The sequence below is a fragment of the Streptococcus sp. Marseille-Q6504 genome (genome assembly GCF_965111625.1).
The window spans coordinates 1-230,686 of sequence record NZ_CBCOON010000001.1; the positions used below are offsets into that span (position 1 = coordinate 1).

Consider the following 230,686-nt stretch of genomic DNA (forward strand, 5'->3'; position numbering starts at 1 on the left):
ACTCAGAGTTAAGTGACGATAGCCTAGGAGATACACCTGTACCCATGCCGAACACAGAAGTTAAGCCCTAGAACGCCGGAAGTAGTTGGGGGTTGCCCCCTGTGAGATATGGAAGTCGCTTAGCTCGAGGGAGTTTAGCTCAGCTGGGAGAGCATCTGCCTTACAAGCAGAGGGTCAGCGGTTCGATCCCGTTAACTCCCATAGGTCCCGTAGTGTAGCGGTTATCACGTCGCCCTGTCACGGCGAAGATCGCGGGTTCGATTCCCGTCGGGACCGTAATAACGAAAGTTATTTGACTCGTTAGCTCAGTTGGTAGAGCAATTGACTTTTAATCAATGGGTCACTGGTTCGAGCCCAGTACGGGTCATATTTGCGGGTTTGGCGGAATTGGCAGACGCACCAGATTTAGGATCTGGCGCTTAACGGCGTGGGGGTTCAAGTCCCTTAACCCGCATAATAGAAATCAGCCGGCTTAGCTCAGTTGGTAGAGCATCTGATTTGTAATCAGAGGGTCGCGTGTTCAAGTCATGTAGCCGGCATTTTTTTTAATATAAACCAGAGTCGATGCGAACGTAGTTCAGTGGTAGAACACCACCTTGCCAAGGTGGGGGTCGCGGGTTCGAATCCCGTCGTTCGCTTATAGAGGCCGGGGTGGCGGAACTGGCAGACGCACAGGACTTAAAATCCTGCGATTGGTAACGATCGTACCGGTTCGATTCCGGTCCTCGGCATATATTGAAGAGCACCCTTAGCTCAACTGGATAGAGTACCTGACTACGAATCAGGCGGTTAGAGGTTCGACTCCTCTAGGGTGCATTAACAATTTAATTCGGGAAGTAGCTCAGCTTGGTAGAGTACTTGGTTTGGGACCAAGGTGTCGCAGGTTCGAATCCTGTCTTCCCGATTGATGGCGGTGTAGCTCAGCTGGCTAGAGCGTCCGGTTCATACCCGGGAGGTCGGGGGTTCGATCCCCTTCGCCGCTATAATGATCTTGTTGGACCTTTAGCTCAGCTGGTTAGAGCTCTCGGCTCATAACCGAGTGGTCGTAGGTTCAAGTCCTACAAGGTCCATTGGAATGATGGAGGATTACCCAAGTCCGGCTGAAGGGAACGGTCTTGAAAACCGTCAGGCGTGTAAAAGCGTGCGTGGGTTCGAATCCCACATCCTCCTTTATTTATTATTAACGCGGGATGGAGCAGCTCGGTAGCTCGTCGGGCTCATAACCCGAAGGTCGTAGGTTCAAATCCTGCTCCCGCAATTTTGGCTCGGTAGCTCAGTTGGTAGAGCAATGGATTGAAGCTCCATGTGTCGGCGGTTCGATTCCGTCTCGCGCCATTTTTTTAATATGATACTATGCGGGTGTAGTTTAGTGGTAAAACTACAGCCTTCCAAGCTGTTGTCGCGAGTTCGATTCTCGTCACCCGCTTTGAACTTTGTTCAAGTACCAAGTTTTTAACTTGGGCGCGTAGCTCAGGTGGTTAGAGCGCACGCCTGATAAGCGTGAGGTCGGTGGTTCGAGTCCACTCGTGCCCATTAATAGGAGAATTACTCAAGAGGCTGAAGAGGACGGTTTGCTAAATCGTTAGGTCGGGTAACTGGCGCAAGGGTTCGAATCCCTTATTCTCCGTAATTAAAGAGCTTTATAGCTCTTTTTTTATTGCCTTAGTCTTATATTATTCTTTTTATAACTCTTAAACATTTGATATAATGTAAGTGAAATCACTACAATAATTAGATAACGATAAAGGAGTTTGTTATGGAAGAAAAGGGTATTTTAGGAGTCTTGCTAGTTCTATTCATGAGTCTTTTTATGTTTGGCTGTAGTAATCATAGCTCTGAAAATTCTAATCAGGGACTTAGTTTATCAACAACTGTTAGTCAATCAAATATTAATGAACAAACTTCCGTAGAATCTAAGAAAAATTTTAAAGAATTCTACAAGCCAGTTTTTGATAATTATCAAAAAATACTTTCTACACCGAAGGATGTAAATGCAATCTCTGATCTCTATAAGAGTTTACAAGGCACTGAACGCCCTATCAATAGTTGGTCTCTTGAAAATGCGGTTTTTCAATCAGATAAGATGAGTTATGCTTATGCGGATCTTAATCAAGATGGTGTAGAGGAATTATTAATAGGCGTTGAGCAATCTAATGGTGATTATTTTATTTCGGGTCTTTATTATCTTGTAAATGAGAAACCGATACTTTTAGCAGAAGGCTTTGTAGCCGGCCATGGTGGTGCTAGAAATTCTATGAATATTTATAAGGGTGGTGATATCCTGGAATTAAGTTGGTCCTCTGGAACAGGAGAAGGTAGAGGAGTACTCTATCATCTGAATTTAAACCAGCAAGCTGCAAGTAAACTGCAAGAACAGGATATTCGAGTTCCTGGGAATAAAAGTTTGCACTCTGACTTTGGTAAGACAGAAACAGAATTAATGAACTTCAAGCAACTAGATTGGCAGAAATTTGAAAGCTCTACTAGCAGCAAGAATATTTCGAGTGAAGAACAAAAAGCTCCTTGGAATGCTAGCAAGTCTGCTAAATTAGAAGCCTTCATAAAAGGGTGGGGAGAAAGACTAGGACAGCCCAATTACCAAAAGGGGATCGCAGGGGGAGATGTGGGGGCTGACCACCTCTATACACTTAGGGATGATGGACCAAGTGAGAAAATGAATGCTGAGTACTCGGATACAGGTCTAGGAAATGCCCAGTACCGAATAGTAGAGCGTTATAGTAATTGGGATAAATACCCAGATGTGCATAGTTACTTCTTTGCGATAACTAACACAGGAGAAACGATTGTTTTTCATTCACCAACGACAAATGGTGGAATCATGTACTTAAAACCGACAGAAAATACAGAAATCCAAGCGGAGTTTAAACGTTTGGTGGAAGAAGAATAATCAATCATAATGGAGAGTTTGGCCTTAGCCAAACTCTTTTTCTTATATATGATTTCAAATCAAAATTGTTGACAGATGTAATTTCTAGCATTACAATATTATATTAATGATTACACTCTTATAAAAAGTGAGATAAGGATCTTAGCTTTTAAGGAGATGGTGAGGAAGAATATGATTGAATACAAACATGTAGCCTTGCGCTACACGGATAAGGACATTTTAAAAGATGTCAATCTCCGCATTGAAAATGGAGAATTCATGGTGCTAGTGGGTCCTTCAGGATCTGGAAAGACCACCATGATCAAGATGGTGAACCGTCTCTTGGAGCCGACTGATGGCAATATCTACATGGATGGAAAACGGATCAAGGACTATGATGAACGGGAGTTACGTCTTTCTACTGGTTATGTTTTGCAGGCCATTGCTCTCTTTCCAAATCTAACTGTCGCTGAGAATATTGCACTGATTCCTGAGATGAAGGGCTGGAGTAAGGAACAAATAGCCTCTAAAACAGAAGAACTCTTAGACAAGGTGGGTCTGCCTGCTGCAGAGTATGCAAAGCGCATGCCTAGTGAGTTATCGGGTGGGGAGCAACAACGGATTGGGATTGTGCGGGCCATCATTGCAGAACCAAAAATCTTACTGATGGATGAGCCTTTCTCTGCTCTCGATGCAATTTCTCGCAAGCATTTGCAGGCTCTGACTAAAAAATTGCACAAAGAGTTTGGTATGACCACTATCTTCGTTACTCATGATACAGACGAAGCCTTGAAATTAGGCGATCGGATTGCTGTTTTACAGGATGGAGAAATACGCCAGGTTGCAGAACCTAAAACAATTCTACAAGCACCTGCGACAGACTTTGTAGCAAACTTGTTTGGAGGTGATCTTCATGTCTAATTTCATTTCAACCTTTCAGGAGCGATTTAGTGAATGGGTAACAGCTCTGGGACAACACTTACAATTATCTCTTTTGACCTTATTGGTCGCTATTTTTCTGACCATCCCACTTGCGGTTTATCTAAATGGTCACAAAAAAGCAGCGACCTGGGTGCTACAAGTTGCAGGTATCTTCCAGACTATTCCTTCAATGGCCTTGTTGGGGCTCTTTATTCCTTTGATGGGGATTGGAACCTTACCAGCACTCACAGCCCTTGTCATTTACGCTATTTTCCCGATTTTAGAAAATACAATCACAGCCCTGAATGGCATTGATCCTAGTCTTGAGGAGGCAGGAATTGCTTTTGGAATGACCAAGTGGGAGCGACTCAAGAAGTTTGAAATTCCACTTGCCATGCCTGTCATTGTATCGGGGGTTCGAACAGCGACCGTCATGATCATTGGGACAGCGACTCTAGCAGCTCTTGTTGGAGCTGGAGGATTGGGCTCCTTTATCCTTTTGGGAATTGATCGTCGGAATGCTAGTCTCATTTTAATCGGCGCAATCTCATCAGCCATTTTGGCCATTCTCTTTAATAGCATTCTCAAATGGTTGGAAAAGGCAAAGTTGCGTACGATTGTTTCGACCTTTGCTGTCATGGTCCTTGGTTTGGGAGTTAGTTATGTTCCAAGCATCATCCCACATAATGAGAAAGACAATCTCGTCATTGCTGGGAAGTTAGGACCTGAACCTGAGATTCTCATGAATATGTATAAACTTCTCATCGAGGAAAATACGGATATGACGGTGACGGTTAAACCCAATTTTGGGAAGACAGATTTTCTTTACCAAGCGCTGAAAAAAGGGGATATTGATATCTATCCAGAATTTTCTGGAACAGTGACAGAGAGTCTCCTCCAACCATCTCCAGAAGTTGGACATGACCCAGAAAAGGTTTACGAGGTGGCTCGTGATGGCATTGCCAAACAGGATCAGCTAGCCTTTCTTAAACCCATGGCTTATCAAAATACTTATGCTATAGCAGTTCCTAAAAAAATTGCGCAAGAATATGGGCTTAAGACGATTTCAGACTTGAAAAAAGTAGAAGGACAACTCAAGGCGGGATTCACTCTGGAGTTTAATGACCGTGAGGATGGAAACAAGGGCTTGCAGTCTGTTTATGGATTGAATCTCAATGTGGCAACTATGGAGCCAGCTCTTCGCTACCAAGCCATCCAGTCAGGGGACATTCAAATTACAGATGCTTACTCAACAGATGCTGAAATTGCTCGCTATGATTTAGTGGTTTTGGAGGATGATAAACAACTCTTCCCTCCATACCAAGGCGCTCCACTCATGAAAGCTAAATTACTCGAAAAACATCCTGAGTTGGAAGCAGTCCTTAATAAACTAGCTGGTAAAATCACCGAGAGCCAGATGAGTCAGCTCAACTATCAGGTTGGTGTGGAAGGCCAATCAGCTGAAGAAGTGGCGCGTGAGTTTCTAGTCCAGGAAGGATTGCTGAAGAAGTAAAGTCTAGTTAGCTTTAGCTACGAATTTGTTCAAATAAGTTAGAATGATAAACCCATCTTGCTTTTGTGCAGGATGGGTTTTTGTGTAAGTTTAAGTCAAGAAATAAATACAATTAGCTAATCTAATAGAATTAAAAGTGTAAGAACTAGAGTAGTTTTTTTTCAGACTTCATCTCAATAACATCTAAGTAAAATCTCACTACTTGATCTTCCTTATAAGATTTCCTCTTTTTCAGCCACCAGGTCAATGTTTCGATAAAGTTAGTTACTACAAAATGCTTGAGGTAGGAAGCAGGAATTTTAGGATAGGAAACTTTCAAGTCCTCTGCGACCATGGGATAAACATGGTGTTCCAATTCTTTCTGCAATTGACGAAGGAAGTAGTCATTTTTTGAGAAAAGAAGACTGGTCACGTGGTCTTGATTTTTCTTAAAATGCAAAAAAATATGTGTCAAATATGCTTCGATGCTAATATTTTCCTCGCGTTCAAAAAGATGGTGAAAGAGATAGCGGCAAAGCTCGTCTAGGAGTAATTCTTTACTTTCATAATGGCTATAAAAGGTGGAACGACCAACATCTGCTAGGTCTATTATCTCCTGAACGGTGATTGTTTCAAAGTTTTTTTGATTTAGTAATTGCAAAAAAGCAGCATAGATGGCTTTTCGAGTCTTGGTAATGCGACGATCTTGAGTACTCATATGGACAATTTGAACAAACTGTTCAGTAACGTACATAGCGAACAGTTAGCCCCTATCCTTTCTTTTTGGAATGAGAGATAATACTAGTAAAGATAATAATTATACTACTACTATTATACCAAAGGAGAATAAAAAAATGACAACAAATCGTGCTGTTTGGCTGGCTTTTTTCTTAAATCTAAGCTTTGCCATTGTTGAATTTATCGCAGGTGGAGTATTTGGTTCGAGTGCTGTTCTTGCTGACTCTGTTCATGACTTGGGAGATGCAATCGCAATTGGGCTATCAGCCTTTCTAGAAACAATCTCCAATCGTGAAGAGGATAGTCATTACACCTTGGGCTACAAACGATTTAGCCTCCTAGGAGCTTTGATAACGGCTGTGATTCTTATGACAGGATCTGTACTTGTCATTTTGGAAAATATCACAAAAATGTTTCATCCACAACCTGTTAATGATAAGGGCATCCTCTGGCTTGGAATCATTGCGGTTACTATAAATGTGTTAGCAAGTTTAGTGGTTCGTAAAGGAAAAACAAAGAATGAATCTATTCTTAGCCTGCATTTTCTAGAAGATACTCTGGGCTGGCTGGCTGTTATCCTGATGGCAATTATTCTCCGATTTACAGACTGGTATATTTTAGATCCGCTCTTATCTCTTGTCATTTCTTTCTTTATTCTATCAAAAGCCATTCCACGTTTTTGGTCTACTCTCAAGATTTTCTTGGATGCTGTGCCAGAAGGAGTAGATATCAAGCAAGTCAAGAGTCGCCTAGAGCAATTGGAATATGTTGCTAGTGTCAATCAGCTCAATCTCTGGACTATGGATGGTTTGGAGAAAAATGCCATTATCCATGTTTGCCTCGAGAATGTCAAACATATGGAAGTTTGTAAAGAATCCATTCGAGACTTACTCAAAGATTGTGGTTTTCAAAATATTACCATTGAGGTAGATGCAGACTTAGCAAGTCACCAAATCCATAAGCGCAATATGGCAGAGCTAGAAGGAAGCTATGATCACGATCATCATCATTGATGAGGCGTAGTATAAGTGAGCAAAAGATTCATAAAAAGTGTATACTTGAAGTAAGTTAGATACAGAGAGGTAAATGTTTATGAAATCAGCAGTTTACACAAAAGCAGGTCAGGTTGGCATTGAGGTAATCAAACGTCCAAGCATTCAAGAAGCGGATGATGTGATTATCCGTGTGGTTCGTGCCTGCGTATGTGGTTCAGACTTATGGAGTTACCGAAATCCAGATATTAAAGCGGGACATAAAAATAGTGGACACGAAGCGATTGGAATCGTTGAAGAAACTGGAGAAGCCATCACAACGGTCAAGCCAGGTGACTTTGTCATCGCGCCTTTCACTCATGGTTGTGGAGAGTGTGATGCCTGTCGTGCTGGTTATGATGGGACTTGTGACCGCCATATTGGCACCAACTGGTCAGGTGGTGTCCAGGCTGAGTATATCCGTTTCCATTTTGCCAATTGGGCACTTGTAAAAATCCCTGGACAACCGTCCGATTATACAGAAGGGATGCTTAAATCCCTCTTGACTCTGGCTGATGTCATGCCGACTGGCTATCATGCAGCGCGTGTGGCTAATGTGCAAAAAGGCGACAAGGTTGTCGTTATTGGGGATGGGGCTGTTGGCCAATGTGCTGTCATTGCGGCTAAGATGCGTGGAGCTTCACAAATTATCCTTATGAGTCGTCACGAAGATCGACAACAAATGGCCTTGGAATCAGGAGCGACAGCTATTGTAGCTGAGCGAGGAGAAGAAGGCATTGCCAAGGTGCGTGAAATTCTTGGCGGTGGAGCAGATGCAGCACTTGAGTGTGTTGGTACTGAGGCGGCTGTTGAGCAGGCTCTGGGTGTCCTTCATAATGGCGGTCGTATGGGAATTGTTGGTGTGCCTCACTATAATAACCGTGCCCTTGGTTCGACCTTTGCTCAGAATATTTCTGTTGCGGGTGGAGCAGCTTCTGCAACAACATACGATAAGCAGTTCTTGCTCAAAGCAGTTCTTGATGGTGATATCAATCCAGGTCGTGTCTTTACTTCAAGCTATAAACTGAAAGATATCGACCAAGCTTACAAGGCTATGGATGAACGCAAGACTATCAAGTCTATGATTGTGATGGATTAAAAAAAAAAAAAGAAAAACCTAATAGGATTTGAGAATCTTTATTAGGATTTTTTATGTTCAGTTGTTGTGCTTAATGCAAGGTACTTTCTCTTAAAGTTAGTTTGGTTCCTAGCATAGTAAGGCTTGGAATTTTACGCCCATGAAGAACTTCTCTGTTTAAAATATCCATTCCTGTACGTCCCATTTCTTCGGTGTAGACTGAGATACTGGAAAGGGGTGGGAACACTTGCTTGGTTAGAATGGTATCATTAAAGGAAATAATGCTCACGCGCTCTGGTATGCTGATGCTGGCTTCTTGAAGGGCGCGAAGGGCACCGATTGCCAAACTATCACTAGCTGCAAAAAAGGCTTGTGGAAGTTTATCTCCTAATTTTTCGATAGCCTCTTTCATCAAGTCATATCCAGATTGAGCAGTAAATAGACCTTGGAAAATGAATTTCTCGTTATAAATTCCTTTTTCTTGTGTATAGGATTTAAAGTAACCTAAGCGTTTGTCTGCGATGACTTCTTCTTGGTCAGTAGTCGTTTCAAGACCGGATAAGATACCAATCTTCTTAATCCCGTGGTCTGTAAAGTAATCCACTACCTGTCTAACAGCATTATTAAAATCTGTAATGACACAGGTGTGTCCCAAGGCTATGGTGTCACTATCTAGAAAAACTAGAGGTTTTTGATATTCTTCAAATGATGCAATCTGTGCTTGGCTAAATTTTCCAATACAAAGAATTCCAATAACTTCTTCGCTAAGCGTAAAAGGTTGATCATTGAAATAGCGTAAGATTTCGTAATCTAATTCTTGTGCCCTATTTTCGATTCCTAGTCGAATCTGGTAGTAGTAGAGGTCTTCCAACTCACCTTGTTCGCTGACCCACTGGATAATGGCAATCTTTTGTTTCAGTTTGTGACTTTCGCCTGTTTTGAGATGTTTGGTATAACCTAGTTCTTCGGCGACAGTTAAAATACGATGTCGGGTTTCTTCTGTGACAGATAGACTCTGATCGCGATTGAGGACACGGGATACAGTTGCGATTGAAACAGAGGCTAACTGAGCAATATCTTTGAGTGTAGCCATAATTCCCCTCCTTTTTAAGTTATTATATCATATTTTTCTATCTTTTTACTCATAGTTTAGTAAAATATCGGTAAAAATGTTGACCAAAGCAAAACCCTTGGGTACAATAGAAGAAAACGATTACAAGGTAAACTTTTTTACCTAAAAAATTGTCAAAGGAGAATTCATATGACACAACATCTTACTGCTGATGCACTTCGCAAGGACTTTCTTGCTGTTTTTGGTCAAGAAGCAGATCAAACCTTCTTCTCACCAGGCCGTATCAACTTGATTGGGGAGCATACTGACTATAATGGTGGCCATGTTTTCCCAGCTGCTATTTCACTAGGAACTTATGGAGCAGCACGCAAGCGTGATGACCAAGTTTTGCGTTTCTACTCCGCAAACTTTGAGGACAAAGGCATTATCGAAGTACCTCTAGCTGACCTTAAGTTTGAGAAAGAGCACAACTGGACCAACTATCCAAAAGGTGTCCTTCATTTCTTGCAAGAAGCTGGTCATGTGATTGATAAAGGGTTTGATTTCTATGTCTATGGGAATATCCCAAATGGTGCCGGTTTGTCTTCATCTGCATCCTTAGAGCTTTTGACAGGTGTCGTGGCAGAATACCTCTTTGACCTAAAATTGGACCGTCTAGATTTAGTAAAAATCGGGAAATTGACAGAGAATAACTTTATCGGTGTTAACTCTGGTATCATGGACCAATTTGCTATTGGTATGGGGGCAGACCAACGTGCTATTTATCTGGATACAAATAGTTTAGAATATGACTTGGTCCCCCTTGATTTGAAGGACAATGTTGTTGTTATCATGAACACTAACAAACGCCGTGAACTTGCGGATTCTAAGTACAATGAACGTCGTGCTGAATGTGAAAAAGCAGTAGAAGAACTCCAAGTGGCCTTAAATATTCAAACCTTGGGTGAATTGGATGAATGGGCTTTTGATGAATATAGCTACCTCATCAAAGACGAAAATCGCTTGAAACGTGCGCGCCATGCCGTTCTTGAGAATCAACGTACCCTTAAAGCACAAGCGGCTCTTCAAGCAGGAGATTTAGACAAGTTTGGTCGTTTGATGAATGCATCTCATGTTTCACTGGAGCATGACTACGAAGTAACTGGCTTGGAATTAGATACCCTTGTTCATACAGCTTGGGCTCAAGAAGGTGTTCTCGGTGCTCGTATGACAGGAGCAGGTTTTGGTGGTTGTGCAATTGCCTTGGTTCAAAAGGATGCTGTTGAGTCCTTTAAAGAAGCTGTAGGCAAGCACTATGAAGAAATCGTTGGCTACGCTCCAAGTTTCTATATCGCTGAAGTGGCAGGTGGAACTCGCATCCTTGAATAGTCAGAAGGAGGTTTTCTAGTGACCTTAGTAGAAAATTTTGTGACCAAAGTCATTGAAGAAAGTAGCTTTGAAGAGTTGGATCGGATTTATCTGACCAATCGTGTTTTAGCACTGGTGGGAGATGGAGTTCTTGAAGTTGAGATTGACCAAGATGATTTGATTGAACTAAAAGATCAGCTTGTCGAGGAAGCCGTTCGATTGGAAACAATTGAAGATAGTCAGACTGCGCGTGAGATTCTCGGTGCTGACCTCATGGACTTGGTAACGCCTTGTCCAAGTCAGGTTAATCGTGATTTTTGGGATACCTATGCTCAGTCACCAGAGCAGGCAATTGCGGATTTCTACCAACTCAGTCAGAAGAATGATTACATCAAACTGAAGGCTATCGCAAAGAATATTGCTTATCGTGTACCATCTGACTACGGTGAACTAGAGATTACCATCAATCTCTCTAAGCCTGAAAAGGATCCAAAAGAGATAGCGGCAGCTAAGTTGGTCAAGTCGAGCAACTATCCTCAATGTCAGCTCTGTATGGAAAATGAAGGATACCATGGTCGTGTCAATCATCCAGCTAGAAGCAATCACCGGATTATTCGTTTTGATATTTCTGGGCAGGAGTGGGGCTTCCAGTATTCGCCTTACGCTTACTTTAATGAGCACTGTATTTTCCTAGACAGCAAACATCGTCCTATGGCTATTAGTCGCCAAAGTTTTGAACGTTTGTTAGCGATTGTGGAGCAGTTTCCAGGCTACTTTGCTGGTTCGAATGCAGACTTACCAATCGTGGGTGGTTCCATCCTGACCCATGATCATTATCAAGGTGGTTGTCATGTTTTCCCAATGGAAGTGGCTCCTATTCAGAAAAACTTTACCTTTGAAGGTTTTGAAACTGTCAAAGCAGGAATTGTCCATTGGCCTATGTCTGTGATTCGACTAACTTCAGATTCTAAAGAGGATTTGACAGAACTAGCGGATAAAATCTTGCTGGCTTGGCGTCAATACTCAGATCCAAGTGTACAGGTCTTGGCAGAAAGTAATGGAACACTGCATCACACTATCACACCGATTGCGCGTAAAAGAGATGGACAGTTTGAGTTGGATTTGGTCTTGCGGGACAATCAAACATCTCCAGAGCATCCAGATGGCATCTATCATCCCCACAAGGATGTCCAACATATCAAGAAGGAAAATATCGGCTTGATAGAGGTCATGGGCTTGGCAATTTTGCCACCACGCTTGAAGGAAGAAGTGGAGCAAGTAGCAGCTTATCTAGTCGGAGAGGATGTTTCAGTAGCAGATTATCACCAAGAATGGGCAGATGAGTTGAAAGAATCCCATCCTGGATTGACTGACAAAGTCCAAGCACTTGAAATCGTTCAAGAGTCTGTTGGAAAAATATTTGCACGAGTTTTGGAAGATGCAGGAGTTTACAAGCAAACAGAAGAAGGACAAGCAGCCTTTATGCGCTTTGTGGAGCAGGTTGGTATTTTGCCCGAATAAGTGCTTCTCTCTTGCGTAGAGTCTTGAAAAGTAGTATCATAGTGTCGTTTGAAATATCAGGAGGAACGTATGAAAGATTTTCACTTTGACGCTATATCTGCCTTTGAAAATTACGAAATTGAAAAAATGAGAGACGGTCACGTGGTGGTAACAACAAAAGTAGTGGACTCTTCACTCAACTACTATGGAAATGCCCATGGAGGCTATCTATTTACCCTATGTGACCAAATCAGTGGACTTGTGGTGATTTCGCTAGGATTAGACGGGGTGACACTCCAGTCTTCCATCAATTATCTGAAAGCTGGAAATCTAGGAGATGTTCTCACTATCAAAGGAGAATGTGTCCACCAAGGACGTACCACTTGTGTCGTCGATGTTGACATCATCAACCAAGATGGCCGAAATGTCTGCAAGGCAACCTTCACCATGTTTGTCACCGGACAACGGTCTGAAGATAGACAGGTGAGGATATAGGAAACAAAAAAAGAGGCAGATGCCTCTTTTTTTATTACTTTTCCACTCTAATGATTTATTATTCTATTCACTAAATCTTAAAAAATAGCCATCTGGATCTAAAACTGCAAATTCATGAGGGTAGATATATTGTTCACCAACTCGAAATTCTCTTTTAGTCAAAGGACGATAGATGGGATAGTTGGCTTCCAGCAGTTTTTGGTGGAGCTGAGGGACATCCTTGATACCAAAGGAAATATTGACACCACGCCCGAAAGGATAAGTCAGTTGGGATAATTCTTCTGCGTTGCCTTCTTCTAGCATAAGTTGGCAGTCTTCAAGCGAAAGGAAGAGAAATTTTTCCTCTGGACGCTCGTATTCGACAGAGAATCCCAATAAGTCGCAGTAGAAGTGGCGTGACTTTTCGAGGTCAGATACTACAAATTCAGGGATGACAGCTTGATAGTCCATTCGTTTTCTCCTTAGAAATCAATCTCCATGACAATCGGTGTATGGTCTTGGCGTGCGCCTGAGTCAATCATGTCTGACTTGGTAACCTTGTCTGCTACACGGTTACTTGTGAGCCAGTAGTCGATTCTCCAGCCTGTATTGTTGATTTTTGAAGTCTTGCTGCGTTGTGCCCACCAAGTATAGCGTTCTGGCACATCGCCATGGATATGGCGGAAGGTATCTGTAAATCCTTTGGCTAAAAGGTTTGTAAATCCTTCACGTTCTTCGTCTGTAAATCCTGGTGAACGGCGGTTGCTGGCCGGGTTAGCAAGGTCAATTTCCTTGTGGGCAACATTGTAGTCTCCGGTTGCTAGGACAGGTTTTTGTTTGTCTAGTTGAGCCAAGTACTCTGCATATTTGACATCCCAGACTTGACGTTCTTCCAAGCGTTTGAGGCCATCACCAGCGTTTGGTGTGTAAACTTGAGTCACGAAAAATGTATCAAATTCTAGGGTAATGATGCGGCCTTCAGAGTCCATGGTAGAAGGTGCACCAATTTCCGGGAAACTGATAGTTGGAGTCAGTTCTTTCTTATAGAGGAACATGGTTCCAGCATAGCCTTTACGAGCAGGTTCTTGAGAGGAACGCCAAGTATTTTCATATCCAGGGAAGAGTTCTTCTAACACCTCAAGATGTTTTTTAGTAGGCCCTGTAGCTGAAAGCTTGGTTTCTTGGATGGCAATGATATCAGCGTCTTCGGCTACCAATGTTTGGAGGACGTCTTGTGATAATTTCGCACGCGCAGAATCACTCGTGAGTGCAGCGTTTAGGGAATCAATATTCCATGAGATCAGTTTCATAATGTTTACCTTTTCATTCAGATTATAGACAATATTATACCAGAAAAAGAAGGAATTCCCCAGCGTATAGTTTGAAAAATCAAGGTCATTCCTATATAATAAAGAATGATTTATGTAAAGGATTGAAAATAAATGAAATGTTACTCCTTTGAGTATCTTTATCGCTGAATATGACAAAGTTTAAGTTAGTGTCATCACCGATGAATAGGAAAAACCTGAGGCAGTCGCCTCAGGTTTCCATTTGTCATTAGAAAGGAATTTTATGTCCATCATCCAAAAACTCTGGTGGTTTTTTAAATTAGAAAAACGCCGTTACCTAGTTGGAATCGTAGCTTTGGTTTTGGTTTCTGTACTAAACCTCATCCCACCTATGGTCATGGGGCGCGTGATTGATGCCATTACTTCGGGACGATTAACACAAGATGAGCTCCTGCTTCATCTCTTTTATCTCCTGCTGGCAGCTTTCGGGATGTACTACCTGCGTTATGTTTGGCGCATGTATATCCTAGGGACCTCCTACCGACTTGGACAAATCATGCGTTCAAGACTATTTGAGCACTTTACAAAGATGTCGCCTGCTTTTTATCAGAATTATCGGACTGGGGATTTGATGGCTCACGCAACCAATGATATCAATGCTCTGACTCGTTTAGCAGGTGGTGGTGTCATGTCTGCGGTGGATGCCTCTATCACGGCCTTGGTGACTCTGCTGACTATGCTTTTTAGCATTTCTTGGCAGATGACCTTGGTTGCCATTCTACCTTTGCCGTTTATGGCCTATGCGACTAGTCGTCTGGGGAGAAAGACCCATAAGGCTTTCGGAGAATCACAAGCAGCCTTTTCTGAACTTAATAATAAGGTTCAGGAGTCTGTATCAGGTATTAAGGTAACCAAGTCCTTTGGCTATCAGTCTGATGAATTGGCATCTTTCCAGGAAGTCAATAATTTGACCTTCCAAAAGAATCTGCAAACCATGAAATATGATAGTCTCTTTGACCCCATGGTTCTACTCTTTGTTGGTTCTTCCTATGCCTTAACTCTCTTAGTCGGTGCTTTTATGGTGCAAGCAGGACAAGTAACCGTTGGGAATCTTGTCACCTTTATCTCTTACTTAGATATGTTGGTCTGGCCCTTGATGGCGATTGGTTTCCTCTTTAATATTACCCAAAGAGGGAAGGTTTCTTATCAACGAATTGAGAGCCTCTTGTCTCAAGAGTCACCTGTCAAAGATCCAGAATCTCCACTTGACGGGATTGAAAATGGGCGCTTAGACTATGCCATTGATCGTTTTGCCTTTGAAGACGAAGAGACGCTGAGAGATATCCACTTTAGTCTCGAAAAAGGGCAAACCTTGGGCTTGGTTGGGCAAACTGGTTCAGGGAAAACTGCTTTGATTAAATTGCTCCTACGTGAGTATGACGTTGACCAAGGTGCTATTTATCTAAATGGTCATGACATTCGAGCCTATCGACTAGCTGACTTACGAAGTTTGATGGGATACGTCCCACAGGACCAATTTCTTTTTGCCAGTTCTATCATAGATAATATTCGCTTTGGAAATCCCGACCTACCTTTCTCAGCAGTAGAAGAAGCGACTCAGTTGGCTCAAGTCTATCAAGACATTCAAGCCATGCCTGAGGGATTTGATACAGTTATCGGGGAAAAAGGTGTTAGTCTATCTGGTGGACAAAAGCAACGTCTGGCTATGAGTCGGGCTATGATTTTAAATCCTGATATCTTGATTTTAGATGATTCCTTATCAGCTGTGGATGCCAAGACAGAGTTCGCAATCATCGATAATCTCAAGGAAACTCGCAAAGATAAAACAACCATCATCACTGCCCATCGTCTCAGTGCAGTTGTTCATGCGGATTTGATTTTGGTCATGCAGGACGGTCGTATCATTGAGCGAGGGACACACGAGGGCTTACTTGCCTTGGATGGTTGGTATGCACAAACCTACCAGTCTCAACAGTTAGAAATGAAAGGAGAAGAAGATGCGCAATAAACAAGAACAATGGGATGTATTGAAACGCTTGATGTCCTATCTCAAGCCCTATGGTCTCTTAACCTTTTTAGCACTTTCCTTTCTCCTTGCGACGACTGTTATTAAGAGCGTTATTCCCCTAGTAGCTTCTCACTTTATCGATCAGTATCTAAACAATCTCAACCAGCTTGCCGTTACAGTTCTGCTAGTTTACTATGGTCTTTTCATTCTTCAAACCATTGTCCAATATGTGGGAAACCTTCTCTTTGCGCGTGTGTCCTACAGCATTGTTAGAGATATTCGACGTGATGCCTTTGCCAATATGGAAAAGCTAGGCATGTCTTATTTTGATAAAACACCTGCAGGTTCCATCGTTTCTCGTTTGACCAATGACACTGAGACTATTAGCGATATGTTTTCAGGAATCTTATCCAGCTTTATCTCAGCAGTCTTTATCTTTGTGACAACACTTTATACCATGCTCGTTTTGGACTATCGTCTGACAGCTTTAGTATTGCTCTTTCTACCCTTGATTTTCCTTTTGGTCAATTTCTACCGTAAAAAATCGGTAAAGGTTATCGAAAAAACCAGAAGTCTCTTGTCAGATATTAACAGTAAGCTGGCAGAAAATATCGAAGGAATTCGCATCATTCAAGCCTTTAACCAAGAAAAACGCCTGCAAGAAGAGTTTGATGAGATAAACCAGGAACACCTAGTCTACGCCAACCGTTCAGTAGCCTTGGATTCTCTTTTTTTACGTCCAGCTATGAGTTTGTTGAAGCTGTTGGGATATGCGGTTTTGATGGCTTACTTTGGCTATCGCGGACTTTATCTAGGAATAACGGCAGGAACTATGTATGCCTTTATCCAGTACATCAATCGTCTCTTTGATCCCCTCATCGAGGTAACGCAAAACTTTTCTACCCTTCAGACATCTATGGTGTCAGCAGGTCGTGTCTTTGCACTTATCGATGAGACTAACTATGAACCGGTCCAAGAAGATGGACAAGCAGAGATTCAAGAAGGAAATATCCGTTTTGAACATGTGTCCTTCTCCTATGATGGGCAACACCAGATTCTCGATGATATTTCCTTTACAGTCAATAAAGGTGAAACCATCGCCTTTGTCGGACATACAGGATCAGGAAAATCATCTATCATTAATGTTCTCATGCGCTTTTATGAATTCCAGTCTGGTCGAGTTCTCCTAGATGGTGTGGATATTCGAGAGTATAGTCAAGAGGAGTTGAGAAAAAATATCGGTCTGGTCCTACAGGAATCTTTCCTCTATCATGGGACCATCAAGTCCAATATTGCCATGTACCAAGATATCAGCGATGACCAGGTAAAGGCAGCAGCAGAATTTGTCGATGCAGATTCTTTCATTCGGGATCTTCCATTAGGCTATGATGCCCCTGTGTCTGAGCGTGGTTCGAGTTTTTCAACTGGTCAACGTCAGCTTCTTGCTTTTGCTAGAACGGTTGCCAGTCAACCGAAAATTCTGATTTTGGATGAAGCGACAGCTAATATTGACTCTGAAACAGAATCCCTGGTTCAAAATTCTCTAGCTAAAATGAGACAGGGTCGAACCACCATTGCCATTGCCCATCGTCTTTCTACTATCCAAGATGCCAACTGTATCTATGTCCTTGATAAGGGACGTATTATTGAGAGTGGAACCCATGAGGAACTTTTGGCCTTGGGTGGAACCTATCACAAGATGTATAGTTTACAAGCAGGTGCTCTTTCCTAAGGAAGAATTCCTTTAAAATACAGATTTCTTGCACTGCCTCTTTCATTTTGTGGTATAATGTAGAATGTTGATAAAGATTACATATTAAAAACAGAGGAGAATGTGCATGCTGAAATGGGATGAACTACCTCAAGAAATGCAATTAGATGAGGTAAAACCATACTACCAGCTTGTTTCTAAAAGAAAAGGCTCTCTGATTCTCAAGCGCTGTCTAGATTTGTTTCTAGCCTTGTTCTTGTTAATCTTGACCTCACCCGTATTTCTGATTCTAAGCATTTGGATCAAGCTAGATAGCAAGGGGCCAGTCATTTACAAGCAGGTGCGGGTAACCCAGTACAACCGACATTTCAAGATTTGGAAATTCCGGACCATGGTAACCGATGCGGATAAAAAAGGAAGTCTAGTAACTTCTGCAAATGATAGTCGCATCACCAAGGTTGGTAATTTCATTCGCCGTGTGCGTTTGGATGAATTGCCGCAATTGGTCAATGTCCTCAAAGGAGAGATGTCCTTTGTAGGAACACGCCCAGAAGTACCACGCTACACAGAGCAGTATAGCCCTGAAATGATGGCGACCTTACTCTTACCTGCGGGGATTACATCCCTTGCCAGCATTAACTATAAGGATGAGGATGCCATCATCAGTCAAATGACTGCAAAAGGTATGACTGTTGACCAGGCTTATGTGGAAAGAGTCCTTCCAGAGAAAATGCACTTTAACCTAGCCTACCTACGTGATTTTAATTTCTTCGGGGATATTAAGATCATGTTCCAGACTGTATTTGAAGTTTTAAAATAAAGTAGTCACAAGAGTGAATACAGTAAAAGGAGTAAATCAATGACAAAGTATAATATCCCATTTTCACCACCCGATATTACCGAAGCTGAAATTGCTGAAGTAGCCGATACCCTTCGTTCTGGTTGGATCACAACAGGTCCAAAGACAAAAGAACTAGAGCGTCGTCTGTCCGTCTATACTCAAACGCCTAAGACAGTCTGCCTCAACTCTGCAACAGCAGCTCTTGAATTGATCTTGCGCGTGCTTGAAGTAGGGCCTGGTGACGAAGTCATCGTTCCAGCTATGACTTACACAGCATCATGTAGCGTTATCACTCACGTAGGTGCGACACCAGTGATGGTTGATATCCAAGATGATACCTTTGAAATGGACTATGATAAGCTTGAGCAAGTTATTACTGAGAAGACTAAAGTCATCATCCCGGTAGAACTAGCAGGGATTATCTGTGACTATGACCGTTTGTTCCAAGTTGTAGAAAAGAAACGTGACCTCTTTACAGCGGCTAGCAAGTGGCAAAAGGCCTTTAACCGTATTGTGATTGTCTCTGATAGTGCCCATGCTTTAGGTTCAACCTACAAGGGACAACCAGCCGGTTCAATCGCTGACTTTACATCATTCTCTTTCCACGCAGTCAAGAACTTTACAACTGCTGAAGGAGGAAGTGCTACTTGGAAAGCTAATCCAGCTATTGATGATGAAGAAATGTACAAGGAATTCCAAATCCTATCTCTTCATGGTCAAACAAAAGATGCGCTAGCTAAGATGCAACTAGGTTCATGGGAATACGATATCGTAACTCCTGCCTACAAGTGCAACATGACGGATATCATGGCTTCAATTGGTTTGGTACAATTGGATCGTTATCCTGGCTTGCTTCAACGTCGTAAAGAAATCGTAAGTCGCTACGACCGTGGATTTACAGGGACTCGTATTCACCCATTAGCTCATGAGACAGATACTGTTGAATCTTGTCGTCACCTTTACGTTACCCATGTAGAAGGTGCTAGTCTCGAGCAACGCAATCAAATTATCCAAGAATTGGCCAAAGCTGGAATCGCAAGTAACGTTCACTACAAACCGCTTCCACTTTTGACAGCCTATAAGAATCTAGGATTTGACATGGCTGATTATCCACGAGCTTATGCCTACTTTGTTAATGAGATTACACTACCACTTCACACGAAATTAACGGATGAAGAAGTAGATTATATCATTGAGACTTTTGTCAGAGTTTCTGAAGAAGTTCTAGGCGCTTCACAAAAATAATTAAAAAAATTAGTAAAAAATTAGTGAAAACGGTTGACAAAGAAAAAACAATAACATATAATTAACTCAACAAATCAGAAAAGTAGTTATTTTTAATCTTCAGGGAGCTTGTGGTTACTGTGAACAAGTGGTTGGAACTAGTGAAATTGGGCTGATTTTAAAAGTGAATTTGAAACAATGAAAATTCGGTAGGCACACCTTACAGTGCAACTTGTTGTTAGACAAGGCAGAGATGTAAAGAAGATAGTTTTTTTACAATTGAGGTGGCACCGCGTTACAAACGCCCTCACATGGAAGTGAATTCCGTGTGTGGGCTTTTTTCTATCCGTCATTTTGTTTATCTTTTATTAGGGCGTTAAGTAGCTTTGATGAACTTTAGTTCTATCTACAGCTTCTTGCCTACTACTAAAAGTAAACAAAAAGTCGGATTCATACAGAAGGAGGAAAATTTTATGACAACTAAAGGTTATTTTGGACAATTTGGTGGTAGTTTTGTACCAGAACCAATTCAGGCTTTATTAGATGAGTTGGAAGTGACTTTTGATAAATACAAGGATGATCCAGAATTTTTGGCAGAATATCGTCATTACTTGAAAGATTATTCAGGTCGCGAAACACCACTCTATTTTGCAGAAAGTTTGACAGAGCACCTAGGTGGAGCTAAGATTTATCTCAAGCGTGAAGATCTTAACCACCTTGGGTCACACAAACTTAACAATGTCCTTGGACAGATTCTTCTTGCTAAACGCATGGGTAAAAAACGTGTGATTGCAGAGACAGGAGCTGGTCAGCACGGTGTTGCGACAGCTGCAGCGGCGGCCAAATTTGGTATGGCATGTGATGTCTACATGGGGGCAGAAGATGTGGAACGTCAACGTCTCAACGTCTTCCGTATGGAGATGATGGGAGCGACTGTTCACGCAGTTGAAACGGGAACTCGTACACTGAAGGATGCGGTTGATGCAGCCTTTGGAGCATGGATGAACGACCTTGATGCTTTCTACGTTTTAGGTTCGGCTGTAGGTCCGCACCCTTACCCAACGATTGTTCATGAATTCCAAAAAGTAATCAGTGAAGAATCACGTCGTCAAATCTTGGAAAAAGAAGGACGTTTGCCAGACTACGTCATTGCCTGTGTGGGTGGTGGTTCGAATGCCATCGGTGCCTTTTCACAGTATGTAGCTGATGAAGAAGTCAAATTGGTTGGGGTAGAAGCTGCTGGTCATGGTTTAGATACTGACAAACACGCAGCAACTATGACCAAGGGTAGCGTCGGAATTGTTGATGGTATGAAGACCTATGCAGTCTTTAAGGAAGATGGGGAACTTGCTCCAGTCTACTCTATTTCAGCAGGTTTGGACTATCCAGGGGTTGGTCCAGAACATGCCTACTTTAAAGACTCTGGTCGAGTAGAATATGTAGCAGCGACAGACGAAGAAGCTGTTCAAGCCTTACTTTTATTAAGTAAAACAGAAGGAATTATCCCTGCAATTGAAAGCTCACATGCTATCGCTGAAGCAGTCAAACGCGCACCAAAACTAAGTAAAGATGAGATTATCATCATTAATGTCTCTGGTCGTGGAGACAAGGACGTAGCTGCTATTGCAGACTACCTTGAAGCTAAAAAATAAAAGATGGAAAAGATACAGAGATTTCTCTCATAGAGAGCTTGTGGTTGCTGAAAACAAGCAGAGAAAGCTGTAAGGTTGGGTCCATCTGAAATGAGAGAAGAAAACATGATTCTCAAGGGAGTGCCCTTTATCGCACAACCTGTTACAGGAGCTATCTGAGACAGGAATGAGAGATAGGAGAAATCCTATAATTGAGGTGGCACCGCGAATTTCGTCCTCACGCAAGTTATTTTGCGTGGGGATTTTTATATATGTATTATAGGTATGGCTATTCAGTTTAAATTATTTTTCATCATTGAAATAGATTGTTACAAAAATTTGCGAACGAAGTGAGCTTTTAAAAGATATTTCCCGCCATAGTGGTATCCTATAGAAGCAAATATGCTTCTATAGGACGGAATTTTTGAGACCTAAGGCTCAGAAATTAGGGATGAAATTTCGAAGAAAGTTGCTCCCGTCCGCACTATTTAAGGGAAATAGAAAAAAGATAAATTAAAACTAAAATTCTATAAAGATACGAATCGAAAGGGAAATTACAATGGAACGAATCATTCATGGAGATGTTTTATCACCAATCTTGGCTTATATGCGTTTGAACGGACAACACAAGGTCATACTTGAAAGTATCCCAAGAGAAAAAGAAAATGCTCGATTTTCTATCTTGGCCTATAACCCAGTTTTTGAGATTAAGTTTGAAAATGGAGTCCTTTATCAAAATGGACAAGTGATTGATCGTGACCCCTTGGATTTCCTTTATGAGGTGACTTACAAGAATCAGCACCATTCAGAACTACCCTTTGGTGGTGGAGCTATTGGCTTTGTTGGTTACGATATGATTTCTCTCTATGAACAGATTGGCCAGCTCCCTGAGGATACGATTGGGACGCCAGATATGCATTTCTTCGTCTATGAGAGTTATATAGTTTTTGACCATAAGAAAGAAAAAATTCATGTCATCGAGGATGCTCTCTACAGTGAACGTAGTAATGAAGAACTAGAAGTGGCTTTAGATCATGTTTTAGAAGAGTTGAAAATCCCTGCTCCAAATGAATTTGAGGATTTGGACGTTTCTCCACTTCAGTTTAGACCACATATTGCAACTCAGAAATTTGAAGAAATGGTAGAAACAGCTCGCGACTTGATTCGCAACGGAGATATGTTCCAATGTGTGCTCAGTCAGCGCTTCTCCGCAGAAGTAACTGGAAATCCTTTTGACTTCTACAGAAATCTCCGAGTGACCAATCCATCAAATTACCTCTACTTTTATGACTTTGGAAATTATCAAATTATTGGTGCCAGTCCTGAGAGCTTGGTTTCCGTCAAAAATGGTATCGTGACAACCAATCCAATTGCAGGTACGCGACCTAGAGGTGCCAATGACGAGGAAGATGCAGCACTTGCAAGTGATCTACTTTCTGATGAAAAGGAAACGGCAGAACACCGAATGTTGGTGGACTTGGGACGAAATGATATCGGTAGAATTGCTGAAACAGCAAGTGTCCAAGTAACCAAGTATATGGAAGTGGAACTTTTCCGCTATGTCATGCATTTGACCAGCGTGGTTAAGGGACATTTATTACCAGAACTGACTGCCATGGATGCCTTGAAGGCAACACTTCCGGCAGGAACAGTATCGGGGGCACCAAAGATTCGAGCCATGAAACGCATCTATGAATTAGAAACAGAGAAACGAGGCGTCTATGCAGGGGCTATCGGTTACCTATCAGCAACTGGAGACATGGATTTCGCCATTGCAATTCGAACCATGATTCTTAAAAATAAAAGAGCCTACGTACAGGCTGGTGCAGGAATTGTTTATGATTCCATCGCTCAGAACGAATACCAAGAAACCATTAACAAAGCTAAATCTATGACTAGAATGGGAGAACTAAGACCATGATCTTATTGATTGATAATTATGATTCATTTACCTATAACTTGGCTCAATACATTGGGAATTTCGCAGAAGTTCAGGTTTTGAGAAATGATGACCCAGATCTTTATGAACATGCTGAAAAGGCAGATGGATTAGTTTTCTCTCCTGGCCCAGGTTGGCCAGCTGATGCTGGGAAAATGGAAGAAATGATTCGTGATTTTGCAGGTAAGAAACCTATTCTAGGGATTTGTTTGGGACACCAAGCCATCGCAGAAGTCTTTGGTGGTAAGTTGGGATTGGCTCCTAAAGTTATGCACGGTAAACAAAGCCAGATTCGATTTGAGACTCCATCAGTTCTCTATCAAGGAATTGAGGAAAATCGTCCAGTCATGCGTTACCACAGTATTTTAATCGAAGAGATGCCAGAAGAGTTTGAAGTGACAGCTCGTTCGACAGATGACCAAGCTATTATGGGGATTCAACACAAAACCTTGCCGATTTATGGATTGCAGTATCATCCAGAAAGTATTGGAACGCCAGATGGCCTATCTTCTATTCAGAATTTTATCGAGAAAGTTGTAAAGTGAGGAACACAAAATGAAAGAAATTATTGAAAAATTAGCCAACTTTGAAGATTTATCAAGTGTTGAAATGACAGATGTGATCGAACGCATCGTGACAGGGCGAGTGACAGAAGCACAAATCGCTTCACTACTGTTAGCCCTTAAGATGAAGGGAGAAACACCTGAAGAAAGAACAGCACTCGCTCAAGTCATGAGAGGACATGCTCAACACATTCCAACAAATATTCAAGATGCTATGGATAACTGTGGTACAGGTGGAGATAAGTCATTTAGCTTCAACATTTCTACAACTGCAGCCTTTGTCTTGGCAGGTGGGGGAATCCATATGGCCAAACATGGGAATCGCTCTATTTCTTCTAAATCTGGTTCAGCAGATGTTTTGCAAGCTTTGGGAATCAACATTGACCTTAAACCATCACAATTGGGTAAGGTATTTGACCAAACAGGAATCGTTTTTCTCTTTGCCAAAAACATGCACCCAGCCATGAAATACATTATGCCAGCTCGTTTGGAGTTGGGAATTCCAACTATCATGAATTTGACAGGACCGCTCATCCATCCAATGGTTTTGGAAACACAGCTTCTAGGAATCAGTCGTCCTGAACTTCTGGAAAGTACTGCTCAGGTCTTGAAAAACATGGGTCGCAAACGTGCCATTGTAGTAGCTGGTCCAGAAGGATTGGATGAGGCTGGTTTGAATGGAACTACCAGCATTGCCCTTCTTGAAAATGGTGAAATTACTTTATCAACCTTTACTCCAGAAGATTTGGGAATGGAACGCATTGCTATTGAGGACATTCGTGGTGGAAATGCTCATGAGAATGCAGCCATCCTTGTCAGTGTTCTTAATAACGAACCAAGTCCATTCTTGGAAACAACAGTCTTAAATGCAGGTCTCGGTTTCTATGCCAATGGTAAAGCAGACAGTATCAAGGACGGAGTTGAATTGGCACGTCAAGTGATTGCCAGTGGTAAGGCCCTTGAAAAACTCAGACTATTACAGGAGTATCAAAGATGAGTCAGGAATTTTTATCACGTATCCTAGAGCAAAAGGCGCGCGAAGTTGAAAAGATGGAGCGAGAGGAAGTTCAGCCCTTGCGCCAGACCTATCGTTTGGCAGAATTTTTGAAGAATCACCAAGACCGTTTGCAAATCATTGCTGAGGTCAAAAAGGCAAGCCCAAGTCTAGGTGATATCAATCTTGATGTGGATATCGTACAACAGGCCCAGACTTACGAGGCTAACGGCGCGGTTATGATTTCTGTTCTGACAGATGAGGTTTTCTTTAAAGGTCATTTGGATTATCTGAGGGAAATTTCCAGTCAGGTAGAGATTCCGACGCTCAACAAGGACTTTATCATCGATGAAAAGCAAATCATCCGTGCTCGCAATGCAGGTGCGACCGTCATCTTGCTCATCGTAGCGGCCTTATCTGAAAAACGACTGAAGGAGCTTTACGACTACGCGACAGATCTTGGTCTAGAAGTGTTGGTGGAAACTCATAATCTGGCTGAACTGGAAGTGGCTCATAGACTTGGAGCTCAAATTATTGGTGTCAACAATCGTAATTTAACAACCTTTGAAGTTGACTTGCAGACAAGCGTAGACTTGGCCAAACACTTTAAGGATGATTGCTTCTACATTTCCGAATCTGCTATTTTTACAGAGGAGGATGCAAAACGAGTAGCACCATACTTTAACGGAATTTTAGTAGGAACAGCCCTCATGCAAGCAGAAGATGTAGCCCATAGAATCAAGGAGTTGCAGATTGACAAAGGTTAAAATTTGTGGACTATCGACCAAAGAAGCTGTAAAAACAACTGTGTCGGCTGGAGCAGACTACATTGGTTTTGTCTTTGCTCCTAGCAAAAGACAGGTGACCTTGGAACAGGCTGCTGAGCTGGCAAAGCTCATTCCTGTCAACGTTAAAAAAGTTGGAGTATTTGTTTCACCCAGTCGGGCAGAACTGTTAGAAGCGGTAGACAAAGTTGGTTTGGACTTTGTACAAGTTCACGGTCAGGTAGTAGATAAACTATTTGAAAACTTACCTTGTGCCAGTATTCAAGCTGTACAAGTTGATGGGAATGGGCATGTATCCAATTCTCAGGCAGATTATCTACTCTTTGATGCTCCTGTGGCAGGGAGTGGACAAACCTTTGACTGGGGGCGACTGGATACGACAGGACTAGCCCAGCCTTTCTTCATCGCAGGTGGGCTAAATGAAGACAATGTAGCAAGAGCGATTCAGCATTTCTCTCCCTTTGTAGTAGATGTATCAAGCGGAGTAGAAACAGACGGACAAAAAGATCATGAAAAGATTAGAAGATTTATAGAGAGGGTTAAGCATGGTATATCAAGAACCAAATAAAGATGGATTTTACGGGAAATTCGGTGGACGCTTTGTCCCAGAAACATTGATGACAGCAGTATTGGAATTGGAAGAGGCTTATCGTGAAAGTCAGGCAGATCCAAGTTTCCAAGAGGAGTTAAACCAACTTTTGCGCCAGTATATAGGTCGTGAAACTCCTCTTTACTACGCAAAAAACTTGACCCAGCATATCGGCGGAGCCAAGATTTACCTTAAACGTGAAGACCTCAACCATACAGGCGCCCACAAGATTAACAATGCCTTAGGACAAGTTTTACTGGCTAAACGTATGGGAAAGAAGAAAATTATCGCTGAAACAGGTGCTGGTCAGCATGGTGTAGCAACTGCAACAGCTGCAGCACTCTTTAACATGGAATGTACCATCTACATGGGCGAGGAAGATGTCAAACGCCAAGCCCTCAATGTTTTCCGCATGGAGCTTTTAGGAGCTAAGGTAGAGGCTGTGACAGATGGTTCTCGCGTGCTCAAGGATGCGGTCAATGCAGCCCTTCGTTCTTGGGTTGCAAATATCGATGATACCCACTATATTCTTGGTTCTGCCTTGGGACCTCATCCTTTCCCAGAAATTGTTCGTGACTTCCAAAGTGTTATCGGACGCGAAGCCAAACAACAGTACCGTGAATTGACAGGTGAAAATTTACCAGATGCCCTAGTAGCCTGTGTTGGTGGTGGCTCTAATGCCATCGGACTTTTCCATCCATTTGTGGAAAATGAGTCAGTAGCTATGTATGGTGTTGAAGCAGCAGGACTCGGTGTTGATACAGAGCACCACGCAGCTACCTTGACCAAGGGTCGTCCGGGTGTCCTTCACGGTTCTCTCATGGATGTGCTCCAAGATGCCCATGGTCAAATTCTTGAAGCCTTCTCTATCTCAGCAGGTTTGGACTATCCTGGTATCGGTCCAGAACATTCTCACTACCACGATATCAAACGTGCCAGCTATGTTCCTGTGACAGACGAGGAAGCCTTGGAAGGATTCCAACTCTTGTCTCGTGTGGAAGGGATTATCCCAGCCTTGGAATCTAGCCACGCTATTGCTTTTGCGGGGAAATTGGCCAAAGAACTCGGTCCAGACAAATCCATGATAGTCTGTCTATCAGGTCGTGGGGACAAGGATGTGGTTCAAGTCAAAGACCGCTTGGAAGCAAATGTAGCAAAGAAGGGAGAAGCTCATGCCTAAGACACTAACAGAAAAATTAAATGCTATTAAAGCAGCTGGAAAAGGAATTTTCGTTCCCTATATCATGGCTGGAGACCATGAAAAAGGTTTGGATGGTCTCGCTGAAACAATCCACTTTTTAGAAGATTTGGGAGTGTCTGCTATTGAAGTGGGAGTTCCTTTCTCAGACCCAGTTGCAGATGGTCCAGTTATCGAAGAAGCAGGCTTGCGCAGTCTAGCTAGTGGTACTTCTACACAGGCTCTAGTTGAAATTTTGAAGACTATTGAAACAGAAGTTCCACTTGTTATCATGACCTACTTTAACCCTCTCTTTCAGTACGGTGTGGAGAAATTGGTCAAAGACCTTTCTGATACAGCGGTTAAAGGTTTGATTATTCCAGACCTACCTCATGAACATGCTAATTTTGTGGAGCCCTTTTTGGCAGGTACAGACATTGCTTTGATTCCACTTGTCAGCTTGACGACAGGAATGGAGCGTCAAAAGGGACTCATTGAAGGGGCAGAAGGTTTTGTTTATGCCGTTGCTATTAACGGGGTGACGGGGAAAGCAGGTAATTACCGAGATGACTTGGACAAGCACTTGGCTCAACTTCATGAGGTAGCTAACATTCCAGTATTGACCGGATTTGGTGTATCCACACAAGCTGATGTTGAACGTTTCAATGCGGTCTCTGATGGTGTTATCGTCGGTTCCAAGATTGTTAAGGCTCTGCATGAAGGACAAGTAGCAGAAATCGCTGACTTTATCATGCAAGCAGTAGCTTACCAAAAATAATCATACAAGCAGCAAGCAAGAGGAAAGGTACAAAAGGTAGTCTTTCCTTTTTCTTTAGTAGGAGAAAGGCTAGAATGCCAGTTGTGGAAGAAAATTGAATTAAAATCAGCATTTCAGTTAGGCTAAAAATAAGTGCACAAGAGGCCAGAAAGAGAAAATCCCCTGCACCTATGCGGATATCGATGAAGTGAGCCAAAATTCCCAAGATAAGAAAGAAAATCATAACCAGATTCCAACTACAGAAAAACATGAGGATTAAGTGAAAAATTAGCCAGACGATCAAGGGATATTCCTGATGACGAAAGTCGTAGATGCCCAAAGTCAAGCCGGCAGTTATCAAGATGACTTGCCCCAAAGTTAAAAATCCCACAGACTCAGCTAGAAAGAGCAGTCCCAAGGACAACTCAAAGAAAGCATACCAGACAGGATAGCTTGACTTGCAATAGCGACAGCGAAAGCGATTGAATACCTGTGAGAGAAATGGAATCAAATCCAGTGGTCTCAAGCGAGTCTGACAAGAATCACAGTGACTAGCAGGGAAAACAATGGATTGCTCAGGGAAACGATCAATGACTAAGCCTAGAAAGGAAGCAAGAATAGCTCCAACAAGAAAAAAGTAAAGATGAATCATACTTATTAATTCGGAAAAAATAAGAGAAAGAGTATAATAGTTGGATAAAGGAGAAATTTTAGGAGCAAATATGAAAATTCACTTTGAAAAAGGACTTCAGATAGAAAATGCCCAACTCATTTGTCGCTGGTCTAATGCTTTGGGAGAGAGTTTTCAGAAGCAATGGATGGGACCCAAAATTTCTTATCCCTTGATTGTCCAATCCTTACAAAAGCTGGAAGGAATTTTTTCAATATTTGAAGGACAAGAGTTTGTGGGGCTTATCCAGAAAATCAGGCTAGAAGACAGGAATCTTCATATCGGGAGATTTTTTATCAATCCTCAGAAACAGGGGCAGGGATTAGGTAGCCAGGCTTTAAGGAAATTTGTTAGTTTGGCCTTTGAAAATGAAGACATAGATACTATTTCTCTAAATGTCTACGAGGCAAATCAAACAGCTTACAATCTTTACCAAAAAGAAGGATTTGAAATCGTTCAAATGGTTGAAGTACCTGTACGAAAATATATAATGAGAAAATCGAGGTAAGGACTAGTTGATATCTAAAACTGCACCCGTACAATTTTTGGTTTTCAAACTTGTTGCAGAGAAATTTTCTTGATAAAATAGATACATGACTAGATATAAAGCAATCATTTCCTATGATGGCTACGCCTTTGCTGGCTTTCAACGGCAACCACACGCGCGTAGTGTCCAAGAGGAAATTGAAAAAACTTTAACCAAATTAAATAAAGGGCAGGCCATTACCATCCATGGTGCAGGGCGAACGGATAGTGGTGTTCATGCGCTAGGGCAGGTTATCCACTTTGATCTTCCCTATCAGATGGATGAGGAAAAGCTTCGCTTTGCTCTCGATACTCAAAGTCCTGAAGATATAGATGTCATTTCGATTGAGGTAGTGGCTGATGATTTTCATTGCCGTTATGCCAAGCATAGCAAGACCTACGAGTTTATCGTGGATAGAGGGCGTCCTAAAAATCCTATGAGACGTCATTATGCCACCCACTATCCCTATCCACTAGATGTGGAACGCATGCAAAAGGCTGTGAAGAAATTAGAAGGAACCCATGATTTCACCGGTTTTACTGCTGCCGGAACCAGTGTGGAGGACAAGGTAAGAACGATCACGGAAGCCAGTCTTAGGGTTGACGAGACCGGTCAATTTTTGACCTTTATCTTCTCTGGTAATGGCTTCCTCTATAAGCAGATTCGAAATATGGTCGGGACCTTGCTGAAAATTGGTAATAACAGAATGCCGATAGAGCAGATTGACCTGATTTTGGAGAAAAAAGACAGACAGTTGGCAGGTCCAACTGCAGCACCCAATGGTTTGTATTTGAAGGAGATTCGTTATGAAGAATAATCGTATTTTAGCACTTTCAGGAAATGATATTTTTAGTGGTGGTGGACTAGCTGCTGACCTTGCGACCTATACTTTAAATGGTTTACATGGTTTTGTAGCTATGACTTGCTTAACTGCTTTGACAGAAAATGGATTTGAGGTCTTTCCGACAGATGAGACTATTTTCCAACAACAGTTGGATAGTCTCAAGAGCGTAGACTTTGGAGGGATTAAGATTGGTCTCTTACCGACTGTTGGTGTTGCTGAGAAAGCTCTTAACTTTATCAAGGAACGCACAGGAGTTCCAGTGGTATTGGATCCAGTTCTCGTTTGTAAGGAAACGCATGACGTTGCAGTCAGCGAGCTCTGTCAAGAGTTGATTCGCTTTTTCCCTTATGTGACTGTCATTACACCCAATCTTCCTGAGGCAGAATTGCTAGCAGGCCAAAAGATTGAAACATTGGACGATATGAAGGATGCAGCGCAGAAATTACATGGCTTGGGTGCGCCAGCAGTGATTATTAAGGGTGGAAATCGTCTCAGTCAGGATAAGGCTGTGGATGTCTTTTATGATGGAGAGAATTTTACCATTCTTGAAAATCCAGTCATTCAAGGACAAAATGCTGGTGCAGGATGTACCTTTGCATCAAGCATTGCCAGCCAGTTAGTCAAGGGAGAGGAGCTCTTACCAGCAATTGAAAGTTCCAAAGCCTTTGTTTACCGTGCCATTGCACAAGCAGATCAGTATGGAGTAAGACAATATGAAGCAAACAAAAACAAGTAAAATCGCCCTAGTATCCATCCTAGTAGCTCTATCCGTAGTTTTGGGCTATTTCGTAAAAATCCCAACACCAACAGGATTTCTAACACTTTTGGATGCAGGAATATTCTTTACGGCCTTTTACTTTGGGAGTCGCGAAGGAGCTGTTGTCGGAGGATTAGCGGGATTTCTAATTGACCTGATTTCAGGTTACCCCCAGTGGATGTTCTTCAGCTTGATTTTCCATGGTTCGCAGGGATATTTGGCAGGTGTTAAAGGGAAATGGCAGTGGCTAGGATTAGTCTTGGCAACCATCATCATGGTGGCAGGTTACGCTTTTGCATCGGCTTGGATGAATGGTTGGGGAGCAGCCATACCAGAAATCGTCCCAAATCTTGTGCAAAATATCGTTGGTATGACAGTAGGCTTTCTTCTTTGTCATAGTGTGAAGAAAGCTAGATAATATTAAAAAGAGCAATCCTCCAAGGGAACTATTGAAAAAATTCTGATTTTTTGCTAAAATGAAAGCTATGAAAACACTCTATGATGTGCAACAATTTCTCAAACAGTTCGGCATTCTTGTCTATATGGGCAAACGCCTCTATGATATTGAACTAATGAAGATTGAACTTTCTCGTATCTATGATGCTGGCTTGATGGATAAGCTGGATTATCTTGAAGCAGAAGCAATTTTGCGTAGAGAGCACAAACTAGAATTAGATTATTTAGAAAAAAATGGAGATTAGATATTATGGTAACTTGGGTATTATGGGGACTTGTAGTGGCGATGTTGGCATGGATGGGATACAACTATCTTCGTATTCGCCGTGCAGCAAAAATTGTTGACAATGCAGAGTTTGAGTCTTTGATTCGTACCGGTCAGTTGATTGACTTGCGTGACCCAGCTGACTTCCACAGAAAACATATCCTCGGAGCTCGTAATATTCCTTCAAATCAATTGAAGACAAGTCTTGCAGCTCTTCGCAAGGATAAACCTGTCCTTCTATATGAAAACCAACGTGCGCAACGTGTAACCAATGCAGCACTTTTCTTGAAAAAACAAGGTTTCTCAGAAATTTATATCCTTTCTTACGGATTGGATTCTTGGACAGGCAAGGTTAAGACTAGCTAATATTCTGTAAAAAGTTATTGAATTGTAGATAAATCTAGCTTTTTATGATATAATTAATTTGTATTAAATTTAAGGAGTTTTTATTATGCAAGAAAAGAAAAAAGCATCACTTGTTTTAGGTATCCTATCTATCGTCCTTGGTTTGTTATCTCCAATCGTAGGTCTTATTTTGGGTATCATTGGACTTGTTTTGGCTAATTCGCACGAAAAACAATCTGGACTAGTGTATAAAACAGAAAAAATTCTCAATATCGTAGGTATTGTCATTTCTGTACTTAACTGGATTGCAGCCCTCGTAATGATTTTTGGCTAATCAAAAACAAAAAAGCTTTATGTTTAAAGCTTTTTTATTTTATTCACTTTTCTCTAAGTAGTTTTTAATAATTTTCAATTCCTCTTGATTCAAGAGTCGGTATTGACCTTCTGCTAGGTCAGGATCTAATAGAAAATCTCCGAACTGAACTCGTTTGAGGGCAGTGACCTTGACACCAACTGAGAGGAACATTTTCTTGACCTGATGAAATTTCCCTTCAGAGATGGTGATGGTGGCTCGGCTGATACTAGGACTTGAAGATAGAATCTCAAGCTGAGCAGGTTTACAAATAGTTCCATCAAGAAAGACAATTCCGTTTTTGAACTGCTGGATGTGATCTGGTGTGAGCAAGCCGTTCACCTCAACTTGATAAGTTTTATCGACATGATATTGAGGGTGGAGAAGTTGAAAACCTAGAGGGCCATTGTTTGTTAAGAGGAGGAGCCCTGTCGTATCTCGATCTAGCCGACCGATAGCATAGAGTTGGTCTGATTGGAGGTGTTGAGGTAGTAGGTCCATAACCGTTGGGAGCTTCTTGTCCTTGCTTGCTGTCACGACACCATTTGGTTTGTGAAGCATGAGATAGGTGTGCTCATATCCTTGGATTTTTCTACCCTGAAAAATCAACTCTTGTAATCCCGTATCAACATTCTGTGCAAGGGAAGTAGCAGGGACTTTATCTACTAAGATTTCTTTTTTTAGGAGAGCCTGTTTCATAGCTTTTCGACTGATTTTTTCCTGGGCTAATAAATTATCTAAACGCATACCAGCCTATCTTATCACAAGTCGGCATTTTTGAAAAGAAAAGATAAATCATGAATTTTCTTTTGAAAACATTTACACTTACTTGAGTTAAGTCATTTGCTTAAAATTGTGGTATAATCGTTCAGTTAGAAAATAAATTTGAAATAAATAGAGGAAATCATGACAAAATTAAGAGAAGATATCCGTAATATCGCGATTATCGCACACGTCGACCACGGTAAAACAACCCTCGTTGACGAATTATTAAAACAATCTGAAACTCTTGATGCGCGTACAGAATTAGCTGAACGTGCAATGGACTCAAACGATATTGAAAAAGAGCGTGGAATTACCATCCTTGCGAAGAATACAGCAGTTGCCTACAACGGAACTCGTATCAATATCATGGACACACCAGGACACGCGGACTTCGGTGGAGAAGTTGAACGTATCATGAAAATGGTTGACGGTGTAGTCTTGGTAGTGGATTCTTACGAAGGTACTATGCCTCAAACTCGTTTCGTATTGAAAAAAGCATTGGAACAAGACCTTGTCCCAATCGTTGTTATCAATAAAATTGACAAACCATCAGCTCGTCCAGCAGAAGTAGTGGATGAAGTTTTGGAACTCTTCATCGAACTTGGTGCAGATGATGATCAGCTTGACTTCCCAGTAGTCTATGCTTCAGCAATCAACGGAACATCTTCATTGTCAGATGATCCAGCCGACCAAGAAAAGACTATGGCGCCAATCTTTGATACCATTATTGACCACATTCCAGCTCCAATCGATAACTCAGATGAGCCCCTTCAATTCCAAGTGTCACTCTTGGACTACAATGATTTCGTTGGTCGTATCGGTATCGGACGTGTCTTCCGTGGTACAGTTAAGGTTGGGGACCAAGTTACCCTTTCTAAATTGGATGGTACAACCAAGAATTTCCGTGTTACAAAACTCTTTGGTTTCTTTGGTTTGGAACGTCGTGAAATCCAAGAAGCTAAGGCTGGTGACTTGATTGCCGTATCAGGTATGGAAGACATCTTCGTTGGGGAAACAATCACTCCAACAGATGCAGTTGAAGCTCTTCCAGTTCTTCACATCGATGAGCCAACCCTTCAAATGACCTTCTTGGTTAACAACTCACCATTTGCTGGTCGTGAAGGTAAATGGGTGACTTCTCGTAAGGTTGAAGAACGTTTGCAAGCAGAATTGCAAACAGACGTATCTCTTCGTGTAGAACCAACAGACTCACCAGATAAATGGACAGTTTCAGGACGTGGGGAATTGCACTTGTCAATCCTCATCGAGACTATGCGTCGTGAAGGTTATGAGCTTCAAGTATCTCGTCCAGAAGTTATCGTCAAAGAAATCGATGGTGTGAAGTGTGAGCCATTTGAGCGCGTGCAAATCGACACACCAGAAGAATACCAAGGATCTGTTATCCAAAGCCTTTCTGAACGTAAGGGTGAAATGTTGGATATGATTGCAACTGGTAATGGTCAAACTCGTTTGGTCTTCCTAGTTCCTGCGCGTGGTTTGATTGGATACTCAACTGAGTTCTTGTCAATGACTCGTGGTTACGGGATCATGAACCATACCTTCGATCAATACTTGCCATTGATTCCAGGGGAAATTGGTGGACGTCACCGTGGTGCCCTCGTTTCAATCGATGCTGGTAAGGCTACAACCTACTCTATCATGTCTATCGAAGAACGTGGTACTATCTTTGTCAACCCAGGTACCGAGGTTTACGAAGGCATGATCATCGGTGAAAACTCTCGTGAAAATGACTTGACTGTTAATATCACCAAAGCAAAACAAATGACTAACGTTCGTTCCGCTACTAAGGACCAAACAGCGGTTATCAAAACTCCTCGTATCTTGACACTTGAAGAATCACTTGAGTTCTTGAACGACGATGAGTACATGGAAGTAACTCCTGAATCGATTCGTTTGCGTAAACAAATCCTTAACAAGGCAGAGCGTGAGAAAGCAAACAAAAAGAAAAAATCAGCTGAGTAAGAGCTAGAAAGAGATAAAGATGGTCTATTTAATCATAGGGATACTCTTATTACTACTCTATGTATTTGCGACACCTCAAAGTATCAAGGGGACGGTCAATGTTGTAATATTAGTCTTTGGACTTGTTGCCCTCGTAATCTTGTTGCTCTTGTCTGCCCTACAGATTTTCCAACTTCCAGCAGAAATCTTTATTACATTGGGAATGCTGGCTCTTACTTACTTTAGTTTGAGAGACATCAGTCTCATGTCGATTCGAAAGAAGCGCGAAAATTAAATCTATTCATAACAAAAAACTTCTATCAGCAACTCAGTTGCCGATAGAAGTTTTTATTTGTTACTGTTTTTGTCAGAATAACGGTTGTAGAAATCTACTTTTATCTGGATAAAATGTTCTAATTCACGAAAGAGTTGTAGAAGCGTAGCCCGTGTCTCAAACTCTTCTCTAGTTTTAGGGAGAGATCGATTGCGAAACACCTCTAGGTAGCTCTCGATATCATTCAATAAGTCGTAGGCTGGATTGGTTTGACTCAGTTGGCTAGCTGTTTTTGAAAAGAGCTGAGCGACAATCAAACTCTCACTAGCGGCTAGTTGGCATGTGTTAATCTGTTGAGCCATATTTCTTAAGATACGCGTTTGTCTTTGCCGCATCTCAAAGTAGTGGATATGATAATCTGTCTGGTGAAAGAGATGGTCAGAGTGATCGAGGTAAACTAGCTTAAGAGCATCCTCAAGCAGTTGATCAAGTTCATTTACAAGTTGAGCCTGATTACGGCCATCTCCTCTTTTCAGATAGTAAGAAAGCCGTAGAAGAACATCTCTGAGTTTTTCTTCAACAAGCGTATGATAATGTTGAATTTCTTTTTCACGTGAAGGCATGTAGAGATTGACCAGAAGTGCAAATCCAGTACCGATTAGGAAGAGTAAGAGCTCATTCAGTAAAAGTGCTGGTGTTGTTGATTGTTGGATTAAGAGATGGCTGACCAGAACGCTACTAGGAGTGATTCCAATTTCCCAACCCAGTTTATAGGCTAGAGGAACATAGATTGCTAAGTAAAGTCCAAAGCTCCAGATATGATAACCAGTTAGTTGAAAGGCAATAACACCAACTAAGAGAGCTAGAAGAGTTGAAAAAAGACGATTGCGGGCTAGCTTGATCGTGCTTCTTCGAGTATCAGAAAGACTCAAGATAGCAATGATACCAGCTGAAACAGCTGATGACAAATCAAAAAAGTAGGCTAGTAAACAAGCAAAACAAGTTGCTAGGACTAGTTTAAGAGTGCGTTGTGTGATAGACATAGAATACTTCCTTGGGATAGGTGATTGAAAGTTTCAGTGGTAGGTAGGAGACGATGAGTTATTTCAATAGACTCATTGAGTAACTAATTGCTTCTTTTTGTAGTGGTTTGATTATAGTATAAATATGCTTTGAAATCAAGTCTATGTATGTTTGATAGGCCTGGAATAAATACTTATGAAGCCAGACACAACTTCGTTTTGTGGTATAATAATTAGAAAGGAGTTTTACATGCAAGAATTTTTTAAAAGTTATTTTAATAAGCTAGATTTAACAACGGTATTTGAGAATCTTTTAACGAAAGTGATTTCTCTTTTAATTTTATTTGTGCTATTTTACATAGCTAAACAGCTTCTCCATGCAGCTGTCAAGAAAATTGTCAAACCTTCACTTAAGTATTCAAATCGTGATGCAGGACGACAAAAGACAATCTCGCGTTTATTAGAAAATATTTTTAATTACACCCTTTATTTCTTTTTAGTTTACTGCATTTTGTCTATCCTAGGACTTCCTGTATCCAGTTTACTAGCTGGTGCTGGGATTGCCGGAGTTGCAATTGGTATGGGGGCGCAGGGCTTCTTATCAGATGTTATCAATGGCTTCTTTATCCTCTTTGAACGCCAGTTGGATGTAGGAGATGAAGTTGTTTTGACAAATGGTCCCATTACTGTATCGGGAAAAGTAGTTAGTGTCGGCATTCGAACCACTCAACTAAGAGGTGAAGACCAGGCTCTCCACTTTGTTCCCAACCGTAATATTACCGTGGTTAGCAATTTTTCAAGAGACGAGTTGAACTGAAATTTTACTTGATTTATGGTACAATAGAGGGAGTTTGACAGAGGAGAAATGATGTTTTTAGATGAGCAATTAGGAAATGGTTGTGTTTGGATCAATCTAGATGTAGAAAAAATTAAAAATCTTGAAGATTTATCTGAAATCTACGGATTGGATAAGGAAACCATCGAATATGCGCTGGATAAAAATGAACGTGCCCACATGGATTATAACCGTGAGAATGGGACTGTGACCTTTATCTACAATGTTCTGGACTTAGAAAAGGACAAGGATTACTATGAAGCGATTCCCATGACCTTTATCGTTGAAAACAAACGAATGATTACCATCAGCAACCATAAGAATGCTTATGTCATTGATCAGATGTTAGCTTATCTGGATAGCCATGAGTCGCTTTCTATTTACAAATTTCTTTTTGCTAGTCTAGAAATTATTAGTAACGCTTATTATCCTGTCATTGAAGAGATGGATAAAAGTAAGGACGAAATTAGTGCCTTGCTACGTCAAACTACAACAAAGAAAAATCTCTTCGCCCTCTCTGACTTGGAGACTGGTATGGTTTACTTGACAGCAGCGGCAAAACAAAATCGACTCCTCTTGGAACATATCCAGGGCCATGCTCTTTATCGGAGATTTAATGATGTCGAACGAGAGCAGTTTGATGATGCGATGATTGAAGCCCATCAGTTGGTGTCTATGACAGACTTGATTTCTCAAGTCTTGCAACAACTCTCAGCTTCTTACAACAACATCCTAAACAATAACCTGAATGATAGTTTGACAATTTTGACTATTATCTCCGTCTTACTAGCAGTACTTGCGGTTATTACAGGTTTCTTCGGAATGAATGTTCCTCTACCATTTACAGAAGAGCCAAATGCTTGGATTTATATCTTGGTGACTAGCTTGATTTTATGGGCGGCATTATCTCAATGGCTGAAGAAAATTACTAGAAAATAAAAGAAAAGGAGCCAAAATGGTAATTGAAAACTACATGCCAGACTTTGCTGTAGAAGCAGTTTATGATTTGACAGTCCAAAGCCTGAAAAACCAAGGGATCAAAGCTGTTTTGGTGGATTTGGACAACACTCTGATTGCTTGGAATAACCCTGATGGGACTTCAGAGATGAAGCAATGGTTACATGACCTTCGTGATGCAGGTATTCGTATCATCGTGGTGTCCAATAACTCTAAAAAACGAGTTCAACGTGCAGTTGAAAAATTTGGGATTGACTATGTTTATTGGGCTTTGAAGCCCTTTACTTTCGGGATTGACCGCGCCATGAAGGAATTTCACTATGAGAAAAACGAAGTGGTTATGGTTGGAGATCAGCTCATGACGGACATTCGAGCGGCTCACCGTGCAGGTATTCGTTCGATTTTGGTCAAACCTTTGGTCCAACATGACTCTATCAAAACACAGATTAACAGAGCTCGTGAGCGCCGTGTCATGAAACAAATCACTGAAAAGTACGGGCCTATCACATATAAAAAAGGAATCTAACTATGGAAGAAATTCTCTGTATTGGTTGTGGAGCAACCATTCAGACGACAGATAAGACTGGTCTAGGCTTTACGCCTCAGTCAGCACTCGAAAAAGGTTTGGAGACTGGTGAAGTTTATTGCCAACGTTGTTTTCGTCTTCGTCATTACAATGAAATCACAGATGTCCAGTTGACGGATGATGATTTCCTAAAACTCTTGCACGAGGTGGGAGACAGTGATGCCTTAGTAGTGAACGTCATCGATATCTTTGACTTTAATGGCTCTGTTATCCCAGGATTGCCTCGTTTTGTATCAGGTAATGATGTGCTCTTGGTTGGAAATAAAAAAGACATCCTCCCTAAGTCAGTTAAACCAGGCAAGATTAGTCAATGGCTTATGGAACGTGCCCATGAGGAGGGTCTTCGTCCAGTCGATGTCGTCCTGACTTCAGCCCAAAACAAGCATGCTATCAAGGAAGTCATTGATAAAATTGAGCACTATCGTAAGGGTCGTGACGTCTATGTAGTTGGGGTTACCAATGTTGGGAAATCAACTCTTATCAATGCTATTATCCAGGAAATTACGGGTGACCAGAACGTCATCACAACCTCACGTTTCCCAGGGACAACCTTGGATAAGATTGAAATTCCGCTCGATGATGGTTCTTATATCTATGATACACCGGGAATTATCCATCGTCATCAGATGGCCCACTACTTGACGGCTAAAAATCTCAAGTATGTCAGTCCTAAAAAGGAAATCAAACCTAAAACCTATCAGCTCAATCCTGAGCAAACTCTCTTTTTAGGAGGTTTGGGACGCTTTGACTTCATTGCAGGAGAAAAGCAAGGTTTCACAGCTTTCTTTGATAATGAACTCAAACTTCATCGTACCAAGCTTGAAGGAGCGAGTGACTTTTACGATAAGCACCTTGGAACCCTCCTTACACCACCAAATAACAAGGAAAAAGAAGATTTTCCAAAACTGGTCCAACATGTCTTTACTATCAAGGATAAGACAGACCTCGTTATCTCAGGACTAGGCTGGATTCGTGTAACAGGAACTGCCAAAGTAGCCGTCTGGGCCCCAGAAGGCGTCGCAGTTGTCACACGAAAAGCAATTATTTAAACACAGAAAGGAAAGGGTTGTCTTTATAAAGGCGAGCACTGCGAGCCCCTAGAAGATACTTTTCGCCGTGGTGTTAGTTGGTACAAGTGATTGTACCAACTGAGGAAAATTTGAGACCTTAGGCTCAAATTTTAGTCATGAAAGTCCAGAGGACTTTGCTGACGTCCGTCACCACTTCAGAAAAGTATAAAAAGAAACTCTTTTAAATGAATTATGTCATTAACATCAAAACAACGTGCCTTCCTCAACAGCCAGGCACATACCCTTAAACCCATTATCCAAATCGGGAAAAATGGTCTCAACGACCAAATCAAAACCAGCGTTCGTCAGGCACTTGATGCCCGCGAATTAATCAAGGTTACTCTCTTGCAAAACACAGATGAAAACATCCACGAAGTAGCTGAAATCTTGGAAGAAGAAATCGGTGTGGATACAGTCCAAAAAATCGGCCGTATCTTGATTTTATATAAGCAATCAAGCAAGAAAGAAAATCGTAAGATTTCTAAAAAAGTTAAAGAAATTTAAAAATATACTCCAAAAAACTGTTTTTACAGAAGACTAAAGGAGATTAGCCTATGGCAATCGAATTATTAACTCCCTTTACAAAAGTGGAGTTAGAGCCAGAAATCAAGGATAAAAAACGCAAGCAAGTTGGAATCTTAGGGGGAAATTTTAACCCTGTTCACAATGCCCACCTGATCGTGGCGGACCAAGTACGTCAGCAGTTGGGATTGGATCAAGTACTGCTTATGCCTGAATACCAACCACCTCACGTAGACAAAAAGGAAACCATTCCTGAACACCACCGTCTCAAAATGCTTGAATTGGCTATTGACGGAATCGAAGGTTTAGCTATTGAGACCATTGAACTAGAGCGCAAGGGCATTTCCTACACCTACGACACCATGAAGATTTTGACAGAGAAGAATCCAGATACAGATTATTACTTTATCATCGGTGCCGATATGGTAGACTATCTGCCTAAGTGGTACAGAATTGATGAATTGGTCGACCTCGTTCAGTTTGTAGGAGTTCAGCGACCACGATACAAGGCTGGGACTTCTTATCCAGTCATCTGGGTGGATGTGCCTCTCATGGATATTTCATCTAGTATGGTGCGTGATTTTATTGCCCAAGGTCGCACACCTAACTTTCTCTTGCCAAAACCAGTGCTAGACTATATTGAGAAAGAAGGGCTTTACTGATGGCATACCAAGACTATATCAACTGTTCGCGTGAAGAATTGTTGGAAAAAATGGCAGAGCTCCTACCTGAAAAACGTCTAACCCATTGTCTGGGTGTAGAGCGTGCAGCCATAGAATTGGCTCAGCGCTTTGGTGTGGATGTTGAGAAAGCTGGTTTGGCAGGTCTCCTTCATGACTATGCTAAAAAGCTATCAGATCAAGAATTTTTAGACTTGATAGATCGTTATCAACTTGACTCTGATCTTAAAAACTGGGGCAATAATGTCTGGCATGGCATGGTCGGCATTTACAAGATTCAGGAAGATTTAGATTTGAAAGATCCTGAAATTTTGCGTGCAATTGAAATCCATACAGTCGGAGCTGGTCAGATGACCGACCTAGACAAAGTCATCTACGTCGCAGACTACATCGAGCATAATCGTGCCTTTCCAGGGGTGGACCAGGCGCGTGAGATTGCAAGTTTGTCGCTTAATAAGGCAGTAGCTTATGAAACAGCTCGCACTGTGGAACATTTGGCTCGCCAGGGATTGCCTATCTATCCCCAAACCCTTGAAACCTATAACGCCTATGTGCACTATTTGAAAGAGGACTAAATGAACGAAAAAGAATTACTAGAACTAGTCGTGAAAGCGGCTGATGAGAAACGTGCTGAGGATATCCTCGCACTTGACGTACAAGAATTGACCAGTGTGACAGATTACTTTGTCATCACGAGCTCAATGAATAGCCGTCAGTTGGATGCTATCGCTGACAATATCCGTGAAAAAGTAGCTGAAGCTGGCTTTAAAGGTAGCCATGTTGAAGGCGATGCAGCTGGAGGCTGGGTCCTATTAGACCTCGGTGGTGTAGTAGTGCATATCTTCTCAGAAGAAATGCGTGCCCACTATAACCTCGAAAAATTATGGCATGAAGCGAATTCTGTAGATATTTCAGAAGCCTTGGCATAAGAGATGAACTCAGTTGCAGTCAACTGGGTTTTCTTTGCTTATTTTAGAAGAAAATGGATAGAAAGGTGAGGGCGAGTGGTATTTGCCAGGGACGCTCTTTGTAACTTAATTATGCCTACTTATGAAACTTTTGCGGCTGTTTACGATGCAGTCATGGATGATAGTTTATACGATAAATGGACGGATTTTTCCCTCCGTCATTTACCAAAGACTAAGGAGAGAAAGAAACTCTTGGAGCTGGCTTGTGGGACAGGGATCCAATCTGTGCGCTTTTCTCAGGCAGGTTTTGATGTAACTGGACTGGACTTGAGCGCGGATATGTTAAAGATTGCTGAGAAGAGAGCGGCATCAGCCAAGCAAAAGATTGATTTTATGGAAGGCAATATGCTGGATTTGTCCAAGGCGGGTAAATATGATTTTGTCACATGTTACTCGGACTCAATCTGCTACATGCAGGATGAGGTGGAAGTCGGGGACGTCTTTAAAGAAGTCTATAACGCTCTCAATGAGGACGGGGTCTTCATCTTTGATGTGCATTCGACCTACCAGACAGATGAGGTCTTTCCTGGCTATTCCTATCATGAAAATGCAGAAGACTTTGCTATGCTTTGGGATACCTACGAGGACGATGCTCCTCACTCCATCGTGCATGAGTTGACCTTTTTTATCAAGGAAGCGGATGGTTTCTTTAGTCGCCACGATGAAGTGCATGAGGAGCGTACATACGAAATCTTGACCTATGATATTTTGCTAGAACAGGCTGGTTTCAAGTCCTTCAAACTCTACGCAGACTTTGAAGACAAGGAACCAACAGAAACTAGCACCCGTTGGTTTTTCGTCGCGCAGAAGTAGGAGAATATCATGACCATTACAGGTATTATCGCAGAGTTCAATCCTTTTCATAATGGCCATAAATACCTGCTAGAACAGGCGGATGGGCTGAAAATCGTTGCCATGTCTGGGAATTTCATGCAGCGTGGAGAGCCTGCTATCGTGGACAAGTGGACAAGGGCTCAAATGGCACTAGAGAATGGAGCAGACTTGGTAGTAGAATTGCCATTTTTAGTCAGTGTTCAGGCAGCGGATTCCTTTGGACAAGGAGCAGTAGACATCTTGGCTCATTTGGGGATTGATAGCCTAGCTTTTGGGACAGAGGAAGTTCTGGATTACCAGAAAATTGCTAACTTATATGCAGAGCGTGGTCAAGAGATGGAGAATTTTGTGGACAATCTACCTGATTTACTCTCCTACCCTCAGAAAACCCAAGCCATGTGGAAGGAATTTGCAGGTCTTGATTTTTCGGGTGATACGCCCAATCATGTCTTAGCTCTTGCCTACGCCAAGGCAGTTGCTGGGAGAGATATCAAACTTCATCCAATCAAGCGTCAGGGAGCTGGATACCATTCTGTGGCCAAGGATGTGGACTTTGCTTCGGCGACAGCCATCCGTCAGCATCAATCAGACCAAGATTTCTTAGAACGCTTTATGCCAACTATTGAGCTGTTTGAAAATGCTAGTAAGGTGAGTTGGGAAGATTATTTTCAACTTTTACGCTATCAAATCTTATCAAATCCAGACCTAACCGCCATCTATCAGGTCAATCAAGAAATGGCGGTGCGGATCAAGGATGCTATAAAGACAGCTCAGTCTGTGGAAGAATTAGTCGAGATAGTGGCTACCAAACGCTACACCAAGGCGCGTGTGCGACGTCTCTTGACCTATATCTTGGTGCAGGCTAGAGAAAGTGACTTGCCAGAAGGTATTCACGTCCTTGGTTTTACCGAAAAAGGCAGACAACACCTTAAAACTCTCAAGGAGCAGGTCAATCTCGTCAGCCGAATCGGTAAAGAACCCTGGGATGCCATAACACAAAAGGCAGACCAAATTTATCAACTGGGACACCCTAGTATAGCAGAACAAAATTTTGGTCGAGTGCCAATCAGAATTGAAACAAACTAAGTCTACTTTGAGGTGGACTTTTTTCTTATTTTTTGCAAAAAAATTCTTTTAAAAAATAGTTAGGTTTAAGAAGCTTATTTTACTAAGGAAAATGAAGATAATGCTCCTAAAAATAACTATAACAACTTCCATTTAAGGTTTGTTAAAAATATTTTTTTGTGGTAAAATGTATAAGAATGTATGTCATTCAGATAAACAAATAAATTGAGGTAAAAACATGGAAATTATGACAATTGTTATAGTTGTTTTTGCCGTCATCATTGGTTTAGTCATTGGATATGTCAGCATCTCAGTCAAGATGAAATCATCACAAGAGGCTGCAGAGTTGATGCTTTTAAATGCTGAACAAGAAGCAACTAATTTACGAGGACAAGCTGAGCGCGAAGCGGATTTATTACTAAATGAAGCCAAGAGCGAAAGCAAATCCCTTAAAAAAGAAGCACTATTGGAGGCTAAAGAGGAAGCCAGAAAATACCGCGAAGAAGTGGACGCTGAATTTAAGTCGGAGCGTCAAGAACTCAAGCAAATCGAAAGTCGTTTGACGGAGAGAGCTACGAGCCTTGACCGTAAAGACGATAATTTGACGAACAAAGAAAAAACACTTGAACAAAAAGAACAAAGTATTTCTGATAGAGCAAAAAACCTTGATGCACGTGAAGAGCAACTAGAGGAAATTGAAAAGCAAAAGCAAGCAGAACTTGAGCGTGTCGGAAGTCTGACTCAGTCAGAGGCAAAAGATATTATCTTAGCCCAGACAGAAGAAGACTTGACCAAGGAAATTGCTAGCCGCATTCGTGAGGCGGAGCAAGAAGTCAAGGAACGTTCAGATAAGCTTGCTAAGGATATCTTGTCCCAAGCGATGCAGAGAATTGCTGGTGAGTATGTAGCTGAGTCTACCAACTCTACAGTTCATCTGCCTGATGATACCATGAAAGGTCGTATCATTGGTCGTGAAGGGCGAAACATCCGTACTTTTGAAAGTTTGACAGGGGTTGATGTCATCATTGATGATACGCCAGAAGTGGTAACCTTGTCAGGTTTTGATCCTATCCGCCGTGAGATTGCCCGTATGACGATGGAAACCTTGCTTAAGGATGGACGAATTCACCCAGCTCGTATCGAAGAGTTGGTTGAGAAAAACCGTCAAGAAATTGATAACAGAATTCGTGAATATGGTGAAGCTGCAGCCTATGAAATCGGTGCACCAAACCTTCACCCAGACTTGATGAAGATCATGGGTCGCTTACAGTTCCGTACTTCATACGGACAAAATGTCTTGCGACACTCAATCGAAGTGGCTAAGTTAGCTGGTATCATGGCTAGCGAACTTGGTGAAAATGCAGCTCTTGCCCGCCGTGCAGGATTCCTTCACGATATTGGTAAAGCCATTGACCGAGAAGTAGAAGGTAGCCACGTTGAGATTGGTACTGAATTAGCTCGCAAGTACAAAGAGCATCCAGTTGTGATTAACACGATTGCTAGTCACCACGGAGATGTAGAGCCTGAAAGTGTGATTGCAGTTCTCGTTGCTGCAGCGGATGCCTTAAGTGCAGCCCGCCCAGGAGCTCGTAGCGAATCGCTTGAAAGCTACATCAAACGTCTCCATGATTTAGAAGAAATCGCTAATAGCTTTGAAGGAGTTCAAAATAGCTTTGCCCTTCAAGCAGGTCGTGAAATCCGAATCATGGTAAATCCAGGTCAAATCAAGGACGATAAGGTCACAATCTTAGCTCACAAAGTTCGTGAGAAAATCGAAAGCAACCTCGATTACCCAGGAAATATCAAGGTAACCGTGATTCGTGAACTTCGTGCAGTTGATTACGCAAAATAAATAAGAAAGAGCAGTTGAAAAATTACTGCTTTTTTGTTACACTAGATAGAAAGATTGTAGTAAGCAGAAATGCCTTCACAAAGAGAATTCTGAATGAATTTCCAAGGCATTTCACAAACTATCCAAAGGAGACATCATGGCAGACCGTGGCTTACTAATCGTTTTTTCAGGTCCTTCAGGAGTTGGAAAAGGAACGGTTAGACGAGAAATTTTTGAGAGTTCTGAAAACCAATTCCAATATTCTGTATCTATGACAACACGGGCTCAACGTCCAGGTGAAGTAGACGGAGTTGACTATTTCTTCCGTACGCGTGAAGAATTTGAAGAATTGATCCGTCAAGGACAGATGTTAGAGTATGCAGAGTATGTAGGTAACTACTACGGAACTCCTCTGACCTATGTCAATGAAACCCTTGATAAGGGGATTGACGTCTTCCTTGAAATTGAAGTGCAGGGAGCTCTTCAGGTCAAGAAAAAAGTTCCAGATGCGGTCTTTATCTTTTTGACACCACCAGATTTGGAAGAATTGCAAGATCGTCTCGTAGGCCGTGGTACCGATAGTGCAGAAGTGATCGCCCAGCGTATCGAAAAAGCCAAAGAAGAAATTGCTTTGATGCGTGAGTACGACTATGCTATTGTCAATGATCATGTTCCTCTTGCCGCAGAACGTGTCAAACGTGTGATTGAAGCAGAACATTTCCGCGTCGATCGTGTCATCGGTCACTACCAGGATATGCTACCAAAGTCTCCGACTATTCGATAAACTATAGAAAACAGGTACAAACAAATGATGCTTAAACCCTCTATTGATACCTTGCTTGACAAGGTACCATCAAAATATTCACTCGTCATCTTGGAAGCAAAACGTGCTCACGAATTAGAAGCTGGAGCAACTCCAACACAAGAATTCAAATCTGAAAAATCTACACTTCGTGCCTTGGAAGAAATTGAATCAGGGAATGTAACCATCCACCCAGATCCAGAAGGGAAACGCGAAGCTGTTCGTCGTCGTATCGAAGAAGAAAGACGATTGAGAGAAGAAGAAGAAAAGAAAATCAAAGAGCAAATCGCGAAAGAAAAAGAAGAAGGTGAAAAAATTTAAGGTTGGGGGGACTCAATCTTATTTTTTCTATTGCAAGAATACTCAATCAATTGAAACGATTTAAGAAGAGAAGGAGGTGAGGATATGGCTATTGCGAAAATCATTGTGGATGTTCCCTTGATGCAGACGGACCAACCATACAGTTACAAGGTCCCTGAGGAATTTGTAGACATGCTGGAAGTTGGTATGCGGGTTCATGTGCCTTTTGGGAAGGCTAATCGCTTGATTCAAGGGATTGTTCTTGGAATAGAACAAGAATCTGATATAGATGTGGCAGATGAGAACTTGAAAGAAATTGCTGAGGTGCTGGACTTTTCTCCTGTCTTAACGGAGGAACAACTCTGGCTGGCCGAAGAACTACGTAAGTCAGTTTTTTCATACAAGATTTCTATTCTAAAAGCTATGCTTCCAGGATTTTTGAATTCTAGCTATGATAAAATCCTCTATCCTCTAGAAGGCTTGAGTCAAGAAGACAGACATCGTTTGTTTGGTTCTCAGGAGTCTCTAGCATTTTCATCTCTCGACCTAGAAAAGCAAGCTGAGATGATGCGCTTGACCCGAAAAGGGCTCTTGAAACTAGAGTATCAGGCTGTAGACCAGAAAAAGGTTAAAACGCAGTCTTGGGTTGAAGTGAATCCTGACAAATTAGAAAAACTAGAAATCTCAAACCGTGCCAAGAAGAAATTGGAACTGCGAGATTATTTATTAGCACATCCTGAAAGTACTCCTTTAGCTACTTTATTAGAATATTACTCACGGGAACAAGTCAATTTCTTTGTGGAACATGGTGCTATCACCATCGTGCAAAAGGAAGTCCAACGTTCAGCGGCTTATTTTGAAGGCATTGAGGCTAGCCGATCCTTAGAGTTAAACCCAGAGCAAAAAGAAGCCTGTGAGGCGGTTGTTGGAGCGATTGGGAAGCAACACCCTCCCTTTCTCCTTCAAGGAATCACAGGAAGTGGGAAAACCGAGGTTTACCTGCAGATTATCCAAGGTGCCTTGGATATGGGGAAAACAGCGATTGTTCTTGTACCAGAGATCTCTCTGACACCTCAAATGACTGAGCGCTTTATTGCTCGTTTTGGCGATAAAGTAGCCATTCTCCACTCAGGCTTGTCCAATGGTGAAAAGTATGATGAGTGGCGCAAGGTGGAGCGTGGAGATGCTCAGGTAGTTGTTGGGGCTCGCTCAGCTATTTTTGCACCTTTGAAAAATCTAGGCGTTATTATTATCGATGAAGAGCACGAGGCTAGCTATAAGCAAGATAGCAATCCTCGATACCATGCTAGGGATGTGGCTCTTTTACGAGCTCAGTACAATCAAGCTGCCCTAGTTCTTGGTTCTGCAACACCAAGTCTAGAAAGCCGTGCGCGTGCTGGTAAGGGTGTTTATCAACATCTACGTCTAACTCAACGGGCCAATCCTTTAGCAAGCATTCCTGAAGTTCAACTCATTGACTTTCGTGATTACATCGGGCAGAATGAAACATCAAACTTTACACCACCACTGATTGAGGCAATTCAAGATCGACTGGATAAAAAAGAGCAGGTTGTTCTCATGCTCAATCGTCGTGGTTATTCTAGCTTTGTCATGTGCCGGGAATGTGGGACCGTTGACACCTGTCCAAACTGTGATATTTCCTTGACGCTACACATGGATACCAAAACCATGAACTGCCATTATTGTGGTTTTACGAAGGAAATTCCTCATGTCTGTCCAAACTGTCAGAGTCGTAGCATTCGCTATTATGGAACGGGGACACAGAAGGCTTATGATGAGCTAGCGGAACTCTTTCCAGAGGCACGCATTCTACGCATGGATGTGGATACAACTCGTAAAAAGGGCAGTCACCAAGCTTTACTTGAGCAGTTTGGTAAAGGGGAGGCAGATATTTTACTGGGGACACAGATGATTGCCAAGGGCTTGGATTTTCCAAATGTAACCTTGGTTGGTGTTCTCAATGCGGATACAGCCTTGAATCTACCTGACTTCCGTTCTTCTGAGAGGACTTTCCAACTCTTGACCCAGGTAGCAGGTCGCGCCGGTCGTGCTGAAAAGGCAGGTCAGGTCTTGATTCAGTCCTATAATCCTCAGCATTATGCCATTCGATTTGCCAAGGATCAGGACTACGAAGGTTTCTATGCCTATGAAATGGGCATTAGACGTCAGTTGGGTTATCCACCTTATTATTTTACTATTGGAATCACCTTATCTCATAAAAAAGAAGAAGAGGTTCTTAGACGTGCTTATCAAGTCATGGAGATTTTGCGGTCAGGTTTATCGGATGCTAGTGTAATTCTAGGTCCGACGCCAAAACCTATCGCTCGTACTCATAACCTCTACCACTACCAAATTTTGATTAAATACCGTTTAGAAGATGAGTTGGCTTCTACCCTTAATCAGGTCTTAGCCCTAACTCAAGAACGTGAAAATAGCGAACTTCGTCTCAGTATTGACAACGAACCGCAACAATTTTTATAGAAGGAGAAAAGATGACAAAACTAATCTTTATGGGAACTCCCAATTTTTCAGCAACTGTTTTAAAGGGACTTTTGTCAGATGACCGCTACGAGATTGTAGCGGTTGTAACTCAGCCAGATCGTGCTGTCGGCCGTAAAAAAGTTATCCAGGAAACCCCAGTGAAACAAGCTGCCAAAGAGGCAGGCCTACCTATCTACCAACCAGAAAAATTATCAGGTAGTCCAGAAATGGAAGCTATCATGAATTTGGGAGCTGACGGGATTGTGACTGCAGCTTTTGGACAATTTCTCCCAAGTAAACTCCTTGATAGCATGGATTTTGCAGTCAACGTTCATGCCTCCCTTCTTCCAAAGCACCGTGGTGGAGCTCCTATCCATTATGCCTTGATTCAAGGTGATGAGGAGGCAGGAGTAACCATTATGGAAATGGTCAAGGAAATGGATGCAGGGGACATGATTTCTCGTCGCAGTATTCCCATTACTGATGAGGACAATGTTGGAACTTTGTTTGAAAAATTGGCCATTGTTGGGCGTGATTTGCTTTTGGATACTCTACCTGATTATATAGCTGGTGAAATTCAGCCTCAACCGCAAGATCCAAACCAAGTAACTTTCTCACCAAATATTAAACCAGAGGAAGAAAAATTGGACTGGAACAAGACCAACCGTCAACTTTTCAACCAAATCCGTGGGATGAATCCATGGCCAGTTGCTCATACCTTCCTCAAGGGAGAACGCTTCAAAATCTATGAAGCTTTGCCTGTAGAAGGTCAGGGGAATCCGGGTGAGATACTCTCCATCGGTAAGAAAGAATTGATTGTCGCAACGGCAGAAGGAGCTCTATCTCTCAAACAGGTTCAACCAGCAGGAAAACCTAAAATGGACATTGCTTCCTTCCTCAACGGTGTTGGACGAAGTTTGGCTGTAGGAGAACGATTTGGTGACTAAAGTAGAAACGGCTAGAAACTTAGCCTTAAAGGTGCTAGAGGATGTCTTCGCCAATCAAGCCTACTCCAATATCGCCTTAAATAAACACCTCAAGGGAAGTCAACTGTCAGTAACTGACAAAGGTTTGGTGACAGAGCTTGTTTATGGAACCGTAGCTCGTAAACTGACTTTAGAATGGTATTTGTCTCACTTTATTGAAGATAGAGACAAGCTAGACAGCTGGCTCTATGTTTTGCTTCTCATGAGCGTCTATCAACTCCAATACTTGGATAAGCTTCCCGATCATGCAGTGGTCAATGAAGCGGTAGAAATTGCAAAACTTCGTAAAAAGGGTAGTGAAAAATTGGTTAATGCAGTTCTTCGCCGTATCTTGCGAGAAGGTTTGCCAGATATTGCTAGTATCAAACGTAAGAACAAGCGTGATTCTATCGCCTACTCCTTGCCAGTGTGGTTAGTTTCTAAGCTTAAGGAAGAGTATGGAGAAGAGCGAGCGCAAGCGATTTTTGAAAGTCTTTTGCAACGCAATAAAGCCAGTATCCGTGTGACAGATTTGAGCCGAAAAGAGGAAATTAAAGCTCTGCTTGATGCAAGTGATTCTGCTTTATCAGCTTCTGGTCTGGTTAAAGAGCAGGGGCATTTTGCGGGTCATGACTTGTTTGCTGAAGGGGCTATTACTATCCAGGATGAGTCTAGTCAACTGGTTGCTCCAACTCTTGATTTACAAGGAGAGGAGCAGGTTTTGGATGCTTGTGCAGCTCCAGGTGGGAAAACAGCCCATATGGCCTCTTATCTCACGACAGGTCAGGTAACAGCTCTGGATCTCTACGACCACAAACTCACTTTGATTCAAGAGAATGCAGAGCGCCTAGGCGTAGCAGACCGTGTTCAAACACAAAAATTGGATGCCCGAAAGGTTCACGAGTTTTTTGGCAAGGATCAATTTGATAAGATTCTTGTTGATGCCCCTTGCTCAGGGATTGGTCTATTGCGTCGGAAACCAGATATCAAATACAACAAAGACACTGCTGATTTCGCGTCATTACAGGAAATTCAGTTGGAAATATTAGGTAGTGTTTGTCAAACGCTACGTAAAGGTGGTATAATAACTTATAGTACCTGCACTATTGTCTCTGAGGAGAACTTTCAAGTGGTTCAAGCATTTTTAGAAAGTCATCCAGAGTTCGAGCAGGTTAAACTAGAACACGAATGCAAGGATATCCTAAAAGATGGCTGCATCCTCATTACTCCTGAATTGTACGGAAGTGATGGATTCTTTATTAGCCAATTTCGTAAGATATCCAATTAGGAAGGAACTGACACAATGGAGATTTCATTATTAACAGATGTGGGTCAGAAACGTACAAATAATCAAGACTATGTCAATCTTTTTGTCAACCGTGCCGGTCGTACGATGATTATCTTGGCTGATGGGATGGGAGGACATCGAGCGGGTAATATTGCCAGTGAGATGGCAGTTACGGACTTAGGTGTTGCCTGGGTAGATACTCATATTGATACCGTGAATGAAGTTCGTGAATGGTTTGCAGAACACCTAGAAATTGAAAATCAAAAGATTTATCAATTGGGGCGTGATGAAGCATATAAAGGAATGGGTACAACTCTAGAAGCCCTTGCAATCATTGATAACCAAGCCATCTATGCTCATATTGGTGATTCTCGTATCGGCTTGGTTCGTGGAGAAGAGTACCACCAATTAACGAGTGATCATTCATTAGTCAATGAGTTGCTCAAGGCAGGTCAATTAACACCTGAAGAAGCTGAAGCGCATCCACAAAAAAATATCATTACCCAGTCTATTGGACAAAAAGATGAGATTCAACCTGATTTAGGAATTGTAAGCTTGGAACCTGGTGACTATATCGTTATGAACAGTGATGGTCTCACGAATATGATTTCAGGAAGTGAAATCTATGACATCGTGACAAGTGATATTTCACTTGAAGACAAGGCGGCAACCTTAGTACGTTTTGCAAACAATGCCGGAGGGCTTGATAACATTACTGTTGCCTTGATTGCGATTGAGGAGGAATCAAAATGATCCAGATCGGCAAGATATTTGCCGGACGATATCGGATTATCAAACAAATTGGCCGTGGTGGGATGGCAGATGTCTACCTGGCCAAAGATTTGATTCTGGATGGGGAAGAGGTAGCGGTGAAGGTCCTGAGGACCAACTACCAAACGGATCCAATCGCTGTTGCACGTTTTCAGCGCGAAGCGCGTGCGATGGCAGACCTAGATCATCCTCATATCGTTCGAATTACAGATATCGGTGAAGAAGACGGTCAACAATATCTAGCTATGGAATATGTAGCTGGGCTTGACCTCAAACGTTATATCAAAGAACACCACCCTCTATCAAACGAGGAAGCTGTTCGTATCATGGGTCAAATTCTCTTGGCTATGCGTTTGGCGCATGCAAAGGGGATTATTCACCGTGATTTAAAACCTCAAAATATACTCTTGACTCCTGATGGAACTGCAAAAGTTACTGACTTTGGGATTGCAGTGGCCTTTGCAGAAACCAGTTTGACACAGACCAACTCCATGTTGGGTTCTGTTCACTATCTATCACCTGAGCAGGCGCGTGGTTCTAAGGCGACCATACAGAGTGACATTTATGCAATGGGAATTATCTTTTTCGAAATGTTGACAGGTCATATTCCTTATGATGGAGATAGTGCTGTGACCATTGCACTTCAGCATTTCCAAAAACCACTTCCTTCTGTCATTGCAGAAAACCCATCAGTACCACAATCCTTGGAAAACGTTGTTATAAAAGCGACAGCTAAAAAGTTGACAGACCGTTATCAAACTGTCTCAGAGATGTATGTTGACTTATTGAGCAGTCTTTCTTATAACCGTCGAAATGAACCAAAGCTGGTATTTGAAGATACAAGTAAAGTTGACACAAAAACCTTACCGAAAATTTCACAATCTACTTTAACAGCGATTCCTAAAGTGCAACCAAAGGAAGAAAGTCCTCAGAGCCAAAAGCCGACTCAAAAGGCAACTAGTAAAGAAACTGTTGCAAAACCAGTCAAGAAGCGTCGTTTTAAAGCGAGGTATTTAGTGCTTTTGGCTAGCTTTATACTTGTTTTGGCTTCTCTCTTTTGGATAGTATCCAAAACACCAGCAACTGTTGAAATTCCAAATGTTGCAGGACAAACTGTAGCAGAAGCTAAGGAAAAACTTAAAAAAGCTAATTTTGAAATTGGCGAGGAAAAGTCTGAAGCTAGTGATACGGTAGAAGAAGGCCGAGTGATTCGAACGGATCCAGATGCTGGTTCGTCTCGTAAAGAAGGTATTAAAGTCAATCTCATTATCTCTTCAGGTCAGCAATCATTTAAGATTGGAAATTATATTGGACGCAATTCTACAGACGTCATTGCAGAGTTGAAAGGGAAAAAAGTTCCTGAAAATCTCATCAAGGTTGTAGAAGAAGAATCAAGTGAAACAGAGGCAGGACTTGTTATGAGACAGAGTCTGCCAGAAGGAACCACTTATGATCTTAGTAAGGCGACAGAGATTACCTTGACAGTAGCCAAGAAGGTAACTAGCGTTCCTATGCCAAGTTATATTGGATCAAGCCTTGAATTTACCAAGAATAACTTGATTCAGATAGTCGGTGTTAAAGAGGCGAATATTGAAGTAGTAGAGGTTTCTACAGCACCAGAAGGGACTGTTGAGGATACTGTGGTTAGTCAAAGTCCAAAACCAGGTGAAGGTGTAGATTTGAATACAACTCGTATCAAAATTTCTATCTACAAACCGAAAACTACAACAACGACAACAAATCCTTCACAAGGAAATCCATATCGTGGAGAGACATCACCACAGATTAGAGAACCTCAAACTACGACAGCACCGTCATCTCCGTCATCGAATAATCAGTCGGAGAACCATAATGGTGATAACTAATCAATCTTTGTCACAGTTTTTGTGACAAAGTTTTTTTTCCTTAAAATTTATGATAAAATAAAAGGAGTTTAAAAAGGAGGGGAAGATGGACGAATCAAAAAAACTGAATGCAGTCATTGATGTCATTATGTTAGCAGGAACAATTCTGCTTCGAAATGGATCTGAAATCTATCGTGTCGAAGACACCATGATTCGAATTGCTCATTCACAAGGCATCATGGATTGTAATGTTTTGGCCATGCCTGCAGCTATTTTTTTCTCCATTGAAAATACAAATATCTCTCGAATGAAACGAGTAACCTCCTCTGCTTATAATATTGAGAAGGTGTGTGATGTCAACCAGATTTCACGGCAGCTTGTATCAGGGCAGCTTGATTTGGAGACAGCCTTTATTCAACTTAAGCAATTAAATGCTAAGCCCTCACCATATACCAATGTTCAGCTAACTGCTGCAGCGACCCTTAGTGCTCCCTTCTTCTCTATCATGTTCGGGGGGAATGTCTACGATGCCATTGGTGCAGGAGTGGCAACCATATTTGCTTTCACCTGTTCTCTTTACGTAGAAAAATTTATCCGTATTCCCTTTATGACAGCTTTTGCAGGTGCTCTTGTTTTTGGTTTGATTGCACAATTTTGGGCGCGCTATTCTGGCTTTCCTTCTACAGCTGATTTGGTCATTGCAGGTGCGGTCATGCCTTTTGTACCGGGAATTGCCCTGACCAATGCTGTTCGAGATATTATGACCAATCACATTAACTCTGGTATGAGCAAGATGTTTGAATCCTTGCTGGTTACCCTTGCCTTAGGGGCAGGCACCTCTGTCGCCCTCTTACTCATGAACTAATATGACTCTAACAACATTTTTATTGCAGGCTTTAGCTAGTCTGCTAGCTATTATCACTTTTTTAATCGTTTTAAACGTCCAACGTTCTATGCTCATTCCTGGTGGAGTTTTGGGAATGTCAATCTGGCTGCTCTATCTAATACTCAAGGAGCCAACTAATGTTATTTTGGCGACCTTTATTGCCGCTGTAATTGGTTCTTGTATCAGCCAGATTATGAGTATTCTCTACAAAACACCAGCCGTTGTGTTTGCTTTGGCCATCTTGGCTCCGCTGGTACCAGGTTATCTCTCTTATCGAACGACTTCATTTTTTGTGACAGGCGACTATAGAAACGCCATTGCCAGTGCAATGTTGGTGATGATGTTGGCCCTTGTTATCTCTATAGGAATGGCAAGTGGGACAGTTGTACTGAAGTTGTATCACTATCTCAAAAAGAATCGAGCTAGCTAAGTCTCGATTTTTTCGTGGGTAGAGTGGCTGAAAAAATAGGAGTACGACGATAGAAATGAACTTGATTTGGGGAATCAAGTCTTTTTTTGCTCATTTGACCTCAATTGTGATAAAATAGAGGTGAACGAATTTTTACAATGAATGATAAAAATAGAGGTAAATATGACAATCGGTATTGATAAGATTGGTTTTGCGACCAGTCAATACGTTTTGAAATTACAAGATTTAGCAGAAGCTCGAGGAACTGATCCTGAAAAATTGAGTAAAGGACTCCTTTTAAAAGAATTGAGTATTGCTCCTTTAACAGAGGATATTGTTACCTTGGCTGCCAGTGCAGGAAATTCTATCTTGACTGAAGAAGAGAAGCAAGAGATTGATATGGTTATCGTAGCGACAGAATCTGGAGTCGATCAAAGTAAGGCGGCTGCGGTTTTTGTACACGGTTTGCTTGGAATTCAATCTTTTGCTCGTAGTTTTGAAATCAAAGAAGCTTGCTATGGTGCGACTGCGGCCCTTCACTATGCTAAGTTACACGTAGAAAATTCTCCTAAATCAAAAGTTTTGGTACTTGCTAGTGATATTGCAAAATATGGTGTCGAAACTCCTGGGGAACCAACTCAAGGAGCAGGTTGTGTTGCCATGTTGATTAGTCAAAATCCACGTGTTATGGTCTTCAACAACGATAACGTTGCGCAGACTCGTGATATCATGGACTTTTGGCGTCCAAATTATTCAACGACCCCATTTGTAAATGGAGTCTACTCAACACAGCAGTATTTGGATAGCTTAAAAACGACTTGGGAAGAGTACCAAAAGCGTTATGATTGCGACTTGAATGATTTTGAAGCTATTTGTTTCCATTTGCCATATCCAAAGCTAGCTCTCAAGGGATTGAAAAAAATTCTTGATAAATCTCTACTTCAAGAGAAAAAGGATTTACTTCAAAAACACTTTGATGAGTCCATTATTTACAGCCAAAAGGTTGGGAATATCTATACAGGTTCACTCTTTTTAGGACTCTTGTCTCTTCTTGAAAACTCTGATAGTCTCAAAGCAGGGGACAAGCTAGCTCTCTATAGCTACGGAAGCGGTGCTGTATCTGAGTTCTTCAGTGTGGAATTGGTTGAAGGCTATGAACAGCAATTGCATAAAAATCGCTTAGAATTGCTAGACCAGCGTCAAGCATTGAGCGTAGCTGATTATGAACGAATCTTCTTTGAGGAAGCAAACTTGGATGAGTCAGGTTCTGCAACCATGTCAGGCTATGAAGGACAGGACTATGCTCTAGTTGAGATTGTAGAACACCAACGTCGCTACAGCAAGGTTGAAAAATAATGAAAAAAAATTGGAATGGATTTGCTAAAAAATCAATTCAAGAGCGCCTTGAGTTCGTTAAGTCTCAGGCGCTTACTTCTATGGAAGCCCAAGAAAGTCTTGAGCAAAATGAAAATCTTAGTCTAGCAGTTGCGGACCAACTGAGTGAAAATGTAGTGGGGACTTTCTCACTACCCTACTCAGTAGTGCCAGAAGTACTGGTAAATGGTCAAGAGTACACCGTTCCTTATGTGACCGAAGAGCCATCTGTCGTTGCTGCGGCTAGTTTTGCTAGTAAGATTATCAAACGTGCGGGTGGTTTTACTGCTCAGGTTCATCAACGCCAAATGATTGGTCAGGTAGCTCTTTATCAGGTTCCAGATAGGGATAAAGCATATCAGGCTATTTTGAGTCAGAAAGCAGAGCTACTTGAACAAGCAAACCAAGCCTATCCATCTATTGTCAAACGTGGTGGTGGAGCCAGAGATCTAACAGTTGAGAAAATTTCTGGTGAGGCTGACTTTTTAGTGGTTTATCTCCATGTGGATACTCAGGAAGCCATGGGAGCTAATATGCTCAATACCATGCTTGAAGCTTTAAAACCTAGCTTAGAGGCTCTAAGTCAAGGGCAAAGTTTAATGGGAATCTTATCCAACTATGCAACGGATTCTCTAGTAACTGCAACTTGTCGGATCGCCTTTCGTTATTTGAGTCGCCAGAAGGATGAAGCGCGTGAACTAGCAGAAAAAATGGTTTTAGCCAGCCAGTTTGCTCAAGCAGATCCTTATCGAGCAGCTACTCACAATAAGGGAATTTTTAATGGAATCGATGCTCTCTTGATTGCGACAGGAAATGATTGGCGTGCCATCGAAGCAGGAGCGCATGCCTATGCCAGTCATGATGGTGCTTATCGAGGTCTCAGTCATTGGATGATGGATTTGGAAACAGAAGAGTTAATAGGAGAGCTGACTATGCCGATGCCAGTTGCTACCAAGGGTGGATCAATTGGTCTTAATCCTCGTGTAGTTCTCAGCCATGAGTTGCTAGGTCATCCATCAGCTAAGGAATTGGCTCAAATTATCGTGTCAATTGGTCTTGCACAAAACTTTGCAGCTCTTAAAGCTCTTGTCAGCACAGGAATTCAGCATGGACACATGAAACTTCAAGCGAAGTCACTGGCCCTCCTTGCAGGAGCCACAGAGGCTGAAGTGCCTAAGTTGGTAGAAAGCTTGATTGCTGAAAAAACTTTTAATTTAGAAAAAGCCCAAACACTTTTGAAAAAATTTAGATAATAAGAAAAAACTCAGACTGATTCAGTCCGAGTTTTTTGTTTAAATACTTTTACCTGGTAAGAGACTAACTGGCAAGAAATAACCAGTGGTAGCAACCTCTTTACCTTCAATTTTTTGTAAGAGCAAATCAACTGTTAGGCGAGCAATCTCTTCCAAGGGTTGTTTAATGGTAGTGAGGTGAGGGTAGAAATTCTCAATGAAATAAGTCCCGTCATAGCCGATCACTTTGAGTTGTTCAGGCACAGAGATTCCAAGCTCCTGGGCAATCTTAATAACCAAAATAGCAGTCAAATCATCAGAGGCGAAAATCGCATCTGGTTTTTGTTTGGTCAGGATATTTTTTATTTCCATTTCCTTACGAAGGGGTGAAAAATCACTGGAAACATTGATAATAGGAGCCTTTGGCAAGATTGAAGCAAAACCAGCATGACGAAGTCCAGTTGGGGAATTAGAGTTGTCATTTCCTGTAATCATGATAATAGATTTGGCTCCAGTTTTAGCCAAGGTCTGAGCGGCTAGGACACCACCAGCATAGTTGTCAGAAGAAACGACAGGGATATCTGGAGACAGGTTACGGTCAAAAGAGATGATTGGAGCCGTTACGCGATTGTAGTCTTCAATTCCCAAGTTATGACTACCAGAGATGATTCCATCCACTTGGTTGGCTTCTAGCATTTCAAGATACTCACGTTCTTTTTCCGAATCGTGCTCACTATTGCAGATGATGGTCTTGTAGCCTTTTTTGAAGAGTTCGTGTTCCAATTTATCAATCAATTCTGCATAGAAAACATGGCTAATTTTGGGGAAAATCAAACCGATTAACTTGGCAGATTTACCTTGAAGACTGCGAGCTAGGTTGTTGGGTTTATAGCCCAGCTCACGCATAGCATCATTAACCTTTTGAATGGTTTTTTCTGACAGATAACCCTTTTTGTTGATGACACGTGAAACAGTAGTAGGGCTGACGCCAGCTAATTTTGCGACATCAGTTAGTTTTGCGATCATATTCTAATTCGTAGTATGTTCCAGTTGGGTTTCCAGATTTAATGAGGATTCCATTTTGATCTTTGTGAGGGAAGACACGACCAGAAAATACTTTTTCTCCTTTATTGATGAAAATTTCAAAGACTGAGTTGTCGATGAAGATATTGACAGTAGTTGCTTGATTAGTAACTGAGCAAGAGCGAGTAGTTCCAAATTCTTGAGCATATTGCTCACCTGCTTGACTACGGTCAACGGTTACTTGGCCATTGACAAGGTCAAAGTTAATAGTGAGTCCCTTGCCGTCTTTATCAGCAAGAAGGACGATTTCGCTTTGACTATTGGCCTCTAAGTTAAGCTCAAGTTCGTAACAATTTTTAGTTTCAGAGCGATTTGAAAATTCCTCTTTTGAAGCTCGGAGGTCCTGGATAGCTGCTAAAGGGTACTGATAGAGTTTGCCATCCTTGATTGTAAGTTCCTTGACTAATGAGAAGGTTCCTTGGTGATCAAAGCGATCAGATGGATAAGAAACATCTGGTAACCCAAGCCAGCTGACTGCCAGGGCTCGACCATCAGGAGCGTTAAAGGCTTGAGTAGCATAGGCTTCGAAACCATAGTCTAGATTGTGTAGTTCAGACACATCTACCATACGTGCATTTTCAGGATCGAAGGAAGCACCAATTTTATACATATTTGGAAAGATATTATCGTAGTCTAGAACTTTCTTATCCAATCCTTGTGGGCAGTAGAGAAGGACAGGTTGTTCTCCGACAAAGACAAGATTTGGGCACTCCATCATATAGGCAGTGCGGTCATTGTTGAAGTCAAGGTCTCCGACTTCTTGCCAGTTTGTATAATCATTATCGACTGCTTTGTAGAGACGGACGAATCCTTTTTTCTCCAAGTCTTGTCCACCAACGATTGCGTAGTATTGTCCTTTAAAGTTAAAAATCTGTGGATCGCGGAAGTGGTCGGTAGCATCAGCTGGTTGATCAATCAAGACCTTATCAATCTTTTTTATGTTTCCGTCCTTATTCATCAAAGCACCAATCTGATAAGGATGGCGAATCCAATTTTCATCACGGACATTTCCTGTATAGAATAGAAACAATTGATTGCCAAACTGCATAGCAGATCCAGAGTAAGCGCCGTGGCTATCCAATGGAGTATCAGGTAAGATTTTTACACCTGTTTCAGTAAAGTGAACCAAGTCGTCACTTTCAAGCTGAACCCAAGATTTCAATCCATGAGCTGCACCAAAGGGGAAGTTTTGGTAAAAGACAACCCACTTGCCATCAAAGTAAGAAAAACCGTTCGGATCGTTAAGAAGTCCTTGCTTTGGTTCGACGTGATAGGCAACATGCCATGGTGATTGCGCCATCTTTTCTTGGAGTTCTTTTCTTTCTTCTTGTGTCCAATCTTCATAGCGTCTATAACGACGCTCGGTAGTCCATTCCATTTATATTCCCTCCATAAATTCTACTATCTTTATAGTAAACGTTTCCTTATAAAAAAGCAAGTCTTTTATATCGAAGTTAAGAAAAAAATGTCAAACGATTGACAGATAATTAGAAACCTATTTTTATGAAAATCAATGAAAATATGAAAGTTTTTGAAAATATTCACATAAAAACATGTAGAGATAGGCGATTTTGAGAGAATTTTATTAAGAAAGTAGCAAAAACTATCAAAAATTTTAGCAATCAAAAAACTTTTTCTGCAAAACGCTTGACATATTTTTGAAAGATGATAAAATAATACTCGTAGGGCGAGTAAAATCGCTTTCAAACAAGAACAAATTTTTTTATAAGGAGATTTTTGCAAATGACCAATACAGAAATTGCAAAAAAAGTCATCGAAGCCTTGGGTGGACGTGAGAACGTCAACAGTGTAGCTCACTGTGCGACTCGCCTCCGTGTTATGGTAAAAGATGAAGCGAAAATCAATAAGGATGCTATCGAGAACTTGGAAAAAGTTCAAGGTGCTTTCTTTAACTCAGGTCAATACCAAATCATCTTTGGTACTGGTACAGTAAACAAGATGTACGATGAAGTCGTAGCTCTTGGGTTGCCAACATCTTCTAAAGAAGATATGAAAGCAGAAGCTGCAAAACAAGGAAATTGGTTCCAACGTGCCATCCGTACTTTCGGTGACGTCTTCGTTCCAATCATTCCAGTTATCGTAGCAACTGGTCTCTTCATGGGTGTTCGTGGTCTCTTGACTGCTCTTGGAATGACACTTCCAGAAGATGTGACAACTTATACTCAGATCTTGACAGACACTGCCTTTATTATCTTGCCAGGTTTGGTTGTTTGGTCAACTTTCCGTGTATTCGGTGGTAACCCAGCTGTTGGTATCGTTCTTGGTATGATGCTCGTTTCTGATTCACTTCCAAATGCCTGGGCTGTTGCGTCTGGTGGTGAAGTAACTGCAATGCAGTTCTTCGGATTTATCCCAGTTGTAGGTTTGCAAGGTTCAGTTCTTCCAGCCTTCATCATCGGGGTTGTCGGAGCTAAGTTTGAAAAAGCAGTTCGTAAGGTTGTTCCAGATGTACTTGACCTCTTGGTAACACCGTTTGTAACACTCCTTGTAATGTCAATCCTTGGATTGTTTGTTATCGGACCAGTCTTTCACGTTGTTGAAAACTACATTCTCATTGGAACAAAAGCTATTCTTAACTTGCCATTCGGACTTGGTGGTTTCTTGATTGGTGGAGTTCACCAATTAATCGTCGTATCAGGTGTTCACCACATCTTCAACTTGCTTGAAGTTCAATTGCTTGCTGCTGACCATGCTAACCCATTCAACGCTATCATTACTGCAGCTATGACTGCTCAAGGTGCTGCAACAGTAGCCGTTGGTGTGAAAACTAAAAATCCTAAACTTAAAACACTTGCTTTCCCAGCTGCTCTATCTGCCTTCCTTGGTATTACTGAGCCAGCTATCTTCGGGGTTAACTTGCGTTTCCGTAAGCCATTCTTCCTTTCATTGATTGCTGGTGCAGTCGGTGGTGGACTTGCTTCAATCCTTGGACTTGCTGGTACTGGTAATGGTATCACAGTCATCCCAGGTACTATGCTTTACATTGGTAACGGACAACTTCTACAATACCTTCTTATGGTAGCTGTATCCTTTGCACTTGGTTTTGCTCTTACTTACATGTTTGGTTACGAAGATGAAGTAGAAGAGGTTGCAGGAGCAATTTCTGAAGCTGAAACTGACCGTTTAACAGAAGAAGCAGTAACTGGTAATCTTGTTTCACTTAGCGAAGGTGTTATCCAAACACCAATCGTTGGTGATGTTGTTGCTCTTTCAAATGTGAATGACCCAGTATTCTCAAGTGGAGCTATGGGACAAGGTATCGCCGTGAAACCTAGCCAAGATGTTGTTTATGCACCAGCTGATGCTGAAGTGACAATCGTCTTCCCGACTGGCCATGCTTATGGATTGAGAACAGCTAACGGTGCTGAAATCTTGATCCACGTTGGTATCGATACTGTTTCAATGAACGGTGAAGGCTTCAACCAAAAAGTTAATCAAGGTGATAAGGTTAAAGCTGGAGATGTTCTTGGAACATTTGACTCAGCTAAGATTGCTGCTGCAGGACTTGATAACACTACTATGGTTATCGTAACAAACACTGCAGACTTTGCTTCAGTAAATCCAGTTGCTTCTGGATCAGTTGCTAAGGGTGACGCAATCATCGAAGTTAAAGCTTAATAAATCAAAAAAACGAACAAATGTCATGTTTGTTCGTTTTTGCTTGAATGGTAAAATTTACAGAGGAAAATCTAAAATATTGAGCAATTTTCAGTCTGGGAATATGCTATAATAGAGAAAATAAATACAAGAGGTTTATCATGACAAAACTATACGGAAGTTTGGAAGCAGGCGGTACAAAATTTGTCTGTGCTGTCGGAGATGAAAACTATAATGTTGTAGAAAAGGTACAATTTCCTACAACAACACCTATTGAAACAATCGATAAAACCATCGAGTTCTTCTCAAAATTCGACAATCTTGCAGGACTTGCCATTGGTTCATTTGGTCCAATCGATATCGATAAAAACTCAAAAACTTACGGATTTATCACAACAACTCCAAAACCTAACTGGGCAAATGTAGACTTGCTTGGTGCTCTTCGTCGCGCTCTAAACGTGCCTATGTATTTTACGACAGACGTAAACAGTTCTGCCTACGGTGAGGTGGTTGCTCGTAATAATGCCGGCGGTCGTATCGAAAACTTAGTTTATTACACTATCGGTACAGGTATCGGTGCAGGTGTTATCCAACGTGGCGAGTTTATTGGCGGTGTTGGTCACCCTGAGATGGGTCATTATTATGTGGCTAGACACCCAATGGATATTGAAAAAGAATTTAAAGGTGTTTGTCCTTTCCATAATGGATGTTTGGAAGGTTATGCAGCTGGTCCAAGTTTGGAAGCTCGTACAGGTGTTCGTGGGGAAAACATTGAACTCAACAACTCTGTCTGGGATGTTCAAGCCTACTATATTGCTCAAGCTGCAGTGAATGCGACTGTAACTTTCCGTCCAGATGTTATCGTCTTTGGTGGTGGGGTTATGGCTCAACAACATATGCTTGACCGTGTACGTGAGAAATTCACAGCCCTACTCAATGGCTACCTACCAGTTCCAGATGTACGTGACTATATCGTGACTCCAGCTGTTGCTGGCAATGGTTCAGCTACACTAGGAAACTTCGTTCTTGCTAAGAGCGTTGCAAAATAAGAATATAGAAAAACTCCCAACTTTCTCAGTTGGGAGTTTTGCTTTAGTCTTTTTCTATTTTTGTTTCCTGATGGAAAATATTTTGCCAAGTTTCGTGGCGGCGCCAGATGCTGGTATGAATGGTATCACCGACTTGGTAGCGGATGAGTTTAGTCTTTTGACTGATAGAAGTCAAATGAAGCTCTTTAATGGCAGAGGTCAATTCTTTTTCAGCCGTATAGGCTCCCTTATCCAGTTCTTGTCCGTCCTGGCGAATATAAATGAAGTCTTCTGCAAGTAATTCCTCCAGTTGATTTCCTTGGTCAATCAGTTGCTCTCTCATGAGCAATTTTTTATAGACATTATCTAGAATTTCATCCTCAGGGATTGGTGCTGGTTCAATATGAATGTCTGTATCAAAGACACCAAAGCGTTCTGATAACATGGATTCGACCTGATCCGCAATTTCGTGACTTTCAAAAACAGAGAGATCTGGGTTCATTTCCAGAGTAATGTCCAGATAAATGTTGCTTCCGTAAGTACGACCTCGTTGTGATTTGACCTTGCTAATCTTAGGAATTTCCATGATAGCCTTTTGGTAATCTTCTAGCAAGTGTTCATCAAAACCATCAGAAAGGCTGAAGGATGACTCGATAAAGATATCATAAGCAGTTTTAAGAATAAAGAAGGTAATGATAATCGCAACCAACTTATCCACTATTGGATAGTTGAAGCTACTAGCCAGGATAGCAATAGAAGTTCCAAGAGATGTCACGGCATCTGACAGATTGTCCTTAGCTGCAGCCTTGAGGGCCTTGGACTTAGACTGCTTACTCAGATGGGTATTGTAGAGATAAACGGCAAACATGATGATAGCAGAGATGACTCCTAGAGTCGCCCCAAGTGGGTCAATGACCGTTTGCTCTCGGCTGAGTATCTTTTGAATGGTGTCACGTAGAACATCAAAGCCAACGTAAAACATGATGATGGAAGTGATGAGACTTGCCAAATCCTCTATTTTCCAGTGACCGAAGCGATGATCTCTATCTGCCGGTTGGCGAGCCAAACGAATCCCGATGAGGAGGGCCACGTTTCCAACGATATCTGAAACGTTGTTAAAACCATCGGCTACCAAGCTGGATGAATGGAGGAGGTGTCCGGTCGCTAGCTTAGCTGCAGACAAGAATAGATAGGTCAAGATGCTGATAATGGCACCGCGCTCAGCCAATTTTAAGTTTGAAACCGATTGATTCATCTAACTCCCCTTCTAGCATTTTAGTATTCTTTCATTATACTGGTTTTCCAAGGAAAATTCAAATGTGGGAAGTAAGTTAAATACACTTCAAAACTTGAAAACTTTTGAAATTCTGATATAATAGAACTACTCAAGGGAGTAGCTGGCGGGAAACCGCGATAGTGTCGTCATTACGAATTATTTCCGGCACTATATTAAACAGCGAGACTTGTTTTTTTAAAAACAGGTCTCTTTTTTTGTAAAAAGAGGCCAAAAAGGAGGAGACTGTTTTGTCAAAAGAACAAAATAAAGACTTGTTTTACACACAGACCTCAGAAGAAGTCCTAAAGAACTTGGACTCATCTATCGAAGGTTTGTCAACTGCTCAAGCTCAAGAACGACTAGCGACTTATGGTCGTAATGAGTTGGAAGAGGGAGAGAAACGTAGCCTACTAGCTAAATTCCTTGATCAATTTAAGGATTTGATGATTATCATCTTGCTTGCGGCAGCGGCACTTTCTGTGATTACAGAAGGAATGGACGGTCTAACGGATGCCATTATCATCTTGGCCGTTGTTGTCTTGAATGCTGCCTTTGGGGTTTACCAAGAAGGGCAAGCAGAAGCAGCCATTGAAGCTCTGAAAAATATGTCTAGCCCGATGGCACGTGTTCGTCGTGATGGTCATGTTATTGAGATTGACTCAAAAGAATTGGTACCCGGAGATATCGTCTTGCTTGAAGCGGGAGATGTAGTGCCTGCCGACATGCGTTTGCTTGAAGCGGCGTCTCTTAAAATCGAAGAAGCTGCTCTTACAGGGGAGTCTGTGCCAGTTGAAAAAGATGTGACAGGACTTGTTGAAGCAGATGCTGGTATTGGGGATCGTGTTAACATGGCTTACCAAAACTCAAACGTAACTTACGGTCGTGGCATTGGTGTCGTGACAAATACTGGTATGTACACAGAAGTTGGTAAGATTGCAGATATGTTGGCTAATGCTGACGAGACTGAAACACCATTGAAGCAAAGCTTGGAACAATTATCTAAGGTCTTGACTTACTTAATCATTGTGATTGCAGTGATTACCTTCTTGGTTGGTGTCTTTGTTCGTGGCGAACATCCATTAGAAGGCTTGATGGTGGCGGTTGCCCTTGCGGTTGCTGCGATTCCAGAAGGGCTTCCTGCCATTGTAACTATCGTTCTATCTTTGGGAACTACAACACTTGCCAAACGTAATTCGATTGTCCGTAAATTGCCAGCTGTTGAAACTCTTGGTTCAACAGAAATCATCGCATCTGATAAAACAGGTACTTTGACCATGAACCAAATGACGGTTGAAAAAGTTTATACCAACGGTCAATTGCAAAGCTCGGCATCTGAGATTGCTGCTAGCAACAATACCCTTCGTATCATGAACTTTGCCAATGATACCAAGGTGGATCCATCTGGCAAATTGATTGGTGATCCAACGGAGACAGCTCTTGTACAGTTTGGTTTGGACCACAACTTTGATGTTCGTGAAGTCTTGAAGGATGAGCCACGTGTAGCTGAATTACCATTTGACTCAGACCGTAAACTCATGTCTACCATTCATAAGGAAGCAGACGGTTCTTACTTTATCGCTGTCAAGGGTGCGCCTGACCAACTGCTCAAGCGCGTGACTCGTATTGAAGTCAATGGGGAAGTTCGCCCAATCACAGAAGAAGATAAACAAGCTATCCTTGCTACCAACAAAGACTTGGCTAAACAAGCCCTTCGTGTCTTGATGATGGCTTATAAGACAAGCAACGAAATCCCAACCTTGGAATCTGAAATTGTTGAGTCTGACCTCATCTTCTCTGGTTTGATCGGAATGATTGACCCTGAGCGCCCAGAAGCTGCAGAAGCTGTACGTGTCGCTAAAGAAGCAGGTATCCGTCCAATCATGATCACAGGTGACCACCAAGATACGGCTGAAGCTATTGCTAAACGTCTCGGTATCATCGATCCAAATGATACAGAAGACCATGTCTTCACTGGTGCTGAATTGAATGAACTCACTGATGAAGAATTCCAAAAAGTCTTCAAGCAATACTCTGTATACGCACGTGTATCACCTGAGCACAAGGTTCGTATCGTGAAAGCATGGCAAAATGAAGGTAAAGTTGTTGCCATGACAGGTGATGGAGTTAACGATGCGCCTTCACTTAAGACAGCTGACATCGGTATCGGTATGGGGATTACAGGTACAGAAGTTTCTAAGGGAGCTTCTGATATGGTCCTTGCTGATGATAACTTTGCAACCATTATCGTAGCGGTAGAAGAAGGACGTAAGGTCTTCTCAAATATCCAAAAATCAATCCAGTACCTCTTGTCTGCTAATATGGCTGAGGTATTCACCATCTTCTTTGCAACCTTGTTAGGTTGGGATGTACTTCAACCAGTACATCTTCTCTGGATTAACCTAGTAACTGATACTTTACCTGCCATCGCCCTTGGTGTTGAACCAGCTGAACCAGGTGTCATGACTCACAAACCTCGTGGGCGTAAGTCTAACTTCTTTGATGGTGGTGTCTTCGGAGCAATCATTTATCAAGGGATCTTCCAAACCATGCTAGTTTTAGGTGTTTATGGTTGGGCTATTCTCTTCCCAGAGCATCAAGTTCAAAGTGAAATCCACGCAGATGCCCTTACAATGGCCTTTGCAACTCTTGGTTTGATCCAATTGCTCCATGCCTTTAACGTCAAGTCTGTTTACCAATCAATCTTTACAGTTGGACTCTTCAAGAATAAGACCTTAAACTGGTCAATCCCAGTTGCCTTCATTCTCTTGATGGCTACGATTGTGGTTCCAGGATTTAACAGTCTCTTCCACGTGTCACATTTGAGCTTGACTCAGTGGATGGCGGTCGTTGTAGGAGCACTTATGATCGTGGTCCTTGTTGAGATTGTCAAAGCAGTTCAACGAGCACTTGGAAAAGATAAAAACGCTATTTAAGCATTGAAAAGTCATCTTCGGATGGCTTTTTGCTTTTATATATGGTAAACAGAGATAGATTTTATGCTATAATCAAGTTGAGAAAAAGATGGAGGAATAGTAGTTGGAAAAGAAAATTGTAAAAGATATCTTGTTTTTGTCGCAGGTATCTCAGCCTGCTAGTCAGGAAGATTTACCCCTAGCAAAGGATTTGCAGGATACCCTATTGGCTAACCGAGAAAGCTGTGTTGGACTAGCGGCCAATATGATTGGGGTACAAAAACGCGTCATTATTTTTAATATCGGAATGATTCCCATGGTTATGTTTAATCCAGTTCTCCAATCTTTTGAAGGATCATACGAGACAGAGGAAGGTTGTTTGTCTTTGACGGGTGTAAGACCGACAACTAGGTATGAGAAGATTACAGTAAGCTACAGAGATATCCATTGGCAAGAGCAGACCATTACCCTGACGGGTTTTCCTGCTCAGATTTGTCAGCATGAATTGGATCATTTAGAAGGGATTGTCATATAGGCTTTGTATCCTAGAACAGGGTACATCCTTCAAGCTTAAGGAAACAAACTCGTTTTTCTTGCACTCTTGTTTGAAATTTGTGATAATGAAAGAAAGAATAATAAATGGAGGACAGTCAAATGGGATTTTATCTGATGATTGGTTCGATGTTGCTTGGTCTTTTTGCTTTGAAGATAGGATTTTCTCATCTAAAGGAGAAAAAGTTTAATCTGTCATCTATCTTGGCAAGCTGCCTTGGGACAGCACTAGTTCTCTTTGCAATCTGGTTAGGATTGCCAAAATAAGGAAAGAAGAGGCTGGGACAAAAGTCCTAGCCTCTCAATTGTCTTTGGATTGTCGAGCAAGACGCAGTGGTTGAGTGGGTTATATTACGCTGATTTCATCAGCTTTTATAGCCCTACTCAACTGTGCGGAGGTGGGACAACGAAATCGAATTCTAACGAATTACCGATTTCTGTCCCACTCTCTTTTAAGCTCAAATCCTTGGTAGTCCTAAAAAAATATGCTACACTAACACTATGAAAATTCTAATCCCAACCGCAAAAGAAATGAACACCGAAATCCCTAGTTTAGAGGCTAAACCATTGCGTCCTGAAAGTCAGGCAGTGCTGGATGAATTGGCGACATACTCTGCCCAAGAACTGGAGAGTTTTTACAAAATATCTGCCGAAAAAGCGCAAGAGGAGTATGACCATATCCAGGCCTTGAAAAATGAAACTGCGACAAACTATCCAGCCTTGCACCTCTTTGATGGACTCATGTATCGCAACATCAAACGGGACAATCTAACCAAGGCGGAGCAAACCTATCTGGAGGAACACCTCATGATAACGTCAGCTCTTTATGGTGTGATTCCAGCCTTTGAACCGATTGCGCCTCACAGACTGGACTTTTTGATGAAACTAAAAGTCGCTGGAAAAAGCTTGAAAAGTCATTGGCAGGTGGCCTATGAAGAGTCGATGAAGGGTGAAGAACTAATCTTTTCACTCTTGTCTTCGGAGTTTGAAACTGTCTTCCCTAAAGAAATCCGTGAGAAAATGGTGACCTTCAAGTTTATGGAAGAGCGAGATGGAAAACTAAAAATCCACTCAACCATTTCTAAAAAAGCTAGAGGAGCTTTCTTAACAGCCTTGATGGAAGGTCAGGTAACCTCGGTTGAAGAGATTAAAAAGCTCAGCTTTGCGGGTTTCAGTTATCGAGAAGACTTGTCGAGTGATAAGGAATTGGCTTTTGTGAAATAGATAGAAAATAGAGAGAGTGGGACAGAAATCGGTAATTCGTTAGAATTCGATTTCGTCGTCCCACCTCCGCACAGTTGAGTAGGGCTGTAAAAGCTGATGAAATCAGCGTAGTTAGAGCCCACTCAACCACTGCGTCTTGCTCGACAATCCAAAGGCAATTGAGAGGCTAGGACTTTTGTCCCAGCCCTCTTTTTGTGATTTGGTGCTCCTATTTTTAGTTTAGAATGGTAGGAATTTTCACACAATTTTGGTATAATAGGACTATTAGAAAATTTCGAGGAGACAAACATGTCAGTTAAGATTGCTTTACTTGGATTTGGTACAGTAGCCAGTGGTGTGCCATTCTTGCTAAAGGAAAATAAAGAAAAAATTGTTCAAGCAGCTCAGTCAGAAATTGAAGTAGCTAAAGTTTTGGTCAAAGACGATCAAGAGAAAGCCCGCTTGCTTGAAGCAGGAAATGATTTTAATTTTGTAACAAATATCGATGAAATTTTGTCAGACAAAGACATCACGATCGTTGTTGAGTTGATGGGGCGTATCGAACCTGCTAAAACATTTATCACTCGTGCTTTAGAAGCAGGGAAACACGTCGTGACAGCTAACAAGGATCTTTTGGCAGTCCATGGTGCAGAATTGCTTGAGGTAGCCAAAGCTCACAATGTTGCCTTATACTATGAAGCAGCAGTTGCAGGAGGAATCCCAATTCTTCGTACTTTGGTTAACTCATTAGCATCAGACAAAATCACACGTGTTCTTGGTGTTGTCAACGGAACATCTAACTTTATGATGACCAAAATGGTAACAGAAGGTTGGTCTTATGAAGATGCTTTGGCAGAAGCCCAACGACTTGGCTTTGCTGAAAGCGACCCTACCAATGACGTTGATGGGATTGATGCGGCTTACAAGATGGTCATCCTCAGTCAGTTCGCCTTTGGAATGAATGTCAAGTTTGAAGATGTGGGTCACCAAGGAATTCGCAACATCACTCCAGAAGATGTAGCAGTAGCTCAAGAGCTTGGTTATGTTGTAAAACTAGTTGGTTCTATCGAAGAAACAGCTTCTGGGATTGCTGCTGAGGTTACGCCAACCTTCCTTCCTAAAGAACACCCACTTGCAAGTGTTAATGGTGTTATGAATGCGGTATTTGTGGAGTCTATCGGTATCGGCGAGTCTATGTACTATGGACCAGGTGCTGGTCAAAAACCAACTGCAACAAGTGTTGTGGCTGATATTGCCCGCATCGTTCGTCGTCTGAATGATGGAACAATTGGAAAAGCCTTTAATGAATACAGCCGTCCAGTAGTCTTGGCTAAGCCAGAAGATGTCAAAGCTAACTACTATTTCTCAATCTTGGCTCCAGACTCAAAAGGACAAGTCTTGAAATTGGCTGAGCTCTTTAACGCAGAAGATATTTCCTTCAAGCAAATCCTTCAAGATGGTAAGCAAGAAGGCAAGGCTCGTGTTGTCATCATCACTCATAAAATCAACAAGGCGCAACTTGAAAATATTACAGCAGCTTTGAAGGGTGTAGCCGAGTTTGAACTTCTCAACACCTTCAAGGTTTTAGGAGACTAAGATGAAGATTATTGTACCTGCTACAAGTGCCAATGTGGGTCCTGGCTTTGACTCGGTTGGTGTAGCTGTAACTAAGTATCTAGAAATTCAGGTTTGTGAGGAACGTGAAGAATGGATGATTGAGCACCAATTGGGCAAATGGATTCCACGTGATGAACGTAATCTTTTGCTGAAGATTGCTCTACAAATTGTTCCAGACCTCCAACCTAGACGTCTGAAGATGGTCAGTGATATCCCGCTTGCGCGTGGACTAGGTTCTTCTAGTTCAGTCATCGTTGCTGGGATTGAACTGGCAAATCAACTCGGAAACTTGAAACTAAGCAAACATGAAAAATTACAATTGGCGACCAAGATTGAAGGGCATCCTGATAATGTTGCACCAGCTATCTATGGAAATCTCGTCATTGCTAGTTCGGTAGAAGGTCAAGTTTCAGCTGTTGTGGCGCCTTTCCCAGAGTGTGCCTTTCTAGCTTACATTCCAAACTATGAATTGCGAACTCGCGATAGTCGTGGTGTCTTGCCTAAGAAACTTTCTTATAAAGAAGCTGTTGCGGCAAGTTCTATCGCCAATGTGGCTATCGCATCCCTACTGACTGGAGATATGGTCAAAGCAGGCCAGGCTATCGAGAGTGACCTTTTCCATGAGCGTTACCGTCAAGAACTGGTGAGAGAATTTGCGACGATCAAGAAAGTTGCTAAGAGAAATGGTGCTTATGCGACCTACCTCTCTGGTGCTGGTCCGACTGTTATGGTCTTGGCTGATCCTGACAAGATGCCTAAGATTAAGGCAGAGCTTGAAAAGCAACCTTTCAAAGGCAAGCTTCATGAGTTGCAAGTAGATACAGAAGGCGTTCGCGTCGAAACAAAATAAACAGAACAATAGGATGGGGAAACTCTCTATTAGAGGGCTTCCTGTCCTTTTTTTGAAAATGAAACATGGGATATAAATTGTTTCCCGTGTTTAGCGACCGATAGAAGGTCAAGGAGGATTTGAAATGGCAGAAATATATTTAGCAGGCGGTTGTTTTTGGGGCTTGGAAGAATACTTTTCCCGTATTTCTGGAGTATTGCAAACAAGTGTTGGTTATGCCAATGGTCAGGTAGAAACCACCAATTATCAACTGATCAAAGAAACAGATCACGCAGAGACAGTGCAAGTCGTCTATGACGAAAAGGTGGTCTCGCTCCGTGAGGTTTTACTCTATTATTTCCGAGTTATCGATCCCCTTTCTGTCAACCAACAAGGGAATGACCGTGGTCGTCAATACCGCACAGGGATTTATTACCTAGAAGAAGCTGATCTACCAACGATCAATACAGTAGTTCGCGAACAAGAACTCCTCATCGGTCGTAAAATAGCAGTAGAAGTGGAGAAGCTTCGCCACTATATCTTAGCCGAAGACTATCACCAAGACTATCTCAAAAAAAATCCTGGTGGCTATTGCCACATTGATGTGAGGGATGCTGAGAAACCACTGATAGATGCCGCCAACTATGAAAAACCGAGTCAGGCAGTGCTAAAAGAAAAACTATCTGAGGAATCCTATAGAGTCACGCAAGAGGCTGCGACGGAAGCTCCTTTTAGCAATGCTTATGACCAAACTTTTGAGGAAGGAATTTATGTCGATATCACGACTGGTGAGCCTCTCTTCTTTGCCAAGGATAAGTTTGCCTCAGGCTGTGGTTGGCCAAGTTTTATCCGTCCTATTTCCAAGGAACTTATTCATTATTACCAGGACTTGAGTCACGGTATGGAGCGTATCGAAGTTCGTTCACGTTCAGGGAATGCTCACTTGGGACATGTCTTTACAGACGGCCCTCGTGAACTAGGTGGTCTCCGTTACTGTATCAATTCTGCATCCTTACGATTCATTGCTAAGGATGAAATGGAAGAGGCTGGTTATGGATACCTGCTTCCATATTTGAACAAGTAAAAAGAGAGAGTGGGACAGAAATCGTTAATCCGATAGAATTCGATTTCGTCGTCCCACCTCCGCACAGTTGAGTAGGGCTGTAAAAGCTGATGAAATCAGCGTAGTAGAGCCCACTCAACCACTGCGTCTTTCTCGACAATCCAAAGACAATTGAGAGGCTAGGGCTTTTGTCACACTCTCTTCATGTTGAAATAGAAGGGACTTATGAAACACTTACTTTCTTACTTTAAACCCCATAAACAATAAGAAAAGTTGCCTTCGGGTGACTTTTTTGTTACAATAGCTAGAAAATTATCCAGTATGAATACTTATATAGAAAAGGAGCCTAGGGATGAAAGTCTTTCAGCATGTAAATATCGTGACTTGTGACCAAGATTTCAATGTCTATCTAGATGGGATTTTGGCTGTCAAAGAATCCCAAATCGTCTATGTCGGTCAGGAAAATCAAGAGATTCTTAAACAAGCAGATCAAATCATAGACTATCAGGGAGCATGGATCATGCCTGGCTTGGTCAACTGCCATACTCATTCTGCCATGACAGGCTTGAGAGGCATTCGCGATGACAGTAATCTCCATGAATGGCTGGAGGACTATATCTGGCCAGCAGAAGCAGAATTCACACCAGAGATGACTACAAAGGCCGTCAAAGAGGCGCTAACAGAGATGCTTCAGTCAGGAACGACAACTTTCAATGATATGTACAATCCTAATGGAGTGGATATAGCTGAGATTTATGTGGCAGTCAAGGCATCCAAGATGCGTTGCTATTTTTCTCCAACCCTCTTTTCTTCAGATGTGGAGACGACGGCTGAAACTATAGCCAGAACTCGAGCCATTATCGAGACAATCAAAGGCTATCAAGACCCAAATTTCAAGGTTATGGTGGCCCCTCATTCGCCATACAGTTGTAGTCGAGATTTGCTGGAGGCAAGTCTTGAGCTAGCAAAAGAAGAAAACATTCCTCTTCATATCCATGTTGCAGAAACACAGGAAGAGTCAGGTATTATCCTGAAACGCTATGGCAAACGACCACTAGCCTTTCTAGATGATCTTGGCTATTTAGACCATAAGGCTGTATTTGCCCATGGTGTGGAGTTAAATGAAGCAGAAATTACCCGCCTAGCAGATTCGCAAGTCGCTATCGCTCACAATCCTATCAGCAACCTCAAATTAGCCTCAGGGATTGCACCAGTCGTCCAACTTAAAAAGGCAGGAGTGCCAGTCGGGATTGCGACGGACTCAGTTGCTTCTAATAACAATCTCGATATGTTTGAGGAAGGGCGGACTGCAGCACTCTTACAGAAAATGAAGAGTGGCGATGCCAGCCAATTTCCAATTGAAACAGCCCTCAAGGCACTGACTATTGAAGGTGCTAAGGTATTGGGAATGGAGGATGAAATTGGCAGCCTAGAAGTCGGCAAGCAAGCAGATTTCCTAGTCATCCAACCCCAAGGCAAAATCCATCTTCAACCTCAAGAAAACATGCTATCTCACCTCGTTTATGCCGTCAAATCCAGTGATATTGATGACGTCTACATTGCAGGGGAGCAGGTTGTGCAGGATGGTCAAGTATTGACTGTAGAATTGTAAAAACTAGTATAAAATCACTAAATCTCATAGGAAATTTCTTGTGAGGTTTTTAAAATTTTGCCAGAAATAAGCCTGTTTGACTTCTTACAGAAATATATTGAAACTAAATTTTAAAAAATACCAATTAGATAAATAAGAAAAATTGTGGTATAATAATAAGATGCAAAAAAAGGAGTATGTATGGACATTTCAGAAATTCGTCAAAAAATTGATGCAAATCGTGAAAAATTAGCTTCTTTCAGGGGGTCTCTTTGACCTCGAAGGTTTAGAGGAAGAAATTGCCATTTTGGAAAACAAAATGACAGAACCTGATTTTTGGAACGATAATATTGCGGCCCAAAAAACGTCGCAAGAATTAAACGAACTCAAAAATACCTATAATACCTTCCACAAGATGGATGAGTTGCAGGATGAAGTTGAGATTTTACTGGACTTTTTGGCAGAGGATGAATCCGTTAAGGATGAGCTGGTTGAAAAACTCTCTGAGTTAGATCAGATGATGACCAGCTACGAAATGACCCTTCTCTTGTCAGAACCCTATGATCACAACAACGCCATCCTTGAAATCCATCCTGGTTCTGGGGGGACAGAGGCTCAAGACTGGGGCGATATGCTCCTTCGTATGTATACTCGCTATGGAAATGCCAAAGGATTCAAGGTCGAGGTCTTAGACTACCAAGCAGGTGATGAGGCAGGAATCAAGTCAGTAACCTTGTCTTTTGAAGGACCAAATGCTTATGGTCTTCTCAAGTCAGAGATGGGAGTTCACCGTTTGGTCCGAATCTCACCATTTGACTCTGCTAAACGTCGCCACACCTCATTTACTTCTGTAGAAGTCATGCCAGAGTTGGATGATACCATCGAAGTTGAAATCCGTGAGGATGATATCAAGATGGATACCTTCCGTTCAGGTGGAGCAGGTGGACAAAACGTCAACAAGGTTTCAACAGGTGTCCGCTTGACTCACATTCCGACAGGTATCGTCGTAGCATCAACTGTTGACCGTACCCAGTACGGAAACCGTGATCGTGCTATGAAGATGCTTCAGGCAAAACTCTATCAGATGGAGCAGGAAAAGAAAGCTGCTGAGGTAGACTCGCTCAAGGGTGAGAAAAAGGAAATTACATGGGGAAGCCAAATCCGCTCCTATGTATTTACGCCTTATACAATGGTAAAAGACCATCGTACAAACTTTGAAGTAGCGCAGGTTGATAAGGTTATGGATGGAGACCTAGATGGTTTCATCGATGCTTATCTGAAATTGCGTATTAGTTAAAAGAAAGGAAGTCACATGTCAATCATTGAAATGAGAGATGTTGTCAAAAAATACGACAACGGGACAACAGCCCTACGTGGCATCACTGTAAATATCGATGCAGGAGAATTTGCCTACATCGTAGGACCTTCAGGTGCTGGTAAATCAACCTTTATCCGTGCCTTGTATCGTGAGGTCAAAATCGACAAAGGAAGCTTGCAAGTCGCAGGTTATAACCTGGTTAAGATCAAAAAGAAAGATATTCCGTTCTTGCGTAGAAATGTCGGAGTAGTCTTTCAGGATTACAAACTTTTGCCAAAGAAAACCGTTTATGAGAACATTGCATACGCAATGGAGGTTGTCGGTGAAAGCCGTCGTAACATCAAAAAACGTGTTATGGAAGTCTTGGACCTTGTCGGTTTGAAGCACAAAGTTCGTTCATTCCCAAATGAGCTTTCAGGTGGTGAGCAACAACGTATCGCCATTGCGCGTGCTATCGTAAACAATCCTAAGGTTTTGATTGCCGACGAACCAACAGGTAACTTGGACCCAGATAACTCATGGGAAATCATGAACCTCTTGGAACGTATCAATCTTCAAGGGACAACTGTTTTGATGGCGACCCACAACAGCCAAATCGTAAATACCTTGCGCCACCGCGTTATTGCCATCGAAAATGGTCGCGTGGTACGTGATGAAGCGAAAGGAGAGTACGGATACGATGATTAGTAGATTTTTCCGCCATCTATTCGAAGCTTTAAAGAGTTTAAAGCGTAATGGATGGATGACCATTGCTGCCATCAGTTCAGTAATGATTACCTTGACTTTGGTTGCTATCTTTGCTTCAGTTATTTTTAACACTGCGAAATTAGCAACTGATATCGAAAACAACGTCCGCGTCATGGTTTATGTTCGTAAAGACGTTGAAGACAATAGTGAAACCATTGTAAAAGAAGGCCAAACAGTCACGAACAATGACTACCACAAGGTCTACAATGCCCTAAAAGCTCTGCCAGCTGTTAAAAATGTAACCTTCTCAAGTAAAGAAGAACAGTACCAAAAGCTGACTGAAACTATGGGTGACGAGTGGAAGGTGTTTGAAGGAGACGCAAACCCTCTTCATGATGCCTACATCGTAGATACCAATTCACCAAGTGATGTAAAACCAGTAGCTGAAGAAGCTAAGAAAATCGAAGGTGTCTCTGAAGTTCAAGACGGTGGTGCCAATACCGAACGTCTCTTCAAGTTGGCTTCCTTCATCCGTGTATGGGGATTGGTCATCGCAGGACTCTTGATCTTCATCGCAGTCTTCTTGATTTCAAATACCATCCGTATTACTATCATTTCACGTAGCCGTGAAATCCAAATCATGCGTTTGGTTGGTGCAAAAAACGGTTATATCCGTGGCCCATTCTTGCTAGAAGGTGCCTTTATCGGATTGTTGGGAGCAGCTCTTCCATCAGCATTGGTATACTTTATCTATAACCGAGTGTTCCAATCAGTCAACCCATCCTTGGTTGGTCAAAACTTATCTTTGATTACACCGAATACCTTTATTCCATTGATGATCGGTCTCTTGTTCCTTATCGGAATCTGTATCGGTTCACTTGGTTCAGGAATCTCAATGCGTCGATTCTTGAAAATCTAAGTCACATAACTGGATAAAACACATAAAAAAGTGGGATGTCATCAAGACTTCACAGCTCTTGATGCCCCGCTTTTTCTTTTGGTCTTGGTGCTCAGTCGCTTGCCAATTTTGGGTAAAGAGTGTATGATAGGAAAGGACCTTTTTACTAATATGAAAAATGAATGAGGAAAAGATGAAACAATTTTTGGAAAAAGTGAGCATACTCTCCCTATCGTTAGTATTGATCACATCGTTTTCAATTTCGAGTGCCCTACCTGCCATGTTTGACTATTATCAGGGCTATTCGACTGGTCAGGTCGAACTCTTGGTCAGCCTCCCATCCTTTGGGATTATGGCCATGCTTTTATTGAACGGAGTTCTAGAGCGTATTTTTCCTGAACGCCTCCAGTTGACCTTGGGACTTTTGATTTTATCCATCAGTGGAACAGCACCTTTCTGGTATCAGGGTTATTACTTTGTCTTTGCGACACGCTTACTATTTGGGCTTGGAGTAGGAATGCTCAATGCCAAGGCCATTTCAATCATCAGTGAACGTTACCACGGTAAAACTCGTATCCAGATGCTTGGTTTTCGTGGATCAGCTGAGGTAGTAGGAGCCTCTATATTGACGCTGGCAGTCGGTCAGCTCTTAGCCTTTGGCTGGACCGCAACCTTCCTAGCCTATGCCGCAGGCTTGGTAGTCTTGGTGCTCTTTCTTCTATTTGTCCCTTACAACAAGGAAGAAATTCACGAGTCCAAGCATCAGACAGAAGAAGCAGCGAAACTGACTCGTTCCATGCTCCAATTGATTTTCTTCCTTGCTATTGCAGCCGCAGTGATTGTATGTACCAATACGGCCATCACCTTCCGTATCCCAAGTCTTATGATTGAGGCAGGGTTTGGAGATGCTCAGTTGTCTAGTTTGGTACTTAGTGCCATGCAGTTGATTGGGATTCTAGCTGGAATCAGCTTTTCTTTCCTGATTTCGACCTTCAAGGAAAGACTTCTATTGGTCGCTGGTGTCACTTTTGGGATCGGGCAAATCATCATTGCTCTTTCCCCATCACTCTGGGTGGTGGTTGCAGGTTCTATTCTGGGAGGCTTTGCCTACAGCATCGCTCTGACGACAGTCTTTCAGTTGATATCTGAACGAATTCCTGCAAAACTCCTCAACAAAGCAACTTCCTATGCTGTTTTGGGATGTTCTTTTGGAGCATCATTAACACCCTTCGTTCTTTCAGGGATTAGCTTGGTGACTACAGATGGTCGAATGACCTTCATCATTCTAGGAGCATGGATGATTGCTACATCAGTCATTGTTTCCCTCTTATTGAAAAAAGAAGCCTAACAAAGAAAAACTCAAGGATGAATCCTTGAGTTTTTTGTCTATTAGCCAAACATCTGCCAAAAGTAATCGATGATGTAGGTCAAGCCATAAGTGTAAACGACCAGGGTAAAGGGCTTGGTCAGGATGATAATGGTCATATACCGCTTGAAGCTCATCTTGGTCAAAGCAGCCAACATGCAGAGAAAATCAGCTGGACTAACTGGCCAAATCATCATAAAGATAAAGAATCGGTCAAAGCGATTGCCCTCATCTAACCAACCGATATACTTGTCATAGGTGCGTTTGCTGACCATAGACTGGACAAAGGGTGCTCCGTAGAGACGAACCAAGTAAAAGATAATGGCACAACCAATGACAATACCGATATAGTTGTAAATGGTCCCGATGATATGCCCGTAGATAAAGACACCTGCAACGGAGGTTAGAGCTCCTGGAATGATAGGAACAACTGTCTGCAAAATCTGTAAAAAAATAAAGAGCGGTGGCCCCCAGATACCCGCCTGTTGGATAAAGGCTGATAGGGTTTCCTTGGAGTGCAAGATACCCGCCTGATAGGCCCAGATACAGAAAATCAAAGTACCAACTCCACCGATGATGGAAGAAATATTGATTGCTTGCTGTAGAAGGGGAGAAACAGCTTTCATTTCTTTCTCGTGTGACATGTAAACTCCTCTTGTGTAGTATGATTCTACTATACCATATTTTAGGGAGAAAGACTACATGGGATACTTGGTGTGACTTTGCCTCAAGTATGGTAAAATGGGAATAAGAAAATGACAGCTTAGAATGAGGAAAATCATGTTAGGTTTGAAGTTTAATGGCACTTGGCGCAACTACCAAAAACAGGTATTGGACAATTTCCAAGAATACCAAGCAGATGGTCATGTCCACTTGGTGGCAGCGCCAGGCTCTGGTAAAACAACTATTGGGATTGAGTTGATTGCTCGCTTTGATAAGCCTGCCCTCGTTTTGGTACCGACGGTGACTATCCGGGAACAGTGGGTCGATAGGATTCGCCAGGCCTTTTTAGAGGATGAGAACCAGGTCACAAGTCTCGTATCTCAAAATCTCAAGGACATGAAGCAAATCACCATCGCCACCTATCAAGCCTTTCACAGTGCTATGCAACAGGTGCAATCTCAAGAAGATAACGGCGAGGTTGAGGACTTTGTAGGCTTTGACCTGCTTGCCAGACTCAAGGAAAGGGGTGTCGAAACCCTCTGTCTGGACGAATGCCATCACTTGAGAAATGAATGGTGGAAAAGTCTAGAAGACTTCCGTAAAAACTACCAGCAACTGCAAGTCATCTCTCTCACTGCGACACCGCCTTATGACAGTGAACCAGAACTCTGGGATCGCTATCTCCAGATGTGTGGCGAGATTGACCAAGAAATCACGGTGCCAGAACTGGTCAAGGAAGACACTCTTTGCCCTCATCAGGACTTTGTCTATATCTGTTTTCCGACTAAGGAAGAGGACAAGCGCTTGGAAGAGTTTGAGGATACCAAGTGGCAGTATGTCAGCCAACTAGTCGTTGATCCTGACTTCCAAGAGTTGATTCGGAGTTCCAAAGTTCTCAAAGGGGAAATCTCTGCGGATATGCTCCTCGAAGATCCCAAGTATCTCTCAGCGCTTCTCATTTATCTACAGGCTCAAAAACAGGAAATTCCCAAGCATCTACGAGACTTACTAGGAGCTGAAGGCTTGCCTTCCCTTAATTATTATTGGTTAGAAGTTCTCTTGCAAGGTCTTCTCTATCAGACTCCTGATTGGTATGAGGATCCGCAGGAGACAAAGAAAAAAATAGAAGCAGAACTGAAATCAAGAGGACTGATTGAAAAACGTCAGGTTTTCTTGGTCAGATCCAAGGCCAATGACCAAATCCTCAACCAATCTCTAGGAAAACTAGCTGGGATTGCATCTATTTTTGAAACCGAGTATGCTAGTCTAAGTCAGGGCTTGAGACAGTTAGTCTTGGCGGACTATATCCGTAAGGATTTTGCCACTTATCTGGGAGATGACCAAGCGCCAATCACGCAATTAGGTGTCCTCCCTTACTTTGAAACCATTCGCAGAAGTGCACAAAAGCAAGGCTTGTCTGTCCCAATAGCAGTCCTTTCAGGTAGTGTCGTGATCATACCTGCCAGTGTCAAGGCGGAACTTCAAGCCCTCATCCCAAACACTAGCTTAAGCTTCTCTGCCATCGGAAAACTCGATCAAGGTGCCTATCTCCAAGTAGGTTTTCCATCTAGCTTTAAGGGGATGGTTGCAGCAGTGACCGAGCTCTTCCAACGTGGTTCTATCCAAGTCTTGGTCGGAACCAAGTCTCTCTTGGGAGAAGGATGGGATGCGCCTTGCGTCAACTCTCTCATCCTCGGAAGTTTTGTCGGAAGCTTTATGCTCAGCAATCAGATGCGGGGCCGTGCCATCCGTATCTGGCCAGGTCATCCAGATAAGACTAGTAATATCTGGCACCTAGTAGCCATCAAACCCTACAAAAATCCAGCCTTTTCTAAGGAAAATCAAGAAGAACTAGACCTCAATCCATATCAGGACCTACAAACCCTTGCCCGTCGTATGGACCATTTCCTTGGCTTGTCCTATAAGGAGGATACCATTGAAACAGGTCTGGATCGCTTGAACTTTCCTGAGTTCCCATTTAAGAAAAAGAAACTCGAAGACTATAACGAGAAGATCATGGAACTATCCAAGGATCGCGCCTCCCTACGTAAAAAATGGCAGGAATCTCTCATTGTTGCTGACAAGATTGAGATTGTCAATGAAGTGGCGACCGACAGCAAACGAATCCCTCTGCTTGCTCTAGCGGATGCTGAAAAGTGGCTTCGCTACGCTCTGATGGTATTTGCCATTAGTCTCCTGGCTTATGTCGTTCGACTAACCTTCTTTGCCTTACCATGGTTGACAGCTCTTTGTGTCCTCTTCCTAGCTATCACAGCCTTTCGCTACTACAGCTACAAGAGTCCTTATAAACGCTTGCGCCAGATCGGTGAAGCTATTCGTAAAGCCATGGTGACTGCAGGGCATTTGTCTGATGACCAGTCGCGCGTGCAGGTCGATGAGGACAAGGACAGCTTTAATGTCTTTGCCTATCTAAAAGGTGGCAGTATGCGAGACAAGGAACTTTTTTCCAAGGCCTTAGGAGAATTCTTTACGCCAGTGGACAATCAACGCTACCTCTTAGTCGCTCAAAAAGCTCCAGCAGGTCAGTCCAAGTATTTCGTTGTGCCTAGCCTCTTTGAAAAACGCAAGGAAGATGCCCAGCTCTTCCAAAATGCCGTTGCACCACACATAGGCAACTACCAACTCGTCTACACCCGCAACGAAGCAGGACGAAAAATCCTACTCGAAGCCAGACTCAAATCCCTAGCCAACAAAAACGACCGCATCATCACCAAGAAAAAGGTCAAAAGTGCGTTAAAATAGAAGGAAGTGAGCGTTTTCTGCTAGGAATATGATATAATAATAGGAAGAATGCGGTTTCCAAAAGGAGAAATATAGATGCAGGTAAAACCAGAACTGGAAATAGAAAAACAACTGATAAACCAGCTGGTAACTGGTGAAAGCCAATGGACTTATAGAGAAGACCTAAAAACAGAAGAACAACTATGGGACAATTTCTTTGAGAAACTAGCCCAAAACAATGTTGCTCTGCTAGCAGACCATCCCTTGACCGATCAGGAAAAACGCCAGATTCAGAACCAACTCAACTTTGTCAGCTACTATGATGCTGCCAAGTGGTTGGTTGGTGAAAACGGCATTGCCAAAGTCGAGGTTCAAAGAGAAGATGCGAGCCTAGGCACCATCCGTTTGTCAGTCATTTGGCGTGACAATATCGCAGCAGGAAAGTCTAGCTACGAAGTTGTCAATCAAGTCCAACGGGAAAAAGTAAATCCTCTGGACCAAGACCGTAGACTGGATGTTACTCTTCTCATCAATGGCTTACCCATGATTCAAATCGAGCTCAAGAGTTCCCAAGCAGCATTTATCGATGCCTTTCATCAGATTAAAAAATATGATCGTGAAGGGAAATTCCGTGGCATCTACTCTAGCTTGCAGATGTTTGTCGTGACCAATAAGGTCGATACTCGCTATATCGCTGCAGCTCGTGAAAATAAACTCAATAAGCAATTTCTAACCAAGTGGGTGGATAAGGACAATCATCCTGTGACAAACCTGACTAGCTTTGCCCATGAAGTCCTTTCTATCCCTCGTGCGCACCAGATGGTCATGCAGTATTCTGTCATTGATGATAGCAAGAAATCTATCATTCTCTTGCGCCCCTACCAGATTCATGCTATCGAAGCGGTGCAAGAAGCCTCTCGCCAGCAAGCATCAGGCTATGTTTGGCATACGACAGGTTCAGGGAAGACCTTGACCTCTTATAAGGTGGCTAGGAATCTCCTTCAAATCCCATCTATCCAAAAGACGATTTTTGTCGTTGACCGTAGGGACTTGGACCAACAGACCACATCATCCTTCCTCTCTTATGCGACCAATGATGTCATCGATATCGATGAGACGGATAATACACATGATTTGGTCAAGCGACTAGGTAGTAATGATAAGCGTGTCGTGGTGACAACTATCCAGAAAATCACTACCATGATGCGCAAGTTTGACCAAGGTCTTTACCAACGAGATGCGGACAAAATCAAGGGACTCCGAGTGGCCTTTGTCGTGGATGAATGCCACCGTGCCGTGACGCCACAAACACAAAAAGACATTAAAGCCTTTTTCCCTCAGTCCCTCTGGTATGGTTTTACAGGGACACCCATCTTTAAGGAAAATAAACGCCAGCAAGTCGGCGACCTAGCCCAAACCACCCAGCAACAGTATGGAGACCGCCTCCATGAGTATACGGTCAAGGAAGCCATCCATGATGGAGCTGTCTTAGGCTTTAAGGTGGATTATCGCAATACCCTCATCACAGACCAGTCTGAAAACGAAATCCCAGATACCGTCTATGAAAATGAGGAGCACATGCTGGAAGTCTTGGATGCCATTATCAATAAATCACGCCAACAACTAGGCTTCCAAAAAGGAGTAGGCAATACCTTCAATGCCATCCTGACGGTCAAGTCTATCCCTCAAGCCCAAGCCTACTATGACCTTCTCAAAAGAGTCAAGGCTGGTCAGACACGGGTCAAGGTATCTGAGAGAGTCAAGATGGTTCTTCCAGACTTTCCAAAGGCGACCATCACCTACTCTGTCACTGAAAATGAAGAAGAGTCAAGAGCCAACCAAGACCACATGAAGCAGGTTTTAGAGGACTATAACCAAGAGTTTGATACTCACTTTACCATGGCAGACCTTCGTGGTTTTAATACCGATGTCAATAACCGCCTTGCCCGTAAACAAGACAAGTATCTCTATCGCAATGAGCAGTTGGACTTGGTTATCGTGGTCAATCGTCTCTTAACAGGATTTGATGCCCCTTGCTTATCGACTCTCTTTATCGACCGCAAACCCATGCAACCGCAGGACTTGATTCAGGCCTTTAGTCGAACCAATCGTATCTTTGATTATAGTAAGACCTATGGTCATATCATTACTTTCCAAAAGCCTATAGCCTTTAAGGAAGCAGTCGATAATGCCCTCAAACTCTACTCAAATGGTGGAGAAAATGATGTCCTAGCACCTAGCTGGGAAGAAGAAAAGAGAAACTTTTTGAGAAGTTGTAGCGACTTCCAAAATCTCATCACTGATGACCCCGAAGAAGGACTCCAAATCGAGCAAATCTCTACACCTGAATTGAGAAAACTAGCCAAGGCTTATCAATCCTTTGATAAATACTTGGCTTCTATCCGAGTTTACAAAGAGTATGACGAGGAAGAAATCTATGCAGAGACTGGACTAACTGCAGAAGAATTGGAAAACTATCTAGGCTTCTATCAAAATATCCTTGCCGAGCTTAAAAGTCGTTCAGAAGATGGTGATGAGGATGGGGAGCCACTGGATATCCACTACGAACTGGAGTCTATCCAAGTCGATGAGATTAACTATGCCTATATACTGACCTTGATCCAAAGCCTGATCGAGCAAGAGCAAAGTCAGGAAAAGAGTCTCAGCGCACAGGACAGAGAAGCAGTGGATACCTATATCCAAAGTCTAGAGAAGACCAATCCAAATCTTGCACAAATCATCTCAGAGCTTTGGCAAGAAGTACAGGCAAATCCTGACCGCTACAGAGGTCAATCCATCGCCAATATCCTTGATCAGATGATTGAGGCAGTCATCCAGCAACATATCCAAGACTTTAGCAAGACCTGGTATGTGGGTGAAGATGAACTCCGCTACTATGTCAATCACTACCGCAAGGGAGCGAAAAAACAACTAGGAGAAAGTCAACTGACCAAGAGTCAGCGCTACAAGGACTATAAAGTTGAGGTGACAGATGCCCTCAACCCACTCCTCTATAAAAAACAAATCAAAGAAGCCTATACTCAACTGATAGAAGAAGTGATTGAGCCGTTGAGGGTTGGAAGGTAGTAGGGAGTCGTAATGAAAGAAAAGGAAGTTCTGAAAAGACTTGGAATTAGAAATAAAAATAAATTACTTTCTTTGTTACATAGGTCGAATATAAGTAGATGTATTTGGCAGAGAACTAATTATTATAAATTGGTTCCAACAATTCCCAAACTTTTAGAAAGAATTAAAACATTAGAACTCACTGAATCAATCACACCTATTGATATTAATAAAGAAATTAAACTTAATTACTACAGAAGAGGCAGAGGCAATATACAAAGAAAGAATAGATATGTTGGTTGGAAGGTAAAAATTCCAAGGCGGGTTTTATTAAAAGAAGATATATTAGATTACTATACAACAAATGAAGGTATACCTCATGACAATGTTGTCCATAGAGGTCACCTTTTAGGAAAACAATTTGAAAAATTTCTTTTTGAGAATAATTCAATAAAGAATGGTAAAATTCATTTTTTTGATAAAAATAATATTGACAACATATATCAGCAATTTAGTCGAGCAAATTGCAATGATAAGTTTAATAATGGGCAGTCATATTTTGAAAATATTGTCAGTGGAATTATCGAAAACCATACTAGTAACGGGATTTACGAGAGTTGCTATTATGAAGTTGAAGCAATCTTTTTAGATATAGATGACAAGATGCCGGTAGGAAACAGGATTTTATTTTTTGACAAGGAAAATTTTGAAAATAGTTTTCATGTATTTATTCCAAATTTCAGTGAAGAATATGTGCTCGAAAATTCTTGTTATCTAAAGTATAGGGAGCGCTATAAATCAGGATTTTCAAAAAAGGAATTACAGTTTATAGGGAGTAATTATAATTGTTAACAAATGATCAATTAGATGAAATCGTAAGGGAATTATTTTATCTTGGAGTGGAAGGGGAATATTGGGATTTTAAAGAAAAACCATATTTCTTCGAAGGCCAAAGTAAAGAAGAAAAAAATAAAAAGAAGAACGACCTTCTCCATGATATTATTTGTATGGCAAATAATTTAAGTAATCGTGATGCCTACATTATCATGGGTATTCAAGATAAACCTGTTAAAATAACAGGAGTTAAGCAATTTTCTAAAAAGTGGACACAAGAAAATTATCAGGACTTTTTACAAAATTTAACTTGGGCTGGAGATATGATTCCGACAGTTGAATTTCGAACTATTAATAATGGAGATTTAGATGTTTTAATTATAAAAAAATCAAATAGGGTTCCATTCTACATAACAAAAAAATATAGTAAAGTTAGAGAAAATCGAATTTATGTTCGAAAAGGTTCTAAGAATACTGCAATTGATAGTCAGGCAGAAATAAGTGATATTGAAAAGCTATTCGAATATAGATTTGGGTTGACACCTTTCCCTAAGGAACGTGTTATTAATTATATAACTGACCACGATCATTGGATTGAGATGAAGGGGAATTATGAAACTCGTTCTTGGTACTATGAGAAATTTCCTGAATATACTATGGAATTAGTTGATGATCCACAGAACGATGAACTAAAAGCTCCAGTTTATGCACTCATCCAATTTAACGCAAGAACAACATGGCAGATTTTACGTCTAAAATACCACCAAACAATCTTGTTGGAATTCAGTTCACATTATATTGACGAATATAGGGGGATATCTGTTCAACCAAAGTATAATTTTTTAAAATTATCAGACAGGATGAACGATATAAAGTTTCCATCTATGTATTACTATTATTTATCTAACTCTGTCGAAATAGAATTGATGTATTTGTTAAAAGAATTAATGCAACATGATGGTGAAGCATGGAGAAGACATTTGAGCTTAATTCCTGTTTTTGATGACGATGAAGAAAGAAATATTATTGAAAAATATGTTGAAGAAAATAAAGCTGATATCATTGAGAAAATAAAAAAGGAAAGTGAAAATATTTGCCTTGGGTATAATTATGATGGGGATGAGCAACATAGTAAATGGGATAAAGAAGAAATAGCAGTAACTAAAGTTGTAAAAAATATCTTAAATGAGTATAGGGAAAAGAAGGTATATGAAAAAACACAGTAATGCTCCACAAATTAGGTTTCAAAATTTTGAAGCTGAGTGGCTGGATAGCACAATAGGGCGTCATATTACTTTATTAAATGGCCGTGCATATAAGCAGGAAGAATTATTAGACGAAGGAAAGTATAGAGTTCTCAGAGTTGGAAATTTTAATACAAATAGCAAGTGGTATTATTCGAATTTAGAGCTTGAAGAAAATAAGTATGTAAATAAGGGTGACCTACTTTATCTATGGGCAACTAATTTTGGACCAGAAATATGGACCGAAGAAAAAGCGATTTATCATTATCATATTTGGAAACTTGAATTTGATAGAACAGAAATTAATCAAGATTATTTAAATATCTGGTTAGAGAGTGATAAGAATAAAATTCAACAAAATACTAATGGTAGTACGATGGTTCATATTACAAAAACTATGATGGAAGAAAGAGGAATTTCGCTTCCTAACTTTGACGAACAATCCGCCATTGGCTCTCTTTTTCGCACCCTCGACGACCTTCTGGTTAGCTACAAGGACAATCTCACCAACTACCAATCTCTCAAGGCGGTCATGCTATCTAAGATGTTTCCCAAAGCTGGACAGACCGTTCCTGAGATTCGTTTGGACGGATTTGAAGGTGAGTGGGAAGAAAAGAAACTAGGTGAAATTGTTGATATCGTTGGTGGAGGAACACCTGACACTAATGTCAAGGAATATTGGAATGGTGAAATAAATTGGTTTTCTCCTACTGAAGTAGGCAATTCAATTTATCTTGATACGAGTGAAAAGAGAATTTCTGAGCTTGGCTTACAAAAGAGTTCTGCTAAGATTCTTCCTGCAAATAGAACTATTCTATTCACCTCTAGAGCGGGTATTGGAAGTGTAGGAATTATTACAAAAGATTCAACTACTAATCAAGGTTTTCAATCACTTGTTATTAAGGAAGGGATAGATATCTATTTTTTGTTTTCATATTCGAGTGAAATTACGAGGTATGCTTTAAAACACTCAGCAGGGTCTACTTTCTTAGAAATATCGGGTAAAGAGCTAGGCAAGATGGATATTATTATTCCAACACTTAAAGAACAACAAGCCATCGGCGCTTATTTCTCTAACCTTGACCAGCTTATCTCATCTCATCAAGATAAAATCACTCAGCTCGAGACTCTGAAAAAGAAATTATTGCAAGATATGTTTATTTGAGGTTTCCCAATGAAATTTTTAAAAAGATTTTTTTTGTCGTTCAGTTCTTTTTTTCCTGGTTTAATTCTGTTTATTTTTACTATAAATATTTGTCCCAACGTTGAAAATTTATTGGCGAGTATTACAAAAATAATTATTTTGATTTTAGTAATGCTAGTATTTGCATTTGTAACACTAAACGATTTTGAAAAAAAAGAAAAATCTGATACGGCTAACATCGTCTCAATTCAACCCGTTGAGCATGAAATTATTCCAACGTATATAGGTTTGTTTGTCATAATGCTTGGTCTAGGTAGTTTAAGTTTTATTTATCAAATATTTATTGTGTTTTTTATATTTGTAATATGGTTTGTCTTAATGGAAAAATCTTATTATTTCAATCTTATTTGGTTACTTAAATATAGGTATTATAAGGTACAAGATGAGATTGGAAATACTTATATAATTTACAGTAAGAGAAACGATGTAAAAGAAGTTGGTAAAATTCAGAATTTAGTAAGAATTAATAATTTTACATTTTTGGAGAAGGTATAGAATGTATTTAGTAAAAGTAGGACGAATATATAGAAAATTGGATAATACGGATGATATTTCTGAACTAGTTGCTCCAGAGATTGATCCTGAAAATAGTAGAGAATTTAATCCAGAAATAAAATTAGAACATGAGGATTGGTTCTATATTAAAATTGATGACGATCATAGAGCGATGATCAGTGAATATAGTGATCAGTTTTCAAATACTGTAAGTTTAAATGATGTGGGTGCATCAGATTTCTCTAAAATTGATTTGATTTTTCAAAAAGGTGAAAATGATGATTTAATTTTTCAAAAGATCACTAAGTCAAAGAGAATAGTTGAAAAATCAATTTTAAGATGGATACCTAACATTGGAAGACCAGAAAGAACAATTATCGAAAATGGTATAGAATTAAAATCTGAAATTGATGCTTACTTTGATGGAAATGATAAATTGTATTTTAAAAGTTTTAAAACGATTCGTAGCTTATTTAATGGGATTGATGATTATTATCGTATAGCAAGTCAGGCAGAAGTTGATGAGTTTAAAGAGTTTAATCTAGTGCATTTTGTTTCAGATTTTGAAATTAAGAATAATAACTTAAAGATGTTAGCAGTTTTAAAAGATTATGATATAAACTTGGATGACACTGATATTAAGCAAACTCTATTGGAAACATACGGGGGGTATCCTCATCAAGAATTTGAGCTAGATGAAAATGATATTTTTCAAATTAACAGTAATAAAAAATTAACAAGTTTTTTGAAATTAGCTCTTGGTCGATTATATACGAATCCTATAACAAATGATAAAATGGAAGCTAATTATGCAAAAAAACTAAATTGAAAATAGGTTGATTTAATTAGAAAGAAACACTATGGAAACAACACAAACTTCCCAGTCGCTCTACCAAGCACTGTGGAACTCAGCGGATGTTCTCCGCTCTAAGATGGATGCCAATGACTACAAGTCCTATCTTTTGGGCATGGTCTTTTATAAGTACCTATCTGACAAGATGCTCTTTTTCGTGGCGGAGACTATGGAAGAGGGGACAGATAGTCTTGAGGATGCCCTTGAGGTCTATCGCAACTACTACGAGGATGCGGAGACCCATGAGGATCTGGTCTCTGTTATGAATGATGAGCTCAACTATATTATCAAGCCAGACTTGACCTTTACAGCTCTGGTAGCGCGTGTCAATGAGGGGACTTTTCAGCTGGAAGATCTAGCTCAAGGTTTTCGTGATATCGAGCAGAGTGACGACCTCTATGAAAATCTCTTTGAAGATATCGACCTCTACTCTAAAAAGCTAGGGGCAACTCCACAAAAGCAAAACCAAACGGTAGCAGCGGTCATGAAAGAGTTGGCTGTGTTGGATGTGGCTGGTCATGCTGGCGATATGCTGGGGGATGCCTATGAGTATCTGATTGGTCAGTTTGCGACTGACTCGGGCAAGAAAGCTGGTGAGTTCTATACGCCTCAGCCTGTTGCCAAACTCATGACTCAGATTGCCTTTTTGGGTCGTGAAGACCAGGAAGGGTTTACCATCTATGATGCGACTATGGGGTCGGGCTCTCTCTTGCTCAATGCCAAGAAATACTCTCACAAGCCGCAGACAGTAGTCTACTTTGGTCAGGAGCTAAATACTTCGACCTATAACCTAGCTCGGATGAACATGATTCTACACGGCGTTCCTGTTGAAAATCAATTCCTCCACAATGCAGATACACTGGATGAAGACTGGCCAACTCAAGAGCCGACTAACTTTGACGGTGTTCTCATGAACCCACCATACTCTGCTAAGTGGTCTGCAAGCTCTGGCTTTATGGCCGACCCTCGTTTCTCTCCTTTTGGAAAACTGGCACCTCAGTCCAAGGCTGACTTTGCCTTCCTCCTACATGGATATTACCACCTCAAGCAGGACAATGGGGTCATGGCTATCGTCCTTCCCCACGGTGTTCTTTTCCGTGGCAATGCGGAGGGAACCATTCGTAAGGCCTTGTTAGAAGAAGGAGCCATTGATACGGTTATCGGTCTTCCAGCCAATATCTTCTTTAACACCAGCATTCCGACCACGGTCATCATTCTCAAAAAGAACCGTACCAATCGTGATGTCTACTTTATCGATGCTTCAAAGGAGTTTGATAAGGGGAAAAATCAGAATATCATGACGGATGCTCATATCGAGAAGATTCTGGAAGCCTACAAGTCTCGTGAGGAGATGGATAAGTTTGCCCATCTGGCAAGCTATGAAGAAATCGTCGAAAATGACTATAACCTCAATATCCCTCGTTATGTAGATACCTTTGAGGAAGAAGAAGTCGAACCACTGACAGAAATCGTCAGCAAAATTAACGTCACAAATAAAGCTATTGAAAGCCAAACAGCTTCTTTACTTGATATGCTCGGTCAACTCCACGGAACCACACCAGAAGCTGATGCTGAACTCAAAGAGTTTTTGAAAAACTTTAAAGGGTGATGGGGCTAATTAATTCGCTCATTTTATAGATATAACTTTGGTTCCGTATTTCCTGGGAACTAGTAGAAGTTAAGGAGAAATATGGAAAACAACAACCAACGTGCCCTTTGTCAGCAACTCTGGGCGGAAAATAAATACCTTGTTTTGAGCCATTCTAGCAATATTTACAAGGACATTCGCCAGTATCTCAAGCAAGAAGTGGTGGAGGTGAGTCAGGTTCAAGAGATGATTGACCGCGCCTGCCAGATTCCAGAGCACAGGGGTCAGGTTTGCAACGCCTTCCAGCATATTTGGGGCTATTTTAAAAAACAAGCTAGCCTTGACGAACGCAAAGACTATATGCTCTTGCTGGATCGCTATCGCTTTGGTCAAGCTTCCAAGGAAGATTTGATTGCTAAGACGAGAGACTTGCTTGAGCGTTACCCAAATGCTTATCTGCAACATTCTACCTTGCTGAAAGGAGACTCCCATGAGACTTTGGCATGAGGCTTTGATTTCACAACTTCCCCGTCCTCAGCTCTTGGGGCAACATCGAGAGTGCTGCGCCCTTCGTGGCAATGGCTGGGGCAGAAAGCATGCGACGGTGGACTATGTTTTTACCCACTCGCCTTATCGTCTTTATGCCTATCATCGCTTGATCATGGAGGAGATGGCTCGTCGTGGTTACAAGGTCAGTCCAGAGTGGCTGGACAAGAACTATCGTGGCAAGACCTGCCCTCCTTATCAAGACTTAGCAGAGGAAAAGCTGAAAAGTCCAATTTATAGTGAGCATGACCATGCCTACTATAAGGAGTGTCTGGCTAATCTCCGTGAAAAGGGGATCAACCTATAGTCTTTTATAATAACAAGCCATAGGTATCTGTCAGTTCACTGTCATTTTATGAAGAATATAGCAACCTTGAAAGGCTATCAATCTATATTTACCAAAGGATTTGGGGAATCTTCTCTAAATCTTTTTTTGTCTTTTAAATCGTGATATAGTTTCAAACTATATCAAAGCCTAATTTTTTACAATTATACAGACAGTTTCTTTTCTGTTAAGATAGTTTCAACAACAATTTTTGGAGGACAAAACATGTCAACTACAATTATCGGTTTCCCTCGTTTGGGTGAATTCCGCGAATTAAAATTTACAACTGAAAAATACTTTAGAAAAGAAATCTCAGAAGAAGAACTCTTGGCTGCGGCTAAAGAATTGCGTGCAAAACACTGGAACATCGTCAAAGAAAAAGGCATCACTGAAATCCCATCAAATGACTTTTCTCACTATGACAACTTCCTAGATGCTGCTTTCCTTTTCAACGTAGTTCCTGCATCTGTTCAAAACTTGGAATTGTCTGATCTTGAACGTTACTTTGCTTTGGGACGTGGTTACCAAGGAGAAAAAGGGGATGTTCGTGCCCTTCCAATGAAGAAATGGTTCAACACTAACTACCACTACATCGTTCCTAAATTTGAAAAAGACACTCAAGTAAAATTGGCTGGTCACAAGATTTTCGATGAGTTCCAAGAAGCTAAAGAACTTGGTCTTAACACTCGTCCTGTCCTTGTAGGTCCATTCACTTTCCTTCAATTATCAGACTATGAAGAAGGCGTGAAAGCAGAAGACTTCGTAGATAGCTTAGTAGCTGCTTACCAAGATGTTTTTGCTAAATTGGCTGAACTTGGTGCAACTCGTATCCAACTCGACGAAGCTGCCCTTGTCAAAGACTTGACAGAAGAAGAAAAAGCTCTCTTCTTGAACATCTACAACAAGCTTTTGGCTGACAAAAAAGGTCTTGAAGTCTTGCTTCAAACATACTTCGGTGACGTTCGTGATGTTTACGCTGACCTTGTGAAATTGCCAGTAGATGCGATCGGTCTTGACTTCGTTGAAGGTAAGAAAACTCTTGAACTCGTTAAAGGTGGCTTCCCAGCTGATAAGACTCTCTATGCAGGTATTGTCAATGGTAAGAACATCTGGCGCAACAACTACGAAAAGAGCTTGGCTGTTCTTGAGCAAATTCCAGCTGAAAACATCGTTTTGACTAGCTCATGTTCACTTCTTCATGTGCCATTTACAACTGCTAATGAAGAATTTGAACCAGCTATCTTGAACCACTTTGCATTTGCAGTTGAAAAATTGGATGAGATCCGTGACTTGGATGCTATCCGCAACGGTCAAGGTGCAGAAGCTCTTGCTGCTAACAAAGAACTCTTTGCGACTGAACGTGTTGGTGAAAATGCGGAACTTCGTGCTCGTATCGCAGGATTGACAGATGCAGACTACACTCGTTTGCCAGCCTTTGCTGAACGTGAAGCTATCCAAGAAGATGCCTTCAAACTTCCAGCTCTTCCAACAACAACCATCGGTTCATTCCCTCAAACAAAAGAAGTTCGTGCGAAGCGTTTGGCCTTCCGTAAGGGTGAATTGTCACAAGAAGAATACGATGCCTTCCTTGCTGAAACCATCGACGAATGGATTAAATGGCAAGAAGAAGTTGGATTTGACGTGCTTGTACACGGTGAATTCGAGCGTAATGACATGGTTGAGTACTTCGGTCAAAACTTGTCAGGTTACCTCTTCTCTAAGAATGGTTGGGTACAATCATACGGTATGCGTGGGGTTAAACCACCAATCATCTGGGGTGATGTGACTCGTCTCAACCCAATCACTGTGAAATGGTCTAGCTACGCACAAAGCCGTACTGACAAACCTGTTAAAGGTATGTTGACTGGACCTGTTACCATCCTTAACTGGTCATTCCCACGTGAAGACATCTCTATCAAGGATTCTACTCTTCAAATCGCTCTTGCAATCAAGGATGAAGTTCTTGACCTTGAAGCTGCAGGCGTGAAAATCATCCAAATCGACGAGGCTGCTCTTCGTGAGAAATTGCCACTTCGTCGTAGCGACTGGTACGAAGACTACCTTGACTGGGCTATTCCAGCCTTCCGTTTGGTACACTCAACAGTAGCACCAGACACACAAATTCACACTCACATGTGTTACTCAGAATTTACAGATATCATCCCAGCTATCGACAACATGGATGCAGACGTTATCTCATTTGAGGCTAGCCGTTCAAACCTTGAAATCTTGGACGAACTTAAAGCTCAAAACTTCCAGACAGAAGTGGGTCCTGGAGTTTACGATATCCACTCTCCTCGTGTGCCTAACGAAGGCGAAATCGACCACACCATCGAAGCCATCCTTGCGAAAGTTCCAAGCAAGAAAGTATGGATCAACCCTGACTGTGGTTTGAAAACACGTGGTATTCCAGAAACGAAAGAAAGCTTGATCCGCCTTGTAGACGCTGCGAAAGCTGCGCGTGAAAAATTGTAAGAAAAGACAATTCTCTCTACACGGTTGATCAGTAAGAAATCAACTAGAAAAGGTTCATACATATGTCACGTCAAACACCGTCCCTCTCATTTGAAGTTTTCCCTCCAAACCCAGAAGTAGGCAATGACAAAATTATTGCAGCCCTGAAAGACATGCAGGGCTTGGCACCACACTTCATCAGTGTGACTGCTAGTAATAATAAATTTAATATCAAAGAGACGACGGTTCGTTTGGCAGACTATATCCAAAATGACTTGGAGATCCCAACCATTGCTCACTTGCCAGCTATCTATTTGACTAAGGATAAGGTGGCTGAGACCATTGCGGATTTGGATAAAGTTGGTGTTCAGAAAATCTTGGCTCTTCGTGGGGATATCATTCCAGGTGTTGAGCCACAGAAGGATTTCCGTTACGCAACAGACTTGATTGAGTTTATTACTGAACAGGCACCGCATTTTGATATTATTGGAGCTTGTTACCCAGAAGGGCACCCGGATTCGCCAAACCAAATCTCAGATATTCAAAATCTCAAGAGAAAAGTGGATGCAGGCTGTTCAAGTCTTGTCACTCAGTTATTCTTTGACAATGAGCGTTTCTACGATTTCCAAGATAAGTGTACCTTGGCTGGAATTGATGTTCCCATTCATGCAGGGATTATGCCAATCCTTAACCGTAACCAAGCGCTTCGTCTCTTGAAGACTTGTGAGAATATCCATCTCCCACGTAAATTTAAGGCTATCTTGGACAAGTATGAGAATGACCCTGAGTCACTCAGAGCAGCAGGACTTGCCTATGCCGTAGACCAAATCGTGGACTTGGTAACGCAAGACGTAGCAGGCGTGCATCTCTACACCATGAACAACGCAGACACTGCTCAGTACATCCACCAAGCTACCCATGCCTTGTTCAATCATCAACCTTAAAATAATCAAAAGCAAACCATTCTTCTTTTCATAGCAGAATGGTTCCTTTTTTATAGAAAAGACCGTACTTTTTAAGAAAAATATGATAAAATAGACTCTGTACGTACTTGATACAAAGATGAGGGTATTTAGGTTTTAACGATTTTTAATAGTCGATTAATTTTTAAGCAAAATCTGAAAATTGGTGTCTATAAAAAATACGAACGAAGTGAGTGTTAAAAGATATTTCACGCTATAGTGAAATTACTTGGATTTCTAAAATCATCCACTGGATAATTTTACCTCCCGTCCGCACTGTTTCAGTGAAATATCAAAAAGATTCATAATTGAATTTTGACCTCATTTCTTAGGAAAAAAGATAAGTTTCCTAGCACTCATCGAGTGCGGCGTCACCTTCCTATTTTTCTACAGAAATGTTCGGCAAGCCGAACCGTCCAAAATATCTTGATTTTTGTAGGCAAGGCGTATAATTTTATCAATCCAAAGGGGATTAAAATGACAAAACATGTGTTTCAAACGACTTTTGCGGGTCGTGAGTTGATCGTAGAGACTGGTCAGGTTGCTAAGCAAGCAAATGGCTCTGTTGTGGTACGTTACGGTGAGTCAACTGTCTTGACTGCTGCCGTTATGTCTAAGAAGATGGCAACTGGGGATTTCTTCCCGCTTCAAGTCAACTACGAAGAAAAAATGTATGCGGCTGGGAAATTTCCTGGTGGCTTTATGAAACGTGAAGGACGTCCTTCAACAGATGCAACTTTGACAGCGCGTTTGATTGACCGTCCAATCCGTCCAATGTTTGCGGAAGGTTTCCGTAATGAAGTGCAAGTCATCAATACTGTTCTTTCTTACGATGAAAATGCATCTGCACCAATGGCAGCTATGTTTGGTTCATCATTGGCCTTGTCTATCTCAGATATTCCGTTTGACGGACCAATCGCTGGAGTACAAGTAGGTTATATTGATGGGGAAATCATCATCAACCCAACGCAAGAACAAGCAGAGCAATCGCTTCTTGAATTGACAGTAGCTGGTACTAAACACGCTATCAACATGGTAGAGTCTGGTGCCAAAGAATTGTCAGAAGAAATCATGTTGGAAGCTCTTCTTAAAGGACATGAAGCCGTTAAAGAATTGATTGCCTTCCAAGAAGAAATCGTAGCGGCAGTTGGTAAAGAAAAAGCAGAAGTAGAATTGCTTCATGTAGATGCTGACTTGCAAGCTGAAATCATCGCAGCCTACAACAGCGACCTTCAAAAAGCGGTCCAAGTAGAAGAAAAATTGGCTCGTGAAGCTGCAACTCAAGCAGTCAAAGACCAAGTCACAGCAGTTTACGAAGAAAAATATGCAGACCATGAAGAATTTGACCGTATCATGCGTGATGTAGCTGAAATCTTGGAACAAATGGAACACGCAGAAGTGCGCCGTTTGATCACAGAAGACAAGGTTCGTCCTGATGGTCGTAAGGTCGATGAAATCCGTCCTTTGGATGCGGTTGTTGACTTCGTTCCCCGTGTGCACGGTTCAGGTCTCTTTACTCGTGGACAAACTCAGGCTCTTTCTATCTTGACTTTGGCGCCAATGGGTGAAACTCAAATCATCGATGGTTTGGATCCAGAGTACAAGAAACGCTTTATGCACCACTATAACTTCCCACAATACTCTGTAGGGGAAACTGGACGTTACGGTGCACCAGGTCGTCGTGAAATTGGTCACGGTGCTCTTGGTGAGCGTGCTCTTGCTCAAGTATTGCCAAGCTTGGAAGAATTCCCATACGCTATCCGCTTAGTAGCAGAAGTCTTGGAATCAAACGGTTCTTCATCTCAAGCCTCTATCTGTGCCGGAACTCTTGCCCTTATGGCTGGTGGTGTGCCAATCAAGGCACCAGTAGCAGGTATTGCTATGGGTCTCATCTCAGATGGTAACAACTATACAGTATTGACAGATATCCAAGGTTTGGAAGACCACTTTGGAGACATGGACTTCAAGGTTGCAGGTACTCGCGACGGGATTACAGCCCTTCAAATGGATATCAAGATCCAAGGGATCACTGCAGAAATCTTGACGGAAGCTCTTGCTCAAGCCAAGAAAGCTCGTTTTGAAATCCTTGATGTGATCGAAGCAACTATTCCAGAAGTTCGTCCAGAATTGGCTCCAACAGCTCCGAAAATTGATACTATTAAGATTGATGTTGATAAGATCAAGATTGTCATCGGTAAAGGTGGAGAAACCATCGATAAGATCATCGCTGAAACAGGCGTTAAGATTGATATCGACGAAGAAGGTAACGTATCTATCTACTCTAGCGACCAAGATGCTATCAACCGTGCTAAAGAAATCATTGCTGGTTTGGTTCGTGAAGCGAAAGTGGACGAAGTCTACCATGCCAAAGTTGTTCGTATCGAGAAATTTGGTGCCTTTGTCAACCTCTTTGACAAGACAGATGCCCTCGTTCACATCTCTGAAATGGCTTGGACTCGTACTAATAATGTAGAAGATTTAGTTCAAATTGGTGATTTTGTAGATGTGAAGGTTATTAAGATCGATGAAAAAGGTCGTGTAGATGCTTCTATGAAGGCACTTTTGCCACGTCCGCCAAAACCTGAACGTTCAGAAGAAAAAGGGGATAAAGGTCCTCGTCATGGCGATCGTCCTCGTCACCACCACAAGGACCACAAACCTAAGAAAGAAACTACAGAAACACCAAAAGACTCAGAATAAGAAAGGAGAGATGTATGGGATGGTGGCGTGAAACCATTGATATCGTAAAAGAAAATGATCCAGCGGCTCGTACTACCTTGGAAGTCTTACTGACTTATCCGGGTGTCAAAGCCTTGGCTGCTCACCGTCTCTCTCATTTTCTCTGGAAACATGGCTTTAAGCTTTTAGCTCGTATGCACAGCCAGTTTTGGCGTTTTTGGACGCAGATAGAGATTCACCCTGGTGCTCAGATCGAATCAGGTGTCTTTATTGACCATGGAGCAGGACTTGTGATTGGGGAGACAGCTATCGTTGAAAAAGGTGTTCTTCTCTACCATGGGGTTACTCTTGGTGGGACAGGGAAGGATGTTGGCAAACGCCATCCGACCGTTCATAAAGGAGCTCTCATCTCTGCTCATGCCCAAGTCATCGGACCTGTAGAAATCGGTGAAAATGCCAAAGTCGGTGCCGCTGCGGTCGTTGTGGCAGATGTTCCTAGTGATGTGACGGTTGTCGGCATTCCTGCTAAGATTGTTCGTGTTCACGGGCAAAAGGATGAACCAACCATTCACGAAGTCGAAGAAAAACGTGAATATTACGTCAATAAACTTGAGCATGCTAGAGAAGCCAGTCACAGGTCGTCTGGTTTGTAATGAGAAGTGACTCTTTAATTAGGAAGTTAGGCCGATGCTATTAGAAGAATTTGAAAATGTACCTGCTGTTATCGAGCCAACTGATCGAAGCCTCCTTAGTGGTGGAGAAATCTGTGATACGATTATTTTATCTTTTAATGGAGAAATCGTTGAACGAGTAAAGCAGTTTGAAGATGTTTACGAAGGTGGCTATCTAACCAATCTAAATGGTAGATTTCCATGGTATATCTATGAAAAAGATGGGAGTAAGGTAGCAGTTGCTATAGCTACGATTGGAGCCCCGATGGTTGTTGGACTCTTAGAAGAACTCAAAGCAAGAGGATTTAAGAACTTTATTGTTTTGGGTTCTTGCGGAGTTCTAGATAAGTCTATTCAGGCAGATAAGATTATCCTACCAAGTTCAGCTCTACGTGATGAAGGTACAAGCTACCATTACGCTCCTGCAAGTGATGAAATAGCTTATGATGAAACTCTACTCTTAACCATAGAAGAAGCTTTAAACAAATCTGATATTGAGCACATTCGAACAAAGGCTTGGACCACAGATGCTTTCTATCGTGAAACAGCTGATAAGGTCAAACGTAGACTTGCAGCAGGTGCGACTGTTGTAGATATGGAAGCCTCAGCAATCATGGCTTGGGCACAATTTCGACAAGCAAAAGTTTATCAATTTTTTTATACAGCTGATTATGTTGACCATCATAATCATGAGTGGGATGCAAGATACGAAGAAAGAAAATCAGATGCTATGACTTTCTTTGAGATAGCATTAGTAATTGCTAGAGAGTTGGATTGAAACAACTCTTTACGATAAACAAGACACAGAAAGGAGTCAGTGAGTGATTAAAATCTATGACACCATGTCTCGTGATTTGCGAGATTTTGTCCCAATCGAGGACGGCAAGGTTAAGATGTATGTCTGTGGGCCAACTGTATACAACTACATTCACGTAGGGAATGCCCGTTCGACAGTAGCCTTCGATACCATTCGTCGCTATTTTGAGTATCGTGGCTATGAGGTTGCCTATATTTCTAACTTTACGGATGTGGATGATAAGATTATCAACCGTGCCAAGGAAGAAGGTATCACACCTCAAGAAGTCGCGGATAAGTACATCGCTGCCTTCCGTGAAGACGTGACGGCTCTTGGAGTGAAGTCTGCAACTCGCCATCCCCGTGTAGTAGAGTTTATGGCAGATATCATCCGCTTTGTCTCTGACTTGATTGAAAAAGGCTATGCCTATGAGAGTCAAGGGGATGTCTATTTCCGTGTGGAAAAATCCCATAACTATGCTAAGTTAGCCAATAAAACCCTAGAGGACTTGGAGCTAGGAGCTTCAGGTCGGACAGACGAAGAAACAGCTCGCAAGGAAAATCCTGTGGACTTTGCTCTTTGGAAAGCAGCCAAACCAGGTGAGATTTCTTGGGACAGTCCTTGGGGTCCTGGCCGTCCAGGCTGGCATATCGAGTGTTCAGTTATGTCGACTGAGATTTTAGGCGATACCATCGATATTCACGGTGGTGGAGCCGACCTTGAGTTTCCACACCACACCAACGAAATTGCCCAGTCAGAAGCCAAGACAGGTAAGACCTTTGCTAACTACTGGATGCACAATGGTTTTGTCAATATTGACAATGTCAAGATGTCCAAGTCTTTGGGTAACTTTATCACCGTGCATGATGCTCTCAAGACCATTGATGGCCAAGTGCTTCGTTTCTTCTTTGCGACTCAACACTACCGCAAACCTATCAACTTTACGGAAAAGGCTGTGCGTGATGCCGAGACCAATCTCAAGTATCTGAAGAACACTTATGAGCAACCATTTACTGGAACTGTAGATGCGGGGGAGTTACAGGCTTTTAAAGATAAGTTTGTAGCTGCTATGGATGAGGATTTCAATACGGCTAATGGAATCACAGTTGTCTTTGAAATGGCCAAGTGGATCAACTCAGGCAACTATGATGCAGCGGTTAAGGAAGCTCTTGCGGCTATGTTAGAGGTCTTTGGTATTGTTTTTGTCGAGGAAGTTTTGGATGAAGAGATTGAAGTCTTGATTCAAAAACGCCAAGAAGCGCGTGCCAACCGAGATTTTGCGACAGCTGACCAAATCCGTGACCAACTGGCTGCTCAAGGGATTAAATTGCTTGATACCAAGGATGGAGTGAGGTGGACACGTGATTGATGTCAATCTCATTAACGGGATTGCTCTAGCCTTTGAAGGAGATGCAGTATACTCTATGTATATTCGTCGCCATCTCATTCTCAAAGGCATGACCAAGCCCAATAAACTCCACCAAGAGGCAACCAAGTATGTATCAGCCAAGGCTCAGGCACGCCTAATTTCCCTCATGCTGGAAGAAGAAGTCCTAACGGAAAAAGAAGAAGAAATCTACAAACGGGGTCGCAATACCAATAGCCATACCAAGGCAAAGAATGCAGATGTTGTCACCTACCGTATGTCTACAGGTTTTGAAGCGGTCATGGGTTATCTTCATATGACCGAAAATGTGGAGCGCCTTGAAACCTTGATTTCTTGGTGTATCCAAAAAGTGGAGGGCTAGGAAATGATTGCAAAAGAATTACTAGATTGGTTTCCACAAGCTCAAATCGTAGACCAGCCAATTGATAAGAAAGGTTTTCTTACGCTACCAGTTTCCTCGCAACAGTGGATTTTACTGGAGGAAGTTGGACTAAGTGAACGTGAGAAACAGTTGGTAGCTCTCTTAACCCAGCAGGAACAAACGATCTCGCTCAATCCTTGGTATAGTTATTTGATTGAGGGCAAGGGACAAGCACCGCAAAGTTTTAAAAAGCTACAAGTTGTCTATTGTCATCTTTCCTATTACCAACAGGAAAACTTGACTTCTTGGTTGGATATGATGAGAACCCTCTTTCCTAATTGCGAGACAGTGCTTCAGGTGGGAGCTCAGGATTACCTATTTGTTCTCCAACAGGACAAATACACTTCTGTTCGCTCAATCTTGATGGATACCTTGGAAGCAGTAGAGTATGACTTTGGGGTTCGCTTATCCATCATGCTGGGGCAGGTTTGGTCGCAAACAGGGAATCAAAGTTTGACAGATCTCATCAAAGCAGAACGTGACTTGTTCAAAAATTGGTGGCGACAAGGACACCAAGGATTCCATACTTTTTCTCAGCTCTACCTTTGGAGTATGGGTGAAAAAATGGTGGATCTTGGTTTGATAAAAGTTTATCTACACCAGATGATTTTGGATCAGGATCAAATTCAGGAAATCATTCTCTCCTTATGGGAAAATAGTGCAGTCCTAACTAAAACAGCACAACAGCTCTATCTACACCGCAATTCTCTCCAATACAAGATTGATAAATGGGAAGAGTTGACAGGGCTTCAGTTGAAAGAATTGACAGATTTGACCTTGTGCTATCAATTGATATTACCAGATATTATTTAAAGTTTTGTGCAAGTTGCACAGAACTTTTTTATTTTTTTGGTCACCTTGCCATAGAAATGTAAAGCGTTTTCATTTATAATAAAACTATCAAAAATAAAAGGAGTTCACCGAAATGGTAGAATTAAATCTTAAAAACATTTACAAAAAATATCCAAACAGCGAGCACTATTCAGTTGAAGACTTCAACTTGGACATCAAAGACAAAGAATTTATCGTTTTCGTAGGACCTTCAGGATGTGGTAAATCAACTACTCTCCGTATGATTGCAGGTCTTGAAGATATCACAGAAGGTACTGCATCTATCGATGGCGTTGTTGTCAATGACGTAGCTCCAAAAGACCGTGACATCGCCATGGTATTCCAAAACTACGCTCTTTACCCACACATGACTGTATACGATAACATGGCTTTCGGTTTGAAATTGCGTAAATACAGCAAAGAAGACATCGACAAACGTGTACAAGAAGCAGCAGAAATTCTTGGTTTGAAAGAATTCTTGGATCGTAAACCAGCTGACCTTTCAGGTGGTCAACGTCAACGTGTTGCCATGGGTCGTGCGATCGTCCGTGATGCAAAAGTATTCTTGATGGACGAACCTTTGTCAAACTTGGATGCGAAACTTCGTGTATCCATGCGTGCTGAAATCGCTAAAATCCACCGTCGTATCGGAGCTACAACTATCTACGTAACTCACGACCAAACAGAAGCGATGACACTTGCAGACCGTATCGTTATCATGTCAGCAACTAAAAACCCTGCTGGTACTGGTACTATCGGACGTGTTGAACAAATCGGTACTCCTCAAGAAGTTTACAAAAACCCAGTTAACAAATTCGTAGCAGGATTCATCGGAAGCCCAGCTATGAACTTCATCAACGTAAAATTGATCGGTGACCACATCGTTGGTGACGCCTTTAACTTGAAAGTTCCAGAAGGTGCTTTGAAAGTTCTTCGCGATAAAGGATACGAAGGTAAAGAGTTGATCTTCGGTATCCGTCCAGAAGACGTGAACGCAGAACCTGCTTTCCTTGAAACATTCCCAGAATCAGTTGTGAAAGCAACGATCTCTGTATCAGAATTGCTTGGTTCAGAATCTCACCTATACTGCCAAGTTGGTAAAGATGAATTCGTTGCTAAGGTTGACGCACGTGACTACTTGCAAGCTGGTGCAACTGTGGAACTTGGATTTGACTTGAACAAAGCTCACTTCTTTGACGTAGAAACTGAAAAGACAGTTTACTAAGATAGATTTGAACTAAAACAACACTACTAGAGTTTTTCTAGTAGTGTTTTTTTATAAAGTTTAGAAACTCGGATAGAAGGAGACTTTACTAGTTTTCTTATTGACTAAAAAGTGTTAAAATGGTAGGAAGAACTGGAGAGTATGCATGCCAAAAGAAGTAATTTATTCTGGCGATGAAGTCGTCGCTTTAACGCAAAAATATTTATCGAAAGAAGATGTGGCTTTTGTCCATAAGGCCTTGGTTTATGCTGTAGAGTGCCACAGTGGCCAATATCGTAAATCAGGCGAGCCTTACATTATCCACCCTATCCAGGTAGCAGGTATCTTGGCTAAGCTCAAGCTGGACGCCGTTACTGTTGCCTGTGGTTTTTTGCATGACGTGGTAGAAGACACAGATGCTACTTTGGATGATTTAGAGCGCGAGTTTGGCCATGATGTTCGAGTGATTGTAGACGGTGTTACCAAGCTTGGTAAGGTCGAATACAAGTCTATAGAAGAGCAGTTGGCTGAGAATCACCGCAAGATGCTTATGGCCATGTCAGAGGATATCCGCGTTATTTTGGTTAAGCTCTCTGACCGCCTGCACAATATGCGTACCCTCACGCATCTTCGTAAGGACAAGCAAGAACGTATTTCCAGAGAAACCATGGAAATCTACGCACCACTTTCTCACCGTCTGGGGATTTCAAGTGTTAAGTGGGAACTAGAGGATCTTTCCTTCCGTTATCTCAATCCGACAGAGTTTTACAAGATAACTCACATGATGAAGGAGAAACGTCAAGAACGTGAAGCCTTGGTCGATGAAGTTGTGACGAAGCTTGAGGAGTATTCATCTGAGCGTAATCTTACAGGAAAAATCTATGGCCGTCCTAAGCATATCTACTCTATTTACCGTAAGATGCAGGACAAGAAAAAACGCTTTGAGGAGATCTATGACCTGATTGCCATTCGCTGTATCCTAGATACTCAGAGTGATGTCTATGCCATGTTGGGTTACGTTCATGAGCTATGGAAACCAATGCCAGGACGTTTCAAGGACTACATTGCTAATCGTAAGGCCAATGGTTACCAGTCTATCCATACGACTGTTTATGGACCAAAAGGACCGATTGAGTTCCAGATCCGTACCAAGGAAATGCACGAGGTTGCTGAGTACGGGGTTGCGGCTCACTGGGCCTACAAAAAAGGAATGAAAGGCCAAGTTAATAGTAAAGAATCTGCCATTGGGATGAACTGGATCAAGGAGATGATGGAACTCCAAGATCAGGCGGATGATGCCAAGGAATTTGTAGATACGGTCAAAGAAAACTATCTGGCTGAGGAGATTTACGTCTTTACTCCAGATGGGGCGGTTCGTTCTCTTCCAAAGGATTCGGGACCGATTGACTTTGCCTATGAGATTCATACCAAGATCGGGGAAAAAGCAACTGGTGCCAAGGTCAATGGCCGTATGGTACCTTTGACTACCAAGCTGAAAACAGGTGACCAGGTTGAAATCATCACCAATCCAAATTCATTTGGACCAAGCCGTGACTGGCTCAATATGGTGAAGACCAGTAAGGCCCGAAATAAAATTCGTCAGTTCTTTAAAAACCAAGATAAAGAATTATCCATCAATAAAGGCCGTGAAATGCTGATTAGTCAGCTCCAAGAAAACGGCTATGTGGCCAATAAATTTATGGACAAGCGCCACATGGATGAAGTCCTTCAAAAAACCAGCTACAAGACTGAAGAAGCTCTCTTTGCTGCCATTGGTTTTGGAGAAATCGGAGCCATTACCGTCTTCAACCGTTTGACGGAAAAAGAACGTCGTGAAGAAGAGCGTGCCAAGGCTAAGGCGGAAGCAGAAGAACTGGTCAAGGGTGGCGAAGTCAAAGTAGAGAACAAGGACACGCTTAAGGTGAAGCATGAGGGTGGAGTTGTCATCCAAGGTGCTTCTGGGCTCTTGGTCCGGATTGCCAAATGTTGTAACCCTGTTCCCGGTGATGATATCGTTGGTTATATTACCAAGGGTCGCGGAGTTGCCATCCACCGTGTGGACTGTATGAACCTTCGTTCACAGGAAAACTATGAGCAACGTCTGCTAGATGTTGAATGGGAAGACCAATTTTCAACCAAGGAATATATGGCTCATATCGATATCTATGGACTCAACCGTTCTGGTCTTTTGAATGATATCTTGCAAGTCCTATCAAACACAACTAAGAATATCTCGTCAGTTAATGCCCAACCGACCAAGGATATGAAATTTGCCAATATCCATGTATCCTTTGGAATTTCTAACCTTTCAATGTTGACAACTGTGGTTGATAAGATTAAGAGTGTACCAGAAGTGTACTCAGTCAAACGGACCAATGGTTAAGTATGATCGATACAGTCAGAAAGGATTTCTATGAAAATCATCGTTCAGCGAGTCAAGCAAGCTCAGGTTTCTATTGAGGGGCAGATTCATGGTCAAATCAAACAAGGACTTTTGCTCTTAGTGGGTGTTGGACCTGAGGATCAGCAAGAGGATTTGGAGTATGCAGTCAGAAAACTGGTCAATATGCGGATCTTTTCGGATGACGAAGGCAAGATGAACCTATCTGTTAAGGATATCCAAGGAGAAATCCTTTCCATCTCTCAATTCACTCTGTTTGCTGATACCAAAAAAGGCAATCGTCCAGCCTTTACAGGCGCCGCTAAACCAGATATGGCTGAGGCCTTCTATCAAAATTTTAACCAGGAACTAGCCAAAGAGGTTCCCGTTGAAACAGGAGTCTTTGGAGCAGATATGCAGGTAGAACTGGTCAATGATGGGCCGGTAACTATCATCCTTGATACAAAAAATAAATAAGAAAAACCAAGCTTGTTAGCTTGGTTTTTTTGTGACGTATTTAGTTCATTTTTTCAACATAGAGCTGTTTAGCGATTTCTAGACTTACCAAGAGTTCTTCATTGTTGTGAATCAAAGTAAAGGTATTAGAGAAATCATCAAACTGTTGAACTTGGAGTTTGTCTCCGATATTGATGGCATGTTTTTCCAGATATTTTAGGAGATCAAAACTATCGTGAACGCGAGTCAGGAGATAGGTTCCAGCTTCTTTGGTTTCTGATAGTGGTAGGTTATTGATTTCAACCAAAAGCTCTCCTTTAGCAGGAATGGTACCACCGTGAGGGCAGGTCTTTGGAAAGCCGAGCATACTTTCTAATCTCTCTACAAAAAAGTCTGAAACGGTATGTTCTAATACTTCAGCTTCCTCATGAATTTGGTCACTGGTATAGTCTAGATGGTGGACCAGAAAAACCTCAATCAGACGATGTTTACGATAAAGTTCTGATACAAGTGTTAGACCAATATCGGTTAGCAAGTATCCTTTCTTCTTATCTTTTAAGATGAGATTTTCAGACTGCATGCGCTTAATCATTTCAGTTACAGCTGGAGGAGATACCTGCATTCGAGCAGCAATTTCCTTATTGGTAATCTTAGGAACATCCATGCCAATCTCATAAATACATTTTAAGTAGTCTTCTTTATTTGGTGTCATTCGCATTTCCTTGTTTATTATCTCCATCTAGTATACCAAAAAAGAGGCTGGGACAAAAGTCCTAGCCTCTCAATTGTCTTTGGATTGTCGAGCAAGACGCAGTGGTTGAGTGGACTCTACTACGCTGATTTCATCAGCTTTTACAGCCCTACTCAACTGTGCGGAGGTGGGACGACGAAATCGAATTCTAACGAATTACCGATTTCTGTCCCACTCTCTATTGCTACAAGAGCTTGACTTAGTTGAGTTTTTTTGCAGCTGCAATAGCGGCTTCAAAGTCTGGCTCGCTGTTGATATTGTCTACGTATTCGACGTAGCGGATGGTATTATCGGTATCGAGAACAAAAACTGCGCGTGCAAGCAGATGCCATTCATTGATTAAGAGGGCGTAATCGCGTCCAAAGGAGTGGTCGAAGTAGTCTGAAAGCATGATGGCATTCTCAATTCCTTCAACACCACACCAGCGTTTTTGTGCAAATGGAAGGTCCATAGATACCGTTAGGACAACAGTGTTGTCTAAGCTAGCCAATTCTTGGTTAAAGCGACGAGTCTGAAGCGAGCAGATGCCTGTATCGATAGAAGGAACCACACTTAAAATCTTTTTCTTTCCATCAAAGTCTGATAGTGATTTTTTTGAAAGGTCAGTCGTTGTGAGAGAGAAATCAAGTGCTTTGTCTCCTACTTGTAGTTGTTTTCCTGTAAACGTAACAGGGTTTCCAAGGAATGTAGTCATAAGCTACTCCAATCTTTTTTCTTTCATTTTACATTAAATGTTCAGACTTTTCCAATAGTTTGACCGAAAATTGATTAGACAAAAAACGCCAATACAAGGAGAATGACGTTTTTTAAATGTTTATTTTGCCAATCCTTCAGCAATCTTTTCAAGGTTGTATTTCATCATGTTGTAGTAGCTGTCGCCTTCTTTACCTTCTTCAGCGATTGAGTCCGTAAAGATTTGAGCATAGATTGGGATGTTTGTGTCTTGTGAAACAGTCTTCATTGGACGGTCATCGACACTTGATTCAACAAAGAGTGATGGAACTTTCATTTGGCGAAGTTTTTCAACCAAAGTCTTGATTTGGTCAGGTGTTCCTTCTTCTTCAGTATTGATTTCCCAGATGTAAGCACTTGGGACACCGTAAGCTTTAGAGAAGTATTTGAAGCATCCTTCGCTGGTTACGATGAGTTTCTTGTCCGCATCAATAGCGTTAAATTTCTCTTTGGCTTCCTTGTCAAGCTTGTCTAGTTTTTCAGTGTATTCTTTGAGATTCTTTTCGTAGAATTCCTTGTTGCTAGGGTCTTTGGCGATGAGTTGCTTAGCAATATTTTGAGCATAGATGATCCCATTTTCAAGATTGAGCCAAGCGTGTGGGTCTTCTTTCCCTTTTTCATTTTCCCCTTCTAGGTAGATGACATCAACGCCTTCACTAACTGCAAAGTAGTCTTTGTTTTCAGTTTTCTTAGCATTCTCAACTAATTTTGTAAACCAGGCATTTCCACCTGTTTCAAGGTTGATACCATTGTAGAAAATTAAGTCGGCTTGCGAAGTTTTCTTGACGTCTTCTGGTAGTGGCTCGTACTCGTGTGGATCTTGTCCTACAGGCACGATACTATGAAGATCAATCTTGTCTCCTGCGATATTTTTAGTAATATCAGCGATGATAGAGTTAGTTGCTACAACCTTTAGTTTTTGGTTTGTAGATGCTGTGTCTTTTTTTCCGCTAGCACAGGCAGCTAATCCAATGATAGCAAGAAAAAGAACAAGCAATGTACCTAATTTTTTCATTATATTCCTCCAGAGGGGCTCCCTCATTATTGTTTGATTTTTTTATTTTTCAGCTTCAGATAACGTTGTTTTGGTGCGATAAAGAAACTGATGAGAAAGAAACTTGCAGATGTCAGCACGATACTTGAACCTGCAGCCAGGTTAAAGCTATAACCGATAAAAAGTCCCAAGACAGAAGCTAGAGCTCCCAAGCCTGATGAAAGAAAAATCATGGTCTTTAGACTATTGGCGTAAAGATAAGCTGTCGCGGCTGGAGTAATCAGCATGGCTACGATAAGGATGGTTCCGACACTTTGCATAGCAGTCACTGACACCAAAGTCAAGAGTATCATGAGTAGATAGTGGTAGAAATTAACTGGCATGCCCATAGCTTTGGCTAGGAGTTCATCAAAGGATGTAATCAAGAGTTGCTTGAAGAAAATCCCGATAATCAATAGAATGAGAGCTCCCATACCGATGGTAATATACATGTCTATGTCTTGCACAGCTAAGATATTCCCAAAGAGAATATGGAAGAGGTCAGTCGAGCTTTTAGCCACACTAATCAAGATAATGCCCAGAGCCAATAAAGATGAAAAGGTAATCCCAATGGCAGTGTCACTCTTGATAATAGAGTTCCCCTTGATGTAGGTGATGATGACAGAGGCAAGCAGTCCAAAGATGATAGCACCAATAAAGAAGTCAATTCCTAAAATAAAAGAAAGAGCTACACCTGGTAAGACAGCGTGCGAGATAGCATCTCCCATAAGGGACATACCACGGAGAATGATAAAGCATCCGACCGCTCCAGCAACAATACCAATCACAACAGCTGTAATCAAGGCATTTTGGAGAAAGTGGAAGTTCTGCAATCCATCTATAAATTCTGCAATCATAGGTCACCTCCATTGAAAAAGAGTCGGTCACCATAAGCTTGTTTGAGATTGGCTTGGGTGAAGGTCTCCTTTGTTGGACCAAAGGCAATTAGCTCCTTGTTGAGAAGGAGTACCTGGTCAAAATAATGGGCAACCTTGCCGAGGTCATGGTGAACGATAAGGACAGTCTTGCCAGCTTTTTTAAGTTCTCTCAGCGTGTTCATGATGATCTCTTCACTGACAGAGTCAATCCCCACAAAGGGCTCGTCTAAGAGAATATAATCAGCATCTTGAACTAGACAACGGGCAATCAAGACACGCTGGAATTGGCCACCAGAGAGTTGACTAATCTGACGATCTGCGTAGTCAGAAAGTCCAACAATTTCTAGTGCTTCAGCCACCTTTTGCCAGTGGTTTGCTTTTAAAGTGTGAAAGAGTGGAATGGATGGATAGAGTCCCAGAGAGACACATTCTTTTACCTTGATAGGGAAGTTGTAGTCGATATGAATTTTTTGCTCGACATAGGCAACTTTCTTAAGAGATTTTTTCATTTCTTTATCTTCGATAAAAGCATGTCCTTCATGTGGGATAATGCCCAGCATACCTTTTAATAATGTTGATTTCCCGGCGCCGTTTGGACCAATAATTCCGGTAATCGTTGGTCCTTGGAGCACTAGTGAAATATCCTTTAGTGCCAACGTTTCTTTGTAGGAGACACTGAGGTTTTCGATACGTATCATACAGTTGTATTCCTCCTGGATTTTAATATACATTAATTTTATTTTTAAGTCAAGTTAATTTTGGTAAAAATTTAAAATATTAACGTTGAAATCAAATAGGAGGAGACGGCATTTTTAATTGCATTCCCCAGGGATTTTTGCTAAGCTAAGAATAAGTGAAATTAGGAAAGCGAGAACAAGATGACACGATATCAAGATGATTTTTATGATGCTATAAATGGTGAGTGGGAAAAGACTGCGGTCATTCCAGCTGACAAATCGCGAACAGGTGGTTTTATCGACCTTGATGAAGAAATCGAAGACTTGATGCTAACAACAACTGACAAGTGGTTGGCTGGAGAAGATGTTCCTGAAGATCCCATCCTAGCAAACTTTGTCAAATACCATCGTATGGTCAGAGATTTCGACAAGCGAGAAGCTGATGGCATCAAGCCAGTCCTTCCTATGCTTAAGGAATACCAAGATTTGGAGAGCTTCGCGGACTTTACAAGAAAGCTAGCAGAGTTTGAATTAGCTGGTAAACCAAACTTCCTTCCATTTGGTGTATCACCAGACTTTATGGATGCTAGAACCAATGTTCTTTGGGCTAGTGCTCCAGGAACAATCTTGCCAGATACGACCTACTATGCGGAAGACCATCCACAGCGTGAGGAATTATTGAATCTTTGGAAAGAAAGTACTGCTAATCTCCTCAAAGCCTATAACTTCTCAGATGAAGAAATCGAAGATTTGCTAGAGAAACGATTGGAATTGGACAGTCGCATCGCAGCTGTGGTGCTTTCTAACGAAGAAAGTTCAGAATATGCCAAACTCTATCATCCATATGCTTATGAAGATTTCAAAAAGTTTGCGCCTGCCTTACCTCTAGATGACTTCTTCCAAGCAGTGATTGGTCAAACTCCAGATAAGGTTATCGTAGATGAGGAACGTTTCTGGCAAGCGGCAGAGCAATTCTATAGTGAAGAAGCTTGGCCTTTGCTCAAGGCAAGCTTGATCTTGAGTGTGGTCAACCTTTCAACGAGCTATTTGACAGATGAGATTCGTATCTTGTCAGGTGCTTATGGCCGTGCTCTTTCAGGTGTTCCAGAAGCCCAAGATAAACGCAAGGCTGCTTACCACTTAGCGCAAGGACCATTCAAACAAGCCCTGGGTCTTTGGTATGCCCACGAAAAATTCTCTCCAGAAGCTAAGGCGGACGTAGAGAAAAAAGTGGCGACCATGATTGACGTTTATAAGGAACGTTTGGCTAAAAATGACTGGCTGACTCCTGAAACTCGAGAAAAAGCCATCGTCAAACTCAATGTCATCAAGCCTTATATCGGTTATCCAGAAGAACTGCCAGCTCGCTATAAGGACAAGGTAGTGGATGAATCTGCTAGCCTCTTTGAGAATGCCCTAGCCTTTGCGCGTGTAGAAATCAAGCACAGTTGGAGCAAGTGGAATCAGCCGGTTGACTACAAGGAGTGGGGAATGCCTGCTCATATGGTCAATGCCTACTACAATCCACAAAAGAACTTGATTGTCTTCCCTGCCGCTATCCTACAGGCTCCATTCTATGATTTGCATCAGTCATCTTCTGCCAACTATGGTGGTATCGGTGCGGTTATTGCCCATGAAATTTCTCACGCCTTTGATACTAATGGAGCTTCCTTTGATGAAAATGGAAGTCTCAAGGATTGGTGGACTGAGAGCGACTATGCTGCCTTTAAAGAGAAAACGCAGAAGGTTATCGACCAGTTTGATGGTCAAGAATCTTATGGTGCAAAAATCAATGGGAAACTAACTGTATCCGAAAACGTTGCCGACCTTGGAGGAATCGCTGCTGCCCTTGAAGCTGCTAAGAGAGAACCAGACTTCTCAGCTGAAGAGTTCTTCCATAACTTTGCTCGTATCTGGCGTATGAAAGGTCGCCCAGAGTTGATGAAACTCATGGCCAGCGTTGATGTGCACGCCCCAGCTAAACTCCGTGTTAATGTCCAAGTGCCAAACTTTGATGACTTCTTTACAACCTATGATGTCAAAGAAGGCGACGGCATGTGGCGCTCACCAGAAGACCGTGTGATTATTTGGTAAAATGATTTCTTAATCAAGTATAACTTGGCGTGAATGATTCATTTTTGAAGTTTATACATCTGAAAATGCAATGCTATCGAGGTTAATATGAAGAAATTTTTAATGATGCTTTCAGCTATTTTTTCGATTTCAGTTTTGGCATCTTGTGGTCTCAATAAGAATAATAGCAATACAGAACCTTCATCTCCACTATCATCTGTTTCCAAAGACGATAAGTCTAGTACATCAACAGAAGCAAAGACTGAAAATACAAGCGACTCGTCAACCAAAGTGTCACAATCAACTGCTGAAAATAAGAAGGAAACGGGACCAGATTTGTATAAAGAAGTGATTGAACGTTATAATCACTATACAGAGCTTTTAAAACAAGGTAATAGAGAAGATTTATACGAGGAAAATAAACAACACAAGATTGCTTCAGAAGAATATGGCATGATTTTCTCTCGTATGGATTATCAAAATGCACCAGACTTTAAATATGCCCTTCTTGATTTGAATAAAGATGGGCAAGATGAGTTGCTTATTGGGGATGAAAAATTCGTTTCAGCTATTTACTATTTGGAAAATCAAAAACCAAACTTACTTCATACAGCTTATGTAGCTTCTGCAGGTGGTTTTCGCTCAGGCTTTGTTATTTACGAAAATGGTCTAGTCTCTTATGCAGACTGGCAGTCAACTCGTCCAGAAATGAACCTGGCTCTATATTCGTTTGATAAAAATGGAGTGCAGAAGATTAAAGAAGCAACTATTCAAATCGGTGGTAATGAAAAAGCAGAGCAAGTTTTAGATATTTCTTCTGAAAAGCTTGATTTGTCTAACATTGACTGGAAAGAATTGAATCCAGCTAATTAGTTTTGAATTATTTTTCTAGTCAATGTTGATTCTACCGAGCAAGTAATGATGTAAAAATTGAAGTTACACAAAAACCAAGGATGATTGTCCTTGGTTTTTCACTTGCTAGAAAAATGGATTGAAAGTTTTTTCGTGGGCGATAGTCGTAGCCGGACCATGTCCTGGATAGACATCGTAGTTTGGGAGAGTAAAGAGCTGGGTTTGGACACTATGAAGGAGTTGTTCCATACTACCAGTTGGCAAATCTGTCCGACCAATGGTTTCTCGGAAAAGGGCATCTCCCGTTAAGACCAAGTGTCCATCTGGGAAAACCAATGAAACTCCACCGATAGAGTGGCCTGGCGTTGGTAAGACTGTAAAGCGGAATTCTTCAATCTGGTATTCTTCATGAAAAACATAGGTGTGTTCAGCTGGTTTGCAGATGACATCTGCCATATCGTCATGTCGAGGGAGACCTGAAAGGTTGTCAACAGGGGTATAGAGCCAAGAAGCTTCACTTTCTGCCACATAGACTGGAGGATTTCCATAAGTATCTCTGACCAAGTCAAGGCTCATAATATGGTCATAGTGAGTGTGGGTCAGAAGAATGGCACAGACCGGTTTGTTGATGGTTTCGATAGTCTTGCGAATGGCCTCCCAGTTGCTACCAGGATCGACTACAATCAGGTGTTGCTCCCCTTCAAGATAATAAGTATTTTCATAGGCGACAGGATTCACAGTTTTATGGATTTTCATAGGATTTCCTCTTTCATAGATTTACAGTTTCTAGTATAACACAGAAGCACAAAATAAGGAATCAACAAGAAAGTCCCTCCATAAAGGAAGGGACTTTTAACTTTTTAAAAATGATTTTTCCAGGCTTGGAAACGTGCATCCAGTAGGAGTTGTGTCAGATTTTTTAAGATTTCAACTTGCTCGGGCTCTAGTGTCTGGGCTTGAGAAACAAGTTGTCGAACATGGTCGATAGCATTTCTAGAAGATAAATCATTGATGGAAGTGATTCCAGATTCTAGGATGGTTCCGAAAAAGAGATCAAAGTAGAGCTCTAGTTCTTCATCGGGCACACTGTCCACCCATTCTTTAAGAGTGTCTTTGATTTGGAGACTTTCGCTACTAATTTCCTCTAGTTGGACAAAGTGTTTGTCTTCAACCTGCCAACTAAAGGTGTCATGCTGGGCAAGACCGCCTAAAGCAGTGCTTCGAACGACGATTTTCTTATCAGGGATTTCCAGCATCATCCCGATGATAGAACCTTGTGGGACAAATACTTTTGTTCTTTCCATCATGTTTTGATAGCCAGCTGTTTCGGTCAGTTCCTTGTGAAGTCCAGGCGCATCAAAAGTATAGACGGCGACAATGTTTTTTTGTAAAAGTGGGTCGAGTTGACTGGCAGCATAGACAGCTAAATTGCCCCCTTTTGAGTGTCCTGCTAGGACCACCTTTTGGTTAGGATGTTGAGCAAAAAAGTCCTGTAAATACTGGAGAGCATGTTTTTGAGCTGGAATTTCCTTCATATAGGTCATATGGAAATCTTCTTTCCAACCAATAATACTGTCGTCTGTGCCACGAAAGACAATCAGATAGGTATCTAGGTTCAGACGATAGGTCATAGCAGCGAATTGCTTTTGGAGTTCTTCATCAATATCGTTGACAAAGTTAGAGAGCTTGCTATTTTTAAAACGCTTGTGTGTGGAGAGTTGATCTAAGAGTTGCAGACGTTCTTTATTAGTCAACACGTTAATGTCACGAGGAACACGTGTTGCGACATCTAGTAAGCGATTATCTGATTCGTCTAGTAAGTTATCAAAAGACAGATAAGTCAGCTCAGTCAGAGCAAGTACATCCAGTTCATTTAATGGGATATCATAAAAAGAATCGTATTGAACATCAGTTAGATAGTCAAAAATATTGGCCATGAGAATTCCTTTCTTAACTTTTATCATATCAGATTTACATCAATTTTGCTAGTAGTGAAAAGAATTTTGCTATAATATAGAAAAAGGAGGAGCAGATGCATAAGATTTTACTAGTAGAAGATGATCCAGTTATTCGTCAGCAAGTTGGGAAAATGCTTTCCGAATGGGGTTTTGAAGTAGTCATGGTAGAAGACTTTATGGAAGTTCTGACTCTATTTGTTCAGTCTGAGCCTCATCTGGTCCTAATGGATATTGGATTGCCTCTCTTTAATGGCTATCATTGGTGTCAGGAAATTCGCAAGATTTCCAAAGTTCCGATTATGTTTCTGTCTTCAAGAGATCAGGCTATGGACATCGTGATGGCTATTAATATGGGAGCTGACGATTTTGTGACCAAGCCTTTTGACCAGCAGGTCCTTTTAGCTAAGGTACAAGGATTATTGCGCCGCTCTTATGAATTTGGACGAGATGAGAGTCTTTTAGAATATGCAGGAGTTATCCTCAATACCAAGTCTATGGATGTGCATGTCAATGGCAAAGCTATCAGCCTAACCAAGAATGAATTTCAGATTTTGCGGGTTTTATTTGAACATGCAGGAAATATCGTAGCGCGTGATGATTTGATGCGGGAACTCTGGAACAGTGACTTTTTTATCGATGACAATACCTTATCTGTTAATGTCGCTCGCTTGCGCAAGAAACTGGAGGAAGAAGGTTTGATTGGTTTTATCGAAACCAAGAAAGGGATAGGGTATGGATTGAAACATGCTTGATATTAAAAGTTTTTTTCTAGCTTATATCCGTTCGCGTAGCCGTTTTTTTGCTTTTATTCTATCGCTTACAGGTTTGCTTTTTCTCTTTGAAATCTTGTTTGATAAGCAAGGGCCCTACTTTAACTATTTCTTCTTTCTATCTACATTTTTGACATTTTTGTTTTTGGTATTTGATTTCTTGATAGAATTGCAACGTTATCGTAAGGAATTGCTCTATGGCGAAAGAAAAGCTAAGTCACCAATGGAAGTCCTTCTAACTGAAAAATTAGAGAAAAGCGAATCTGAACTCTATCAAAAGAAATCAGATGCTGAAAACCGCTATAATGATTTGGTGGACTACTATACACTCTGGGTTCATCAGATAAAAACACCAATTGCAGCCAGTAAACTCCTAGTGAGTGAGGTGGCAGATCGCCAACTGAAGCAACAGTTGGAGCAGGAAATTTTTAAGATTGATTCCTATACCAACCTCGTACTCCAATATCTACGCTTAGAAAGCTTCCATGATGATTTGGTTTTGAAGAAAGAAAATATAGAAGATTTAGTCAAGGAAGTCATTCGCAAATATGCCATTTTCTTTATCCAGAAAGGTCTAAGTGTCGATCTGCATGACTTGGATAGAAGCATTGTGACGGATAAGAAATGGCTGTTGGTAGTTATTGAACAAATCCTGTCAAATAGCCTCAAGTACACAAATGAAGGTGGGGTTGAAATCTACATGGATGGTTCAGACCTTTGCATCAAAGATACTGGGATTGGTATCAAAAACAGTGATCGGTTGCGAGTTTTTGAACGTGGATTTTCAGGATATAATGGTCGAATGACTCAGCAGTCATCTGGACTTGGGCTCTATCTAACCCAGAAAATCAGCCAAGAATTAGGACATCAGATTCAAATAGAATCCGAACTTGGGCAAGGAACAACTGTGAGGATTAAGTTCTCTGAAGTGAATTTACTGATTGAATGAAAAGAATTGTGAAGAGCTTGGAAGAAACCTTTCAAGCTCTTCTTTAGACCTTGATATAGTGAGAAAAAAGGCTTCAATCAGATAATACTCTTCGAAAATCAAATTCAAACCACGTCAGCTTCGCCTTGCCGTACTCAAGTACAGCCTGCGGCTAGCTTCCTAGTTTGCTCTTTGATTTTCATTGAGTATAAAATAGTTTAATCTTACAAAAATGTAAGATTAAAAGCCTCTTTTGTAAGGTTATGTTATGGCAAGCCACCTTTTTTTGGAGTAAACTTAGAGCATAAAGAAAAAGGAGAGGAACCATGAAAACAATCTTACAAAAGAAAGATACAAGTAAACCAAGTCCAAAAGAGATCGAGCGAGTTCAGCTCGGTTGCGCTATTATGCAGGCTCAGTTTCAATTAATGGGATATTAAAAAGGAGATTATCATGACACTATTAGATGTAAAACACGTTCAAAAGATTTATAAAACTCGCTTTCAAGGCAACCAAGTAGAAGCCCTGAAAGATATTCACTTTACCGTTGAAAAAGGCGACTACGTCGCTATCATGGGTGAGTCTGGATCTGGTAAATCTACTCTACTGAATATTCTTGCTATGCTTGACAAGCCAACGCGTGGGCAGGTCTTCCTAAATGGAACTGACACAGCTACCATTAAAAATTCTGAAGCATCAAGCTTTCGTCGTGAAAAGTTAGGCTTTGTCTTCCAAGACTTCAATTTGTTAGATACGCTTTCTGTTAAAGACAATATCTTACTCCCTTTGGTATTGTCTAGAAAGCCTATTACAGAAATGATGAAAAAATTGGTCGTGACGGCCGAAAATCTTGGCATCAATCAATTGCAGGAGAAGTACCCTTATGAAATCTCTGGAGGGCAAAAACAACGGGTTGCAGTTGCACGGGCTATCATCACAGAACCAGAAATTCTTCTTGCGGACGAGCCAACAGGTGCCCTAGACTCTAAATCATCTGCAGCCCTCCTTGATATCTTTGATCAGATCAATGAACAAGGGCAAACCATTCTCATGGTGACCCACTCAACAGCTGCGGCCAGCCGTGCAAAACGTGTTCTTTTCATCAAGGACGGTATTCTCTATAATCAAATCTATCGTGGTGAAAAGACGGATCGTCAGATGTTCCAAGAAATCTCTGACACCTTGACTGTTATGGCAAGTGAGGTGAACTAGTATGTTTCGATTAACCAATAAGTTGGCCATCTCCAACTTAATTAAAAACCGCAAACTCTATTATCCTTTTGCTTTGTCTGTCATTTTGGCAGTCACTATCAGCTATCTCTTTTACTCCCTAGCCTTTAATCCTAAAATTGTGGATTTGCGTGGTGCATCTTCTATACAATTTACCCTACAACTAGGGCTTGTCGTTGTGACACTTGCATCTGCCATTATCGTGCTTTATGCCAACAGTTTTGTCATGAAAAATCGCTCCAAAGAACTGGGTGTATATGGCATGTTGGGCTTAGAAAAGCGCCATTTGATTGGTATGACCTTTAAGGAACTCTTGATATTTGGGCTAGTAACAGTCACTGCCGGGATTGGAATTGGTGCCCTCTTTGATAATCTGATTTTCGCTTTGCTACTTAAACTTGCAAAGATGAAGGTAGAGTTAGTTGCAACTTTCCAATGGTCTGTAGTGCTTTCAATCCTTCTGGTATTCGGTTTTATCTTTTTAGTCATCGTTTTCCTGAACGCTGTACGCATTATCCGTATGGATGCTCTTCAGCTTTCTAGAGAAAAAGCGAAGGGTGAGAAGAAGGGGCGTTTCCTAGTTCTTCAGACGCTTGTAGGGCTAATTACTCTAGGTGGTGGCTACTACCTAGCACTAAGCGTAACAGATGCTTTCAAAGCTGTCGCTACTTTCTTTATTGCGGTTATGTTAGTTATTGTAGGGACCTATCTCTTATTCAATGCTGGTATTACAGTTTTCTTACAGTTGCTCAAGAAAAACAAGAGATATTACTACCAACCCAATAACCTCATCTCTGTTTCTAACCTTATCTTTCGTATGAAGAAAAATGCGGTCGGATTAGCAACCATTGCCATCCTTTCAACCATGGTTTTGGTTACTATGTCTGCAGCTACTAGTATCTACAACGGATCTGAGAATATGAAAAAACTCATGTATCCTCACGATTTTGATGTTAAGGGACAACATGTAGAAGTTGAGGATTTAGACAAGCTTTTGACTCAATACGCTAGCGAAAAGAACCTAACCATCAGCAATAAGGACGTCCTCAATTATGCAAGTTTCGGTCTTTCGAGTCAAGAGGGGACCAAATTAACCATCTTTGAAAAAGGGCAAAACAATGTCATGCCTAAGACAGTCTTCCTGGTTTTTGATCAAAAAGATTATGAAAAAATGACTGGACAAAAGCTGAACCTTACTGGTAACGAAGTAGGACTTTGGGCTCGAAACGACCAACTTAAAGATCAGAAAGCATTTAGTCTGAACAATCAGAACTATACAATCAAGGAAGCAATCCAGCAGGATTTTATTGCCAATCATGTTTCTAATCCCTATGTACTATTGGTATCGGATTATAACTATCTTGTAGTAGCTGATATTCAAAGTTTTTTGGAACAGTACCAGGATTCAGCTGTATACACACAGCTCTACGGTGGTATGGATGTAACAGCTAGTCTAGAGGAACAGTTAAAGCTATCTGATGATTTTGAGGAGTTTGTAAATAATTTTAGTCATAATCTCAAAAATGAAGACGGCATGGTTTATGGTGGAGGCACTGCAAGTGACGCAATTGCCCAAATGAATGCTCTCTTTGGAGGAGTTCTCTTTATTGGTATTTTCCTCTCTATCATCTTTATGATTGGAACTGTACTCGTTATCTACTATAAACAAATCTCAGAAGGTTATGAGGATCGTGAACGCTTTGTCATCCTACAAAAAGTGGGCTTGGATCAAAAACAAATCAAACAAACCATTAACAAGCAGGTCTTGACTGTTTTCTTCCTCCCTGTAATCTTTGCTTTCCTACACTTGGCTTTTGCCTATCATATGTTAAGTTTGATTCTTAAGGTCATTGGGGTAGTAGATACAGCTATGATGTTAAGTGTAACACTTTCTATTTGTGGTATCTTTGCCCTCATCTACGTACTTATCTTTATGATTACTTCAAGAAGCTATCGTAGAATTGTTCAAATGTAAAAACAGAAACATCAAAAAAGAGAGTGGGACAGAAATCGTTAATTCGTTAGAATTCGATTTCGTTGTCCCACCTCCGCACAGTTGAGTAGGACTGTAAAATCTGATGAAATCAGCGTAGTAGAGCCCACTCAACCACTGCGTCTTGCTCGACAATCCAAAGACAATTGAGAGGCTAGGACTTTTGTCCCAGCCTCTTTTTTAGTAGCTGGGATTTTGTCCCAGGTTTTATCTCTTATTTCTCAACACGTGATTTGTTGGCGATATCAGCTAGAATTGCTGCTACAAACTCATCATGTTTAAACATTAAAACGGTATCTACTTTCAGAGGAGATATCGTTTTTCTTCTTCGGATAAGGATACAAAAATTTCTTCCTTTCTCTATCTTTTAAATTAATTGATTTCTTCAGAGAAAGACTGTAAAATTTTTGATATAATGTTAAGAAGGGACTGATTCAAGACAGTCATATCTGGTCTTTCTTCCAGTCATTTTTCAAACAATATCAGTTGATAATCAGCTTAAATCAGATCTATCAGTTTGTCTATCTTTCTCTGATGGAGATCATGTCCTATCTTCACTTTGATTATTGGAAAAAACGGCTCGGTCAGGAGCTAGTATGAATAAGGAGAACAAATGAGACGTTTAAAAATGTTATGGCATATTATACAGGTTACGGGTTTTACTCGGTTTGCTCTGAGTTTTGTGACCTTTGTTTTTGGGTCAGGAGGCGTGCTTTTCCTAGTTGAACCTGCTATCACAAATTACGGAGACGGTCTTTGGTATGCTTTTGTGACTTCGACGACTGTCGGCTACGGGGATCTCCTAGCTGTGACCTTGATTGGAAGGATTACCAGTGTCTTCTTGACGATTTATGGGCTCATATTTTTTGGCTGTTTATCAGCTGTTATTATTAATTATTATACCGATTTAAATAAGGAAAGAGGAGAGGACAAATGACTGCCAATTATTCAACACGGGAATACCGTGAGAAATTATACGATGACCTTCATGTTCGATTGAGAGATACAGCGATTTTGATGTGTGCAATTTTTATTGCCTCTATCGGTCTAAATATGAATTCAACAGCTGTTATTATTGGAGCCATGTTAATTTCACCTCTCATGACACCGATTGTTGGACTGGGATTCGGTTTAGCTATTTTTGATACGCGTTTAATCAAGCAATCTCTAGAAGTTTTATTTACTCAAGTATTGGTTAGTTTGCTTGTCTCGACTCTGTATTTCTGGATTTCTCCCTTGTCTTATGCAAGTAGCGAGTTGATCGCACGAACCTCTCCAACCATTTGGGATGTTCTCATTGCTATTGCTGGTGGGATTGCTGGTGTGATCGGTTCAAGGAAAAAAGAAGCAAACAATATCGTGCCAGGAGTAGCCATTGCTACAGCTTTGATGCCGCCTATCTGTACTGCTGGCTATGGTTTAGCTAATGGGAATGTACGATTTTTATTGGGGGCTCTCTATCTTTTCTTGATCAACTGTGTCTTTATCATGCTAGCCAACATTGTTGGAACAAGAATTTTGATGAGAAAATCTCCTTTAACTTCATTTAAAGAGCTGAGCATTAAAATGAGAATTGGCTTGATTTCTTTGATTGTATTGTTGATTCTTCCAGCTAGCTATTCGGCAGTTACTCTGACAATAGAACAAGCGCGCAAAGAAGGGATCAAACAGTTTGTAGGAAAAGAGTTCGCCAATTATACGGTTATTAATCAAGTCTACAAGTCAAGTAACAATGAATTGGTCTTGACGGTTGTTGGAGATCCGATTTCAGAAGAAGAATTAGAAACACTCCACCAAAAACAAGCCTCTTACGGTATTCAATCTGTTCAATTGAAAGTGAATCAAGTTCAGAACTCGCCAACATTAGATAGTGAAGCGACCAAGGAATTTTATGAAAACATTGACAAGTATATTGATCAAAAACTCTCTGAAAAAGATTCACAAAACGATCTCGTAAAAGAAAATGAAGCAGACAAGGATTGAGGATAGTCAACTTATCTAACTCATGGAAGCAAATCTTGGGAGGATATCCTATATCCAAAAGTTAATGGATAGAAAGGATTGTTGATGAGAATATCATTTGTGGTGGTTTGACCAATCACTACTAGCTCAGGTTAAATAAAATATAAAAAGCAACAACTGAAATAGTTGTTGCTTTTTCTTACTGAAAAATGTTTCTCAGACTGCGATCGATTTATTTTTCAACACGTGATTTGTTGGCGATATCGGCTAGGATAGCTGCTACAAACTCTTCTACTGACACAGTGTTCGTTTCTTTTTGTCCATAGCGACGAACGTTGACAGTTCCGTCTTCCATTTCCTTGTCACCAACGATCAATTGGTAAGGAATCTTGCTAGTTTGTGAAGCACGAATCTTGAATTGCATTTTCTCATTACGTTCATCCACATCAGCACGGACACCACGGTCACGGAGTTTCTTCGCTACTTCCCAAGCGTAGTCCACGTGTTTTTCGTTAGATACTGGGATGAGGGTTACTTGGTGTGGCGCAAGCCATGTTGGGAAGGCACCCTTGTAGTTTTCAATCAAGATCGCTGTGAAGCGTTCCATAGTTGAGATAACCCCACGGTGGATCATAACTGGGCGATGTTCTTCACCATCAGCTCCGATGTATTTAAGGTCGAAGCGTTCTGGAAGCAAGAAGTCAAGCTGGATCGTAGAGAGGGTTTCTTCTTTTCCAAGGGCAGTCTTAACCTGGATATCCAATTTTGGTCCATAGAAGGCAGCTTCACCTTCAGCTTCAAAGTAGTCAACGCCCATTTCATCAAGGGCAGCACGAAGCATGGTTTGGGCATTTTCCCACATTTCATCGTTATCAAAGTACTTGTGAGTATCTTGAGGGTCACGAAGAGAGAGGCGGAAACGGTATTCATTCAAGTTGAAATCTTCATAAACATCGATAATCAACTGAAGAGCACGTTGGAATTCTTCTTGGATTTGTTCTGGAGTCACAAAGAGGTGACCGTCGTTGAGAGACATTTCACGCACACGTTGAAGACCAGTGAGGGCACCAGATTTTTCATAGCGGTGCATCATCCCGATTTCAGCGATACGAATTGGCAATTCACGGTAAGAGTGAACGTGGTGTTTAAAGACTTCGATATGGTGAGGACAGTTCATTGGACGAAGAACGAATTCTTCCCCATCACCCATATCCATAGTTGGGAACATATCTTCACGGTAGTGATCCCAGTGACCAGAAGTCTTGTAAAGTTCTACTGAGGCAATTGGTGGAGTGTAGACGTGTTGGTAACCAGCAGCGATTTCCTTGTCGACGATGTAGCGTTCCAATTCACGACGGATAGTGGCACCATTTGGCAACCAGAATGGAAGACCTTGACCCACTTCTTGAGAAATCATAAAGAGATCCAATTCTTTACCAAGTTTACGGTGGTCACGTTCTTTGGCTTCTTCACGCATTTGAAGGTAGTTCTTCAAGTCTTTCTTGTCAAACCAGGCAGTACCGTAGATCCGTTGCATCATCGCATTGTCGCTATTTCCACGCCAGTAAGCACCAGCTACATTGAGAAGGTGGAAGATTTGGATGCGACCTGTTGATGGGACGTGTGGTCCACGACAGAGGTCTACATATTCACCTTGACGGTAGATAGTCAAACCACCTTCATCTTCTGAGTGCTCTTCGATCAATTCCAATTTGTATGGATCATTCTTAAAGATTTCACGCGCCTCATCTTTGGTCACTTCTTCACGAATAGATGGGAAGTTTTCTTTAACGATTTTTTGCATTTCTTCTTCGATACGAGGAAGATCTTCGTTAGAGATTTGACCAGCTTGGTTGTCTGTATCGTAGTAGAAACCATCTTCGATAGCTGGACCAACACCCAAGTGAATGTCTGGGAAAAGGCGACGAGCGGCTTGTGCAAACAAGTGAGCAGCTGAGTGACGCAAGATATCCAATGCATCTTCGTGATCTGGTGTCACGATTTCGATGCTTCCGTCTTCAGTAATCGCACGAGTAGTGTCAATCAATTTGCCGTTAAATTTACCAGCAAGAGCTTTTTTAGCTAGAGAATTGCTGATGGATTGAGCAATTTCAAAAGTTGTAACGCCAGATTCGAATTCACGAACAGCGCCATCTGGGAAAGTAATTTTGATCATGTTTTTCTCCTTAAAATTTATCGTAATTTAAAATTGAGGTTTGAAGAAATAGAGATGGGTTAGTTATAAAGAACAATTATATTTGTTTATCTAACTGAATGATGCTTTAACATTTTCATTCTACAAATAAAACAAACTGTAGAAATAAGTAAATAACTTACCAAGGAAAGGATTAAAGACAAATATTGCTCATCAGTCATTTCACCACTCATGTATATCCTTATCGGATAGCTTCTGAGAGCATTGACCAAGTAAATACCAGTAGTAAGACTTAAAAGATATCCCGTTATAACGAGTTTCTTGTTGTTGAAAAACATTAAGATACCGAGAAAAGGAGCAAGAAATGGTATAAGAGGAACAAATGCAAAAAATGAAAAGACAACAATGTACTCCAAGCCCCATAGACTGAGAGTTTTCATTAGCCACACATAAACTATAAGGAAGGTACAGGAAATTACCCAGGGCAATACTTTCTTCATATCAACCTCCATATTCAATTTATGTTTATATTCTATCCTAAGCCAGTAATAATAGTTCTCCAAACAAAAAGCGACATCCTAAAAAGGACGTCGCAACGTGGTTCCACCTTCATTTATGTTCCTCAAAAAAGAGGGACACCTCTGATTGGCTCTAACGTGGCCACCGTTTTATGTTTGCATAAAAGTCAGTAGAGTAGTATCAGTTTAGGCTTCCTATGCGTTCTCAGCAACCACGCACTCTCTAGTAGAAAGGGGCTAAGTGACTTGTCTCTATGCATTATTATAGCATGATTGTGAGATTTTTCAAGGATTTTGTGAAAGTTTTTTCCTTTTCAGTTTTTGCACTAGATTCTTAATAGCTACACCGACAGCCATACCCGCGAGGGCAAAGATTTCATAGGCTAGGAAGTAGAGAAGGATAAATTCTCCGAAAGTAATGATGGTAAAGCAAAAGAGCAAGCCAACTCCAATTAACCACCAAACTGAGAACTTGAAACGATAAGAGTAGAATAGTGATACTATGAAAGTCACCAGTGGAGAGAAGATAATAACGTTGCCGATGGTGAGCTCCTTCAAGATATAGTTTTTAGTAATAGTCCATAATAACAGCTCATAAAGTGGCCAATAAAAGAAAAATATGACCAGATAGTAGGGGAGATATTGCGAGAATTTACGCATGCTAATCACCTCACTTTTCAAGTTATCACCTTAGATATCCTTCCTATAACTATTATAGCACTTTTGAGATAAGGATTGTAAATCTGTTGACAAAGAAGGTAGTTCTTGGTAGAATAAGAACTGTCGTAAAGACAAATAACTTCTTCTTGGTTACAGGCATGCCAACCTGTCACTCGGATGAAGCCAAATAAAAAGGAGAAACATCATGGCAATCTCAAAAGAGAAAAAAAATGAAATCATTGCACAATATGCACGTCACGAAGGTGACACAGGTTCAGTAGAGGTTCAAGTTGCTGTCCTTACTTGGGAAATCAACCACCTTAACGAACACATCAAACAACATAAAAAAGACCACGCTACTTACCGTGGATTGATGAAGAAAATCGGTCGCCGTCGTAACTTGCTTGCATACTTGCGTAAAAACGACGTTAACCGTTACCGTGAGTTGATCAACTCTCTAGGACTTCGTCGTTAATCTGCTTTATTTTCCACTTACATTGCGTTGTCACCTTACCTCGATATACTCAAGTATAATCTTCGGTTACGGTTCCTAGCACTGTAAGGTAAAATAAACCAGAATGATCTCCCTCCGGGGAGATTTTTTGATTTTGCCAAGTTTTTAGGCCGTGTTCAATTGAGCATATCTTGATAATGAAGCTACTCTAATTGGGTAGTCTTTTTGTTTTTGTCACCTTACCTCGATATACTCAAGTATAATCTTCGGTTATGGTTCCTAGCACTGTAAGGTAAAATAAACCAGAATGATCTCCCTTCGGGGAGATTTTTTGTTTCACTAACATTTTTGTACAATCTTCGGCTTGCCACTTAGTCTACAAACGTTTTATCCAGCAAGAATCATGATGCTAAGGGTCTTAAAAATCCGTATGAAAATAGGGAAAGGACACAGTGTTCGATGAACACAAAGAGTTTCATCTTTTTCACTAGGATTTTAGCCCGCGCTCAAATAAGCTCTCTGACTTCAGAGGTTTTTTTCTATATTTTTCTAGTCTTGTTCCTGATTTAGAAATGTGGTATACTGATTATGAAAATTGTCTAAATTTTTAATTTTTGTTAAAGGAGGGTTTCATGCTTTCCAAATTTTATGGAAACCATCAAAACCTGAGATATTGTTTTTTACTAGCTATCCTGTTAGGAGCATTGGGAATCTCTCTGTTTCTGGCAGTTTCTATGGGTTCTGTTCAAATTAGTTTGAGTGATACCTATCGGATAATTTTGAGTCAGTTAGGGGCTCCTTTTGAGATAGGAGACATTTCAAAGTCTACGCTTGCTATTGTTTGGAATATGAGATTACCACGGGTTTTTCTTGCTTTGATTGTTGGTGCAGGCCTTTCCATGTGTGGTAGTGTCATGCAGTCAACGGTCAACAATCCAATAGCAGAGCCCTATGTATTAGGAATTTCAGCCGGGGCAACCTTTGGAGCAACTTTGAGTATTATTCTTGGATTTAAAGTTATGATTGGTCTAGGTTCTTTCCTAGGAGCGATTTTAGCAACAGTTGCAGTTCTTCTCATTGCGTCTATGCAGGGCAGGATGACAACTTCTAGCCTCATTTTATCAGGGACGGTTGTCAATGCACTATTTTTGGCTTTTTCAAACTTTATTATCTCTATTGGGGCCAATGCTGATAGCGTTATGACCATCAAGTTTTGGACCATGGGTTCTTTAGCGGGGACCTCATGGGCTCACTTAACCTTACCAACTATAATCGTGGGAATCGCCTTTTTATTTTTCTCTTCCCAATACCGTGTTTTCAATGCCATGATGATGGGAGATGAGGCGGCTTTGACTTTGGGAATTCCCTTGCGTTTATACTGGTATCTCTATGTGACGATTGTAGCTGTGATGACGGCAGTCCTAGTTTCGACCTGTGGGATTATCGGTTTTGTCGGTTTGATTACACCGCATTTGGCTCGAAGTTTGGTAGGGACAAATTACAAAAGGCTTTTTCCGATTGCAACCTTACTAGGCGCCCTCTTTGTCGTCTGGGCAGATGTCCTTGCTCGCATTCTGATTCAAAATGCTGAACTGCCGATTGGAATTTTCACAGCCCTAGTAGGTGCACCTTTCTTTATCTACATGGTTGCAAGTAGACGAAGGGAGGTGAGAGTCTGATATGGACTTAATGTGCCAGGATATTCACTTTGGAATCGGAGAAAAAAAGATTCTCAAAGGAGTCTCAATTAAACTTGAGGGAAACCAATTTCATACTATTTTGGGACCAAATGGAAGTGGAAAGACCAGCTTGTTGAAACTCTTCTATCGACAGGAAAAGCCGAATCAGGGCTTGATTTCTTTAGATGGGAAGCCTCTAGACCAAATGAGCGTCAAAGAAACGGCAAAGCAGATGGCAGTCATCACGCAGTTTAATCAACTTCAGTTTGATTGTACAGTTGAGGAGATTGTCATGCTGGGTAGAACACCCCATCTCTCTTTCTTGCAAAAGGAAAAAGACAGAGATTTTGCTTTGGTTGAGGATGCTTTGGTCAAGGTAGATATGCTTGAAAAGAGAAATCGACTCTATTCTTCTTTATCAGGAGGAGAGAAGCAGCGGGTTCTGTTAGCACGCGCTTTGGCCCAAGAGCCGACCCTCTTGCTCTTAGATGAACCGACCAATCATTTGGATATCAAGTATCAGCTAGACTTATTGACCATTGTCAAAAATCTTCAGATCAATGTGCTAGCTGTCTTGCATGATATTCAGCTAGCTTGTCGCTATTCAGACTATCTCTACCTAATGAAAGAAGGGGAGATTGTTTACCAAGGTACTCCAAAAGAGACCATCACACCCGAGTCATTGCAGGCTGTCTATGGCGTTCAAAGTAAGGTAACTTGGACAGAAGATCAGCAAGCCATGATTCACTATTTATAAAAATTAAAAAGGAAAACAAAACATGAAAAAAACACTTAGTATTTTGCTCCTAACAGTAGCTGCCTTATCTTTGGCAGCTTGTGGTAACGCATCTAAAGAAACAGCAACGGCACCGGCTACAACAGAAGCTAGTCAAAAAGCTAATACAGAAACTAGCTATCCTGTAACTATCAAAACTTATGATGCTAAAGGAAATGAAGTCGAACAAGTCTTTGAAAAGGCACCTGAAAAGGTCATCACCAACAACCTCTCAACAACTGAAATCCTACTTGAACTCGGTTTGCAAGATAAAATTGCTGGTATGCTCAATCCCGATAATGCTGTAACTGGTAAATACAAGGATGCTATTGAAGCTATCCCTCACATTGGCGATAAAAAATCTGTCTCACAAGAAACAGTTCTTTCTTATGAACCAGATGCCTTGATGGGACGCAACATGATGTTTTCTGAAAAGTCAATGGGAACCATTAGTGCTTGGAATGAAAACAAAATCCCTGTTTATACGCAAAAAGCTTCACTTTCAACTATCCAACAAGATTTAGGAAATATCGTAGAAGATGTGAAGAATCTTGGTACCATTTTCAATGTCCAAGACAAGGCTAACCAATATGCCGAGCAATTACAAGCTAAAATCGATGCGGTTAAAAAAGCCAACCCAGAAACACAGGGTGAAAAGAAAAAAGCTCTGATTATGGTGGCCTACAATGACGAAACCTTTGGTGCCTACAAGTCAGCTCTTCAGGAAAGCTTGCTTAACCAACTTGGTTATACCAATGTTGCAACAGGAACTTCTGGCTTGACCTTGGAAAATCTAGTATCAATGGATCCTGAGTTGATTATCTATGTAACTAGTGACCGCAATCAAAAATTAGATGAAAAAGCAGTGGATTTGATGAAGGCAAATGCTGTTTTGGAAAATGTACCAGCAATCAAGAATCAAAAAATCATGACCATCTCTTACGATGAGTTGATGGATTACGGTCCTGCAGTGATTGATTCCCTTGAAAAAATCAATGACTTTATCAAGAAATAAGGAGTTTAACTGGGAAGGGATTCGAGTTAGGGTCAGTCTTCCTTCAAACTATGATCCTCAACAAGCCTATCCACTTGTGCTCTTAAACGATGGGGAACTGGATTATTTATCAGACCTATCTCAATCTGTAATTTTGGTAGGGTTGATTCCAGAAAATCGTCTGGATGACTTTACACCTTGGAAGGCTGGTGCATTGAAAGAAGGGGTTCCAGATTTTGGTGGGAAGGTAGACCAATACCATCAGAAGCTCTTTCAAGGAATTTTAAAAATTCTAAAGAAAGACTACTTGCTTGATGAAAGTCGAATTGCTTATGGTGGCTATTCACTGGGTGGTCTTGCTGCCGTCTATAGTCTCTATAGTAGTTATCTTCCTGCGACCTGTATCTTTTCTATCTGTGGTTCCTTCTGGTATCCAGACTTTACAGAATATTGTGGGGAACATGACCTGATACAGAGCCAAAGCCGGATTTATCTGCAAAATGGTCAGACAGAAGGTGCCAATCATTCCAATCGTCTGTCTAAGGCTCCTATTTTTGCAAGAGACATTCATGATTTGATTTCAGAGAAAGTCCCTTCGACTTATTGCACATTTGATGCTTATGGGCATCATGAAGCTCTTAAGGAACGTTATCACTATTTTTGTGATTGGCTGAGAGACGAATGGAAGCTTAAGTAACCTTATAACACTCCTTGTTCATCGTAACTAGGAGTGTTTCTTATGTATGCTTGGTTGTTAAAATGTTCATGGTATTATTCTTGACGGAAATCCATCCCCTGTAATAGACTAAATTATGGTATAATGAGTAGATAGATAGAATCGAGGAAATTATGTCATTTACAAAATTTAAATTTAAAAAATATATAGAAGAAGCCTTGGAGGAGTTGAATTTTACGACTCCTACCGAGGTGCAGGAAAAGTTGATTCCTATTGTCCTTGCAGGTCGTGACTTGGTTGGTGAATCTAAAACAGGTTCAGGTAAGACTCATACTTTCTTGTTACCGATTTTCCAACAGTTGGATGAAGAGAGCGATAGCGTGCAGGCAGTTATTACAGCTCCAAGTCGTGAATTAGCGACTCAGATTTACCAAGCTGCTCGTCAAATTGCATCACATTCAGATGTTGAGATTCGTGTTGTGAACTATGTTGGTGGTACAGACAAGGCCCGTCAGATTGACAAATTAGCTAGCAACCAGCCCCATATCGTTATCGGAACACCAGGTCGTATTTATGACTTGGTCAAGTCTGGTGATTTGGCTATCCACAAGGCTAAGACCTTTGTAGTCGATGAAGCCGACATGACCTTGGATATGGGATTCTTGGAAACAGTTGATAAGATTGCAGGAAGTCTTCCTAAGGACTTGCAGTTTATGGTCTTTTCAGCGACTATTCCACAAAAGCTACAACCATTCTTGAAAAAATACCTGTCCAATCCTGTTATGGAAAAGATCAAGACCAAAACCGTTATCTCTGATACCATTGACAACTGGTTGATTTCGACCAAGGGTCGTGACAAGAACGATCAGATTTATGAGTTGACTCAAGTCATGCAGCCGTATCTCGCCATGATTTTTGTCAATACAAAAACTCGTGCGGATGAATTGCACAGCTACCTAACAGCCCAAGGATTAAAGGTGGCAAAGATCCATGGGGATATTGCACCTCGTGAACGCAAACGGATCATGAATCAGGTGAAAAATCTTGATTTTGAATATATCGTAGCAACTGACCTGGCTGCGCGTGGGATTGATATTGAAGGTGTCAGCCACGTCATTAACGATGCTATTCCACAGGACTTGTCCTTCTTTGTCCACCGTGTTGGACGAACTGGACGTAATGGTCTACCAGGTACAGCCATTACCCTTTATCAGCCAAGCGATGACTCTGATATTCGTGAGTTAGAGAAATTAGGAATCAAGTTTGTACCTAAGGTTGTTAAAGATGGAGAGTTCCAAGACACTTATGACCGTGACCGTCGTGCCAATCGTGAGAAAAAACAGGAAAAACTGGATATCGAAATGATTGGCTTGGTCAAAAAGAAAAAGAAAAAAGTCAAACCAGGCTATAAGAAGAAAATTCAATGGGCGGTCGATGAAAAACGCCGTAAAGCCAAGCGTGCTGAAAGTCGTGCCCGTGGACGTGCAGAACGTAAAGCTAAACGTCAAACATTTTAAAATTAGAACAGTAGAACCAAGAGGTTTTACTGTTTTTTGACTCTTAAAACCTAAGATAGTATAAGTAAAAATCGCTAATTAATTTGAATAGCAAAAAAAATGTCATAGAGACTGATGCTATAGGATTTTTAATCAATATTTTGATTCCAGAAAATATTTGGAAACATTCTTAATTTATGTTATTCTAAAAAAAACAGATTTAAAAAAAATATTAAATCTGTTAAAGAAAAGAGGTCATTATGGCAAAAGGAATGTATAAGCAAGAACGTTTTTCGTTTCGTAAAATGAAAGTTGGATTGGCATCTGTGGCTATCCTCTTTGCTTTTGCACAACTTGGACAAGTTGCAGCTGATGAAACTAGTAAAGGTTCGTCAAGTGAAATTACTAAGGTAACTGAGGCACCAAAAGTAGTTGAAGAAGTCAAATCGCCTATTGAGGAGGCTAAAGCAGAAATTGCAACTGAAAAATCAAGACCTATTGTCAAAGAAACTGAAGCAAAAGCTGGGGATTTGATTGATGTCTCAAAGAAAGAATCTGCTGTCGAAGTAAAAGAAAGTCAAGAAGGCAATCAGAAAGTCCATATTGAAACCTCTGTAGCTGAGGTAACTAAAACTGAAATTGCTCCAGAAAAAGTGGAAAAAATTCCAGAACCTGTAACTACGACAAAAGAGAATACTGTAGCTGCTAAGGATAAAGATGGAAATTCTTATACTCAGTACGAACGAGTAGACAAGACAACAACTGTGGAAATAACTAAAACACCACCAACTGTTAAAAAAGCAGGAGCAGCTGATATTGTTTTCGTGGTTGACCGTTCAGGATCTATGGGAGGAACTATTAATACTGTTCGTAAAAATGTCAATGAGTTTGCAAGAAATCTTGCCAAAGATGGAGTGGCAGCACGTTTTGGATTAGCTACCTTTAGTGATGAAGTTTTTGGACGTAATAGAGGAAAAACAGATGAAGGTACAATTTTAACAAAATTTAACGAATCTTATTTTACAACAGATCCAGTTGAACTTGAAAAAGCTTTAGAAAAAATTAAGATTGCACATGGGGGAGATTCTCCTGAAACAGCAACTCCTGCTCTCACAAAGATTGTTTCTACTTACGACTGGTCTAAGTCACCAAAAAATAAAAAGTTTGTGGTGTTGTTAACAGATGCTAGGATGAAAGAAGATCCGTCAATTCCATCTATCGCTGAGGCATTAACAACTCTGAAAAAAGCTGGTATTGATAGGATCGTAGCGACAACCTTGTATAATCAACGAAACTTTAAAGATTTTGTGTCTGAGGGACGTTTAATGGATATTGATCGTAACTTGGCTGACTCTTTAACTAAGGATGCAGCTTCATGGATTGTGGAAACAGTCGGTGAGGGACGTCAGTACAAGGTAACAAAAGACAGCTACCAATTCTACTTGGAACGTCGTACAACTGTGCCAGTTTTGGAGCAGAAAGAAACTCCTAAACCAGCACCTACTGCTTACAAACCAGAACCGGCTAAACTTCCTGAAACAGGAAGCAATGATACAAGAAATCAAAGTCTCATGGGACTTGGTCTATTGTTCGCTGGACTTGGATTAGCCCTAGGAAACAGAAAATCAAAAGAACAGTAAGATAAATTAATAAAAAAACACTTGATGTGGGCTATATGCTTTCCGCTCAAGTGTTTTTTTCTTATAATATGAGAGCTGTTAGAATTAGACTAAAGTAGGTGTGGTTCAAATATTCTGATGGGATTTTTATGTTTCTTTACGATGATTTCCAGAAAAATTTCCTATAAATTTTAGCAATCGTTAAAACGATAACGTAAACGATACCCAAGATGGTTAAAACAAATTTTCCAGGACTCACTTCTGATCCGATAATAAAGATATGAAAGAGAGGAGCGAGGCCAATGCACACGTATATCAGATAAGTAACAAGGTTTAATTCACCAAATCCTGCAAAAAAATCTTTCATTTAAATTCTCCTACAATATACTTTTAATATCAGTATACTATAAATAAAAGAAAAGAACAAAAGATAAATCAATAAAAACAAAACACCTGAATTAGAGCTGATAGGCTTTTATCAGGTGTTTTTTGATGAAGTTATCTTAAAATGAAATAAACACACTGGGACGAGTATTTCAGTGTGTTTTTGTGGTAAATTTGTCTTTAAAATAGATAAGATAGATTATTTGATAAAGCCATTGTATTAGATGATTGGTTTGCCATCGATGTAACAGATGGAATATTTCATTCAGCTAGAGCGATAGAATTAATGCACCATTTTTGGTGCGTTTTTATTTTTTGTGCTATAATAGAAATAAATAAAAGGAGGAGTTACATGATTGGAGAAAATATAAAAACGTTACGTAAAACACATAAATTAACCCAGCCTGAGTTTGCAAAGATTGTTGGTATCTCTAGAAATAGTCTGAGTCGTTATGAAAATGGGACAAGTCGAGTTTCGACAGAATTAATCGATCGTATCTGCAAAAAATTTAATGTTTCCTATATCGATATAGTAGGGGAGGAAAAAATGCTCATACCAGTTGAAGATTATCAGTTAACATTAAAAATAGAATTGATAAAGGAACGAGGAGCGAATATCTTAGCGCAACTTTATCGTTTTCAAGATGAACAAGGAATTGCATATGACGATACTTCTAATCCTTGGGTTCTAATGAGCGACGATCTTTCTGATTTGATTAACACGAAGATTTATCTTGTTGCAACTTTTGAGGATGTGGAGCGATATAATGGCTATTTGGATGGCATTGAACGTATGCTAGAACAAGCTAGTCATCTGGTGGTGGCTTAATGAAACTAGAAGAATTTAGTCAAGATAATTTTGAACAAGCCTCCAAACGACTCGTTCGTTCTTTAACTCGTGGAAAAACAAGCTCATCTCATCCTAAGGCTATTTTGCTCGGTGGACAGAGTGGTGCAGGGAAAACAACGATTCATCGTATTAAACAAAGGGAATTTCAAGGTAATATCATTATCATTGATGGGGATAGTTATCGCTCTTTTCATCCGAACTACCTTGGCCTACAGGAAAAGTATGGCAAAGATAGTGTGGATTATACCAAAGTATTCGCGGGACAAATGGTTGAATATCTTGTAGATGAGTTGAGTAAACAAGGTTATCATTTGTTAATCGAGGGAACTTTGAGAACAACAGAAGTCCCTAGAAAAACTGCACAATTATTGACAACTAGAGGATATCAAGTCTCACTTGCACTGATTGCGACCAAGCCAGAATTGTCTTATCTCAGTACCTTGATACGTTATGAGGAGCTCCATGCTATAGATCCTAATCAAGCGAGAGCGACTCCCAAAGAGTACCATGATGGAATTGTAGAACATTTGGTTGATAACTTACGAGAGTTAGAAAATGACAAAATTTTTAATCAAATTCAAATTTATCAAAGAGATCAATCGTGTGTTTATGATTCGGAAGTAGATCAAATCTCAGCAGCAGAAGTTTTACAAGAATGCCTCTTCGGAAAATGGAGTAAGGTGGAGGAAGAGATGTTTAAGATGGGACAGGAACGGTTGAGAGAATTAATGGAAATGAAAAAAGGTATAATTGATGGAAATTAAAAAAATCTGTATTCAACATTATCGTTTATTAAACGATTTCTCTTTAGAGTTGAAAAATGATTTATCCTTGATTGTGGGTAAAAACAATTGTGGTAAGACTTCGGTTTTATCTGTATTAGAAAAAATATTCAATAAAAATTCCAATCGCAATTTGGTATGGGAAGATATTAATTTATATCATAGGAGGGAAATCTTTGAGAATATAAAGAGAGTCTCTGATATTCCTGATTCGGAATTATCGTCTATCTTAGGGATTAATCTTCAAATTTGGATTCAATATTCAGAATTAGATTCTTATCAAAATATCCAAGGATTTATGATGGATTTAAATCCCGAAAATAATTTTATTATTCTTGAATTTTCGTATATAATTCCTATTCAAAAGCTTCGCGAGATAAGTAGTTTGACTTGTGATTTTGCAGATGATTTTTCAAAATTTGAATCATTTATGAAGAAAAATCTGAATAAATTTTTCGAAATACAGATTTATTCACGTGGATATAATCCTATTACTCAAGAAATGACAGAAGAAAAGTCTGATTTACATGAAATGAAAGATGTTCATAAAATTATTAAAGTAAGAGGGATTAGTGCTAGTCGAGAAGTATCTAATAAAGAAAATAACCATTCATTATCTAAGACCTCAAATCGATTTTATAAATTAAATAATGGCGAAGAAATTAACAGTAACGCAAATAATTTACTACAATCTGCTATTTTAAAGGCAGATGAAACTTTAACCAGAGCATATAGTGGTGATGATGGCGTCGAAGGAATTTTTACTTCAGTCTTTGAACGCGTCAAAAGATTTGGTGGAAATGATAGTGAAACAGAGTTAGCAATTCATTCATCACTGTCTGAGAAAGATATTTTAAGTAATAATACGACACTGTATTATAAGCATGACGATAGTCTATTACCTGAAACATATAATGGTTTGGGGTATTTAAATTTATATGGAATTATTTTTGAAATTGAGACTTTAATGGCTGATATAAAAAATGATCCTGCTGATATTAATCTAATTTATATTGAAGAGCCAGAATCGCATACACATCCACAATTGCAGTATATTTTTATCAAGAATATTAAAGACTTGCTAAAGGAACACAATGATGAACTAAAAGAAAGTGGGGATATTGGTTGTATTCAAACTTTAATTACAACACACTCGTCTCATATAGTTTCCGATTGTAATTTTGATGATTTAATATACTTTAAGCGTGATGCTGGAACAGTAATATCAAAGGCTTTTAATTCATTGAAAGAAGAATACGGAGAAGACCAACTAGGATTTAAATTTGTAAAGCAGTATCTTACCCTTAATAGTAGTGAATTATTTTTTGCTGATAAAGTTATTTGTATTGAGGGTGATACAGAAAGAATTTTACTTCCCAGAATGATGCAAAAAGTGGATATTTCTAATTCACTTAATCAAAATTCAATGATAATGCCGTTACTTTCTCAAAATATTTCAATTATTGAAACAGGTGCACATTCACAAGTGTTTAGGAAATTATTTGATTTTTTAGGAATAAAAGTATTAATAATTACGGATATTGATCCAGCGAATAAAAATGAAAATAATCGCTTGACTTCTTGCTCAGCAGAAGATGCTACCTCTACAACAAATACTTCAATTAAAAGTTTTTTTGACATTTCTGGGGATGAAATATTTTCAATGGTAGCTCAAAAGAGTTTTGCAGAAAAAATAACATCAGATAATAGAATTCGTATTGCATACCAAATTCCCGAAGATGAAAGTAGTTATCAGCCTGCTAGCTTTGAGGATGCCTTTATCAGTTTAAATAAACAATTCATTATCAATCAAAAAGAAGGTCTTATTAAATTTGAAGCTTTAAAAAACTTTGATGATAGTGAAATAGAGGATTTCTATAAATTTGCTAGATATAAAGTGAACAAAAAATCTGCATTTGCATCAAGTTTATTATATTTCGAAAGAGAAGAAAACACTTGGAAAGTACCTAACTATATTTTGGAGGGATTGTTATGGTTGAGAGAACAATAGAGCCAGAGGTAGAAAAAGTATTTGAATTAATAAAACAAGGGCAAAATTTTATTCTTGAGGGTGGTGCTGGGAGTGGGAAAACTTATTCATTAATTTCCATTATTGAAAAAATATCTATGGAAGAACCAAAAAAATCTATTGTATGCATTACTTATACTAACAATGCTGTTGCAGAGATTAGATCTAGAATCATTAATGATAATTTACGGGTTTCAACTATTCACGATTTTATATGGCATGTCATTGAAAATTTCCAAAAAGAGATTAAAGAATGTCTTGTTGAGTTAATAAATGATGATGAACAAATCTTATTCGTTGCTCCAAAGGAAGTATTAGGTGAGGAACTTATTTCGCTTGATTATTTTGATGGTGTTCGTGTTGAATATACTGAATGGTATTCTATGAACATAATTGAACAAAATAAAGTTCAAATAAGTCATGACCATGTTCTTATAGTTGCTGAAAAAATGTTTTCTAAATATAAGAAGTTGAGTGATATTTTAAAGGATACTGCAAACTATATTTTTGTTGACGAGTATCAAGATACGAGTCCCTTAGTTGTAAAAATTTTATTAGAGCATCTCAGAAAGAGTACTAGAGATAATATCGTAGGTTTTTTTGGAGATTCAATGCAGGCTATCTATGACTCAGGAGTGGGAAACATAGATTCCTATGGTCTTGAAAAAATACAAAAAATTCAAAATAGACGTAATCCACGAAAAGTTATTAATTTAGCAAATAAATTTAGAAGCGATGGATTAGTTCAGATTCCTTCTAGTGATGTAGCGGCTCCAAACATGAATAATGGTAATGTAATTGAAGGGACGGTGAAATTCATTTATGGTGATGGAATTACCCACCTTGAAGATCTTAGAAATAGCGAACTATTTAAAGAATTAGAGTTTGATATACCACAGAAAACAAAGGAATTGCGATTAACACACAAACTTAATGCAGAAATGGCTGGGTTTTCTAAACTATTTGAATTGTATAATTCCGATTTGCTTGTAAAATTAATTACAGATATGAAGAAAAAATTTAATGCAAGTGAGTTAGTTGATAAAGGAAAATCTTTTGAAGAATTAGTAGAAGAAGCTCAAATTGTTGTTAGAAAGGGTGGTCCATTAATAATTGATATTGTCAAATCTATTCCAGAACTTTTAACCATTTACGAAGAAATTAAGACATTTTCGTTTGAAGAAGTGATTAGTAAGAGTAAAGTTAATAAAGATTCTTTATTGGCCTATAAATTTAATGGTTTAAGTAGTAGATATGAGGCGGGTACAGATAGAGATAGGATTCTTAAAAGATTAGATCTAATCTTTTAACTAATAGAACTATATAAAATAGGTAAGCATAACGAATTTTTGCGTATTACTTGCTTTAAAATAACTTCGTCCGCTGATAAAATTAATCTATCTAAAATTATGAAAGAAATCTCTGATAATGATATTACAATTGGAAAAGTCATAGAACTTGCAGAGAGAACTGGATTAATTTCAAAGGACGACTTATTTACTAATTTTATAGAAAATAAGGGCTGTTATTTATGGTTACGCCTTGAGAAATTACCGTTTCAAGAATATGTAAAAAGTATTGCTTATCTTAGAGAATATGTATCTGTCATAACTCAGCATAAGGTTAAAGGCAGTGAATATGTGAATGTCTTAGTTTTGTTAGATAATGGAAGATGGAATCAATATAATTTTAATTCTATATTTGGTAAAGGTTCATCTAATGAGAAGGTTCAAAACAGAACTAAGAAACTATTTTATGTTACAATCACTAGAGCAATGAAAAACTTAATTGTTTATATGCCATGTAATGACCAACAGATTCTTGAAAAAGCTAAAGATTATTTTGAACAGAGTGATATTGTTGATGTTCTATGTTTAAACAAAGCGTAAATAATAATATTTGTTAACTTAAATTTAGTAAGGAGAAAGTATGATTACATTACGAAAAAAAATTCTTGAATTTGATATTACAGGTGTTTTAGGTTCTGAAATTAATCAGCATATTGATTTTTTTAATATTGGAGTTGAAGAAGCTTATGTTGCAATAAAAAATAATGATGAGAGTACAGCTCTGTCCATTTTAAAAATATTAAAATCACAACTAGACATAGAGTATAAGTATTTTGATACTAAGAGGTTTTGGGATTTTGGTACATTCAACGACGCTTATAGTTATGTTGATGGTATAAAAAGAGCTAGTCGAGCATTGGTGGGAGCACCCAATTATCGAAATATGAGATCCATGCTTTATGATATTCGAGATTATATGACTAGAACACGATTTGACGATGATAGGTATTATGGAAATGTATTTGCTTTAGATGTTGACAAATATTTAGATGAGATGACAGCCTTGGAACATCATTCGCATTTTGGAATGTTTCTTCAAGGGATTAGAACATTTTACCATCGACCAGGAAAAGTTACAGCAAAACAATGTCTTACTCTATCTAAAGGTCTCCCTCCAAAGGATATAGAACCTTTTATCCTCATAGAGTATATTGAGAAATATTTGCGATAATTGATAATTCACTCCGTATAATAAATGCACAAAACAATAACAATTCAAATAGTGTGAACTTTTTGGTAAAATCTAGCTCAATTTGTGTATTTTTAGGGTAAAATTCACACCATTCAACTGAAAGTTATTTAAATTAGATGAAATTCTGTTTTCTGTAAATGTGGTAAAACATTGATTTTAAACGGATATTGAAATCTATTCAAATAAAAATGTTTCCAGCCAGGTCTTAAGAAAGCTCGTAAAGCATCACAATTTAGTAAACGTTAATTCGATAGAATTACTATACATACAAAGAGCACCTTTCGGGGTGTTCTTTTTTCGATTTTCTTACTAAATTGAGGGATATATAGTAGTATTTTTTAGTAATACTTGATATTTTGGTATAATATGATTATTAAATAGTCTGAATATATAGTAACAAGGAGGAAGTAATGGCTGATTTTTTTGCTGGGAAAATTGTTTATCTTGATGAGCAAGCTGTTTTTGATTTTTTAGAATTACATCAAAATGGGATACAATCTGATATCATAAAACGTGTGTCCGAAAATATGGTTGAGGTAGATGCCGAGGGAAAGGTTGGTATGAATTTATTTACTCGATTTAAAATAGGACTCTCTGGAAATGCTTCATATCAACGAAGCGGTGTAGTAGAATCACAGATTACCTCTACATTGCTAAGTAACTTTAAAAAGTTTGCGACCAATAAAAAAGGTTCTTCAAAAGTGGAACGTTTAGATAATGTTAAACTTTTTATTGAAAAAGACTCCCCCGCTTTTTACCGTAACATCACTCCTGTTCTCGATATGATTAGTGATATTACTAAAATGAATAGTATTACAGATGATGATAAAAATAATTTTAAAGGTATTGAAATAAAGAATATTGAACGAACTTTGGACCGACTTTCTGGATATTATGAAATTAAGGGAATTAGTTCCGAGAGTAATGAAAGTGTTTTCAGATTCAATATATCGGGTCTACGTAATAATTATACGTTGAGTGACTTAACCAAGATGGATGTCAAACTTTATGGAATTAAGGTTGGAGAAGTAGATTCAATTGATTTAAGTTTTAATACAATGATAGATAGATTATCAAACCAGAGACAGTCACAACTAGGAGCTGACTTTGATGAAGAACAAAATAATGAGAAAATACCGATATATGATGTTCTAGTGGCAGGTGTGTAATGGTAAGATTTAATATTTTTTTTGAGCCAGTTCAAAAGTTTAATGAAAGGGTCGCAAAATTAGATAACTATGTTTCATTTAATGAGGTTATTATAAATTGGACTAAAGATTCTACTATTATTGATATAATAAAACCTCTAATAGATAAGAAGAATTGTATTTTTAGAATGGATACCTACTCGCTTTCTGGGAGCCTAGTTTTTGAAAATATTGATTTATTAATCAAAATTTTTAATGATTCAGGAACTGAAGAAATATATCTTCATAATCCCCCTAAAAAATTCTTTAATTCATTAAAGCAACAAGTTAAATCAGAATTTTTAAATATTGAACAAAGTACTTTTGCAAAAATTAGTGAGGAGCAACTTAAAAGGATTTCTGAAGATTTAAATGAAAAAATAGTTGGTCAAGAAAAAGCTAAGAAAAGTTTATTAAGGAAATTGGTTACTCAGTTGGTGCGTACGAATGCGAAACCACTAGTATTAATGTTTTATGGTGAACCAGGAATAGGAAAAACTGAAACAGCAAAACAACTATCATTTACACTGTATGGAAATAACAATATTATTAGAGAACAAATGTCGATGGTTGGTGGTGAATCAAGTGTAAAATATTTTAAATCAACAAACCATAGCGAGGACTCATTTTCTAAAACATTACTAAACAGAGAATCTAATGTTATTTTGCTTGATGAGTTCGCTTTAGCTCCTGCATTTTTTCATAGCACCTTCTTTCAAATGTTTGATGAAGGCATTTATGAAGACCAAAATTATAAAGTAGATTTAAGTAACTCAATTATTATTTGCACTTCTAATTTTAAAAGTCGTTTAGAAATGGAAAAAAATATTGATATAGCATTATTGAGCCGATTTGATGGTTTTGTTAAATTTTCTCCACTATCTATTGATGAGAAAAAGCAAATTTTAAAATTGACGTATTCAAAAATTATTAGCTCTGAATATATAGATGAAAGGTATCAGGAATATCTAGATGAGGACAAGATATTAGCTTGTATTGAATCGCATCTAAACACCCTACCTAATGTTAGAGCAATAAGGAAGTACGTTGAAGATGTTGTTGCGGATGAATTATTGGAGGTCATAATAAATGGTAAATCAAACTGATTAGGATAATAACTTTAGAGAACGATAAAGATTATGGAGTGGAGAATTTAAAATGAAAAAATTGAAAAAACTAACTTTTTATAAAACGATTTGGTTTTGGTTAACTATATGTTTATTGGTTTACATATTAAGACAATCTAAAGTGACAGTTGTTAAAATGTTTATTGATATCGTTTCTTATGTTTATCAGCAAGTCATAAGTGAACCGATTGCATTTTTGGCATTTCTTATCAGTATTATTACTGTATATATAGAAAGAATTAATGTTATAAAAACAGATAGAAGAGCTAAATTATCCATCTCCTATAAAAAAGAGGGGATGTCAGAAGTAAAAGCTGTATTCAATGGTGAGAAAAAGGAGATTGAGGTACCTAAGCTAAGAATATATGAAAATTCAGGAACCATAAAGTCTACTTACATGTTCACACCTTATATTAAAAATAATGATGTAAAAAATGATACAATAAATGATAACTATTTTTCATTTAATGCAGTTCATATCCATCTTAATGAAAATAGTAATTTTTTCAATCCAGCCAGGCTACATTATAATAATTATATTGCTCCCAGTTCGTTCATTTCGAATAATCCAAATGAAAATCAATCACATTTTATTTTTTATTTATTCGAAGGTGTAGATGGTTCTTATAAATTATTATTGCTTGTTTATTTAAAAAATGAAAATGGAAACTATGATCTTCAAGTTATTGATAGGGTAGACGCTTTAAATAAAGGAGCGGTGTATTTGCAACATTACTATAATCAGTTTAAAAAGTGTGAAAAATATCTTTCTGAAAATAATATCATCATCTCTTGAGTTAAATAGATAGACCTTTACAGTGAATATTAATCAAAAATGCCTCACTAATTAAGTGAAGCATTTTTGATTATATAGAAGATACTGCATAGTCTATTTTTAGCCTTATTGAAATGATTTCAGGTCATTTTAGTTTAATTTTGGGAATCAAGAAAGGCTTTAAATCAATATTTCTGACGTTAACAAGTCTAAAAAAATCTTGGAACAAGTTTTGCATGTTCATCATAATATTTTATAGATTCCTTTCATACCAAGGGTTTAGCCCCTGTTTCTTAAATTTTACTGCCCACTTCTGCCCAGAAATGAGTAGTGTAAAAATCTTAACTATTATACCATGTTTAGTTTGAATGACAAAGTGAGGTAGTGTAAAATAAGTTGTGTAAACACCAAAAGGAATAAATCCGTTATAGTAGAGTTGCGAAACATTACTAGAAAAAGATTTATTCCTATGACTCAGTTTCCGCATAACTACTTAACTTCCTAGTCCAAAAGCAAGATATTGATAATAACAGAAGGAGAAACTTTTTCTTTTTTAGTTCAACTTATTCAATTTTTTTATTAAATATTGTAGTAGAAGGTCAAAAGATGTTGGTATCATGCTACACTAAAATAAATTAAAACAAAACCTTGTCAAACCAGGCTTGAAAAAAGCTCGTAAAGCATCACAATTTAGTAAACGTTAAAACTTATTTACACTTATTGAAAGCATCTCGTATCAAAAATACGGGGTGCTTTTTCTGTTCACCCCAAATTTTTGTAACTAGGTGATACTTGAAACGGACCTAACCTATTCCCCTATTTCACTTAAACTTATTCATATTTTATGAAATTAATCAGTAGATATAGTTCTGAAAAGCCTTGATATTTCGCTCTTTTTAGTTCAAGTGAAAACAATACTTTCCAAACCAGGTCTTAAGAAATCTCGTAAAGCATCAAATAATAGAAGAATAAAATTTAATATAAAAAAATCCCATCAGAATATTTCTGGTGGGATTTTTGGTGGGGAACCAATCAATTTTGATTTATTTTTAACCTTTTATAATAATTGAAAATGCTGTTAAATCAACCATTTCACTTCAAATCATGTTTATTAATCATTCCCACTCACTAAAAGTCAGATATTGACTATTTAGGATAGTTGATTTAATAGTGATTGATAGTACAATAAGCTAGTCTAAATTAGCGTGATTTGTTCCGTTTGGTGCTAAATTGGTGCTAATAGTTGGCGAAAGGTCTATGGATTCAAAAAGCAATTTTTCTTCAAATTTCAATAATTGAAAACTATGAATTAATTTAGTTATTAGTTCTTGAGTCAGTCCTTCATTAATTGCAACTTCTTTAAAATGCAAAAAGTTTTGAACGGTTAAAGTAAAATAAAGTTCGTTGTCAATGACGGATTCTTCTTCATAATATTTTCTTTCCGTGTTACCCAGTAGGTAGTCAATATTAGTCTTAAAATACTCTGAAATTTTTTGTAGAGTGATGGTATCTGGTATTGCATTTTTACTTTCCCACTTTGCAATTGTGGCTCTCTTAATACCTAAAATATCAGCAAGATTTTGTTGAGTTAGCTTCTCTTCTTTGCGTAAAAATTTAAGTCTTTGAGAAAATGTAGTCATAATTATTTCTCCTTTTGTGATTTTAAATCACTTTTTTGTTGACATCGTGACTTTTAAAGTATACAATTAAAATGTGATAATAAGTCACTAAACAAATTATATCAAACTAACCAATGTTTGACAAGAAGAGAGGTACATAGCCTATGATTGTATAAAAAAGTCTTTGAAGAAAAGTTCCTCAAAGACTAGAATCTTAGTGAATTTAGTTTCTTGTTGCTAGTAGCTAGTAGCTGGTAGCAGGAGCGAAAGCAGAATGCCAGCGACTGCGGACGCCAGCGGTCACTAGCGGACGCTAGCAACTAAGGATAGGTTACTAGTAGCTGGTAGCTAGTAGCAGGAGCGAAAGCGTGAGCCAGCGACTGCGTGTACTAGCGTGTACCAGCGTGTACTAGTCACCTATCAGTAACACAGTATATTTCACAAACTTTTAGCTGAAAATAGACCTACAATCTCTAATAGGTAGGTCTAAAAGACATTGAAGAGCCTTCAAACCCTTGGGAGAGTAGGTACGGAGTGCATTTTATTGAACGAAATCGTATTGGTACTTAGAGCCACAAGGGAATAGAGCCTATTTGATGTCTTTTGCCGAAAGACAAGGATATTACAGCAAGTGAAAAAAGATTGTGAAATTTTATCAAATATATAGATAAGGAAATATAAAAATGGAAAAATTTAAAATAACTGCAACACAATTTATTAAAGGTGAATTTGAATTCGACAAAGAGCAATTTGAGGTACCGGAAGTACTAAGAGTAGATTTCACAAAAGCTAGAGAAAAATATGAATATGTTGAAATTAACGGAGAAAGTACAAAAACTGATAAAATTGAACGTTACACAGCTTATTCTAAAGATGGAGAATTGGCTCAATTCTTAGAAGAAAAAGGTATGGTTTCCGAGATTGAAGAATTGAAGGACTTTGTATTTGAGATTTCAGGCGATTTAGAAAAAGTCAAAATGTTCAAAGAAAAAGGTTTAACACGTTTTATCACTCTGACAGATTATGCTATTAAACCAAAATGGAACGGTTCAAGACAATGCTTTGATGGTATTAAATTAGAGGTGAGAGAATTTGAAGAGGTGTAATACGGTCACTATTGACTGGTTTGCTAATACAGTTAAACCAGTTGATGATGTCGACTATATGAAATCTTGTAAGTATGTAATTGAAGAACTATTAAAATTAAATTTTAATGATTTTGTTCTTGAGTTGTATGGTACAAACCGTTATAATCACCATTTTGCTTATGCAGATATTAAGGTTTATTTCTCTCTTAATGATGATAATTCAATGAATTATGGAATGGGAATTTTTACCGAAATGAGAGGGCAAGGATGTAGGCAATATGAACAATTTATGGACGGTTCAGGCAATAACTGGAGCGCTTTAATAAGTAGGTATCTAAATGATTGTGCTCATTTTACAAGGCTAGATGTAGCAAATGATATCTATGATGGAAGTCTATCTGTTCAGAAAATATACGAATATTGTAAACAAGGTTTATGTATAAGCTATTCAAAAAAATATGAATATCATGAGACTGGCAGACTTGAAGATGGTGAAATCGTTGGAGAAACTATAAATATCGGGAGAAAAGGAAGTAACTCACAACAATGGGGCGTTTATAATAAGCTGATGGAACAAGGAGAGAAAGCAAGCGACATAGGAATTACTTCATGGGTTCGTTCGGAGCTGAGATTGTTTGGAGATAAGGCTGTGTTATTTGCTCAAAATATGGCTATGAAAAAACCATTGAAAGATTTGTTTTTTTCTGTATTAGCTAGTCATTATCGCTTTGTCTTATCAGATAAATACTCAATAGATACAAAAAAATCTAGAAGGGAAACTGTTTCATGGTGGAATGAATATATTCAAACAAAGGAGCGTACAAAATTGAAGACAGTTAGAGAAGAAACTACTTTGCTTAAGTCAAAAGAATTTCTAGAAACTCAAGTTGCTCGAACACTTACCAAGGTTTACAAGGCTTATGAGAGGTCACAAGGAGTAGAATCTGCAAATGCTTATATAAATTATTTGTTAGCTCTTGGCCTTGAAAAGATGAATAATAAAGACTATACAGAAGTCAAAGAATTTTCAGTTGAGCAAAATAATAGTTTTTCGTGGGGGAAATAAAAAATGACTAAAAAAATCGTGATGTTCTTTGATGAAAGTTTAGATACTGTTCATAGAGTAATACGATTTGAAAAGCGTATACCGATAAGTCAGGAACTGAATAATATCTATATGTTCATGAATGATAAAAATTTATGGATTAGATGTAAAAAAAAGATGCGTGAAAATCAATCACACATCAAATTAAAAAACCAAAATAATTATAACATAAAGAAAGGAAAAAAGTATGTTTGTTGTAAAAAAAGATTTAATGAAATTAGGATTTTCAAGTTGGCAAGCTATGATGTTAGTTAAGCAAGCTAAAACAAAATTAGCAAACCAAGGACTAACATGGTATGAAAGTAAGGGTTTAGGACGTGTTCCACTTGAAACGGTAGAAGAAATCCTGGGAGTGAAGATAGATGAAGCAAGTCTAGTAGATATGGAAGAAAAAGAAAATGCCTAAACTTCCAAACATATATCCATTACAAAATGGAACATATAGAGCCTCTGTATCTCTAGGATTTGATAGTCAGACTGGTAAAAGAATACGTAAATTTAAAACTGGCTTTAAAACTCAAAGAGAAGCTCAAATGTGGCAATTACAGATTCAGGCAGATTTTGGAAAAGGCGCAATATCTACAAATAGTACAATGACCTTTAAAAAGTTCCTAGATGATTATTTTATACCAGACTATAAAAGTCAGGTTAGAAAACGAACTTTTGATATGTCGCAGTCTAAGTTTAAAAGACTTTCATATTTTGAGAATATGAAGTTATCAGATATCTTACCACCTCATGTTAAGCAGTGGCAAAATTCAATGTTTATAGAGGGATTATCTAATAATTATATTCGTTCTGTTCATCAAATTTTACAACAAGTCTTTGATTTAGCAGTTAAACTAGGTATGTTGTCAAATAATGTTGCTAAAACGGTAGGAAACGTAAAAAAAGACCGTCCTAAAGTTGATTTTTGGACGGTGGAAGAATTTCAGCTATTTATTAGTACATTTGATAAATCTAATATCTATGATTTATTGTACTTTACTACATTTTGGTTTTTCTTTATGACTGGAGTTAGGACAAGTGAATTACAAGCTATTGAATGGTCGAAAATTGATTTTGAAAAAGGTACTGTTCTAATAGACTGTTCCATGTATTATAAAAGCCAAAAAGAGTGGTATCTTACCGATACAAAATCTATATCAGGTGTTAGGCTCTTGTATCTTGATGATGATACTTTAGAACATTTGAAATATTGGAAGAAAGCACAATCTCAAATAGGGGAATGTAAATTTGTATTTTCCATAGCTGATAGTCCATTGGTAAAATCTACTCTTAAACGTGTTCTAAAATCTCATAGTGATTACGCAAAAATAAAATCAATTAGGATCCACGATTTAAGGCACTCTCATGCCAGCTTTATGCTCTCTCTAGGAATGAATGATTTAGAAATGCAAAATCGTCTAGGACATGCTGATATTAAGACCACACTTGGAACGTACTCTCATTTAAGACCAAATGCAATGAAAGAAGTAGCTGCTAGAATGACTGGTAAAGTAGTGGTGAGTGATAATAATATCAGAAAAAGTAAATTTAATGGTAATCAGCATACAAGAAAAATTCAATCTAAAGTTTTGTCTGACTAGCGAAGTCTGTCTGATTAAACTTTTGATTCCTACGGTAAACTATTGAAGTTTACCGTATTATTAGTTATAATTCATATACAAGGGGGGTTCTATGATGAAAGATGTTCAATTAAAACAAAATCACGTTCTATATTCAAAGTCTGTCAGCGATTTAGAAAAAATGTTTGATGATGGAGAGTACACAACTGAAGAAGAATTCCTAGAAAGTTATGAGTATATAGAAACAGCTCCTGAAGGTTATGAAATATGGCATTTAAAACCACATATTCAAAAAAATATCAAGGATAAGTATGGCTTATAATATAAATTATAATTTTTGGTGCTAAATTGGTGCTATGAAGAAAATAAAAACGCTGAAATCATTGATTTCAAGCGTTTTTTTGAATAACTTACTCTACTCCCACTCTACAGTTGCAGGTGGTTTACTTGTAATATCATAGACGATGCGGTTAACGTGGTCAACTTCGTTTACGATACGAACAGAGATTTTTTGGAGAACTTCCCAAGGAATCTTAGCGAAGTCAGCTGTCATACCATCGATAGAAGTGATAGCGCGGATAGCGATGGTGTAGTCGTAAGTACGGCCGTCTCCCATAACACCTACTGAACGAACGCCAGTGTTAACAGTGAAGTATTGCCAGATGTCGCGGTCAAGGCCAGCTTTAGCGATTTCTTCACGAAGGATAGCATCTGATTCACGAACAGTTTCTAGTTTTTCTTCAGTGATTTCTCCCATGACACGGATAGCAAGTCCTGGTCCTGGGAATGGTTGGCGCCACACGATGTGGTCTGGCATGCCAAGTTCAGTACCTAGTGCACGAACTTCGTCCTTGTAAAGAGTGTTGAGTGGCTCGATCAGTTCAAACTGCATGTCTTCTGGAAGTCCACCAACGTTGTGGTGAGACTTGATAGTTTGAGCAGTATCCGTACCAGACTCAATCACGTCAGTATAGAGTGTCCCTTGAGCAAGGAATTTCACATCTGTTAGTTTGCTTGCCTCATCGTCAAAGACATAGACAAACTCGTTACCGATAATCTTCCGTTTTTGTTCGGGATCAGATACACCAGCCAATTTATCAAGGAAACGTTTGGCAGCATCTGCCTTGACAATGTTCAAACCAAACTTACCACCAAGCATATCCATAACTTGATCAGCTTCCCCTTTACGGAGAAGACCGTGGTCCACAAAGATACAGATCAATTGATCCCCGATGGCTTTTTGGAGAAGAACCCCAACAACAGAAGAGTCAACACCACCAGAAAGTCCGAGAAGAACACGTTTATCTCCAACTTTTTCACGGATTTGTTTGATTTGCATCTCGATGAAGTTATCCATTGTCCAGTCGCCTTTGGCACCACAGATATTCAAAGCAAAGTTACGCAAAATATCATAACCGTGAACTGAGTGGCGAACTTCTGGGTGGAATTGGATACCGTAAATTTTCTTATCAGGGTTTTCAATAGATGCATAAGGACAGTCTGCAGAAGTTCCAGTACGAACAAAGTCAGCAGGAATTTCTGTAACAGCATCACCGTGGCTCATCAAGACAAGTTGCTCATCTGGAGTACCCGCAAAAAGGGCTGATTCTGTGTGAGTCAATGTTGATTGACCGTATTCACGGTTACCAGCATCGCCTGCAGGAACAACCTTACCACCAAGCTTGTGAGTCAATAGCTGCATACCGTAGCAGATACCTAAAATAGGAATACCAAGTTCGAAAATTTCTGGATCAATATCAAATGATCCTTCCTCATAAACAGAGTTTGGACCACCTGAAAGTACAATCCCTACAGGATTGATAGCACGGACTTCGTCAGCCGAAATCTTGTGACTTTTTAGTTCTGAAAAGACACCAATCTCACGGATACGACGTGAGATAAGTTGGTTATACTGGCTACCGTAGTCCAGTACGATGATCTTTTCGACATCTTGCAAATCAGTTGAAATGTTGGTCATCTTTTCCCTTTCTTAAAAGAAATATCTTCTTGAATATTCTATCATAAATGAATCGTAATTACCAACTAAACAAGTGATGTTTGACTTTTACATATGAGATAGGGTACAATGGAAAAAATAAAGAAAAGAAGTGAGCAAGCATGTTACCAGCTTATATGAAAATCCATGACCAAATCAAAAAAGACATTGATGAGGGAAATTGGAAAATTGGAGAGAGACTTCCTAGCGAGCGAGATCTAGCTGAGGAATTTGCCGTTAGCCGCATGACCCTGCGTCAAGCAATCTCTCTTTTGGTTGAAGAAGGGGTTTTGGAACGGCGTGTTGGTAGTGGGACCTTCGTTTCAAGTACACGAGTTCAGGAAAGAATGCGTGGAACAACTAGTTTTACGGAAATTGTTAAAGCTCAAGGGAAAACGCCATCTAGTCATCTGATTTCCTACCGTCGTACGATTCCAAATGAGCAAGAAGTGGCTAAACTAGGTATACTGCCAACTGACAATATTATTCGTATGGAACGTGTTCGTTATGCGGATAAAGTTCCTGTTGTCTATGAAGTGGCATCGATTCCTGAGAAATTTATCAAGAATTTCAAAAAAGAAGAAGTAACCAAGCACTTTTTCCAAACTTTACAGAAACATGGTTATCGAATTGGGAAATCGCATCAGACCATTTATGCTCGCTTAGCCAAGGAAAAAATTGCTCATTATCTGGAAGTAGAAAAAGGGCATGCCATTTTAGGTCTGACTCAAGTTTCCTACTTTGATGACGGGACAGCTTTTGAGTATGTGAAAAGCCAATATGTTGGGGAACGTTTTGAATTTTATCTAGAAAATAATTAATTCTAATATCTCTCTTAAAGTAGGAAATCATATCTACTTTAAGAGTTTTTTATTTGCTTTAAAGTAGAAAACATTTTCCCGTTGAGAAAAATAGTAATCATACGAGTATTTTTACAAGATTCGTGTTATAATAGTTAGGTTATATGGTCCCGATAAGGTGGTCGGACTTGATTGTAAATTAACTTCCTACCAGTTCTTTGTAACTCTATAACGAATATTTTTTAAGGGGGGACATTTTTATGTCAGAACGTAAATTATTCACGTCTGAATCTGTATCTGAGGGGCATCCAGATAAGATTGCAGACCAAATTTCAGATGCTATCTTGGATGCTATTCTAGAGCAAGACCCAGAAGCACACGTGGCTGCTGAAACAGCTGTTTATACTGGTTCCGTACATGTTTTCGGTGAAATTTCAACCAATGCTTATGTCGATATTAACCGAGTGGTTCGTGATACTATTGCAGAAATCGGTTATACCAATACTGAGTATGGTTTCTCAGCGGAGACGGTGGGAGTTCATCCATCTTTGGTGGAACAATCTCCAGATATCGCTCAAGGGGTTAATGAAGCCTTGGAAGTTCGTGGAAATGCGGATCAAGATCCACTTGACTTGATTGGAGCTGGAGACCAAGGTCTCATGTTTGGTTTTGCGGTGGATGAAACTGAAGAACTCATGCCATTGCCAATCTCACTCAGCCACAAGTTGGTTCGTCGCTTGGCAGAGCTACGTAAGTCTGGTGAAATTAGCTACCTTCGTCCAGACGCTAAATCTCAAGTCACTGTTGAATATGATGAAAATGACCAACCAGTGCGCGTGGATACAGTCGTTATTTCAACCCAACACGATCCAGAAGTCAGCAATGAACAGATTCATGAGGATGTGATTAACAAGGTTATCAAGGAAGTGATTCCAGCTTCTTATCTTGACGATGAGACTAAATTCTTCATCAATCCAACTGGTCGTTTCGTTATCGGAGGACCTCAAGGGGACTCAGGTTTGACGGGCCGTAAAATCATCGTAGATACTTATGGTGGTTACTCACGTCACGGTGGTGGTGCCTTCTCTGGTAAGGATGCCACTAAGGTTGACCGTTCAGCTTCTTATGCAGCTCGCTACATTGCTAAAAACATTGTTGCTGCAGGTCTTGCTAAGAAAGCAGAAGTGCAATTGGCTTACGCGATTGGGGTAGCTCAACCTGTATCTGTCCGTATCGATACTTTCGGTACAGGAACAGTAGCTGAAAGTAAACTTGAAAAAGCAGCGCGTCAAATCTTTGACCTTCGTCCAGCAGGAATCATCCAAATGCTTGACCTCAAACGTCCAATCTACCGTCAAACAGCGGCTTATGGACATATGGGACGTACAGATATTGATCTTCCATGGGAACGCTTGGATAAGGTAGAAGCCTTGAAAGAAGCAGTTAAGTAACATAAAAAAGATTGGTTTTTAGACCAATCTTTTTTATGTTTAAAATTAGTTATCCAGGATTTTTACAAAAGCCCAGTTTCCAATAGATTTTGTTCCGTATTCTAACATCATCGAATCTAGTAATTCATACTTGTTTTTTTCATAGAAACAAACATTTTTTTCAGTACTAGTAATCAAGCCCAAGCGTTTGCAGCCTTTGGATTTAAGATAAGGTTCAACACCTTCTTGTAGAAAAGCACTCCCGATTCCTTGGTTTTGACTAGAAGCGTTGACTCCCAACATCATCAAATACCAGTCAAAATTTCCTGATCTTTTCAAATGCTGTTCGGAACGTTCCACCAAATCAAGATATTTCAAGAGATTGCGCGGAGTAATAAAACGGAAAAGCTTGACCATACCATTCAGCAAATAAGATAGAATGGAAAAATCCTTTTGTTGCAGGAGGGCAACGGCCATGATTTTCCGGTCTTGTTCAGCTATCAGACAGGTTTCTCCTTTGATATAGAGTTTGGTCAGAAGGCTATCCAATAATTCTAAGAATGCTGGGTAATATTCTGGTTTTTTTAAATCATCTTTGATAAGAGTCATGAAAGGGTAGTCCATAAAGGCACCAGCCAACACTTTTCCAATTTTTTGATATTCATCTAGCCTGGCTTCTCTGTATACTATTTCTTTCATATCAAACTCCTTCATTAAAATCTCTCAATCTATTATAACTAAATCTCTCACATTTTTCGATTGAAATGTGAAATTTTCACAAAAAAGCTTTATTCACAATAATTTATTTAAAGATATAAACAAGAAAAGGTATTAAAAACCCCCGCAGTTTTAACTGTAGGGTAGATTAATTCTATTTTGTAGGGATTGAAATCTCAATCAATTTATCAGAATAGAGGGTTTTAATATTTGCCTTATCAATAGCCTGTTGATTAATTTTACGACTGAGGAAAAATTCTTTGATTTTTTCCATTTCTTTTTCACGGATTGCCCGATGTTTATTGGAAATGAGGATTTCGTAATGAAGTGGAGCCTGAGTAAAAATAACATCTGTATTTCCCGCAGAATAAACCTCTACAAGCGTTGCGTCGGTACTTTCTAGCTGACTTTTAACAAGTTGCGAGTGTGAATTTGTAGTATTGATAAGCTTCATAGGGATTCCTCCTGTATTTCTATGTCTATTATAGCACTTTTTGGGAAATTTGGTAAAGATAGTTTAAATTTGATGTTGTTTTTTCCAAGCTTCAATCGCCCATTTGTGACTTCCACGTTTTAAGTTAGCAATAGCTTCATCGATTGGGAACCAAGCTAAGTGATTGAAGTCCTCGAGAGGTTTTTGGATTTCTTGGTAAGAAGTAGCTTCGTAGAGATAAGCTGGATTGTAGTAATAGGTGTCACGATGTCTAGAGTAGAAGTATTCATCAGCTTGCCCGTAGTAGGTGCCGATTTCAGCTGTAAATCCTAATTCTTCAATCAATTCTCGTTTGAGAGCTTCAAGGTGATTTTCACCTTCTTCAATTTCGCCCCCTGGTAAGAACCATGCACCATTTGGAGCTTGTACGAGGATAATCTTTTCATGGTTTGCATCAGGTATGACTGCATAAACGCCATATCTATTTTTGTAGGTTACTCCCTCTTTTTTTTCTCCAAATGTTGGATTTGCCATAAAGTTCTCCTTCGTGAGTGCGCTTTCTTTCTATAATAGTAAAGAATGCTCTCACTGTCAAGCAAGAACATTCTTTTGTATGTGAGGAACTAGTCGTTTGACTCGATTGTTTCCGTTTTATTCTTGGACTTAATCACGATTTTACCTTTACTTGTCATGACGGCCTTGAGTTCTTTTTCGATTGGATTTTCAAGGTAGTAGTCTGTAATGGCATCTTCGATATAGTCTTGGATGGTACGACGGAGTGGACGAGCTCCCATTTTTGGATCGTAACCAAGGTCTACAAGTTTTTCTTTAACCTTATCTGTTACATCTAAATGGATGTTATTACTTGAGAGACGTTTATTCACATCATCCAACATAAGGTCAACGATTTGTAGGAGATTTTCCTTGCTGAGAGCTTTGAATTCGATAATACCATCAAAGCGGTTCATAAATTCTGGACTAAAGAAGTTGCCTAATTCTCCAAGGACAGAGTTGGTACGACCTTCTCTAGCAGCACCAAAACCAACGCTTGCTTCAGCTTTTCCTGTACCTGCATTTGAGGTCATGATAATGATGGCATCCTTAAAGCTAACAGTGCGTCCTTGACCGTCCGTTAAGCGGCCATCATCCAATACTTGAAGGAACATATGCATAACATCTGGATGGGCTTTTTCAACCTCGTCAAGGAGGATAAGTGAATAAGGATTACGACGAACTTTTTCAGTCAATTGTCCTGCTTCATCATAACCTACGTATCCTGGAGGGGCACCGACGAGTTTGGCAACGCTATGTTTTTCCATGTATTCACTCATATCAAAGCGAATCATGCTATCAGCAGAACCAAAAAGTTCAATAGCCAGTTGTTTAGAAAGTTCTGTCTTACCGACACCAGTAGGACCAACAAAGAGGAAGCTACCGATTGGACGGTTTGGAGTTCCAAGCCCAACACGGTTACGGCGGATAGCCTTAGCAATCTTATCAACTGCATCATCTTGACCAATGACATGAGCCTTGAGGTCGTCTGCTAGATTGATAAGTTGAGACTGTTCTTTTTCTTTCAAATCACCAACAGGAATATTAGTCTTTTGTTCAATAATGTGTTCAATCGTCTTTTCGCTGATAATCGGGGTATCCTGATCCGTTACCTTGGTCTTTTGCATTTCCTTATATTTAGCAATCTGGTCACGGAAGTAGGCTGCTTTCTCAAAATCTTCATCTCGAGTTGCTTGAGCCTTGAGATTTTCTGCCTCGATTAAGCGTTGGTCGATAACCTTTGGATCCACAAAATTCAAGGTTAAGTTCATTTTTGAACCAGCCTCATCTAGGAGGTCAATAGCCTTGTCCGGTAAGAAACGATCTTGGATGTAGCGGTTAGAAAGAGTAGCAGCCGCTTCGATAGCAGCATCTGTATAATGAACGTGGTGGTAATCTTCGTATTTCTTTTGGATACCTTTGAGGATAATAATAGTCTCTTCCACAGTTGGTTCATCCACCTTAACAGGTTGCATACGGCGCTCAAGGGCGGCGTCTTTTTCGATGATGCGGTATTCATTGAGGGTAGTAGCACCCACTAGTTGAAGTTCGCCACGAGAAAGGGCAGGTTTCAGAATATTTCCTGCATCCATATTGCCGTCTCCAGCAGAACCTGCGCCGACAATCTCGTGAATTTCGTCGATAAAAAGGATGACATCTTTGCGCTCACGAATTTCTTCCATGAGTTTCTGCATGCGCTCTTCGAACTGTCCACGAATTCCTGTGCCTTGGACAAGGCTAACTACGTCTAAGCGGATGACTTCTTTCCCTTGAAGTTTGTGGGGAACATCACCATCAACAATTTTCTGTGCTAAGCCTTCGACAACGGCGGTCTTACCAACACCAGGCTCTCCAATAAGGACAGGATTGTTCTTGGTTCTACGGTTGAGAATTTCAATGACACGGATGATTTCTTCGTCGCGACCGATAACAGGATCGACATTTCCACGGCGGGCAATCTCGGTTATGTTGATACCGTACTCATCCAAGAGTCCTCTTTCTTGACTAGGAGGAGGTGTTTGAGCTGGCCCGCGATTTTGGGAACCAAACCCACCATTGCCACCATATCCACCACCTGACTGGGTTGGAGGAACATTATTATTTGAAGAAGGTCTAAAGTTATTCAGATCATTAAAGAAGTCTCCAAATGGATCAAAATCACGATTGTTTAAATCTGTAATGCCTTTGAATAAGCTATTGTTTGGATCTGTTTTGATAATTTTGTAGCAATTTTGGCAAAGGTCAATTTGCTTTTGTTGCCCATTAAGATTGGTGTAAAGATGGATCGTTGAGTCGTTGATTTTACAATTTTGACAGAGCATACCACTACCTCGTTTCTTTCTTGGCTTTGACTAAAACAGAAAGGTCAAAAATAGTCAAAGTTCTTTAGTCTCATTATATCATGATTGAAGGGGAAAGCAAGTAAAAAGATTGAGTCTTAGAAGTCATGATAAAAGAGTTTTGTAGATGAAATATAGGGATAAAAAGAAAAATCCTATTTGTCATGCAAAAAGGATTTTCATTGGTCAAAGCAGGAGACTTCTCCGGCATTTATTCAACAATTAGTATAAAAGTTCGTAGATTTCCATCGCAATGAGGTCGATGCTATCAAATGTATATGTTTCACGAGCTTCAACGTCACGAAGTGTAAAGAGTGGTCCGTTTTCTTCGTCGTGGTTAAAAGCAACCTCTGCGACAACAACTCCTTCGCGCTCAAAGTTACGTTTCAAGTTACCACCATCTTTAGTCATTGCTTCTAAGCGATTGATGATTCTAACCAAATGTGATTCCATTTTGATTCTCCTCCATTTCTTATCTTTACTATTTTACCATAAACAGACTCGACTTGACTAGAAAAAAACTAAGATTTCTCGCTATTTCTATCGTCTTTGAAAATTTATTGAAAATATTAGGAGAAAATGTTGAATTTTTATGCAATATATGTTATCCTTATACAAGTTTTAAGTTTAAATATTAAAAACAGAAAGTAGAATATCCATGAATTTTTCTTTTTTACCGAAATATCTACCATATTTTAACTATGGAGCCGTTGTAACAATTATCATATCTATCTTGGTGGTCTTCTTGGGGACCATTCTAGGAGTGCTGTTGGCCTTTGCACAACGTTCAAAAATTAAACCACTTGCCTGGTTTGCTAATCTATATATCTGGGTCTTCCGTGGGACTCCGATGATGGTGCAGATTATGATTGCATTTGCCTTGATGCATATTAGTGCTCCGACTATTCAAATTGGGATCTTAGATGTTGATCTGACTCGCTTGATTCCAGGGATTTTGATTATCTCTATGAATAGTGGTGCCTATGTATCAGAAACGGTTCGTGCTGGGATTAATGCAGTGCCAAAGGGACAATTAGAAGCAGCTTATTCACTAGGTATTCGCCCTAAGAATGCTATGCGCTATGTCATTTTACCCCAGGCTATCAAAAATATCTTACCTTCTCTAGGAAATGAGTTTATCACTATTATCAAGGATAGCTCGCTCTTGTCAGCTATCGGGGTTATGGAGTTGTGGAATGGAGCTACTACAGTATCAACAACCACATACCTACCTTTAACACCGCTCTTATTTGCAGCCTTTTACTACTTGATTATGACCTCTATCTTGACACTGGCCTTGAAAGCTTTTGAAAATCGTATGGGACAAGGAGATAAGAAATAATGACTGAAACACTTATAAAAATTGAAAACCTTCATAAAAACTTTGGAAAAAATGAAGTTTTAAAAGGAATTGATCTTGAAATCAAAAAAGGGGAAGTTGTGGTCATTATTGGGCCTTCTGGTAGTGGTAAGTCTACCCTCCTTCGCTCGATGAATCTCCTCGAAGAAGCTACTAAAGGAAAAGTTATATTTGAAGGTGTTGACATTACCGATAAGAAAAATGACCTCTTTGCCATGCGAGAAAAGATGGGAATGGTTTTCCAACAATTTAATCTCTTCCCGAATATGACAGTGAAGGAAAACATCACACTTTCTCCAATCAAGACAAAAGGTGAAAGTAAGGAAGTGGCTGAGAAGAGAGCGCATGAGCTCTTGGAAAAGGTTGGTTTACCAGATAAGGCAGATGCTTATCCTCAAAGTCTGTCTGGTGGGCAACAACAACGTATCGCTATTGCTCGTGGTCTAGCCATGGAGCCAGATGTTTTACTATTTGATGAACCAACTTCTGCCCTAGATCCAGAAATGGTAGGAGAAGTACTAGCAGTTATGCAAGAACTTGCTCAGTCAGGAATGACCATGGTTATCGTAACGCATGAAATGGGCTTTGCTCGTGAGGTGGCAGATCGTGTTATCTTTATGGCTGATGGTGTTGTTGTTGAAGACGGAACTCCAGAGCAAGTTTTTGAACAAACCCAAGAACAAAGAACCAAGGATTTCTTGAGTAAGGTTTTGTAAGAATATCATGAAAAGCTCCGAGTGGGCTTTTTCTTATAGTTTCAGACTATAGGGTATCTTAGAAAAGAAGTGTTAGAATGCAGAACGAATTTTTGTTATAATAGAGAATATTTGTTAGAAAAGAGAAAATACATGACACAGATGATTGATGGCAAGGCTTTAGCAGCCAAGCTACAAGGACAGTTGGCTGAAAAAACAGCCAAATTAAAGGAAGAGACAGGTTTGGTTCCAGGGTTGGTCGTTATTTTAGTCGGAGAAAATCCAGCAAGCCAAGTTTACGTACGCAACAAGGAGCGTTCTGCTATCGCTGCAGGCTTCCAAAGTGAAGTCGTGCGAGTTCCGGAGACCATTACTCAAGAGGAATTATTAGAATTAATCGCTAAATACAATCAAGATCCAGCATGGCATGGGATTTTGGTCCAGTTGCCATTACCAAAACACATCGATGAAGAAGCTATTTTACTAGCTATTGATCCAGAAAAGGATGTGGATGGTTTCCATCCTCTCAACATGGGACGTCTCTGGTCTGGTCACCCAGTTATGATTCCTTCAACACCTGCAGGAATTATGGAAATGTTTCATGAATATGGGATTGACTTAGAAGGTAAAAATGCGGTCGTAATTGGTCGTTCCAATATTGTCGGGAAGCCTATGGCCCAGTTACTGTTGGCTAAAAATGCAACTGTAACCTTGACCCACTCTCGTACCCACAATCTCGCCCAAGTAGCTTCTAAAGCCGATATTTTGGTCGTAGCCATCGGTCGCGCCAAATTTGTGACTGCTGACTTTGTCAAACCAGGTGCAGTTGTCATTGATGTGGGGATGAACCGAGATGAAAATGGCAAGCTCTGTGGAGATGTTGACTACGATGCTGTTGCACCAATTGCTAGTCATATCACCCCTGTACCTGGTGGAGTTGGTCCAATGACCATTACCATGCTGATGGAACAGACTTATCAGGCTGCTTTAAGAACGCTGGATAGAGACTGATCTCTACTACAATCATTAATGAATTTTCAAAAAGCAAGTTCTAATGGACCTGTTTTTTTCTTGCTCTATTTCTACTAAAATTCCAGTAAAACTTCTACAAATTATTGAAAAATATCTACTATTTTGATATATTAAAAGCATCAATATGTATATGCAAAAATAAGTAAGCGTCTAGAGGGAGGTTTATTTTTTGAGGAGAAATGTAATCGCTTACTAAAACTTAGAAAGGAACCATAATGGATAAGAGATTTTTTGAAAAACGGTGTCATTTTAGTATTCGTAAATTTGCTATTGGTGCGGCTTCGGTTATGATTGGAGCTAGTATCTTTGGTCTTCAGGTAGCTCAAGCAGCTGAAACTGAAACGTCAAGTACCACTGAAGAAACAATTCATCAAGTTCAACCTTTAGATAAGCTTCCAGATGATCTTGCTGCAGCCATTGCAAAAGCTGAGCAAAATGTCCCACAAGATTCCGCTACCGAAAAAGAAGAAAAAGATACGGATGAAGCAGCAAAACCAGTAACTGAAGATAAAGTAACTGAGGAAACCAGTCCTAAGGAAAAAAAGGAAGCAGAAGTAGTTAGCCCTAAGGAAGAAAAAACTGAAAAACCAGCTACTGAAGTGAATGAGAAAGAACCTACAGTGGCTGAAGTGAGTACTGAAAAGCCAGCAGTTTTGGAAGAACATACTGCTGAAGCTAATCAGAATAAACCGGTATCTGACGATAAGGCTAAGGAAGAAAAAACATCTTCAACAGAATTACCTCAAGTTACCAAAGAGAAAGAAAAAGAAGTCCAACTTTTACAGGAAAGAAAACAAAATTTTAACAAAGACTGGTATTTTAAATTAAATGCTCAGGGTGATTTTTCGAAGAAAGACGTGGACGTTCATGACTGGTCTAAGTTGAACCTTCCTCATGACTGGAGTATTTATTTTGATTTTGACCACAAGTCTCCTGCTCGAAATGAGGGTGGTCAATTAAACGGGGGTACTGCCTGGTATCGTAAGACCTTTACGGTTGATGAAGCTGCCAAGGACAAGGATGTTCGGATCAACTTTGACGGTGTCTACATGGACTCTAAGGTCTATGTCAATGGTAAATTTGTAGGTCACTATCCAAGTGGTTACAATCATTTTTCATATGATATCACTGAATTTTTAAATAAAGATGGCAGTGAGAATACTATTGCTGTTCAAGTTACCAATAAGCAACCAAGTAGTCGTTGGTACTCAGGAAGTGGTATCTATCGTGATGTGACGCTTAGCTATCGTGACAAGGTTCAGGTAGCTGAAAATGGCAATCATATTACAACTCCAAAATTAGCTCAACAAAAAGATGGCAATGTTGAAACACAAATCCAAAGCAAGATTAAAAATACTGCCAAGACTCTAGCCCAAGTATTTGTGGAGCAACAGATTTTTACTAAGGAAGGTAAGGCTGTTTCAGATTTGGTTCGTTCTGTAACTAAGACTCTATCAGGAAATGAGACAGCTGACTTTAAGCAAACAATCTTAGTGAATAAGCCAACTCTCTGGACAACCAAAAGTTATCATCCTCAACTCTATGTTCTGAAAACCAAGGTTTATAATGAAGGTCAGCTAGTTGATGTGACAGAAGATACTTTTGGTTATCGTTATTTCAACTGGACAGCTAAGGATGGCTTCTCTCTTAACGGTGAGAGAATGAAATTCCATGGGGTTAGTATCCACCATGATAATGGTGCCTTGGGGGCAGAAGAAAACTATAAGGCAACCTACCGTAAATTAAAACTCCTGAAAGATATGGGAGTTAACTCTATCCGTACAACCCACAATCCAGCAAGTCCACAGTTACTAGATGCTGCTGCTAGTCTAGGACTTTTGGTCCAAGAAGAAGCCTTTGATACTTGGTATCGTGGCAAGAAAACTTATGACTATGGACGCTTCTTTGACCAAGATGCGACTCACCCAGAAGCCAAGAAGGGTGAGAAGTGGTCTGATTTTGACCTCAGAACCATGGTTGAACGAGATAAAAATAATCCTTCAATCATCATGTGGTCGCTTGGTAATGAAGTTGATGAAGCAGATGGTGGAGAACGTTCACTAGAAACAGCCAAGCGTTTGAAAGCTGTTATCAAAGCAATTGATACAGAGCGCTATGTGACTATGGGTGAAAATAAATTCAGTCGTGCTTCTACAGGCTTGTTCTTAAAATTAGCAGCAATCATGGATGCTGTAGGTATGAACTATGGAGAGCGTTTTTACGATGCTGTTCGTAAAGCACATCCAGACTGGTTGATCTACGGTTCTGAAACTTCTTCAGCAACTCGAACACGTGATTCTTACTTTAATCCTGCTCAAAATCTCTGGCACGACAATCGCCCAAATCGTCACTATGAACAATCAGACTATGGTAATGACCGTGTAGCCTGGGGTAGAACAGCTACTGAATCATGGACCTTTGACCGTGATCGTGCTGGCTATGCAGGTCAGTTCATCTGGACTGGTTTTGACTATATCGGGGAACCTACACCATGGCACAACCAAGATCATACACCAGTGAAAAGCTCTTACTTTGGTATCATTGATACGGCAGGTTTGCCTAAGAATGATTTCTATCTCTACCGTAGTGAGTGGTATAGTGCCAAAGAAAAACCAACTGTTCGTATCATGCCTCACTGGAATTGGACGGAAGAAACGCTCAAGGAACGTAATATGCTCATCAATGGCAAGGTTCCAGTTCGGACCTTCTCAAATGCTGCTAGCGTAGAATTGTTCTTGAACAACCAGTCCCTTGGTAAGAAAGAATTTGTTAAGAAAACAACTGAAGATGGTCGTCCATATCACGAAGGAGCTAAACCAAGTGAATTGTATCTTGAGTGGTTGGTTGACTATAAACCAGGTACCTTAACAGCTATTGCTCGTGATGAAAATGGTAAAGAGATTGCGCGTGATAGTGTGACAACAGCAGGGGAACCTGCTAGAGTTCGTCTCACCAAGGAAGAACATGTCATCACTGCAGACGGCAAAGATTTGTCTTACATCCATTATGAAATCGTCGATGAAGATGGCAATGTTGTACCAACAGCTAACAATCTTGTTCACTTCAATCTTCATGGCCAAGGTCAAATCGTCGGTGTGGACAATGGGGAACAAGCTAGCCGTGAACGCTATAAAGCTCAGAAAGATGGCACATGGCAAAGAAAAGCCTTCAATGGTAAAGGTGTTGTCATTGTTAAATCCACTGAAAAAGAAGGGAAATTCACCCTTTATGCAGATTCTGCAGGTTTGGCTTCTGATCAGGCGACGGTTACAACCGTTTCAGGAAAAAAAGAAAATCGTCATTTTGTCGCTTTTGCTCCTGTTAAGGCGACTACTGATGTCAGCGAAAATCCTAAATTGCCGGAAACTGTGACATCTATTTATAGCGATGGTAGTGTCGAAGAAAAAGCTGTGGTTTGGGCAATCCCAGATGATCTCCTTACAAGTGCTGGTGAGAAAAAGGTTCTAGGTAGTGTGGAAGGTCTCGAAGCTAAGGCTGAAGCCCTTGTTAAGGTCATTGCACTTGATAAGTGGTTGCCTAAAGTTGCAACTGTTCCAGTTGGTACAGCTGTAGAAGATTTGGATAAAACGGTAACGGCAGTTTTATCAGATGGTAACTTGGTTGATGCGGATGTCGTTTCTTGGACCTTGAAAGATCCTGCTGCTTTGTCAAAAGAAGGTGGACGAACTGAAGCAATTGGTAAATTGGTAGGTAATGACTACGAGGTGACAGCAACCTTTATCGCAAGTGATCAGGAAACAGAAAACACTGTTACAGGCCTCACGGTTGGAGATAAGACTCTTGAAAACTTTGAGCCTGGAAAGACCTACTACCGAGTATCCCTTCCTTACAGTGCTGAGATTCCAAGTGTTGGAGCACAGACAAGAGGCTATCAGGTGACAGTTCAACAAGCTTCAGCAGCTAATGATTATCAGGCTTCTGTATTCTTGAGTGACCAGAAGGGCGATTTAGTTCAAACTTACTTGATTCAATTTGTGAAAGAAGCGCCTGCCTTGACACGCTTGGAAGTAAGTGTAGAAGGTAGAGAAAATGCAACAGAAGATCAAGTTCTCCCTTATCATGTCATTGGGCATTACGAAGATGGTTCACAGACTGAATTTTCAGCATCAGATATTCACTTGGATGCTAGCTCTACTGATGGTGGACATCTTGAAGTAAATGGACAAAACTTGCTTCTATACACTAAAGGTCGTGTAACGCTCACTCCTCGTATTGACAATCAAACTGATAAGACTCAATCTGTAGCCACTGTAGTGGTCATCAAAGAAAACAAAGTAGCTAAGAAAATTGTTAAGCTTCATCCTGTTTCTATCTCTACAGATATCAATCAGCAACCGAATTTGCCTAATCAAATCGCAGCAGAATTTGATCAAGGTTTGCCTCGTAAGCTAGCTGTAACTTGGGACAAGGTGGATGAAAAAGAACTTGCTAGCTATCATAGCTTTACCCTTAAAGGTCATGTCGAAGGTACAGATATTGAAGCTGTGGCAAATGTGACTGTTGAAGGTTTGCAGATCGCAGAAGAAATCAGCCTGACTCTTCCTAAGGGTGAAACGGTTCAATTACCAGCTAACGTTCGTGCCTACCATTCTAATGGAACAACTGTCTATAATGATGTCGTTTGGGATAAGGTGCCAGCTAACTTTAGTCAAACCGAAGGAATCTTTGAAATCAAAGGTCAATTGGTTGGTAGCTCTCTGACTACCAAGGCTCATGTGCGTGTTTCCAGTCAGGTTGTTGCGGGAAATAATATCTCTAAACAATGGACAGGTTCACAATTGCCAGCAGCTATCGTATCCAATACTGGTGGAGATGATTCGGCCAATACTCTGAATGACTTGACAGTTTCAAGAGCCAATACAGATGTCAAAAATCGATGGACAACATGGCAAACAAATACAGATAATGATTGGGCATCTATCTTGTTTGGTAACTCAGGCGATTTGACCAAGCGCTTTGTAGACAATCTTTCAGTTGATTTCTATACAGATGGTGCGATTGGACTTCCAAAAGAATATGTTATTGAATACTACGTTGGTCAAGAAATTCCAGATTTGCCAACTGATGTCAATCATGCTCAAGGAGATGCCAAGCATCCATTTAACAATGCTGCCAACTGGAAAGAAGTTGAACATCTCAAAGCTCCAGGTCAATTATCCGCAAGTCAAACTAACCACTTTACGTTTGACAAGGTTGAGACCTATGCTGTTCGTATTCGCATGAAGAAGGCAAATGGAACGGCTGGTGTCGGTTTGACCGAAATCACAATCTTAGGAAATAAAGTCCCAGCTGCTTCAAGTTCAGAGATTTCTATTAGAGTAGACGGTCAGAAGCTGGAACATTTCAATCCAGCTAAGACAGACTATCATATTCCTCAAGCTAGCAAAGTGATTACTGCAACAGCAAGCGACAATGGTTTGGTAACAATCGTTCCTGCTACAAGCCCAGAAGGAGCAACACGTCTCATTTTGAAGGCAGAAGACGGAACCATCTTGAAAGAGTACCGCATTTTCCGTGATGGTCAAAAAGAATCTACGCAACCAGTAGCTGCCGAAAATGCTGCCATGACATTGAGTGTTGGCGATAAGCTTCAATTACCTACAGAAGTGACAGTCTACTATCCATCAGAAACAGATTGGAAAACAGATAAACTAGCCGTAGAATGGGATGCAGTCCCTGAACATACGACAGACCAGGAAGGCACCTTTGAAGTGCTTGGTCATATCCTAGGAACAGACTTGACAACTAAGATTCAAGTAACCGTTCTTGCCAGAGGAAATCAAGTTATCTCTGAGAACGCAAGCAATAATGCGACCGACTCTAAAGCCTTTGCCTCTACTACAAACGATACCGATGCCGCTTCTAATGATAGAATCTTCTATATCAACGATGGGCGATTTAATGAGGATGGACGTTGGACTAACTGGTCTCGTACTCCAAAAGATCAGGAAGTGTCGGTAGGAGTTCTCTTTAAGAAGAATGGTCAGATTACACCTCGCTCTGTAGGAAAAGTAGCAATTCAGTTCTTCAAAGACAGTGGAACAGATGCACCAGCGACAATGGTACTCGAAAGATATGTTGGACCAACTTATTCTGAACCAAGCACCATTTCACGTTATGAAGAAAATGCTGATCATCCGTTTAACAAGGCAGAAAATTGGCAAGAAATTCCTTATAAGGCATCTGGAGCAATCGAGGCTGGTAAGCCAATCGAATTTACCTTTGATCCGATTCAGACAACCGCTATTCGCGCACGTATGACTCGCAAATCAACCACTAATGGTCTCGCAATGGTTGAGTTTAGTGCCTATTCTCCAGCTAAAGCCAGTGATTCAGAAACACCTGCAGTGACAATTTCAATTAATGGAAAAGCATTGGAAAACTTTGATCCTGCGGTTTCAGAATATCGATTAACCGCTAATGGAGCGAAACCAGAGGTGACTGTTCAAACAACCGGTCACGGTGTAGCGACTGTCGTTGAGTCAAATCAAGGCAATCTTCCGACACTTGTTCGACTCCTTGCTAAAGATGGTAGTCTTGTGAAAGAATATCGCCTTCACTTTGAAGCTGGTTCAGAATCTAGTCATGCAGTGGATGACCAAGCTCTTGTTCTAGACCGCCCAAGTCTAGAAGTTGAGAAAGCTGTCATTCCATTCAAGGAAATTATTCGTGAGAATAGTGACTTAGCCAAAGATGAACGTCGTATTGTCTCAGAAGGTCAAAATGGAGAAAAGGTAGACTACGTCGAAGTATTAGGAACAAGTCGTAAGGTTGTTCATACTGAAACAAGAGATGCAAAAGATCAAGTTGTTGAAGTAGGAGTGAAAGCAATTGTTACAACTAGCAAGGGTGAGGAGCCAGCTCCAGTTCTTGAAGTTCCAGAGTACACGGACCCTATTGGAACTGTAGGTGAGGAGCAAGCCCCAATAGTAGAAGTCCCAGAATATAGCAACTCTATCGGTACTGCAGGAGACCAAGCAGCACCAATTGTTGAAGTTCCAGAGTTTAAAGGCGGAGCTAATTGGGTTGAAGCTGCTACAAATGAAGTTCCAGAGTTTAAAGGCGGAGCTAACTGGGTTGAAGCTGCTAAAAATGAAGTTCCAGAGTTCAAGGGCGGAGCTAATTGGGTTGAAGCTGCTAAAAATGAAGTGCCTGAATTCAAGGGTGGAGTCAATGCTGTGCAAGCAGATAAGAACGAGCTCCCAGAATACACAGGAACTCTAGGAACCGCAGGAGACCAAGCAGCTCCAACAATCGACAAACCTGTTGCAGATATTCGAGGTTTATCTGATAAACCTTCAGAAACTCAGGCTTCTGCTGAGCAGACTCAGGGTTCACAAGTTCTTGGAAATGCTTCGGAAAAAGTAGACTCAGCAAGACTTCCAGAAACTGGGGAAAGTCAATCAGATACAGCAATTTTCCTAGCAGGTCTCAGTCTGGCCTTATCAGCAGCATTCCTAAATGGGAAACGCAAGGAAGAATAATGATTCATAACTAACTATTCACAAAAGGCTGATTATTATAAAAAAAGGAGAAGACTACATAGTCTTCTCCTTTATTAATTGGGTAGTGAGGTGTATAATGAAAGTAAGAACAAGCATGAAGGAGTAGCTTATGAAAGTCATTAATCAAGCTCTACTGAAAAAAGTGATCATCGAGCGTCCTCGTTCTAGTCATAAGGGAGACTACGGCCGTCTTCTCTTGATTGGAGGGACTTATCCCTATAGGGGAGCGATTATTATGGCTGCCTTAGCTTCTGTTAGAAGTGGCGCAGGATTGGTGACAGTAGCAACGGATAAAGAGAATATTCCAGCTCTGCATAGCCATCTGCCGGAGGCTATGGCTTTTGACCTTGATGATAAGCAATTACTTGAGCAACAGTTACAGAAAGCAAGTGTTGTCTTGGTCGGACCTGGACTAGTGGATGATGAGCGTGGAGAAGAGCTTCTCCAAACAGTCTTTCATCATTCAAATCAAGACCAGACCCTCATACTGGATGGTGGCGCCCTATCCATTTTTGCTAAGACGGGAATGAAATTTCCTAAGGCTCAGCTTGTTTTAACTCCACACCAAAGGGAATGGCAAGTCTTGTCGGGCTTAGATTTGGATTCCCAAGGAACTGAGGAAACAGGAGAGACTTTGAAGAGATTTTCTTCAGGAACGATTCTAGTTCAAAAAGGTCCTGATACTCGAATTTGGCAGGCCGGGCATGCAGATTTTTATCAGCTAAGTGTAGGAGGTCCCTATCAGGCAACTGGGGGCATGGGAGATACCTTGGCTGGGATGATTGCTGGCTTTGCTGGTCAATTTCCTCAAGTTAGCCTCTATGACAGGGTCACTGTAGCAACATATCTGCACTCAGCAATTGCTCAAGAATTAGCTGAGGACAACTTTGTAGTTCTACCAACCACGATTAGTCAACAGATTCCTGCATTCATGAAAAAAATACAAAAAGACACCTGAAAATAATAGGTGTCTTTTGACTATTAGAAGAGGCCTTTGACCTTATCTACAAGACCGTCAAGTCCTTCTGAACCTGAAACCAAAGCTTGAGCTTGGCTAAGGTACTCACCGAGTTGATCCTTGTTTTCTTCAACAAATGTTTTTGCTGCAGAAAAATCTTTGTTCTCAACGAGTTCTTTTAATTGATTAAACAAATCTAATGGGTTCATGAGTTCCCTCCTTTTCTACAATTTAATTCAATCATTTTTTTTCGAATCTTGCAAGAAACTTGACTCTTCAAATAAAGTTCAGGGGTGTCAAATGGTGCAAATTTTGATATAATTTTTAGTGATGAATTTTAGAAATAATCGGTATGTGGTTGTAGATTTAGAAGCTACAAGTACCGGAAGCAAGGCAAAAATCATCCAAGTGGGAATTGTAGTCATTGAAGATGGTGAGATTGTTGAGCAGTATGCGACTGATGTCAACCCTCATGAACACTTGGATTCTCATATCAAAGAATTAACGGGTTTGACTGATAAACGTTTGGCAAAGGCTCCAGAGTTTTCTCAGGTGGCTGGAAAGATTTTTGAACTGGTCAAAGACGGTATTTTTGTTGCGCACAACGTTCAGTTTGATGCCAATTTATTGGCAGAATTTCTCTTTTTTGAAGGTTATGAATTGCGCACGCCTCGTATCGATACGGTTGAATTAGCTCAAGTATTTTATCCTCAGCTTGAGAAGTATAATCTTGGTATTCTTTGCCAAGAGTTGGGAATCCCCTTAGAGCAAGCCCATTCAGCCCTATCTGATGCCCAAGCAACAGCAGAACTCTTTCTTTGTATGAGACAAAAGATGTTTGGACTGCCAAAAGGGTTGTTGGAGCGCTTATTGAGTTTATCAGACAGCTTACTCTATGAATCTTACCTAGTCATCGAGGAAGTATATCAGAAACAGTCTCTCCTCGTTGAGCATGATTTGGTAGAAGTGCAGGGCTTATTCTTAAGAAAAGAGAAGCCTGTCCTTTCTCCACGCAAACTCTCAAAAGATTTCCAAACTAATATTGCCTTGCTAGGTTTGGAAGAGAGAAGTCAACAAGAAGAATTTGCCCAAAAGGTTCAAGAGTTTTTACAAGGGGAAGCCAATTCCTTTATTCAGGCTCAAACAGGAATTGGGAAAACCTATGGTTACCTGCTACCGGCCTTGTCACTTGAGAATGAAGAGGGAATCCTACTCAGTGTTCCGACTAAAATCCTTCAAAATCAGGTGATGCAAGAGGAGGCTAAAAAACTAGAAGAGATTTTCCATATCTCTATTCATAGTCTTAAAGGTCCTCAGAATTACTTGAAGCTAGATGCCTTTCATGCAGCGCTAGAGGAAGAAGAGTCCAATCGTTTGTATACTCGTTTCAAGATGCAACTTCTAGTTTGGTTGACAGAGACAGATACAGGAGATTTAGACGAGATTGGTCAGCTATATCGCTACCAGCAGTTTTTACCGAACTTGGTTCATGATGGCAACCTTCACAAAGACTCTCTCTTTTGGCTAGAGGATTTTTGGAAACGAGGTCAGGACAAGGCTCGTTCTTGCAAGTTGCTTGTGACCAATCATGCTTACCTCGTTACTCGACTTGAAGATGATCCTAGTCTCTTAGAAGGGCGTCTCTTGATTTTAGATGAAGCCCAGAAAATCTTGTTGACATTGGAAAATCTTTCTCGAAAATCTTATTTGCTAACAGATTTGGTGGAGCAACTAGATCAAGCTCTATTGAGGGAAGAAGGTATGCTTCAAAGACGCTTGCTAGAAAGTATTCGTTTTGAAGTTTCTTACCTACTCGGTCAGTTTCTATCTGGTAAACGGAAGATGTGTCCAGCTAGTAGCATTGACAAGCTCCGCCAAGATTTTTCTGAGTTGAATTTATCAGAATTTAAAGACTATCAGAGATTTTTTACATCTGAGGGAGAATTTTGGTTATCGACTTCAGATGTGTCTAGTAAGAAGGTTGAAATCACTTCTAGTCGCAATCATCGTTTGCTCTTTTCTCAGATTTTCCCAGAATCCTGTCAACTTTTAGGAATCTCTGCAACCCTTGAAATTAGTAGTAGGGTTTCTTTACCAGAATTGTTAGGTTTTCCTCAAGCGGCCTTTTACTGCATGGACGAACAGTTTCAGGAAAATCAGGAAATCTTGGTGGTGAATGATTTTCCGTTGGTGACAGAAACTTCATCTGAGGAATATGCACAAGCAATTGGAGAAGTTCTAGAAGAATTATTCCAGCTTGAAGAACCCATTCTAGTTTTATTTACTGCAAAAGATTTATTGTTGCAAGTTTCAGATGCTTTGAGGGTTCCCCATCTGGCCCAGTACAAGCACGGAGAACCTGCCCAATTGAAAAAACGCTTTGAAAGGGGAGAACGTGAGCTTTTGCTTGGTGCGGGAAGTTTTTGGGAAGGTGTCGATTTTTCAAGACATCCGCGGGTTATTGAAGTGGTGACTCGTCTACCTTTCCAAAATCCAGAAGATCCTTTTACTAAAAAGATGAACCAAGAGCTCCGTCTTGAAGGGAAAAATCCTTTTTACGATTATCAGCTTCCTATGGCCATTATTCGCCTCAAGCAAGCAATTGGAAGAACCATGCGTCGAGTGGGCCAACGCTCTGCAGTTTTGATTCTAGATAGCCGCATGGCAAGTAAACGTTATGGTAAGCAAATCTGCAAGTCTTTGTCTCGAAGCAATCGTGTTAGAGTCATTAGCCGAGAGCAAATTTATATCAATGTTCAAGAATTTTTAAATAAATAATGAAATGAATACCTGAAAGAATGAAGGAGGCCTTTTATGAAACGTTCTCTCGACTCTAGGGTCGATTATAGTTTAATATTACCAGTATTTTGTTTGTTGGTGATTGGAGTCGTAGCTATTTATATAGCAGTTAGTCATGACTACCCAAACAATATTTGGCCCATACTTGGACAACAACTGGCTTGGATATCGCTAGGAATTGTTTTTAGCTTCATAGTCATGTTTTTTAACACAAAATTTCTCTGGCAGTCCACACCTTATTTATATGGACTCGGTCTAGCCTTGATGGTCTTGCCTTTAGTCTTCTACAACCCGAGTTTAGTAGCTGCAACTGGTGCGAAAAACTGGGTGTCAATCGGTGGTTATACACTCTTTCAACCCTCCGAATTCATGAAGATATCCTATATTTTGATGCTGGCATACGTTATCGTAACCTTTACCAAGAAACATAAAGACAAAGAACGAACGATTGGTTTAGATTTTCTATTGATTTTGTGGATGATTATATTCACAATGCCAGTTATGGTTTTACTAGCCTTGCAAAGTGACCTTGGAACAGCTATGGTTTTTGTTGCAATCTTTGCAGGACTTGTCTTATTGTCTGGTGTTTCTTGGAAGATTATTATTCCAATTTTTGTAGCAGTTGTATCGGCGATTGCAGGATTCCTAGCAATCTTTATCACAAAAGACGGGCGTGCCTTTATGCATCAGATTGGGATGCCAACTTATCAGATAAATCGTATCCTAGCTTGGCTCAATCCCTTTGATTACGCCCAGACGACTACCTATCAACAGGCTCAGGGTCAAATCGCGATTGGTAGCGGTGGAATTTTTGGGCAAGGCTTTAATGTGTCTAATCTCCTTATTCCAGTCCGCGAGAGTGACATGATTTTCACAGTAATTGCGGAAGATTTTGGATTTATTGGTTCAGTTGTAGTGGTTGCACTCTATCTACTGCTCATCTATCGCATGCTAAAGATTACCCTAAAATCCAATAATCAATTTTATACCTATATCTCAACTGGATTTATCATGATGCTCTTGTTCCATATCTTTGAAAATATTGGTGCGGTTACTGGCCTTCTTCCTCTGACAGGGATTCCTTTGCCATTTATTTCCCAAGGAGGATCCGCTATTATCAGTAATCTAATTGGTGTCGGTTTGCTGTTATCGATGAGCTACCAAACCCATTTGGCTGATGAAAAGAGTGGTCGAACAAGATTCAAACGTAAAAAAGTTGTGTTGAAAAAAGTGAAATAAGGAGGTCGCTATGCCTAAAGTTGCAGTTATCCTAGCAAATGGTTTTGAAGAAATTGAAGCCTTGACGGTCGTCGACGTCTTGCGCCGCGCAAATATCACCTGCCATATGGTAGGATTTGAAGATAAAGTGACAGGTTCACATGCTATTCAAGTTCAAGCTGATCGAGTGTTTGATGGTAATTTATCAGAGTATGACATGATTGTTCTTCCAGGAGGTATGCCTGGTGCTGCCCACTTGCGGGACAATGAACAATTGATCTCTGAGCTTCAAAGATTTGAGGAAACCGGTAAAAAAGTAGCAGCCATCTGTGCTGCTCCGATTGCTTTGAATCGAGCTGGCCTCCTAGAAGGAAGAAACTTCACCTGCTATGATGGAGTCCAAGAACAAATTGCTGACGGTCACTACCATAAAGAAACAGTCGTAGTGGATGGGAATGTTATCACTAGCCGTGGGCCAGCAACAGCTTTAGCCTTTGCTTACCACTTGGTTGAAATACTCGGCGGAGATGCTGAGTCTCTAAGAAATGGCATGCTCTACACAGATGTGTTTGGGAAATAATAAAGAAACGGAGGAGAATCTTTCTTGATGGAGAAGATTCTTCTCCTTTTTAATGGCAAAAACCAAGGTAAACATCGCTTTTTTTTATAAAAAATGGTATAATGAAGGGTATGAAATATCACGATTACATCTGGGATTTAGGTGGAACCCTGCTTGATAATTATGAAACTTCTACAGCAGCTTTTGTAGAAACATTAGCAGAGTTCGGGATTGAGCAGGAACACGATAGTGTTTACGAGGCTTTGAAGGTTTCGACTGCCTTTGCCATCGAAAAGTATGCTCCAGCTATTGAAAACTTTCTTGAAAAATATAAGGAAAATGAAGCCCGAGAGCTTGAACATCCAGTTTTGTTTGATGGGATTCCTACTCTTTTAGAAAATATTTCGGACCAAGGTGGCCGTAACTTCTTGGTTTCTCATCGAAACGATCAAGTATTGGAGATTTTAGCGAAAACTGAGATAGCTCTTTACTTTACAGAAGTAGTGACGGCTAGTTCAGGTTTTAAACGCAAGCCTGATCCTGAATCGATGATTTATTTACGTGATAAGTATCATATAACGTCAGGTCTAGTCATTGGTGACCGTGCCATTGATGTAGAAGCAGGACATGCTGCAGGCTTAGATGCCTATCTCTTTGAGGATGTTGTGTCCTTAAAACAAGCAATAGACATGTAAGAAAAAGGGGAAAAATGACAGAAGATATTAAAAACCAACAGGCACAAGATTATGATGCCAGTCAAATTCAAGTTTTGGAAGGTCTGGAAGCTGTTCGTATGCGTCCAGGGATGTATATTGGTTCAACTGCCAAAGAAGGTCTTCACCACCTAGTATGGGAAATCGTAGATAACTCTATCGACGAAGCCTTGGCTGGATTCGCTAGTCATATCGAAGTTTTTATTGAGCCAGATGATTCGATTACAGTTATTGACGATGGTCGTGGAATTCCAGTTGATATCCAAGAAAAAACAGGACGTCCTGCCGTTGAAACAGTCTTTACTGTTCTTCACGCCGGAGGTAAATTCGGCGGTGGCGGATACAAGGTATCTGGTGGACTCCATGGTGTAGGGTCATCGGTTGTAAATGCTCTTTCTACTCAGTTGGATGTTCGCGTTCATAAAAATGGAAAGATTCACTACCAAGAATACCGTCGTGGACATGTTGTTGCAGACCTTGAGGTGATCGGGGATACGGATAAAACAGGAACAATCGTTCACTTTACTCCAGACCCAGAAATTTTTACAGAAACAACGACATTTGACTTTGATAAATTAAATAAACGGATTCAAGAGTTAGCCTTTTTGAATCGCGGTCTTCAAATCTCCATCACGGATAAACGTGAAGGGCTTGAACAAACCAAACATTATCACTACGAAGGTGGGATTGCGAGCTACGTTGAGTACATCAATGAAAACAAGGATGTTATTTTTGAAAACCCAATCTACACAGATGGTGAAATGGATGACATTACAGTAGAAGTTGCTATGCAGTATACAACGGGTTACCATGAAAATGTCATGAGTTTCGCTAACAATATTCATACCCATGAAGGTGGGACACACGAACAAGGTTTCCGTACAGCATTAACTCGTGTTATTAATGACTATGCTCGTAAAAACAAACTTCTAAAAGATAACGAAGATAACCTAACAGGTGAGGATGTCCGTGAAGGATTGACAGCCGTTATCTCTGTGAAGCATCCAAACCCTCAGTTTGAAGGACAAACTAAGACCAAACTTGGAAATAGTGAAGTTGTGAAGATTACCAATCGCCTCTTCAGCGATGCATTTTCTGACTTCCTTTTGGAAAATCCACAGATTGCTAAGCGAATCGTTGAAAAAGGGATTTTGGCTGCCAAAGCGCGTGTTGCTGCCAAGCGTGCGCGTGAAGTTACACGTAAGAAATCTGGTTTAGAAATTTCAAATCTTCCAGGAAAATTAGCGGACTGTTCATCAAACAATCCAGCTGAAACTGAACTTTTCATCGTCGAAGGAGACTCTGCAGGAGGTTCTGCAAAATCAGGACGTAATCGTGAGTTCCAAGCCATCTTACCAATTCGTGGTAAAATCCTTAACGTTGAAAAGGCAACTATGGATAAAATCCTTGCTAATGAGGAGATTCGCAGTCTTTTCACAGCTATGGGAACAGGATTTGGCGCTGAGTTCGATGTTAGCAAAGCTCGCTATCAAAAACTGGTTATCATGACAGATGCTGATGTCGATGGCGCCCATATTCGTACTCTCTTGTTAACTCTGATTTATCGTTATATGAAACCTGTTCTAGAGGCTGGTTATGTTTATATCGCTCAACCACCAATTTACGGTGTCAAAGTTGGTAGTGAGATTAAAGAGTATATTCAACCTGGAGCAGACCAAGAAATCCGCCTACAAGAAGCCCTAGCTCGCTATAGCGAAGGTCGTTCTAAACCAACCATTCAACGTTATAAAGGTCTTGGAGAGATGGATGACCACCAACTTTGGGAAACTACTATGAATCCTGAACATCGTCTCATGGCTCGTGTATCAGTAGATGACGCTGCAGAAGCAGATAAGATTTTTGATATGCTCATGGGTGATCGAGTAGAACCACGTCGAGAATTTATCGAAGAAAACGCTGTTTACAGTACTCTTGACGTATAAAAATATTGGGAAATAGTTCCCAAGGTTTGAAAAATATGATATAATCATTACAATTGTGTCATGTATAAAAGGAGTTTGATATGTCAAATAATCAGTTGATTATTACTTTGATTGGAATTGCAGTCCTGCTTCTTATTGCTTTTGCAGTAGCAATTTTGCTACGTAAACGAAATGAGAGTAGACTTGTAGCTTTAGAAGAAAAAAAAGAAGAACTATATAACCTTCCTGTTAATGATGAGGTAGAGGTTGTAAAAAACATGCATCTGATTGGTCAAAGTCAGGTTGCTTTTAGAGAATGGAATCAAAAATGGGTAGATTTGTCTCTGAACTCTTTTGCAGATATCGAGAATAACCTCTTTGAAGCTGAAGGATACAATAACTCATTCCGTTTTTTGAAAGCTAAGCACCAGATTGATCAAATTGAAAGTCAAATCCAACTTGTTGAAGAAGATATTGCAGCAATTCGTAATGCCTTGTCTGAGTTGGAAAAACAAGAGTCAAAAAATAGTGGACGTGTTCTGCATGCCCTAGATTTATTTGAGAAACTACAAAACACTGTAGCTGAAGATCCTGATAAATATGGTCAAGCTCTTCCAGAAATTGAAAAACAATTGGAGAACATCCAATCTGAGTTTTCTCAATTTGTAACTTTGAATTCATCAGGGGATCCGGTTGAAGCAGCAGGCATTTTAGATAACGCTGAAAATCATATTTTAGCTTTGACACATATCGTTGAAAGAATTCCAGCGATTGTCACTAAGCTTACTACTGAATTGCCAGAACAACTTGAAGATTTAGAAGCAGGTTATCGCAAGCTTTTAGATGAAAACTACCATTTTGTAGAAACTGATATCGAATCTCGTCTTCAACTTCTTTATGAAGCCTTGAAGAATAATCACGAAAATATCCGTACATTGGAGTTGGATAATGCAGAGTATGAAAACACTCAAATCCAAGAAGAAATCAATGCACTTTATGATATTTTCACTCGTGAAATTGCAGCCCATAAAGCTTTTGAGAAATTGGTAACTACCCTTCCTACCTATCTTAAACACTTGAAAGAAAACAATCAGGTACTAGTTAAAGATATCGAACGTCTTGGGAAAACCTATTTGATTTCAGAAAGCGATGTGAATCGAGTTCGTCGTCTTCAAGCTGATATCTCAGCCTTGAATGCTACTATTGAAGAAATGACTCATGCAGAGTCAGAAGTTTCAGAAGCATATTCTGTCTTACAAGAACGTTTGGAAAATCTCCAATCTACATTAAAAGATATTGAAGATGACCAAATCGGTGTTAGTGAACGTCTCGTTAAAATTGAAAAAGATGACATCAATGCTCGTCAAAAAGCAAATGTATATGTCAACCGTCTCCATACGATTAAACGCTACATGGAGAAGAGAAATCTTCCAGGAATTCCACAAAAATTCTTGAAGCTCTTCTTTGATGCAAGTCACAGTACAGAAGACTTGATGGCTGAGCTGGAACAAGCGCAAGTGAATATCGAATCTGTGAATCGCATCCTTGAGATTGCGACAAATGATATGAATATGTTAGAAGAAGAAACATACAGTATCGTTCAAAATGCAACATTGACAGAACAATTGCTTCAATATTCGAACCGTTACAGATCATTTGATGATCGTATTCAACAAGCTTTCCAAGAAGCTTTGAATATCTTTGAAACAACATTTGATTATCAAGCATCTTTCGAAAAAATCTCTCAAGCATTAGAAGTTGCTGAGCCTGGTGTTACCAATCGCTTCGTTACTTCTTATGAAAAAACAAGAGAAAGTATTCGTTTCTAATTTATAAAAGAATCCTAGATTTTTCTAGGGTTCTTTTACTTTTCTTTACCTATTTTAAATCTTTTTGTGCCATGTTTTCATTGAAATTATAGCTCATATTTGATATGATAAGACTATGACAAAAAAGAGATTACCCCAGAATAAAGTAAAGAATAAAAATAATAAAAAGCTTGGCACTCTTGTCTTGCTTTTATTTCTAACAATGGTAGCACTCGGTTGTGTGATTACCTATAAAGTGTTGAACAAGCAAGCCTTTGAACAGAAGATTGAGAACCTCAAGAAGGAAAAAGATGACGCCTACTCCCAAGGAAGTCAAAAAGAGCATTTCCGCAAAGAGAAATCTGAAATTATCACCTATTATCCACTAGTTGGAGACAGCCTTATTTCCTCTGTCAAAGATATCATCGTAAAAGACATCACTGACAAAGTAGAAGGTAAAGAACAGTTGTTTTTTTATTACTCAGAAAAAGGGGATTCCTCTTTAACTGGGGTTGAAAATCGTTTGATTAAAAAACAGGCCTATGACTTGGCAAATTCTAATGTCGTTGAATTAGAAAATACTACTTTAGACCAGCTGTATCTGAAAGAGGATGGCTCTATCTTTACCTTGGATCAATTCTTTACAGACCCATCCACAGCCAAAGAAAAAGTCCTTGAGGGAGTTAAGTCAACTCTCCAAGATAAAAAAGTAGATCAATCAGTTGTTGACCAAGTTTTAGCTGATTTCTCAGCTGCAGAATTGTCAAGCTGGAAGTTTGCTTACAAAGATAGTCAATTGGTTCTATATCCAGTCAAAGCAATGACTAATGTAGAAGAAATAGCAATGCCTATTTCAGATTTCTTTGATTATATTCAAACATCCTATCTAACAGAAAAAGATGCTGAACTTTATAAAAAAGTTCAAGCGGAAAAACATAAAAAAGTGGTAGCTCTTACCTTTGATGATGGTCCTGATGGTAATACAACACCACAAGCCTTGGATATCTTAGCTAAGTACAAAATCAAAGCAACCTTCTTTGTCCAAGGGAAAAATATTGCAGGTAATGAAGCTATCCTCAAACGTATGCAGGCTGAGGGGCATGAAGTCGGAAATCATAGTTGGAACCATCCAGTTTTAACACAACTCTCATTAGAAGATGCTAAGAAACAAATTACGGATACAGAATCAGCAATCACTAGTGTTCTCGGAAAGAGTTCAAAATTGATGCGCCCACCATATGGTGCCATCTCAGATGATATCCGTAATAGTCTTGATTTGAGCTTTATTATGTGGGATGTCGATAGCTTAGACTGGAAGAGTAAAAACGAAGCAGCCATTCTAACAGAAATTCAACGTCAGACGACTGATGGTTCTATTATATTGATGCATGATATTCACCAGACGTCAGTAAATTCACTACCAAAGGTTATTGAATATTTGCAGGGACAAGGGTATAGCTTTGTTACAGTCTCTGAGTTACTAGGGAATCATGTGAAACCACATGAGATATACTATTCTCGTAACCAATAGTTGAAATTAAATTCAAATATTAGAAAAAATTAAAAAAGATTATTTTTATCTTGACAAGTAGGGAAAAACTTGATATCATATACAAGATGAGAAAAGCAGAAGTGAGAACTTCTCGCCTTGCGACTAACGTTGTCTGGCCCCTACAGATCAAGTTTCAGAAATGAACTATAATCATGTAGAGCGGATTTGCGTTAGCAAGTCCGCTCTTGTTTTTCTCTAAAATAAAAAAAGAGGTGAAAACCATAGCAAAGCAAGACTTATTCATCAATGATGAAATTCGTGTACGTGAAGTTCGCTTAATCGGTCTTGAGGGCGAACAATTGGGTATCAAACCACTTGGTGAAGCGCAAGCACTTGCGGACGACGCTAATGTGGACTTGGTTCTCATTCAACCTCAAGCTAAACCTCCTGTTGCGAAAATTATGGACTATGGTAAGTTCAAATTTGAGTACCAGAAGAAACAAAAAGAGCAACGCAAAAAACAAAGCGTTGTGACCGTGAAAGAAGTTCGATTGAGCCCAGTTATTGATAAGGGTGATTTCGATACGAAACTTCGCAGTGCTCGCAAGTTCCTTGAAAAAGGGAACAAAGTGAAGGTTTCCATTCGCTTTAAGGGTCGTATGATTACCCATAAAGAGATTGGAGCAAAAGTTTTAGCCGATTTCGCTGAAGCAACTCAAGATATTGCTATCATCGAACAACGTGCTAAAATGGATGGTCGTCAAATGTTCATGCAGTTGGCCCCAGCAACTGACAAGAAATAATCTGTCAGAAAGTTAAAAAAAGGAGAAAATATCATGCCAAAACAAAAAACACACCGCGCATCAGCTAAACGTTTCAAACGTACAGGTTCTGGTGGACTTAAACGTTTCCGTGCTTACACTTCTCACCGTTTCCACGGAAAAACTAAGAAACAACGTCGTCATCTTCGTAAAGCATCTATGGTGCATTCAGGAGATTTCAAACGTATCAAAGCAATGCTTACTCGCTTGAAATAATCGCGTATTTGTAAGTTAACAATTCTAGGAAATATTGGAGGAAATATAAATGGCACGTGTTAAAGGTGGCGTTGTATCACGCAAACGTCGTAAACGTATTTTAAAATTAGCAAAAGGTTACTATGGAGCTAAACACATCTTGTTCCGTACTGCAAAAGAACAAGTAATGAACTCTTACTACTATGCATACCGTGACCGTCGTCAAAAGAAACGTGACTTCCGCAAATTGTGGATCACACGTATCAATGCGGCAGCTCGTATGAACGGACTTTCATACTCACAATTGATGCATGGTTTGAAATTGGCTGAGATCGAAGTAAACCGTAAAATGCTTGCTGACTTGGCTGTTAACGATGCAGCAGCTTTCACAGCTCTTGCAGATGCAGCTAAAGCAAAACTTGGTAAATAATTATTCAGAAGACTGGTGCAAATTTGTCCCAGTCTTTTTTAAACAAAGGAGAAAAAATGGCTTCAAAAATGTTACACACTTGCTTGCGGGTAGAGAATCTTGAAAAATCAATTGCTTTTTATCAAGATGCTTTTGGATTTAAGGAATTGCGTCGTCTGGACTTCCCAGAACACGCTTTTACCATTGTTTATCTAGGTCTTGATGGCGATGATTATGAATTGGAGTTGACTTACAACTACGATCATGGACCTTATGTTGTAGGTGACGGTTTTGCGCACATCGCTCTAAACACACCTGACCTTGAGGCTCTTCATAAAGAACATAGCGACAAGGGTTACGAAGTGACAAATCCAAATGGACTTCCAGGAACTCAACCAAACTATTACTTTGTTAAAGATCCAGATGGATACAAGGTAGAAGTGATTCGTGAAAAATAATAAAAACTCCTCATTTGTCAAATTGAGTTAGACAATCTCACCTGACTCAGAAAAACTTGATAGGGAGTGGTGTAGGTCATTTATGTTAGTTTCTTTCAGACAAATGTGTGCGTTTATCTGAGACTAACATAGATGGCTTTTTCTATCTAGCTTAATGTGACAAATTGGGATATAATAAAAATAACTTAACAAATTAGTGGGAGAAAAAAATGTCAGATCAAAATCTAAATGTAGAGCTTAACAAAGAAGAAGATAAACTAATTGTAGAAAATAATTCGGTGGAAGCTATGAAGAATGGTCCAAAAGCAGTCAAGAAACCTTCGGCTCTTCTATCTTTCTCATTTTATTTGGCACTTACCTATATTCTTCTATTTATAACTCTTGCTTTATTTACTGCTCCATGGGGAATTGTATTCTTGATTTTTCTAGGTCCTAATTTAATTGCTTACGCTATAGCAACTTTTTTAACTAGGATAGGAATCAAGAAAGTAAATAGAAAGTTCTTGTATGCGAGTGCAGGATTTTATTTACTTTCCGGACTTTTAGCATTCGACCCGGATTGGCAGATGTTTAGGGTTTTTCCCTATCTCTCACTAGTCCTAGTTCTAATCGGGATATTTTTAACGAAAGATACAAGTAACTAAGTTAAAAAAGCTAGGCGCAACTCTTCTTCGAACTTATTTCATATCATAAAACCATAGCCTTTAAGGCTGTGGTTTTTTAGTTTCATGATTAGAAAGAAATTGTGTTTCTATTTTTTAAAATGGTATAATAGAAAAAGAAAAAGGGAGGTGAGAAAGAATGATTGCCCAACTGGATACGAAAACTGTCTATAGTTTCATGGAGAGTATGGTTTCAATCAAGAGATATGTCAGCCTTGGAAAAGAATATGGCTATTCATCACTTGGAATCATGGATGAAGATAATCTCTATGGAGCCTATTATTTTATCAAAGAATGCCAAAAACAAGGAATTCAGCCTTTATTAGGCCTTGAGATGACAGTTCATCATAAAGATGAATGGATAAATCTACGTTTTTTAGCCCTGTCAAACCGAGGTTATCAAAACCTGATGAAGTTGTCGTCTCTAAAGATGACAGGTAAAAAAGAATGGACTGATTTTTCTTCTTACCTAGAGGATATTTGTGTTATTGTTCCCTATTATCCTGAAATTGCTGGTTTAGATTTAGGGCATGACTACTATATCGGAGTGTATCCAGATACACCTCAATCCAATTTTTCTCAACCAATTCTCCCTCTTTATCGTGTTAACTCTTTTGAACCTGAGGATTTAGAGACTCTTCAAATGCTCAAGGCGATCAAGGAAAATGTGACCTTACGAGAGGTTGATGTCCAATCTCAACAAGGCTTGTTTTTGCCTGCTGAACGTCTTGAACAGGTTTTTCTAGAGAAGTTCCCAATCGCACTGGATAATCTTGCAAGATTAATCAAGGATACCTCCTACGAGATTGATAGTAGTCTCAAGCTTCCACGTTTCAATCCAGAAAGACCTGCTGTTGAGGAACTTCGGGAAAGAGCTATCAAGGGCTTGGAAGAGAAAGGTTTACTAGATTCAGTCTATCAGGAACGTTTAGAAGAAGAACTGTCTGTGATTCATGATATGGGATTCGATGACTATTTCTTGGTTGTCTGGGACCTCTTACGTTTTGGTCGTTCCCAAGGTTATTATATGGGAATGGGACGCGGATCCGCAGTTGGAAGTTTAGTGGCCTACGCTTTAGATATTACTGGAATTGATCCTGTTGCTAAAAATCTTATCTTTGAGCGTTTCTTGAATCGTGAACGTTACACCATGCCAGATATTGATATTGATATCCCAGATATCTATCGCCCTGAGTTTATTCGCTATGTTCGTGACCGTTATGGTAGTATTCATGCTGCTCAGATTGTCACTTACTCGACCTTTGGAGCCAAGCAGGCCATCCGAGATATCTTCAAACGTTATGGTGTCCCTGAATATGAATTGACGACTATTACAAAAAAAATTGGTTCTAAAGATACTCTAACGACAGCCTATGAAGGCAATCTAGGTTTTAGACAACTCATTCAAAGTAAGATTGAGTACCAAAAGGCCTTCTCTATTGCTAAAAAGATAGAAGGTTATCCACGACAGACTTCCATTCATGCAGCTGGTGTCGTTATCAGTGACAAAAATCTAACAGACTACATTCCTCTCAAGTATGGAGAGGATATGCTCATTACCCAATATGATGCGCATGGAGTTGAAGGAAATGGCCTGCTCAAGATGGATTTCTTGGGCCTACGAAACTTAACCTTTGCTCAAAAAATGCAGGAGCTCTTATATGAAACTCAAGGTATTTCACTAAGAATTGAGGATATTGATCTTGAAGATAAGGCAACCTTAGCCCTCTTTGCTGCAGGTAAGACCAAGGGAATCTTTCAGTTTGAACAACCTGGAGCCATACGCTTATTGAAACGAGTGAAACCACAAAATTTTGAAGAAGTAGTGGCGACGACTTCCTTGAACCGACCAGGTGCGAGCGACTATATCGATAACTTTGTTGCCAGAAAACATGGTAAAGAAAAGGTTACGGTTCTAGACCCTGTGCTAGAAGATATCCTAGCTCCGACTTATGGTATTATGCTTTACCAAGAGCAGGTGATGCAAGTAGCTCAACGCTATGCAGGTTTCAGTCTTGGAAAAGCCGATATCTTGCGTCGTGCTATGGGGAAAAAGAATGCGGCTGAGATGCATCGAATGGAGGAGAGTTTTATCCAAGGGGCCCTCGAAAAAGGGCATGGACAAAAACAGGCTCAAGAAGTTTTTGCTGTAATGGAAAAATTTGCCGGTTATGGTTTTAACCGTTCGCACGCTTATGCATATGCTGCCTTAGCTTTTCAGCTTGCCTACTTTAAAACACATTTTCCAGCAATCTTCTATCAGGTCATGCTCAATTATGCTAGCGGAGATTATATTCTAGATGCGCTTGAAATGGGCTTTGAATTAGCTCCACTTTCTATCAATACGGTTCCATATCAAGATAAGTTAGCTGATAAGACAATTCATTTAGGACTCAAGACTATCAAGGGAATGCCTCGTGATTTTGCCTACTGGATTATCGAGCATCGTCCATTTAGCAGTGTTGAAGATTTTATCACACGATTACCCAAAAATTATCAAAAGATTAGCCTCTTAACCCCTTTAGTGGAAGTAGGTCTTTTTGATGGATTTGATAAAAATCGTCAAAAAATATTAACCAATCTACCAACTCTCTTTATCTTTGTAGAAGAATTAGGTAGCCTCTTTGCAGATTCTAGCTATAGTTGGACAGATACAGAGGACTTTTCAAATATTGAAAAATTCCAAAAAGAGCAGGATTGGTTAGGTGTTGGAATTAGCCAACACCCATTGCTGGTTTTAGCGAAGAATCCTTTGTATCCAATTGTGAGTTTATCTGAGCTTTCCGAGGGACAGACAGCTACAGTGCTCGTTGAAATTCAGTCTATCCGAGTGATTCGAACTAAAAAAGGTGAAAACATGGCCTTTTTGAAAGTTACTGATAGTAAAACAAGTCTGGAGGTCACTGTTTTTTCTGAACAATACCGCAAATTTAAAAATCTTTTGCACGAAGGAAGTTTCTATTACCTGAATGGAAAAGTACAAGCCAGAGATGGTCGTCTTCAATTAGTTTTAAATAATTTAAAAGAGGCAGTGAGTGAGCGTTTTTGGATTCAAGTTCCCAATCATGACCACGATTCTGAAATTTATCATATTTTAGATCAGTACAAGGGACAAATTCCTGTTGTCATTCGTTATGAAAATGAACAAAAAAATATTCTTTTGCCTGGTTATTTAGTTGCAAAAGACGCTGGCTTACAAGAATCTTTAAAACAGATTGTCATGAAAACGATTTATCGTTAAAAATCAATGAAAATAAAAGAATTTTAATTTTAAATATGGTATAATCAGTTAGAATGTTAAAGAAAAAGGAGCAAAACCAAATGAAACGTATTGCTGTTTTGACTAGTGGTGGAGACGCCCCTGGTATGAATGCTGCCATTCGTGCAGTTGTTCGTCAAGCAATCTCAGAAGGAATGGAAGTTTTTGGTATCTATGATGGATACGCTGGTATGGTTGCTGGTGAAATTTATCCACTTGATGCTGCTTCAGTAGGAGACATCATTTCACGTGGTGGTACTTTCCTTCACTCAGCCCGTTACCCTGAGTTTGCAAAACTCGAAGGTCAACTTAAAGGGATTGAGCAATTGAAAAAACACGGTATCGAAGGTGTCGTGGTTATCGGTGGTGACGGTTCTTATCATGGAGCTATGCGCCTGACTGAACATGGATTCCCTGCTATTGGACTTCCTGGAACAATCGATAACGATATCGTAGGTACTGACTTTACAATCGGATTTGACACTGCAGTAACAACTGCAATGGATGCAATCGATAAGATTCGTGATACATCATCAAGTCACCGTCGTACTTTCGTTGTTGAAGTAATGGGACGTAACGCAGGTGATATCGCTCTTTGGGCAGGTATTGCAACAGGTGCTGACGAAATCATCATCCCTGAAGAAGGCTTCAAATTTGAAGATATCGTAGCAAGCATCAAAGCTGGATATGAACACGGTAAAAAACACAACATTATCGTTTTAGCAGAAGGTGTCATGTCAGCAGCTGAATTTGGTCAAAAACTAAAAGAAGCTGGCGATACAAGCGACCTTCGTGTAACTGAACTTGGTCACATCCAACGTGGTGGTTCACCAACAGCTCGTGACCGTGTATTGGCGTCACGTATGGGTGCACACGCTGTTAAACTCCTTAAACAAGGAATCGGTGGTGTCGCTGTCGGTATTCGTAACGAGAAAATGGTTGAAAATCCAATTCTTGGAACAGCAGAAGAGGGAGCTTTGTTTAGCTTAACAGCTGATGGTAAGATTGTTGTCAATAACCCTCACAAAGCTGACCTTGAACTTTCTGACTTGAACAAGAGCTTGTCATAATCAACTTTAACTAATCTGGTAAAATGACCATAAAAGGTCGAATTATATAAAGGAGTCACAAAATCATGAACAAACGTGTAAAAATCGTTGCAACCTTAGGTCCTGCGGTAGAAATCCGTGGTGGTAAAAAATTTGGTGATGACGGATACTGGGGTGAAAAACTTGACGTTGAAGCTTCAGCTAAAAACATTGCTAAATTGATTGAAGCAGGAGCTAACACTTTCCGTTTTAACTTCTCACACGGTGACCACCAAGAACAAGGTGAACGTATGGCAACTGTTAAACTTGCAGAAAAACTTGCAGGTAAAAAAGTTGGTTTCCTTCTTGATACTAAAGGACCAGAAATCCGTACTGAATTGTTCGAAGGTGAAGCTAAAGAGTACTCATACAAAACTGGTGAAAAAATCCGTGTTGCAACTAAACAAGGTATCAAATCAACTCGTGAAGTGATTGCTTTGAACGTTGCAGGTGCGCTTGACATCTATGATGACGTTGAAGTTGGTCACCAAGTTTTGGTTGACGATGGTAAATTGGGTCTTCGTGTTTTCGCAAAAGACGATGCAACTCGTGAATTTGAAGTAGTCGTTGAAAATGACGGTATCATTGCTAAGCAGAAAGGTGTAAACATCCCAAACACTAAAATTCCTTTCCCAGCACTTGCTGAGCGCGATAACGCTGATATCCGTTTCGGTTTGGAACAAGGTATTAACTTCATCGCGATTTCATTTGTACGTACTGCAAAAGACGTTGACGAAGTTCGTGCTATCTGTGAAGAAACTGGTAACGGTCACGTTCAATTGTTCGCCAAGATCGAAAACCAACAAGGTATCGATAACTTGGACGAAATCATTGAAGCTGCTGACGGTATCATGATCGCTCGTGGTGACATGGGTATCGAAGTACCATTCGAAATGGTTCCAGTTTACCAAAAAATGATCATCACTAAAGTGAACGCAGCAGGTAAAGTTGTTATCACAGCAACAAACATGCTTGAAACAATGACTGAAAAACCACGTGCAACTCGTTCAGAAGTATCAGACGTATTTAACGCTGTTATCGACGGAACTGACGCTACAATGCTTTCAGGTGAGTCTGCAAACGGTAAATACCCACTTGAGTCAGTAACAACAATGGCTACAATTGACAAGAACGCTCAAACTCTTCTTAACGAATACGGACGTTTGAACTCAGATACTTTCGAACGTAACTCTAAGACAGAAGTTATGGCTTCAGCTGTTAAAGATGCTACTAACTCAATGAATATCAAATTGGTTGTTACCCTTACTAAGACTGGTCACACAGCTCGTTTGATTTCTAAATACCGTCCAAATGCTGATATCTTGGCATTGACATTCGACGAATTGACAGAGCGTGGATTGATGTTAAACTGGGGTGTTATCCCAATGTTAACTGAAGCTCCATCATCAACTGATGATATGTTCGAAATCGCTGAACGTAAAGCAGTTGAAGCAGGTCTTGTAGAATCTGGTGACGATATCGTTATCGTTGCAGGTGTGCCACTTGGTGAAGCAGTTCGTACAAACACAATGCGTATCCGTACAGTACGTTAATCTAACATTAAAAACCTATCATATCAGGCTTTACAGCTTGTATGATAGGTCTTTTTTTGTTTCATAAGGTCCAGAACCCGATTCGTTTAAGAAAAGAAAAAACTCTCTGGAAAAACCAGAGAGTGTGAGAGGCATCTCCATGTGAGAAACTGGTTCACACAATTTCTCAAGGTCCGCTCCTGCGTTATGACCTCCTTTGCGCAATTGTAGCTTTCGCTACATATCGACTCATCGCAGATTTTATTTTACTATAGAGCCAATACTTTGTCAAGAAAAAAACAGTCCCTAAAAAAGGAACTAATGAATTGATGCTAATTGCCGGGATCGAACCGGCGACCTCATCCTTACCATGGATGCGCTCTGCCTACTGAGCTAAATCAGCTTACTTTGAAAGTATACTATAGATTTAAGCTTTTGTCAATATGCTAATTAGTATGCTAACTCATTGGAAAAGCCCAAGTAATAAACTTGGGCTGTGAAAATTAGACTATTGTAATTTCTCTCTCTTTTTATCTGGGTTCCAAACAAAACTTGCAACAAAGGTAAAGAGGATTGTCAGAATTCCGATTATAATTGCTAGAATCAAGGCAGGGATACGGATGAGCCACCACAGTGGATTTGGTTTTTTATTGTTGTGCCACTGTTTTGTTTCCTCATCCAGTCGTTGAAATTCAGATTGGATGCGGTCTGCAACTATCTCAATTCCCTCATCATTCATCTTTTTAATATCTGAGATATCAATCGGATTTCCGAAGTTCATATCAATACGTTCACGGCTGACAAGCCCTTTTAGAGTCATAGGACCAGTATAGGTAACAGGCATAATACGAACCTTAGCCATCTTTGCGATGAGGGCTACACCACCCTTAACATCATTGGAATGACGACTACCACTTGGAAACATAATCAGTGAACGATTGCTCTTTTTAAGAACATTAATTGGATATTTGATAGCAGAAGAACCTGGGTTATCACGGTCGATAGGGAAAGCACCACACATGCGAATCCACCAACCAAAGATGCGATTTGAAAAGAGTTCTTTTTTTGCCATAAAGACAAATTGCTTTGGTTTTGTTGCAAAAGCCATATAGACTGGATCCCACCAGGTACGGTGTGGCGCAACAAGGATATAGTTTTCATCTAAACTTGGAATTTTTTCAGTATTGTGAAAGTGAGCGTTTCCATTGATTGACCATAGAATCAACATAACCAGCCCACGCAGATAAGTGTAAAACATGATGTCTCCTTCAGTTTTCTTTCTTTTATTATACCTTATCATACTAGTACAGGCAAATGTTTTTTTGTATAGGCTGAACAGCTTTTTATATGAAATTAGAAATATTCAAAAAAAAATGATATGATAGAATTTATGGATAAAAATAAAATTATGGGATTAAGCCAATCAGAAGTCAAAGAACGTCAAAAACAGGGACAGGTCAATGATTTCCAAGCTTCAGCTAGTACTAGTACATGGCAGATTGTGAAGAGAAATGTCTTTACTTTATTCAATGCTTTAAACTTTGCCATTGCCCTAGCTCTCGCCTTTGTTCAAGCCTGGAGCAACCTAGTTTTCTTTGCGGTTATCTGCTTTAATGCATTTTCTGGGATTGTAACCGAGCTACGTGCCAAACATATGGTTGATAAACTCAATCTCTTGAATAAAGAAAAAATTACGACAATTCGTGATGGACAAGAGATAGCTCTGGATCCTGAGGAGCTTGTTTTGGATGACGTGATTCGCTTGTCAGCAGGAGATCAGATTCCAAGTGATGCCATTGTATTAGAAGGTTTTGCAGAAGTCAACGAAGCCATGTTAACGGGTGAGAGCGACTTGGTGCAAAAAGAAGTAGAAGACTTAATGTTGTCGGGTAGCTTTCTTGCAAGTGGCTCTGTCTTTGCTCAGGTACATCATGTTGGGGCGGATAACTATGCTGCTAAACTCATGCTTGAAGCTAAGACAGTCAAGCCAATAAACTCTCGTATCATGAAATCGCTAGACCAGTTAGCCGGCTTTACTGGGAAAATTATCATTCCTTTCGGTATTGCTCTCTTGCTTGAAGCCTTGGTCTTAAAAGGTCTGCCACTGAAGTCTTCTGTAGTCAATTCATCTACAGCTCTTTTAGGAATGTTGCCTAAAGGTATCGCGTTACTTACTATAACTTCGCTTTTGACCGCAGTGATAAAATTAGGACTTAAAAAGGTTTTGGTGCAGGAGATGTATTCTGTTGAGACCTTGGCGCGTGTGGATATGCTCTGCTTGGATAAGACAGGGACCATCACCCAAGGGAAGATGCAGGTTGAGACGGTCCTTCCTCTTACTCAAGCTTACGACAAAGATGCCATTGCCAAAATACTAACTAGTTATATGGCACACAGTGAGGATAAAAATCCAACAGCTCAAGCTATTCGAAAGCGTTTTGCGGGAGAGGTAGCTTATCCGATGATTTCTAGCCTTCCATTTTCAAGTGATCGAAAATGGGGAGCAATGGAGTTGGAAGGTCTAGGAACTGTTTTCCTAGGCGCACCGGAGATGTTGTTGGATGCTGAAGTTCCTGAAGCTAGAGAAGCTCTTGAACGAGGATCTCGTGTCTTGGTGTTAGCGCTCAGTCAAGAAAAACTTGACCACCACAAGCCACAAAAGCCATCTGATATTCAGGCTTTGGCTTTACTTGAGATTCTAGATCCGATTCGAGAAGGGGCTGCTGAGACGCTAGACTATCTTCGTTCTCAGGAAGTGGGATTGAAAATTATCTCTGGTGATAATCCAGTCACTGTTTCAAGTATTGCTCAAAAAGCAGGTTTTGCAGACTATCAGAGCTATGTAGATTGTTCGAAAATTAATGATGAAGAATTGATAGCCATGGCTGAGGAAACAGCCATTTTCGGACGTGTTTCACCTCATCAAAAGAAACTGATCATCCAAACTCTGAAAAAAGAAGGACATACTACAGCAATGACAGGGGATGGTGTCAATGATATCCTAGCTCTCCGTGAGGCAGACTGTTCTATCGTGATGGCTGAAGGAGACCCAGCAACTCGTCAGATTGCAAATCTGGTCCTCTTGAATTCAGATTTCAATGATGTTCCTGAGATTCTCTTCGAAGGTCGTCGTGTGGTCAACAATATTGCCCACATTGCTCCGATTTTCTTGATTAAGACAATCTATTCCTTCTTGCTAGCAGTTATCTGTATTGCCAGTGCTTTGTTGGGACGTACTGAATGGATTTTGATTTTCCCATTCATTCCGATTCAGATAACTATGATTGACCAGTTTGTAGAAGGATTCCCACCGTTTGTATTAACTTTTGAACGAAATATCAAACCTGTGGAACAAAACTTCCTCAGAAAATCCATGCTTCGAGCTTTACCAAGTGCCTTGATGGTAGTTTTTAGTGTTCTCTTTGTTAAAATTTTTGGAACCAGTCAAGGCTGGACCGACATTGAAATTTCGACACTTTTGTATTATCTATTGGCATCGATTGGTTTCATGTCTGTCGTTAGAGCTTGCTTGCCATTTAGCTTGTGGCGTGTGCTATTGATTATTTGGTCAGTTGGAGGTTTCCTTGGAACAGCTCTATTCCCAAGAATCCAAAAATTGCTTGAAATTTCAACACTTACAGGTCAAACATTGCCTATCTATGGCATTATGATGCTCGTCTTTATTGTGATTTTCATACTGACAAGTCGTTATCAAGTTAAAAGATAAAGAAAGACTGCAATCCATGATTGCGGTCTTTTTTAGGTGCAGGATTGCCAGATAAAATATGGTATAATAAAGGGAAATAGAGTTTTTGAAAGTGAGAGAAGATGATTTCAAAGAGATTAGAAACAGTAGCTTCTTTTGTTCCCCAAGGAGCTGTTTTGCTGGACGTCGGGAGCGACCATGCTTATCTACCGATTGAATTACTTGAAAAAGGTCATATTGAAGCTGCCATCGCGGGTGAAGTTGTAGAGGGGCCCTATCAATCTGCAGTTAGAAATGTTGAAAGTCATGGCTTGACTGAGAAAATTCAGGTTCGTTTAGCCAATGGTTTAGCAGCTTTCGAAGTAAGTGACCAGGTCTCTGTTATCACTATTGCAGGAATGGGTGGTCGTTTGATTGCTACGATTTTAGAAGAGGGTTTGGACAAACTAGCCAATGTTGAGCGATTGATTCTTCAACCTAATAATCGTGAAGATGAGTTACGTAGTTGGTTACAAGAGCATGGATTTCAGATTGTAGCTGAAAGTATTTTAGAGGAAGCTGGAAAATTTTACGAGATTCTAGTAGTGGAAGCTGGAGAAATGAAATTGTCAGCAAGTGACACCCGTTTTGGTCCTTTTCTATCTAAAGAAAGTAGCCCCGTATTTGTCCAAAAGTGGCAAAGAGAAGCAAGTAAGCTCGAATTTGCCCTTAGTCAAATCCCAGAAAAAAATCATGAAGAACGTCAAGTTTTAGTAGATAAAATTCAAGCCATCAAGGAGGTGCTCCATGAAAGCAAGTGAAGTGATTAAGCGTTATGAAGCCTATTGTCCTCAAGAATTTTCTATGGAAGGCGATAATCGTGGACTGCAGATTGGAACTTTAGAAAAGGACATCCAAAAGGTCATGGTTGCCCTTGATATACGTGAAGATACAGTGGCAGAAGCTATTGAAAAGGGTGTAGATTTGATTATCGTTAAGCACGCGCCTATCTTCCGTCCGATAAAGGACTTGGTAGCTAGTCGCCCTCAAAATCAGATTTATATTGATCTTATTAAGCATGATATTGCAGTCTACGTTAGCCATACTAATATTGATATTGTTGAAAACGGCCTTAATGACTGGTTCTGCCAACTATTGGATATTAAGGATACAACTTTTCTACAGGAAACAGGTCCTGAACGTGGCATCGGGCGTATTGGCAATATTAAACCTCAAACGTTTGAAGAATTTGCTAGTCATGTTAAGGAAGTATTTGGTCTAGATAGTCTTCGTATGGTGTACTATAAAGATACTGATTTGCAAAAAACAATCTCAAGAGTAGCTATTTGTGGTGGCAGTGGGCAGTCTTTCTATTCTGATGCTTTAGCAAAAGGAGCTCATGTTTACATTACTGGTGACATCTATTACCACACTGCCCAAGATATGTTGTCAGACGGCTTGTTGGCTCTGGATCCAGGCCACTATATTGAAGTTCTCTTTGTTGAAAAAATTGCAGCGTTCCTGAATGAATGGAAGGAAGAGAATGCTTGGTCTCTAGAGGTTATCGCAAGTCAAGCGTCCACCAATCCATTCCATCATATCTAGTTAGAAGGTAAAGACAATGAAAAAAGTTGCCATTGTAGGTGCAGGAATTGTAGGCGCCACAGCTGCCTACTATCTTTCTAAGGAAGCTGATATCGAAGTAACTGTTTTTGATAATGGAAGTGGCCAAGCAACTAAGGCAGCGGCAGGAATTATTAGTCCCTGGTTTTCTAAACGACGCAATAAGGCTTGGTATAAGATGGCGCGCCTAGGAGCTGATTTCTATGTAGATTTATTAGCTGACCTAGAAAAATCGGGTCAACAAGTTGATTTTTACCAGCGTTCTGGTGTCTTTCTTCTTAAAAACGATGACTCTAAGCTAGAGGGGCTCTATCAACTGGCTCTGCAACGTAGAGATGAATCTCCCTTGATTGGAGAATTAGCCATTTTGGACCAAGCGACTGCTAGTAACTTATTTCCTGGTCTAGAGGGATTTGAACGTTTACTCTATGCTTCTGGTGGAGCTCGAGTAGATGGGCAACTCCTAGTGACTCGCTTACTGGGAGCCAGTCAAGTGAAGGTCATAAATAAAGAGGTCAGTCTAACCCCTCTATCATCGGGCTATCAGATAGACAATCAAATGTTTGACCAAGTCATCTTATCCACAGGAGCTTGGCTTGGCCACATCTTAGAGCCCTTAGGATATGAGGTGGATGTTCGGCCTCAAAAAGGTCAACTTAGAGATTATCAGGTTGATTTAGACATGGCAAGTTATCCCGTTGTCATGCCGGAAGGCGAGTGGGATTTGATACCATTTCCCGGCGGCAAATTATCTCTAGGAGCTACCCATGAAAATGACATGGGATTTGACCTAACAGTTGATAAGAATTTGCTCCAACAAATGGCTGAAGCAGCAAGTTCGTTTTATCCTAGCTTAAAAGATGCAATGATAAGTGGTGAACGTGTGGGGATTCGTGCTTATACGAGTGATTTTTCGCCATTTTTCGGACAAGTGCCAAACTTGTCAGGAGTATTTGTTGCGAGTGGATTAGGATCGTCAGGATTGACAACTGGACCCATTATAGGCTATCACCTAGCCCAAATGCTTCAAGGGGAAAGTGGAGTCTTGGATCCAGCGGATTATCCGACTGAAAGATATATTAAAGAGAAATAATCGTAAACTTTTTACCTAGTTTTTACGATAGGATTAGGATAGCAAATGACTTTCCCTATCAAAAATGGTAAAATGAAAAAAATAATTCAAGAATTGAGGAAAAATGATGCAAGAAAAGATTTTGGTAACAGGTGGAGCAGGTTTTATTGGAACTCACACTGTCATCGAACTGGTCCAAGCTGGACATCAAGTTGTCGTGGTGGATAACTTGGTCAACAGTAGCCGTAAAAGTTTAGAAGTAGTGGAAAGAATCACAGGGGTAGAAATTCCTTTCTACGAAGCTGATATCCGCGATACGGATACACTTCGCGATATTTTCAAACATGAAGAGCCAACAGGTGTGATTCATTTTGCTGGTTTGAAGGCAGTTGGTGAGTCAACTCGTATCCCTCTTGCCTACTATGATAACAATATTGCCGGTACAGTTAGCCTTTTGAAGGCAATGGAAGAAAATAACTGTAAGAACATTATCTTCAGTTCATCAGCAACAGTTTATGGAGATCCACATACTGTTCCAATCCTAGAAGATTTCCCACTTTCAGCTACCAACCCTTATGGCCGTACCAAGCTTATGCTGGAAGAAATCTTGACAGATATCCATAAAGCAGATTCAGAGTGGAACGTTGTCTTACTTCGTTACTTCAACCCAATTGGGGCGCATGAGAGTGGTGACCTAGGAGAAAATCCAAACGGCATTCCAAACAACCTTTTGCCATATGTAACACAAGTCGCAGTTGGTAAGTTAGAACAAGTTCAAGTCTTCGGAGATGACTACGATACTGAAGATGGAACGGGTGTTCGTGACTATATCCACGTCGTTGACCTAGCCAAAGGACACGTTGCCGCCCTTAAGAAGCTTCAAAAAGGCTCTGGACTCAATGTGTATAACCTTGGTACTGGAAAAGGCTACTCAGTTCTTGAAATTATCCAAAATATGGAAAAAGCTGTTGGACGTCCAATTCCATACCGTATCGTTGAACGTCGCCCTGGTGATATTGCAGCCTGCTACTCAGACCCAGCAAAAGCTAAAGAAGAGCTAGGTTGGGAAGCTGGACTTGGTATTACAGAAATGTGTGAAGATGCATGGCGTTGGCAAAGTAAACATCCAAATGGATTTGAAGACTAATCGTTTGATTAAACAAAAAAAGAGGAAGTAATTCCTCTTTTTTTATAAATTTATATGTGGTTGAAATAAAAAAATTGATTAGTGCTTAAGTGATAGAAAAATGTCTTAAAAGAACAGTTTATTTATTATTGAAATGCTGGAACAAATAAAAGTAAAATTGTATAAAAATAGCTAGCAAAAGACTATAATTTTCTAGAAAAATATGCTAAACTAGAGGGAGTGGAAATTAGAGATCGATGTTCCACCAAATTTTAAGATTCATCTATAATCAGAGCACGAGTAGGGCAATTTTTAACGGCTTCTAAAATGTCGTCGTTGCAAGCAATTTCTCGCTCTAATTGCTCAGATTCATCGTAAAAACGGACAATACCATTATCATGGTAATCAAATAATTCGGAATAAGTTTGGCAGAGCCCACAAGCGATGCAACGTTCAGGTATAAGTCTAATCTTCATATTTATATTGTAATAAGAAACTAAAAAAAACTCAAGGAGTAAGGTATGGAAAAGGAACCGTGGCAAGAAGATATTTATGAAAACCAAGAAGAGGAATCAAGAACAGAACGCCGTCAACGAAACAAAAAAGGTTCAGGTGTCGTTGCCAATCGTATTTTAACGGTTCTAGCTATTCTCTTCTTTGTGATTGTTGTTGGGATGGTAGTCGTATTGGTCTACTTGTCATCAGGCGGAAGTGATCGCACTTCAGTTTTGAAAGATTTTTATGATTCTTCAGCTCCAAAAGTAGAAGAAGTTACAACAGTGGCTACTACTGCGCAGTCAACAGAGTCAACAGAAGCAGAGACAACTCAACAAGAACATACAGAGGCACGTACTGATTCTGAAGGAACTATTACAGTCATGGCAGGAGAAGGGGAAGCAGCCATTGCGGCTCGCGCTGGAATCTCTATTGCTCAACTTGAAGCCTTGAATCCTGGTCATATGTCTTCAGGAACTTGGTTTGCAAATCCTGGGGATGTCCTTAAGACAAGATAGGAGTGACAATGAAAACAATTCAGATTGCTATTGATGGGCCAGCTTCCAGTGGTAAGAGTACAGTAGCTAAGATTATTGCTAAGGACTTTGGCTATACTTATCTGGATACAGGCGCTATGTATCGTGCGGCGACTTACATCGCATTGAAAAATCAAATTAGCCCAGATGAGCCATCTCAACTTCTTGAATTATTGGAACAATATCCAATTAGCTTTGGACGTGCTGAAAATGGAGAACAACTTGTTTTCGTTGGAGATGTAGATGTAACAAATCCAATCCGTGAAAATGAAGTAACCAATGCTGTTTCTGCCTTCGCAGCTATTCCAGCTGTTCGAGAAAAATTAGTAGCCCTCCAGCAAGAGATTGCCCAGCAAGGTGGTATTGTCATGGATGGTCGCGATATTGGTACAGTGGTCTTGCCTAAGGCTGAATTGAAGATTTTTCTTGTAGCATCTGTAGATGAACGTGCAGAACGTCGTTACAAAGAAAATCTTTCAAAGGGAATCGAAACGGATTTGGAAACTTTGAAGGAAGAGATTGCTGCGCGTGACTACAAAGATAGTCATCGTGAAACTTCGCCTCTAAAACAAGCTGAGGATGCAATCTATTTAGATACAACTGGACTCTCTATTTTAGAGGTTGTTGAAAAAATCAAATCAGAAGCACAAAAATATTTATAAGAAACTAAAAAAACGATGAACCGGGTTTCGGTTGATCGTTTTTTTATCATGATTTGTCAAATAGCCTGTTTTAAGGTATAATAGTTGCTGTTAAAGAAAATTTGACAATCAAACAATCAACATTTTTTAAGGAGATAACATGAGTCAATTACCAAATTGCCCAAAATGTAATTCAGAATACGTATATGAAGATGGCACACTTCTTGTTTGCCCAGAATGTGCTTATGAGTGGAATCCTGCTGAGCAAGCAGAGGTTGAAGAAGGAGTTGTTGCCATCGATGCAAATGGAAATAAACTAGCTGATGGAGATACAGTCACTTTGATTAAGGACCTTAAGGTAAAAGGTGCACCTAAAGACCTGAAGCAAGGAACTCGTGTGAAAAACATTCGTATTGTTGAAGGTGACCACAACATCGACTGTAAGATTGATGGTTTTGGCGCTATGAAACTTAAATCAGAATTTGTGAAGAAGATTTAATCATGATTAAAAACGAAAAAGTAATATTTTATAGTCGTATCGTTTTATTTATAGCAGCCTTTACCGGTGTATACTTGGAGATTACCAAACGCGGTGGTTTAGGGATGTTGCTTTACTACACAGTACTTTCTAACCTTTTGGTTGTACTCTTTACAGGATATCTTTTGTTAAAGATGCGTAGTGGAGGTGATAGTTGGCAGAGTCCTGGTATTCTACGTCTCAAAGGTGGTGTCACTATGAGTATTATGATTACTTGTGTCATCTATCATTTCATGCTAGCTCCTTTGACGACAGATTTTTATCGTTTGGAAAATTTCCTGTGCCATTATATTGTCCCTCTCTGGTTTTTAGCAGATACAATTATTTTTGACAAGAGTCGCCAATATAAGTTGGTTGATCCCATGCTTTGGACTAGCCTTCCTTTGCTTTATATGATTTTTGCCCTTTTAAACGGTTTTGTTTTAAAGATGGATGTCCCTAATGCTAAGGATAGTCCCTTCCCTTATTTCTTTTTGAATGCTACCAAACATGGTTGGGGCTTTGTCTTTAAATGGGCAGCAACTATCTTTGTTGCTTATATGGTTTCAGGATATCTCTTTTATCTTGTGAAAAGTATTAAGAAATCTAAGAATTAAAAGTACCCAATGTGGGTGCTTTTTTTGTGATAGAGATAATTGTACCCGGACAAATCGATTTATTTTATCTTGTTATGCAGTCTTTTATACCTTACAATAAAACTGTAGCTACCAATACAACTATTGAGGATGAAAAAAATGACTGAAAATCGTTATGAATTAAATAAGAATTTAGCACAGATGCTTAAAGGTGGCGTCATCATGGATGTCCAAAACCCTGAACAGGCAAGAATTGCTGAGGCTGCAGGTGCGGCAGCAGTTATGGCTTTGGAACGAATCCCAGCTGATATTCGTGCAGCGGGTGGTGTCTCTCGCATGAGTGATCCAAAGATGATTAAGGAAATCCAAGAAGCAGTCAGCATTCCAGTTATGGCTAAGGTTCGAATTGGGCATTTTGTTGAAGCTCAGATTTTAGAAGCTATCGAGATTGACTATATTGATGAGAGCGAAGTTCTATCTCCAGCTGACGATCGTTTCCATGTGGACAAGAAAGAATTTCAAGTTCCTTTTGTTTGTGGTGCTAAAGACCTAGGAGAAGCCTTGCGCCGTATCGCTGAAGGAGCTTCTATGATTCGTACAAAAGGAGAACCAGGAACAGGAGATATCGTTCAGGCGGTTCGTCATATGCGTATGATGAATCAAGAAATTCGCCGCATTCAAAACCTCCGTGAGGACGAGTTATATGTTGCTGCCAAAGAACTCCAAGTACCTGTAGAATTAGTTCAATATGTCCACGAACATGGGAAATTACCAGTTGTTAACTTTGCGGCTGGAGGGGTTGCAACACCAGCGGACGCTGCTCTTATGATGCAGCTAGGTGCAGAAGGTGTGTTTGTTGGCTCAGGGATTTTCAAATCAGGTGATCCTGTTAAACGTGCGGCAGCAATTGTCAAAGCTGTTACCAATTATCAGAATCCTCAAATTCTGGCTCAAATCTCTGAAGATTTAGGAGAAGCCATGGTTGGTATCAATGAGAATGAAATCCAAATTCTCATGGCGGAGCGAGGAAAATAGATGAAAATCGGAATCTTGGCCTTGCAAGGTGCCTTTGTAGAACACGAGAAAATGCTTGCTCAACTAGGAGTTGAAAGTATTGAACTGCGAAACCTAGAAGATTTTCAGCAACACCAGAGTGACCTGTCGGGGTTAGTCTTGCCAGGGGGAGAGTCTACAACTATGGGGAAACTGTTGCGAGATCAGCAGATGCTAATTCCTATAAGAGAGGCTATTCTCAATGGTTTACCAGTCTTTGGAACTTGTGCGGGTTTAATTTTGCTAGCAAAACAAATCACTTCTAAAGAGGAAAGCCATCTAGCGACCATGGATATTGTGGTAGAGCGCAATGCCTATGGACGTCAGCTAGGAAGCTTTTATACAGAAGCTGACTGCAAGGGCGTTGGTAAAATTCCAATGACCTTTATCCGTGGACCTATTATTAGTGAAGTTGGTAAGGGTGTTGATGTTCTAGCAGTAGTGAATCATCAAATCGTTGCGGCACAAGAAAAGAATATGCTGGTAACCTCCTTTCATCCTGAATTGACAAATGATCTTCGCCTGCATCAGTACTTTATGAATATGTGTAAATAAAAAAAGAGGTTGGGATTTTTCCCAACTTCTTTTTTACATGTAATAAACAATAGCGATATATTGGAGAGCAGAGGCTGCTAGGATAAAGAGATGCCAAATCATATGGAAGTATGGTTTCTTTTTAGCGTAGAATCCAGCGCCAACTGTATAGCAAAGGCCACCTGATACCATAAGACTCCAAAACATTGGACTTGTCTGACTGATGATTGCTGGTAAGATAGCCAATACAAGCCATCCCATGATGAGGTAAAGGATGAGGCTGAATTTTTCATTGACCTTCTTGGCAAAGATTTTATAAAGAATACCGAAAATAGTTGTCCCCCATTGGATAGCAATAATGAGATAACCAAACCAATTATTCATCAGGGTTAAAACCACTGGGGTATAAGAACCTGCAATGGCAACATAAATCATAGAATGGTCAATAATTCGTAACACATATTTATGAGTCGAACCATAAGCCATAGAATGATAAATAGATGATGATAAGAACATGAGAAAGAGGCTGATGACGAAGATGGAAACACCGATAGACGATAAGAAACCATGTACCTCATAACTATAGGTTGATGAAATAGGAAGTAGGATGAGCATGATAAATGCTCCTACAGCATGGGTGACACTGTTGGCAATTTCTTCTCCAAAACTAAGTCGTTTACTAAGTTTGAAACTAGTATTCATTTGTTTCCTCCTTTTCGGTTTCTGTATAGACTAGTGCAAGTGTTTGATGATAGAGTTTGACTGTTTGGCAGCTTGCCTGGATAATGGGATTAGCTGGATCAATATCTTCATTCATATAGTCCACAAAAGCATTGTAAAGTTCTTCTGAATTAGTGTCTGTGTGTAGGGTATTAAGGGTTTGAGCAATTTCTTGGATAGAAAAAACAGACTTGAGAGTGGTAATAGCAATCAATCGTGCGATGTGTTTGCGTTGATATTTTTTCTTTTCAGGTTTACTGATATAACCGTGTTTGACATAGTTGTTCACCATGGATGCTGTCAAACCTTTCTCCTTGTCAGGAGAAGCTGGAGGACAGATTTGATTGACATAGAGCAGAACTTGGTCCAGATAGAGATTGATACTTGGAATTTCTTCCCATTTTGGATAGGAAAAAGTGGTATTCATTTTCAACTCCTTTTTATCTAGTTTTAATAACTAGATTATAAAATATTAGAAATAATAAGTCAAGTTTCAAGTGCTTGTAGAAAGAAATAATTTATGCTATGATGAGAGAAAATAGTATGAAAAGAGGATAAATGATGGAGATTCGCTTAGCCTTTCCAAACGAAGTTGATGCAATTATGCAAGTGATTGAGGGAGCCAAGAAATGTTTGGCAGAAGCTGGTAGCACTCAGTGGCAAAACGGCTACCCAGATGCAGATACCATTATTGAAGATATCATCTCTGGTCAAGCTTATGTAGCCCTAGACGAAGGCGACCTCTTAGCCTATGCAGCAGTGACTAAGAGCCCAGAAAAAGCTTATGAAGCAATCTATGATGGCAACTGGGAGGGAAATGAAGCAGAATACTTAGTATTTCACCGTATTGCCGTTGCTAGAGATGCGCAAGGTCAAGGTGTTGCTCAGACCTTTTTAGAAGGCTTGATTGAAGGCTTCGATTACCTAGATTTTCGTTCAGATACACACGCTAAAAACAAGGCTATGCAGCATATCTTTGAAAAACTTGGCTTCAAACAGGTTGGTAAAGTTCCAGTAGACGGGGAACGCTTGGCCTATCAAAAATTAAAATCAAATGTCTAAGAAGCATGTAAAGATGCTATACAAGTCACCGATTGGTCCCCTATCTCTGGTAGCAGATGACCACTATTTGTTTGGGATATGGATTGAAGAAGAGAGCGATTTTGAGAAGGGATTATCTGAAAATGATGTAACTGTTGTTGAGAGTCATCCCATTTTAAATCAAATTACTTCCTATTTAGAGACTTATTTTAAGGGGCAAGATCAAGACTTATCTGAATTACCTTTAGCTCCTGTCGGTAGTGACTTTGAAAAAAGAGTCTGGAACTACTTGCGGGGAATTCCTTTTGGTCAGACAGTTACTTATGGGCAAATAGCTAAGGACTTGCAGGTGGCTTCTGCTCAAGCAGTCGGAGGAGCAGTAAGTCGCAATACCTGGTCTATCCTTGTACCCTGTCACCGTGTGCTAGGTGCTGGAGGACGTCTGACAGGCTATGCTTGGGGACTCGAAAAGAAGGCTTGGCTTTTGAGGCATGAAGGTGCAAGTTATCAAGAAAATAAAAAATAGAAAGAGAAGAAAATGTTAGAATTTATCGAATATCCAAAATGTACAACTTGTAAAAAAGCTAAGAAAGAATTAGATCAACTCGGACTAGAATATAAAGACGTTCATATCGTTGAAGAGACTCCGAGTGAAAAGGTCATTTTAAACTGGCTCGAAACTTCGGGATTTGAATTGAAGCAATTTTTCAATACTAGTGGTATCAAATACCGTGAACTGGGTTTGAAAGATAAAGTTGGAACATTGTCAAACAAAGAAGCAGCCAAACTCTTGGCCAGTGATGGTATGCTGTTAAAACGTCCGATATTAGTTGAAAATGGTCTTGTAAAACAAATTGGCTATCGTAAATCATACAAGGACTTGGATTTGAATTAGTTTTTTTCTATCTCCTTGATAGATAATATATATAACCTCCCACTTTTAAAGTATGATAAACTAGAAGGTAGATGAAATCTGATATGCTCGTAGCAAATATTTTTAATTAGAGCATAAGTATGATAGAATGAATCATTATCTTGAGAGGATGTTTCTATGAATGTTACAACGATTTTAGCATCTGATTGGTATCAAAATTTGATGCAATATATTCCAGATGGCAAACTTTTTAGTTGGCGTTCTGTCTTTGATGGGATCCCAAGAATTGTACAGCAATTACCTACAACATTGATGTTAACGGTATTTGGTGCCTTTTTTGGTATCATGCTAGCCCTAATATTTGCTATCGTTAAAATCAACCGAGTTAGATTTATATACCCATTACAAGCCTTTTTTGTAAGTTTCTTAAAAGGAACCCCAATTTTAGTTCAACTAATGTTGACTTATTATGGGATTCCATTAGCTTTGAAAGCCTTGAATCAACAATGGGGAACTTCTCTGAACATTAATGCGATTCCAGCAGCAACATTTGCGATTGTGGCTTTTGCTTTTAACGAGGCGGCCTATGCTAGTGAAACCATCCGTGCAGCAATTCTTTCTGTAAATCCTGGTGAGATTGAAGCTGCCCGTAGTCTTGGAATGACACGCGCACAAGTTTACCGTCGTGTGATTATTCCCAATGCAGCAGTAGTGGCAACACCAACCTTGATTAACTCCTTGATTGGCTTGACCAAGGGGACTTCCCTAGCCTTCAGTGCAGGTGTTGTAGAAGTCTTTGCCCAAGCTCAGATTTTGGGTGGTGCAGACTATCGTTACTTTGAACGTTTTATCTCAGTTGCCCTTGTCTACTGGGTGGTAAATATCGTTATTGAAAATCTTGGCCGTTTCATTGAAAGAAAAATGGCTATTACAGCACCAGATAATGTTGAGACAGATGTGAAAGGAGAGCTTCGCTAATGATTAAAATTTCAAATTTAAGCAAATCCTTTTCAGGTCAAACCGTTTTAGACCATCTGAACTTAGATATTCAAAAAGGAGAAGTTGTTGCCTTAATTGGTTCTTCAGGAGCTGGGAAATCAACTTTTCTTCGTAGCCTAAACTATCTAGAAACTCCTGATAGTGGTTCTATTCAGATTGATGATTTCAAAGTTGATTTTTCTCAAATTACGCAAGAAGAAATTCTAACTCTTCGTCGCAAACTATCGATGGTTTTCCAACAGTTTAATTTATTTGAGCGTAGAACAGCGCTAGACAATGTTAAAGAAGGCTTGGTGGTCGTTAAAAAACTATCGGACGAAGAAGCAACTGAAATTGCTAAGGAAGAGCTAGCTAAGGTTGGGCTTTCTGATCGTGAACAGCATTATCCGCGTCACTTGTCAGGGGGGCAAAAACAACGGGTCGCAATAGCGCGTGCTCTAGCCATGAAACCAGACGTCTTACTCTTGGATGAACCAACTTCAGCACTGGACCCAGAATTGGTTGGTGAGGTAGAAAGATCGATCGCTAATGCTGCAAAATCAGGTCAAACTATGGTTTTGGTTAGTCACGATATGTCATTTGTTGCTCAAGTAGCTGATAAGGTTTTATTCTTGGATAAAGGAAAGATTATTGAATCTGGAACACCGGATGAGATTATCAACCATCCTAAAGAAGAACGAACAAAAGAGTTCTTTGCTAGTTACAAACGGACCTATATTTGATATAATAGAAGATAAGAAAAACTCAGTTGGCTAAGCTAACTGGGTTTGCTCTTTAAAAATAATAGAAATGAGAGAGAGCATGCTAGTTCAGCTATTTGCTTTGTATTTAGAGAGTTTGGTTTTGACGATTTTACTAGTCTTGGTTGTCTTAGGGATTTGGATTGGTTTAAGAGCTCTATCAGGTGTGGATAAAACTGCCAAGGAGCGTCAGGCTCACCTCTATGATATGATTATGATTGGAGTTCTAACAATTCCAGTATTGTCTTTTGCAACCATGAGCATCTTGTTGGTTCTCAAGGCGTAATAGTTGTCAAATAGGATTTCATCCGTTAGAATAATAATAGTTACAACAAGAAAGAAGGAAATAGAATGTACGATACGATTATTATCGGTGCAGGTCCTGCTGGGATGACTGCAGCCTTGTATGCAGCTCGCAGCAATCTCAAAGTAGCTTTGATTGAAGGTGGCCTTCCTGGCGGTCAGATGAACAACACTTCTGACATTGAAAACTATCCAGGTTATGCTAACATTAGTGGACCTGAGCTAGCAGAAAAGATGTTTGAACCTCTTGAAAATCTAGGTGTTGAACATCTCTATGGCTTTGTAAAAAATATTGAGAACCATGGTGATGTTAAGAAAGTAATAACAGACAATGAAGAATTTGGAACTCGCACAGTTATCGTAGCGACTGGTTCAAAACATCGCCTCTTAGGAGTTCCAGGAGAAGAAGAACTGAATAGTCGTGGAGTTTCCTACTGTGCGGTTTGTGATGGAGCCTTTTTCCGTGACCAAGATTTGTTGGTTGTAGGTGGTGGTGACTCAGCGGTTGAGGAAGCAATCTTCTTAACACAGTTCGCCAAAACTGTAACCATCGTTCACCGTCGAGATGAGCTTCGTGCTCAAAAAGTCTTGCAAGACCGCGCCTTTGCCAATGATAAAATCAACTTCATTTGGGATTCTGTTGTCAAAGAAATCAAGGGTGAAAACCGTGTGGAGTCAGTTGTCATTGAAAATGTTAAAACAAATCAAGTGACTGAACATGCCTTTGGAGGTGTCTTCATCTATGTTGGTTTAGATCCAGTTAGCGATTTTACAAAAGATTTACAAATCCAAGATGAGTCAGGTTGGATTGTGACAGATGACCACATGAAGACAAGTGTTGCAGGTGTCTTTGCAGTTGGAGATGTTCGTCAGAAAGACCTTCGCCAAGTTACAACAGCAGTTGGAGATGGAGCTATTGCAGGCCAAGAAGCCTATAAATATATTACTGAACATAGTTAAAAAGGCGGTGGGACAGAAATCGATAGACAAAGTCTCGATTTCGTAGTCCCAGCCCCGCGAGGATGATTAGGAGCTTTTTGGAGTCTAAAAGACGAACAAAAAGTTCAATCAGCTACCGCGTCAAAGTTTGATTGCTAATAAAAAGTGAGGTCGGGATCTTTTGTCCCAACCTCACTTTTTTATAATCGATTACGGAAGACTTCGTACATAAGAATAGCAGCAGCAACGCTTGCATTGAGACTCTGTACATGTCCATTCATTGGAATAGTGATCATCTCGTCCACTTGCTTTTTGATGTTGCTAGAGATACCCTTGCCTTCATTTCCGATAATGAGGGCGACCTTTCCACTGGTGTTCCATTTATGGCAAGGAGTTCCATTCATATCAGTACCAAAGGTCCAAAAGCCTTCTTCTTTTAGCTTGTCCAAGGTTTGGCTGAGATTGGTAACGCGAGCGATAGGCACATGCTCAATGGCACCCGTTGCTGTTTTTGCAACTACGGGTGTCACACCAACAGATCGATGCTTGGGAATAATGACTCCTGAAACATTGGTTGCATCGGCTGTTCTTAGGATAGAACCTAAGTTATGAGGGTCAGTTAGTCCATCGAGGATCAATACTAGTGGGTTTTCTTCTTGACGAGTCTGAGCAAGAATCTGCTCAAGTTCAGTATAGGCAAATTCAGAAACACGTAGGACAAAACCTTGGTGGACAGCTCCTTCAGTCATCTCGGAAAGTGATTTTTTTGAAGTCCAAGAGATGGATACTTTCTTTTCAGTCGCCAGTTCCTTGATTTTTTCTACATTCTTACCTCGTAAATCATCCTGGAGATAGAGTTTGTTTCCAGTATTTGCTAACAGTGCTTCGGTAACGGCGTGAACGCCATAGACAATATCATTTGTTTTCATGGCTCTATTATAACATAAAACCCCGTTGTCGAACGGGATTTTCTTTATTCCAGAATGAGTAAACCTTCTTTGACTGCGAAAGGATCCTTTTCATTGATACGATCATAAAACATAACACCATTTAAGTGGTCGATTTCATGTTGTACAACGATGGAGTTGTAGCCTTTTAGCTTGATGCGATGCTTTTCGCCATCTTTGTCAAAGTAGTCGACAGTTACTCGAGCATGGCGGATAACATAACCTGGGACAGTACGATCGACTGATAGGCAACCTTCTCCCTCTCCTAGAGCAGCGTCTTGGACTGAGTGTGAGACAATCTTAGGATTGTACATAACAGCTTGTAAGTCATAGGCTTCTTGAGGTGTTTCACCTTCCTCGGTGATATTAGGAACTAAAACAGCAATGATGCGTTTTGAGATATCTAATTGTGGTGCAGCAAGTCCGACTCCTCCACGTAGACCTAACTTTTCAGCCATAACTGGGTCTTGTGAATGTTTCAAAAATTGCATCATTTTCTCACCAAGGATGATATCTTGATCGCTCAATGGGAAATTGACTTCCTCGGCAACTGCACGTAGAGTTGGATTTCCCTCGCGGATAATATCTTTCATGTCAATTAAATGTGAAGCTTTTGTAATACGTTCTATAGCAGACATCTTCTCTCCTTCCTTCCATTACAATTCAATGATAACACAAAATAGTTGAGAAAGAAAGTCATAGAAGTTGCTAATAAAGGGAAATAGCTATTTGTCTGTGGTATAATAAGGTAAGGAGAATTGCATCAAAAAGCAAGGAGAAAAGATATGGAAAAACGTAGTAGAAGAAAAAAGCAATCAGGATTACCAGTTGTCAGAGAGTCTATCCAATTTTTCAAAAACTATCGACAGTGGAGTAATAAAACCTTTGTTTTTGTGTTGTTGATTGTTGTTGCGATTTCGATGGCTTTGACTTTATTAGCTCAAGGAATAAAGGGAGTTCCATTGTGGAATAGGAATGCACCTGCAGTGAGTCAGAATTCAGAATCTAAAGGTAAGAATTCCGTAACGGAAGAAGAAACGAGTGTTCGCATCATGGCAAATGGTGACCTCCTCTATCATATTCCGATCTATCGAACTGCCCTAAAGGAAGATGGGACTTATGATTTTCATGAAAACTTTGAGTATGTAAAACCTTGGCTCAAACAAGCAGACCTAGTTATTGGTGATTTTGAAGGAACCGTAAATAAAGACCACTATCTTGCAGGTTATCCTTTGTTTAATGCACCAGGAGAAGTCATGGATGCTATAAAGGATGCTGGTTACCAAGTGTTAGACTTGGCTCACAATCATATCTTAGATTCTCAGATTGAGGGAGTTTTTTCAACTGCTGATGCTATCGAAAAAGCTGGAATGACTCCAATCGGAGTTTACACCCACGAACCAAGAGATAAGGCGCCTATCGTCATCAAGGAAGTCAAGGGCATAAAAGTTGCTCTTCTAGCTTATTCTTATGGCTTTAACGGTATTGAAGAATACATTTCTAAAGAAGACTACGACAATCATCTTTCTGACCTTAACGAAGAGAAAATGAAGGCAGAAATTGAACGAGCTGAAAAAGAAGCAGATATAACAGTCGTCATGCCTCAGATGGGAATTGAGTATCAATTGGAACCAACAGAAGAGCAAAAGGAACTATACCATAAAATGATCGATTGGGGGGCTGATATTATCTTCGGTGGACACCCTCACGTTGTTGAACCAGCTGAAACAGTCGATAAAGATGGAGATAAAAAACTCATCATCTATTCTATGGGGAATTTTCTATCAAATCAGCGTATTGAAACCATGCAGGATGAGGAAAATGCAAAATGGACAGAACGTGGTGTTCTCATGGACGTGACCATTAAGAAAAAAGCAGGAAAGACTACTATTGAGACTGCTAAAGCTCATCCTAGCTGGGTTAATAGGACACCAAAAGGAACGTATTCTCCAGAAGGTTATCCGCTCTATCTATACCAGACCTATATCTTAGATGATTTCATTGAGGGTGGGAAATATCGTAGCCAGTTAGATTATGAAACCAAAGAACGGATAGACACAGCTTATACAGAAATGAATGAGCATGTAGGTTTGAAATGGTAGTGACTAAGAAGAGGAGTAAGATGGACATTAGAGTAATTGCGACGGATATGGATGGAACCTTGTTGGACCCCAAGGGACAACTGGATCTACCTCGTCTAGAAAAAATTTTGGACAAGCTAGACCAATGTGATATTCGTTTTGTCATTGCAACGGGAAACGAAGTTCATCGTATGCGACAATTACTGGGACATTTAGCAGAGAGAGTGGTTCTCGTAGTTGCTAACGGTGCTCGGATATTCGAGAACAATGAATTGATTCAAGCACAAACTTGGGATGATGCCATGGTTGATAAAGCTTTGGCCCACTTTAAAGGTAGAGAATGTCAAGATCAGTTTGTCGTAACTGCTATGAATGGTGGTTTTGTAAAGAAAGGTACTGTTTTTACAGAACTTGATAAATTTATGACTCCAGAGATGATTGAGAAGCTCTATCAACGATTGAATTTTGTCGATGAATTTGATTCCAGTCTCTTTGGTGGCGTTCTCAAGATGAGCATGGTAGTTGGTGAAGAGCGATTGGATTCGGTTTTACAAGAAGTTAATGATTTGTTTGATGGTCGTGTTCGAGCTGTTTCCAGCGGTTATGGCTGTATTGATATCTTACAAGATGGGATTCATAAAGCGTGGGGGTTAGTAGAATTGCTCAAACGTTGGAACTTAAAACCTGAACAAATCATGGCCTTTGGTGATAGTGAAAATGACATTGAAATGTTAGAGTTGGCAGGAATTTCATACTCTATGGAAAATGCAGAAGAAGCTGTTAAGAGAGTTACGACAAAAGTAGCTCCAGCCAACAGTCAGGCAGGTGTTTACAAAGTTTTAGAGAACTGGCTAGAAAGAGGAGAATAACTTGGCAGTACAGCTATTAGAAAACTGGCTCTTAAAAGAGCAAGAGAAAATCCAAACCAAGTATCGTGAACTCAATCAGATTTCGGTAATTGAACCAGATATTATCTTTATTGGAGATTCTATTGTTGAGTATTATCCCTTACAGGAATTGCTAGGGACAACAAAGACCATCGTGAATCGAGGTATTCGAGGCTATCAAACTGGCCTTTTACTTGATAACCTTGATGCCCACCTATATGGTGATGCAGTGGATCAAATTGTTCTTTTGATTGGGACCAATGACATTGGAAAAGAAGTTCCAATGAGTCAAGCATTAACAAATCTTGAAAGTGTAATTCAAAGTATTTCTCGTGACTATCCGCTGTCACAGATTAAGCTAGTTTCTATTCTGCCAGTTCATCAAGGGGAAGAATACAAACAGACAGTTTATATTCGTACAAATGAGAAAATCAAGGTCTGGAACCAAGCCTATCAAGATCTAGCTTCTGCCTACATGCAGGTAGAATATGTATCTGTCTTTGAAGAGCTACTCGATCAGGAAGGGCAACTCAAATCAGACTATACAACAGATGGGCTTCACCTTAGCGTTTCTGGCTATCAGGCTCTATCAGAAACCTTGAAAACTAGACTTTTTTAAACATCTACTTGCATTTTTGCTTTTTTAACCTAGATAAGGTATAATATCTTTATAGTCTTTGGGGTCGTTACGGATTCGACAGGCATTATGAGGCATATTTTGCGACTCGTGTGGCGACGTAAACGCTCAGTTAAATATAACTGCAAAAAATAACACTTCTTACGCTCTAGCTGCCTAAAAACCAGCAGGCGTGACCCGATTCGGATTGCTCGTGTCTGATGACAGGTCTTAATTTTAGCGAGATACGATCAAACTTTGTCTAGCAGTTTGATAAGAGATTAATAGACTCGCAGTTCCTAGGCTTGAGTTATGTGTCGAGGAGCTGTTAAAACAATACATAACCTATGGTTGTAGACAAATATGTTAGCAGGTGTTTGGACGTGGGTTCGACTCCCACCGGCTCCATTAATAATTTACATTGTTTTGTAAATCTTTCTAAAACGTTGTTTTTACAACGTTTTTTGTTTTATTCTTTAGTATTCCTTGGTATTCTTTTATACAAAAAGGATACAATTTTCAGTTGTATCCTAAATATTAAATCAAGTCCTGAATTTTCTTAAGTTTTTATCATATTTTCTGTTATAATTAAGGTGCCTTAAGAAAAATAATGAAAAAACTAAATGTTTTTCATATAGTTTTCATTTTTTGTGTTATAATTAAGGTGCCTTAAGAAAAATATTAAGGTGCCTTAAGAAAAATAATGAAAAAACTAAATGTTTTTCATATAGTTTTCATTGTTTTAATAGTTTAAAGTCAATCTTATTTTTCTCTAATAGAAAATAATGAAAAAGTAGGTTTAGAAAGAGGTAAGTATCTATGTCTTCTCATAAAAAAGTGTCACTTTCTGAGATTAATCAGTCCATCGATACTCCAAATAACAATCATTTCTGGCAAAATTTAAAGGCCTTTTTAGGTCCGGGTGCTCTTGTCGCAGTTGGTTATATGGATCCAGGAAACTGGATTACCAGTGTAGTCGGTGGTGCTTCCTATAAGTATAGTCTCTTGTTTGTTATCTTGATTTCATCTCTCATTGCCATGCAACTTCAGCAGATGGCAGGAAAGCTTGGTATTGTAACCCAGATGGACCTGGCTCAAGCAACGGCTCATCATTCACCTAAATGGCTTCGTTATAGTCTATGGGTGATTTTAGAATTAGCCTTGATGGCGACAGACCTGGCAGAAGTTCTAGGTTCAGCCATTGCTCTCAATCTTCTCTTTAAGATTCCGATTATGATAGCCATCCTTTTGACGGTTCTAGATGTCTTTCTCTTATTGCTTTTGATGAAATTTGGCTTTAAGAAGATTGAAGCTATTGTGACAACACTGATTTTAACCATTCTAGCAATTTTTACCTATCTGGTAGCTTTGTCACATCCAAGCTTCCAAGGAATCGTTGAGGGTTATCTACCGAATGCAACCTTATTTGAAAGTCCCTTGCCAGGGCATGAAAGTCAATTAACCTTGGCACTAGGGATCGTGGGAGCAACGGTTATGCCCCATAACCTCTATTTGCATTCTTCCTTGTCTCAAACTCGGAAAATCAATCACAAGGACAAGAATGATGTTCGAAAAGCCGTGCGCTTTATGACCTGGGATTCAAATCTCCAATTATCCTTGGCCTTTGTGGTTAACTCCCTTCTATTAATTCTCGGGGCGGCTCTCTTTTTCGGCCATGCATCTGAGATTTCTGCCTTCTCTCAAATGTATAATGCCTTGCAGGATTCTACTATTGCAGGAGCTATAGCTAGCTCGACCTTATCAACCTTGTTTGCCTTGGCTTTATTAGCCAGTGGTCAAAATTCGACAATTACGGGTACCTTGACTGGACAAATCGTTATGGAAGGTTTCTTGCATATGAGATTGCCTCAATGGTTCATTCGTTTGGCAACTCGTCTCTTTGCCTTGTTGCCTGTCATGATTGTAGCGGTTCTGTTTGGTCATCAGGAAAAAACCTTGGATCAGTTATTGGTCTATTCGCAGGTTTTTCTTTCAATCGCTCTTCCATTTTCAATCTTCCCTCTGATTTATCTCACTTCAAAAAAATCACTGATGGGCGAATTTACCAATGCTAAATGGAATACCATTCTTGGTTATATTGTTTCCATTATCTTAACTATTCTCAATGTGAAATTGTTATTTGATATTTTCTAAGAAATTCACCCGAGTTATAAAACAAGCATATAAGGAAAAAGATACCCAAGATTTCTTGGGTATCTTTTTTGAAACTAAACGGAAGACATGGGATTCGAACCCACGCACGCTTTAACACGCCTACCGCGTTTCCAACACGGCCTCTTAAGCCTCTTGAGTAATCTTCCAATACTTACTAACCTAGTCTACCATAAAGCCTTCTTTCTTGCAAATTTATTTAAAGTTGAGGAGTCGGTGATAGAAAATGAAAGAAAGTGACAAAAAATGCTTGACTTTGATTTTTTTTATGATAGAATGAATAATGTAATCGTTAACAGGAGGTGGGTTCATGCTAAAAAGTGAACGAAAACAGGTGATTTTAGAAGAATTGAGAAAGCATAAAATCGTCTCTCTAGAGAAATTGGTTGGCTTGTTAGATACTTCGGAATCAACGGTTAGACGTGATTTAGATGAATTGGAGTCTGAAAATAAACTTCGTCGAGTGCATGGAGGAGCAGAGTTGCCTCACTCCTTGCAAGAAGAAGAAACCATTCAAGAAAAATCTGTCAAAAACCTTCAAGAGAAAAAGTTGATCGCTCAAAAAGCAGCTTCTCTCATCAAAGAAAAAGATGTTATCTTTGTGGATGCAGGAAGTACGACAGCCTTTCTCATTAAGGAATTGGAGCGAAAAGACATTACAGTGGTAACCAATTCCATTCACCATGCGGTTCAATTAGTGGATAAGCAAATCCCAACAGTCATTATTGGTGGTGGAGTCAAGATGACAACTGATGCCAGTATCGGAGGAGTAGCTCTCAATCAGATTAACCAACTGCACTTTGACCGTGCCTTTATTGGAATGAATGGTGTAGATGAAGGTTACTTTACAACTCCAGATATGGAGGAGGGCGCTGTCAAGAGAGCAATCTTAGAAAATGCTAAACAGACGTATGTTCTAGCAGATTCATCCAAGATTGGTCAGTCTTGTTTTGCTAAGGTAGCTCCTATAAAACGTGCTATTGTCATTACAAGCAAGGGTCACGAGCTCTTGTCAGCTATCAAAGAGAAAACGGAGGTAATAGAAGTATGATTTATACAGTCACACTTAATCCATCTATAGACTACATTGTCCGTTTGGACAAAGTGGAAGTTGGTAGTGTCAATCGTATGGATAGTGATGATAAATTTGCTGGTGGTAAAGGTATCAATGTTAGCCGTGTCTTGAAGCGTTTGGATATTCCAAATACAGCGACAGGTTTCATCGGAGGCTTTACTGGAAAATTTATCACAGATACTTTAGCTGAAGAACAAATTGAAACGCAATTTGTCCAAGTGGCAGAAGATACGCGTATCAATGTCAAGATAAAAGCAGATCAAGAAACAGAAATCAATGGGACTGGTCCTACTGTTGAAGCTGAACAACTTGAAGAGTTAAAAGCTATTCTTTCAAGTTTAACAGCAGAAGATACAGTTGTCTTTGCGGGTTCGAGTGCAAAAAACTTAGGCAATGTCATTTATAAGGATTTGATTGCCTTGACTCGTCAGACGGGCGCTCAAGTGGTCTGTGACTTTGAAGGTCAAACCTTGATCGATAGTTTGGATTATCAACCACTTTTGGTCAAACCAAATAATCATGAACTGGGAGCTATCTTTGGAGTCAAGCTTGAAAGCCTTGATGAAATAGAGAAATATGCTCGAGAGTTATTGGCTAAAGGTGCTCAAAACGTGATTATCTCTATGGCTGGTGATGGTGCCCTTCTGGTGACATCCGAGGGAGCATATTTTGCTAATCCGATTAAAGGAACCGTGAAAAACTCAGTTGGTGCTGGTGACTCTATGGTTGCTGGATTTACGGGTGAGTTTGTCAAATCAAAAGACGCAGTAGAAGCCTTCAAATGGGGAGTGGCATGTGGAACAGCAACCACATTTTCAGATGATTTAGCAACTGCAGCATTTATTAAAGAGACTTATGAAAAAGTTGAGGTAGAAAAAAGATGAAAATTCAAGATTTATTGAGAAAAGATGTCATGTTGCTTGATTTGCAAGCAACTGAAAAAACAGCAGCTATCGAAGAAATGATTCATAGTTTGGTTGAACACGGATACGTGACAGATTTTGAAACCTTCAAAGAAGGAATCTTAGCGCGTGAAGCTTTGACTTCTACAGGCTTGGGCGACGGTATCGCTATGCCACACAGCAAAAATGCTGCTGTAAAGGAAGCAACAGTTCTCTTTGCTAAGTCGAACAAGGGTGTTGACTACGAAAGTTTAGACGGACAAGCAACTGACCTCTTCTTTATGATTGCTGCTCCAGAAGGTGCCAATGATACCCACTTGGCTGCCTTGGCAGAATTGTCACAATATTTGATGAAAGACGGATTTGCTGATAAACTTCGTCAAGTAACATCAGCTGATCAAGTCATTGAACTCTTTGACCAAGCTTCAGAAAAAGCTCAAGAACCAGTTCAAGCTCCTGCAAACGAATCTGGTGACTTTATCGTAGCAGTTACAGCTTGTACAACAGGAATTGCCCACACATACATGGCCCAAGAAGCTCTTCAAAAAGTGGCTGCGGAAATGGGTGTTGGTATCAAGGTTGAAACAAATGGTGCTAGCGGTGTTGGCAACAAATTGACAGCAGAAGATATCCGCAATGCCAAAGCTGTTATCATCGCTGCAGATAAAGCAGTTGAGATGGATCGTTTCGATGGTAAACCATTGGTGAACCGTCCAGTTGCAGATGGTATTCGTAAGACAGAAGAATTGATCAACTTGGCTCTTTCTGGCAATGCTGAAGTATATCGTGCTGCTAATGGAGCGCAAGCTTCAACATCATCTAATGAAAAACAAAGTCTAGGTGGTGCCTTCTACAAACACTTGATGAGTGGTGTATCCCAAATGTTGCCATTCGTTATTGGTGGTGGTATCATGATTGCCCTCGCCTTCTTGATTGATGGGGCTTTGGGTGTGCCTAATGAGAGCCTTGGAAATCTTGGTTCTTACCATGAACTCGCTTCTATGTTCATGAAAATCGGTGGTTCTGCCTTTGGTTTGATGTTGCCAGTATTTGCAGGATATGTTGCCTACTCAATCGCTGAAAAACCAGGTTTGGTAGCCGGTTTCGTAGCTGGTGCTATCGCTAAAGAAGGTTATGCCTTTGGTAAAATCCCTTATGCTCAGGGTGGTGAAGCAACTTCAGCTCTTGCAGGGGTATCATCAGGTTTCCTTGGAGCCCTCGTAGGTGGATTTATCGCAGGTGCCTTGGTGCTCTTGGTTAAGAAATACGTGAAGGTTCCTCGCTCACTTGAAGGTGCTAAGTCAATCCTTCTCTTGCCACTATTTGGAACAATCTTAACAGGATTTGTCATGCTAGCGGTTAACATCCCAATGGCAGCAATTAACACTGGAATGAACAACTTCCTTGGTGGTCTTGAAGGTGGATCAGCTGTCCTTCTTGGAGTCGTTCTTGGAGGAATGATGGCTGTCGATATGGGTGGCCCTGTCAATAAAGCAGCCTACGTCTTTGGTACTGGTACCCTTGCAGCAACAGTTGCAACAGGTGGTTCAGTAGCTATGGCAGCAGTTATGGCTGGAGGAATGGTTCCACCACTTGCAATCTTTGTCGCAACTCTTCTCTTTAAAAATAAATTTACCAAAGAAGAACGTAACTCTGGTTTGACGAACATCGTTATGGGCTTGTCATTCATCACTGAAGGTGCGATTCCATTTGGTGCAGCAGACCCAGCTCGTGCTATCCCAAGCTTCATTCTTGGTTCAGCGGTAGCAGGTGGACTCGTTGGTCTTGCGAATATCAAACTCATGGCTCCTCACGGAGGAATCTTCGTTATCGCCCTTACTTCAAATGCTCTTCTCTATCTTGTCTCTGTCTTGGTAGGAGCACTTGTCAGTGGTGTCGTTTACGGTTACCTTCGTAAACCATTAGAAAAATAATTACAATAGATTCAAATGACTGAACACGAAAGTGGGCAGTCATTTTTTTAACCTCTCGAAAAGTTTCTGAAATATGATATAATAGAAGCATGGCAAACAAGAATACAACTAAAACAAGACGCAGACCGTCTAAAGCAGAATTGGAAAGAAAACAAGCGATTCAACGAATGTTGATTTCCTTAGCTTTGGCTATCTGTTTAATTTTTGCTGCTCTTAAATGGGGAGCTGTCGGAATCACTGTTTATAACCTGATTCGCTTACTCGTAGGGAGTTTAGCATACTTAGCTATTTTCTCTCTCTTGATTTATCTATTCTTCTTTAAATGGATTCATAAACAAGAAGGCTTGCTAGCAGGTTTCTTCTTTATTTTTGCAGGCTTGCTCCTCATCTTTCAAGCTTATCTTGTCTGGAAGCTTAGCATGGCAAATGCTATTTTTCAAGGAACGATTGGACAAATCTTTAAAGATTTAACCAGTTTTCAAGTAACAAGTTTTGCAGGGGGAGGCTTGTTAGGGGTAGGTCTCTACATTCCGGTAGCCTTTTTGTTCTCAAACATCGGTACCTATTTCATAGGGGCAATCTTAATCCTAATCGGAGCTCTTTTAATGAGCCCATGGTCTATCTATGATATTGCTGATTTTCTTTCAGCTCGATTTGCTATCTGGATGGAGCGCCGTGAACAGAAAAAACAAGAGCGCTTTATCAAGCGTGAAGAGGAGAAGGCACGAAGAGAGGCAGAAGAGCAAGCAAGACTTGAAAAAGAAAGAGAAGAGCAGGCTTTGCTTGGCATGCAGCCTGTAGATATGGAGACAGGAGAAATCTTATCAGACCAACCACTGCAAGAATTTCCTCCGCTTCCAGAGGAGGAATGGGTAGAACCTGAGATTATTCTCCCACAAGCTGATTTTGATTACCCTGAAGAAGGAGACTATCCAGAGGAAGAAGTTTTCTCTGAAGAAGATGATGATGACGAAGAGGTAGAAGTAGATTTTTCTGCTAAAAAAGCCTTGGAGTATAAGCTTCCAAGCTTGCAACTCTTTGCACCAGATAAGCCCAAAGACCAGTCCAAGGAAAAGAAAATCGTTCGAGAAAATATTAAAATTTTGGAAGAGACCTTCGCAAGTTTTGGTATTAAAGTGACTGTAGAAAGAGCAGAAATCGGTCCGTCGGTGACCAAGTATGAGGTTAAACCTGCAGTTGGTGTCCGTGTCAACCGTATTTCCAATCTAGCAGACGACTTGGCTTTGGCCTTGGCTGCTAAAGATGTCCGTATCGAAGCACCGATTCCTGGGAAATCCTTGGTAGGTATCGAAGTTCCTAACTCGGAAATTGCAACTGTATCCTTCCGTGAGCTTTGGGAACAATCTCAGACTAAGCCTGAAAATCTTTTAGAAATTCCTCTTGGGAAAGCAGTCAATGGTACGGCTCGTAGTTTTGATTTGGCAAAAATGCCTCACTTGCTAGTGGCCGGTTCTACAGGTTCTGGTAAATCCGTTGCAGTTAACGGAATCATCGCAAGTATTTTGATGAAGGCCCGCCCTGACCAGGTTAAGTTTATGATGGTGGACCCTAAGATGGTTGAGCTTTCAGTATACAACGATATCCCTCATCTCTTGATTCCAGTTGTGACCAACCCTCGTAAGGCCAGCAAGGCTTTGCAAAAAGTCGTTGATGAGATGGAAAACCGCTACGAACTATTTGCTAAGGTTGGCGTTCGAAATATTGCCGGTTTCAATGCTAAAGTTGAGGAATTCAACGCTCAATCAGAGTACAAACAAGTACCCCTACCTTTAATCGTCGTGATTGTGGATGAGTTGGCTGACCTCATGATGGTTGCTAGCAAGGAAGTAGAAGATGCCATTATCCGACTTGGACAGAAGGCGCGTGCGGCTGGTATTCATATGATTCTTGCAACCCAGCGTCCTTCAGTGGATGTTATTTCTGGTTTGATTAAGGCAAATGTGCCATCACGTGTAGCATTCGCGGTTTCTTCAGGAACAGATTCACGTACGATTTTGGATGAAAATGGTGCTGAGAAATTGCTTGGTCGAGGGGATATGCTCTTTAAACCAATTGATGAAAACCATCCTGTTCGTCTCCAAGGTTCCTTTATCTCAGATGATGATGTGGAACGCATCGTAAACTTCATTAAGGCTCAAGCTGATGCGGATTATGATGAAAGCTTTGACCCAGGAGAAGTATCTGAGACAGAAGGTGAGTATGGTTCTAGCGATGATGCTGGAGATCCTCTCTTTGAAGAAGCAAAAGCTCTTGTCATCGAGACACAAAAAGCAAGTGCATCCATGATTCAACGCCGTCTTTCAGTTGGATTTAACCGAGCCACTCGCTTGATGGAAGAATTAGAGATGGCTGGAGTTATTGGTCCTGCTGAAGGGACAAAACCTCGAAAAGTCTTACAACAATAAATTGTTTGAAAATAGAATAAAAATTCAAGAAATTACCTTTCGAAAATCGGGAAAATCTACTCTAATTTTTCGAAGGTGATTTCTTTTTTTATGCCTATGATTATAGGTGTTCTTGTAGTAAAAAGACTTTCAGTTTGGTTCGGGTTTTAGATTTTACTTTTACTAATTTTAACTAATAAAGTATTGATTTTTAAACTGGTTTTTGATATATTAAAATGGTATAAGAAATATTTATATGTTTAAAAAATAAGCGAAAAAAATGAAGGGGGTTATTTTTTAAGACGAAATGCAAACGCTTACTTTTTAAGCAGGAAGGAATAAAAAATTATGGATAAAAGGTTATTTGAAAAACGTTGTAAATATAGTATTCGGAAATTTTCATTAGGTGTTGCTTCTGTAATTATTGGTGCTACATTCTTTGGAACAAGTACTGTTTTGGCAGATACAGCCCAAACTGGTTCTACTGCAAATATGCCAGCTGATTTAGCCGCAGCTCTGGCAAATGCAAAAGATGATAATGGACATGATTTTGAAGCACCAAAACCTGGAGAAAATCAAGGGTCTCCAGAAGTTACCGAAGGACCAAAAACTGAGGAAGAATTACTAGCGAAAGAAAAAGAAGCTGCAGCAACTTCAGCAACTGAAAATGAACTTCCTAAAGATCTGCGTGAAAAACTCGATAAGGCTGAAGATAGTGGCCATACTGCTTCGAAAGAAGACTTAGCAAAAGAAGATAAAAGTTTAGTTCCAGAAGATGTCGCTAAAACAAAAAACGGTGAATTGAATTACGGTGCAACTGTTGAAATTAAGAGCGATGCTGGGACTGGTAGTGGGATTGTGATAGGAGAAAATCTTGTTTTATCCGTATCTCATAACTTTATCAAGGATGTTCCGGATGGCAATAATCGTAAGGTAGCAGACAACATCGAAAGTGATAAAGATGTGTATACAGTTTCTTATGAAGGTGCACCAGACGTTAAGTTTAGTAAAAATGATGTAAAACACTGGGACCGTGAAGGCTTCCTAAAAGGTTATAAAAATGACTTAGCCATTGTCAAACTTCGCAGTCCACTTGCAAATGCTCCAGTTGAAGTTGCGGATAAACCATCAACTATCAAGACAGGAGATAAGGTACATGTATTTGGCTATCCAAAAGGAGAGCTTGATCCAATCCTTAATACCACTGTCGAAGATATTAATGACCATGGAGAGGGCGTTCGTGGAATTAGTTACCAAGGAAGTGAACCTGGTGCCAGTGGTGGCGGAATCTTTGATGAAAATGGTAAATTAATTGGGATTCATCAAAACGGTGTATCTGGTAAACGTAGTGGAGGTATTCTTTTCTCACCTGCCCAATTAGAGTGGATTCAAAATTATATCAAAGGTATTGAAACAACTAAACCAGCGGGTCTAGATGCACTTGACAAACAAGTAGAAGATAAAGAAGAAAAACCAAAAGAGGACAAACCTCAGGAAGAAAAACCAGTTGAAAACAAACCAGTTGAAAACAAACCAGCTGAGAATAAACCAGCTGAGAATAAACCAGCTGAGAATAAACCAGCTGAGAATAAACCGGCTGAAGCAGCAACGGGAGAAACTAGCGGCGCTACTGCCGAAGTGAAAAAAGAGTGGGACTCAGTAAGCCGTGTGAAAGGGAATGTTGAAGTCGTTGAAGAAGGCGGAGTACGCTACAACAAATTAACTTCAACAACAGCTAACGACAATGGAGCAAACGAAGCTTTATTTGAAAAAGCTGGATTACAGGCGGATGCGGAAGGAAATGTAAGCGTTGACTTAACGTTCAAGGCAAATACTCCTCCAGCTGAAACACGCTTTGGGGTATATCTAAAATATAAAGATAATGACAATAACATCTTTGTTGGGTATGACAAGGGCGGTTGGTTCTGGCAATACAAAGGACCAAATGTAAACACTTGGTATAGTAAGACTCGTGTAGAAGCACCAAATGTAGGTGAAGAAAACCACCTATCTATCGTTTACAAAAAAGACGGTCAATTAAATGCTACAAATAATGGACAAAATTTATTTAGCACAGAAGTTGTTCCAGAAGTTGTCAAGAACGCTTTAGCTGATGTGAATAAAGTTTACCTCAAAGCTGGTACTTACGGTACAGAATTATCTTCTGTATCGATAAAAGCGGATAACCAAGATAACATCAAACCTGAAGAAGAAACTCCAGCTGTGGATGATGGGTTACGTCGCAATGACCAAGATGTTCACTATGAAACTTTACAATCAGAACAATTAAAAGCGATTATCGACACAGCGTTTCCACGTGTTAAAGAATATGAATTAGATGGAAAAACGTTAACAGGTCAAGTTCAAAAATTAGATAAAATGTCAATCAACGGTGTATTAGTCACTCCAGAAGTTCAATACCGTAAGATTGATGACACTACTGCAGAATATGTAATGAAAGTAAGAAACGATGATGAATTCATCAACGCTGAAATCACTGTAAAATTACAATTAGTCGGCAACGAAATGCACTTCGATGTGACAAAAGTAGTGAATAAAAACAATGTCGAAATGGGTAAACCAGTCGACAATGTTCGCAAATTAATCCAAACTATTGAATTCCCAGGAAACACACTTGTTTCTGTTGGTTCTAACAAACAAGGTGCAAAATTCGACGGAGCTCAAATGTCTACAAACACACATAACCGTGGAGACTATCATTTAGACTTGAAAGAAGGCAAGATGAATGAATATACTTACGGCTTCATGTATGGATTTGTTTCTTCTAATGAATTAGCAGCATCTGTTTGGAGTAACTCTCAATTTACTTATAGAGGAAATGACTTTGCACGTTTAACAACAGCGTTAGAACGTGTTGAAGGCGTAAACTACTTAGGTATTCAAAGCTCACCTTACTGGTACCAACGTGCTTATAAGAACTTAGTATTCCCAGAATACACATTAGAATTACCAAGTTCTAAAGTAGTCATTACAAAAGACTTAAACAAAGATAATGTGGTAGACTGGCAAGATGGTGCGATTGCATATCGTAATATCATGAACAATCCTAAAGGGGCAGAATCTGTTCCAGATTTAGTAGCGTATCGTATTGCGATGAACTTCGCATCTCAAGCGCAAAACCCATTCTTAATGACATTAGATGGTATTAAGAAGATTAACTTACACACAGATGGTTTAGGCCAATCAATCTTACTTAAAGGGTATGGTAGTGAAGGTCACGACTCAGGTCACTTAAACTATGCGGATATCGGTAAGAGAATCGGTGGCGTTGAAGACTTCAAGAAATTATTAGCAAGATCAAAAGAATATGGAGCTAAAATCGGTATTCACGTTAATGCTTCTGAAACATATCCTGAATCTAAATACTTCAGCGAAGCTATTTTACGTAGAAACTCTGACGGAACATATATGTACGGTTGGAACTGGTTAGACCAAGGTATCAACATCGATGCAGAATATGACTTAGCTCATGGACGTTTAGATCGTTGGAAAGAGTTAAGAGAAAAACTAGGTGCTGACTTAGACTTCATTTATGTGGACGTTTGGGGTAACGGACAATCAGGAGATAACACTGCTTGGCCAACTCACGTACTTGCTAAAGAATTAAACTCTCAAGGATGGCGTATGGCTATCGAGTGGGGCTTCGGTGCAGAATATGACTCAACATTCCAACACTGGGCAGCTGACTTAACTTACGGTGGATATTCACTGAAGGGTATTAACTCAAATATCACTCGATTCATTCGTAACCACCAAAAAGACTCATGGGTGGGTGACTATCCAAGCTACGGTGGTGCCGCTAACTATCCATTACTTGGTGGATATAACATGAAAGACTTCGAAGGATGGCAAGGTCGAAGCGACTACGAAGGATATATTCGTAACCTCTTCGAAAACAACATCATGACGAAGTTCTTCCAACACTACAAAGTTTCTAAATGGGTGAACGGTGACCCAGTTGCGATGAGCGACAACGGTCAAAACTACAAGTGGACTCCAGAGATGGAAGTACATTTAACAAATGACAATGGGGACGAAGTGAAGATTGTTCGTCAATCAAACGACCCTAATAGCCCAGATTACCGTAAACGTGTCACAACATTAAACGGTCGTGTCATCGAAAATGGTAGAAGCTACTTAGTACCATGGAACTGGGATGAAAATGGTAAAGCTTTAACAGGCGACAAAGAAAAGATGTACTTCTACACAACTGAAGGTGGAACAACTGAATGGACTCTTCCAGAAGATTGGACTGGAGATAAAGTATACCTTTACCGTTTAACAGACCAAGGTAAGAAAGATGTTGTAGAATTAACAGTCGGCGCAGACCGTAAGATTCAAATTACGGGAGATGCGAACCAACCATATGTACTTTACAAAGCTCCTCAAGGCAAAAAGACAATGGTATGGAGTGAAGGTCTACACATCTATGACCAAGGTTTCAACAGCGGAACATTAGATCATTGGGAAAAAACGGGTGACAGCGAACACGCTGAAATCGTGAAATCTCAAGGGGCTAACGAAATGTTACGTATTCAAGGAAACACTGAACGTGTGACATTGAAACAACGCTTAACAGACTTGAAACCAAATACAAGATATGCTGTTTATGTAGGTGTAGATAACCGAAGTGATGCACGTGCAGATATCACAATCCGTGTAGGCGACAAAGTGATTTCTAACTACACTAACAAATCAATCGCGAAGAACTATGTACAAGCACATGCGCATAACACACTTTCAAAGAACGCAACTGTGGATAATACAAGTTACTTCCAAAACATGTATGTATACTTCACAACAGGCGAAGATGTTTCTAATGTGACATTAGAACTTGGACGTGATGCGGATGCAGCAGCAACTTACTTCGATGAAATTCGTGTATTTGAAAATCAATCTGTAATGTACAACGAAAAACACGATACAGGAAATAGTAAATTCAAACAAGACTTTGAAGAAGTGCCTCAAGGTATCTTCCCATTCGTAGTCGGCGATGTTGAAGGCGTACAAGATAACCGTACTCACTTATCTGAGAAACACGAACCATATACTCAACGTGGATGGAATGGTAAGAAAGTCAACGATGTTATTGAAGGCAATTGGTCATTGAAGACGAACGGTTTATCAGGTTATGACAAACTCGTTTACCAAACAATTCCACAAAACTTCCGCTTCGAAGAAGGTAAGACTTATAAAGTAACCTTCGAGTATGAAGCAGGTTCAAATGGAGCATACTCATTCGTTATCGGTAATGGCGAAAATTCTCGTCGTAGCAAATTAACGAAATACGACTTAGAAAACACTTGGGAAAATTCATCAACTCCTAAGAAAGTAAGCTTCTATGTTACTGGTGAAAAAGGTGGAAACACTTGGATTGGTATTTACTCAAATGCGCGTGGTGCCGATACTAAAGGAGCTACAGATAACAACGAAATCAACTTCAAAGGTTATAAAGACTTTATGTTAGATAACCTTGAAATTGAAGAAATTAAGTTAACTGGTAAGATGATCATCGATGAAGCATACGAAAAGAATACTCCAATCGTAAATGGCAACTACAAACAAGATTCATTAAATGCATATAAAGACGCTGTAGCAGCTTTATTAGAAGCAGACGATGATATTAGTGTGGATGACGCTAAAGCTCTTGTAGAACGCGTTAACGAGGCTAAAGAAAAACTTGCGGTGAAACGTAGCGCTCCAGATTGGGACGATATTCATGATCTTGATGCTCCTTATGAAGAAGCAGATAATGTATGGTATGCATTTGATGGAAATACAAATACTTTATGGCATACACCTTATGGAGTGAATAGCTTAGGAAAACCATTAACAGTAGAGTTCAATAATCCGATGGAATCAACTCGCTTTGAATATGTTCCTCGTCCTTCAGGTCCAAACGGACGTGTGATGAGCGGTAGCCTTACAGTGATTGATGAAAAAGGACAAGAACATAACTTTAGCTTTACTGGATGGGAAAATAATGCGAAGACAAAAGTGATTAACTTCGATGCTCCAATCAAAGTGAAGAAAGCAATCTTTACTGGTAACGAAACATACGGTGATCCTGGACATATTTCAGCAGCGGAATTACGCTTCGTCCTTCCAGTTGAAGAGGATAAACCATTAGATGAAGCTGCATACAATGCTGAAGTAGAACGTGTTCGTAAGATTGATCGTCAAGATGCGAAAGAATATTTGGCGGCTGTTGAAGCTTACAAGAATGGCCTTGCAGAACATAACTTATTAACTCCAAACGGACTTAATAAATTGGTAGAAGGCTTGAAAGAAATTAAAGAAACTGAAGAGCCAACTCCAGATCCAAAACCAACCCCAGATCCAGAGCCAACTCCAGATCCGAAACCAACTCCAGAACCAAAACCAACCCCAGATCCAGAGCCAACTCCAGATCCAGAGCCAACTCCAGATCCGAAACCAACTCCAGATCCAGAACCAACTCCAGATCCAGAACCAACCCCAGATCCAAAACCAACTCCAGATCCAGAGCCAACTCCAGATCCAGAGCCAACCCCGGATCCAAAACCAACTCCAGATCCAGAGCCAACTCCAGATCCAGAGCCGACTCCAGATCCAGAGCCAACTCCAGATCCAGAACCAACTCCGGATCCAGAACCAACTCCAGATCCGAAACCAACTCCGGAACCTGAAGTCCTTTCAAGTAAGGGAGAACAGCAACCACCAGTAGTTGAAATTCCTGAATTTACAGGTGGAGTTAATGCTGCAGAAGCAGCTGTTTATGACATTCCAGAGTTCAAGGGTGGCGTTAATTGGGTTGAAGCTGCTAAGAATGAGGTTCCAGAGTTCAAGGGTGGCGTTAATTGGGTTGAAGCGGACAAGAATGAGCTCCCAGAATTCAAGGGTGGCGTTAATTGGGTTGAAGCAGCTAAGAATGATGTTCCTGAGTATAAAGAAACATTAGGTGCAGGAGACAATCAGACAAGTCCAGTTGCAGAAAAACTTGATCAGAAACCAGCTCTTACACCAACACCTGCTATGCAAGCAGCACAAAAAGAAGCAGATCAGTCCAAACTTCCTGAAACTGGTGAAGGCACAACTGAACACCTCTTCCTAGCTGGTCTTACATTAGCAATGTCTGCTTTATTTCTTCAAAAAAGAAAAGAAGATTAAAATATAATAGAGTTTTATACTATGAAAACTCAAACTCCTAACTTATTGTAATGGAGAAAATCAAACACCTAGAGAGGACCTCTTGGTCCTCCCTTTTTAAAAGGGAAATGAGAACGCTTACCCAATTTAAGCGTTGGAAAGGAAATAAAGAAAATGGGAAAACATTTTTTTGAGAGACGGTGTCATTACAGTATACGTAAGTTTGCAATAGGCGCTGCTTCTGTCATGATTGGTGCAAGCATTTTTGGTGCTGGTATGGTTCAAGCAGCAGAAACAGAAGGGCCTGCAGAGACAGAAGGCACGGTGACACAGGTTCAGCCCCTGGATAAGTTACCAGCGGATATAGCAGCAGCTATTGAAAAAGCTGAATCAGCAAAACCAACTGATCCTACTGAAACGAATCCGACTGATGCGGAAGCTCAGCCTAAAAATACTGGAGAAGCAACACCAAAACCAGCTGAAACTCCAGTTCCTAAGGAAGAAGCAACACCAAAACCAGCTGAAACTCCAAAAGAAGAAGCAGCACCAGTAGCTAAACCAGCAGAAAAGCCAGTTACTAAAGATTTGGTTGAAACTCCAGATGTCAATCATTTGGAAAAGGCTACTGCGACAGCATCAAACCATGAAGCGAACACACCATTTACTGCTGAGAAGGCGATTGATGGAAATCCAGATACTCGTTGGGCAACTGACCGTGATGTTGTGAAACCAACAATCGAATTTAAGCTTGAAAAGACAACCTTAATCAAGCATGTGGAAATTGATTGGGATCGTCGTGTTCGTGGCGAGCAAAATGATCCAAACATCAAATCTTGGAATCTCTATTATGCAGGTCAAGACGAAGTCAATGGATCAGGTCCTGGAGAATGGAAGTTGGCTCATCAACGAACAGGAACTCCGGTTCTAGATGAAAAAGTTGATTTAAAAGAGGCCGTTCAAGCTAAGTATCTTAAACTTGAAATTACAGATTATCAAGCCGGTACTATGCAATGGAAAAATGTGGGTATTCAAGAAATTCGTGCCTACTCAAATATTCCAGACACCAGCAAACCAACAGATATTCGTCAAGTTACAGAAATAGCAGTTGCTGAAGACGGAAAATCACTTGTATTGCCTAAATTACCTGGTCAAGTTAGCTTGATTGGAAGCAATAAGCAAGGTGTTATCGACCTAAATAATAAAATCTACACACCGCTGACAGAACAACATGTCAAAGTGATGGTCCAACAAACGAATGATAACCATACCTTCACAAAAGAATTTGAAGTTGTCATTAAAGGCTTGCATGCTGATGAAGGTGTTGGGACCAAACCTGCAGTTGCCCCAGCAGTTCAACAATGGTACGGTACTGAAGGTAAAACTTCTATTACTTCAGAAACTATCATTTCCGTTGGGAATTCTGGATTTGATAAGGAAGCTAAGTTCTACCAAACTGACCTTGAAAATCGTGGTTTGGAAGTCGCAACTGGTGGTCAAGAAGCACAAAAACGTATTGAGTTTAAAAAGGTTGAAGACAAGGGTTATGGCAAAGAAGGCTATGGTATCACCATTAAAGATGGAGTTATCACTGTAGAAGCTGCGACCAATGCAGGAGCATTTTATGCTACACGTACCCTTCTTCAGTTGGGAGATAATGACTTGCAAAACGGAGAAATCCGTGACTTCCCAAGCTTTAGCCATCGTGGCTTTATGCTAGATACAGGTCGTAAGTTTATCCCTTATGATACGCTTGTAGATATCATGCTCAACATGGCCTACTACAAGATGAACGATCTTCAATTGCACTTGAACGACAACTATATCTTCCTCGATAAACACGTGGAAGGTAAACATCTCAGCCAACAAGAAGAATTGGATTATGTTCTTAAAAATGCCAAGACAGGCTTCCGTGTAGAAACTGATGTTGTCGGTGAAAATGGTGAAAAATTAACATCTGACGAGCATTATACCAAGGAAGAAATGCAAGAAATTATCAAGTTAGCTAAAACTTTGCATATCAACCTTGTTCCTGAAATTGATACACCAGGTCACGCCCTTTCATTTGTTAAGGTCCGTCCAGACTTGATGTACAAGGGTCAACTTAGTGCCAGAAAACACAATGTAGAACGTGTAGCTATGTTGGACTTGGATAACAAGTACGAAGAAACGCTGGCTTTTGTTAAATCAGTCTATGATAAATTACTCGATGGTGAAGACGCACCACTTCGTGGCGTTTCAACAGTTCATATCGGTACAGATGAGTACTATGGAAGTCCTGAAAGTTATCGTCGTTATGTCAATGATATGATTCAGTACATCAAAGGTAAGGGCTTAACACCACGTATTTGGGGTTCACTCTCTGCCAAACAAGGAACTACACCTGTTGATTGGAAAGATGTAGAAGTTGATATCTGGAGTATTGGTTGGCAACGTCCACAGGCAGCAATTGCTCAGGGTGCCAAGATTATCAATATAACAGATATTCCAACCTATAGTGTTCCAAGTGGAAGCAATAGTCAAGGTGGTTATGGGGATTATGCAAACTATGAAACTCAATACAACCGCTGGACACCAAATGACTTCTCAACAGGTGGAGGACCACGCCTAGAAGCCTCTAATCCAAATATCCTTGGTGGTGGTCATGCAGTCTGGAATGACAACATTGACCTCCATGAAACAGGACTTACTTCTTACGATATCTTTAAACGCTTCTTCAAGAGTATGCAATCAACTGCAGAACGCACTTGGGGTTCAGACCGTGCAGCTAAGACCTATGCAGACCGTATCCAACCAGCAAGTGTCTATGCACCTCAATCTAATCCAGATAAGACAATAGAAGATAGCGACCTCTTTACAATTAAACCAGAAACTATCAAGGAATATCTTGCTAAGAAAGTACAGAAGACTGAAGCAGGTTTGAACTTCGAAAAAGATTCTAGTATCGAAGGTTTAGTTGGTGATGTTGGTCCTAGTCATGTTTTGAAATTGGATGTAACTGTTACAGGTGATGGAGAGCAAGTCTTCTCTACAAGTGGGGACAATAAACTTTATCTTGCAGACAAGGATGGCTACTTAGCTTATAAATTTGAACAATTCCATATTCAATTTGACAAGAAACTAGAGAAAAATAAACGTTATCAAATCTCTGTTGTTACGAAACCACAAAAAACAGAAGTTTATGTAGATGGCGAAAAGGTTGAGCGTATTGCAAATCCAGCTCATCCTCGCTTGGCTCACAATAGCTTGGTACTTCCACTTGAAACAATCGGTGGCTTCCAAGGAATCTTGCATAGTGCAGAGTTGTCGAATGAAGCATTTGTAAACCCACGTTTAATCCCAACAGATCACTTCACAGTTTCTGCAAGCAGTCAAGAAACTCCAGGAACTGAGACTGAAGGACCAGTAGAAAAAGCTTTCGACAATGATCCGAACACCTTCTGGCATTCAAAATGGACTGGAGACCGTGCTCCATATACCGTTGCCATAAATTTGAACGCTCCTGAAAAAGTCAATGGTTTGACTTATCTACCACGTCCAGGTGGTGGTAACGGAGTTGTGACCTCTTATGAAATCTATGCACAAAAAGATGGTCAAATGGTTAAGGTTGCTTCAGGAACTTGGGAAAATAATACTAAAGAAAAAACTGTTAATTTTGCAGCAGTTGAAACTAATAAGGTAGAATTTAAAGTTCTGTCAGGTGTCGCAGGATTTGGTAGTGCCGCAGAAATTCAACTACTCAAGCCACTTTCTGATAGTGAAACAGAAAAACCAGTTGTTCCAGAAAAACCTGTAACTCCTGAAAAACCGGTGACTCCAGAACAACCAAGAGTTGAAGAGGTGGGTGATGGTACAACTGAACTTGCTGATAGCTTTGTAGCTACAAAACCAGCCAGTGATGATGCAATTGCTGCTGCAGCACAAAGTCAAGACTATCTCAAGAAAGAATACAAGGTATTCCCAACACCACAAAAAGTCACTTATGGCGAAGGTGTCACTAAACTTCAAAAACAAGTTAATCTTGTTATGGGAGACCATCTAGATATTTATACTCGCAACCGCTTGAAGAGTGTACTACAAGATCATCAAATCTCTTATACAAGTAGTCAAGCAGCAGTAGCAGGTGCTACAAATATCTATCTTGGTGTTCATGGTCAACATTCACAGGCTGAAAAAGAAATATCTGGTATTTCTCAAGGACTCTTTGATAAGATTGATGCTTATGCTTTGTCAATCAAGAACAATACAATCTCTATCGTCGGTAAAGATACAGATGCTGTCTTCTATGGATTGACAACTCTTAAACACATGCTTAATGAAAGTGAAGCTCCAGTTTTACGTAATGTAACTGTTGAAGACTACGCTGAAATTAAGAATCGTGGTTTTATCGAAGGTTACTATGGAAATCCATGGAGCAATGCTGATCGTGCTGAATTGATGCGTTTTGGTGGTGACTTGAAGTTGACTCAATACTTCTTTGCTCCAAAAGACGATCCATACCACAACAAGAAATGGCGTGAACTTTATCCAGAAGAAAAATTAGCTGAAATCCGTGAATTGGCGCGTGTCGGAAACCAAAACAAGACTCGTTATGTTTGGACCATCCACCCATTCATGAACAACCGTATTCGTTTTGGTAATGACACTGACTACCAAAAAGACCTTGAAACCATTAAGGCTAAATTCACTCAATTGATGGATGTCGGTGTTCGCGAGTTCGGTATTTTGGCAGATGATGCTCCAAGTCCAGTTGGTGGCTACAATAGCTACAACCGCTTGATGAAGGACATGACAGATTGGTTGACTGAAAAACAAGCAACTTATGTTGGCCTTCGTAAGGAAATGATTTTTGTCCCAGGTCAGTATTGGGGTAATGGTCGTGAAGATGAGTTGAAATCTCTAAATGAAAATCTTCCAACTTCAACTTCTATGACCCTTACTGGTGGTAAGATTTGGGGTGAAGTATCTGAAAGCTTCCTTTCAAACCTTAAGAATAATCTGTCTGCAGGAGGTAAGACCTACCGCCCAGTTTCTCTATGGATTAACTGGCCTGTTACAGATAACTCTAAACAACACTTGATTTTGGGTGGCGGTGAGAAATTCCTTCATCCAAATGTGAACCCAAGCCTCCTTTCAGGTATCATGTTGAACCCAATGCAACAATCTGAGCCTTCTAAGATTGCACTCTTCTCAGCAGCTCAGTACGCATGGAAACAATGGAAGTCTGAAGAAGAAGCTAAGAAAGTAAATGACATCGCCTTCAACTTTGTTGAAACAGGTAAATTTACTGACAGTGAAACATCTGTTGCCTTCCGTGAACTTGGTAAGCATATGATCAACCAAAACATGGATGGTCGTGTTGTGAAGTTAGAAGAGTCTGTTGAACTCGCACCAAAATTGGCGGCCTTCATGTCTAAGTTGAAAGCTGGTCAAGATGTCAATGCAGAGCGTCAAGAATTGCGTGCA

At 40.2% G+C, this 230,686-nt stretch carries 199 protein-coding genes, 19 tRNA genes, 1 rRNA gene, 1 other RNA gene, 1 pseudogene and 3 other annotated features (1 of these 224 cut by a window edge); of the genes and pseudogenes, 183 read left to right on the top strand and 38 right to left on the bottom strand.

Annotation, left to right across the window (positions count from 1 at the left end):
* The first annotated feature begins 8 nt into the window (after positions 1 to 8).
* The 21 genes from rrf to ACWPUA_RS00105 all read left to right on the top strand — a co-directional run bounded on the left by rrf (position 9) and on the right by ACWPUA_RS00105 (position 5,321).
* Positions 9 to 124 (top strand): 5S ribosomal RNA (gene rrf / locus ACWPUA_RS00005).
* Positions 125 to 128: 4 nt separating this feature from the next.
* A tRNA-Val gene (locus ACWPUA_RS00010) sits at positions 129 to 201 on the top strand.
* A 2-nt stretch (positions 202 to 203) separates the two neighbouring features.
* A tRNA-Asp gene (locus tag ACWPUA_RS00015) sits at positions 204 to 276 on the top strand.
* Between the two features lie 18 nt (positions 277 to 294).
* Positions 295 to 367, top strand: a tRNA-Lys gene (locus ACWPUA_RS00020).
* Positions 368 to 372: 5 nt separating this feature from the next.
* Positions 373 to 454, top strand: a tRNA-Leu gene (locus tag ACWPUA_RS00025).
* A 12-nt stretch (positions 455 to 466) separates the two neighbouring features.
* Positions 467 to 539 (top strand) — tRNA-Thr (locus ACWPUA_RS00030).
* Positions 540 to 566: 27 nt separating this feature from the next.
* Positions 567 to 638 (top strand) — tRNA-Gly (locus ACWPUA_RS00035).
* A 7-nt stretch (positions 639 to 645) separates the two neighbouring features.
* Positions 646 to 731: transfer RNA gene (locus ACWPUA_RS00040), tRNA-Leu, on the top strand.
* Between the two features lie 11 nt (positions 732 to 742).
* Positions 743 to 816, top strand: a tRNA-Arg gene (locus ACWPUA_RS00045).
* 14 nt (positions 817 to 830) lie between these two features.
* Positions 831 to 904: transfer RNA gene (locus ACWPUA_RS00050), tRNA-Pro, on the top strand.
* Positions 905 to 909: 5 nt separating this feature from the next.
* Positions 910 to 983, top strand: a tRNA-Met gene (locus ACWPUA_RS00055).
* A gap of 13 nt (positions 984 to 996) precedes the next feature.
* Positions 997 to 1,070 (top strand) — tRNA-Ile (locus tag ACWPUA_RS00060).
* Positions 1,071 to 1,080: 10 nt separating this feature from the next.
* Positions 1,081 to 1,170: transfer RNA gene (locus tag ACWPUA_RS00065), tRNA-Ser, on the top strand.
* A gap of 14 nt (positions 1,171 to 1,184) precedes the next feature.
* A tRNA-Met gene (locus tag ACWPUA_RS00070) sits at positions 1,185 to 1,258 on the top strand.
* Between the two features lie 4 nt (positions 1,259 to 1,262).
* Positions 1,263 to 1,335, top strand: a tRNA-Phe gene (locus ACWPUA_RS00075).
* Positions 1,336 to 1,355: 20 nt separating this feature from the next.
* Positions 1,356 to 1,426 (top strand) — tRNA-Gly (locus ACWPUA_RS00080).
* A 33-nt stretch (positions 1,427 to 1,459) separates the two neighbouring features.
* Positions 1,460 to 1,533: transfer RNA gene (locus ACWPUA_RS00085), tRNA-Ile, on the top strand.
* 6 nt (positions 1,534 to 1,539) lie between these two features.
* Positions 1,540 to 1,627: transfer RNA gene (locus ACWPUA_RS00090), tRNA-Ser, on the top strand.
* 129 nt (positions 1,628 to 1,756) lie between these two features.
* The gene (locus ACWPUA_RS00095; protein ID WP_454378404.1) at positions 1,757 to 2,908 is read left to right on the top strand and encodes a DUF4767 domain-containing protein; all 1,152 of its coding nucleotides are present in this window, start codon (positions 1,757 to 1,759) and stop codon (positions 2,906 to 2,908) included.
* Between the two features lie 171 nt (positions 2,909 to 3,079).
* Complete coding sequence (locus ACWPUA_RS00100) at positions 3,080 to 3,808, top strand: ABC transporter ATP-binding protein (protein ID WP_454378406.1); 729 nt, start codon at positions 3,080 to 3,082, stop codon at positions 3,806 to 3,808.
* Positions 3,801 to 5,321: an ABC transporter permease/substrate-binding protein gene (locus ACWPUA_RS00105; protein WP_454378408.1), complete on the top strand. Its 1,521-nt coding sequence runs from the start codon at positions 3,801 to 3,803 to the stop codon at positions 5,319 to 5,321. The genes ACWPUA_RS00100 and ACWPUA_RS00105 overlap by 8 nt, the downstream gene beginning before the upstream one ends.
* 145 nt (positions 5,322 to 5,466) lie before the next feature.
* Here ACWPUA_RS00105 and ACWPUA_RS00110 read toward each other — a convergent pair whose 3' ends face one another.
* A complete protein-coding gene (locus tag ACWPUA_RS00110) occupies positions 5,467 to 6,018 on the bottom strand; it encodes a TetR/AcrR family transcriptional regulator (protein WP_454378826.1) in 552 nt (183 codons plus the stop codon).
* A gap of 136 nt (positions 6,019 to 6,154) precedes the next feature.
* On the opposite strand from ACWPUA_RS00110, the gene ACWPUA_RS00115 reads away from it, so the two are divergent.
* Positions 6,155 to 7,051, top strand: coding sequence for a cation diffusion facilitator family transporter (locus ACWPUA_RS00115; RefSeq protein WP_223332530.1), 897 nt, complete (start codon positions 6,155 to 6,157; stop codon positions 7,049 to 7,051).
* 79 nt (positions 7,052 to 7,130) lie between these two features.
* Positions 7,131 to 8,168 carry a zinc-binding dehydrogenase gene (locus tag ACWPUA_RS00120; protein ID WP_454378411.1) on the top strand — a complete coding sequence of 346 codons (1,038 nt, stop codon included), beginning with the start codon at positions 7,131 to 7,133 and terminating at the stop codon, positions 8,166 to 8,168.
* A gap of 70 nt (positions 8,169 to 8,238) precedes the next feature.
* On the opposite strand, the gene ACWPUA_RS00125 is transcribed toward ACWPUA_RS00120, so the two are convergent.
* On the bottom strand, positions 8,239 to 9,240 hold the full coding sequence (locus ACWPUA_RS00125; protein WP_006152752.1) for a LacI family DNA-binding transcriptional regulator: 1,002 nt from the start codon (positions 9,238 to 9,240) through the stop codon (positions 8,239 to 8,241).
* A gap of 168 nt (positions 9,241 to 9,408) precedes the next feature.
* On the opposite strand from ACWPUA_RS00125, the gene ACWPUA_RS00130 reads away from it, so the two are divergent.
* The 3 genes from ACWPUA_RS00130 to ACWPUA_RS00140 all read left to right on the top strand — a co-directional run bounded on the left by ACWPUA_RS00130 (position 9,409) and on the right by ACWPUA_RS00140 (position 12,561).
* Entirely contained in the window at positions 9,409 to 10,587 is a 1,179-nt protein-coding gene (locus tag ACWPUA_RS00130) for a galactokinase (protein WP_004251504.1), read from the top strand.
* Between the two features lie 18 nt (positions 10,588 to 10,605).
* Positions 10,606 to 12,087: a UDP-glucose--hexose-1-phosphate uridylyltransferase gene (locus tag ACWPUA_RS00135; RefSeq protein ID WP_454378414.1), complete on the top strand. Its 1,482-nt coding sequence runs from the start codon at positions 10,606 to 10,608 to the stop codon at positions 12,085 to 12,087.
* Positions 12,088 to 12,156: 69 nt separating this feature from the next.
* Positions 12,157 to 12,561 (top strand): PaaI family thioesterase, encoded by a 405-nt coding sequence (locus ACWPUA_RS00140; protein WP_006152721.1) that lies wholly within the window; start codon positions 12,157 to 12,159, stop codon positions 12,559 to 12,561.
* A gap of 63 nt (positions 12,562 to 12,624) precedes the next feature.
* On the opposite strand, the gene ACWPUA_RS00145 is transcribed toward ACWPUA_RS00140, so the two are convergent.
* Together ACWPUA_RS00145 and ACWPUA_RS00150 are read right to left on the bottom strand one after the other, a co-directional pair.
* Positions 12,625 to 13,011, bottom strand: a complete 387-nt coding sequence (locus ACWPUA_RS00145; RefSeq protein WP_320694010.1) for a bleomycin resistance protein — start codon at positions 13,009 to 13,011, stop codon at positions 12,625 to 12,627.
* 11 nt (positions 13,012 to 13,022) lie between these two features.
* A complete protein-coding gene (locus ACWPUA_RS00150) occupies positions 13,023 to 13,850 on the bottom strand; it encodes an exodeoxyribonuclease III (RefSeq protein WP_320694009.1) in 828 nt (275 codons plus the stop codon).
* A gap of 262 nt (positions 13,851 to 14,112) precedes the next feature.
* On the opposite strand from ACWPUA_RS00150, the gene ACWPUA_RS00155 reads away from it, so the two are divergent.
* The 12 genes from ACWPUA_RS00155 to trpA all read left to right on the top strand — a co-directional run bounded on the left by ACWPUA_RS00155 (position 14,113) and on the right by trpA (position 28,090).
* Positions 14,113 to 15,858: an ABC transporter ATP-binding protein gene (locus ACWPUA_RS00155; RefSeq protein ID WP_454378417.1), complete on the top strand. Its 1,746-nt coding sequence runs from the start codon at positions 14,113 to 14,115 to the stop codon at positions 15,856 to 15,858.
* Positions 15,848 to 17,590 carry an ABC transporter ATP-binding protein gene (locus ACWPUA_RS00160; protein WP_454378419.1) on the top strand — a complete coding sequence of 581 codons (1,743 nt, stop codon included), beginning with the start codon at positions 15,848 to 15,850 and terminating at the stop codon, positions 17,588 to 17,590. Before ACWPUA_RS00155 ends, ACWPUA_RS00160 begins: the two co-directional genes overlap by 11 nt.
* 106 nt (positions 17,591 to 17,696) lie before the next feature.
* Positions 17,697 to 18,389, top strand: coding sequence for a sugar transferase (locus ACWPUA_RS00165; protein WP_454378421.1), 693 nt, complete (start codon positions 17,697 to 17,699; stop codon positions 18,387 to 18,389).
* A gap of 39 nt (positions 18,390 to 18,428) precedes the next feature.
* The gene (locus tag ACWPUA_RS00170) at positions 18,429 to 19,655 is read left to right on the top strand and encodes a DegT/DnrJ/EryC1/StrS family aminotransferase (RefSeq protein WP_454378423.1); all 1,227 of its coding nucleotides are present in this window, start codon (positions 18,429 to 18,431) and stop codon (positions 19,653 to 19,655) included.
* A gap of 66 nt (positions 19,656 to 19,721) precedes the next feature.
* Positions 19,722 to 19,946 (top strand) — a binding site (T-box leader).
* Between the two features lie 161 nt (positions 19,947 to 20,107).
* Entirely contained in the window at positions 20,108 to 21,286 is a 1,179-nt protein-coding gene (trpB, locus tag ACWPUA_RS00175) for a tryptophan synthase subunit beta (protein WP_414266024.1), read from the top strand.
* Positions 21,283 to 21,508: a binding site (T-box leader), on the top strand. Its footprint overlaps the gene before it by 4 nt.
* A gap of 316 nt (positions 21,509 to 21,824) precedes the next feature.
* Positions 21,825 to 23,186: an anthranilate synthase component I gene (gene trpE, locus ACWPUA_RS00180; RefSeq protein ID WP_454378426.1), complete on the top strand. Its 1,362-nt coding sequence runs from the start codon at positions 21,825 to 21,827 to the stop codon at positions 23,184 to 23,186.
* Positions 23,183 to 23,749, top strand: a complete 567-nt coding sequence (locus tag ACWPUA_RS00185) for an aminodeoxychorismate/anthranilate synthase component II (RefSeq protein ID WP_454378428.1) — start codon at positions 23,183 to 23,185, stop codon at positions 23,747 to 23,749. Before trpE ends, ACWPUA_RS00185 begins: the two co-directional genes overlap by 4 nt.
* Positions 23,750 to 23,759: 10 nt before the next feature.
* Entirely contained in the window at positions 23,760 to 24,764 is a 1,005-nt protein-coding gene (trpD, locus tag ACWPUA_RS00190; RefSeq protein ID WP_036759294.1) for an anthranilate phosphoribosyltransferase, read from the top strand.
* A complete protein-coding gene (trpC, locus tag ACWPUA_RS00195) occupies positions 24,761 to 25,528 on the top strand; it encodes an indole-3-glycerol phosphate synthase TrpC (protein ID WP_414266027.1) in 768 nt (255 codons plus the stop codon). The genes trpD and trpC overlap by 4 nt, the downstream gene beginning before the upstream one ends.
* A complete protein-coding gene (locus ACWPUA_RS00200; RefSeq protein WP_454378431.1) occupies positions 25,515 to 26,114 on the top strand; it encodes a phosphoribosylanthranilate isomerase in 600 nt (199 codons plus the stop codon). Before trpC ends, ACWPUA_RS00200 begins: the two co-directional genes overlap by 14 nt.
* Positions 26,092 to 27,315: a tryptophan synthase subunit beta gene (trpB, locus tag ACWPUA_RS00205; protein ID WP_454378433.1), complete on the top strand. Its 1,224-nt coding sequence runs from the start codon at positions 26,092 to 26,094 to the stop codon at positions 27,313 to 27,315. Before ACWPUA_RS00200 ends, trpB (ACWPUA_RS00205) begins: the two co-directional genes overlap by 23 nt.
* On the top strand, positions 27,308 to 28,090 hold the full coding sequence (gene trpA / locus ACWPUA_RS00210; RefSeq protein ID WP_414268563.1) for a tryptophan synthase subunit alpha: 783 nt from the start codon (positions 27,308 to 27,310) through the stop codon (positions 28,088 to 28,090). Before trpB (ACWPUA_RS00205) ends, trpA begins: the two co-directional genes overlap by 8 nt.
* Here trpA and ACWPUA_RS00215 read toward each other — a convergent pair.
* The gene (locus tag ACWPUA_RS00215) at positions 28,062 to 28,721 is read right to left on the bottom strand and encodes a prepilin peptidase (RefSeq protein ID WP_454378436.1); all 660 of its coding nucleotides are present in this window, start codon (positions 28,719 to 28,721) and stop codon (positions 28,062 to 28,064) included. The genes trpA and ACWPUA_RS00215 overlap by 29 nt on opposite strands.
* Positions 28,722 to 28,791: 70 nt before the next feature.
* Between ACWPUA_RS00215 and ACWPUA_RS00220 the strand changes: the two genes are divergently transcribed.
* The 7 genes from ACWPUA_RS00220 (at position 28,792) to ACWPUA_RS00250 (ending at position 32,266) form a co-directional block, all read left to right on the top strand.
* Positions 28,792 to 29,247, top strand: coding sequence for a GNAT family N-acetyltransferase (locus tag ACWPUA_RS00220; protein ID WP_006152739.1), 456 nt, complete (start codon positions 28,792 to 28,794; stop codon positions 29,245 to 29,247).
* Positions 29,248 to 29,332: 85 nt separating this feature from the next.
* A complete protein-coding gene (truA, locus tag ACWPUA_RS00225; protein WP_454378438.1) occupies positions 29,333 to 30,082 on the top strand; it encodes a tRNA pseudouridine(38-40) synthase TruA in 750 nt (249 codons plus the stop codon).
* Positions 30,072 to 30,845 (top strand): bifunctional hydroxymethylpyrimidine kinase/phosphomethylpyrimidine kinase, encoded by a 774-nt coding sequence (locus ACWPUA_RS00230; protein WP_454378440.1) that lies wholly within the window; start codon positions 30,072 to 30,074, stop codon positions 30,843 to 30,845. The genes truA and ACWPUA_RS00230 overlap by 11 nt, the downstream gene beginning before the upstream one ends.
* Entirely contained in the window at positions 30,823 to 31,284 is a 462-nt protein-coding gene (locus ACWPUA_RS00235) for an ECF transporter S component (RefSeq protein ID WP_006148961.1), read from the top strand. Before ACWPUA_RS00230 ends, ACWPUA_RS00235 begins: the two co-directional genes overlap by 23 nt.
* Positions 31,285 to 31,342: 58 nt before the next feature.
* Positions 31,343 to 31,567, top strand: coding sequence for a YqgQ family protein (locus ACWPUA_RS00240; RefSeq protein WP_006148960.1), 225 nt, complete (start codon positions 31,343 to 31,345; stop codon positions 31,565 to 31,567).
* Positions 31,568 to 31,572: 5 nt separating this feature from the next.
* Positions 31,573 to 31,953 (top strand): rhodanese-like domain-containing protein, encoded by a 381-nt coding sequence (locus tag ACWPUA_RS00245; RefSeq protein WP_006148959.1) that lies wholly within the window; start codon positions 31,573 to 31,575, stop codon positions 31,951 to 31,953.
* 85 nt (positions 31,954 to 32,038) lie between these two features.
* Entirely contained in the window at positions 32,039 to 32,266 is a 228-nt protein-coding gene (locus ACWPUA_RS00250; RefSeq protein WP_004251438.1) for a hypothetical protein, read from the top strand.
* Between the two features lie 39 nt (positions 32,267 to 32,305).
* Here the strand turns inward: ACWPUA_RS00250 and ACWPUA_RS00255 are convergent, their stop codons facing one another.
* The gene (locus ACWPUA_RS00255; RefSeq protein WP_036759277.1) at positions 32,306 to 33,031 is read right to left on the bottom strand and encodes a 16S rRNA pseudouridine(516) synthase; all 726 of its coding nucleotides are present in this window, start codon (positions 33,029 to 33,031) and stop codon (positions 32,306 to 32,308) included.
* A gap of 159 nt (positions 33,032 to 33,190) precedes the next feature.
* Between ACWPUA_RS00255 and typA the strand changes: the two genes are divergently transcribed.
* Together typA and ACWPUA_RS00265 are read left to right on the top strand one after the other, a co-directional pair.
* Positions 33,191 to 35,032 carry a translational GTPase TypA gene (gene typA / locus ACWPUA_RS00260; protein WP_006152753.1) on the top strand — a complete coding sequence of 614 codons (1,842 nt, stop codon included), beginning with the start codon at positions 33,191 to 33,193 and terminating at the stop codon, positions 35,030 to 35,032.
* Positions 35,033 to 35,051: 19 nt separating this feature from the next.
* Entirely contained in the window at positions 35,052 to 35,306 is a 255-nt protein-coding gene (locus tag ACWPUA_RS00265) for a DUF3165 family protein (protein ID WP_004251425.1), read from the top strand.
* A 53-nt stretch (positions 35,307 to 35,359) separates the two neighbouring features.
* Here ACWPUA_RS00265 and ACWPUA_RS00270 read toward each other — a convergent pair whose 3' ends face one another.
* On the bottom strand, positions 35,360 to 36,328 hold the full coding sequence (locus ACWPUA_RS00270) for an aromatic acid exporter family protein (protein ID WP_006152696.1): 969 nt from the start codon (positions 36,326 to 36,328) through the stop codon (positions 35,360 to 35,362).
* A 229-nt stretch (positions 36,329 to 36,557) separates the two neighbouring features.
* Between ACWPUA_RS00270 and ACWPUA_RS00275 the strand changes: the two genes are divergently transcribed.
* The 22 genes from ACWPUA_RS00275 (at position 36,558) to ACWPUA_RS00380 (ending at position 58,049) form a co-directional block, all read left to right on the top strand.
* Positions 36,558 to 37,124, top strand: a complete 567-nt coding sequence (locus ACWPUA_RS00275; protein WP_006152683.1) for a mechanosensitive ion channel family protein — start codon at positions 36,558 to 36,560, stop codon at positions 37,122 to 37,124.
* Between the two features lie 51 nt (positions 37,125 to 37,175).
* Positions 37,176 to 38,081, top strand: coding sequence for a magnesium transporter CorA family protein (locus tag ACWPUA_RS00280; RefSeq protein WP_454378828.1), 906 nt, complete (start codon positions 37,176 to 37,178; stop codon positions 38,079 to 38,081).
* Between the two features lie 16 nt (positions 38,082 to 38,097).
* Entirely contained in the window at positions 38,098 to 38,625 is a 528-nt protein-coding gene (locus tag ACWPUA_RS00285; RefSeq protein WP_016465499.1) for a YqeG family HAD IIIA-type phosphatase, read from the top strand.
* Between the two features lie 2 nt (positions 38,626 to 38,627).
* Complete coding sequence (gene yqeH, locus ACWPUA_RS00290; protein WP_454378445.1) at positions 38,628 to 39,734, top strand: ribosome biogenesis GTPase YqeH; 1,107 nt, start codon at positions 38,628 to 38,630, stop codon at positions 39,732 to 39,734.
* A 213-nt stretch (positions 39,735 to 39,947) separates the two neighbouring features.
* The gene (gene yhbY, locus ACWPUA_RS00295) at positions 39,948 to 40,259 is read left to right on the top strand and encodes a ribosome assembly RNA-binding protein YhbY (protein WP_000060171.1); all 312 of its coding nucleotides are present in this window, start codon (positions 39,948 to 39,950) and stop codon (positions 40,257 to 40,259) included.
* Positions 40,260 to 40,309: 50 nt separating this feature from the next.
* A complete protein-coding gene (locus ACWPUA_RS00300) occupies positions 40,310 to 40,939 on the top strand; it encodes a nicotinate-nucleotide adenylyltransferase (RefSeq protein ID WP_036759262.1) in 630 nt (209 codons plus the stop codon).
* A complete protein-coding gene (gene yqeK, locus ACWPUA_RS00305) occupies positions 40,939 to 41,532 on the top strand; it encodes a bis(5'-nucleosyl)-tetraphosphatase (symmetrical) YqeK (protein ID WP_454378448.1) in 594 nt (197 codons plus the stop codon). Before ACWPUA_RS00300 ends, yqeK begins: the two co-directional genes overlap by 1 nt.
* Positions 41,533 to 41,886, top strand: a complete 354-nt coding sequence (gene rsfS, locus ACWPUA_RS00310; RefSeq protein WP_454378450.1) for a ribosome silencing factor — start codon at positions 41,533 to 41,535, stop codon at positions 41,884 to 41,886.
* A gap of 111 nt (positions 41,887 to 41,997) precedes the next feature.
* Complete coding sequence (locus ACWPUA_RS00315) at positions 41,998 to 42,738, top strand: class I SAM-dependent DNA methyltransferase (protein ID WP_454378452.1); 741 nt, start codon at positions 41,998 to 42,000, stop codon at positions 42,736 to 42,738.
* A 9-nt stretch (positions 42,739 to 42,747) separates the two neighbouring features.
* The gene (locus ACWPUA_RS00320; RefSeq protein ID WP_454378454.1) at positions 42,748 to 43,845 is read left to right on the top strand and encodes a nucleotidyltransferase; all 1,098 of its coding nucleotides are present in this window, start codon (positions 42,748 to 42,750) and stop codon (positions 43,843 to 43,845) included.
* A 217-nt stretch (positions 43,846 to 44,062) separates the two neighbouring features.
* Complete coding sequence (locus ACWPUA_RS00325) at positions 44,063 to 45,676, top strand: ribonuclease Y (RefSeq protein WP_004251393.1); 1,614 nt, start codon at positions 44,063 to 44,065, stop codon at positions 45,674 to 45,676.
* A 136-nt stretch (positions 45,677 to 45,812) separates the two neighbouring features.
* Entirely contained in the window at positions 45,813 to 46,439 is a 627-nt protein-coding gene (gene gmk / locus ACWPUA_RS00330) for a guanylate kinase (RefSeq protein WP_000775049.1), read from the top strand.
* Between the two features lie 24 nt (positions 46,440 to 46,463).
* Entirely contained in the window at positions 46,464 to 46,778 is a 315-nt protein-coding gene (gene rpoZ, locus ACWPUA_RS00335) for a DNA-directed RNA polymerase subunit omega (RefSeq protein WP_004251389.1), read from the top strand.
* An 84-nt stretch (positions 46,779 to 46,862) separates the two neighbouring features.
* Complete coding sequence (locus ACWPUA_RS00340; RefSeq protein WP_454378457.1) at positions 46,863 to 49,259, top strand: primosomal protein N'; 2,397 nt, start codon at positions 46,863 to 46,865, stop codon at positions 49,257 to 49,259.
* A gap of 11 nt (positions 49,260 to 49,270) precedes the next feature.
* A complete protein-coding gene (gene fmt / locus ACWPUA_RS00345) occupies positions 49,271 to 50,206 on the top strand; it encodes a methionyl-tRNA formyltransferase (RefSeq protein ID WP_414277518.1) in 936 nt (311 codons plus the stop codon).
* Positions 50,199 to 51,512, top strand: coding sequence for a 16S rRNA (cytosine(967)-C(5))-methyltransferase RsmB (gene rsmB / locus ACWPUA_RS00350; RefSeq protein ID WP_454378459.1), 1,314 nt, complete (start codon positions 50,199 to 50,201; stop codon positions 51,510 to 51,512). The genes fmt and rsmB overlap by 8 nt, the downstream gene beginning before the upstream one ends.
* A 15-nt stretch (positions 51,513 to 51,527) precedes the next feature.
* On the top strand, positions 51,528 to 52,265 hold the full coding sequence (locus ACWPUA_RS00355) for a Stp1/IreP family PP2C-type Ser/Thr phosphatase (protein WP_414287591.1): 738 nt from the start codon (positions 51,528 to 51,530) through the stop codon (positions 52,263 to 52,265).
* A complete protein-coding gene (gene pknB / locus ACWPUA_RS00360; RefSeq protein WP_006152747.1) occupies positions 52,262 to 54,148 on the top strand; it encodes a Stk1 family PASTA domain-containing Ser/Thr kinase in 1,887 nt (628 codons plus the stop codon). Before ACWPUA_RS00355 ends, pknB begins: the two co-directional genes overlap by 4 nt.
* An 85-nt stretch (positions 54,149 to 54,233) precedes the next feature.
* Positions 54,234 to 54,992, top strand: coding sequence for a threonine/serine exporter family protein (locus ACWPUA_RS00365; protein ID WP_036759238.1), 759 nt, complete (start codon positions 54,234 to 54,236; stop codon positions 54,990 to 54,992).
* Between the two features lies 1 nt (position 54,993).
* On the top strand, positions 54,994 to 55,443 hold the full coding sequence (locus ACWPUA_RS00370; RefSeq protein ID WP_006148936.1) for a threonine/serine exporter family protein: 450 nt from the start codon (positions 54,994 to 54,996) through the stop codon (positions 55,441 to 55,443).
* A 162-nt stretch (positions 55,444 to 55,605) separates the two neighbouring features.
* Positions 55,606 to 56,778 (top strand): hydroxymethylglutaryl-CoA synthase, encoded by a 1,173-nt coding sequence (locus ACWPUA_RS00375; protein ID WP_454378462.1) that lies wholly within the window; start codon positions 55,606 to 55,608, stop codon positions 56,776 to 56,778.
* Positions 56,778 to 58,049, top strand: a complete 1,272-nt coding sequence (locus tag ACWPUA_RS00380) for a hydroxymethylglutaryl-CoA reductase, degradative (RefSeq protein ID WP_454378464.1) — start codon at positions 56,778 to 56,780, stop codon at positions 58,047 to 58,049. Before ACWPUA_RS00375 ends, ACWPUA_RS00380 begins: the two co-directional genes overlap by 1 nt.
* Positions 58,050 to 58,088: 39 nt before the next feature.
* Here the strand turns inward: ACWPUA_RS00380 and ACWPUA_RS00385 are convergent, their stop codons facing one another.
* Positions 58,089 to 59,054, bottom strand: a complete 966-nt coding sequence (locus ACWPUA_RS00385) for a LacI family DNA-binding transcriptional regulator (RefSeq protein WP_454378466.1) — start codon at positions 59,052 to 59,054, stop codon at positions 58,089 to 58,091.
* Positions 59,035 to 60,489, bottom strand: coding sequence for a sucrose-6-phosphate hydrolase (locus tag ACWPUA_RS00390; RefSeq protein ID WP_454378468.1), 1,455 nt, complete (start codon positions 60,487 to 60,489; stop codon positions 59,035 to 59,037). The genes ACWPUA_RS00385 and ACWPUA_RS00390 overlap by 20 nt, the downstream gene beginning before the upstream one ends.
* A gap of 365 nt (positions 60,490 to 60,854) precedes the next feature.
* On the opposite strand from ACWPUA_RS00390, the gene ACWPUA_RS00395 reads away from it, so the two are divergent.
* Positions 60,855 to 62,750, top strand: a complete 1,896-nt coding sequence (locus ACWPUA_RS00395; protein WP_036759227.1) for a sucrose-specific PTS transporter subunit IIBC — start codon at positions 60,855 to 60,857, stop codon at positions 62,748 to 62,750.
* Positions 62,751 to 62,890: 140 nt separating this feature from the next.
* Positions 62,891 to 63,778 carry a fructokinase ScrK gene (gene scrK / locus ACWPUA_RS00400; protein ID WP_006148929.1) on the top strand — a complete coding sequence of 296 codons (888 nt, stop codon included), beginning with the start codon at positions 62,891 to 62,893 and terminating at the stop codon, positions 63,776 to 63,778.
* A 43-nt stretch (positions 63,779 to 63,821) separates the two neighbouring features.
* Here scrK and ACWPUA_RS00405 read toward each other — a convergent pair whose 3' ends face one another.
* Positions 63,822 to 65,012, bottom strand: a complete 1,191-nt coding sequence (locus ACWPUA_RS00405; RefSeq protein ID WP_045615335.1) for a cation diffusion facilitator family transporter — start codon at positions 65,010 to 65,012, stop codon at positions 63,822 to 63,824.
* Positions 65,013 to 65,281: 269 nt separating this feature from the next.
* Here ACWPUA_RS00405 and ACWPUA_RS00410 point away from each other — a divergent pair, with 269 nt between their 5' ends.
* The 12 genes from ACWPUA_RS00410 (at position 65,282) to ACWPUA_RS00465 (ending at position 79,051) form a co-directional block, all read left to right on the top strand.
* The gene (locus ACWPUA_RS00410) at positions 65,282 to 67,966 is read left to right on the top strand and encodes a cation-translocating P-type ATPase (protein WP_454378471.1); all 2,685 of its coding nucleotides are present in this window, start codon (positions 65,282 to 65,284) and stop codon (positions 67,964 to 67,966) included.
* Positions 67,967 to 68,069: 103 nt separating this feature from the next.
* Complete coding sequence (locus ACWPUA_RS00415) at positions 68,070 to 68,480, top strand: peptide deformylase (RefSeq protein WP_454378473.1); 411 nt, start codon at positions 68,070 to 68,072, stop codon at positions 68,478 to 68,480.
* Positions 68,481 to 68,599: 119 nt separating this feature from the next.
* Positions 68,600 to 68,764 (top strand): hypothetical protein, encoded by a 165-nt coding sequence (locus ACWPUA_RS00420; RefSeq protein WP_006155852.1) that lies wholly within the window; start codon positions 68,600 to 68,602, stop codon positions 68,762 to 68,764.
* A 234-nt stretch (positions 68,765 to 68,998) separates the two neighbouring features.
* On the top strand, positions 68,999 to 69,721 hold the full coding sequence (yaaA, locus tag ACWPUA_RS00425; protein WP_454378475.1) for a peroxide stress protein YaaA: 723 nt from the start codon (positions 68,999 to 69,001) through the stop codon (positions 69,719 to 69,721).
* Between the two features lie 288 nt (positions 69,722 to 70,009).
* Positions 70,010 to 71,296: a homoserine dehydrogenase gene (locus ACWPUA_RS00430; protein WP_454378477.1), complete on the top strand. Its 1,287-nt coding sequence runs from the start codon at positions 70,010 to 70,012 to the stop codon at positions 71,294 to 71,296.
* A gap of 1 nt (position 71,297) precedes the next feature.
* Positions 71,298 to 72,167: a homoserine kinase gene (thrB, locus tag ACWPUA_RS00435; protein WP_454378479.1), complete on the top strand. Its 870-nt coding sequence runs from the start codon at positions 71,298 to 71,300 to the stop codon at positions 72,165 to 72,167.
* A 124-nt stretch (positions 72,168 to 72,291) separates the two neighbouring features.
* A complete protein-coding gene (gene msrB, locus ACWPUA_RS00440; protein ID WP_414312348.1) occupies positions 72,292 to 73,230 on the top strand; it encodes a peptide-methionine (R)-S-oxide reductase MsrB in 939 nt (312 codons plus the stop codon).
* Positions 73,231 to 73,561: 331 nt separating this feature from the next.
* Entirely contained in the window at positions 73,562 to 74,821 is a 1,260-nt protein-coding gene (locus ACWPUA_RS00445) for a TRZ/ATZ family protein (RefSeq protein ID WP_454378482.1), read from the top strand.
* A gap of 180 nt (positions 74,822 to 75,001) precedes the next feature.
* Positions 75,002 to 76,097, top strand: a protein-coding gene (prfB, locus tag ACWPUA_RS00450) for a peptide chain release factor 2 (RefSeq protein ID WP_454378484.1) whose coding sequence is annotated in 2 segments (ribosomal slippage) — positions 75,002 to 75,073 and positions 75,075 to 76,097 — 1,095 coding nt in all. Because the reading frame shifts where the segments join, the coding sequence is not laid out codon by codon here.
* A gap of 15 nt (positions 76,098 to 76,112) precedes the next feature.
* A complete protein-coding gene (gene ftsE / locus ACWPUA_RS00455) occupies positions 76,113 to 76,805 on the top strand; it encodes a cell division ATP-binding protein FtsE (protein ID WP_004251332.1) in 693 nt (230 codons plus the stop codon).
* Positions 76,798 to 77,724, top strand: a complete 927-nt coding sequence (ftsX, locus tag ACWPUA_RS00460; RefSeq protein WP_223332616.1) for a permease-like cell division protein FtsX — start codon at positions 76,798 to 76,800, stop codon at positions 77,722 to 77,724. The genes ftsE and ftsX overlap by 8 nt, the downstream gene beginning before the upstream one ends.
* Before the next feature lie 172 nt (positions 77,725 to 77,896).
* Positions 77,897 to 79,051: an MFS transporter gene (locus ACWPUA_RS00465; RefSeq protein WP_454378487.1), complete on the top strand. Its 1,155-nt coding sequence runs from the start codon at positions 77,897 to 77,899 to the stop codon at positions 79,049 to 79,051.
* Positions 79,052 to 79,092: 41 nt separating this feature from the next.
* Here the strand turns inward: ACWPUA_RS00465 and ACWPUA_RS00470 are convergent, their stop codons facing one another.
* Complete coding sequence (locus tag ACWPUA_RS00470) at positions 79,093 to 79,713, bottom strand: TVP38/TMEM64 family protein (RefSeq protein WP_414290471.1); 621 nt, start codon at positions 79,711 to 79,713, stop codon at positions 79,093 to 79,095.
* A 136-nt stretch (positions 79,714 to 79,849) separates the two neighbouring features.
* Here ACWPUA_RS00470 and ACWPUA_RS00475 point away from each other — a divergent pair, with 136 nt between their 5' ends.
* From ACWPUA_RS00475 to dtd, 21 genes are all read left to right on the top strand, one after another.
* Positions 79,850 to 82,495, top strand: coding sequence for a DEAD/DEAH box helicase family protein (locus ACWPUA_RS00475; RefSeq protein ID WP_454378489.1), 2,646 nt, complete (start codon positions 79,850 to 79,852; stop codon positions 82,493 to 82,495).
* A 75-nt stretch (positions 82,496 to 82,570) separates the two neighbouring features.
* Positions 82,571 to 85,561, top strand: a complete 2,991-nt coding sequence (locus ACWPUA_RS00480) for a type I restriction endonuclease subunit R (RefSeq protein WP_454378491.1) — start codon at positions 82,571 to 82,573, stop codon at positions 85,559 to 85,561.
* A gap of 12 nt (positions 85,562 to 85,573) precedes the next feature.
* Positions 85,574 to 86,392 carry a hypothetical protein gene (locus tag ACWPUA_RS00485; protein WP_454378493.1) on the top strand — a complete coding sequence of 273 codons (819 nt, stop codon included), beginning with the start codon at positions 85,574 to 85,576 and terminating at the stop codon, positions 86,390 to 86,392.
* The gene (locus ACWPUA_RS00490) at positions 86,386 to 87,600 is read left to right on the top strand and encodes an AlbA family DNA-binding domain-containing protein (RefSeq protein WP_454378495.1); all 1,215 of its coding nucleotides are present in this window, start codon (positions 86,386 to 86,388) and stop codon (positions 87,598 to 87,600) included. The genes ACWPUA_RS00485 and ACWPUA_RS00490 overlap by 7 nt, the downstream gene beginning before the upstream one ends.
* Positions 87,584 to 88,783: a restriction endonuclease subunit S gene (locus ACWPUA_RS00495; RefSeq protein ID WP_454378497.1), complete on the top strand. Its 1,200-nt coding sequence runs from the start codon at positions 87,584 to 87,586 to the stop codon at positions 88,781 to 88,783. The genes ACWPUA_RS00490 and ACWPUA_RS00495 overlap by 17 nt, the downstream gene beginning before the upstream one ends.
* A 9-nt stretch (positions 88,784 to 88,792) precedes the next feature.
* The gene (locus tag ACWPUA_RS00500) at positions 88,793 to 89,317 is read left to right on the top strand and encodes a hypothetical protein (RefSeq protein ID WP_454378499.1); all 525 of its coding nucleotides are present in this window, start codon (positions 88,793 to 88,795) and stop codon (positions 89,315 to 89,317) included.
* A gap of 1 nt (position 89,318) precedes the next feature.
* Positions 89,319 to 90,146, top strand: a complete 828-nt coding sequence (locus ACWPUA_RS00505; protein ID WP_454378501.1) for a hypothetical protein — start codon at positions 89,319 to 89,321, stop codon at positions 90,144 to 90,146.
* A gap of 31 nt (positions 90,147 to 90,177) precedes the next feature.
* Positions 90,178 to 91,779: a type I restriction-modification system subunit M gene (locus ACWPUA_RS00510; RefSeq protein WP_454378503.1), complete on the top strand. Its 1,602-nt coding sequence runs from the start codon at positions 90,178 to 90,180 to the stop codon at positions 91,777 to 91,779.
* Positions 91,780 to 91,860: 81 nt separating this feature from the next.
* Positions 91,861 to 92,265: a YbgA family protein gene (locus tag ACWPUA_RS00515; RefSeq protein ID WP_454378505.1), complete on the top strand. Its 405-nt coding sequence runs from the start codon at positions 91,861 to 91,863 to the stop codon at positions 92,263 to 92,265.
* The gene (locus ACWPUA_RS00520) at positions 92,249 to 92,611 is read left to right on the top strand and encodes a TIGR02328 family protein (protein ID WP_454378507.1); all 363 of its coding nucleotides are present in this window, start codon (positions 92,249 to 92,251) and stop codon (positions 92,609 to 92,611) included. The genes ACWPUA_RS00515 and ACWPUA_RS00520 overlap by 17 nt, the downstream gene beginning before the upstream one ends.
* Before the next feature lie 243 nt (positions 92,612 to 92,854).
* A complete protein-coding gene (gene metE / locus ACWPUA_RS00525; protein WP_414293778.1) occupies positions 92,855 to 95,104 on the top strand; it encodes a 5-methyltetrahydropteroyltriglutamate--homocysteine S-methyltransferase in 2,250 nt (749 codons plus the stop codon).
* A 62-nt stretch (positions 95,105 to 95,166) separates the two neighbouring features.
* Complete coding sequence (gene metF, locus ACWPUA_RS00530) at positions 95,167 to 96,027, top strand: methylenetetrahydrofolate reductase [NAD(P)H] (protein WP_247912957.1); 861 nt, start codon at positions 95,167 to 95,169, stop codon at positions 96,025 to 96,027.
* Between the two features lie 495 nt (positions 96,028 to 96,522).
* Entirely contained in the window at positions 96,523 to 98,745 is a 2,223-nt protein-coding gene (gene pnp, locus ACWPUA_RS00535) for a polyribonucleotide nucleotidyltransferase (RefSeq protein ID WP_454378510.1), read from the top strand.
* A gap of 14 nt (positions 98,746 to 98,759) precedes the next feature.
* Entirely contained in the window at positions 98,760 to 99,377 is a 618-nt protein-coding gene (gene cysE / locus ACWPUA_RS00540) for a serine O-acetyltransferase (protein WP_454378512.1), read from the top strand.
* A gap of 34 nt (positions 99,378 to 99,411) precedes the next feature.
* The gene (locus ACWPUA_RS00545; protein WP_424848192.1) at positions 99,412 to 100,173 is read left to right on the top strand and encodes a nucleoside phosphorylase; all 762 of its coding nucleotides are present in this window, start codon (positions 99,412 to 99,414) and stop codon (positions 100,171 to 100,173) included.
* Positions 100,174 to 100,216: 43 nt separating this feature from the next.
* Positions 100,217 to 101,560, top strand: a complete 1,344-nt coding sequence (cysS, locus tag ACWPUA_RS00550) for a cysteine--tRNA ligase (RefSeq protein WP_454378514.1) — start codon at positions 100,217 to 100,219, stop codon at positions 101,558 to 101,560.
* On the top strand, positions 101,553 to 101,939 hold the full coding sequence (locus ACWPUA_RS00555; RefSeq protein ID WP_004251273.1) for a Mini-ribonuclease 3: 387 nt from the start codon (positions 101,553 to 101,555) through the stop codon (positions 101,937 to 101,939). Before cysS ends, ACWPUA_RS00555 begins: the two co-directional genes overlap by 8 nt.
* Positions 101,940 to 101,942: 3 nt before the next feature.
* Positions 101,943 to 102,812 carry a helix-turn-helix domain-containing protein gene (locus ACWPUA_RS00560; RefSeq protein ID WP_454378516.1) on the top strand — a complete coding sequence of 290 codons (870 nt, stop codon included), beginning with the start codon at positions 101,943 to 101,945 and terminating at the stop codon, positions 102,810 to 102,812.
* A gap of 112 nt (positions 102,813 to 102,924) precedes the next feature.
* Positions 102,925 to 104,055 (top strand): ABC transporter ATP-binding protein, encoded by a 1,131-nt coding sequence (locus ACWPUA_RS00565; RefSeq protein WP_004251267.1) that lies wholly within the window; start codon positions 102,925 to 102,927, stop codon positions 104,053 to 104,055.
* Between the two features lie 145 nt (positions 104,056 to 104,200).
* Positions 104,201 to 106,417 carry a RelA/SpoT family protein gene (locus tag ACWPUA_RS00570; RefSeq protein ID WP_006152626.1) on the top strand — a complete coding sequence of 739 codons (2,217 nt, stop codon included), beginning with the start codon at positions 104,201 to 104,203 and terminating at the stop codon, positions 106,415 to 106,417.
* A 30-nt stretch (positions 106,418 to 106,447) separates the two neighbouring features.
* The gene (dtd, locus tag ACWPUA_RS00575) at positions 106,448 to 106,891 is read left to right on the top strand and encodes a D-aminoacyl-tRNA deacylase (RefSeq protein ID WP_454378519.1); all 444 of its coding nucleotides are present in this window, start codon (positions 106,448 to 106,450) and stop codon (positions 106,889 to 106,891) included.
* Positions 106,892 to 106,931: 40 nt separating this feature from the next.
* On the opposite strand, the gene ACWPUA_RS00580 is transcribed toward dtd, so the two are convergent.
* The 5 genes from ACWPUA_RS00580 to ACWPUA_RS00600 all read right to left on the bottom strand — a co-directional run bounded on the left by ACWPUA_RS00580 (position 106,932) and on the right by ACWPUA_RS00600 (position 110,962).
* The gene (locus ACWPUA_RS00580) at positions 106,932 to 107,582 is read right to left on the bottom strand and encodes a metal-dependent transcriptional regulator (RefSeq protein WP_016465543.1); all 651 of its coding nucleotides are present in this window, start codon (positions 107,580 to 107,582) and stop codon (positions 106,932 to 106,934) included.
* Between the two features lie 238 nt (positions 107,583 to 107,820).
* Entirely contained in the window at positions 107,821 to 108,315 is a 495-nt protein-coding gene (gene tpx / locus ACWPUA_RS00585) for a thiol peroxidase (protein WP_454378522.1), read from the bottom strand.
* A 120-nt stretch (positions 108,316 to 108,435) separates the two neighbouring features.
* Positions 108,436 to 109,368: a metal ABC transporter substrate-binding protein gene (locus ACWPUA_RS00590; RefSeq protein ID WP_036754875.1), complete on the bottom strand. Its 933-nt coding sequence runs from the start codon at positions 109,366 to 109,368 to the stop codon at positions 108,436 to 108,438.
* A 26-nt stretch (positions 109,369 to 109,394) separates the two neighbouring features.
* The gene (locus ACWPUA_RS00595; protein ID WP_004251242.1) at positions 109,395 to 110,243 is read right to left on the bottom strand and encodes a metal ABC transporter permease; all 849 of its coding nucleotides are present in this window, start codon (positions 110,241 to 110,243) and stop codon (positions 109,395 to 109,397) included.
* Positions 110,240 to 110,962: a metal ABC transporter ATP-binding protein gene (locus ACWPUA_RS00600; RefSeq protein WP_006152594.1), complete on the bottom strand. Its 723-nt coding sequence runs from the start codon at positions 110,960 to 110,962 to the stop codon at positions 110,240 to 110,242. The genes ACWPUA_RS00595 and ACWPUA_RS00600 overlap by 4 nt, the downstream gene beginning before the upstream one ends.
* A 180-nt stretch (positions 110,963 to 111,142) precedes the next feature.
* Between ACWPUA_RS00600 and ACWPUA_RS00605 the strand changes: the two genes are divergently transcribed.
* Both ACWPUA_RS00605 and ACWPUA_RS00610 read left to right on the top strand, forming a co-directional pair.
* On the top strand, positions 111,143 to 113,035 hold the full coding sequence (locus tag ACWPUA_RS00605) for a M13 family metallopeptidase (RefSeq protein ID WP_454378525.1): 1,893 nt from the start codon (positions 111,143 to 111,145) through the stop codon (positions 113,033 to 113,035).
* Positions 113,036 to 113,122: 87 nt separating this feature from the next.
* Positions 113,123 to 113,887, top strand: a complete 765-nt coding sequence (locus ACWPUA_RS00610) for a hypothetical protein (RefSeq protein ID WP_424848205.1) — start codon at positions 113,123 to 113,125, stop codon at positions 113,885 to 113,887.
* Positions 113,888 to 113,992: 105 nt separating this feature from the next.
* Here the strand turns inward: ACWPUA_RS00610 and ACWPUA_RS00615 are convergent, their stop codons facing one another.
* Both ACWPUA_RS00615 and ACWPUA_RS00620 read right to left on the bottom strand, forming a co-directional pair.
* Positions 113,993 to 114,622 carry an MBL fold metallo-hydrolase gene (locus tag ACWPUA_RS00615; RefSeq protein WP_070677615.1) on the bottom strand — a complete coding sequence of 210 codons (630 nt, stop codon included), beginning with the start codon at positions 114,620 to 114,622 and terminating at the stop codon, positions 113,993 to 113,995.
* A gap of 104 nt (positions 114,623 to 114,726) precedes the next feature.
* A complete protein-coding gene (locus tag ACWPUA_RS00620) occupies positions 114,727 to 115,803 on the bottom strand; it encodes a DUF2974 domain-containing protein (RefSeq protein WP_223333176.1) in 1,077 nt (358 codons plus the stop codon).
* 95 nt (positions 115,804 to 115,898) lie between these two features.
* Between ACWPUA_RS00620 and ACWPUA_RS00625 the strand changes: the two genes are divergently transcribed.
* The 6 genes from ACWPUA_RS00625 to ACWPUA_RS00650 all read left to right on the top strand — a co-directional run bounded on the left by ACWPUA_RS00625 (position 115,899) and on the right by ACWPUA_RS00650 (position 122,728).
* Entirely contained in the window at positions 115,899 to 116,576 is a 678-nt protein-coding gene (locus ACWPUA_RS00625) for a response regulator transcription factor (protein ID WP_000548968.1), read from the top strand.
* The gene (locus tag ACWPUA_RS00630) at positions 116,569 to 117,543 is read left to right on the top strand and encodes a sensor histidine kinase (protein WP_454378528.1); all 975 of its coding nucleotides are present in this window, start codon (positions 116,569 to 116,571) and stop codon (positions 117,541 to 117,543) included. The genes ACWPUA_RS00625 and ACWPUA_RS00630 overlap by 8 nt, the downstream gene beginning before the upstream one ends.
* A 432-nt stretch (positions 117,544 to 117,975) precedes the next feature.
* Positions 117,976 to 118,734: an ABC transporter ATP-binding protein gene (locus ACWPUA_RS00635; protein ID WP_006152604.1), complete on the top strand. Its 759-nt coding sequence runs from the start codon at positions 117,976 to 117,978 to the stop codon at positions 118,732 to 118,734.
* Between the two features lies 1 nt (position 118,735).
* On the top strand, positions 118,736 to 120,727 hold the full coding sequence (locus ACWPUA_RS00640; RefSeq protein WP_454378531.1) for an ABC transporter permease: 1,992 nt from the start codon (positions 118,736 to 118,738) through the stop codon (positions 120,725 to 120,727).
* A gap of 631 nt (positions 120,728 to 121,358) precedes the next feature.
* Complete coding sequence (locus ACWPUA_RS00645) at positions 121,359 to 121,682, top strand: potassium channel family protein (protein WP_001253404.1); 324 nt, start codon at positions 121,359 to 121,361, stop codon at positions 121,680 to 121,682.
* Entirely contained in the window at positions 121,679 to 122,728 is a 1,050-nt protein-coding gene (locus ACWPUA_RS00650; RefSeq protein ID WP_454378533.1) for a DUF389 domain-containing protein, read from the top strand. The genes ACWPUA_RS00645 and ACWPUA_RS00650 overlap by 4 nt, the downstream gene beginning before the upstream one ends.
* Before the next feature lie 211 nt (positions 122,729 to 122,939).
* Here ACWPUA_RS00650 and thrS read toward each other — a convergent pair whose 3' ends face one another.
* The 3 genes from thrS to ACWPUA_RS00665 all read right to left on the bottom strand — a co-directional run bounded on the left by thrS (position 122,940) and on the right by ACWPUA_RS00665 (position 126,040).
* Complete coding sequence (thrS, locus tag ACWPUA_RS00655; RefSeq protein ID WP_454378535.1) at positions 122,940 to 124,883, bottom strand: threonine--tRNA ligase; 1,944 nt, start codon at positions 124,881 to 124,883, stop codon at positions 122,940 to 122,942.
* A gap of 86 nt (positions 124,884 to 124,969) precedes the next feature.
* Entirely contained in the window at positions 124,970 to 125,362 is a 393-nt protein-coding gene (locus tag ACWPUA_RS00660) for a hypothetical protein (RefSeq protein ID WP_254723972.1), read from the bottom strand.
* A 303-nt stretch (positions 125,363 to 125,665) separates the two neighbouring features.
* Positions 125,666 to 126,040, bottom strand: coding sequence for a hypothetical protein (locus ACWPUA_RS00665; protein WP_042759693.1), 375 nt, complete (start codon positions 126,038 to 126,040; stop codon positions 125,666 to 125,668).
* A gap of 205 nt (positions 126,041 to 126,245) precedes the next feature.
* Between ACWPUA_RS00665 and rpsO the strand changes: the two genes are divergently transcribed.
* The 7 genes from rpsO (at position 126,246) to ACWPUA_RS00700 (ending at position 133,754) form a co-directional block, all read left to right on the top strand.
* A complete protein-coding gene (gene rpsO / locus ACWPUA_RS00670; RefSeq protein WP_001018251.1) occupies positions 126,246 to 126,515 on the top strand; it encodes a 30S ribosomal protein S15 in 270 nt (89 codons plus the stop codon).
* 611 nt (positions 126,516 to 127,126) lie between these two features.
* The gene (locus ACWPUA_RS00675; protein WP_454378538.1) at positions 127,127 to 128,173 is read left to right on the top strand and encodes a FecCD family ABC transporter permease; all 1,047 of its coding nucleotides are present in this window, start codon (positions 127,127 to 127,129) and stop codon (positions 128,171 to 128,173) included.
* 1 nt (position 128,174) lies between these two features.
* The gene (locus ACWPUA_RS00680; protein WP_454378540.1) at positions 128,175 to 128,930 is read left to right on the top strand and encodes an ABC transporter ATP-binding protein; all 756 of its coding nucleotides are present in this window, start codon (positions 128,175 to 128,177) and stop codon (positions 128,928 to 128,930) included.
* 22 nt (positions 128,931 to 128,952) lie between these two features.
* Positions 128,953 to 129,963, top strand: a complete 1,011-nt coding sequence (locus ACWPUA_RS00685; RefSeq protein ID WP_454378542.1) for an ABC transporter substrate-binding protein — start codon at positions 128,953 to 128,955, stop codon at positions 129,961 to 129,963.
* Positions 129,944 to 130,639, top strand: a complete 696-nt coding sequence (locus ACWPUA_RS00690) for an alpha/beta hydrolase-fold protein (protein WP_454378544.1) — start codon at positions 129,944 to 129,946, stop codon at positions 130,637 to 130,639. Before ACWPUA_RS00685 ends, ACWPUA_RS00690 begins: the two co-directional genes overlap by 20 nt.
* Positions 130,640 to 130,791: 152 nt before the next feature.
* Complete coding sequence (locus tag ACWPUA_RS00695; protein WP_454378546.1) at positions 130,792 to 132,135, top strand: DEAD/DEAH box helicase; 1,344 nt, start codon at positions 130,792 to 130,794, stop codon at positions 132,133 to 132,135.
* Between the two features lie 239 nt (positions 132,136 to 132,374).
* On the top strand, positions 132,375 to 133,754 hold the full coding sequence (locus tag ACWPUA_RS00700) for a VWA domain-containing protein (protein ID WP_454378548.1): 1,380 nt from the start codon (positions 132,375 to 132,377) through the stop codon (positions 133,752 to 133,754).
* A gap of 136 nt (positions 133,755 to 133,890) precedes the next feature.
* Here ACWPUA_RS00700 and ACWPUA_RS00705 read toward each other — a convergent pair whose 3' ends face one another.
* Positions 133,891 to 134,100, bottom strand: coding sequence for a hypothetical protein (locus tag ACWPUA_RS00705; protein ID WP_006148878.1), 210 nt, complete (start codon positions 134,098 to 134,100; stop codon positions 133,891 to 133,893).
* Positions 134,101 to 134,469: 369 nt separating this feature from the next.
* Here ACWPUA_RS00705 and pezA point away from each other — a divergent pair, with 369 nt between their 5' ends.
* The 8 genes and pseudogenes from pezA to ACWPUA_RS00745 all read left to right on the top strand — a co-directional run bounded on the left by pezA (position 134,470) and on the right by ACWPUA_RS00745 (position 143,429).
* On the top strand, positions 134,470 to 134,946 hold the full coding sequence (gene pezA / locus ACWPUA_RS00710) for a type II toxin-antitoxin system antitoxin PezA (RefSeq protein WP_454378550.1): 477 nt from the start codon (positions 134,470 to 134,472) through the stop codon (positions 134,944 to 134,946).
* Positions 134,946 to 135,731, top strand: coding sequence for a type II toxin-antitoxin system toxin PezT (gene pezT, locus ACWPUA_RS00715; protein WP_414314433.1), 786 nt, complete (start codon positions 134,946 to 134,948; stop codon positions 135,729 to 135,731). The genes pezA and pezT overlap by 1 nt, the downstream gene beginning before the upstream one ends.
* Entirely contained in the window at positions 135,721 to 137,760 is a 2,040-nt protein-coding gene (locus tag ACWPUA_RS00720) for an ATP-dependent nuclease (RefSeq protein ID WP_454378552.1), read from the top strand. The genes pezT and ACWPUA_RS00720 overlap by 11 nt, the downstream gene beginning before the upstream one ends.
* Positions 137,742 to 139,667, top strand: a pseudogene (locus ACWPUA_RS00725) (UvrD-helicase domain-containing protein). The gene ACWPUA_RS00720 and the pseudogene ACWPUA_RS00725 overlap by 19 nt, the downstream one beginning before the upstream one ends.
* A 40-nt stretch (positions 139,668 to 139,707) precedes the next feature.
* Positions 139,708 to 140,298: a hypothetical protein gene (locus ACWPUA_RS00730; protein ID WP_454378554.1), complete on the top strand. Its 591-nt coding sequence runs from the start codon at positions 139,708 to 139,710 to the stop codon at positions 140,296 to 140,298.
* Between the two features lie 431 nt (positions 140,299 to 140,729).
* A complete protein-coding gene (locus ACWPUA_RS00735; protein WP_414314429.1) occupies positions 140,730 to 141,488 on the top strand; it encodes a DUF6414 family protein in 759 nt (252 codons plus the stop codon).
* Positions 141,488 to 142,612 carry an AAA family ATPase gene (locus ACWPUA_RS00740; RefSeq protein WP_106100272.1) on the top strand — a complete coding sequence of 375 codons (1,125 nt, stop codon included), beginning with the start codon at positions 141,488 to 141,490 and terminating at the stop codon, positions 142,610 to 142,612. Before ACWPUA_RS00735 ends, ACWPUA_RS00740 begins: the two co-directional genes overlap by 1 nt.
* A gap of 52 nt (positions 142,613 to 142,664) precedes the next feature.
* A complete protein-coding gene (locus ACWPUA_RS00745) occupies positions 142,665 to 143,429 on the top strand; it encodes a hypothetical protein (protein WP_454378557.1) in 765 nt (254 codons plus the stop codon).
* Positions 143,430 to 144,598: 1,169 nt separating this feature from the next.
* Here ACWPUA_RS00745 and ACWPUA_RS00750 read toward each other — a convergent pair.
* Entirely contained in the window at positions 144,599 to 145,048 is a 450-nt protein-coding gene (locus ACWPUA_RS00750; protein ID WP_454378559.1) for a helix-turn-helix domain-containing protein, read from the bottom strand.
* 662 nt (positions 145,049 to 145,710) lie between these two features.
* Between ACWPUA_RS00750 and ACWPUA_RS00755 the strand changes: the two genes are divergently transcribed.
* From ACWPUA_RS00755 to ACWPUA_RS00775, 5 genes are all read left to right on the top strand, one after another.
* On the top strand, positions 145,711 to 146,133 hold the full coding sequence (locus ACWPUA_RS00755; RefSeq protein WP_454378561.1) for a hypothetical protein: 423 nt from the start codon (positions 145,711 to 145,713) through the stop codon (positions 146,131 to 146,133).
* Complete coding sequence (locus ACWPUA_RS00760; RefSeq protein ID WP_454378563.1) at positions 146,120 to 147,181, top strand: replication initiation factor domain-containing protein; 1,062 nt, start codon at positions 146,120 to 146,122, stop codon at positions 147,179 to 147,181. The genes ACWPUA_RS00755 and ACWPUA_RS00760 overlap by 14 nt, the downstream gene beginning before the upstream one ends.
* Positions 147,182 to 147,407: 226 nt before the next feature.
* On the top strand, positions 147,408 to 147,626 hold the full coding sequence (locus ACWPUA_RS00765; RefSeq protein WP_454378565.1) for a DUF3173 family protein: 219 nt from the start codon (positions 147,408 to 147,410) through the stop codon (positions 147,624 to 147,626).
* Complete coding sequence (locus ACWPUA_RS00770) at positions 147,619 to 148,809, top strand: site-specific integrase (protein WP_454378567.1); 1,191 nt, start codon at positions 147,619 to 147,621, stop codon at positions 148,807 to 148,809. The genes ACWPUA_RS00765 and ACWPUA_RS00770 overlap by 8 nt, the downstream gene beginning before the upstream one ends.
* 91 nt (positions 148,810 to 148,900) lie before the next feature.
* On the top strand, positions 148,901 to 149,110 hold the full coding sequence (locus ACWPUA_RS00775; RefSeq protein WP_454378569.1) for a hypothetical protein: 210 nt from the start codon (positions 148,901 to 148,903) through the stop codon (positions 149,108 to 149,110).
* 93 nt (positions 149,111 to 149,203) lie between these two features.
* Here ACWPUA_RS00775 and guaA read toward each other — a convergent pair whose 3' ends face one another.
* Entirely contained in the window at positions 149,204 to 150,766 is a 1,563-nt protein-coding gene (gene guaA, locus ACWPUA_RS00780) for a glutamine-hydrolyzing GMP synthase (RefSeq protein ID WP_414262093.1), read from the bottom strand.
* A 140-nt stretch (positions 150,767 to 150,906) separates the two neighbouring features.
* On the opposite strand from guaA, the gene ACWPUA_RS00785 reads away from it, so the two are divergent.
* The gene (locus ACWPUA_RS00785) at positions 150,907 to 151,605 is read left to right on the top strand and encodes a GntR family transcriptional regulator (protein ID WP_006149854.1); all 699 of its coding nucleotides are present in this window, start codon (positions 150,907 to 150,909) and stop codon (positions 151,603 to 151,605) included.
* A 239-nt stretch (positions 151,606 to 151,844) separates the two neighbouring features.
* The gene (gene metK / locus ACWPUA_RS00790; protein ID WP_049494917.1) at positions 151,845 to 153,035 is read left to right on the top strand and encodes a methionine adenosyltransferase; all 1,191 of its coding nucleotides are present in this window, start codon (positions 151,845 to 151,847) and stop codon (positions 153,033 to 153,035) included.
* Between the two features lie 45 nt (positions 153,036 to 153,080).
* Here the strand turns inward: metK and ACWPUA_RS00795 are convergent, their stop codons facing one another.
* The 5 genes from ACWPUA_RS00795 to ACWPUA_RS00815 form a co-directional block, all read right to left on the bottom strand.
* Positions 153,081 to 153,713 (bottom strand): GNAT family N-acetyltransferase, encoded by a 633-nt coding sequence (locus ACWPUA_RS00795; RefSeq protein ID WP_454378572.1) that lies wholly within the window; start codon positions 153,711 to 153,713, stop codon positions 153,081 to 153,083.
* Between the two features lie 172 nt (positions 153,714 to 153,885).
* Positions 153,886 to 154,185, bottom strand: a complete 300-nt coding sequence (locus tag ACWPUA_RS00800; protein ID WP_006152517.1) for a DUF1827 family protein — start codon at positions 154,183 to 154,185, stop codon at positions 153,886 to 153,888.
* Between the two features lie 63 nt (positions 154,186 to 154,248).
* A complete protein-coding gene (locus ACWPUA_RS00805) occupies positions 154,249 to 154,698 on the bottom strand; it encodes an NUDIX hydrolase (RefSeq protein ID WP_006152478.1) in 450 nt (149 codons plus the stop codon).
* 89 nt (positions 154,699 to 154,787) lie between these two features.
* Positions 154,788 to 157,037: an AAA family ATPase gene (locus ACWPUA_RS00810; RefSeq protein WP_454378575.1), complete on the bottom strand. Its 2,250-nt coding sequence runs from the start codon at positions 157,035 to 157,037 to the stop codon at positions 154,788 to 154,790.
* A 240-nt stretch (positions 157,038 to 157,277) separates the two neighbouring features.
* Positions 157,278 to 157,508, bottom strand: coding sequence for a DUF1797 family protein (locus ACWPUA_RS00815; protein ID WP_004253825.1), 231 nt, complete (start codon positions 157,506 to 157,508; stop codon positions 157,278 to 157,280).
* Between the two features lie 205 nt (positions 157,509 to 157,713).
* Between ACWPUA_RS00815 and ACWPUA_RS00820 the strand changes: the two genes are divergently transcribed.
* From ACWPUA_RS00820 to ACWPUA_RS00840, 5 genes are all read left to right on the top strand, one after another.
* A complete protein-coding gene (locus tag ACWPUA_RS00820; RefSeq protein ID WP_004253828.1) occupies positions 157,714 to 158,397 on the top strand; it encodes an amino acid ABC transporter permease in 684 nt (227 codons plus the stop codon).
* Positions 158,397 to 159,131, top strand: coding sequence for an amino acid ABC transporter ATP-binding protein (locus ACWPUA_RS00825; protein WP_223339508.1), 735 nt, complete (start codon positions 158,397 to 158,399; stop codon positions 159,129 to 159,131). Before ACWPUA_RS00820 ends, ACWPUA_RS00825 begins: the two co-directional genes overlap by 1 nt.
* 132 nt (positions 159,132 to 159,263) lie before the next feature.
* Positions 159,264 to 160,121, top strand: coding sequence for a bifunctional methylenetetrahydrofolate dehydrogenase/methenyltetrahydrofolate cyclohydrolase (locus ACWPUA_RS00830; protein WP_314945710.1), 858 nt, complete (start codon positions 159,264 to 159,266; stop codon positions 160,119 to 160,121).
* A gap of 236 nt (positions 160,122 to 160,357) precedes the next feature.
* Positions 160,358 to 167,647: an SIALI-17 repeat-containing surface protein gene (locus ACWPUA_RS00835; RefSeq protein ID WP_454378579.1), complete on the top strand. Its 7,290-nt coding sequence runs from the start codon at positions 160,358 to 160,360 to the stop codon at positions 167,645 to 167,647.
* Between the two features lie 130 nt (positions 167,648 to 167,777).
* Positions 167,778 to 168,626, top strand: coding sequence for an NAD(P)H-hydrate dehydratase (locus ACWPUA_RS00840; RefSeq protein WP_454378581.1), 849 nt, complete (start codon positions 167,778 to 167,780; stop codon positions 168,624 to 168,626).
* A gap of 23 nt (positions 168,627 to 168,649) precedes the next feature.
* On the opposite strand, the gene ACWPUA_RS00845 is transcribed toward ACWPUA_RS00840, so the two are convergent.
* A complete protein-coding gene (locus ACWPUA_RS00845; protein WP_454378583.1) occupies positions 168,650 to 168,835 on the bottom strand; it encodes a hypothetical protein in 186 nt (61 codons plus the stop codon).
* A gap of 121 nt (positions 168,836 to 168,956) precedes the next feature.
* Here ACWPUA_RS00845 and ACWPUA_RS00850 point away from each other — a divergent pair, with 121 nt between their 5' ends.
* The 15 genes from ACWPUA_RS00850 (at position 168,957) to pyk (ending at position 187,582) form a co-directional block, all read left to right on the top strand.
* Positions 168,957 to 171,404: a bifunctional DnaQ family exonuclease/ATP-dependent helicase gene (locus ACWPUA_RS00850; protein ID WP_454378585.1), complete on the top strand. Its 2,448-nt coding sequence runs from the start codon at positions 168,957 to 168,959 to the stop codon at positions 171,402 to 171,404.
* 36 nt (positions 171,405 to 171,440) lie between these two features.
* Positions 171,441 to 172,664 carry an FtsW/RodA/SpoVE family cell cycle protein gene (locus ACWPUA_RS00855; protein ID WP_414271484.1) on the top strand — a complete coding sequence of 408 codons (1,224 nt, stop codon included), beginning with the start codon at positions 171,441 to 171,443 and terminating at the stop codon, positions 172,662 to 172,664.
* Between the two features lie 10 nt (positions 172,665 to 172,674).
* Positions 172,675 to 173,223, top strand: a complete 549-nt coding sequence (locus tag ACWPUA_RS00860) for a DJ-1 family glyoxalase III (RefSeq protein WP_414271485.1) — start codon at positions 172,675 to 172,677, stop codon at positions 173,221 to 173,223.
* Between the two features lie 110 nt (positions 173,224 to 173,333).
* Positions 173,334 to 173,897 carry an HAD family hydrolase gene (locus tag ACWPUA_RS00865; protein ID WP_025170368.1) on the top strand — a complete coding sequence of 188 codons (564 nt, stop codon included), beginning with the start codon at positions 173,334 to 173,336 and terminating at the stop codon, positions 173,895 to 173,897.
* Positions 173,898 to 173,911: 14 nt separating this feature from the next.
* Positions 173,912 to 175,858: a DNA topoisomerase (ATP-hydrolyzing) subunit B gene (gene gyrB / locus ACWPUA_RS00870; protein ID WP_006152509.1), complete on the top strand. Its 1,947-nt coding sequence runs from the start codon at positions 173,912 to 173,914 to the stop codon at positions 175,856 to 175,858.
* Between the two features lie 80 nt (positions 175,859 to 175,938).
* Positions 175,939 to 177,666 (top strand): septation ring formation regulator EzrA, encoded by a 1,728-nt coding sequence (gene ezrA, locus ACWPUA_RS00875; RefSeq protein ID WP_036757696.1) that lies wholly within the window; start codon positions 175,939 to 175,941, stop codon positions 177,664 to 177,666.
* A 115-nt stretch (positions 177,667 to 177,781) separates the two neighbouring features.
* Positions 177,782 to 179,176, top strand: coding sequence for a peptidoglycan-N-acetylglucosamine deacetylase PgdA (gene pgdA, locus ACWPUA_RS00880; protein WP_454378589.1), 1,395 nt, complete (start codon positions 177,782 to 177,784; stop codon positions 179,174 to 179,176).
* A gap of 87 nt (positions 179,177 to 179,263) precedes the next feature.
* Positions 179,264 to 179,394, top strand: a sequence feature (ribosomal protein L20 leader region).
* A 15-nt stretch (positions 179,395 to 179,409) separates the two neighbouring features.
* Positions 179,410 to 179,940 (top strand): translation initiation factor IF-3, encoded by a 531-nt coding sequence (infC, locus tag ACWPUA_RS00885; protein ID WP_004253871.1) that lies wholly within the window; start codon positions 179,410 to 179,412, stop codon positions 179,938 to 179,940.
* Between the two features lie 33 nt (positions 179,941 to 179,973).
* Positions 179,974 to 180,174, top strand: a complete 201-nt coding sequence (gene rpmI / locus ACWPUA_RS00890; protein ID WP_001125942.1) for a 50S ribosomal protein L35 — start codon at positions 179,974 to 179,976, stop codon at positions 180,172 to 180,174.
* Positions 180,175 to 180,223: 49 nt separating this feature from the next.
* Positions 180,224 to 180,583: a 50S ribosomal protein L20 gene (gene rplT, locus ACWPUA_RS00895; RefSeq protein WP_000124834.1), complete on the top strand. Its 360-nt coding sequence runs from the start codon at positions 180,224 to 180,226 to the stop codon at positions 180,581 to 180,583.
* A 56-nt stretch (positions 180,584 to 180,639) separates the two neighbouring features.
* On the top strand, positions 180,640 to 181,020 hold the full coding sequence (gloA, locus tag ACWPUA_RS00900) for a lactoylglutathione lyase (protein ID WP_414286505.1): 381 nt from the start codon (positions 180,640 to 180,642) through the stop codon (positions 181,018 to 181,020).
* Between the two features lie 209 nt (positions 181,021 to 181,229).
* A complete protein-coding gene (locus ACWPUA_RS00905) occupies positions 181,230 to 181,664 on the top strand; it encodes a hypothetical protein (protein ID WP_006152527.1) in 435 nt (144 codons plus the stop codon).
* Positions 181,665 to 181,821: 157 nt separating this feature from the next.
* Entirely contained in the window at positions 181,822 to 184,923 is a 3,102-nt protein-coding gene (locus ACWPUA_RS00910; protein ID WP_036757702.1) for a DNA polymerase III subunit alpha, read from the top strand.
* An 80-nt stretch (positions 184,924 to 185,003) separates the two neighbouring features.
* Positions 185,004 to 186,011: a 6-phosphofructokinase gene (pfkA, locus tag ACWPUA_RS00915; RefSeq protein WP_004253883.1), complete on the top strand. Its 1,008-nt coding sequence runs from the start codon at positions 185,004 to 185,006 to the stop codon at positions 186,009 to 186,011.
* Between the two features lie 65 nt (positions 186,012 to 186,076).
* On the top strand, positions 186,077 to 187,582 hold the full coding sequence (pyk, locus tag ACWPUA_RS00920; RefSeq protein ID WP_454378601.1) for a pyruvate kinase: 1,506 nt from the start codon (positions 186,077 to 186,079) through the stop codon (positions 187,580 to 187,582).
* Between the two features lie 309 nt (positions 187,583 to 187,891).
* Here the strand turns inward: pyk and ACWPUA_RS00925 are convergent.
* Positions 187,892 to 187,964 (bottom strand) — tRNA-Thr (locus ACWPUA_RS00925).
* Positions 187,965 to 188,069: 105 nt separating this feature from the next.
* Positions 188,070 to 188,819 carry a lysophospholipid acyltransferase family protein gene (locus tag ACWPUA_RS00930; RefSeq protein WP_454378603.1) on the bottom strand — a complete coding sequence of 250 codons (750 nt, stop codon included), beginning with the start codon at positions 188,817 to 188,819 and terminating at the stop codon, positions 188,070 to 188,072.
* A 132-nt stretch (positions 188,820 to 188,951) separates the two neighbouring features.
* Between ACWPUA_RS00930 and ACWPUA_RS00935 the strand changes: the two genes are divergently transcribed.
* The 5 genes from ACWPUA_RS00935 to galE all read left to right on the top strand — a co-directional run bounded on the left by ACWPUA_RS00935 (position 188,952) and on the right by galE (position 195,088).
* Positions 188,952 to 191,288 (top strand): cation-translocating P-type ATPase, encoded by a 2,337-nt coding sequence (locus ACWPUA_RS00935; RefSeq protein WP_454378605.1) that lies wholly within the window; start codon positions 188,952 to 188,954, stop codon positions 191,286 to 191,288.
* Positions 191,289 to 191,389: 101 nt separating this feature from the next.
* On the top strand, positions 191,390 to 192,067 hold the full coding sequence (locus ACWPUA_RS00940) for a tRNA (adenine(22)-N(1))-methyltransferase (RefSeq protein WP_281137389.1): 678 nt from the start codon (positions 191,390 to 191,392) through the stop codon (positions 192,065 to 192,067).
* A complete protein-coding gene (locus tag ACWPUA_RS00945) occupies positions 192,054 to 192,851 on the top strand; it encodes a Nif3-like dinuclear metal center hexameric protein (RefSeq protein WP_454378607.1) in 798 nt (265 codons plus the stop codon). Before ACWPUA_RS00940 ends, ACWPUA_RS00945 begins: the two co-directional genes overlap by 14 nt.
* 16 nt (positions 192,852 to 192,867) lie before the next feature.
* Entirely contained in the window at positions 192,868 to 193,962 is a 1,095-nt protein-coding gene (locus tag ACWPUA_RS00950; RefSeq protein ID WP_454378609.1) for an NAD(P)/FAD-dependent oxidoreductase, read from the top strand.
* Between the two features lie 106 nt (positions 193,963 to 194,068).
* Positions 194,069 to 195,088 (top strand): UDP-glucose 4-epimerase GalE, encoded by a 1,020-nt coding sequence (gene galE, locus ACWPUA_RS00955; RefSeq protein ID WP_006152548.1) that lies wholly within the window; start codon positions 194,069 to 194,071, stop codon positions 195,086 to 195,088.
* A 251-nt stretch (positions 195,089 to 195,339) separates the two neighbouring features.
* Here the strand turns inward: galE and ACWPUA_RS00960 are convergent, their stop codons facing one another.
* Positions 195,340 to 195,543: a ferredoxin gene (locus ACWPUA_RS00960; RefSeq protein ID WP_006148835.1), complete on the bottom strand. Its 204-nt coding sequence runs from the start codon at positions 195,541 to 195,543 to the stop codon at positions 195,340 to 195,342.
* A 45-nt stretch (positions 195,544 to 195,588) separates the two neighbouring features.
* Here ACWPUA_RS00960 and ACWPUA_RS00965 point away from each other — a divergent pair, with 45 nt between their 5' ends.
* From ACWPUA_RS00965 to pdxT, 6 genes are all read left to right on the top strand, one after another.
* Positions 195,589 to 196,080, top strand: coding sequence for an SAG1386/EF1546 family surface-associated protein (locus ACWPUA_RS00965; protein ID WP_454378611.1), 492 nt, complete (start codon positions 195,589 to 195,591; stop codon positions 196,078 to 196,080).
* An 8-nt stretch (positions 196,081 to 196,088) separates the two neighbouring features.
* Positions 196,089 to 196,760: a (d)CMP kinase gene (gene cmk, locus ACWPUA_RS00970; RefSeq protein WP_454378613.1), complete on the top strand. Its 672-nt coding sequence runs from the start codon at positions 196,089 to 196,091 to the stop codon at positions 196,758 to 196,760.
* Between the two features lie 139 nt (positions 196,761 to 196,899).
* Positions 196,900 to 197,238, top strand: a complete 339-nt coding sequence (locus ACWPUA_RS00975) for a zinc ribbon domain-containing protein YjdM (protein ID WP_006149888.1) — start codon at positions 196,900 to 196,902, stop codon at positions 197,236 to 197,238.
* A gap of 2 nt (positions 197,239 to 197,240) precedes the next feature.
* Complete coding sequence (locus ACWPUA_RS00980; RefSeq protein WP_454378615.1) at positions 197,241 to 197,873, top strand: Pr6Pr family membrane protein; 633 nt, start codon at positions 197,241 to 197,243, stop codon at positions 197,871 to 197,873.
* A gap of 138 nt (positions 197,874 to 198,011) precedes the next feature.
* Positions 198,012 to 198,887: a pyridoxal 5'-phosphate synthase lyase subunit PdxS gene (pdxS, locus tag ACWPUA_RS00985; protein ID WP_006153788.1), complete on the top strand. Its 876-nt coding sequence runs from the start codon at positions 198,012 to 198,014 to the stop codon at positions 198,885 to 198,887.
* A complete protein-coding gene (pdxT, locus tag ACWPUA_RS00990) occupies positions 198,888 to 199,460 on the top strand; it encodes a pyridoxal 5'-phosphate synthase glutaminase subunit PdxT (RefSeq protein WP_454378617.1) in 573 nt (190 codons plus the stop codon). It begins immediately after the preceding gene.
* 33 nt (positions 199,461 to 199,493) lie between these two features.
* On the opposite strand, the gene trhA is transcribed toward pdxT, so the two are convergent.
* Together trhA and ACWPUA_RS01000 are read right to left on the bottom strand one after the other, a co-directional pair.
* Positions 199,494 to 200,141 (bottom strand): PAQR family membrane homeostasis protein TrhA, encoded by a 648-nt coding sequence (trhA, locus tag ACWPUA_RS00995; protein WP_223332762.1) that lies wholly within the window; start codon positions 200,139 to 200,141, stop codon positions 199,494 to 199,496.
* Positions 200,131 to 200,586, bottom strand: a complete 456-nt coding sequence (locus tag ACWPUA_RS01000) for a DUF1836 domain-containing protein (protein ID WP_454378620.1) — start codon at positions 200,584 to 200,586, stop codon at positions 200,131 to 200,133. Before ACWPUA_RS01000 ends, trhA begins: the two co-directional genes overlap by 11 nt.
* A gap of 134 nt (positions 200,587 to 200,720) precedes the next feature.
* Here ACWPUA_RS01000 and ACWPUA_RS01005 point away from each other — a divergent pair, with 134 nt between their 5' ends.
* The 7 genes from ACWPUA_RS01005 to trxB all read left to right on the top strand — a co-directional run bounded on the left by ACWPUA_RS01005 (position 200,721) and on the right by trxB (position 205,076).
* A complete protein-coding gene (locus tag ACWPUA_RS01005) occupies positions 200,721 to 201,221 on the top strand; it encodes a GNAT family N-acetyltransferase (protein ID WP_371500759.1) in 501 nt (166 codons plus the stop codon).
* A 13-nt stretch (positions 201,222 to 201,234) separates the two neighbouring features.
* On the top strand, positions 201,235 to 201,726 hold the full coding sequence (locus tag ACWPUA_RS01010) for a methylated-DNA--[protein]-cysteine S-methyltransferase (protein WP_454378622.1): 492 nt from the start codon (positions 201,235 to 201,237) through the stop codon (positions 201,724 to 201,726).
* A gap of 12 nt (positions 201,727 to 201,738) precedes the next feature.
* The gene (locus ACWPUA_RS01015; RefSeq protein WP_223332764.1) at positions 201,739 to 202,095 is read left to right on the top strand and encodes a Spx/MgsR family RNA polymerase-binding regulatory protein; all 357 of its coding nucleotides are present in this window, start codon (positions 201,739 to 201,741) and stop codon (positions 202,093 to 202,095) included.
* A gap of 156 nt (positions 202,096 to 202,251) precedes the next feature.
* Positions 202,252 to 203,052 carry an amino acid ABC transporter permease gene (locus ACWPUA_RS01020; RefSeq protein WP_223332766.1) on the top strand — a complete coding sequence of 267 codons (801 nt, stop codon included), beginning with the start codon at positions 202,252 to 202,254 and terminating at the stop codon, positions 203,050 to 203,052.
* Positions 203,052 to 203,795 (top strand): amino acid ABC transporter ATP-binding protein, encoded by a 744-nt coding sequence (locus tag ACWPUA_RS01025; protein WP_004253930.1) that lies wholly within the window; start codon positions 203,052 to 203,054, stop codon positions 203,793 to 203,795. Before ACWPUA_RS01020 ends, ACWPUA_RS01025 begins: the two co-directional genes overlap by 1 nt.
* Positions 203,796 to 203,874: 79 nt before the next feature.
* Positions 203,875 to 204,099 (top strand): DUF4059 family protein, encoded by a 225-nt coding sequence (locus ACWPUA_RS01030; RefSeq protein WP_006152536.1) that lies wholly within the window; start codon positions 203,875 to 203,877, stop codon positions 204,097 to 204,099.
* 65 nt (positions 204,100 to 204,164) lie between these two features.
* Positions 204,165 to 205,076: a thioredoxin-disulfide reductase gene (trxB, locus tag ACWPUA_RS01035; RefSeq protein ID WP_036757725.1), complete on the top strand. Its 912-nt coding sequence runs from the start codon at positions 204,165 to 204,167 to the stop codon at positions 205,074 to 205,076.
* A 179-nt stretch (positions 205,077 to 205,255) separates the two neighbouring features.
* Here trxB and rlmB read toward each other — a convergent pair whose 3' ends face one another.
* On the bottom strand, positions 205,256 to 205,984 hold the full coding sequence (gene rlmB, locus ACWPUA_RS01040; RefSeq protein ID WP_454378626.1) for a 23S rRNA (guanosine(2251)-2'-O)-methyltransferase RlmB: 729 nt from the start codon (positions 205,982 to 205,984) through the stop codon (positions 205,256 to 205,258).
* Positions 205,985 to 206,028: 44 nt separating this feature from the next.
* Complete coding sequence (gene def, locus ACWPUA_RS01045; protein WP_454378628.1) at positions 206,029 to 206,640, bottom strand: peptide deformylase; 612 nt, start codon at positions 206,638 to 206,640, stop codon at positions 206,029 to 206,031.
* 147 nt (positions 206,641 to 206,787) lie between these two features.
* Here def and ACWPUA_RS01050 point away from each other — a divergent pair, with 147 nt between their 5' ends.
* From ACWPUA_RS01050 to ACWPUA_RS01070, 5 genes are all read left to right on the top strand, one after another.
* Positions 206,788 to 208,104, top strand: a complete 1,317-nt coding sequence (locus ACWPUA_RS01050) for a CapA family protein (protein WP_454378630.1) — start codon at positions 206,788 to 206,790, stop codon at positions 208,102 to 208,104.
* 20 nt (positions 208,105 to 208,124) lie between these two features.
* A complete protein-coding gene (locus ACWPUA_RS01055) occupies positions 208,125 to 208,952 on the top strand; it encodes an HAD family hydrolase (RefSeq protein WP_454378632.1) in 828 nt (275 codons plus the stop codon).
* A 1-nt stretch (position 208,953) separates the two neighbouring features.
* Positions 208,954 to 209,589, top strand: a complete 636-nt coding sequence (locus ACWPUA_RS01060; protein ID WP_454378634.1) for an SGNH/GDSL hydrolase family protein — start codon at positions 208,954 to 208,956, stop codon at positions 209,587 to 209,589.
* Between the two features lie 60 nt (positions 209,590 to 209,649).
* Positions 209,650 to 209,997, top strand: a transfer-messenger RNA (tmRNA) gene (ssrA, locus tag ACWPUA_RS01065).
* Between the two features lie 408 nt (positions 209,998 to 210,405).
* Entirely contained in the window at positions 210,406 to 211,740 is a 1,335-nt protein-coding gene (locus ACWPUA_RS01070; RefSeq protein WP_004260041.1) for an Nramp family divalent metal transporter, read from the top strand.
* Between the two features lie 79 nt (positions 211,741 to 211,819).
* Here ACWPUA_RS01070 and ACWPUA_RS01075 read toward each other — a convergent pair.
* Positions 211,820 to 211,907, bottom strand: a tRNA-Ser gene (locus tag ACWPUA_RS01075).
* A gap of 161 nt (positions 211,908 to 212,068) precedes the next feature.
* Here ACWPUA_RS01075 and ACWPUA_RS01080 point away from each other — a divergent pair.
* The 6 genes from ACWPUA_RS01080 to ACWPUA_RS01105 all read left to right on the top strand — a co-directional run.
* Entirely contained in the window at positions 212,069 to 212,809 is a 741-nt protein-coding gene (locus ACWPUA_RS01080) for a DeoR/GlpR family DNA-binding transcription regulator (protein WP_414277072.1), read from the top strand.
* On the top strand, positions 212,806 to 213,717 hold the full coding sequence (gene pfkB / locus ACWPUA_RS01085) for a 1-phosphofructokinase (RefSeq protein ID WP_314945472.1): 912 nt from the start codon (positions 212,806 to 212,808) through the stop codon (positions 213,715 to 213,717). Before ACWPUA_RS01080 ends, pfkB begins: the two co-directional genes overlap by 4 nt.
* Positions 213,714 to 215,669, top strand: coding sequence for a fructose-specific PTS transporter subunit EIIC (locus tag ACWPUA_RS01090; RefSeq protein WP_454378637.1), 1,956 nt, complete (start codon positions 213,714 to 213,716; stop codon positions 215,667 to 215,669). Before pfkB ends, ACWPUA_RS01090 begins: the two co-directional genes overlap by 4 nt.
* Before the next feature lie 140 nt (positions 215,670 to 215,809).
* Positions 215,810 to 218,095: a DNA translocase FtsK gene (locus ACWPUA_RS01095; RefSeq protein ID WP_454378831.1), complete on the top strand. Its 2,286-nt coding sequence runs from the start codon at positions 215,810 to 215,812 to the stop codon at positions 218,093 to 218,095.
* Positions 218,096 to 218,422: 327 nt separating this feature from the next.
* Entirely contained in the window at positions 218,423 to 225,244 is a 6,822-nt protein-coding gene (locus ACWPUA_RS01100) for a SpGH101 family endo-alpha-N-acetylgalactosaminidase (RefSeq protein WP_454378639.1), read from the top strand.
* A gap of 153 nt (positions 225,245 to 225,397) precedes the next feature.
* On the top strand, positions 225,398 to 230,686 hold the 5' portion of the coding sequence (locus ACWPUA_RS01105) for an SIALI-17 repeat-containing surface protein (RefSeq protein WP_454378641.1). Its footprint extends 3,207 nt past the window's final position; 5,289 of the gene's 8,496 nt are visible here — the first part of the coding sequence; it begins with the start codon at positions 225,398 to 225,400; the stop codon falls past the right edge of the window.

Bases quoted from the DNA above. Each gene is read 5' to 3' on its own strand.
- ACWPUA_RS00095 (WP_454378404.1), top strand. From the start codon at position 1,757: ATGGAAGAAAAGGGTATTTTAGGAGTCTTGCTAGTTCTATTCATGAGT.
- ACWPUA_RS00100 (WP_454378406.1), top strand. From the start codon at position 3,080: ATGATTGAATACAAACATGTAGCCTTGCGCTACACGGATAAGGACATT.
- ACWPUA_RS00105 (WP_454378408.1), top strand. From the start codon at position 3,801: ATGTCTAATTTCATTTCAACCTTTCAGGAGCGATTTAGTGAATGGGTA.
- ACWPUA_RS00110 (WP_454378826.1), bottom strand. From the start codon at position 6,018: ATGAGTACTCAAGATCGTCGCATTACCAAGACTCGAAAAGCCATCTAT.
- ACWPUA_RS00115 (WP_223332530.1), top strand. From the start codon at position 6,155: ATGACAACAAATCGTGCTGTTTGGCTGGCTTTTTTCTTAAATCTAAGC.
- ACWPUA_RS00120 (WP_454378411.1), top strand. From the start codon at position 7,131: ATGAAATCAGCAGTTTACACAAAAGCAGGTCAGGTTGGCATTGAGGTA.
- ACWPUA_RS00125 (WP_006152752.1), bottom strand. From the start codon at position 9,240: ATGGCTACACTCAAAGATATTGCTCAGTTAGCCTCTGTTTCAATCGCA.
- ACWPUA_RS00130 (WP_004251504.1), top strand. From the start codon at position 9,409: ATGACACAACATCTTACTGCTGATGCACTTCGCAAGGACTTTCTTGCT.
- ACWPUA_RS00140 (WP_006152721.1), top strand. From the start codon at position 12,157: ATGAAAGATTTTCACTTTGACGCTATATCTGCCTTTGAAAATTACGAA.
- ACWPUA_RS00145 (WP_320694010.1), bottom strand. From the start codon at position 13,011: ATGGACTATCAAGCTGTCATCCCTGAATTTGTAGTATCTGACCTCGAA.
- ACWPUA_RS00150 (WP_320694009.1), bottom strand. From the start codon at position 13,850: ATGAAACTGATCTCATGGAATATTGATTCCCTAAACGCTGCACTCACG.
- ACWPUA_RS00155 (WP_454378417.1), top strand. From the start codon at position 14,113: ATGTCCATCATCCAAAAACTCTGGTGGTTTTTTAAATTAGAAAAACGC.
- ACWPUA_RS00160 (WP_454378419.1), top strand. From the start codon at position 15,848: ATGCGCAATAAACAAGAACAATGGGATGTATTGAAACGCTTGATGTCC.
- ACWPUA_RS00165 (WP_454378421.1), top strand. From the start codon at position 17,697: ATGCTGAAATGGGATGAACTACCTCAAGAAATGCAATTAGATGAGGTA.
- ACWPUA_RS00170 (WP_454378423.1), top strand. From the start codon at position 18,429: ATGACAAAGTATAATATCCCATTTTCACCACCCGATATTACCGAAGCT.
- trpB (WP_414266024.1), top strand. From the start codon at position 20,108: ATGACAACTAAAGGTTATTTTGGACAATTTGGTGGTAGTTTTGTACCA.
- trpE (WP_454378426.1), top strand. From the start codon at position 21,825: ATGGAACGAATCATTCATGGAGATGTTTTATCACCAATCTTGGCTTAT.
- ACWPUA_RS00185 (WP_454378428.1), top strand. From the start codon at position 23,183: ATGATCTTATTGATTGATAATTATGATTCATTTACCTATAACTTGGCT.
- trpD (WP_036759294.1), top strand. From the start codon at position 23,760: ATGAAAGAAATTATTGAAAAATTAGCCAACTTTGAAGATTTATCAAGT.
- trpC (WP_414266027.1), top strand. From the start codon at position 24,761: ATGAGTCAGGAATTTTTATCACGTATCCTAGAGCAAAAGGCGCGCGAA.
- trpB (WP_454378433.1), top strand. From the start codon at position 26,092: ATGGTATATCAAGAACCAAATAAAGATGGATTTTACGGGAAATTCGGT.
- trpA (WP_414268563.1), top strand. From the start codon at position 27,308: ATGCCTAAGACACTAACAGAAAAATTAAATGCTATTAAAGCAGCTGGA.
- ACWPUA_RS00215 (WP_454378436.1), bottom strand. From the start codon at position 28,721: ATGATTCATCTTTACTTTTTTCTTGTTGGAGCTATTCTTGCTTCCTTT.
- ACWPUA_RS00220 (WP_006152739.1), top strand. From the start codon at position 28,792: ATGAAAATTCACTTTGAAAAAGGACTTCAGATAGAAAATGCCCAACTC.
- truA (WP_454378438.1), top strand. From the start codon at position 29,333: ATGACTAGATATAAAGCAATCATTTCCTATGATGGCTACGCCTTTGCT.
- ACWPUA_RS00230 (WP_454378440.1), top strand. From the start codon at position 30,072: ATGAAGAATAATCGTATTTTAGCACTTTCAGGAAATGATATTTTTAGT.
- ACWPUA_RS00235 (WP_006148961.1), top strand. From the start codon at position 30,823: ATGAAGCAAACAAAAACAAGTAAAATCGCCCTAGTATCCATCCTAGTA.
- ACWPUA_RS00240 (WP_006148960.1), top strand. From the start codon at position 31,343: ATGAAAGCTATGAAAACACTCTATGATGTGCAACAATTTCTCAAACAG.
- ACWPUA_RS00245 (WP_006148959.1), top strand. From the start codon at position 31,573: ATGGTAACTTGGGTATTATGGGGACTTGTAGTGGCGATGTTGGCATGG.
- ACWPUA_RS00250 (WP_004251438.1), top strand. From the start codon at position 32,039: ATGCAAGAAAAGAAAAAAGCATCACTTGTTTTAGGTATCCTATCTATC.
- ACWPUA_RS00255 (WP_036759277.1), bottom strand. From the start codon at position 33,031: ATGCGTTTAGATAATTTATTAGCCCAGGAAAAAATCAGTCGAAAAGCT.
- typA (WP_006152753.1), top strand. From the start codon at position 33,191: ATGACAAAATTAAGAGAAGATATCCGTAATATCGCGATTATCGCACAC.
- ACWPUA_RS00265 (WP_004251425.1), top strand. From the start codon at position 35,052: ATGGTCTATTTAATCATAGGGATACTCTTATTACTACTCTATGTATTT.
- ACWPUA_RS00270 (WP_006152696.1), bottom strand. From the start codon at position 36,328: ATGTCTATCACACAACGCACTCTTAAACTAGTCCTAGCAACTTGTTTT.
- ACWPUA_RS00275 (WP_006152683.1), top strand. From the start codon at position 36,558: ATGCAAGAATTTTTTAAAAGTTATTTTAATAAGCTAGATTTAACAACG.
- ACWPUA_RS00280 (WP_454378828.1), top strand. From the start codon at position 37,176: ATGTTTTTAGATGAGCAATTAGGAAATGGTTGTGTTTGGATCAATCTA.
- ACWPUA_RS00285 (WP_016465499.1), top strand. From the start codon at position 38,098: ATGGTAATTGAAAACTACATGCCAGACTTTGCTGTAGAAGCAGTTTAT.
- yqeH (WP_454378445.1), top strand. From the start codon at position 38,628: ATGGAAGAAATTCTCTGTATTGGTTGTGGAGCAACCATTCAGACGACA.
- yhbY (WP_000060171.1), top strand. From the start codon at position 39,948: ATGTCATTAACATCAAAACAACGTGCCTTCCTCAACAGCCAGGCACAT.
- ACWPUA_RS00300 (WP_036759262.1), top strand. From the start codon at position 40,310: ATGGCAATCGAATTATTAACTCCCTTTACAAAAGTGGAGTTAGAGCCA.
- yqeK (WP_454378448.1), top strand. From the start codon at position 40,939: ATGGCATACCAAGACTATATCAACTGTTCGCGTGAAGAATTGTTGGAA.
- rsfS (WP_454378450.1), top strand. From the start codon at position 41,533: ATGAACGAAAAAGAATTACTAGAACTAGTCGTGAAAGCGGCTGATGAG.
- ACWPUA_RS00315 (WP_454378452.1), top strand. From the start codon at position 41,998: ATGCCTACTTATGAAACTTTTGCGGCTGTTTACGATGCAGTCATGGAT.
- ACWPUA_RS00320 (WP_454378454.1), top strand. From the start codon at position 42,748: ATGACCATTACAGGTATTATCGCAGAGTTCAATCCTTTTCATAATGGC.
- ACWPUA_RS00325 (WP_004251393.1), top strand. From the start codon at position 44,063: ATGGAAATTATGACAATTGTTATAGTTGTTTTTGCCGTCATCATTGGT.
- gmk (WP_000775049.1), top strand. From the start codon at position 45,813: ATGGCAGACCGTGGCTTACTAATCGTTTTTTCAGGTCCTTCAGGAGTT.
- rpoZ (WP_004251389.1), top strand. From the start codon at position 46,464: ATGATGCTTAAACCCTCTATTGATACCTTGCTTGACAAGGTACCATCA.
- ACWPUA_RS00340 (WP_454378457.1), top strand. From the start codon at position 46,863: ATGGCTATTGCGAAAATCATTGTGGATGTTCCCTTGATGCAGACGGAC.
- fmt (WP_414277518.1), top strand. From the start codon at position 49,271: ATGACAAAACTAATCTTTATGGGAACTCCCAATTTTTCAGCAACTGTT.
- ACWPUA_RS00355 (WP_414287591.1), top strand. From the start codon at position 51,528: ATGGAGATTTCATTATTAACAGATGTGGGTCAGAAACGTACAAATAAT.
- pknB (WP_006152747.1), top strand. From the start codon at position 52,262: ATGATCCAGATCGGCAAGATATTTGCCGGACGATATCGGATTATCAAA.
- ACWPUA_RS00365 (WP_036759238.1), top strand. From the start codon at position 54,234: ATGGACGAATCAAAAAAACTGAATGCAGTCATTGATGTCATTATGTTA.
- ACWPUA_RS00370 (WP_006148936.1), top strand. From the start codon at position 54,994: ATGACTCTAACAACATTTTTATTGCAGGCTTTAGCTAGTCTGCTAGCT.
- ACWPUA_RS00375 (WP_454378462.1), top strand. From the start codon at position 55,606: ATGACAATCGGTATTGATAAGATTGGTTTTGCGACCAGTCAATACGTT.
- ACWPUA_RS00380 (WP_454378464.1), top strand. From the start codon at position 56,778: ATGAAAAAAAATTGGAATGGATTTGCTAAAAAATCAATTCAAGAGCGC.
- ACWPUA_RS00385 (WP_454378466.1), bottom strand. From the start codon at position 59,054: ATGATCGCAAAACTAACTGATGTCGCAAAATTAGCTGGCGTCAGCCCT.
- ACWPUA_RS00390 (WP_454378468.1), bottom strand. From the start codon at position 60,489: ATGGAATGGACTACCGAGCGTCGTTATAGACGCTATGAAGATTGGACA.
- ACWPUA_RS00395 (WP_036759227.1), top strand. From the start codon at position 60,855: ATGACCAATACAGAAATTGCAAAAAAAGTCATCGAAGCCTTGGGTGGA.
- scrK (WP_006148929.1), top strand. From the start codon at position 62,891: ATGACAAAACTATACGGAAGTTTGGAAGCAGGCGGTACAAAATTTGTC.
- ACWPUA_RS00405 (WP_045615335.1), bottom strand. From the start codon at position 65,012: ATGAATCAATCGGTTTCAAACTTAAAATTGGCTGAGCGCGGTGCCATT.
- ACWPUA_RS00420 (WP_006155852.1), top strand. From the start codon at position 68,600: ATGGGATTTTATCTGATGATTGGTTCGATGTTGCTTGGTCTTTTTGCT.
- yaaA (WP_454378475.1), top strand. From the start codon at position 68,999: ATGAAAATTCTAATCCCAACCGCAAAAGAAATGAACACCGAAATCCCT.
- ACWPUA_RS00430 (WP_454378477.1), top strand. From the start codon at position 70,010: ATGTCAGTTAAGATTGCTTTACTTGGATTTGGTACAGTAGCCAGTGGT.
- thrB (WP_454378479.1), top strand. From the start codon at position 71,298: ATGAAGATTATTGTACCTGCTACAAGTGCCAATGTGGGTCCTGGCTTT.
- msrB (WP_414312348.1), top strand. From the start codon at position 72,292: ATGGCAGAAATATATTTAGCAGGCGGTTGTTTTTGGGGCTTGGAAGAA.
- ACWPUA_RS00445 (WP_454378482.1), top strand. From the start codon at position 73,562: ATGAAAGTCTTTCAGCATGTAAATATCGTGACTTGTGACCAAGATTTC.
- ftsE (WP_004251332.1), top strand. From the start codon at position 76,113: ATGTCAATCATTGAAATGAGAGATGTTGTCAAAAAATACGACAACGGG.
- ftsX (WP_223332616.1), top strand. From the start codon at position 76,798: ATGATTAGTAGATTTTTCCGCCATCTATTCGAAGCTTTAAAGAGTTTA.
- ACWPUA_RS00465 (WP_454378487.1), top strand. From the start codon at position 77,897: ATGAAACAATTTTTGGAAAAAGTGAGCATACTCTCCCTATCGTTAGTA.
- ACWPUA_RS00470 (WP_414290471.1), bottom strand. From the start codon at position 79,713: ATGTCACACGAGAAAGAAATGAAAGCTGTTTCTCCCCTTCTACAGCAA.
- ACWPUA_RS00475 (WP_454378489.1), top strand. From the start codon at position 79,850: ATGTTAGGTTTGAAGTTTAATGGCACTTGGCGCAACTACCAAAAACAG.
- ACWPUA_RS00480 (WP_454378491.1), top strand. From the start codon at position 82,571: ATGCAGGTAAAACCAGAACTGGAAATAGAAAAACAACTGATAAACCAG.
- ACWPUA_RS00485 (WP_454378493.1), top strand. From the start codon at position 85,574: ATGAAAGAAAAGGAAGTTCTGAAAAGACTTGGAATTAGAAATAAAAAT.
- ACWPUA_RS00495 (WP_454378497.1), top strand. From the start codon at position 87,584: ATGAAAAAACACAGTAATGCTCCACAAATTAGGTTTCAAAATTTTGAA.
- ACWPUA_RS00500 (WP_454378499.1), top strand. From the start codon at position 88,793: ATGAAATTTTTAAAAAGATTTTTTTTGTCGTTCAGTTCTTTTTTTCCT.
- ACWPUA_RS00505 (WP_454378501.1), top strand. From the start codon at position 89,319: ATGTATTTAGTAAAAGTAGGACGAATATATAGAAAATTGGATAATACG.
- ACWPUA_RS00510 (WP_454378503.1), top strand. From the start codon at position 90,178: ATGGAAACAACACAAACTTCCCAGTCGCTCTACCAAGCACTGTGGAAC.
- ACWPUA_RS00515 (WP_454378505.1), top strand. From the start codon at position 91,861: ATGGAAAACAACAACCAACGTGCCCTTTGTCAGCAACTCTGGGCGGAA.
- ACWPUA_RS00520 (WP_454378507.1), top strand. From the start codon at position 92,249: ATGAGACTTTGGCATGAGGCTTTGATTTCACAACTTCCCCGTCCTCAG.
- metE (WP_414293778.1), top strand. From the start codon at position 92,855: ATGTCAACTACAATTATCGGTTTCCCTCGTTTGGGTGAATTCCGCGAA.
- metF (WP_247912957.1), top strand. From the start codon at position 95,167: ATGTCACGTCAAACACCGTCCCTCTCATTTGAAGTTTTCCCTCCAAAC.
- pnp (WP_454378510.1), top strand. From the start codon at position 96,523: ATGACAAAACATGTGTTTCAAACGACTTTTGCGGGTCGTGAGTTGATC.
- cysE (WP_454378512.1), top strand. From the start codon at position 98,760: ATGGGATGGTGGCGTGAAACCATTGATATCGTAAAAGAAAATGATCCA.
- ACWPUA_RS00545 (WP_424848192.1), top strand. From the start codon at position 99,412: ATGCTATTAGAAGAATTTGAAAATGTACCTGCTGTTATCGAGCCAACT.
- ACWPUA_RS00560 (WP_454378516.1), top strand. From the start codon at position 101,943: ATGATTGCAAAAGAATTACTAGATTGGTTTCCACAAGCTCAAATCGTA.
- ACWPUA_RS00565 (WP_004251267.1), top strand. From the start codon at position 102,925: ATGGTAGAATTAAATCTTAAAAACATTTACAAAAAATATCCAAACAGC.
- ACWPUA_RS00570 (WP_006152626.1), top strand. From the start codon at position 104,201: ATGCCAAAAGAAGTAATTTATTCTGGCGATGAAGTCGTCGCTTTAACG.
- dtd (WP_454378519.1), top strand. From the start codon at position 106,448: ATGAAAATCATCGTTCAGCGAGTCAAGCAAGCTCAGGTTTCTATTGAG.
- ACWPUA_RS00580 (WP_016465543.1), bottom strand. From the start codon at position 107,582: ATGACACCAAATAAAGAAGACTACTTAAAATGTATTTATGAGATTGGC.
- tpx (WP_454378522.1), bottom strand. From the start codon at position 108,315: ATGACTACATTCCTTGGAAACCCTGTTACGTTTACAGGAAAACAACTA.
- ACWPUA_RS00590 (WP_036754875.1), bottom strand. From the start codon at position 109,368: ATGAAAAAATTAGGTACATTGCTTGTTCTTTTTCTTGCTATCATTGGA.
- ACWPUA_RS00595 (WP_004251242.1), bottom strand. From the start codon at position 110,243: ATGATTGCAGAATTTATAGATGGATTGCAGAACTTCCACTTTCTCCAA.
- ACWPUA_RS00600 (WP_006152594.1), bottom strand. From the start codon at position 110,962: ATGATACGTATCGAAAACCTCAGTGTCTCCTACAAAGAAACGTTGGCA.
- ACWPUA_RS00605 (WP_454378525.1), top strand. From the start codon at position 111,143: ATGACACGATATCAAGATGATTTTTATGATGCTATAAATGGTGAGTGG.
- ACWPUA_RS00610 (WP_424848205.1), top strand. From the start codon at position 113,123: ATGAAGAAATTTTTAATGATGCTTTCAGCTATTTTTTCGATTTCAGTT.
- ACWPUA_RS00615 (WP_070677615.1), bottom strand. From the start codon at position 114,622: ATGAAAATCCATAAAACTGTGAATCCTGTCGCCTATGAAAATACTTAT.
- ACWPUA_RS00620 (WP_223333176.1), bottom strand. From the start codon at position 115,803: ATGGCCAATATTTTTGACTATCTAACTGATGTTCAATACGATTCTTTT.
- ACWPUA_RS00625 (WP_000548968.1), top strand. From the start codon at position 115,899: ATGCATAAGATTTTACTAGTAGAAGATGATCCAGTTATTCGTCAGCAA.
- ACWPUA_RS00630 (WP_454378528.1), top strand. From the start codon at position 116,569: ATGCTTGATATTAAAAGTTTTTTTCTAGCTTATATCCGTTCGCGTAGC.
- ACWPUA_RS00635 (WP_006152604.1), top strand. From the start codon at position 117,976: ATGACACTATTAGATGTAAAACACGTTCAAAAGATTTATAAAACTCGC.
- ACWPUA_RS00640 (WP_454378531.1), top strand. From the start codon at position 118,736: ATGTTTCGATTAACCAATAAGTTGGCCATCTCCAACTTAATTAAAAAC.
- ACWPUA_RS00645 (WP_001253404.1), top strand. From the start codon at position 121,359: ATGAGACGTTTAAAAATGTTATGGCATATTATACAGGTTACGGGTTTT.
- ACWPUA_RS00650 (WP_454378533.1), top strand. From the start codon at position 121,679: ATGACTGCCAATTATTCAACACGGGAATACCGTGAGAAATTATACGAT.
- thrS (WP_454378535.1), bottom strand. From the start codon at position 124,883: ATGATCAAAATTACTTTCCCAGATGGCGCTGTTCGTGAATTCGAATCT.
- ACWPUA_RS00660 (WP_254723972.1), bottom strand. From the start codon at position 125,362: ATGAAGAAAGTATTGCCCTGGGTAATTTCCTGTACCTTCCTTATAGTT.
- ACWPUA_RS00665 (WP_042759693.1), bottom strand. From the start codon at position 126,040: ATGCGTAAATTCTCGCAATATCTCCCCTACTATCTGGTCATATTTTTC.
- rpsO (WP_001018251.1), top strand. From the start codon at position 126,246: ATGGCAATCTCAAAAGAGAAAAAAAATGAAATCATTGCACAATATGCA.
- ACWPUA_RS00675 (WP_454378538.1), top strand. From the start codon at position 127,127: ATGCTTTCCAAATTTTATGGAAACCATCAAAACCTGAGATATTGTTTT.
- ACWPUA_RS00680 (WP_454378540.1), top strand. From the start codon at position 128,175: ATGGACTTAATGTGCCAGGATATTCACTTTGGAATCGGAGAAAAAAAG.
- ACWPUA_RS00685 (WP_454378542.1), top strand. From the start codon at position 128,953: ATGAAAAAAACACTTAGTATTTTGCTCCTAACAGTAGCTGCCTTATCT.
- ACWPUA_RS00690 (WP_454378544.1), top strand. From the start codon at position 129,944: ATGACTTTATCAAGAAATAAGGAGTTTAACTGGGAAGGGATTCGAGTT.
- ACWPUA_RS00695 (WP_454378546.1), top strand. From the start codon at position 130,792: ATGTCATTTACAAAATTTAAATTTAAAAAATATATAGAAGAAGCCTTG.
- ACWPUA_RS00700 (WP_454378548.1), top strand. From the start codon at position 132,375: ATGGCAAAAGGAATGTATAAGCAAGAACGTTTTTCGTTTCGTAAAATG.
- ACWPUA_RS00705 (WP_006148878.1), bottom strand. From the start codon at position 134,100: ATGAAAGATTTTTTTGCAGGATTTGGTGAATTAAACCTTGTTACTTAT.
- pezA (WP_454378550.1), top strand. From the start codon at position 134,470: ATGATTGGAGAAAATATAAAAACGTTACGTAAAACACATAAATTAACC.
- pezT (WP_414314433.1), top strand. From the start codon at position 134,946: ATGAAACTAGAAGAATTTAGTCAAGATAATTTTGAACAAGCCTCCAAA.
- ACWPUA_RS00720 (WP_454378552.1), top strand. From the start codon at position 135,721: ATGGAAATTAAAAAAATCTGTATTCAACATTATCGTTTATTAAACGAT.
- ACWPUA_RS00730 (WP_454378554.1), top strand. From the start codon at position 139,708: ATGATTACATTACGAAAAAAAATTCTTGAATTTGATATTACAGGTGTT.
- ACWPUA_RS00735 (WP_414314429.1), top strand. From the start codon at position 140,730: ATGGCTGATTTTTTTGCTGGGAAAATTGTTTATCTTGATGAGCAAGCT.
- ACWPUA_RS00740 (WP_106100272.1), top strand. From the start codon at position 141,488: ATGGTAAGATTTAATATTTTTTTTGAGCCAGTTCAAAAGTTTAATGAA.
- ACWPUA_RS00745 (WP_454378557.1), top strand. From the start codon at position 142,665: ATGAAAAAATTGAAAAAACTAACTTTTTATAAAACGATTTGGTTTTGG.
- ACWPUA_RS00750 (WP_454378559.1), bottom strand. From the start codon at position 145,048: ATGACTACATTTTCTCAAAGACTTAAATTTTTACGCAAAGAAGAGAAG.
- ACWPUA_RS00755 (WP_454378561.1), top strand. From the start codon at position 145,711: ATGGAAAAATTTAAAATAACTGCAACACAATTTATTAAAGGTGAATTT.
- ACWPUA_RS00765 (WP_454378565.1), top strand. From the start codon at position 147,408: ATGTTTGTTGTAAAAAAAGATTTAATGAAATTAGGATTTTCAAGTTGG.
- ACWPUA_RS00770 (WP_454378567.1), top strand. From the start codon at position 147,619: ATGCCTAAACTTCCAAACATATATCCATTACAAAATGGAACATATAGA.
- ACWPUA_RS00775 (WP_454378569.1), top strand. From the start codon at position 148,901: ATGATGAAAGATGTTCAATTAAAACAAAATCACGTTCTATATTCAAAG.
- guaA (WP_414262093.1), bottom strand. From the start codon at position 150,766: ATGACCAACATTTCAACTGATTTGCAAGATGTCGAAAAGATCATCGTA.
- ACWPUA_RS00785 (WP_006149854.1), top strand. From the start codon at position 150,907: ATGTTACCAGCTTATATGAAAATCCATGACCAAATCAAAAAAGACATT.
- metK (WP_049494917.1), top strand. From the start codon at position 151,845: ATGTCAGAACGTAAATTATTCACGTCTGAATCTGTATCTGAGGGGCAT.
- ACWPUA_RS00795 (WP_454378572.1), bottom strand. From the start codon at position 153,713: ATGAAAGAAATAGTATACAGAGAAGCCAGGCTAGATGAATATCAAAAA.
- ACWPUA_RS00800 (WP_006152517.1), bottom strand. From the start codon at position 154,185: ATGAAGCTTATCAATACTACAAATTCACACTCGCAACTTGTTAAAAGT.
- ACWPUA_RS00805 (WP_006152478.1), bottom strand. From the start codon at position 154,698: ATGGCAAATCCAACATTTGGAGAAAAAAAAGAGGGAGTAACCTACAAA.
- ACWPUA_RS00810 (WP_454378575.1), bottom strand. From the start codon at position 157,037: ATGCTCTGTCAAAATTGTAAAATCAACGACTCAACGATCCATCTTTAC.
- ACWPUA_RS00815 (WP_004253825.1), bottom strand. From the start codon at position 157,508: ATGGAATCACATTTGGTTAGAATCATCAATCGCTTAGAAGCAATGACT.
- ACWPUA_RS00820 (WP_004253828.1), top strand. From the start codon at position 157,714: ATGAATTTTTCTTTTTTACCGAAATATCTACCATATTTTAACTATGGA.
- ACWPUA_RS00825 (WP_223339508.1), top strand. From the start codon at position 158,397: ATGACTGAAACACTTATAAAAATTGAAAACCTTCATAAAAACTTTGGA.
- ACWPUA_RS00830 (WP_314945710.1), top strand. From the start codon at position 159,264: ATGACACAGATGATTGATGGCAAGGCTTTAGCAGCCAAGCTACAAGGA.
- ACWPUA_RS00835 (WP_454378579.1), top strand. From the start codon at position 160,358: ATGGATAAGAGATTTTTTGAAAAACGGTGTCATTTTAGTATTCGTAAA.
- ACWPUA_RS00840 (WP_454378581.1), top strand. From the start codon at position 167,778: ATGAAAGTCATTAATCAAGCTCTACTGAAAAAAGTGATCATCGAGCGT.
- ACWPUA_RS00845 (WP_454378583.1), bottom strand. From the start codon at position 168,835: ATGAACCCATTAGATTTGTTTAATCAATTAAAAGAACTCGTTGAGAAC.
- ACWPUA_RS00850 (WP_454378585.1), top strand. From the start codon at position 168,957: ATGAATTTTAGAAATAATCGGTATGTGGTTGTAGATTTAGAAGCTACA.
- ACWPUA_RS00855 (WP_414271484.1), top strand. From the start codon at position 171,441: ATGAAACGTTCTCTCGACTCTAGGGTCGATTATAGTTTAATATTACCA.
- ACWPUA_RS00860 (WP_414271485.1), top strand. From the start codon at position 172,675: ATGCCTAAAGTTGCAGTTATCCTAGCAAATGGTTTTGAAGAAATTGAA.
- ACWPUA_RS00865 (WP_025170368.1), top strand. From the start codon at position 173,334: ATGAAATATCACGATTACATCTGGGATTTAGGTGGAACCCTGCTTGAT.
- gyrB (WP_006152509.1), top strand. From the start codon at position 173,912: ATGACAGAAGATATTAAAAACCAACAGGCACAAGATTATGATGCCAGT.
- ezrA (WP_036757696.1), top strand. From the start codon at position 175,939: ATGTCAAATAATCAGTTGATTATTACTTTGATTGGAATTGCAGTCCTG.
- pgdA (WP_454378589.1), top strand. From the start codon at position 177,782: ATGACAAAAAAGAGATTACCCCAGAATAAAGTAAAGAATAAAAATAAT.
- rpmI (WP_001125942.1), top strand. From the start codon at position 179,974: ATGCCAAAACAAAAAACACACCGCGCATCAGCTAAACGTTTCAAACGT.
- rplT (WP_000124834.1), top strand. From the start codon at position 180,224: ATGGCACGTGTTAAAGGTGGCGTTGTATCACGCAAACGTCGTAAACGT.
- gloA (WP_414286505.1), top strand. From the start codon at position 180,640: ATGGCTTCAAAAATGTTACACACTTGCTTGCGGGTAGAGAATCTTGAA.
- ACWPUA_RS00905 (WP_006152527.1), top strand. From the start codon at position 181,230: ATGTCAGATCAAAATCTAAATGTAGAGCTTAACAAAGAAGAAGATAAA.
- ACWPUA_RS00910 (WP_036757702.1), top strand. From the start codon at position 181,822: ATGATTGCCCAACTGGATACGAAAACTGTCTATAGTTTCATGGAGAGT.
- pfkA (WP_004253883.1), top strand. From the start codon at position 185,004: ATGAAACGTATTGCTGTTTTGACTAGTGGTGGAGACGCCCCTGGTATG.
- pyk (WP_454378601.1), top strand. From the start codon at position 186,077: ATGAACAAACGTGTAAAAATCGTTGCAACCTTAGGTCCTGCGGTAGAA.
- ACWPUA_RS00930 (WP_454378603.1), bottom strand. From the start codon at position 188,819: ATGTTTTACACTTATCTGCGTGGGCTGGTTATGTTGATTCTATGGTCA.
- ACWPUA_RS00935 (WP_454378605.1), top strand. From the start codon at position 188,952: ATGGATAAAAATAAAATTATGGGATTAAGCCAATCAGAAGTCAAAGAA.
- ACWPUA_RS00940 (WP_281137389.1), top strand. From the start codon at position 191,390: ATGATTTCAAAGAGATTAGAAACAGTAGCTTCTTTTGTTCCCCAAGGA.
- ACWPUA_RS00945 (WP_454378607.1), top strand. From the start codon at position 192,054: ATGAAAGCAAGTGAAGTGATTAAGCGTTATGAAGCCTATTGTCCTCAA.
- ACWPUA_RS00950 (WP_454378609.1), top strand. From the start codon at position 192,868: ATGAAAAAAGTTGCCATTGTAGGTGCAGGAATTGTAGGCGCCACAGCT.
- galE (WP_006152548.1), top strand. From the start codon at position 194,069: ATGCAAGAAAAGATTTTGGTAACAGGTGGAGCAGGTTTTATTGGAACT.
- ACWPUA_RS00960 (WP_006148835.1), bottom strand. From the start codon at position 195,543: ATGAAGATTAGACTTATACCTGAACGTTGCATCGCTTGTGGGCTCTGC.
- ACWPUA_RS00965 (WP_454378611.1), top strand. From the start codon at position 195,589: ATGGAAAAGGAACCGTGGCAAGAAGATATTTATGAAAACCAAGAAGAG.
- cmk (WP_454378613.1), top strand. From the start codon at position 196,089: ATGAAAACAATTCAGATTGCTATTGATGGGCCAGCTTCCAGTGGTAAG.
- ACWPUA_RS00975 (WP_006149888.1), top strand. From the start codon at position 196,900: ATGAGTCAATTACCAAATTGCCCAAAATGTAATTCAGAATACGTATAT.
- ACWPUA_RS00980 (WP_454378615.1), top strand. From the start codon at position 197,241: ATGATTAAAAACGAAAAAGTAATATTTTATAGTCGTATCGTTTTATTT.
- pdxS (WP_006153788.1), top strand. From the start codon at position 198,012: ATGACTGAAAATCGTTATGAATTAAATAAGAATTTAGCACAGATGCTT.
- pdxT (WP_454378617.1), top strand. From the start codon at position 198,888: ATGAAAATCGGAATCTTGGCCTTGCAAGGTGCCTTTGTAGAACACGAG.
- trhA (WP_223332762.1), bottom strand. From the start codon at position 200,141: ATGAATACTAGTTTCAAACTTAGTAAACGACTTAGTTTTGGAGAAGAA.
- ACWPUA_RS01000 (WP_454378620.1), bottom strand. From the start codon at position 200,586: ATGAATACCACTTTTTCCTATCCAAAATGGGAAGAAATTCCAAGTATC.
- ACWPUA_RS01005 (WP_371500759.1), top strand. From the start codon at position 200,721: ATGGAGATTCGCTTAGCCTTTCCAAACGAAGTTGATGCAATTATGCAA.
- ACWPUA_RS01010 (WP_454378622.1), top strand. From the start codon at position 201,235: ATGCTATACAAGTCACCGATTGGTCCCCTATCTCTGGTAGCAGATGAC.
- ACWPUA_RS01015 (WP_223332764.1), top strand. From the start codon at position 201,739: ATGTTAGAATTTATCGAATATCCAAAATGTACAACTTGTAAAAAAGCT.
- ACWPUA_RS01020 (WP_223332766.1), top strand. From the start codon at position 202,252: ATGAATGTTACAACGATTTTAGCATCTGATTGGTATCAAAATTTGATG.
- ACWPUA_RS01025 (WP_004253930.1), top strand. From the start codon at position 203,052: ATGATTAAAATTTCAAATTTAAGCAAATCCTTTTCAGGTCAAACCGTT.
- ACWPUA_RS01030 (WP_006152536.1), top strand. From the start codon at position 203,875: ATGCTAGTTCAGCTATTTGCTTTGTATTTAGAGAGTTTGGTTTTGACG.
- trxB (WP_036757725.1), top strand. From the start codon at position 204,165: ATGTACGATACGATTATTATCGGTGCAGGTCCTGCTGGGATGACTGCA.
- rlmB (WP_454378626.1), bottom strand. From the start codon at position 205,984: ATGAAAACAAATGATATTGTCTATGGCGTTCACGCCGTTACCGAAGCA.
- def (WP_454378628.1), bottom strand. From the start codon at position 206,640: ATGTCTGCTATAGAACGTATTACAAAAGCTTCACATTTAATTGACATG.
- ACWPUA_RS01050 (WP_454378630.1), top strand. From the start codon at position 206,788: ATGGAAAAACGTAGTAGAAGAAAAAAGCAATCAGGATTACCAGTTGTC.
- ACWPUA_RS01055 (WP_454378632.1), top strand. From the start codon at position 208,125: ATGGACATTAGAGTAATTGCGACGGATATGGATGGAACCTTGTTGGAC.
- ACWPUA_RS01070 (WP_004260041.1), top strand. From the start codon at position 210,406: ATGTCTTCTCATAAAAAAGTGTCACTTTCTGAGATTAATCAGTCCATC.
- ACWPUA_RS01080 (WP_414277072.1), top strand. From the start codon at position 212,069: ATGCTAAAAAGTGAACGAAAACAGGTGATTTTAGAAGAATTGAGAAAG.
- pfkB (WP_314945472.1), top strand. From the start codon at position 212,806: ATGATTTATACAGTCACACTTAATCCATCTATAGACTACATTGTCCGT.
- ACWPUA_RS01090 (WP_454378637.1), top strand. From the start codon at position 213,714: ATGAAAATTCAAGATTTATTGAGAAAAGATGTCATGTTGCTTGATTTG.
- ACWPUA_RS01100 (WP_454378639.1), top strand. From the start codon at position 218,423: ATGGATAAAAGGTTATTTGAAAAACGTTGTAAATATAGTATTCGGAAA.